General features: G+C 70.8%; 216 protein-coding genes, 2 tRNA genes and 1 other RNA gene. 79 read left to right on the top strand and 140 right to left on the bottom strand.

Features of this window, described 5'->3' with window-relative positions:
* Positions 1-2 precede the first annotated feature (2 nt).
* Together ACWDY5_RS03035 and ACWDY5_RS03030 are read left to right on the top strand one after the other, a co-directional pair.
* A complete protein-coding gene (locus ACWDY5_RS03035) occupies positions 3-494 on the top strand; it encodes an NUDIX domain-containing protein (protein WP_449720851.1) in 492 nt (163 codons plus the stop codon).
* 122 nt (positions 495-616) lie between these two features.
* Positions 617-1855, top strand: a complete 1239-nt coding sequence (locus ACWDY5_RS03030) for a hypothetical protein (protein ID WP_449720691.1) — start codon at positions 617-619, stop codon at positions 1853-1855.
* On the opposite strand, the gene ACWDY5_RS03025 is transcribed toward ACWDY5_RS03030, so the two are convergent.
* Together ACWDY5_RS03025 and ACWDY5_RS03020 are read right to left on the bottom strand one after the other, a co-directional pair.
* On the bottom strand, positions 1852-2625 hold the full coding sequence (locus ACWDY5_RS03025; RefSeq protein WP_449720690.1) for an enoyl-CoA hydratase-related protein: 774 nt from the start codon (positions 2623-2625) through the stop codon (positions 1852-1854). The genes ACWDY5_RS03030 and ACWDY5_RS03025 overlap by 4 nt on opposite strands.
* Before the next feature lie 17 nt (positions 2626-2642).
* A complete protein-coding gene (locus ACWDY5_RS03020; RefSeq protein ID WP_449720689.1) occupies positions 2643-4151 on the bottom strand; it encodes an FAD-dependent monooxygenase in 1509 nt (502 codons plus the stop codon).
* 60 nt (positions 4152-4211) lie between these two features.
* Here ACWDY5_RS03020 and ACWDY5_RS03015 point away from each other — a divergent pair, with 60 nt between their 5' ends.
* A complete protein-coding gene (locus ACWDY5_RS03015) occupies positions 4212-4817 on the top strand; it encodes a TetR/AcrR family transcriptional regulator (protein ID WP_449720688.1) in 606 nt (201 codons plus the stop codon).
* Here the strand turns inward: ACWDY5_RS03015 and ACWDY5_RS03010 are convergent.
* Positions 4805-5755 carry a GlxA family transcriptional regulator gene (locus ACWDY5_RS03010; RefSeq protein WP_449720687.1) on the bottom strand — a complete coding sequence of 317 codons (951 nt, stop codon included), beginning with the start codon at positions 5753-5755 and terminating at the stop codon, positions 4805-4807. The genes ACWDY5_RS03015 and ACWDY5_RS03010 overlap by 13 nt on opposite strands.
* A 71-nt stretch (positions 5756-5826) precedes the next feature.
* Here ACWDY5_RS03010 and ACWDY5_RS03005 point away from each other — a divergent pair, with 71 nt between their 5' ends.
* On the top strand, positions 5827-6408 hold the full coding sequence (locus ACWDY5_RS03005) for a cysteine hydrolase family protein (RefSeq protein WP_449720686.1): 582 nt from the start codon (positions 5827-5829) through the stop codon (positions 6406-6408).
* Here ACWDY5_RS03005 and ACWDY5_RS03000 read toward each other — a convergent pair.
* Both ACWDY5_RS03000 and murA read right to left on the bottom strand, forming a co-directional pair.
* Entirely contained in the window at positions 6368-8392 is a 2025-nt protein-coding gene (locus tag ACWDY5_RS03000; RefSeq protein ID WP_449720685.1) for a protein meaA, read from the bottom strand. The two genes, ACWDY5_RS03005 and ACWDY5_RS03000, sit on opposite strands and share 41 nt — an antisense overlap.
* A gap of 89 nt (positions 8393-8481) precedes the next feature.
* A complete protein-coding gene (gene murA, locus ACWDY5_RS02995; RefSeq protein ID WP_449720684.1) occupies positions 8482-9750 on the bottom strand; it encodes a UDP-N-acetylglucosamine 1-carboxyvinyltransferase in 1269 nt (422 codons plus the stop codon).
* Positions 9751-9806: 56 nt separating this feature from the next.
* Between murA and ACWDY5_RS02990 the strand changes: the two genes are divergently transcribed.
* Positions 9807-10379, top strand: a complete 573-nt coding sequence (locus ACWDY5_RS02990; RefSeq protein WP_449720683.1) for a cob(I)yrinic acid a,c-diamide adenosyltransferase — start codon at positions 9807-9809, stop codon at positions 10377-10379.
* A gap of 50 nt (positions 10380-10429) precedes the next feature.
* On the opposite strand, the gene ACWDY5_RS02985 is transcribed toward ACWDY5_RS02990, so the two are convergent.
* Entirely contained in the window at positions 10430-10861 is a 432-nt protein-coding gene (locus ACWDY5_RS02985) for a DUF2550 domain-containing protein (RefSeq protein WP_252484074.1), read from the bottom strand.
* A 24-nt stretch (positions 10862-10885) separates the two neighbouring features.
* Positions 10886-11251: a F0F1 ATP synthase subunit epsilon gene (locus ACWDY5_RS02980; RefSeq protein WP_252484075.1), complete on the bottom strand. Its 366-nt coding sequence runs from the start codon at positions 11249-11251 to the stop codon at positions 10886-10888.
* Positions 11252-11366: 115 nt separating this feature from the next.
* Here ACWDY5_RS02980 and ACWDY5_RS02975 point away from each other — a divergent pair, with 115 nt between their 5' ends.
* Positions 11367-11909: a SigE family RNA polymerase sigma factor gene (locus tag ACWDY5_RS02975; RefSeq protein WP_449720682.1), complete on the top strand. Its 543-nt coding sequence runs from the start codon at positions 11367-11369 to the stop codon at positions 11907-11909.
* The gene (locus ACWDY5_RS02970; protein ID WP_449720681.1) at positions 11891-13252 is read left to right on the top strand and encodes a hypothetical protein; all 1362 of its coding nucleotides are present in this window, start codon (positions 11891-11893) and stop codon (positions 13250-13252) included. Before ACWDY5_RS02975 ends, ACWDY5_RS02970 begins: the two co-directional genes overlap by 19 nt.
* 71 nt (positions 13253-13323) lie before the next feature.
* On the opposite strand, the gene atpD is transcribed toward ACWDY5_RS02970, so the two are convergent.
* The 10 genes from atpD to ACWDY5_RS02920 all read right to left on the bottom strand — a co-directional run bounded on the left by atpD (position 13324) and on the right by ACWDY5_RS02920 (position 22337).
* Positions 13324-14745, bottom strand: a complete 1422-nt coding sequence (gene atpD, locus ACWDY5_RS02965; RefSeq protein WP_449720680.1) for a F0F1 ATP synthase subunit beta — start codon at positions 14743-14745, stop codon at positions 13324-13326.
* Between the two features lies 1 nt (position 14746).
* The gene (locus tag ACWDY5_RS02960; RefSeq protein ID WP_449720679.1) at positions 14747-15676 is read right to left on the bottom strand and encodes a F0F1 ATP synthase subunit gamma; all 930 of its coding nucleotides are present in this window, start codon (positions 15674-15676) and stop codon (positions 14747-14749) included.
* Between the two features lie 8 nt (positions 15677-15684).
* Positions 15685-17331, bottom strand: a complete 1647-nt coding sequence (atpA, locus tag ACWDY5_RS02955; protein ID WP_449720678.1) for a F0F1 ATP synthase subunit alpha — start codon at positions 17329-17331, stop codon at positions 15685-15687.
* 85 nt (positions 17332-17416) lie between these two features.
* Positions 17417-18247 (bottom strand): F0F1 ATP synthase subunit delta, encoded by an 831-nt coding sequence (locus ACWDY5_RS02950; RefSeq protein ID WP_449720677.1) that lies wholly within the window; start codon positions 18245-18247, stop codon positions 17417-17419.
* An 8-nt stretch (positions 18248-18255) separates the two neighbouring features.
* Positions 18256-18813: a F0F1 ATP synthase subunit B gene (locus tag ACWDY5_RS02945; protein WP_449720676.1), complete on the bottom strand. Its 558-nt coding sequence runs from the start codon at positions 18811-18813 to the stop codon at positions 18256-18258.
* A gap of 29 nt (positions 18814-18842) precedes the next feature.
* On the bottom strand, positions 18843-19076 hold the full coding sequence (gene atpE, locus ACWDY5_RS02940) for an ATP synthase F0 subunit C (protein ID WP_441310406.1): 234 nt from the start codon (positions 19074-19076) through the stop codon (positions 18843-18845).
* Positions 19077-19140: 64 nt separating this feature from the next.
* The gene (gene atpB, locus ACWDY5_RS02935; RefSeq protein ID WP_449720850.1) at positions 19141-19932 is read right to left on the bottom strand and encodes a F0F1 ATP synthase subunit A; all 792 of its coding nucleotides are present in this window, start codon (positions 19930-19932) and stop codon (positions 19141-19143) included.
* 5 nt (positions 19933-19937) lie between these two features.
* Positions 19938-20162, bottom strand: coding sequence for a hypothetical protein (locus ACWDY5_RS02930; protein ID WP_441310407.1), 225 nt, complete (start codon positions 20160-20162; stop codon positions 19938-19940).
* Positions 20163-20278: 116 nt separating this feature from the next.
* Positions 20279-20701 (bottom strand): hypothetical protein, encoded by a 423-nt coding sequence (locus tag ACWDY5_RS02925; protein WP_449720675.1) that lies wholly within the window; start codon positions 20699-20701, stop codon positions 20279-20281.
* 490 nt (positions 20702-21191) lie between these two features.
* The gene (locus tag ACWDY5_RS02920; protein WP_283661262.1) at positions 21192-22337 is read right to left on the bottom strand and encodes a glycosyltransferase family 4 protein; all 1146 of its coding nucleotides are present in this window, start codon (positions 22335-22337) and stop codon (positions 21192-21194) included.
* Between the two features lie 332 nt (positions 22338-22669).
* Here ACWDY5_RS02920 and ACWDY5_RS02915 point away from each other — a divergent pair, with 332 nt between their 5' ends.
* Positions 22670-23476: a polysaccharide deacetylase family protein gene (locus ACWDY5_RS02915; RefSeq protein ID WP_449720674.1), complete on the top strand. Its 807-nt coding sequence runs from the start codon at positions 22670-22672 to the stop codon at positions 23474-23476.
* Here ACWDY5_RS02915 and ACWDY5_RS02910 read toward each other — a convergent pair.
* From ACWDY5_RS02910 to prmC, 4 genes are all read right to left on the bottom strand, one after another.
* Positions 23473-24120 (bottom strand): cyclase family protein, encoded by a 648-nt coding sequence (locus ACWDY5_RS02910; RefSeq protein WP_449720673.1) that lies wholly within the window; start codon positions 24118-24120, stop codon positions 23473-23475. The genes ACWDY5_RS02915 and ACWDY5_RS02910 overlap by 4 nt on opposite strands.
* Positions 24117-24767, bottom strand: a complete 651-nt coding sequence (locus ACWDY5_RS02905; RefSeq protein WP_449720672.1) for an L-threonylcarbamoyladenylate synthase — start codon at positions 24765-24767, stop codon at positions 24117-24119. Before ACWDY5_RS02905 ends, ACWDY5_RS02910 begins: the two co-directional genes overlap by 4 nt.
* Positions 24768-24777: 10 nt before the next feature.
* Positions 24778-25851, bottom strand: coding sequence for an acyltransferase family protein (locus ACWDY5_RS02900; protein WP_449720671.1), 1074 nt, complete (start codon positions 25849-25851; stop codon positions 24778-24780).
* A 172-nt stretch (positions 25852-26023) separates the two neighbouring features.
* Positions 26024-26890 carry a peptide chain release factor N(5)-glutamine methyltransferase gene (gene prmC / locus ACWDY5_RS02895; protein WP_449720670.1) on the bottom strand — a complete coding sequence of 289 codons (867 nt, stop codon included), beginning with the start codon at positions 26888-26890 and terminating at the stop codon, positions 26024-26026.
* Positions 26891-26938: 48 nt separating this feature from the next.
* Between prmC and ACWDY5_RS02890 the strand changes: the two genes are divergently transcribed.
* Positions 26939-27094 carry a hypothetical protein gene (locus ACWDY5_RS02890; RefSeq protein ID WP_449720669.1) on the top strand — a complete coding sequence of 52 codons (156 nt, stop codon included), beginning with the start codon at positions 26939-26941 and terminating at the stop codon, positions 27092-27094.
* Here ACWDY5_RS02890 and prfA read toward each other — a convergent pair.
* Together prfA and rpmE are read right to left on the bottom strand one after the other, a co-directional pair.
* Positions 27091-28170, bottom strand: a complete 1080-nt coding sequence (prfA, locus tag ACWDY5_RS02885) for a peptide chain release factor 1 (protein ID WP_449720668.1) — start codon at positions 28168-28170, stop codon at positions 27091-27093. The genes ACWDY5_RS02890 and prfA overlap by 4 nt on opposite strands.
* Before the next feature lie 73 nt (positions 28171-28243).
* Positions 28244-28456, bottom strand: a complete 213-nt coding sequence (gene rpmE / locus ACWDY5_RS02880; protein ID WP_252484092.1) for a 50S ribosomal protein L31 — start codon at positions 28454-28456, stop codon at positions 28244-28246.
* A 222-nt stretch (positions 28457-28678) separates the two neighbouring features.
* On the opposite strand from rpmE, the gene ACWDY5_RS02875 reads away from it, so the two are divergent.
* On the top strand, positions 28679-29083 hold the full coding sequence (locus tag ACWDY5_RS02875) for a hypothetical protein (protein ID WP_449720667.1): 405 nt from the start codon (positions 28679-28681) through the stop codon (positions 29081-29083).
* A 77-nt stretch (positions 29084-29160) separates the two neighbouring features.
* Here the strand turns inward: ACWDY5_RS02875 and fabF are convergent, their stop codons facing one another.
* The 22 genes from fabF to argS all read right to left on the bottom strand — a co-directional run bounded on the left by fabF (position 29161) and on the right by argS (position 54843).
* A complete protein-coding gene (gene fabF / locus ACWDY5_RS02870; RefSeq protein ID WP_449720666.1) occupies positions 29161-30423 on the bottom strand; it encodes a beta-ketoacyl-ACP synthase II in 1263 nt (420 codons plus the stop codon).
* 30 nt (positions 30424-30453) lie between these two features.
* Entirely contained in the window at positions 30454-33045 is a 2592-nt protein-coding gene (locus ACWDY5_RS02865) for an aldehyde dehydrogenase family protein (protein ID WP_449720665.1), read from the bottom strand.
* Between the two features lie 1155 nt (positions 33046-34200).
* The gene (locus ACWDY5_RS02860; RefSeq protein ID WP_252484096.1) at positions 34201-34305 is read right to left on the bottom strand and encodes a SapB/AmfS family lanthipeptide; all 105 of its coding nucleotides are present in this window, start codon (positions 34303-34305) and stop codon (positions 34201-34203) included.
* Positions 34306-34313: 8 nt separating this feature from the next.
* Positions 34314-36878: a class III lanthionine synthetase LanKC gene (gene lanKC, locus ACWDY5_RS02855; protein WP_449720664.1), complete on the bottom strand. Its 2565-nt coding sequence runs from the start codon at positions 36876-36878 to the stop codon at positions 34314-34316.
* A gap of 161 nt (positions 36879-37039) precedes the next feature.
* Positions 37040-37717, bottom strand: coding sequence for a response regulator transcription factor (locus ACWDY5_RS02850; RefSeq protein WP_449720663.1), 678 nt, complete (start codon positions 37715-37717; stop codon positions 37040-37042).
* Positions 37714-38841 (bottom strand): sensor histidine kinase, encoded by a 1128-nt coding sequence (locus ACWDY5_RS02845; RefSeq protein ID WP_449720662.1) that lies wholly within the window; start codon positions 38839-38841, stop codon positions 37714-37716. The genes ACWDY5_RS02850 and ACWDY5_RS02845 overlap by 4 nt, the downstream gene beginning before the upstream one ends.
* A gap of 433 nt (positions 38842-39274) precedes the next feature.
* Positions 39275-41323, bottom strand: coding sequence for a transcription termination factor Rho (rho, locus tag ACWDY5_RS02840; protein ID WP_449720661.1), 2049 nt, complete (start codon positions 41321-41323; stop codon positions 39275-39277).
* 319 nt (positions 41324-41642) lie between these two features.
* Positions 41643-42572: a homoserine kinase gene (gene thrB / locus ACWDY5_RS02835; RefSeq protein WP_449720660.1), complete on the bottom strand. Its 930-nt coding sequence runs from the start codon at positions 42570-42572 to the stop codon at positions 41643-41645.
* Between the two features lie 16 nt (positions 42573-42588).
* The gene (locus tag ACWDY5_RS02830; RefSeq protein WP_449720659.1) at positions 42589-43086 is read right to left on the bottom strand and encodes a hypothetical protein; all 498 of its coding nucleotides are present in this window, start codon (positions 43084-43086) and stop codon (positions 42589-42591) included.
* Positions 43087-43111: 25 nt separating this feature from the next.
* Positions 43112-43927 carry a hypothetical protein gene (locus ACWDY5_RS02825; protein ID WP_449720658.1) on the bottom strand — a complete coding sequence of 272 codons (816 nt, stop codon included), beginning with the start codon at positions 43925-43927 and terminating at the stop codon, positions 43112-43114.
* Entirely contained in the window at positions 43896-44207 is a 312-nt protein-coding gene (locus ACWDY5_RS02820) for a hypothetical protein (RefSeq protein ID WP_449720657.1), read from the bottom strand. The genes ACWDY5_RS02825 and ACWDY5_RS02820 overlap by 32 nt, the downstream gene beginning before the upstream one ends.
* 44 nt (positions 44208-44251) lie before the next feature.
* On the bottom strand, positions 44252-44998 hold the full coding sequence (locus tag ACWDY5_RS02815) for a hypothetical protein (protein WP_449720656.1): 747 nt from the start codon (positions 44996-44998) through the stop codon (positions 44252-44254).
* An 86-nt stretch (positions 44999-45084) separates the two neighbouring features.
* The gene (locus ACWDY5_RS02810; protein WP_449720655.1) at positions 45085-45606 is read right to left on the bottom strand and encodes a hypothetical protein; all 522 of its coding nucleotides are present in this window, start codon (positions 45604-45606) and stop codon (positions 45085-45087) included.
* Positions 45607-45668: 62 nt separating this feature from the next.
* Positions 45669-46454, bottom strand: a complete 786-nt coding sequence (locus ACWDY5_RS02805) for an ESX secretion-associated protein EspG (RefSeq protein WP_252484107.1) — start codon at positions 46452-46454, stop codon at positions 45669-45671.
* On the bottom strand, positions 46451-47689 hold the full coding sequence (locus ACWDY5_RS02800) for a hypothetical protein (protein ID WP_449720654.1): 1239 nt from the start codon (positions 47687-47689) through the stop codon (positions 46451-46453). Before ACWDY5_RS02800 ends, ACWDY5_RS02805 begins: the two co-directional genes overlap by 4 nt.
* Positions 47690-47717: 28 nt before the next feature.
* Positions 47718-48017, bottom strand: a complete 300-nt coding sequence (locus ACWDY5_RS02795) for a hypothetical protein (RefSeq protein ID WP_449720653.1) — start codon at positions 48015-48017, stop codon at positions 47718-47720.
* A gap of 132 nt (positions 48018-48149) precedes the next feature.
* Positions 48150-48734 carry a DUF3558 family protein gene (locus ACWDY5_RS02790; RefSeq protein WP_449720652.1) on the bottom strand — a complete coding sequence of 195 codons (585 nt, stop codon included), beginning with the start codon at positions 48732-48734 and terminating at the stop codon, positions 48150-48152.
* 20 nt (positions 48735-48754) lie between these two features.
* Positions 48755-49300 (bottom strand): DUF3558 domain-containing protein, encoded by a 546-nt coding sequence (locus ACWDY5_RS02785; protein WP_449720651.1) that lies wholly within the window; start codon positions 49298-49300, stop codon positions 48755-48757.
* Between the two features lie 16 nt (positions 49301-49316).
* Positions 49317-50402 (bottom strand): threonine synthase, encoded by a 1086-nt coding sequence (gene thrC / locus ACWDY5_RS02780; protein WP_449720650.1) that lies wholly within the window; start codon positions 50400-50402, stop codon positions 49317-49319.
* A complete protein-coding gene (locus ACWDY5_RS02775) occupies positions 50399-51703 on the bottom strand; it encodes a homoserine dehydrogenase (protein WP_449720649.1) in 1305 nt (434 codons plus the stop codon). The genes thrC and ACWDY5_RS02775 overlap by 4 nt, the downstream gene beginning before the upstream one ends.
* A complete protein-coding gene (gene lysA, locus ACWDY5_RS02770; RefSeq protein ID WP_449720648.1) occupies positions 51700-53118 on the bottom strand; it encodes a diaminopimelate decarboxylase in 1419 nt (472 codons plus the stop codon). Before lysA ends, ACWDY5_RS02775 begins: the two co-directional genes overlap by 4 nt.
* Positions 53119-53172: 54 nt before the next feature.
* Entirely contained in the window at positions 53173-54843 is a 1671-nt protein-coding gene (gene argS / locus ACWDY5_RS02765) for an arginine--tRNA ligase (RefSeq protein WP_449720647.1), read from the bottom strand.
* 188 nt (positions 54844-55031) lie between these two features.
* On the opposite strand from argS, the gene ACWDY5_RS02760 reads away from it, so the two are divergent.
* From ACWDY5_RS02760 to ACWDY5_RS02740, 5 genes are all read left to right on the top strand, one after another.
* Positions 55032-55874 carry a DUF3105 domain-containing protein gene (locus tag ACWDY5_RS02760; protein WP_449720646.1) on the top strand — a complete coding sequence of 281 codons (843 nt, stop codon included), beginning with the start codon at positions 55032-55034 and terminating at the stop codon, positions 55872-55874.
* The gene (locus tag ACWDY5_RS02755) at positions 55867-56610 is read left to right on the top strand and encodes a DUF305 domain-containing protein (protein ID WP_449720645.1); all 744 of its coding nucleotides are present in this window, start codon (positions 55867-55869) and stop codon (positions 56608-56610) included. Before ACWDY5_RS02760 ends, ACWDY5_RS02755 begins: the two co-directional genes overlap by 8 nt.
* 77 nt (positions 56611-56687) lie before the next feature.
* On the top strand, positions 56688-58601 hold the full coding sequence (locus ACWDY5_RS02750) for an acyl-CoA dehydrogenase family protein (RefSeq protein WP_449720644.1): 1914 nt from the start codon (positions 56688-56690) through the stop codon (positions 58599-58601).
* Positions 58602-58663: 62 nt separating this feature from the next.
* Entirely contained in the window at positions 58664-59131 is a 468-nt protein-coding gene (gene bcp, locus ACWDY5_RS02745; RefSeq protein ID WP_449720643.1) for a thioredoxin-dependent thiol peroxidase, read from the top strand.
* A 124-nt stretch (positions 59132-59255) separates the two neighbouring features.
* A complete protein-coding gene (locus ACWDY5_RS02740) occupies positions 59256-60176 on the top strand; it encodes a serine hydrolase (protein ID WP_449720642.1) in 921 nt (306 codons plus the stop codon).
* On the opposite strand, the gene rdgB is transcribed toward ACWDY5_RS02740, so the two are convergent.
* Genes rdgB through ACWDY5_RS02725 form a run of 3 tightly spaced genes read right to left on the bottom strand, consistent with a single transcriptional unit; the run spans position 60173 to position 61828 of the window.
* Positions 60173-60784 carry an RdgB/HAM1 family non-canonical purine NTP pyrophosphatase gene (gene rdgB / locus ACWDY5_RS02735; protein ID WP_449720641.1) on the bottom strand — a complete coding sequence of 204 codons (612 nt, stop codon included), beginning with the start codon at positions 60782-60784 and terminating at the stop codon, positions 60173-60175. The genes ACWDY5_RS02740 and rdgB overlap by 4 nt on opposite strands.
* Entirely contained in the window at positions 60781-61539 is a 759-nt protein-coding gene (rph, locus tag ACWDY5_RS02730) for a ribonuclease PH (RefSeq protein ID WP_283661294.1), read from the bottom strand. Before rph ends, rdgB begins: the two co-directional genes overlap by 4 nt.
* A 13-nt stretch (positions 61540-61552) precedes the next feature.
* Positions 61553-61828: a zinc ribbon domain-containing protein gene (locus ACWDY5_RS02725; RefSeq protein ID WP_449720640.1), complete on the bottom strand. Its 276-nt coding sequence runs from the start codon at positions 61826-61828 to the stop codon at positions 61553-61555.
* A gap of 113 nt (positions 61829-61941) precedes the next feature.
* On the opposite strand from ACWDY5_RS02725, the gene ACWDY5_RS02720 reads away from it, so the two are divergent.
* The gene (locus ACWDY5_RS02720; protein WP_449720639.1) at positions 61942-62427 is read left to right on the top strand and encodes a DUF2231 domain-containing protein; all 486 of its coding nucleotides are present in this window, start codon (positions 61942-61944) and stop codon (positions 62425-62427) included.
* A 7-nt stretch (positions 62428-62434) separates the two neighbouring features.
* Here ACWDY5_RS02720 and ACWDY5_RS02715 read toward each other — a convergent pair whose 3' ends face one another.
* Genes ACWDY5_RS02715 through ACWDY5_RS02700 form a run of 4 tightly spaced genes read right to left on the bottom strand, consistent with a single transcriptional unit; the run spans position 62435 to position 65206 of the window.
* Positions 62435-63214 (bottom strand): MBL fold metallo-hydrolase, encoded by a 780-nt coding sequence (locus ACWDY5_RS02715; RefSeq protein ID WP_449720638.1) that lies wholly within the window; start codon positions 63212-63214, stop codon positions 62435-62437.
* 4 nt (positions 63215-63218) lie between these two features.
* Positions 63219-64040, bottom strand: a complete 822-nt coding sequence (gene murI / locus ACWDY5_RS02710; RefSeq protein ID WP_449720637.1) for a glutamate racemase — start codon at positions 64038-64040, stop codon at positions 63219-63221.
* Between the two features lie 7 nt (positions 64041-64047).
* Complete coding sequence (locus ACWDY5_RS02705; RefSeq protein ID WP_449720636.1) at positions 64048-64680, bottom strand: rhomboid family intramembrane serine protease; 633 nt, start codon at positions 64678-64680, stop codon at positions 64048-64050.
* 10 nt (positions 64681-64690) lie between these two features.
* On the bottom strand, positions 64691-65206 hold the full coding sequence (locus ACWDY5_RS02700) for a winged helix-turn-helix transcriptional regulator (protein WP_449720635.1): 516 nt from the start codon (positions 65204-65206) through the stop codon (positions 64691-64693).
* A 102-nt stretch (positions 65207-65308) separates the two neighbouring features.
* Between ACWDY5_RS02700 and ACWDY5_RS02695 the strand changes: the two genes are divergently transcribed.
* Positions 65309-66049: a DUF899 domain-containing protein gene (locus tag ACWDY5_RS02695; protein ID WP_449720634.1), complete on the top strand. Its 741-nt coding sequence runs from the start codon at positions 65309-65311 to the stop codon at positions 66047-66049.
* Between the two features lie 22 nt (positions 66050-66071).
* The gene (locus ACWDY5_RS02690; protein ID WP_449720633.1) at positions 66072-66938 is read left to right on the top strand and encodes an SMP-30/gluconolactonase/LRE family protein; all 867 of its coding nucleotides are present in this window, start codon (positions 66072-66074) and stop codon (positions 66936-66938) included.
* Between the two features lie 23 nt (positions 66939-66961).
* Here ACWDY5_RS02690 and ACWDY5_RS02685 read toward each other — a convergent pair whose 3' ends face one another.
* From ACWDY5_RS02685 to clpS, 6 genes are all read right to left on the bottom strand, one after another.
* Positions 66962-67912: a PLP-dependent cysteine synthase family protein gene (locus ACWDY5_RS02685; protein WP_449720632.1), complete on the bottom strand. Its 951-nt coding sequence runs from the start codon at positions 67910-67912 to the stop codon at positions 66962-66964.
* Positions 67905-68177: a MoaD/ThiS family protein gene (locus ACWDY5_RS02680; RefSeq protein ID WP_449720631.1), complete on the bottom strand. Its 273-nt coding sequence runs from the start codon at positions 68175-68177 to the stop codon at positions 67905-67907. The genes ACWDY5_RS02685 and ACWDY5_RS02680 overlap by 8 nt, the downstream gene beginning before the upstream one ends.
* Positions 68178-68241: 64 nt before the next feature.
* Complete coding sequence (locus ACWDY5_RS02675; RefSeq protein WP_308202876.1) at positions 68242-68697, bottom strand: M67 family metallopeptidase; 456 nt, start codon at positions 68695-68697, stop codon at positions 68242-68244.
* A 34-nt stretch (positions 68698-68731) separates the two neighbouring features.
* Complete coding sequence (locus ACWDY5_RS02670; RefSeq protein WP_449720630.1) at positions 68732-69781, bottom strand: P1 family peptidase; 1050 nt, start codon at positions 69779-69781, stop codon at positions 68732-68734.
* Positions 69778-70356, bottom strand: coding sequence for a DUF2017 domain-containing protein (locus ACWDY5_RS02665; RefSeq protein ID WP_449720629.1), 579 nt, complete (start codon positions 70354-70356; stop codon positions 69778-69780). The genes ACWDY5_RS02670 and ACWDY5_RS02665 overlap by 4 nt, the downstream gene beginning before the upstream one ends.
* The gene (clpS, locus tag ACWDY5_RS02660; RefSeq protein ID WP_449720628.1) at positions 70353-70652 is read right to left on the bottom strand and encodes an ATP-dependent Clp protease adapter ClpS; all 300 of its coding nucleotides are present in this window, start codon (positions 70650-70652) and stop codon (positions 70353-70355) included. The genes ACWDY5_RS02665 and clpS overlap by 4 nt, the downstream gene beginning before the upstream one ends.
* A gap of 79 nt (positions 70653-70731) precedes the next feature.
* On the opposite strand from clpS, the gene ACWDY5_RS02655 reads away from it, so the two are divergent.
* Together ACWDY5_RS02655 and ACWDY5_RS02650 are read left to right on the top strand one after the other, a co-directional pair.
* Positions 70732-72033, top strand: a complete 1302-nt coding sequence (locus ACWDY5_RS02655) for a nicotinate phosphoribosyltransferase (protein WP_449720627.1) — start codon at positions 70732-70734, stop codon at positions 72031-72033.
* A gap of 12 nt (positions 72034-72045) precedes the next feature.
* A complete protein-coding gene (locus ACWDY5_RS02650) occupies positions 72046-72615 on the top strand; it encodes an isochorismatase family protein (protein WP_449720626.1) in 570 nt (189 codons plus the stop codon).
* Between the two features lie 64 nt (positions 72616-72679).
* Here ACWDY5_RS02650 and ACWDY5_RS02645 read toward each other — a convergent pair whose 3' ends face one another.
* Positions 72680-73360, bottom strand: a complete 681-nt coding sequence (locus ACWDY5_RS02645; protein ID WP_449720625.1) for a hypothetical protein — start codon at positions 73358-73360, stop codon at positions 72680-72682.
* A gap of 247 nt (positions 73361-73607) precedes the next feature.
* Here ACWDY5_RS02645 and ACWDY5_RS02640 point away from each other — a divergent pair, with 247 nt between their 5' ends.
* Together ACWDY5_RS02640 and ACWDY5_RS02635 are read left to right on the top strand one after the other, a co-directional pair.
* Positions 73608-74627, top strand: a complete 1020-nt coding sequence (locus tag ACWDY5_RS02640) for an MAB_1171c family putative transporter (RefSeq protein WP_449720624.1) — start codon at positions 73608-73610, stop codon at positions 74625-74627.
* Positions 74628-74714: 87 nt separating this feature from the next.
* Positions 74715-75287, top strand: coding sequence for a biotin transporter BioY (locus ACWDY5_RS02635; protein ID WP_252484139.1), 573 nt, complete (start codon positions 74715-74717; stop codon positions 75285-75287).
* A gap of 63 nt (positions 75288-75350) precedes the next feature.
* On the opposite strand, the gene ACWDY5_RS02630 is transcribed toward ACWDY5_RS02635, so the two are convergent.
* Positions 75351-77813 carry a beta-glucosidase gene (locus tag ACWDY5_RS02630; protein ID WP_449720623.1) on the bottom strand — a complete coding sequence of 821 codons (2463 nt, stop codon included), beginning with the start codon at positions 77811-77813 and terminating at the stop codon, positions 75351-75353.
* A gap of 91 nt (positions 77814-77904) precedes the next feature.
* Here ACWDY5_RS02630 and ACWDY5_RS02625 point away from each other — a divergent pair, with 91 nt between their 5' ends.
* Entirely contained in the window at positions 77905-79983 is a 2079-nt protein-coding gene (locus tag ACWDY5_RS02625; RefSeq protein ID WP_449720622.1) for an ATP-dependent DNA helicase, read from the top strand.
* A 22-nt stretch (positions 79984-80005) separates the two neighbouring features.
* On the opposite strand, the gene ACWDY5_RS02620 is transcribed toward ACWDY5_RS02625, so the two are convergent.
* A complete protein-coding gene (locus tag ACWDY5_RS02620) occupies positions 80006-80500 on the bottom strand; it encodes an AMIN-like domain-containing (lipo)protein (protein WP_449720621.1) in 495 nt (164 codons plus the stop codon).
* A gap of 292 nt (positions 80501-80792) precedes the next feature.
* Between ACWDY5_RS02620 and ACWDY5_RS02615 the strand changes: the two genes are divergently transcribed.
* The gene (locus tag ACWDY5_RS02615; protein WP_449720620.1) at positions 80793-81290 is read left to right on the top strand and encodes an NUDIX hydrolase; all 498 of its coding nucleotides are present in this window, start codon (positions 80793-80795) and stop codon (positions 81288-81290) included.
* Positions 81291-81293: 3 nt separating this feature from the next.
* Positions 81294-81875 carry a GNAT family N-acetyltransferase gene (locus ACWDY5_RS02610; protein ID WP_449720619.1) on the top strand — a complete coding sequence of 194 codons (582 nt, stop codon included), beginning with the start codon at positions 81294-81296 and terminating at the stop codon, positions 81873-81875.
* Here the strand turns inward: ACWDY5_RS02610 and ACWDY5_RS02605 are convergent.
* The 3 genes from ACWDY5_RS02605 to ctaD all read right to left on the bottom strand — a co-directional run bounded on the left by ACWDY5_RS02605 (position 81859) and on the right by ctaD (position 85816).
* Entirely contained in the window at positions 81859-82647 is a 789-nt protein-coding gene (locus ACWDY5_RS02605; RefSeq protein ID WP_449720618.1) for a peptidyl-tRNA hydrolase, read from the bottom strand. The genes ACWDY5_RS02610 and ACWDY5_RS02605 overlap by 17 nt on opposite strands.
* Before the next feature lies 1 nt (position 82648).
* The gene (serB, locus tag ACWDY5_RS02600; RefSeq protein ID WP_449720617.1) at positions 82649-83884 is read right to left on the bottom strand and encodes a phosphoserine phosphatase SerB; all 1236 of its coding nucleotides are present in this window, start codon (positions 83882-83884) and stop codon (positions 82649-82651) included.
* 150 nt (positions 83885-84034) lie between these two features.
* Positions 84035-85816 carry an aa3-type cytochrome oxidase subunit I gene (ctaD, locus tag ACWDY5_RS02595; protein ID WP_449720616.1) on the bottom strand — a complete coding sequence of 594 codons (1782 nt, stop codon included), beginning with the start codon at positions 85814-85816 and terminating at the stop codon, positions 84035-84037.
* Positions 85817-85969: 153 nt separating this feature from the next.
* Between ctaD and ACWDY5_RS02590 the strand changes: the two genes are divergently transcribed.
* Together ACWDY5_RS02590 and ACWDY5_RS02585 are read left to right on the top strand one after the other, a co-directional pair.
* Entirely contained in the window at positions 85970-86371 is a 402-nt protein-coding gene (locus ACWDY5_RS02590) for a hypothetical protein (RefSeq protein WP_449720615.1), read from the top strand.
* Positions 86372-86425: 54 nt separating this feature from the next.
* Positions 86426-86992, top strand: a complete 567-nt coding sequence (locus ACWDY5_RS02585; RefSeq protein WP_449720614.1) for a DUF305 domain-containing protein — start codon at positions 86426-86428, stop codon at positions 86990-86992.
* On the opposite strand, the gene lepB is transcribed toward ACWDY5_RS02585, so the two are convergent.
* From lepB to ACWDY5_RS02560, 5 genes are all read right to left on the bottom strand, one after another.
* Positions 86982-87773 (bottom strand): signal peptidase I, encoded by a 792-nt coding sequence (gene lepB, locus ACWDY5_RS02580; protein ID WP_449720613.1) that lies wholly within the window; start codon positions 87771-87773, stop codon positions 86982-86984. The genes ACWDY5_RS02585 and lepB overlap by 11 nt on opposite strands.
* A 19-nt stretch (positions 87774-87792) precedes the next feature.
* Positions 87793-88497, bottom strand: coding sequence for a hypothetical protein (locus tag ACWDY5_RS02575; RefSeq protein WP_449720612.1), 705 nt, complete (start codon positions 88495-88497; stop codon positions 87793-87795).
* Positions 88498-88621: 124 nt separating this feature from the next.
* A complete protein-coding gene (locus tag ACWDY5_RS02570; RefSeq protein ID WP_449720611.1) occupies positions 88622-89329 on the bottom strand; it encodes an LPXTG cell wall anchor domain-containing protein in 708 nt (235 codons plus the stop codon).
* Between the two features lie 118 nt (positions 89330-89447).
* Positions 89448-90479 (bottom strand): hypothetical protein, encoded by a 1032-nt coding sequence (locus ACWDY5_RS02565; protein ID WP_449720610.1) that lies wholly within the window; start codon positions 90477-90479, stop codon positions 89448-89450.
* On the bottom strand, positions 90476-91048 hold the full coding sequence (locus ACWDY5_RS02560) for an RNA polymerase sigma factor (RefSeq protein WP_449720609.1): 573 nt from the start codon (positions 91046-91048) through the stop codon (positions 90476-90478). The genes ACWDY5_RS02565 and ACWDY5_RS02560 overlap by 4 nt, the downstream gene beginning before the upstream one ends.
* 100 nt (positions 91049-91148) lie before the next feature.
* On the opposite strand from ACWDY5_RS02560, the gene ACWDY5_RS02555 reads away from it, so the two are divergent.
* From ACWDY5_RS02555 to ACWDY5_RS02545, 3 genes are all read left to right on the top strand, one after another.
* Entirely contained in the window at positions 91149-91868 is a 720-nt protein-coding gene (locus ACWDY5_RS02555; protein WP_449720608.1) for a L,D-transpeptidase family protein, read from the top strand.
* Positions 91869-91982: 114 nt separating this feature from the next.
* On the top strand, positions 91983-95882 hold the full coding sequence (locus ACWDY5_RS02550; protein ID WP_449720607.1) for a Pls/PosA family non-ribosomal peptide synthetase: 3900 nt from the start codon (positions 91983-91985) through the stop codon (positions 95880-95882).
* Positions 95879-97168, top strand: a complete 1290-nt coding sequence (locus ACWDY5_RS02545; RefSeq protein ID WP_449720606.1) for a M1 family metallopeptidase — start codon at positions 95879-95881, stop codon at positions 97166-97168. Before ACWDY5_RS02550 ends, ACWDY5_RS02545 begins: the two co-directional genes overlap by 4 nt.
* A 121-nt stretch (positions 97169-97289) precedes the next feature.
* On the opposite strand, the gene ACWDY5_RS02540 is transcribed toward ACWDY5_RS02545, so the two are convergent.
* On the bottom strand, positions 97290-97856 hold the full coding sequence (locus ACWDY5_RS02540) for a MarR family winged helix-turn-helix transcriptional regulator (protein ID WP_449720605.1): 567 nt from the start codon (positions 97854-97856) through the stop codon (positions 97290-97292).
* A 36-nt stretch (positions 97857-97892) separates the two neighbouring features.
* On the opposite strand from ACWDY5_RS02540, the gene ACWDY5_RS02535 reads away from it, so the two are divergent.
* The 5 genes from ACWDY5_RS02535 (at position 97893) to ACWDY5_RS02515 (ending at position 102723) form a co-directional block, all read left to right on the top strand.
* Entirely contained in the window at positions 97893-98693 is an 801-nt protein-coding gene (locus ACWDY5_RS02535; RefSeq protein ID WP_449720604.1) for a poly-gamma-glutamate hydrolase family protein, read from the top strand.
* 26 nt (positions 98694-98719) lie between these two features.
* Positions 98720-99103, top strand: a complete 384-nt coding sequence (locus ACWDY5_RS02530; RefSeq protein ID WP_449720603.1) for a VOC family protein — start codon at positions 98720-98722, stop codon at positions 99101-99103.
* Between the two features lie 84 nt (positions 99104-99187).
* The gene (locus ACWDY5_RS02525) at positions 99188-99862 is read left to right on the top strand and encodes a response regulator transcription factor (RefSeq protein WP_449720602.1); all 675 of its coding nucleotides are present in this window, start codon (positions 99188-99190) and stop codon (positions 99860-99862) included.
* A gap of 5 nt (positions 99863-99867) precedes the next feature.
* Complete coding sequence (locus tag ACWDY5_RS02520; RefSeq protein WP_449720849.1) at positions 99868-100899, top strand: HAMP domain-containing sensor histidine kinase; 1032 nt, start codon at positions 99868-99870, stop codon at positions 100897-100899.
* Between the two features lie 66 nt (positions 100900-100965).
* The gene (locus tag ACWDY5_RS02515; protein WP_449720601.1) at positions 100966-102723 is read left to right on the top strand and encodes a DUF4153 domain-containing protein; all 1758 of its coding nucleotides are present in this window, start codon (positions 100966-100968) and stop codon (positions 102721-102723) included.
* Here the strand turns inward: ACWDY5_RS02515 and ACWDY5_RS02510 are convergent.
* The 5 genes from ACWDY5_RS02510 to ACWDY5_RS02490 all read right to left on the bottom strand — a co-directional run bounded on the left by ACWDY5_RS02510 (position 102685) and on the right by ACWDY5_RS02490 (position 107823).
* Positions 102685-103407: a DUF2306 domain-containing protein gene (locus ACWDY5_RS02510; protein WP_449720600.1), complete on the bottom strand. Its 723-nt coding sequence runs from the start codon at positions 103405-103407 to the stop codon at positions 102685-102687. The genes ACWDY5_RS02515 and ACWDY5_RS02510 overlap by 39 nt on opposite strands.
* 109 nt (positions 103408-103516) lie before the next feature.
* Positions 103517-105067 carry a diguanylate cyclase domain-containing protein gene (locus ACWDY5_RS02505; RefSeq protein WP_449720599.1) on the bottom strand — a complete coding sequence of 517 codons (1551 nt, stop codon included), beginning with the start codon at positions 105065-105067 and terminating at the stop codon, positions 103517-103519.
* Positions 105067-106266, bottom strand: a complete 1200-nt coding sequence (locus tag ACWDY5_RS02500; RefSeq protein WP_449720598.1) for an FIST signal transduction protein — start codon at positions 106264-106266, stop codon at positions 105067-105069. Before ACWDY5_RS02500 ends, ACWDY5_RS02505 begins: the two co-directional genes overlap by 1 nt.
* Before the next feature lie 102 nt (positions 106267-106368).
* A complete protein-coding gene (locus ACWDY5_RS02495; protein WP_449720597.1) occupies positions 106369-106770 on the bottom strand; it encodes a hypothetical protein in 402 nt (133 codons plus the stop codon).
* 234 nt (positions 106771-107004) lie between these two features.
* On the bottom strand, positions 107005-107823 hold the full coding sequence (locus ACWDY5_RS02490; protein WP_449720596.1) for a hypothetical protein: 819 nt from the start codon (positions 107821-107823) through the stop codon (positions 107005-107007).
* Between the two features lie 224 nt (positions 107824-108047).
* Here ACWDY5_RS02490 and ACWDY5_RS02485 point away from each other — a divergent pair, with 224 nt between their 5' ends.
* Positions 108048-108677 (top strand): response regulator transcription factor, encoded by a 630-nt coding sequence (locus ACWDY5_RS02485; RefSeq protein ID WP_449720595.1) that lies wholly within the window; start codon positions 108048-108050, stop codon positions 108675-108677.
* On the opposite strand, the gene ACWDY5_RS02480 is transcribed toward ACWDY5_RS02485, so the two are convergent.
* The 3 genes from ACWDY5_RS02480 to ACWDY5_RS02470 all read right to left on the bottom strand — a co-directional run bounded on the left by ACWDY5_RS02480 (position 108674) and on the right by ACWDY5_RS02470 (position 112786).
* Positions 108674-109483 carry a hypothetical protein gene (locus ACWDY5_RS02480; protein ID WP_449720594.1) on the bottom strand — a complete coding sequence of 270 codons (810 nt, stop codon included), beginning with the start codon at positions 109481-109483 and terminating at the stop codon, positions 108674-108676. The genes ACWDY5_RS02485 and ACWDY5_RS02480 overlap by 4 nt on opposite strands.
* 110 nt (positions 109484-109593) lie before the next feature.
* Positions 109594-111747: a putative bifunctional diguanylate cyclase/phosphodiesterase gene (locus ACWDY5_RS02475; protein ID WP_449720593.1), complete on the bottom strand. Its 2154-nt coding sequence runs from the start codon at positions 111745-111747 to the stop codon at positions 109594-109596.
* Between the two features lie 10 nt (positions 111748-111757).
* Positions 111758-112786, bottom strand: a complete 1029-nt coding sequence (locus ACWDY5_RS02470; protein ID WP_449720592.1) for an alpha/beta hydrolase — start codon at positions 112784-112786, stop codon at positions 111758-111760.
* A 206-nt stretch (positions 112787-112992) separates the two neighbouring features.
* Between ACWDY5_RS02470 and ACWDY5_RS02465 the strand changes: the two genes are divergently transcribed.
* The 5 genes from ACWDY5_RS02465 (at position 112993) to htpG (ending at position 119390) form a co-directional block, all read left to right on the top strand.
* Positions 112993-113820, top strand: coding sequence for an SAM-dependent methyltransferase (locus ACWDY5_RS02465; RefSeq protein ID WP_449720591.1), 828 nt, complete (start codon positions 112993-112995; stop codon positions 113818-113820).
* A 24-nt stretch (positions 113821-113844) separates the two neighbouring features.
* On the top strand, positions 113845-115179 hold the full coding sequence (locus tag ACWDY5_RS02460; RefSeq protein ID WP_449720590.1) for a cytochrome P450: 1335 nt from the start codon (positions 113845-113847) through the stop codon (positions 115177-115179).
* A 65-nt stretch (positions 115180-115244) separates the two neighbouring features.
* Positions 115245-116186 carry a hypothetical protein gene (locus ACWDY5_RS02455; RefSeq protein ID WP_449720589.1) on the top strand — a complete coding sequence of 314 codons (942 nt, stop codon included), beginning with the start codon at positions 115245-115247 and terminating at the stop codon, positions 116184-116186.
* Complete coding sequence (locus ACWDY5_RS02450) at positions 116183-117427, top strand: glycosyltransferase (protein WP_449720588.1); 1245 nt, start codon at positions 116183-116185, stop codon at positions 117425-117427. The genes ACWDY5_RS02455 and ACWDY5_RS02450 overlap by 4 nt, the downstream gene beginning before the upstream one ends.
* A 52-nt stretch (positions 117428-117479) precedes the next feature.
* The gene (gene htpG / locus ACWDY5_RS02445; RefSeq protein ID WP_449720587.1) at positions 117480-119390 is read left to right on the top strand and encodes a molecular chaperone HtpG; all 1911 of its coding nucleotides are present in this window, start codon (positions 117480-117482) and stop codon (positions 119388-119390) included.
* Positions 119391-119453: 63 nt separating this feature from the next.
* Here htpG and ACWDY5_RS02440 read toward each other — a convergent pair whose 3' ends face one another.
* The 6 genes from ACWDY5_RS02440 to ACWDY5_RS02415 all read right to left on the bottom strand — a co-directional run bounded on the left by ACWDY5_RS02440 (position 119454) and on the right by ACWDY5_RS02415 (position 122555).
* Complete coding sequence (locus tag ACWDY5_RS02440; protein WP_449720586.1) at positions 119454-119693, bottom strand: hypothetical protein; 240 nt, start codon at positions 119691-119693, stop codon at positions 119454-119456.
* A gap of 239 nt (positions 119694-119932) precedes the next feature.
* Positions 119933-120412 carry a hypothetical protein gene (locus tag ACWDY5_RS02435; RefSeq protein ID WP_449720585.1) on the bottom strand — a complete coding sequence of 160 codons (480 nt, stop codon included), beginning with the start codon at positions 120410-120412 and terminating at the stop codon, positions 119933-119935.
* The gene (locus tag ACWDY5_RS02430; protein ID WP_449720584.1) at positions 120405-120569 is read right to left on the bottom strand and encodes a hypothetical protein; all 165 of its coding nucleotides are present in this window, start codon (positions 120567-120569) and stop codon (positions 120405-120407) included. Before ACWDY5_RS02430 ends, ACWDY5_RS02435 begins: the two co-directional genes overlap by 8 nt.
* A gap of 10 nt (positions 120570-120579) precedes the next feature.
* Entirely contained in the window at positions 120580-121050 is a 471-nt protein-coding gene (locus ACWDY5_RS02425) for an SUKH-3 domain-containing protein (protein ID WP_449720583.1), read from the bottom strand.
* A 137-nt stretch (positions 121051-121187) separates the two neighbouring features.
* Complete coding sequence (locus ACWDY5_RS02420; protein ID WP_449720582.1) at positions 121188-121586, bottom strand: hypothetical protein; 399 nt, start codon at positions 121584-121586, stop codon at positions 121188-121190.
* Positions 121587-121949: 363 nt separating this feature from the next.
* Complete coding sequence (locus tag ACWDY5_RS02415; RefSeq protein ID WP_449720581.1) at positions 121950-122555, bottom strand: TIGR03086 family metal-binding protein; 606 nt, start codon at positions 122553-122555, stop codon at positions 121950-121952.
* 55 nt (positions 122556-122610) lie between these two features.
* On the opposite strand from ACWDY5_RS02415, the gene ACWDY5_RS02410 reads away from it, so the two are divergent.
* From ACWDY5_RS02410 to ACWDY5_RS02390, 5 genes are all read left to right on the top strand, one after another.
* Positions 122611-123048, top strand: coding sequence for a MarR family winged helix-turn-helix transcriptional regulator (locus ACWDY5_RS02410; protein WP_449720580.1), 438 nt, complete (start codon positions 122611-122613; stop codon positions 123046-123048).
* Between the two features lie 170 nt (positions 123049-123218).
* A complete protein-coding gene (locus ACWDY5_RS02405; RefSeq protein WP_449720579.1) occupies positions 123219-124406 on the top strand; it encodes a cytochrome P450 in 1188 nt (395 codons plus the stop codon).
* Positions 124403-125521, top strand: a complete 1119-nt coding sequence (locus ACWDY5_RS02400) for a 50S ribosomal protein L11 methyltransferase (RefSeq protein WP_449720578.1) — start codon at positions 124403-124405, stop codon at positions 125519-125521. Before ACWDY5_RS02405 ends, ACWDY5_RS02400 begins: the two co-directional genes overlap by 4 nt.
* 39 nt (positions 125522-125560) lie before the next feature.
* Positions 125561-125956, top strand: a complete 396-nt coding sequence (locus ACWDY5_RS02395; protein ID WP_449720577.1) for a bacteriophage spanin2 family protein — start codon at positions 125561-125563, stop codon at positions 125954-125956.
* Positions 125957-126376: 420 nt separating this feature from the next.
* Complete coding sequence (locus tag ACWDY5_RS02390) at positions 126377-127339, top strand: glycoside hydrolase family 18 protein (protein WP_449720576.1); 963 nt, start codon at positions 126377-126379, stop codon at positions 127337-127339.
* Positions 127340-127367: 28 nt separating this feature from the next.
* On the opposite strand, the gene ACWDY5_RS02385 is transcribed toward ACWDY5_RS02390, so the two are convergent.
* Both ACWDY5_RS02385 and ACWDY5_RS02380 read right to left on the bottom strand, forming a co-directional pair.
* Complete coding sequence (locus tag ACWDY5_RS02385; protein WP_449720575.1) at positions 127368-128327, bottom strand: RNA polymerase subunit sigma-70; 960 nt, start codon at positions 128325-128327, stop codon at positions 127368-127370.
* Between the two features lie 11 nt (positions 128328-128338).
* A complete protein-coding gene (locus ACWDY5_RS02380) occupies positions 128339-128872 on the bottom strand; it encodes a dihydrofolate reductase family protein (protein ID WP_449720574.1) in 534 nt (177 codons plus the stop codon).
* Between the two features lie 115 nt (positions 128873-128987).
* On the opposite strand from ACWDY5_RS02380, the gene ACWDY5_RS02375 reads away from it, so the two are divergent.
* Both ACWDY5_RS02375 and ACWDY5_RS02370 read left to right on the top strand, forming a co-directional pair.
* A complete protein-coding gene (locus ACWDY5_RS02375; RefSeq protein WP_449720573.1) occupies positions 128988-130193 on the top strand; it encodes an MFS transporter in 1206 nt (401 codons plus the stop codon).
* A gap of 16 nt (positions 130194-130209) precedes the next feature.
* Positions 130210-130377 carry a hypothetical protein gene (locus ACWDY5_RS02370; RefSeq protein ID WP_449720572.1) on the top strand — a complete coding sequence of 56 codons (168 nt, stop codon included), beginning with the start codon at positions 130210-130212 and terminating at the stop codon, positions 130375-130377.
* A 73-nt stretch (positions 130378-130450) separates the two neighbouring features.
* On the opposite strand, the gene ACWDY5_RS02365 is transcribed toward ACWDY5_RS02370, so the two are convergent.
* Together ACWDY5_RS02365 and ACWDY5_RS02360 are read right to left on the bottom strand one after the other, a co-directional pair.
* The gene (locus ACWDY5_RS02365) at positions 130451-132199 is read right to left on the bottom strand and encodes a trypsin-like serine protease (protein WP_449720571.1); all 1749 of its coding nucleotides are present in this window, start codon (positions 132197-132199) and stop codon (positions 130451-130453) included.
* 168 nt (positions 132200-132367) lie between these two features.
* On the bottom strand, positions 132368-132832 hold the full coding sequence (locus tag ACWDY5_RS02360) for a hypothetical protein (RefSeq protein WP_449720570.1): 465 nt from the start codon (positions 132830-132832) through the stop codon (positions 132368-132370).
* A gap of 270 nt (positions 132833-133102) precedes the next feature.
* Here ACWDY5_RS02360 and ACWDY5_RS02355 point away from each other — a divergent pair, with 270 nt between their 5' ends.
* The 3 genes from ACWDY5_RS02355 (at position 133103) to ACWDY5_RS02345 (ending at position 138482) form a co-directional block, all read left to right on the top strand.
* On the top strand, positions 133103-136774 hold the full coding sequence (locus tag ACWDY5_RS02355) for an ALF repeat-containing protein (protein WP_449720569.1): 3672 nt from the start codon (positions 133103-133105) through the stop codon (positions 136772-136774).
* Positions 136775-136776: 2 nt separating this feature from the next.
* Positions 136777-137316, top strand: coding sequence for a hypothetical protein (locus tag ACWDY5_RS02350; protein WP_449720568.1), 540 nt, complete (start codon positions 136777-136779; stop codon positions 137314-137316).
* 317 nt (positions 137317-137633) lie between these two features.
* The gene (locus ACWDY5_RS02345) at positions 137634-138482 is read left to right on the top strand and encodes a hypothetical protein (protein ID WP_449720567.1); all 849 of its coding nucleotides are present in this window, start codon (positions 137634-137636) and stop codon (positions 138480-138482) included.
* 317 nt (positions 138483-138799) lie between these two features.
* On the opposite strand, the gene ACWDY5_RS02340 is transcribed toward ACWDY5_RS02345, so the two are convergent.
* The 3 genes from ACWDY5_RS02340 to ACWDY5_RS02330 all read right to left on the bottom strand — a co-directional run bounded on the left by ACWDY5_RS02340 (position 138800) and on the right by ACWDY5_RS02330 (position 140600).
* The gene (locus tag ACWDY5_RS02340; protein ID WP_449720566.1) at positions 138800-139537 is read right to left on the bottom strand and encodes an aspartate/glutamate racemase family protein; all 738 of its coding nucleotides are present in this window, start codon (positions 139535-139537) and stop codon (positions 138800-138802) included.
* A 138-nt stretch (positions 139538-139675) separates the two neighbouring features.
* Positions 139676-140116: a hypothetical protein gene (locus tag ACWDY5_RS02335; RefSeq protein ID WP_449720565.1), complete on the bottom strand. Its 441-nt coding sequence runs from the start codon at positions 140114-140116 to the stop codon at positions 139676-139678.
* 157 nt (positions 140117-140273) lie between these two features.
* Positions 140274-140600, bottom strand: a complete 327-nt coding sequence (locus tag ACWDY5_RS02330; protein WP_449720564.1) for a hypothetical protein — start codon at positions 140598-140600, stop codon at positions 140274-140276.
* 190 nt (positions 140601-140790) lie between these two features.
* On the opposite strand from ACWDY5_RS02330, the gene ACWDY5_RS02325 reads away from it, so the two are divergent.
* The 3 genes from ACWDY5_RS02325 (at position 140791) to ACWDY5_RS02315 (ending at position 145595) form a co-directional block, all read left to right on the top strand.
* Entirely contained in the window at positions 140791-141153 is a 363-nt protein-coding gene (locus tag ACWDY5_RS02325) for a hypothetical protein (RefSeq protein WP_449720563.1), read from the top strand.
* 593 nt (positions 141154-141746) lie between these two features.
* Positions 141747-141902 carry a hypothetical protein gene (locus tag ACWDY5_RS02320; protein ID WP_449720562.1) on the top strand — a complete coding sequence of 52 codons (156 nt, stop codon included), beginning with the start codon at positions 141747-141749 and terminating at the stop codon, positions 141900-141902.
* A gap of 552 nt (positions 141903-142454) precedes the next feature.
* Positions 142455-145595 (top strand): BTAD domain-containing putative transcriptional regulator, encoded by a 3141-nt coding sequence (locus ACWDY5_RS02315; protein ID WP_449720561.1) that lies wholly within the window; start codon positions 142455-142457, stop codon positions 145593-145595.
* Here the strand turns inward: ACWDY5_RS02315 and ACWDY5_RS02310 are convergent.
* The 4 genes from ACWDY5_RS02310 to ACWDY5_RS02295 all read right to left on the bottom strand — a co-directional run bounded on the left by ACWDY5_RS02310 (position 145579) and on the right by ACWDY5_RS02295 (position 148885).
* Positions 145579-146340, bottom strand: a complete 762-nt coding sequence (locus ACWDY5_RS02310) for an ABC transporter permease (protein WP_449720560.1) — start codon at positions 146338-146340, stop codon at positions 145579-145581. The genes ACWDY5_RS02315 and ACWDY5_RS02310 overlap by 17 nt on opposite strands.
* A complete protein-coding gene (locus tag ACWDY5_RS02305; protein ID WP_449720848.1) occupies positions 146337-147281 on the bottom strand; it encodes an ATP-binding cassette domain-containing protein in 945 nt (314 codons plus the stop codon). The genes ACWDY5_RS02310 and ACWDY5_RS02305 overlap by 4 nt, the downstream gene beginning before the upstream one ends.
* Positions 147282-147756: 475 nt before the next feature.
* Positions 147757-148446: a hypothetical protein gene (locus tag ACWDY5_RS02300; protein WP_449720559.1), complete on the bottom strand. Its 690-nt coding sequence runs from the start codon at positions 148444-148446 to the stop codon at positions 147757-147759.
* A gap of 366 nt (positions 148447-148812) precedes the next feature.
* Positions 148813-148885, bottom strand: a tRNA-Ala gene (locus tag ACWDY5_RS02295).
* 123 nt (positions 148886-149008) lie between these two features.
* Here ACWDY5_RS02295 and ACWDY5_RS02290 point away from each other — a divergent pair.
* A complete protein-coding gene (locus ACWDY5_RS02290) occupies positions 149009-150340 on the top strand; it encodes a phenylacetate--CoA ligase family protein (RefSeq protein ID WP_449720558.1) in 1332 nt (443 codons plus the stop codon).
* A 3-nt stretch (positions 150341-150343) separates the two neighbouring features.
* Here ACWDY5_RS02290 and ACWDY5_RS02285 read toward each other — a convergent pair whose 3' ends face one another.
* Positions 150344-151144: a DsbA family protein gene (locus tag ACWDY5_RS02285; protein ID WP_449720557.1), complete on the bottom strand. Its 801-nt coding sequence runs from the start codon at positions 151142-151144 to the stop codon at positions 150344-150346.
* Positions 151145-151271: 127 nt separating this feature from the next.
* Here ACWDY5_RS02285 and ACWDY5_RS02280 point away from each other — a divergent pair, with 127 nt between their 5' ends.
* The gene (locus ACWDY5_RS02280) at positions 151272-151994 is read left to right on the top strand and encodes a VIT1/CCC1 transporter family protein (protein ID WP_449720556.1); all 723 of its coding nucleotides are present in this window, start codon (positions 151272-151274) and stop codon (positions 151992-151994) included.
* Between the two features lie 256 nt (positions 151995-152250).
* Here ACWDY5_RS02280 and ACWDY5_RS02275 read toward each other — a convergent pair whose 3' ends face one another.
* Entirely contained in the window at positions 152251-153579 is a 1329-nt protein-coding gene (locus ACWDY5_RS02275; RefSeq protein ID WP_449720555.1) for an MFS transporter, read from the bottom strand.
* 102 nt (positions 153580-153681) lie between these two features.
* Positions 153682-154812: a glycosyltransferase gene (locus ACWDY5_RS02270; protein WP_449720554.1), complete on the bottom strand. Its 1131-nt coding sequence runs from the start codon at positions 154810-154812 to the stop codon at positions 153682-153684.
* Between the two features lie 33 nt (positions 154813-154845).
* Here ACWDY5_RS02270 and hrpB point away from each other — a divergent pair, with 33 nt between their 5' ends.
* Positions 154846-157239, top strand: coding sequence for an ATP-dependent helicase HrpB (hrpB, locus tag ACWDY5_RS02265; protein WP_449720553.1), 2394 nt, complete (start codon positions 154846-154848; stop codon positions 157237-157239).
* On the opposite strand, the gene ACWDY5_RS02260 is transcribed toward hrpB, so the two are convergent.
* On the bottom strand, positions 157229-159733 hold the full coding sequence (locus ACWDY5_RS02260; protein WP_449720552.1) for a LuxR C-terminal-related transcriptional regulator: 2505 nt from the start codon (positions 159731-159733) through the stop codon (positions 157229-157231). The two genes, hrpB and ACWDY5_RS02260, sit on opposite strands and share 11 nt — an antisense overlap.
* Before the next feature lie 150 nt (positions 159734-159883).
* Between ACWDY5_RS02260 and ACWDY5_RS02255 the strand changes: the two genes are divergently transcribed.
* Positions 159884-160816, top strand: a complete 933-nt coding sequence (locus ACWDY5_RS02255) for a hypothetical protein (RefSeq protein WP_449720551.1) — start codon at positions 159884-159886, stop codon at positions 160814-160816.
* A 7-nt stretch (positions 160817-160823) separates the two neighbouring features.
* Here the strand turns inward: ACWDY5_RS02255 and ACWDY5_RS02250 are convergent, their stop codons facing one another.
* Complete coding sequence (locus ACWDY5_RS02250) at positions 160824-163709, bottom strand: AAA family ATPase (RefSeq protein ID WP_449720550.1); 2886 nt, start codon at positions 163707-163709, stop codon at positions 160824-160826.
* A gap of 243 nt (positions 163710-163952) precedes the next feature.
* Between ACWDY5_RS02250 and ACWDY5_RS02245 the strand changes: the two genes are divergently transcribed.
* Complete coding sequence (locus tag ACWDY5_RS02245) at positions 163953-164468, top strand: hypothetical protein (protein ID WP_449720549.1); 516 nt, start codon at positions 163953-163955, stop codon at positions 164466-164468.
* A 1-nt stretch (position 164469) separates the two neighbouring features.
* Here the strand turns inward: ACWDY5_RS02245 and ACWDY5_RS02240 are convergent, their stop codons facing one another.
* Genes ACWDY5_RS02240 through ACWDY5_RS02220 form a run of 5 tightly spaced genes read right to left on the bottom strand, consistent with a single transcriptional unit; the run spans position 164470 to position 169289 of the window.
* Positions 164470-165651 (bottom strand): NAD(P)/FAD-dependent oxidoreductase, encoded by a 1182-nt coding sequence (locus ACWDY5_RS02240; protein ID WP_449720548.1) that lies wholly within the window; start codon positions 165649-165651, stop codon positions 164470-164472.
* A 5-nt stretch (positions 165652-165656) separates the two neighbouring features.
* Complete coding sequence (locus ACWDY5_RS02235; protein WP_449720547.1) at positions 165657-165851, bottom strand: ferredoxin; 195 nt, start codon at positions 165849-165851, stop codon at positions 165657-165659.
* 14 nt (positions 165852-165865) lie between these two features.
* Positions 165866-167068 (bottom strand): cytochrome P450, encoded by a 1203-nt coding sequence (locus ACWDY5_RS02230; RefSeq protein WP_449720546.1) that lies wholly within the window; start codon positions 167066-167068, stop codon positions 165866-165868.
* A gap of 54 nt (positions 167069-167122) precedes the next feature.
* On the bottom strand, positions 167123-168571 hold the full coding sequence (locus ACWDY5_RS02225) for an ATP-binding protein (protein ID WP_449720545.1): 1449 nt from the start codon (positions 168569-168571) through the stop codon (positions 167123-167125).
* A gap of 4 nt (positions 168572-168575) precedes the next feature.
* Positions 168576-169289 carry a response regulator transcription factor gene (locus ACWDY5_RS02220; protein WP_374213110.1) on the bottom strand — a complete coding sequence of 238 codons (714 nt, stop codon included), beginning with the start codon at positions 169287-169289 and terminating at the stop codon, positions 168576-168578.
* Positions 169290-169448: 159 nt separating this feature from the next.
* Here ACWDY5_RS02220 and ACWDY5_RS02215 point away from each other — a divergent pair, with 159 nt between their 5' ends.
* From ACWDY5_RS02215 to kstD, 3 genes are all read left to right on the top strand, one after another.
* On the top strand, positions 169449-170015 hold the full coding sequence (locus ACWDY5_RS02215) for a hypothetical protein (protein ID WP_449720544.1): 567 nt from the start codon (positions 169449-169451) through the stop codon (positions 170013-170015).
* On the top strand, positions 170016-170636 hold the full coding sequence (locus tag ACWDY5_RS02210) for an SMP-30/gluconolactonase/LRE family protein (RefSeq protein ID WP_449720847.1): 621 nt from the start codon (positions 170016-170018) through the stop codon (positions 170634-170636).
* A 107-nt stretch (positions 170637-170743) separates the two neighbouring features.
* Positions 170744-172402 carry a 3-oxosteroid 1-dehydrogenase gene (gene kstD, locus ACWDY5_RS02205; RefSeq protein WP_449720543.1) on the top strand — a complete coding sequence of 553 codons (1659 nt, stop codon included), beginning with the start codon at positions 170744-170746 and terminating at the stop codon, positions 172400-172402.
* Here the strand turns inward: kstD and ACWDY5_RS02200 are convergent.
* Complete coding sequence (locus ACWDY5_RS02200) at positions 172399-172989, bottom strand: TetR/AcrR family transcriptional regulator (protein WP_449720542.1); 591 nt, start codon at positions 172987-172989, stop codon at positions 172399-172401. The two genes, kstD and ACWDY5_RS02200, sit on opposite strands and share 4 nt — an antisense overlap.
* A gap of 92 nt (positions 172990-173081) precedes the next feature.
* Here ACWDY5_RS02200 and ACWDY5_RS02195 point away from each other — a divergent pair, with 92 nt between their 5' ends.
* Positions 173082-173711 carry an NAD(P)-dependent oxidoreductase gene (locus ACWDY5_RS02195; RefSeq protein WP_449720541.1) on the top strand — a complete coding sequence of 210 codons (630 nt, stop codon included), beginning with the start codon at positions 173082-173084 and terminating at the stop codon, positions 173709-173711.
* Complete coding sequence (locus ACWDY5_RS02190; protein ID WP_449720540.1) at positions 173708-174448, top strand: SGNH/GDSL hydrolase family protein; 741 nt, start codon at positions 173708-173710, stop codon at positions 174446-174448. The genes ACWDY5_RS02195 and ACWDY5_RS02190 overlap by 4 nt, the downstream gene beginning before the upstream one ends.
* Here ACWDY5_RS02190 and ACWDY5_RS02185 read toward each other — a convergent pair.
* Positions 174411-174995, bottom strand: coding sequence for a TIGR03086 family metal-binding protein (locus ACWDY5_RS02185; RefSeq protein ID WP_449720539.1), 585 nt, complete (start codon positions 174993-174995; stop codon positions 174411-174413). The genes ACWDY5_RS02190 and ACWDY5_RS02185 overlap by 38 nt on opposite strands.
* Positions 174996-175057: 62 nt before the next feature.
* Between ACWDY5_RS02185 and ACWDY5_RS02180 the strand changes: the two genes are divergently transcribed.
* The gene (locus ACWDY5_RS02180) at positions 175058-175795 is read left to right on the top strand and encodes an AraC family transcriptional regulator (RefSeq protein ID WP_449720538.1); all 738 of its coding nucleotides are present in this window, start codon (positions 175058-175060) and stop codon (positions 175793-175795) included.
* Between the two features lie 230 nt (positions 175796-176025).
* On the opposite strand, the gene ACWDY5_RS02175 is transcribed toward ACWDY5_RS02180, so the two are convergent.
* The 8 genes from ACWDY5_RS02175 to ACWDY5_RS02140 all read right to left on the bottom strand — a co-directional run bounded on the left by ACWDY5_RS02175 (position 176026) and on the right by ACWDY5_RS02140 (position 183857).
* A complete protein-coding gene (locus ACWDY5_RS02175) occupies positions 176026-176799 on the bottom strand; it encodes a zinc finger Ran-binding domain-containing protein (RefSeq protein ID WP_449720537.1) in 774 nt (257 codons plus the stop codon).
* Positions 176783-177238: a hypothetical protein gene (locus ACWDY5_RS02170; protein WP_449720536.1), complete on the bottom strand. Its 456-nt coding sequence runs from the start codon at positions 177236-177238 to the stop codon at positions 176783-176785. The genes ACWDY5_RS02175 and ACWDY5_RS02170 overlap by 17 nt, the downstream gene beginning before the upstream one ends.
* Before the next feature lie 110 nt (positions 177239-177348).
* A complete protein-coding gene (locus ACWDY5_RS02165) occupies positions 177349-178056 on the bottom strand; it encodes a vWA domain-containing protein (RefSeq protein WP_449720535.1) in 708 nt (235 codons plus the stop codon).
* The gene (locus ACWDY5_RS02160) at positions 178053-179006 is read right to left on the bottom strand and encodes a protein kinase domain-containing protein (protein WP_449720534.1); all 954 of its coding nucleotides are present in this window, start codon (positions 179004-179006) and stop codon (positions 178053-178055) included. Before ACWDY5_RS02160 ends, ACWDY5_RS02165 begins: the two co-directional genes overlap by 4 nt.
* Complete coding sequence (locus tag ACWDY5_RS02155; RefSeq protein WP_449720533.1) at positions 179003-180022, bottom strand: protein phosphatase 2C domain-containing protein; 1020 nt, start codon at positions 180020-180022, stop codon at positions 179003-179005. Before ACWDY5_RS02155 ends, ACWDY5_RS02160 begins: the two co-directional genes overlap by 4 nt.
* Positions 180023-180033: 11 nt before the next feature.
* Positions 180034-181032, bottom strand: a complete 999-nt coding sequence (locus ACWDY5_RS02150; RefSeq protein WP_449720532.1) for a hypothetical protein — start codon at positions 181030-181032, stop codon at positions 180034-180036.
* A complete protein-coding gene (locus ACWDY5_RS02145; RefSeq protein ID WP_449720531.1) occupies positions 181029-183164 on the bottom strand; it encodes a hypothetical protein in 2136 nt (711 codons plus the stop codon). The genes ACWDY5_RS02150 and ACWDY5_RS02145 overlap by 4 nt, the downstream gene beginning before the upstream one ends.
* Positions 183165-183215: 51 nt before the next feature.
* Positions 183216-183857 carry a toll/interleukin-1 receptor domain-containing protein gene (locus ACWDY5_RS02140; RefSeq protein WP_449720530.1) on the bottom strand — a complete coding sequence of 214 codons (642 nt, stop codon included), beginning with the start codon at positions 183855-183857 and terminating at the stop codon, positions 183216-183218.
* 315 nt (positions 183858-184172) lie between these two features.
* Between ACWDY5_RS02140 and ACWDY5_RS02135 the strand changes: the two genes are divergently transcribed.
* Positions 184173-185459 (top strand): helix-turn-helix domain-containing protein, encoded by a 1287-nt coding sequence (locus tag ACWDY5_RS02135; RefSeq protein WP_449720529.1) that lies wholly within the window; start codon positions 184173-184175, stop codon positions 185457-185459.
* A 91-nt stretch (positions 185460-185550) separates the two neighbouring features.
* Here the strand turns inward: ACWDY5_RS02135 and ssrA are convergent.
* Positions 185551-185922: a transfer-messenger RNA gene (gene ssrA, locus ACWDY5_RS02130) on the bottom strand.
* Between the two features lie 148 nt (positions 185923-186070).
* Here ssrA and ACWDY5_RS02125 point away from each other — a divergent pair.
* Together ACWDY5_RS02125 and ACWDY5_RS02120 are read left to right on the top strand one after the other, a co-directional pair.
* Positions 186071-187339 (top strand): sensor histidine kinase, encoded by a 1269-nt coding sequence (locus ACWDY5_RS02125; RefSeq protein WP_449720528.1) that lies wholly within the window; start codon positions 186071-186073, stop codon positions 187337-187339.
* The gene (locus ACWDY5_RS02120) at positions 187327-187968 is read left to right on the top strand and encodes a response regulator transcription factor (RefSeq protein ID WP_449720527.1); all 642 of its coding nucleotides are present in this window, start codon (positions 187327-187329) and stop codon (positions 187966-187968) included. The genes ACWDY5_RS02125 and ACWDY5_RS02120 overlap by 13 nt, the downstream gene beginning before the upstream one ends.
* Here the strand turns inward: ACWDY5_RS02120 and ACWDY5_RS02115 are convergent.
* Positions 187954-188565: a TetR/AcrR family transcriptional regulator gene (locus tag ACWDY5_RS02115; RefSeq protein ID WP_449720526.1), complete on the bottom strand. Its 612-nt coding sequence runs from the start codon at positions 188563-188565 to the stop codon at positions 187954-187956. The genes ACWDY5_RS02120 and ACWDY5_RS02115 overlap by 15 nt on opposite strands.
* Before the next feature lie 90 nt (positions 188566-188655).
* On the opposite strand from ACWDY5_RS02115, the gene ACWDY5_RS02110 reads away from it, so the two are divergent.
* Positions 188656-189402 carry an SDR family NAD(P)-dependent oxidoreductase gene (locus ACWDY5_RS02110; RefSeq protein ID WP_449720525.1) on the top strand — a complete coding sequence of 249 codons (747 nt, stop codon included), beginning with the start codon at positions 188656-188658 and terminating at the stop codon, positions 189400-189402.
* A gap of 1 nt (position 189403) precedes the next feature.
* Here ACWDY5_RS02110 and ACWDY5_RS02105 read toward each other — a convergent pair whose 3' ends face one another.
* The 7 genes from ACWDY5_RS02105 to ACWDY5_RS02075 all read right to left on the bottom strand — a co-directional run bounded on the left by ACWDY5_RS02105 (position 189404) and on the right by ACWDY5_RS02075 (position 195975).
* A complete protein-coding gene (locus ACWDY5_RS02105) occupies positions 189404-190291 on the bottom strand; it encodes an amidohydrolase family protein (RefSeq protein ID WP_449720524.1) in 888 nt (295 codons plus the stop codon).
* Complete coding sequence (smpB, locus tag ACWDY5_RS02100) at positions 190288-190764, bottom strand: SsrA-binding protein SmpB (protein ID WP_252482218.1); 477 nt, start codon at positions 190762-190764, stop codon at positions 190288-190290. Before smpB ends, ACWDY5_RS02105 begins: the two co-directional genes overlap by 4 nt.
* Positions 190765-190795: 31 nt before the next feature.
* Complete coding sequence (ftsX, locus tag ACWDY5_RS02095; RefSeq protein ID WP_252482219.1) at positions 190796-191698, bottom strand: permease-like cell division protein FtsX; 903 nt, start codon at positions 191696-191698, stop codon at positions 190796-190798.
* Positions 191699-191748: 50 nt separating this feature from the next.
* Positions 191749-192438, bottom strand: a complete 690-nt coding sequence (ftsE, locus tag ACWDY5_RS02090; RefSeq protein ID WP_252482220.1) for a cell division ATP-binding protein FtsE — start codon at positions 192436-192438, stop codon at positions 191749-191751.
* A 210-nt stretch (positions 192439-192648) separates the two neighbouring features.
* On the bottom strand, positions 192649-193752 hold the full coding sequence (gene prfB / locus ACWDY5_RS02085) for a peptide chain release factor 2 (protein ID WP_256509363.1): 1104 nt from the start codon (positions 193750-193752) through the stop codon (positions 192649-192651).
* Positions 193753-193775: 23 nt separating this feature from the next.
* Positions 193776-194276: a PadR family transcriptional regulator gene (locus ACWDY5_RS02080; RefSeq protein WP_283661394.1), complete on the bottom strand. Its 501-nt coding sequence runs from the start codon at positions 194274-194276 to the stop codon at positions 193776-193778.
* Between the two features lie 97 nt (positions 194277-194373).
* Complete coding sequence (locus tag ACWDY5_RS02075; protein WP_449720523.1) at positions 194374-195975, bottom strand: thiamine pyrophosphate-binding protein; 1602 nt, start codon at positions 195973-195975, stop codon at positions 194374-194376.
* A 141-nt stretch (positions 195976-196116) separates the two neighbouring features.
* Between ACWDY5_RS02075 and ACWDY5_RS02070 the strand changes: the two genes are divergently transcribed.
* Positions 196117-197085 (top strand): AraC-like ligand-binding domain-containing protein, encoded by a 969-nt coding sequence (locus ACWDY5_RS02070; protein WP_449720522.1) that lies wholly within the window; start codon positions 196117-196119, stop codon positions 197083-197085.
* A gap of 163 nt (positions 197086-197248) precedes the next feature.
* Positions 197249-197485, top strand: coding sequence for a hypothetical protein (locus ACWDY5_RS02065; RefSeq protein WP_449720521.1), 237 nt, complete (start codon positions 197249-197251; stop codon positions 197483-197485).
* A gap of 76 nt (positions 197486-197561) precedes the next feature.
* Here the strand turns inward: ACWDY5_RS02065 and ACWDY5_RS02060 are convergent, their stop codons facing one another.
* On the bottom strand, positions 197562-198776 hold the full coding sequence (locus ACWDY5_RS02060; RefSeq protein ID WP_449720520.1) for a cytochrome P450 family protein: 1215 nt from the start codon (positions 198774-198776) through the stop codon (positions 197562-197564).
* Between the two features lie 92 nt (positions 198777-198868).
* On the opposite strand from ACWDY5_RS02060, the gene ACWDY5_RS02055 reads away from it, so the two are divergent.
* Positions 198869-199444: a TetR/AcrR family transcriptional regulator gene (locus ACWDY5_RS02055; RefSeq protein WP_449720519.1), complete on the top strand. Its 576-nt coding sequence runs from the start codon at positions 198869-198871 to the stop codon at positions 199442-199444.
* A gap of 102 nt (positions 199445-199546) precedes the next feature.
* On the opposite strand, the gene ACWDY5_RS02050 is transcribed toward ACWDY5_RS02055, so the two are convergent.
* Together ACWDY5_RS02050 and ACWDY5_RS02045 are read right to left on the bottom strand one after the other, a co-directional pair.
* A tRNA-Met gene (locus ACWDY5_RS02050) sits at positions 199547-199620 on the bottom strand.
* Between the two features lie 281 nt (positions 199621-199901).
* Positions 199902-202841, bottom strand: coding sequence for a UPF0182 family protein (locus ACWDY5_RS02045; RefSeq protein WP_449720846.1), 2940 nt, complete (start codon positions 202839-202841; stop codon positions 199902-199904).
* A 172-nt stretch (positions 202842-203013) separates the two neighbouring features.
* Between ACWDY5_RS02045 and ACWDY5_RS02040 the strand changes: the two genes are divergently transcribed.
* On the top strand, positions 203014-203556 hold the full coding sequence (locus ACWDY5_RS02040) for a PPA1309 family protein (RefSeq protein WP_449720518.1): 543 nt from the start codon (positions 203014-203016) through the stop codon (positions 203554-203556).
* Between the two features lie 56 nt (positions 203557-203612).
* Here the strand turns inward: ACWDY5_RS02040 and ACWDY5_RS02035 are convergent, their stop codons facing one another.
* Positions 203613-204635 (bottom strand): YlbL family protein, encoded by a 1023-nt coding sequence (locus ACWDY5_RS02035; RefSeq protein WP_449720517.1) that lies wholly within the window; start codon positions 204633-204635, stop codon positions 203613-203615.
* Positions 204636-204703: 68 nt separating this feature from the next.
* Between ACWDY5_RS02035 and ACWDY5_RS02030 the strand changes: the two genes are divergently transcribed.
* Together ACWDY5_RS02030 and ACWDY5_RS02025 are read left to right on the top strand one after the other, a co-directional pair.
* A complete protein-coding gene (locus tag ACWDY5_RS02030; protein WP_449720516.1) occupies positions 204704-206128 on the top strand; it encodes a zinc-dependent metalloprotease in 1425 nt (474 codons plus the stop codon).
* Positions 206129-206853: 725 nt separating this feature from the next.
* Positions 206854-208236 carry a glycoside hydrolase 5 family protein gene (locus tag ACWDY5_RS02025; protein WP_449720515.1) on the top strand — a complete coding sequence of 461 codons (1383 nt, stop codon included), beginning with the start codon at positions 206854-206856 and terminating at the stop codon, positions 208234-208236.
* A 14-nt stretch (positions 208237-208250) separates the two neighbouring features.
* Here the strand turns inward: ACWDY5_RS02025 and ACWDY5_RS02020 are convergent, their stop codons facing one another.
* Positions 208251-208790 (bottom strand): M48 metallopeptidase family protein, encoded by a 540-nt coding sequence (locus ACWDY5_RS02020; protein WP_252482233.1) that lies wholly within the window; start codon positions 208788-208790, stop codon positions 208251-208253.
* A gap of 209 nt (positions 208791-208999) precedes the next feature.
* Here ACWDY5_RS02020 and ACWDY5_RS02015 point away from each other — a divergent pair, with 209 nt between their 5' ends.
* From ACWDY5_RS02015 to ACWDY5_RS02005, 3 genes are all read left to right on the top strand, one after another.
* Positions 209000-209155: a DUF5679 domain-containing protein gene (locus ACWDY5_RS02015; RefSeq protein ID WP_185009861.1), complete on the top strand. Its 156-nt coding sequence runs from the start codon at positions 209000-209002 to the stop codon at positions 209153-209155.
* Positions 209156-209348: 193 nt separating this feature from the next.
* Positions 209349-210434 (top strand): ThiF family adenylyltransferase, encoded by a 1086-nt coding sequence (locus ACWDY5_RS02010; RefSeq protein WP_449720514.1) that lies wholly within the window; start codon positions 209349-209351, stop codon positions 210432-210434.
* A 79-nt stretch (positions 210435-210513) separates the two neighbouring features.
* Positions 210514-211830 carry an ABC1 kinase family protein gene (locus tag ACWDY5_RS02005; protein WP_449720513.1) on the top strand — a complete coding sequence of 439 codons (1317 nt, stop codon included), beginning with the start codon at positions 210514-210516 and terminating at the stop codon, positions 211828-211830.
* 321 nt (positions 211831-212151) lie between these two features.
* On the opposite strand, the gene ACWDY5_RS02000 is transcribed toward ACWDY5_RS02005, so the two are convergent.
* From ACWDY5_RS02000 to ACWDY5_RS01950, 11 genes are all read right to left on the bottom strand, one after another.
* Positions 212152-212337 carry a hypothetical protein gene (locus ACWDY5_RS02000; RefSeq protein ID WP_252482236.1) on the bottom strand — a complete coding sequence of 62 codons (186 nt, stop codon included), beginning with the start codon at positions 212335-212337 and terminating at the stop codon, positions 212152-212154.
* 20 nt (positions 212338-212357) lie between these two features.
* Entirely contained in the window at positions 212358-213008 is a 651-nt protein-coding gene (locus tag ACWDY5_RS01995) for a response regulator (RefSeq protein ID WP_449720512.1), read from the bottom strand.
* Positions 213009-213373: 365 nt separating this feature from the next.
* Complete coding sequence (locus tag ACWDY5_RS01990) at positions 213374-214231, bottom strand: class I SAM-dependent methyltransferase (protein ID WP_449720511.1); 858 nt, start codon at positions 214229-214231, stop codon at positions 213374-213376.
* 90 nt (positions 214232-214321) lie between these two features.
* Positions 214322-214546: a hypothetical protein gene (locus tag ACWDY5_RS01985; protein WP_449720510.1), complete on the bottom strand. Its 225-nt coding sequence runs from the start codon at positions 214544-214546 to the stop codon at positions 214322-214324.
* Positions 214543-214893 (bottom strand): WhiB family transcriptional regulator, encoded by a 351-nt coding sequence (locus ACWDY5_RS01980; RefSeq protein ID WP_449720845.1) that lies wholly within the window; start codon positions 214891-214893, stop codon positions 214543-214545. The genes ACWDY5_RS01985 and ACWDY5_RS01980 overlap by 4 nt, the downstream gene beginning before the upstream one ends.
* Before the next feature lie 151 nt (positions 214894-215044).
* Positions 215045-215320: a hypothetical protein gene (locus tag ACWDY5_RS01975; protein WP_449720509.1), complete on the bottom strand. Its 276-nt coding sequence runs from the start codon at positions 215318-215320 to the stop codon at positions 215045-215047.
* A 123-nt stretch (positions 215321-215443) separates the two neighbouring features.
* Entirely contained in the window at positions 215444-217861 is a 2418-nt protein-coding gene (locus ACWDY5_RS01970) for an ATP-dependent DNA helicase UvrD2 (RefSeq protein WP_449720508.1), read from the bottom strand.
* A gap of 4 nt (positions 217862-217865) precedes the next feature.
* Positions 217866-218774, bottom strand: coding sequence for an NAD(+) diphosphatase (nudC, locus tag ACWDY5_RS01965; RefSeq protein WP_449720507.1), 909 nt, complete (start codon positions 218772-218774; stop codon positions 217866-217868).
* Complete coding sequence (locus ACWDY5_RS01960) at positions 218771-220153, bottom strand: M16 family metallopeptidase (RefSeq protein WP_449720506.1); 1383 nt, start codon at positions 220151-220153, stop codon at positions 218771-218773. Before ACWDY5_RS01960 ends, nudC begins: the two co-directional genes overlap by 4 nt.
* Complete coding sequence (locus ACWDY5_RS01955) at positions 220150-221433, bottom strand: M16 family metallopeptidase (protein WP_449720505.1); 1284 nt, start codon at positions 221431-221433, stop codon at positions 220150-220152. Before ACWDY5_RS01955 ends, ACWDY5_RS01960 begins: the two co-directional genes overlap by 4 nt.
* An 18-nt stretch (positions 221434-221451) precedes the next feature.
* Positions 221452-223152 (bottom strand): DUF2207 family protein, encoded by a 1701-nt coding sequence (locus tag ACWDY5_RS01950; RefSeq protein WP_449720504.1) that lies wholly within the window; start codon positions 223150-223152, stop codon positions 221452-221454.
* A gap of 69 nt (positions 223153-223221) precedes the next feature.
* Here ACWDY5_RS01950 and ACWDY5_RS01945 point away from each other — a divergent pair, with 69 nt between their 5' ends.
* Positions 223222-224268, top strand: coding sequence for a neutral zinc metallopeptidase (locus ACWDY5_RS01945; protein ID WP_449720503.1), 1047 nt, complete (start codon positions 223222-223224; stop codon positions 224266-224268).
* Positions 224269-224405 lie beyond the last annotated feature (137 nt).

Below are 224405 nucleotides of genomic sequence, written 5' to 3'. Positions count from 1 at the left end.
GGATGACGGTGCGCGAGGACGGCATCCGCCGCGCCGACGGCTCCCTGGGCATCTACGGCGTGGTGGACAAGCCCGACTACGCCCTGGTCATCCCGCTGGACGGGGAACGGCTGCACCTGGTCGAGCAGTACCGCTACCCGATCGGCCTGCGCCGCTGGGAGTTCCCGCAGGGCACCGCGCCGGACCGGGCCGAGCTGGACACCGCCGAGCTGGCCGCCCGCGAGCTCCGCGAGGAGACCGGCCTGCGCGCCGGGAAGATGACCGACCTCGGCCTGCTCGACGTGGCCCCCGGCATGTCCAGCCAGCGCGGCCGGGTGTTCCTGGCCACCGAGCTGACCACGGGCGCGCCGGAGCGCGAGCACGAGGAGCAGGACATGCGCACGGCCTGGTTCGCCAGGGCGCGGTTCGAGGAGATGATCGCCTCGGGTGAGGTGACGGACGCGCAGTCGATCGCGGCGTACACGTTGCTGCTGCTGCACGAGCACCGCAGCTAGTCCCCGTTGCGACCGAGCTGGAGCTGACCCGCGCCGAGCGCAGGCTGGTCGCCGTCGCGGTCAACGGGGACGAGCTCAACCTGCGGCACGGCGCGGCTATCCGGGCCGAACTGCTCGCTGAGGTGCTCACCGGGGCGCGGCATCCGGACCGGGCGCCACGGGCGGTGCGGCTGACCGGCGCCAAGGTGACCGGTCGTCTTGACCTGGCCGCGGCCACCCTGGTGTGCGGACTGGTCCTCACCGAATGCGAGCTGGCCGAGCCGCTGGAACTAACCGAGGCGGAGACCCGGTCGCTGGTGCTGACCGACTGCCAGATCCCGGGGATCTCGTTGCAGGGCGCGCGGATCCGCGGTTCGCTGGTGCTGACCGGGTCACGGGTGAGCGGGCGGGACGGCGTCGCGATCAACGCCGACCGGGCGGTGGTCGAGCACAACGTGCGCTGCGGGCCGGGCTTCGTCGCCGACGGCGAGTGGCGGCTGCGGGCCGCGCACGTCAAGGGCTGGCTCGACCTCACCGGCGCGCGGCTGACCGGTCCGGGCCGGCGCGCGCTGCACGCCCGTGGGCTGGAGGTGGACCAGGACGCTTTCTTCGGCGCCGGGTTCACCGCGGTGGGCGAGATCAGCCTGCCCGGCGCCCGGATCGGCGGCAGGCTGGCCTTCACCGGAGCCGAGCTGAGCAGCCCGGACGGCCGGATCGCCAAGTTCGAGCTGCTGCGGGCCGGCGCGCTGGTCCTGCTGCCCTCGGCCGCGCCCGCCGGACTCATCGACCTCACCGGCGCGCAGGTGGGCAGCTACCAAGACGATCCGGACACCTGGCCAACCTCGTTGCGGCTGCGCGGGTTCAGCTACGAGGTGCTGCGCGCCGACGCGTTGCCGATCCGGCAGCGGCTGGCCTGGCTGGCCCGGCACGAGGGCTACGCGCCCGGCGCCTATGACCAGCTAGCCGCGGCGTACCGGCGGGCGGGCCGGGTGGAGGACGCCCGCCGGGTCGGACTGGCCAAGCAGTGGCGGCGACGGCGCGAGCTCGGCGCCTTCGGCAAGGCGTGGAACTGGTTGCTGTACCTGACCGTCGGGTACGGCTACCGCACCTGGCTGGCGCTGCCCTGGCTGGCCGTGCTGACCCTGCTCGGCGCGCTGGTGTTCGGCCCGGACTCGGTGCGCGCGGCCGGGACCGCGGTGCCCGGGTTCGACCGCGTCGCCTACGCGCTGGACGTGCTGCTGCCCATCGTCGACCTCGGGCAGCAGCGGGCCTGGCTGGCCCAGGGTCCGGCGCAGGTGTGGACCTGGGTGCTGATCGGCGCGGGCTGGCTGCTCACTACCGCGGTGGTGGCCGGGCTGACCAACGCGCTCAAGCGGGACTAGTCGGGCCAGACCGGCTTGCGCTTCGCCAGGAACGCGGTCATGCCCTCCTTCGCGCCGCCGGTCTGCGAGGCCGCGGCCATCACCTCCAGCGCGATCGCGTAGGCGTCCGCCTCCGGCCGGTCCAGCTGGGCGTACAGAGTCTGCTTGCCGAGGGCCTTGCTGGCGCGGCTGCCCCTGGTGGCGCGGGCGAGCAGGTCCGCGACCGCCTGGTCCAGCTCGGCGTCCGGGACCACCCGGTTCACCAGGCCCCAGGACTCGGCGGTGCGGGCGTCGATAACGTCGCCGGTGAGGGCCAGTTCCAGCAGGCGTTTGCGGCCGACGGAGCGGGCCACCGGGACCGCGGGGGTGTGGCAGAACCAGCCGCCCTTGCCGCCGGGCAGGGCGAAACCGGCCGACTCGGCGGCGATCGCCAGGTCGCAGCCGGCCACCAGCTGGCAGCCTGCCGCGGTGGCCAGGCCGTGCACCCTGGCGATCACCACCTGCGGGATGGACTGCATGGTGTGCATGAGCTTGGTGCACAGCTTCAGCAGCTCCCGCACGCCGAGCAGCTCGCGGTCGACCAGGTCGGCGAAGTCGTGGCCCGCGGAGAACACCGGGCCGTTGCCCGCCAGCACGATGCCGGTGGCCGCGGTGTCGGCGACCGTGACGAACGCGTGCTGGAGCTCGGCCAGGTGCTCGCCGGAGAGCGCGTTGCGCCGGTCCGGCCGGTTCATGGTGATCCGCGCGATGTCGCCGTCCACGGAGACGATCACGTTGCGATAGGCGGCCATGACGCGACGGTAGCGCCTCAGCGGGCCGGGGTCAGCGTGGCGCCGAGCCAGGTTTCCAGCGCGGTGCGCAGGCCCGCCCGGTCCGGGTTGTCCCGGTCGGCGGCCCAGGCCACGTAGCCGTCCGGGCGGATCAGCGCCGCGGCCAGCTCGGGCCGGGACGGGTCCTCGGCCGGGAACACGCGCACGTGATCGCCTGCCAGCCCGGCCAGCTCCGGGTCGCCGGTGAGGTCGGCCAGCACCCAGCCGGCGTAGACGGGCAGGTTCAGCGGCGGGGCGAACCGGCCGGTCAGCTCGTGCCCGCCGCCCAGGTCGTAGCGGGTGTGCTGGCCGGCGATGAACTTGACCAGGTACTGGTTGGTGTCCCCGGTCCCGATCAGCTCGGTGAGCAGCTCGGGCAGCGCGGCCGCCTGCGGGGTGTTCTGCATGACCGCGACCTGGGCCCGGTTCATCCGCAGCACGAACTCCGCGGCCGGGCGCCGTTCCGCGGTGTAGGTCTCCAGCAGCGACTCCCCGGCCCGGCCGACGGCCACCGCGGCCAGCTTCCAGCCCAGGTTGGCCGCGTCCTGCAGGCCCAGGTTGAGGCCCTGGCCGCCGAAGGGCGGGTGCACGTGCGCGGCGTCGCCCGCCAGCAGGATCCGGCCCCTGCGGTACTCCGGGACCAGGCGGGCGTTGTCGGTGAACCGGGTGGCCACCTCGACCTTGGTCACGGTGACCTCGGTGCCGCTCACCCGGCGCAGCGCCCTGGTCAGCTCCTGCGCGGTGATCGGCGCGTCCCGGTCGGCCGGCGGGCCGTCCAGCTCCACGGTGAGGATCCGGCCTGGCGTCGGGCCGTAGACCAGCACGCCGCCGGGAAGGTGTTGCCAGCCAAGGGAAAGCGCCATCGGGTCGTCGAGCTCGACGATGGCCTGGTAGCCGGTGATGGTGGCCGGGGTGCCGGGGAAGGGGAAGCCGCCCTGCTTGCGCACCTGGCTGCGGCCGCCGTCGCAGCCGACCAAGTAGGAGCCGCGCACGGTCTCCCCGGAGGCCAGCGTGACGGTCACGCCCTCGGCGTCCTCGGCGAACCCGGTCAGCTCCACGCCGCGGCGCACCGGCACGCCGAGCCGGGCCGCCCAGCCGCCCAGGATCGCCTCGACCTCCTGCTGGGTCATCGGGTACACGCCCTCGGCCGCGCGCGGGCTGAGGTCGGGGTCGGTGAAGTCCAGCCGAGACAGGTCGAGGCCGGTCAGCCCGGCGAAGTGGCCACCGAAGCGCGTCGGCCGGTAGTCCTCCGGCAGGTCGGGGTTCTGTCGGCGCATCATCTCGATGAACCTGCTCAGGTTGCCGCCGATCGCCCGGTGCACCTCGGCCAGCAGGCCGTGCCTGGCCAGGGTGTCCGCGGTGCGGGTGTTGATGGCGCCTGCCTTGATCACCTGGCTGGGCTCGGCGAGTCGTTCCAGGACGAGCACGTCCGCGCCATGGGTGCGCAGCTCGCAGGCCAGCATCAGTCCGGTGGGGCCTGCGCCTGCCACGATCACGGGTTTGGTCATGTGCCCAGAGTCCAACCAAACTTTTACCGAGTCAATTTATATGTTTGGTACATTTCCGGCATGGACATGGGGCTCCGGGAGCGGAAGAAGCGCGAGACGCGGCAGCGGATCTCCAACGTGGCCACCGAGTTGTTCCTCGCCAGGGGCTTCGACGCGGTGACCGTGGCCGAGGTCGCCGAGGCGGCCGAGGTGTCCAAGATGACCGTGTTCAACTACTTCCCGCGCAAGGAGGACCTCTACCTCGACCGGCACGAGGAGATCATCGAGGTGCTCACCTCGGCGATCACCGGCCGCGGCGAGCTGTCGGTCACCGCGGCGGTGCGCCGGCTCTGCCACGAGCTGACCGCGGCCAACCATCCGCTCTCCGGCGCGGTGGACGGCTTCCCCCGGTTCTGGAGCGTGATCAAGGCCAGCCCCGCCCTCCAGCTGCGCCTGCTGGAACACCTGCGCGACACCGAGGCGGCGCTGGTGGAACTCCTTGGCGGACAACGGGATCCGCGGGCCTGGCAGGTCGCGGGCATGGTGCTGGCCACGGTCCGCTCGGTGTTCTTCGCCAACGCCAGGGCCGTCCTGGACGGCACCCCGGCCAAGACGGTGGCCCGGCGGCGCGCGCACATCGACCGGGCCTTCGACCTGCTGGAGTCCGGGCTGGGTCAGCAGACCTGATAGGTCCGGCGGTAGGCCGCCGGGCCGACCCCGAGCTCGGCGTGCAGACGGCGGCGCAGGTTCGCCGCGGTGCCCAGCCCGGCCCGCTGCGCCACCCGCGCCACCGGCAGCGCCGTGGTCTCCAGCAGCTGCCGGGCGAAGCGCAGCCGCTCGGCCTGCAGCCAGCGTCCTGGCGTGGTGCCGGTGGCGGCGGTGAACGCGCGATGGAAGGTGCGCTCGCTCATGCCCGACCGCTCGGCGAGCTCCGGCACGCCAAGGGGTTCGGCCAGCCGTTGCCGCGCCCAGTCCACAGTGGACCCGATGTCCGGGCCGTCGGGGCGGCCGGGCAACGGGGTGTCCACGAACTGCCGCTGGCCGCCGGAGCGGGCCGCCGGCATCACCATCCGCTTGGCCAGCCGGGCGGCCAGGTCCGCGCCGAAGTCCCGGCGCACCAGGTGCAGGCACAGGTCCACGCCGCCGACCACGCCCGCCGAGGTGAGCACGTCGCCGTCGTCGGTGAACAGCACCTCAGGGCTCAGCCTGGCCAGCGGCGCGCGCTCGGCCAGCGCGGCCAGCAGCCGCCAGTGCGTGGTGGCCGGGCGGCCGTCCAGCAGGCCGGCGGCGGCCAGGGTGAACGCGCCGGAGCACAGTGCGGCCAGGGTGATCCCGGCCGCGTGTGCCTGCCGCAGCACGCGGACCGCGGCCGCCGGGACCGGCGCGTGCGGGTCGGCCCGGCCCGGCGCGATCACCAGGTCGCAGTCCAGCAGGCCGGAAAACCCATGTGTGGCACGGAGATCGCCGACCGGGTGCAGCGCCAGCGGCTTGCGGCCCTGGGTGCAGATCCGCAGCGCGAACGGGCCGATGGCGGAGTCGGTCCGGTCCACGCCCCACACCTCGGCCGGCACCGCGATGTCGAAGGTCCGGGTGCCGGGCAGCACGAGCAGGCCCACGGTGTACATGGCAGAAAAGTAGCGCATCGTGCCAGTTCTGCCACTCCCCCGCAGGCCGCGGCACAGCGCAGACTTCCGGCATGACCACCGCACTCATCCTGATCGACGTACAACGCGGCTTCGACGACAGTGCCTTCTGGGGCCGCCGCAACAACCCGGACGCCGAGGCCAACATCCACGCGCTGGCCACCGCCTGGCAGCGGGCCGGACTGCCGATCGTGGTGGTGCGCCACGACTCCACGAAGCCCGGCTCGCCGCTGGCACCCGGCACGCCGGGCAACGAGCTCAAGCCCGAACTGGACGGCGTCACCCCCGCGCTGCTGGTGCGCAAGAGCGTGCACTCGTCCTTCCACGGCGACGTGGACCTGCACAAGTGGTTGCGGGACAACGGGATCGAGGAGGTGGTGACCGCGGGCATCCAGACCAACCGGTGCGTGGAGACCACCAGCCGGGTGGCCGGCGACCTGGGCTACCGGCTGCGGGTGGCCCTGGACGCGACCTTCACCTTCGACGAGACCGCGCCGGACGGCTCGGTGATCACCGCGGCGGAGTTCACCAGGGCCACCGCGGCCAACCTGCACGGCAACTTCGGCGAGGTGACCACGACCGCCGCGGTGCTCGCTACCGTCCCGGCAACCCGTGCGCTTCCCGGACCACGGTGACGATCTCGTCCATGATCTCGGTCAGCTCGTAGTCCTTGGGCGTGAACACCCTGGCCACGCCCCGGCTCAGCAGCAGCTCGCCGTCCTCCGGCGGGATGATGCCGCCCAGGATCACCGGCACGTCCTCCGCACCGGCCGCGCGCAGGCCCTCGACCACCGCGGGCACCACCTCCAGGTGCGAGCCGGAGAGCACGGACAGGCCGACCACGTGCACGCCCTCCTGCACCGCGGCGGCCACGATCTGCGCCGGGGTGAGCCGGATGCCTTGGTACACAACCTCAAACCCGACGTCCCGGGCACGCACCGCGACCTGCTCCGCACCGTTGGAGTGCCCGTCCAGGCCGGGCTTGCCAACCAGGATGCGCAGCCGGGAGCCGATCTCCTCGCCCGCGGCCCGCACCCGCTCGCGCACCACGGCCAGCGCCTCGCCCGCCGGGCCCGCGGCCGAGGCCGCGGCCACCCCGGTGGGCGCGCGGTACTCGCCGAAGACCTCGCGCAGCGCGCCTGCCCACTCGCCGGTGGTCACCCCGGCCTTGACGCAGGCCAGGGTGGCCTCGACCAGGTTCGCCTCGGTCTTGGCCGCGTCCCGCAGCTCGTCCAGCACTCTGTCCACAGTGGACTGGTCGCGATCCGCCCGCCAGGCGGCGACCGCCTCGGCCGCGTGCCGCTCGACCGCGGGGTCGATGGACTCGATCGCCTTGGCGCCCTCGGCCTGCAACGGGCTGGGTTCGGTGGTGGTGAACTTGTTCACCCCGACCACCACGTCCTCGCCGGACTCCACCCGGCGGCGGCGCTCCACCAGCGAGGAGACCAGCGCGGACTTCATGTAGCCGCTCTCCACCGCGGTCACCGCGCCACCCATGGCCTGCACCCGGTCGATCTCCGCGCGCGCCCCGCTGACGATCTCCTCGACCTTGGCCGCCACCACCGGCGAGCCGTCGAAGAGGTCCTCGTACTCCAGCAGGTCGGTCTCGTAGGCCAGCACCTGCTGCATGCGCAGCGCCCACTGCTGGTCCCAGGGCCGCGGCAGGCCGAGCGCCTCGTTCCAGGCTGGCAGCTGGATCGCGCGGGCGCGGGCGTTGCGGGACAGGCTCACCGCGAGCATCTCCAGCACGATCCGCTGCACGTTGTTCTCCGGCTGCGCCTCGGTCAGCCCGAGCGAGTTGACCTGCACGCCGTAGCGGAACCGCCGCTGCTTCGGGTCGGTGATGCCGTAGCGCTGCTCGGTGATCTCGTCCCACAGCTGGGCGAAGGCCCGCAGCTTGCACATCTCCTCGACAAAACGCACCCCGGCGTTGACGAAGAAGGAGATCCGCGCGACCACCGCGCCGAACCGCTCCGGCGGCACCTGACCGGAGTCGCGCACCGCGTCCAGCACCGAGATCGCCGTGCACATCGAGTAGGCGAGCTCCTGCACCGGCGTCGCGCCGACCTCCTGCAGGTGGTACGAGCAGATGTTGATCGGGTTCCACTTCGGCACGTGCTGCACCGTCCAGGCCACCATGTCGGTGATCAGGCGCAGGCTCGGCCCCGGCGGGAAGACGTAGGTGCCGCGGGAGAGATATTCCTTGATGATGTCGTTCTGGGTGGTGCCGGACAGCTTGCCCAGCACCTCATCCGGGTCCTGCCCGGCCTCGACGGCCTGCTCCTGCGCGACGGTGACGTACATGGCCAGCAGCCACATCGCGGTCGCGTTGATGGTCATCGAGGTGTTCGCGGTGTCCAGCGGGATCCCGTCGAACAGCTGCCGCATGTCCCCGAGATGACTGACCGGCACCCCGACCTTGCCGACCTCACCCTTGGTCAGCTCGTGGTCGGGGTCGTAGCCGGTCTGGGTCGGCAGGTCGAAGGCGACCGAGAGCCCGGTCTGCCCCTTCTCCAGGTTCCGCCGGTAGAGCGCGTTGGAGGCCGCCGCCGAGGAATGGCCCGCGTACGTGCGCATCACCCACGGACGGTCGCGCTCGTGGTCGGTCGGGTACGGCATTCGCCACCTCGCTCACGACTGTGTGTGCGAGTCAGCGTACTGGCCAGTAACCAGCCTGCGAGGTGCAATTCCTCACAGCGTGTCCGGGCTCAGCGCTCCGGGTCGGAGGTGACCCGCTGCACGTCGGCGCCCAGGCGCTGCAGGTTCTCCACGAAGCGGGGGTAGCCGCGGTCGATGTGGAAGACGTCCCAGACCTCGGTGACGCCCTCCGCGCACAGGCCCGCGATGACCAGGCCGGCGCCCGCGCGGATGTCGGAGGCCCAGACCGGGGCGCTGGAGAGCTTCTCCACGCCGCGGACCACCGCGTGGTGGCCGTCGGTGCGGGCGTCGGCGCCCAGCCGCATCATCTCCTCGATGAAGCGGAAGCGGGCCTCGAAGACGTTCTCGGTGATCATCGAGGTGCCCTCGGAGACCGCGGCCAGCACCACCGCGAACGGCTGGTTGTCGGTGGCGAAGCCCGGGTAGGGCAGCGTGACGAAGTCCACCGCCTGCGGGCGGCCCTCCTGCACGACCCGGAAGCCCTCCTCGGTCAGCGTGACCTCGGCGCCGGCAGCGCGCAGCTTCTCCAGCACCAGGTCCAGGTGGTGCGGGTTCACGCCCTTGATGTGCAGGTCGCCGCGGGTGGCCACGGCGGCAAGCGCCCAGGTGGCGCCCACGATCCGGTCGCCGATGACCCGGTGCTCGGTCGGCTCCAGCTTGGTCACCCCGTGCACGGTCAGCGTGGAGGTGCCCGCGCCCTCGATCTTGGCGCCCATCTGCTGCAGCATCACGCACAGGTCGACGATCTCCGGCTCGCGCGCGGCGTTGTCGATCAGCGTGGTGCCCTCGGCCAGCACCGCGGCCATCAGGATGTTCTCGGTGGCCCCGACGCTGGGGAAGTCCAGCCAGATCTGCGCGCCGTGCAGGTTCTCCGCCTCAGCGACCACGCAGCCGTGCTCGATGCCACTGGTGGCGCCCAGCTTGCGCAAGCCGTTCTGGTGCATGTCCAGCGGCCGGGAGCCGATCGCGTCGCCGCCGGGCAGCGCGACCACGGCCTTGCGGCAGCGGGCCACCAGCGGGCCCAGCACGCACACCGAGGCGCGCAGCTTGCTCATCGAGGCGAAGTCGGCCCGGTGGTTCAGCTCGGCGGGCGTGGTGATCCGCGCGACGTCGCCGTCGATGTCCACCTCGCAGCCAAGACCCCGCAGCACGTCACCCATCAACGGGACGTCCAGGATCTCCGGGCAGTTCGTGATCGTGGTCGTGCCCTCGGCCAGCAAGGCTGCCGCCATGAGCTTCAACACGCTGTTCTTCGCGCCTACGACGTCGACCTCGCCGACCAGTCGTGCGCCACCCTTGACCCGGAAATGCTCACCCACGATGACCCATCGTATGGGGACGCCGGAGCGTGACCGAAACCCGTACTGTGCAGGGCATGTCGGTGCACCTCACGCGTATCTACACCCGTGTCGGCGATGACGGCACCACCGCGCTCGGCGACGGCGCCCGGGTTGCCAAGACGGACCCCAGGCTGGCCGCCTACGCCGACGTCGACGAGACCAACGCCTCGCTCGGCGTCGCACTGGCCCTCGGCGACCTGGCCGAGGCCGTGCGGCCGGTGGTCCAGGCCATCCAGAACGACCTCTTCGACGTCGGAGCGGACCTGTGCGCCCCGATCGTGCCCGATCCGCCCTATCCCGCGCTGCGCATCACCCAGGCCTACGTGGACCGTCTGGAGGGCTGGTGCGATGAGTTCAACGCCGACCTGCCCAAGCTGAACTCGTTCATCCTCAACGGCGGCACCCCCGGCGCGGCCCTGCTGCACCAGGCCCGCACCATCGCCCGCCGGGCCGAGCGCAGCACCTGGGCGCTGCTGGAGGCCGACCCCGAGCGCACCAACAAGCTGGCCGCGAAGTACCTGAACCGGCTCTCCGACCTGCTGTTCATCCTGGCCAGGGCGGCCAACCCGGACGGCGACGTGCTCTGGGTGCCGGGCAAGAACGGCTGACACGACTGTGGCCCGCCAGCACGGAGCTGGCGGGCCACAGGTCGAAAGCTTCAGGACGCCCAGGGAATGGAGCGTCCGGGCGGTGCGGACTCCAGCCAGGACAGGAAACCGGTGAGCGCGTCGGTCGGCATCGCCAGCTCCAGCTCCAGGTCCTCGCCCCGGCAGCGCAGCACGGTGGACCCGGCGGGCACCACGTAGGTCTCCGAACCGGTCGGCTCGCGCCGGGTGTCGATCTCCAGCCCGGCGCGGCTGATCACCTTGTCCGGGCCCGAGCGCAGGCTCAGCACGCGGTACCAGGTGAACTCGTCGCCCCGGTACCGGCCGATGCCCAGGTGCCAGCCGCGTTCCTTCTCACCAAGCTGGTCGCGCAGGGCGACGTCGATGCCGCCCTGGCGCAGCAGGCGCAGACGGCGCCAGGCGAGCAGGGCGATGGCGACCGCCACCGCAGCCAGGACCAGTCCGATGATTTCGGCGATGTCCACGGCTGCGTCCACCCGTCCCGCGCGTCAGACCGGCTGACCGGCGGCCTTGAGGCGGCTTGCGGCCCTGGCCCTGGCCGCCTCGTCGGCGTGGCTGAGGTCCTGGCGGGCCGCCTCCACGTCGATCTCGTGGCCCAGCTCGGCGCTCTCGGCCAGCACACTCACCGTGTCGGCGGTGACGGACAGGAAACCGCCGTGTACGGCCGCGGTGACCACCTCGCCGTCGGTGGTGGTGATCCGCACCACACCACCTTCGACCAGCTGGCCCAGCACCGGCTCGTGGTTGGGCAGGATGCCGATCTCGCCCTCGGTCGTCTGGGCGACCACCATCTTCGCGGTACCAGACCACAGGCGGCGCTCGACAGCGACCAACTGGACGGACATCTCAGCCACGGGCATCTCCTTCGCGTGCTCGTTGAAGGCCAGTTTAGTCGGTGCCCTGGCAACTTGGTGGGGCGGGCCGGTGTCAGAAGTATTGAAGGGACGAAAGAACCGGGGAGGGGGGCTCATGGGGCGAGCCGATGAGGGCTTCGACGCGTTCGTCGAGACCCGTTCGACCGCCTTGCTGAGAACGGCGTACCTGCTGTGCGCCGGGGACCGGGGCGCGGCCGAGGACCTGCTGCAGGAGGTGCTGGAACGCACCTACGGCAAGTGGCGCCGGATCAACACCGCGCCGGAGGCCTACGTGCGCGCCGCACTGGCCAACGCCGCGGCCAACCGCTGGCGGCACCGCTCCCGCCGGGTCAGGGAGGCCCCGCTGGAGGACGGGGTCCCGCCCAGCCTGCCCGGCCACGAGCAGCAGGTCGCCGACCGCGACGCGCTGCTGCGGGCGCTGGCCGAACTGCCGCACAAGATGCGGACCGTGGTGGTGCTGCGCTACTTCGACGACCTGACCGAGGCGCAGGCCGCGCAGGCCCTCGGCTGCGGCGTCGGCACCATCAAGAGCCAGACCTCCCGCGGCCTGGCCCGCCTCCGAGACCTGCTCGACCCCGTGGGGGCCGATCTCACCGCCGACCAAGACCGGGACCGCCGATGCGCACCGACGAGCTGAAGGAAGCACTCACCGCCGCCGCGTCCACTGTGGACACTCTGCCCGGGTTCACCGGCCGGGTGGTGCACGGTGGCAGGCGGCGCAGACGACGCAGGCGGCTGCTGGTGCTGGCCACCGCGCTGAGCACGGTGCTCGCGCTGGCGCTGGGCACGGTGGTCTGGGACTTCCTCGGCCGGTTCCGGCCCGAGCAGTTCGCCGCGGACGCCAGGTTCGGCCAGCACGCCCTCGGCGGCCGGGCCGGGGACACCGCGCTGAGCCGGGAGGCGGTGGCCGTCTTCGACCGGGACTGGCCGAGGTCCCGGCTGAGGTCCTGGTGGAGCCAGCAGGTCCCCGGCACGCCCGAGGTCCGGCTGCTCGGCGGCGCGCACGTGTACTGGGCCGGTGAGACCGCCTCCGGACCCGCGGTGGTGCTGCTGCACCGGGTCGCGGTCGACGGCGACGCCTGGCAGGGCACCATGCTGTCGCTGGTCGCCAAGGACGCGGGCAATGGTCAGGTGCGGCTGCTCGGTGTGGACCTGCCGCGCGAGCGGGGAGCCCCGGCGGGCGCGTTCCTGTTCGGCCCCGGCGACCGCACGCTGCTCGCGGTGGACCAGGGCAGGCCGGTGGAGTTCTCCCCCGGCCTGACCATCACCGACGACGGCGTGGTGACCAGGGAGCGCTCGCGGCTGCTGTTCAGCGACGGCGTGGCGGTCCGCACGCTGCCCGCCTGGGCCGAGCCGGTGCAGAGCGTGCTCACCCTCACCGGCCACGGCCCCCTGCTGCGGCCGCAGTTGGCCTCTGAGCACGTCTGGCACCTGGACCTGCCGCCGCACGACCCGGGCCAGGAGCTGCCGATGCCCAGGCAGGCGGCAGGCATCGACTGGCACGGGCCGCAGGGCCTGCCGTTCCGGCGCTCCACCGGCCAGCCCTTCCTGCCGCCGAACGAGCTGCGCGGGGCCGGGCTGGCGGAGCTGGGCAAGCCCCAGTACCGCGATCCACTCGGCGAGTCCCAGCCGAAGCGCTGGGAGCTGATGGCGGGCCTGTCCGGCAACCGCTCGCTCTACGTCACCGAGATCGCCGATGGCGGGCCCACCCGGATCTACGGGGTCCTGGTGCGGCTGGACGGCTCGGTGGAGACCGTGCGCTACGGCGGGCCCGGCAAGCGCGCCGCGCTGCCGGTCCAGCTGCGCCTGCCCGGTGCGGAGGGCTGGCTGGTCGCCCAGCAGCACGCCGGCCTGCGCTGGCGCACCGGCCCGGACGCGCCGTGGCAGGCCGCGGGCCAGGAGGTCGCGGTGCTGCCGGGGAACGCGCGGGAGGTCGAGGTGACCGTGGGCGGCCGGCCCGAGCGGGTCGCGCTCGGCTAGCCCGGACAAGCACGAAGGCCGGGCCTCCCAGTGGGAAGCCCGGCCTTCGTGGTGTTCGGGGGTGCTACCGGTCAGCTCTTCTTGGTGAGCTTCTGGTAGTTCGCCTCCAGGTCCTCAAGGCCACCGCACATGTAGAAGGCCTGCTCCGGCATGTGGTCGAAGTCGCCCTTGGCGAGGCGGTCGAAGGCCTCGACGGTCTCCTTGACCGGCACGGTGGAACCGGCCTGGCCGGTGAACTGCTCGGCCGCGTACATGTTCTGCGACAGGAACCGCTCGATCCGGCGGGCCCGGTTCACCGTCACCTTGTCCTCTTCGGACAGCTCGTCCATGCCGAGGATGGCGATGATGTCCTGCAGGTCCTTGTACTTCTGCAGGATCCGGATGATCTCCTGCGCGACCCGGTAGTGCTCCTCGCCGACGACCGTGGGGTGCAGGATCGTCGAGCTGGAGGCCAGCGGGTCCACCGCCGGGAAGATGCCCTTGGAGAACACCGCACGAGAGAGCTCGGTGGTGGCGTCCAGGTGGGCGAAGGTGGTGGCAGGCGCCGGGTCGGTGTAGTCGTCCGCGGGCACGTAGATCGCCTGCATCGAGGTGATCGAGCGGCCGCGGGTCGAGGTGATCCGCTCCTGCAGCTGACCCATCTCATCGGCCAGGTTCGGCTGGTAACCCACCGCGGAGGGCATGCGGCCCAGCAGCGTGGAGACCTCGGAACCGGCCTGGGTGAACCGGAAGATGTTGTCGATGAACAGCAGCACGTCCTGGTTCTGGACGTCGCGGAAGTACTCCGCCATGGTCAGCGCGGACAGCGCGACCCGGAGACGGGTGCCCGGCGGCTCGTCCATCTGACCGAAGACGAGCGCGGTGTCCTTGAGCACCTTGGACTCGGTGAGCTCGGCGATGAGGTCGTTGCCCTCACGGGTGCGCTCGCCGACGCCGGCGAACACCGAGGTGCCACCGAAGTTCCTGGCGATACGGGTGATCATCTCCTGGATGAGCACCGTCTTGCCGACGCCCGCGCCGCCGAACAGGCCGATCTTGCCACCCTTGACGTACGGGGTGAGCAGGTCGACGACCTTCAGACCGGTCTCCAGCACCTCGGTGCGGGGCTCGAGCTGGTCGAAGGCCGGGGGCTGGCGGTGGATGCCCCAGTGCTCGGCGTCCTTGGCGTAACCCGGCTTGTCCAGGCACTCGCCGAGGGCGTTGAACACGTGGCCCTTGACCGCGTCACCGACGGGCACCGAGATCGGCTTGCCGGTGTCGCGCACCTCGGCACCGCGGACCAGGCCGTCCGGCGGCTGCATCGAGATGGTGCGGACCAGGTTGTCGCCGAGGTGCTGGGCGACCTCGAGGGTCAGCATCTTGGCCATCGCCTCGTGGGTGATGTCCACGTTCAGCGCGCTGTAGAGCTCGGGCACCGAGTCGCGGGGGAACTCCACGTCCACGACCGGGCCGGTCACCCGGACCACGCGGCCGGAGGTAGTTGCAGTAGTCATCTCACTCATCACTTCCCGCGGCAGCCAGCGCGTTGGCGCCACCGACGATCTCGCTGATCTCCTGGGTGATCTGGGCCTGGCGGGCCTGGTTGGCCTCACGGGTGAGCACACGGATCAGCTCCGTGGCGTTGTCCGTTGCCGCCTTCATGGCCCGCTGGCGGGCCGCCGACTCGGATGCCGCGGACTCCAGCAGGGCCGAGAACAGCCGGGTCTTGATGTACTTCGGCAGGAGTGCGTCGAGCAGGGTCTCGGCGTCCGGCTCGAAGTCGTACACCGCGCTCGGGGTCTCGCTCTTCTCCGAGAACTCGACCTCAAGGGGGGCCACCCGCTTGACCGTCGGCACCTGGGAGAGCATCGACTTGAACTCGGTGTAGACCACGTGCAGCTCGTCGAAACCGCGCACGCCGTCCGGCCCAGGGCCGTCGGCGGTGTCGTCCGCGCCTGCCATGAACAGCGGCACCAGCTCGTCGCCGACCTCGACCGCGTTGCGGTAGTTCGGCTTCTCGGTGAAGCCGACCCACGAGCCCGCCACCTCGCGCTGGCGGAACTTGTAGTAGCCCTGGCCCTTGCGGCCGATCACGTAGAGCACCGGCTCCTTGCCCTGCTTGCGCAGCAGGGCCTGGAGCTCCTCCGCGGCCTTGATGACCGAGGAGTTGAAGCCGCCGCACATACCCTTGTCGCTCGTCACCACGAGCACCGCGGCCCGCTTGGGCTGCTTGCGCTCCACCAGCAACGGGTGGTCAAGGGTGGTCGCGTCGGCCAGCGCGGAGAGCACGTTGGTGATCTCCTCGGCGTAGGGGCGGGACTCCGCCACCTTCGCCTTCGCCTTGCCGATGCGGGAGGTGGCGATCAGCTCCATCGCGCGCGTGATCTTCTTGGTCGACTGGGTCGCCCTGATCCTCTGCTTGAGGACGCGAAGTTCAGCTGCCATGGGTCAGCTCACTTCTTCGCCGGGTCGGGGCGGTTGACCTTGACGGACTCCGCGCCGACCTTGTCAGCGGCCAGCGCTTCCGCGGCGGCCTCGTTCACCACGCGGCCGCCGCCGGAGGTGGTGAAGTCCTGCTTGAACTTCTCGATCGCGGCCGACAGGCGCTCCTCGTTGTCCGAGGAGAAGTCCCGGCTCTCCCGGATCTCGTCCAGGATGCCCTTGTGGTTGCGGCGCAGCGAGTCGAGCAGCTCGGTCTCGAAGCGGCGGACGTCGCCGACCGGCACCGAGTCCAGGAAGCCCTTGGAGCCGGTGAAGATCGAGACGACCTGCTCCTCGACCGGGAACGGGCTGTACTGGGACTGCTTGAGCAGCTCGGTCAGGCGGGCGCCGCGCTCCAGCTGGGCCTTGGAGACCGGGTCCAGGTCGGAGGAGAAGGCCGCGAAGGCCTCCAGCTCGCGGTACTGGGACAGCTCGAGGCGGAGCGAACCGGCGACCTTGCGCATGGCCTTGATCTGCGCCGAACCACCGACTCGGGAGACCGAGATACCGGTGTTCACCGCGGGCCGGACACCCTGGTTGAACAGGTCCGACTCGAGGAAGCACTGGCCGTCGGTGATCGAGATGACGTTGGTCGGGATGTAGGCCGAGACGTCGTTGGCCTTGGTCTCGATGATCGGCAGACCGGTCATCGAGCCCGCGCCCAGCTCGTCGGAGAGCTTCGCGCAGCGCTCCAGCAGACGGGAGTGCAGGTAGAAGACGTCACCCGGGTAGGCCTCGCGGCCCGGCGGACGGCGCAGCAGCAGCGAGATCGAGCGGTAGGCCTCGGCCTGCTTGGTCAGGTCGTCGAAGACGATCAGGACGTGCTTGCCCTGGTACATCCAGTGCTGGCCGATGGCCGAGCCGGTGTACGGGGCCAGCCACTTGAAGCCTGCCGCGTCGGAGGCGGGGGCCGCGACGATGGTGGTGTACTCCATCGCACCGCGGTCCTCCAGCGCCTTCTTCACCGCGGCGATGGTGGAGCCCTTCTGGCCGATCGCGACGTAGATGCAGCGCACCTGCTGCTTCGGGTCGCCGGTCTCCCAGTTGGCCTTCTGGTTCAAGATGGTGTCGACGCAGACCGCGGTCTTGCCGGTCTTGCGGTCACCGATGATCAGCTGGCGCTGGCCGCGGCCGATCGGGGTCTGCGCGTCGATGGCCTTGATGCCGGTCTGCAGCGGCTCCTTCACCGACTGCCGCTGCACCACGGTGGCCGCCTGGAGCTCCAGCGCGCGGCGCTCCTCCGCGACGATCTCGCCGAGACCGTCGATGGGGTCGCCCAGCGGGTTCACCACGCGGCCGAGGAAGCCGTCGCCGACCGGCACGGAGAGCACCTGGCCGGTCCGCTTGACCTCCTGGCCCTCTTCCAGACCCTCGTAGTTGCCGAGGATCGCCACGCCGATCTCGCGGACCTCCATGTTCAGCGCGACACCAAGCACGCCACCGGAGAACTCCAGCAGCTCGTTGGTCATCGCCGAGGGCAGGCCCTCGACAGTGGCGATGCCGTCACCGGTGGTGGCGACGACCCCGACCTCTTCCCGGCTGACCTCCGGGGAGTAGCTGGAGACGTAGTTCTCGATCGCACTGCGGATCTCGTCCGACGAGATCGTCAGCTCCGCCATTGTCGTTCCTGCTCTCGCTTCGTTCTTCAAGAAGGGGGGTGCTTCGTCGTGGGGGACCCGGGTCCCGGATCCCCCTGCCCTGGCGTCAGCCGGCCAGGGTTCGGCGCAGCGCCTCCAGGCGGCCTGCCGCGCTTCCGTCGATGACCTCGTCACCGACCTTGATCACCAGGCCACCGGCCAGCGATGGGTCCAGCTCGACGTGCAGCGCGATCGGCCGCGAGTAGATGCGCGTCAGGGTGGCGGTGAGCCGCTCCTGCTGCGCCTCGGTCAGCTCGAACGCGGTGCGGACGTGCGCCACCGAACGCTCCCGGCGCTTGGCGGCCGCATCGGCCAGCTCTTCGAGACCGTCCACCGCGTTGCGCCCGCGGAGGCTGGTGACCAGCTGCTCCGCCAGTGCGAGGGTGGCCTTCTCGACCTTGCCGCCGAGCAGCCCGCGCAGCAGCGCGCGCTTGCCCTCGGCGTCGCCGGTGGCCTCGGAGAGCAGCCAGTCGAGCTGACCGTCCGCGGCCACGATGCGGCCGAGGCGGAACAGCTCGTCCTCGACCGCGTCCAGCCGCCCGGCCCGCTCCGCCTGCGTGAGCAGGGCGGTCCGGCCGAGCGTCTCGACCCCGTCCACCAGCTCACGCGGGCTGGACCAGCGCGCGGTGACCACCGCGGAGAGCACGCTCAGCGTCTCCTTGGTCACCTTGCCGCCGAGCAGCCCTCGGACGAGCTGGTCCCGTGCGGCCGGGTCGGTCGCCGGGTCGGCCACCGTCCGGCGCAGCCCGGGCTCCCTGCCGAGCAGGCTGACGACGGCGAACAGCTCGTCGGCGAGCGTGCCCAGCGTGTCGCCGCTGGCGTCGGAGGTGACCTGGGACAGCCGCGCGGCGGCGGCGGCGAAGGCCTCTCGGCTCGCGGCGTGCTGCGTCGCAGTCATCGTCCCGCTCACTTCCCGGCCGGCGCCGAGGTGGCGTCCAGCTCGTCGAGGAAGCGGTCGACGGTGCCGCGGCGGCGGGACTCGTCCTCAAGGGACTCGCCCACCACGCGACCGGCCAGGTCGACCGCGATCCGGCCCAGGTCACCGCGGAGCTCCGCGACGATCTGCGCCCGCTGCGCGGCGAGCGCTGCCTGGCCCTGAGCCACGATGCGCGCGGACTCGGCCTGCGCCTGCTCCCGCATCTCGGCGACGATCTGCTGCCCTTCGGCACGCGCGTCGTCCCGGATCCGGGCCGCCTCGGCCCGCGCGTCAGCGAGCTGCGCGCGGTACTGCTCGAGCGCTGACTGCGCTTCCGCCTGGGCCTTCTCAGCCCTGGCGATACCGCCCTCGATCGCCTCGGTGCGAGCTTCGTACGCCTTCTCGAACTGAGGGAAGGCGTACTTCTTCAGCACGAAGAAGACAACACCGAAGGCGATCAGGCCGAGGATGATCTCGCCGAGCGGCAGGCCCAGCGGGAAGACGGTGTCCCCCGCGGCCAGCACGACGGCTGCCGATACCTCACTCATCGCGACTCCTAGCCGTCAGTGGGACGAGGTCAGACCGCGAACGCGAGCACGAAGCCCAGCAGGGCCAGCGCCTCGACGAGGGCCATACCCAGGATCAGCCAGGTCCGGTTGAGGCCGGCTACCTCGGGCTGGCGGGCGTTGGCCTGCAGGTAGGCGGCGAACACGAGGCCCACGCCGATGCCCGGGCCGATCGCGCCAAGGCCGTAACCGATGGTGTTGAGGTTGCCCTCGATCGCGGCGAGGTTGGCAACGACGTCGATCATCTGGATCGGTGTCCTTTCGGTTCTTTACTTGCCGCACTGAGTGCGGAAGATCTTGCTGGGCGACTCAGTGCTCGTCGGCGAGAGCACTCTGGATGTAGAAGGCGGCCAGTACGGTGAACACGTACGCCTGCAGAGCGGCCACCAACAGCTCGAAGAAGGTCATGATGATCAACATGCCCGCGGACAGCGGGGCGACCACGGTGACCAGGCTGCCCGAGCTGATCATGTACAGAGTGGCGGTGCCGAAGATCGTCAGGATCAGGTGGCCGGCGAAGGCGTTCGCGAACAACCGGACGGCCAGGGTGAACGGCCGGATCAGGAAGTTCGAGGCGAACTCGATCAGCGCGACCAGCGGCAGCACCGCGACCGGCACACCGGGCGGGACGGTCATCAGCTTGAAGTAGCCGAGGAAGCCGTGCTTCCGGATGCCCACCACGTTGTAGATGATGTAGACGAGGATGGACAGCACCGCGGGAATGGCCAGGTGGCTGGTCACCGGGTACTGGGCCAGCGGCACGATGCCGAAGAGGTTCAGTACCAGGATGAAGATGAACAGCGAGGCCAGGAACGGCGCGTAACGCAGCCCGTCCCGCTTGCCCATCATGTCCACGGCGATCGAGTTCCGAACGAAGCCGTAGATACTCTCACCGAGGAACTGCACCTTGCTGGGGATGACCTTCGCGTTGCGCGAGGTCCAGAGCATGAGGGCGATGACGATGACCGCCCCGATGCCCAGCAGCGTCATCGCCTTGACCGAGGCGATGATGGTCCCGTCGCCCACCTTGTCGAAGAAGAAGGTGTGTTCGACGGTTGGCGGCTTGAAGCCGTCGCCCTCGCCGGTCGCGGCCAGCAGCATCTGGCTCACCCTTTGTCCTCCGTGTCGTCGGTCCTACTAGGCGGCACGTCAGCCTTGGGGGAACCAGTAAGGTCGCCCGGGCGGCCGTACTTCACGATGATCAGGTAGATCGATCCGCCGAAGCCGATGAGCGCTCCGATCGGGGTAAGGAACTTCGTCTCAAGCAGCTTGTCGAGCCCCATCCCGATGCCGCCCCAGATGATGAGACCGGCGAACAGGACGGAGAGCACTGACCAGGCTTGGCCGACCCCTCCTTGAGCCGAGGAGGGTGATCTTTCCTCTTCGGTCGAAGGCACCATATCAGGCGATTGCGGGCCGCCCGGACGGGGGTTTTCGGTGTTCTTCATTACTTACCGGAGCCAGGTCGCACGCCGCCGAGCCCCGGTCGCATCCGCACAACGGTGATCGTCATCGAGACGATCCAGCCGAGCACGGCGGCAACCACGCCCGCGGCGATCCACTTGGGCGGCAGCCCGGCCGCACGCAGCAGGAACAGCGTCCCGAGCACCGCGAGCAGCCGGAAGATGTAGGAGCCGAGGCCGACCGCGAGGACCATCTCGGGCATGTGCCGGGCCACCCTGGAGACCACCCAGGCCCCGGAGAAGAAGAACAGGACCACGATCGCCGCACCGGCCAGCGGCGCCAGCGCCTCGATCGGCCCGCCCATGAACCAGCCGGCCACGGCGACGGCCACAGCGAGGACCCCGACGACGACGATCGTCGGCGCCGTCTTCGGTTCCACCCAGTTGACCTGGACCTCTTCGCTCACGGGCACCAGTGTGTCAGCCACGTTAAGCCGCCCTAACAGGGGGGTTGACCTGACGCCGGAACAGGCGTATCTAGACGATCTTGCCCAGCCCCGCCCGGCACTGTCCCGGTCGAATTCACCGCCATTTCCGACGTACCGGACATTTGCCCGCACCGGACCGCGGCGCGCAATACCCACGCGCATTTCCCAGGGCCTCGGAACAAAATCACCCAAAGGAATTCATCGGTGAATTCCCGGTCGCGCCGCGCGCCGCCGCGAACCGGGACGGCTGACCCGAACACAGGTCCGGCCTCGTGTGCGCGCTCGCGCGGGGGTGCGGGCGAAGGCCACCGCCGGCCCGCCGCGGCAGCATCCCTGGCCTCATCCCGCACCGCGCAATGGCGGCCTCAGAAGCCGTCCACAGCGCGGATAAAGCGGAAATCACGGTGCCGGACAGTGATTTCCGCGGCCGGACTCACCACTCTTCCGAATGAGGGTGACCGGCCGATGATCACCGTGCGCGACGGGCGTCCCGCAGCCTCGGCACCGCGGAGGCGAGCAGGGCGAGCAGCAGTCCGATGCTCACGCCCCAGACCACCGTGGAGATGTCGAACAGGCTCAGCGAGACCGCGCCGAAAGCCAGCACGGCGGCCCACAAGTAGATCAACAGCACCGCCCGCCGGTGCGAGTGGCCGATCTCCAGCAGCCGGTGGTGCAGGTGCATCTTGTCCGCCGAGAACGGGCTGCGCCCGGCCCTGGTCCGGCGGACCACGGCCATCACCAGGTCCAGCAGCGGCACGAACAGCACCGCGGCCACCACGACCAGCGGGGACAGCATCGCGATCAGGTCGGAGGCCTTGTAGGCGCTGTAGTCCATCTTGCCGGAGGCGGTGGTGCTGGCCGCGGCCAGCATCAGGCCGATCAGCATCGACCCGGAGTCGCCCATGAAGATCCGGGACGGGTTGAAGTTGTGCGGCAGGAAGCCGAGGCAGGCGCCGGCCAGCACCGCGCCGATCAGCGCGGGCGAGTAGACCTGCACGTCCCCGTTGCGCTCGACCAGCAGCCCGATGGAGAAGGCGCAGGTGGCCGCGGCCGCGATCATGCCGATGCCGGCGGCGAGGCCGTCCAGCCCGTCCACGAAGTTCATCGCGTTGATCATCGTCACGGACAGGAACACGGTCAGCAGCGCGCCCTGGTCCGGCCCCAGCGAGAGCACCCCGCCGCCGTTGGCCTCCCACGGCACCCAGAAGTAGAACCAGGAGACGCCGAAGAGCACCAGCAACCCGGACGCGGTGATCTGCCCGGCCAGCTTGGTCAGCGAGTCCAGCTCGAACCGGTCGTCCAGCGCGCCGACCAGCACGATCACCCCACCGGCCACCACCACCGCGACGATGTCGGAGGAGTAGTCGAAGGCCCGGCGCAGCGCGGGCAGGTGCAGCGCGAGCAGCATCCCGGCCAGCACCCCGCCGTACATGGCCACCCCGCCCATCCTGGGCATGGGTTTGGCGTGCACGTCGCGTTGCCTCGGGTAGGCCACCGCGCCGACCTTGCGGGCCAGCAGCCGGACGAGCCCGGTGAGCAGGAAGGTCACCGCGGCGGTGACCAGGCAGACGAGCAGGTACTCCCGGACGGGGAGTCCGGCTGCGATGGCAGGCATCGGGCCCACTTCGGAGACAAACCTCGCGGATCGGGAGCGCGGTGGGGACGACCTTCGGGGAGATGATCTTCCCAGCCGAGCGACGGGGGCGTGCGGGGTGGCTGGCTGCGCTCCAACGTTACCCGCCCGAGATGCGACGGCCGGAGCTAGGGCAAGCGTAGGGGCAGGGCCGGTTGGCGCCTGAACAGGGGACGCGGGAGGGGCGCTTCCGGTTGCACGGGCGGCCGGGGCGAAGCCGCTGGCGGTGCCCGGCAGCGCGGCGGCGGCAGGCCGCGTGGCGGGGAACACGTTCTGCCTCACAACCGCGCACCCGCACGCGCGTCTCAACCCATGTGAGGGACGCACGATGGAGAACTCTGCTCGCCCTGGGTATCGCCGCGGCCGCCCTGGTCGCCTGCGGCAGCCCCGACGAGGTGGAGCAGCCGCCCCCGTCCGCGAGTTCCACGACCTCCGACGCCCCGGACCCGGCCGCCCGGCCGCTGCCGCCCATCCCGCCGCCCCGCCCCGGCGAGCCCCAGCTGGTCCGCAAGGGTCCCGCCGACGCCGGGAACCGGTTCGCGCTCACCATCGACGACGGGACCTGCAAGGAGTGCGTCGCCGGGTACGTGGCGCTGGCGGAGCGGGGGCTGCACCTGACCTTCTGTCCCAACGGGCAGTACCACGCCAACTGGGAACCGTTCGCCGACCGCATCCGCAAGCTGGAGCAGGCCGGCACCGTGCAGCTGTGCAACCACACCTACAGCCATCCCAACCTGCTCAAGCTCTCCGACGAGGAGATCGGCCGGGAGATCGAGCGTAATGAGGCCTGGATCGAGAAGACCTTCGGCGTGACCGCGCGGCCCTGGCTGCGGCCGCCCTTCGGCAACCGGGACGCCAGGGTGGACCGGGTCGCGGCCAAGCACGGGTACACCCGGATGGTGCTGTGGAACGGGTCCTTCGGCGACTCCGGCAAGCTCGCGCCCGACGTGCTCTACGGCGAGGTCGAGAAGTGGCTCAAGCCCGGCTCGGTCATCTTGGCGCACGCCAACTACCCGACCGCGGTGCACGAGTTCGGCCGCATCCAGGCGCTGATCGAGCAGCGCGGACTCCAGCCGGTGACCCTGGATGAGATGTTCGGAACCTCGCGGGCGACTGGCTAGTCCGGAATCACCGCGACCGCGCGCACCGGCAGCGTGGCCATACCGGCCACCGGGGCGGGCAGGGCGGTGAACCGGGCGCCGCGGGCCGGGAGGGCGTCCAGGCCGGTGAGGTGCTCGATGATCGGGATGCCCGCGCCGAGCAGGCCGTGGTGGGCCGGGCGGGCCGGGTCGGTGTTGTCGTCGATGTTGAGCGAGTCGATGCCGACCAGGGCCGGGTCGGCGGCGATCAGGCCGGCCACCAGGTCGGCGGTCAGGAACGGGTGGCCGAGGAAGTAGGCCTCGCTGCCCCAGTGCCGGGACCAGCCGGTGTGGATCAGCACCGCGCAGCCGGCCAGGTCGCCCGCGTCGCGGAGCAGGTCCGGGCCGATGCCGCCGGTGGCGTCCAGCACCACCGCGGGCACGTCGACCACCCTGGTCAGCGGCAGCCCGGCCAGGTCGTAGCCGTCCGGGTGGAAGTGCGCCGGGGTGTCCAGGTAGGTGCCGGTGTTGCCGACCAGCTCGATCCGGTCGATGCGGAAGCTGACGCCGGGGGCCATCCTGGCCGCGGTCTCGGCGTAGCTGACCTCGGTGCTGATCCGCGGCGCGGCCATGCCGGGGTAGGTGCGCAGGCCGTCGGTGATCCGGTGGCTCAGGTCGATGATCACTGGGCCGGCCGGACGTCGAAGCCCAGCACCTGGCTGATCTCGGCGATCTTGACCGCGCCCTCGCGCAGCACCACCGGGTCCGAGCCGGTGAGGTCGACGATGGTGGAGGCCACCGCCTGCTCGCACGGGCCGCCGTCGAGGTAGATCGGCACCAGCTCGCCCAGCTGGTCCCTGGCCTCGGTGACGGTGGTGGCCGGCGGCTGCCCTGACCGGTTGGCGCTGGAGACCGCCATCGGGCCGACCTCGCGCAGCAGCTCGATGGCCACCGGGTGCAGCGGCATCCGCAGCATCACCGTGCCCCTGGTGTCGCCGAGGTCCCAGGCCAGCGAGGAGGCGTGCGGCAGCACGATGGACAGCCCGCCCGGCCAGAACGCCTCGATCAGCGCCCGCGCCTGGTGCGGCACGGAGAGCACCAGGCCGTCGATGGTCGTCCAGCTGCCGACCAGCACCGGGACCGGCATGTCCCGGCCCCGGCCCTTGGCGTCCAGCAGCGACTGCACGGCGTTGGCGTCGAAGGCGTCGCAGCCGATGCCGTAGAGGGTGTCGGTCGGCAGGACCACGAGCTGACCGGCGCGCAACGCGCCGGCCGCGGCGGCCAGCCCGGCCTCGCGGGACTCCGCTTGGCCACAGTCGTAGACGGTGCTCACACCGTGCAGCCTACGAGACCGGGGTCAGCGCCGGACGCTGCTCCTCCGGTTCGGCCTTCGGCTTGCCCGCGATCACCCGCCGGCCCAGGTTGATCATCGGCACCTCGACCGTGCGGTAGAGCACCGCGGCCAGCCCCAGCGCGACCACGGTGACCGCGGTGGCCAGCCAGCTGCCCTCCAGGCCGAGGCCGGTGCCGACGACCAGGGAGGCCGCGAGGGACTGCACCAGGTACAGCGAGTAGGAGCGCTCGCCGATGTAGGCCATCGGGCGGCAGGACAGCAGCTTCTGCACCGGGCCCGGCGCGACCACCGCGGGCAGCAGCAGGGCGATGGCCAGCGGGTAGAACGAGAGCACCCAGACGAAGCCGGGGATGCCGGCCTGGCCGTTGAGCGCGTCGCCGAGCGGCTTGAGGAAGCTGTGCAGCACGACGACCGCGATGGCCATGCCGATGGCGGCCACCGGGTGGGTCAGCGGCTGCAGGAACCGGTAGCCGCTCTTGTGGTGCATCAGCAGCGCCACCACGCAGCCCAGCAGGATCGAGACGTAGTGCGCGGGCCAGCCGGAGGCCAGCGGGGCGATGGTGAACGGGGTGGCCACCACCGCGAGCGCGATCAGCAGGCCGGTGATGCCCAGTCGCTTGCGCAGGCTGAACGCGCCGAAGGCGAAGGCGAGCAGCGGCCACAGCAGGTAGAACTTCTGCTCGATGCCCAGCGACCAGGAGTGGCCGTACGGGGTGCCGCCGGCGAACTCGTTGAAGAAGGTCAGGTACAGCGGCATCTCGGGGCCGAGGTTGGAGCTGGTGTAGGTGCCCGCGACCAGGGTGCAGATCGCGGTGACCGCCAGGATCAGGAAGTACACCGGCAGGATGCGGAAGACCCGGCGCAGGTAGAACGCCTTGAGCGCGACCTTCCCGGTGCGGCTCTCCTCACGCAGCATCAGGGTGGTGATCAGGTAGCCGGAGAGCACGAAGAACACCTGCACCCCGATCCAGCCCTGCAACCGGTCCGGTCCGCCGTAGTGGAAGAAGACGACCATCATCGCGGCGATGGCGCGGAGCCCGTCCAGGCCGTCGAAACGGCGCATGGCCAGATACTCGGAGTGGGCTAGTGACCTCATGCTGCTTTGCTCCCGAAGTTGGCGCGTTCGTGAGCAAGTTGCCGGAACGGGCTATCGGGTTGCAAAAATTGGACACTTAGTGGCGTTGATCACGTCCACTTGCCCGCATGCAACACCCCCGAATGGTCTAGTTCTGGCCTTATTGGGTACGGCGGGCGGTGACGAACCGTGGGCGGCCGGTCAGATCCAGGTGCCCGGTGACCTCGGCCAGCACCCGGCGTGTGGACAACAGCGCCACCGCGGCCTCGCCGTGGGTGTCGTCGTGCTCCACCGCGAGCCCGCCGCCGGGCCGCAGCAGCCGGGCCGCGCAGCGCACCACGTGCCGGATCACCGCCAGCCCCTCGTCCTCGGCGAAGACCGCGGCATGCGGGTCGTGCTCGGCCACCTCCGGCGGCACCGGGGTGCCCTCCGGCACGTACGGCGGGTTGCACAGCACCAGGTCGACGGCGCCGTCCAGCTCGGCCAGCAGGCCGGGATCGGCCACGTCGCCCGCGTGCAGCCGCACCCTGGTGTCGCCCCGGTCGGCCTGGGCGTCGGCGTTGCGCCGGGCCCAGGTCAGCGCGGCCGGGTCGCGCTCGACCGCGTGCACCACCGCGTCCGGCCGCTCATGCGCCACCGCGAGGGCCAGCGCGCCGGATCCGGTGCACAGGTCCACCACCACCGGCTTGCTCACCCCGGCCAGCGCGCGCAGGCCCCACTCCAGCAGCAGCTCGGTCTCCGGCCGTGGCGTGAACACACCGGGGCCCACCGCCAGCTCCAGCGAGCCCAGCCAGGCCCGGCCGGTCAGGTGCTGCAGCGGCACCCGCTGCGCGCGCCTGCGGACCAGCCGGTGGAAGGCCTCGATCACCGGCGGGTCGACCAGCGGGATCAGGCCGAGCTTCATCCGGTCCACGCCGAGCACGTGCGCGGCGAGCAGTTCGGCGTCCACCCTCGGGCTGGCCACCCCGGCCTGGGTCAGGATCCGCTCGGCGTCCATGACCGCGAGGCGCAACGGCTGTCGGTTCACAACGCGCGAGGTTACTGGCTACCGGGTATCACTCGATTGATCGACGCGTTGCGCCGGTCAGCAGTCAGCTCTCCGGCGACCGAGCTGCCCAAGCTGTCCGACCAGCTGCCCGGTCACGCCAAGGCGATCAACGAGCGTGGCCAGGTCGCCGGGACCAACAGCCCGGTCTGGCGGCAGGACCACGCGGTGCGCTGGACGCCTTAGGCAGTAGCTCCGGCCGCGGCGAGGCGCTCGGCCTTGTCCGCGGTCGTGAGCGCGTCCAGCACCCCGTCCAGCTCGCCGTCGAGCACCTGGTCCAGGTTGTAGGCCTTGTAGTTGACCCGGTGGTCGGAGATCCGGTTCTCCGGGTAGTTGTAGGTGCGCACCCGCTCGGAGCGGTCCACCGTGCGGACCTGGCTGCGCCGGTCCGCGGAGGCCTTGCGGGCGGCCTCCTCCTCGGCGAGGGCGACCAGCCTGGCCTGCAGCACGGTCATCGCGCGGGCCTTGTTCTGCAGCTGGCTGCGCTCGTTCTGGCAGGAGACCACGATGCCGGTGGGCAGGTGGGTGATGCGCACCGCGGAGTCGGTGGTGTTCACGCTCTGGCCGCCGTGGCCGGAGGAGCGGAAGACGTCCACCCGCAGGTCCTTCTCGTCGATCTCGACCTCGACGTCCTCCTGCTCGGGGTAGACCAGCACCCCGGCCGCGGAGGTGTGCACGCGGCCCTGGGACTCGGTCACCGGCACCCGCTGCACCCGGTGCACCCCGGCCTCGTACTTCAGCCGAGCCCACACGCCGTCCAGCTCGGCCCCGCCCTTGCTCTTGACCACCATGGTGACGTCCTTGAACCCGCCCAGGTCGGACTCCACCGAGTCGAGCACCTCGGTCTTCCAGCCCTGCCGCTCGGCGTAGCGCAGGTACATCCGCAGCAGGTCGCCTGCGAACAGCGCGGACTCCTCGCCGCCCTCGCCGGACTTGATCTCCATGACCACGTCGGCGGAGTCGTGCGGGTCGCGCGGCAGCAGCAGCTCGGTGAGCTTGCGCTCCAGCGCCGGGATGGTCTCGGCCAGCGTGGCCGCCTCGGCGGCGAAGGCCTCGTCCTCGCCGGCCAGCTCCAGTGCGGCCTCCCGGTCGGAGCGGGCCTGGTCCAGCTCGCGCAGGGTGCGCACCACCGGGGTCAGCTCGGCGTAGCGACGGCCCAGCTTGCGCGCCACGGCCTGGTCGGCGTGCACCGCGGGATCGGCCAGCCGACCCTCCAGCTCGGTGTACTCGGTGAGCAGGGTGTCCAGCGAGGCGGTGTCCACGGCGGTCCTTCCGTTGGCGGTAGCCGACACGACAACGGCGCCCACCCCGATGGGATGGGCGCCGTGAAGTCGGCTACTTGTTGCGCTTGCCGTAGCGGGCCTCGAAGCGCGCCACCCGGCCGCCGGTGTCGAGGATCTTCTGCTTGCCCGTGTAGAACGGGTGGCAGTTCGAGCAGACCTCGACCGTGATCTGGCCGGTCTTCTTGGTGCTGTGGGTCTCGAAGGTGTTGCCACAGCCGCAGTTCACCTGGGTGACCACGTAGTCTGGGTGGATACCGCTCTTCACCTGTTGTGTCCTTTCTCAGGGGCCGCCGGGTCCCCACGAGCCGTACAACGGGGTGAACCGGAGCCTTATTCCGACCTGTGAGTATGCCAGGTCTTCGGGGGTGCTCTCGCCGTGGGACCGCTCACCTCCAGAAACCGACCTCCGGGCGCAATGGCCGGACCATCGGGCGCATTGCCAGCGCAGACTGCTGTTATCGGTGACTGCCAGCAGCACACTGACCACGTGCTGTGTGCAGCGAGCTGGCGGCTCCCCATGCGGACCTGGCTGGGCATCCCGCTGCTGGTCATCGGGTCGATGATCGGCATCGGCGGACTCGGCCTGCTCGCGGTCGGCTCCCCCACCGAGCTGTTCAGCGCCATGTTCGGCGTCGGCGCCGCGATGGGCCTGCTCACCAGCCGCAACATCGCCTGGCGGGCGTCCTGGCAGCGGCACGGCCTGCGCTGGCCCTACCTCATCGCGGTGGTGGCCGCCGGAGTCGCGCTGGACGGGGTCGAGCTGCCCTCCGGGCTGGCGGTGGCCATCGGCGCGCCCTGCCTGCTGCTGCTCGTGCGCACCCTGCGCCAGCTGCAGACCGTGGACCCCGACGGCGGCTGCGCCGAGACCAGGGACCTGATCAGCTCCACCTAGCCCGCTCCCCTGCTGAAACGGAAACGGCGCGTCCCCCGCAGGCCCGGGAACGCGCCGTTTCCGGCTTCCTGAGGCGATCAGCCGTCCCAGCGCTTGGCGACCAGCACCGCGTTGTGCCCGCCGAAGCCGAAGGAGTTGCTCATCGCGTACCGCACCTCGTGCTCCTGCGGCGCGTTGGCCACGAAGTTCATCTCCGTGTCCAACGGCTGGTGCAGGTTCATGGTGGGCGGCACGATCCCGGTGCGCATGGCGAACCCGCAGGCGATCAGCTCGACCGCGCCGGCCGCGCCGATCATGTGCCCGGTCATCGACTTGGTGGAGCTGACCGGGATCTTGGTGGCGTGCTCGCCGAGGACCTGCCGGATGGCGAAGGTCTCGGTCTTGTCGTTGAGCTCGGTGCTGGTGCCGTGCGCGTTGATGTAGTCGATCTGCTCCGGCGTGATGCCCGCGTCGGCCAGCGCCCTGCTCATCGCGCGCACCGCGCCCGCCGCCTCCGGGTGCGGGGCGGTCCAGTGGTGCGCGTCGGAGGTCGCCGCGTAGCCGACCACCTCGGCCAGGATCGGCGCGCCCCGGCGCAGCGCGTGGTCCAGCGACTCCAGCACGACCACCCCGGCGCCGGCGGCCATGATGAAGCCGTCCCGCTCGGCGTCGAAGGGCCTGCTGGCCCGCTCCGGGTCGTCGTTGCGCCGGGACAGCGCCCTGGCGTTGGAGCTGGAGGCGATGTCCAGCGGGGTGACGCTCATCTCGGTGCCACCGGCGATGACCACGTCGGCCTCGCCGTACTGGATCCACCTGGTCGCGGTGCCGATGGCGTCGGTGCCGGTGGCGCAGGCCGCGCTGATCGCCAGGGTCGGTCCGGCCGCGCCGAACATCAGGCTGACCTCACCGGTGGGCGAGTCGTGCGCGCCGGTGATCGCCTGGTAGGCGCCGACCGCGCGGCCGCCCTTCTCCTGCAACAGCTTCACCGAGTCCTGCATGTACTTCATCGCGCCGTAGCCGGTGCCCAGCAGCACGCCGGTGCGCGGCGCGAGCTCGCTGTCGATGGTCAGCTTGGCCGACTCCACCGCCTGGATCGAGGCGGCCACCCCGTACTGGGCGAACAGGTCCATCCGCCTGCTGAGCTTGCGTGGCATGTGGTCCTCGGCGACGAAACCCTTGACCTCACCGGCGATCTGGGTCGGGAAGGGTTCGGCGTCGAAGGTGGTGATCCGGGCGATCCCGCTGCGCCCGGCCATGAACGCGGCCCAGGTGTCCTCCGCGGTCAGGCCGACCGGGCTGATGGCTCCCCAGCCGGTGACGACGACCCTGGGCCGCCGCTTCCTGAACTCCTCTACCGACATCAGCTCTTCTCCACCTCGTGTGTCCGCCGGTCAGGCGTTGGCCATCCGGTTCTTGCGGGCTGCCGGCAGGTGCTCGGCGACGGCCTTGGAGATCAGCAGCGGCTCGGCCACCCGCTGCCCCTGGTACGCCACGTAGTTCGCGGCCACGCCGTACCCGCCGAACGGCTTGTTGCCGTCGTCGGTGTCCAGCACGGTCAGGTTCACCGACACGATGTGCCGCTTGCCCAGTGCCGCGACCACGTCGGGCGCGTCGCCGTAGACCATCGCCCCCATCGCCCGCTCGTTGACCGTGGGGTGGTTGGCGAAGGCGCGCAGCTGCTGGGTGTTCTGGTAGATGACCACGTTGAAGATCGGGGCGAAGGTCTCCTCGATCGGCATCTTCTTGTTGTAGGGCCGCACCAGCACCGCGGGCTCCAGGTGCCGGGACCGGAAGTCCAGCCGCCCGCCGGCCACGATGTGCTCGCGGTTGAGCCGCAGGTAGTCCGCGGCCGCTTCGATCGCGGTCTCGTAGTACAGCGGGCCGTAGTCCGCGCCGGGGTCGGTGTAGCTGCCGTAGCGCAGCTCGGAGACCCGCTTGGTGAGCTGGTCCACGAAGGCATCCGCCTCGTTGGCGTGCACCAAGAACACGTCGGGGGCGAAGCAGTCCTGGCCGGAGTTGAGCATCCGGATGCGCACCGCGTCGGTGACCGCGAGGTCGATGTCCGCGCCCTCGGTCACGATGAACGGGTTCACGCCCTGGCCGAAGAACAGCAGCATCTGGTCATCGCGCAGCTCGGAGCGGACCAGCTCGGCGTTCTGGTACGCGCCGGTGAAGACCAGCACATCGGCCTCGGCCACCGGGACCTCGACGAACTGCCGCTGGCTCAACGTGGTCAGCTCGATGTTGTCCAGCTTGTGCACCGGCGCGAGCAGCTCGTGCAGCCGCTTGGTGGTGCCGGTGACCTGGCTGGAGGGCCGGAAGATGATCTCGTCGGTGTACAGCGACGGGATCAGCGTGTAGAGCACGTAGGAGTAGAACAACACGTTGGAGGACATGAAGACCGCCATCTTCGGCACCCGGCCGGGACGGTAGGCCGAGACCTCCGACAGCGCGCCCTCCAGCGCGCTCAGCCCGGCCTCGACCTCGTCGAGCACGGCCTTGTGGTTGGAGATCTCGGTCAGCACGTCGATCAGCGGCTGCGGGTCGCTGCGGATGAACTCGGCCACCGCGCGCAGGGCGGCCAGCCGCTGCGGGTGCGGCACCGCGGCCAGGTCGGTGAGCCGGGTCAGGTCGGGCTTTCCGTTGTTGTTCAACGGGAACTCGGTCACCACCAGCACCTGGTTGGGCTGCTCGTAGGAGGGCAGCAGCGCGCAGATCTTCTCCCGCCAGTAGCGGGCCTCGCGCAGTTCCGGGTCGGCCACCACGAACACCAGCTGGCTGCCCCGGCGCTCGTCGTCCAGCGCGACCACCTTGACCGGCGCCCCGGCCTCCTCGGCCTTGCGCGCCAAGGCTTCCGGGTAGAGCGTGTGGCCCATCCGGTGCACCGCGTACTTGCGCCCCACCACGTAGAGGTTGCCCTCGGCGTCGGTGTAGCCGATGTCGTTGGTGCGGTAGACGTCCTCGGTGTGCTCGGTGACCGAGCCGTCCGCGGCCAGGTAACCGGTGAGCTGACCAGGCGAGCTGACCAGGATCTCGCCGATCTCGCCCGGCGGGACCGCGTTGCCGTCCTCGTCCAGGATCCGCACCACCACCCCGTCCAGCGGCTGGCCGCAGCCGACCGCGTTGCCGGGGGCGGCCAGTGCGATGTTGCCGACCTCGGTGCTGCCGTAGCCGTCCAGCAGGGGCTGGCCGGTGGCCGCGATGAACTTCTCCGCCAGCGCGCGGTCCAGCGGCGCGCCGCCGACGCACCACATCCGCACGTCCCGCAGGCTCGCCGCGGACTCCGGCCTGCGTTCCACCAGCTTCAACATGGTGTGGTAGGTCGCGGGGGTCGCGTCCACCACGGTCGCCCGATAGCGCCCCGCCATGTCGACGGCGTGGTCCAGGCGGGCGTACGGCGCCACGATCAGCGAGCAGCGAGCCACCCACCACAGCAGCACGAGCGAGAGCCCGTACTGGTGGGAGAAGGGCAGCAGCGGCATGAGGACGTCGGCCTCGGTGTAGTTCATCCGCTGCTGGGTGCGCTCGATGTTGCCCAGGAACGAACGACCGGAGCGGACGATGCCCTTGGGCTCGCCGGTGGTGCCCGAGGACCAGGCGATCAGCGCGTCCGGCCGGGTGAACCAGTCCACAAAGGACAGTGAGCCGCCGAGGGCGGGGATCGACTGCGCCTCTTCCAGCAACCCGTCCAGGCTGATCACGTGGTCGGGGTCCAGCACCGTCAGGTCCTTGCTGACCTCGGGGCGCACCAGCGCCCAGCCCGCCCTGGCGAAGGCGGTGATCCGCGCGGTCTCCTCCGGCGTCTGCCGGTGGTCCACCAGCACGATCGAGGTGTCCAGGTGCACCAGGGCCAGGAGCACGGTGACGTACCCGGCCGAGTTGTCCGCCTTGAGGATCACCCGGCTGCCTGGACACAGCCCACGTGCGCGCAGCGCCGCGGCCACCCGCAGCGCGTCCTGCTCGACCTCTGCCGCCGATCGCACGGAGTTCGCTGTCACCAACCTGGCTGCCACAGGTTCCACCGCTGGTCTCCCACCCCTCGCCCGGTTTACCCCGGCATGGCCCCGTCCGTACCCGGAGTACGGACACGCGCGCTTGCCTACCGGAGTTTCAATGCGTTACTTTTGATCACGTTGTGTGTCGGCCCGCTGACGGTGGGTTCCCACCCGGGTCAGCAGTCCCAGTGCCTCGTGACCCGCCACCGGTCACGGTTCCGAGCCATCAATTCCAGCATTGGTCGGAACACCCACTCAAATTACCGGGGCACCGTCGCGTTTCGACAATGAGAACTTTCTGACGTTCTTCCGGCTAGATAAAACTTCCTGAAGCAAGTGCCGGCGTGAGGGCCCCGCGACCGTCCGCACTCGATCGGCGCCTGAGGTACCGCTCGATGGAGGCAGTCCGCCACCCGCATCTGCGGAGAACCGCCATAACCGCCCTGATCTGCCCCGATCACCGGACGTCCGGTCCGCTGGGCCGCCCGGGCGGGCGGACCGGCACCACGGGGGTAGGCTCGCTCGACCTAGTCCGGTTCACGCCAGGACTAAGCCGTACAGCCCAGTAAGCACCCGGCTGAACGGATCAGTCAACCCGGTTCGCGTGTCCCGGAGAGCGTGCAATGCGGCCCGATGACACACACCGCGCCAACTCCCGGCAAACCTTTCCCTCGCCCTTGCGACCGACACGAACTCTATTATTGAACAGACGACCGAATTCCCCGCTTTTCCGGGAAAAGACGTCAAGACTGTGCAAAGTGTGTCGGCGAATAGCCCACCACCGGGCGGAAGAACCGTGAACCCGCCACCGGGCCCGCGCGGCCTCCTCGCACCAGGCCCCCGACGGCGGGCACCGGGCTGACCAGGCGCCTCCCACCTGCGCGGAAGCGCGGCCACCCGGGGCAGGGCGACCGGTGCCCCGGGGACTGCACGGACGGCGCTGGAAGTCCAGCGGCGGCACCGCTGTGGATCAGCGAAGTGAGAGTCGGGCGAGTTGCGCCCGCGGGCCCGCAAGGCGGTCGAAGCGGGCGCCCCGGGGTACGAGATGTCGATGCGGGCGCGGAATCGGCCCTGGCATAGGTCGGGGGATGCTCCCGGTCGCGGCGAGAGCATCCCCCGATGGCACACACTGTGTGCGGTGGATCACCAGCAGATCAGCAGACTCAGGGTGCTGATCAGGCCCATGCCGAGCTCGGCAGAGCCGTCGACCTCGGCAGGTTCGATGGCCTGCAGGTCCAGTACGTCCATCCGGGTTGTCACCTCCCCTCGCGCACTCGGCCGAACAGGGGCAACGCCCCGGTGGCCACGGTGTGCAGCGCGAGCAGCACACCCGCCGATCCGGTGGCGAGATCGTGGGACAGCCGCAGCAGCGCGTCGCCGGGGAAGGCCAGGCCACCGCCGTGCGGCACCGCGTGCCAGGCCAGCCTGCTGACGTGCCGGTGCAGCGCGGCGTCCAGCCGACCGGAGTCGACCTCGGGCAGGCCGCGGAGCGCGGCGAGCGCGCAGACCAGCCCGGCCCGGCCGGTGAACAGCCCGCTGTGCACGGTGAACTCGGCTTCCAGCGCCCTGCGCACCGAGGGCAGCGCGCCGAGGAACACCGGGTCCGGCCGCCGCCGCAGCAGCTCGGCCATGGCGATGGCGATCCCCGCGGTGCCCGCGGCCAGGTAGGGCAGCAGCTTGCGGCCCGCGCGCACGTGCAGCGCGCCGGAGGCGGTCAGCTCGGCGTGCTGGAGGTCCCGGTGCAGCGCGGTGCCCGCCGCGTCCAGCAGCCGGTCCGGTCCGCCCTCGGCGTGCGCGTGGCTGAGGAACAGCGCCGCGCCCGCGCCGCCGCGGCTGAGCCCCGGCACCCCGAACGGGACCGCCTCGACGCCGGCGAGCACCCGGCCGGCCACCCGGTCGGCGAGGTCCAGACCCCATTCGGTGAGCCAGCCCCGGCCGACCGTGCGGCCCAGGTGCAGCAGGGTCAGCCCGATGCCGGAGAGGCCCTCGTACAGGTCGGCTCCCGCGCAGGCCTCGGTGCTCGCGGCGGACCGCTCGATGAGCTCCAGCGCGGTCCCGGTGTGCCCGAACTCGGCCAGCACCAGCGCGATGCCGTGCCGTCCGGCGAACAGGCCGGGCCGGCCCGCGCCGCGCCGGATCAGCGCGCGCAGCAGCCAGTCCTCGAACTCGGGGAAGCGCCCGCAGCCGCTGGTGTGCAAGGCGTGCAGCACCCCGGCCGCGCCGTGCGCCAGGCCGAGCCCGTCCTCGGCGAACTGGGCGATGTCGCCGGGGAAGAGCCGGTCGCTGCGCTGCGGGGTGGCCGAGGCCAGGATCGCCGCGGTAATCCGCTCGCGCAGCCGGTCCAGGTCGGCGGGACCGGTCGGGAACATCGGCGGCACCGCCTCCGCCTCCGCCTCCGCTGCCTGCGGTGGCACCGAGCCCGCGCAGAGCCGGTCGAGGATGGGCCGCACGTACTCCGGCGGCACCGGGAACCGGGCCAGCACGGCCGCGCACAGCGAGCGGACCTTGCCGGGTGCCAAGGCGCACAAGGAGTTCAGCGGCAGGAACAGCGCGAGGCGGAGCGCGGCCAGCGCGTAGTGGTCCACGTCGAAGCCGCCGACGCCGGGCGGCGCGGTGTAGCCGGGCGCGCCCAGCGGCGGCCGGGTCGCCGCGCCAACCGGTGCGGCCAGCTCGAAGTCCAGCAGGGTCACCCGGCCGTCCGGGCCGACCATCACGTTGTTCGGGTGCAGGTCGCCGAAGACCACGCCGCGCTCGTGCAGGGCGGCCACCGCGGCGGTGACCTTGTCCACGATCTCCAGCGCCCACCGGGTGTACCCGGCCACCTCGGCCTCGTCCGCGGCCGCCCCGGCCAGCGGGTAGCGGCGGACCAGCTCGGTGGCCAGCGGCACGCCCTCGACGTGGCTGAGCGCGAGGAACTCGTGCTCCCAGCAGCGGAACCGGCCCAGCACCTCGGGCACGCCGGGCAGTCCGGTCAGCAGGGTGAGCATGTCGTGCTCGTTGGCCAGCCGGTGCACCGCGTCGTGGCCGTCGGTGTCCAGCCCGGCGTGCGGGCGGGCCTCCTTGAGCACCACGGTGCGCCCGGTCGCCGGCTCCTCGGCCAGGTAGACCCCACCCGCGTTGGAGAAGTGCAGCGGGCGCAGCACCCGGTAGGGCAGCGCGGCCCTGGCCCGGCGGCGGTCCAGGTGCGGTCGCAGCACCTCCGGGATGGCCACCCAGGACGGCGGGCTGAACCGGGGGCCGCGCTCATCCGGCACCAGGTTGCCCTCCGGGTCGGCCAGCGCGGGCACCAGCTCGCCGCGCGCCGACTGGCAGTACCGCTCGGTGAAGGCGCCGTAGCGCACGTAGAGCGGGCCCTCGCCGAAGCGCAGGTCGTTGAGGATGTACGGGCCGGGCCGCCCGGCCAGCCGGGGGCCGAGCCTGCGCAGCTGGCGGGTCAGCTGGGTCTCGTCGGCCGGGTAGAGCGTGATGAACTTGCCGCTGGAGCCGCGGGCGGCGTACTTGGCGTTGTGCGCGAGCACCGCGGCCCTGCTGTCCAGGAACTTGAACGGCACCCGGTGCAGCAGGCAGTCGGCGGCCACGTCGGCCAGCACCTCGGCCGCGCCGTCGGGGGTGGCGGAGACGTGGATCTTCCAGCCCTGCTCGGGCGTGGCCGCGCCCCTGGGGTGCAGCATCACCCAGGACTCGCGCCTGCTGCGCCGCCACTGCGGCGGCAGCGGCGCGCTGACCAGCGAGTACCGCTCGACCGCGGCAGTGCGGTGGGCCGGCGAGTCGTAGAAGTAGCGGTCGACGAAACAATACTTCTCATATTCGACTTCAATCATGCCGGCACACCTCCCCAGTTATTTCTGGTTTTTCCCCTCGATCCAGAAATAAACCCTACCCCGCCGCAAATGTTTCTCAATAGGCCACGCGGTCTACCTTTTTCGCCACGAAAGTCGCGCACTCGTTCTGGGGTGCAACTTTAGTCGCAGGCAATCCGTTGCTACTCAGGGGAAATCGAGACCAGCCCGGTCCGGTATGCGAAGATGGCCAGCTGAACACGATTGTCCAGGTCCAGCTTCGCCAGCACCCTGGTCACCCTGCTCTTGACCGAGGACTCGGTGGTGTCCAGCTTTTCCGCAATCGCGGCATTCGACCAGCCGGTGGCCACCAACTTCACCACATCGATCTCCCGCTCACCAAGCAGGCCAATTCCCTTGGCGACCGCCGGATCCGGTTGCACCATCCGGTGCACGGTGTGCTCGATCAGGCGCAGGGTCACCGCGGGCGAGAGCATCGCATCGCCGCGGGAGACCACCCGGACCGCGTGCGCCAGCTCATCCGGCGAGGTGTCCTTGCGCAGGAACCCACTCGCCCCGGCGGCCAGCGCGGAGTAGACGTGGAAGTCGGAGTCGAAGGTGGTCAGCATCAGCACCCTGGGCCGGGGCGCCGGGCCGGTCCACTCGCCGAGCAGCCGCCGGGTGGCCGCGATGCCGTCCAGCTCGGGCATCCGCACGTCCATCAGCACCACGTCGGGGCACAGCTCGGCCGCCCTGGCCAGCGCCGCGCCGCCGGTGGCCGCCTCGCCCACCACTTCCAGGTCCTCGCGCAGCGAGAGCAGGGTGGACAGCCCCGCCCTGACCACCGCGTCGTCGTCGACGAGCAGCAGGCGAATGGTCACGAGGCGCTCCGCAGCGGGATCCGCGCGTCCACCACGTAACCGCCGTCCGGCGCGGCCGCCGAGCTCAGCTCGCCGCCCAGCCTGGCCACCCTGGCCTGCATGCTGAGCAGGCCGAGCCCGCTGCCCGGCACCGAGGGCAGCCGGGCCGCCCTCGGCGGCTCGTTGACCACCCGCAGCCGCAGCGCGTCCGCCTCGGCGTCCACGCCCACCTCGATGCTCACCCTGGTCGGCGAGGCGTGCTTGACCACGTTGGTCAGCGCCTCCTGTAGCACCAGGAAGCCCTCCGCGCCGACCTCGCGACTCATCGAGCGCGGCAGCTCGGCCACCGAGAACTCCACGTCGTTGCCCGCGTTGCGCACCGCGGAGGCCAGCCGGGTCACGCCCTCCGGCCCGCAGTCGGCCCCTTCCGGCGCGTCGGCGATCCCGCGCAGCAGGTTCTGCAGCCGGACCATCTCGGTCATCGCCTGCCTGCTGGACTCGCGGATCTGGTTGGCCGCGAGCACCGCCTGCGGGTCCCGCCTGGCCAGCAGCTCCTCGAAGACGTGCGTCTGCACCGACAGCGCGCTGAGGTGGTTGCCCACCACGTCGTGCAGGTCCAGCGCGATCCGCTCGCGTTCGGCGCCCACCGCCGAGCGCACCTCGCGGGTGCGCCGCTCGCGCTGCCGGTGCACGCTGCGGCGCAGCGAGCCCACGTGCGCGGCGAAGCGGTGCTGGTGGCTGCCGATCAGGTAGGCCAGGCCCACCGCCAGCGCCGCGACCAGCCAGTCGGCCAGCTGGATCTGCGCGGTGTACATCAGGCTGACCACCACCGCGTGCGCGCCGCCCCAGCCGGCCACCACCCAGGCCACCCAGGGCCGGTGCCGCCGGGCGCCGTAGCGGCCCAGCGCGTGCGCGGCGACGAACAGCGGGATCACCCCGGTCGCCTCCGGCGCGCCGATGGCCGCCCTGGCCAGCACCATCGCGCCCACGATCAGGAAGACCACCACCGGTCTGCGCCTGCGCAGCAGCAGCGGCAGGGTCACCCCGTAGGCCGCCAGCGCGCCGGCGGCCAGCCGCCAGGGCTCGGCGGGCACCAGGAACAGCGCGAGCAGGTCCAGCGCCCCGAGCACTCCGACCAGGAGCACGTCAGGGGCGCTGCGTTTCGCGCCGCCCGCCCACACCGACAGCCGCCTCCCACTAGACGCCCGTGTCACCGTTCCGCCCACCACTCCCAGTAGGTAAATACCTGGCATGCGTGCCGCGCAACCAGCCGAAACAGAAGCCGTCACCTAAACGGCCCAATGCGTTTCCGGTCTCCGCAACTACCCATGCCGCCTTTCGGTCAGGGCTGATCAGCCCATTGGACTACTGCACACGCTGCCAACCGATCCATCGTCAGCTGCTGACTCCCGGGCAGCACTGTTGGCGATCGGCTAACTTGGCGGATTTGTCGACTCCCAAAAAGCATCGTTCTGGGGCAACAGCGCGAACGGGTCACAATCGGGTCGTCCGTTCGGCGACAAAAAAGCGGGCGCTCCCGGCCATGGCCGAAAGCGCCCGCTTACTTACTGACGAGTATCAGTCGTCGTTCGTTCCCGGGGCGTTCTTGGAGACCGTCATCAGGAACTCGATGTTCGTGCGGGTCTTGCGCAGACGGTCCAGCAGCAGGTCGATGGCCTGCTGATCGTCCAGCGCCGCCAGCACCCGGCGGAGCTTGATGGTGACCGCCAGCTCGTCAGGGGAGAGCAGCAGCTCTTCCTTGCGCGTGCCGGAGGCGTCCACGTCGACCGCCGGGAAGGTCCGCTTGTCAGCGATCTTGCGGTCCAGCTTGAGCTCGGCGTTGCCGGTGCCCTTGAACTCCTCGAAGATGACCGTGTCCATGGTGGACCCGGTCTCCACCAGCGCGGTGGCGAAGATGGTCAGCGAACCGCCACCCTCGATGTTGCGCGCGGCGCCGAGGAAGCGCTTGGGCGGGTACAGCGCGGTGGAGTCGACACCACCGGACAGGATGCGGCCCGATGCGGGGGCGGCCAGGTTGTAGGCGCGGCCCAGCCGGGTGATCGAGTCCAGCAGCACGACCACGTCGTGACCCATCTCCACCAGGCGCTTGGCGCGCTCGATGGAGAGTTCGGCCACGGTGGTGTGGTCGCCCGGCGGCCGGTCGAAGGTCGAGGCGATGACCTCGCCCTTCACCGAACGCTGCATGTCGGTGACCTCCTCAGGCCGCTCGTCCACGAGCACGACCATGAGGTGGCATTCCGGGTTGTTCGTGGTGATCGCGTTGGCGATCGCCTGCAGCACCGAGGTCTTGCCCGCCTTGGGCGGGGAGACGATCAGCGCGCGCTGCCCCTTGCCGATCGGCATCACCAGGTCGATGACGCGCGTGGTGAGGATGTGCGGCTCAGTTTCCAGCCGCAGTCGCTCGTTCGGGTACAGCGGGGTCAGCTTGGTGAACTCCGGACGGCCGCGGACGGCATCCGGCTCCAGGCCGTTGATGGAGTCCACCCGCACCAGCGGGTTGAACTTCTGCCGCTGCTGCTCCCCGTCCCGGGGCTGGCGCACCGCGCCGGTGATCGCGTCGCCACGGCGCAGGCCGTAGCGGCGGACCAGCGACAGCGAGACGTAGACGTCGTTGGGCCCGGCCAGGTAACCGGAGGTGCGGACGAACGCGTAGTTGTCCAGCACGTCCAGGATGCCCGCGACCGGCAGCAGCACGTCGTCCTCGCGGACCTCCGTGTCACCGCCGCCACCGCCCCTGCCGCCGCGCTCCCCGCGGTCGCCCCGGTCGGTGCCGCCGCCGTCGCCATCCCGGCCACGGTTGCGCCTGCGGTCCCGGAAACGGCGTCCCCGCCGCCCCCTGCCGTCCTCGTCCTCGTCGTCCTCCACACCCTGCGGCTGACCCTGGGACGCGGCGCGCTCGCCCCGGTCCCCACGGTCACCACGATCGTTACGGTCGTTGCGGTTGCGGTTGCGGTCGTTCCGGTTGCCCCGGTCGCCCCGCTCCCCGCGCTCGCCCCGCTCGCCGCGTTCCTGCCGCTCACCGCGCTCTTGACGCGGTTGCTGCTCGGCCGGCCGCTCCCGCTGCTCGGTGGCAGCGGCGGCGGGCTGCTCCGCCTGCTCGACGGGCTTGTCGGCCTGGACCTGCTCGGGGGCGCGCTCGCGGGTGTTCCGCTGCTCGCCCTCCGGGCTCCCGGCCGGACGGGTGGCCGCCCGACGGCGGCGGTTACGCCGGGCGTTGTCGCCCCCGGCGTCGCCCTCACCAGCCGCGTTGTCCGCGGCGGCAGGGGTGGCGGCGGGCGCCGGTGGGGCGCTCTCCACCGCGGCGGCCTTCGGCGCCGGGGTGCTCTCGGCACCCAGCGCCAGCTGGCCGGTCTCGGCCTTGGCCGGCTTGGCAGCCTCGGCGCGTGGCGCCGAACCGCCGCCTTGCCGCTCCTTGATGGCAGCGATCAGATCGCCCTTGCGCATCCCACTGGTGTTGCCGATGCCCAGCTCACCAGCGAGCTGACGCAGCTCGGCGAGCACCATCCCGGAAAGGCCGCCACGACGTCGAGTCGCCGTGCCATTGGCCGAAGGGCTGGCAGCGGTCGTCTCGACCGCGTCGCCGCCCAGTAGTTCGGTTTCGCTCACGAATGTCCTTCCTGACCGGTCCCCGCCTCCTACGTGGACCAGCGGACTTGCCGCCCGACGGAACGCGGGACAGCAGGTCGTCCAGTACCGGTGAGAAGACTCGGCACAGGACTGTCAATCACCGCCTCGGTGTACCCGTCAGCGTGGATTCCGCCCTGGACGGATCGGAACCTACTTCAACGGGGATGCGACCCGGGAACGAGGCCCGGGAACGGCACCGGCGACCGTGCGCGCGGTGACTGATTGCCTCTGAGGGTAGACCCCGGGTCAGCACGGTGCAACAACCGGGTCGGTCCTGGCGTGGCGCGAAGGGCCTTGGCTACCTCGGCTTTGCTCCCTCAGACGGGTTGGCCGGACCCCCGATCGGTTCCACCACCACCCCGCCCTGGTCGATCGGCAGGGCCATCGGGGTGAACCCGGACAGGTCCGCCTCTTCGGGCAGGTGACCACCGCGGGGGAAGGCGATCACGGTGGGTCCCGCCCCGGAGACCATCGCCGGCACCCCGCTGGCCCGCAACGAGTCCACCAGCGCCATGGTCGCCGGGAAGGCCGGGCGGCGGTACTCCTGGTGCAGCCGGTCCGCGGTGCCGGGCAGCAGCAGCCACGGATCGGTGGTCAGCGCGTAGACGGCCAGCGCCGAGCGCCCCGCGGCGAAGGCCGCGTCGCGCAGCGGCACCAGCTCCGGCAACAACCCGCGTGTGGTCTTCGTCTCGGACCGCGTTTCCGGCACCAGCACCACCGGCGAGAGCTCCTCGTGCGGCTCCAGCCGGATGGCCTGGTACTGCTCGCCGTCCTGCCAGGCGATCACGATCCCGCCGTAGACACTGGCCGCGGCGTTGTCAGCATGCCCCTCGAACTCCGCGGCCAGCTGCAACACCCCGTCATCCAGCTCCCGGTCCGCCAACGCGAACCCAGCCGCCACCCCCGCCACCGCGGCCGCTGCGGAAGACCCCAGCCCCCGAGCGTGCGGAATCCGGTTCCGGCACACCAGCTCCAGCCCCACCCCGGTCACCCCGCACCGCTCCAGCGCGGCCAGCGCCGCCCGCACCACCAGATGCCGCCCATCAGCGGGAACTGAGTCAGCACCCTGGCCCTCGACCCGCACCCGGACCTCACCGGCCGGCGCGACCCGCACCTCCACCTCGTCGTAGAGCGCGAGCGCGAGACCAAGGGAGTCGAACCCCGACCCGAGGTTCGCCGTCGACGCGGGCACCGTGACCCGCACACCAGTTCCGATCCGCACCCGCACACCCTAGATAAGGTGCTCAGTGCCCTGGCCACCCGCCACGACTCCGCGCCTGGTCCGAGTCCCGTTCGAGCTTCCGGACCACAGAACGCGGTAGATCCCCGAAAAGACATCCCAAGATGAGTCCGGGAACCTGGAACAGGGGCGAAGCCGCCGGCGCGGCAACGCCGTTGATCAGGGGATAGACCAGGAAGATTATTGCGATCACGATCGCCACGACGAGAATGACGAGGCTGCCGATGTTCGCGGTCCGCCGCCAGCCAGGCAGCGCCCATCCGTCGATGTATTCGCCGCTGACCACAGCCCTGGCCCGGAACAGGAACGCCGCCGTCCAGCCAGTGCCGAGCGCGCTCAGCGGAAGCTGGACGATCACCACCTGGTAGAAACCGAAGTTGCTCCGGTTCACCGACAGCAAGAGCAGCAGCGCTAGACCGGCGAAGACCACTGCCGCGACCAGGAAGACAACGGCGGTCCTGGTCAGTCCCTTTCGCGTCCGCGCCGCGCCAGGGACGGCCACCCAGCGCCACGCCCCGGCCGGGACGCTACCGGGGTTCCCAGTCACTCTTGTCACCGTCCTTGGTGCTCGCGTCGGCGAGGTGTTCCGCCGTCGCCGAGGGCCACCGGCCGCCGGGGAGAGCACGTTCCGTGGTGACCTGTTGCAGCAGTTTCACCTGCTGGGCACGCGCTGCGTTCGCCGCCGTCGTCAACGAGTTGAGCGCCACTCCCGCCAATGTCGTGTACGCCGTCAACGCGCCGAGCGCGAACTTGATCCCGGCGGGTGCCGTGACCACCCCACCGACCGCCGCTGCGGCTATGGCCAAGGCAGCTGCCACGGACGCGACGCCGATCGCGAGAGCATTCCAGTACGCCTCGATCGCGCCAGCAAGATCACTCAGTGTGGTGTGGATCGTGGTGGCAATGGTCTTGAGCGCCACCAACGCCTCACCTTGCACAGTGACCACATCTCCGTATGCCTCAGCTGCCTTGCCGGTCCACCTGTTGTCGGTGGCCAGCGATTCTTTGCGCAGGCGACCGGACAGTTCGCTGGCCATCGCGCCGACCTGAGTGGTCCACGCCTCACCCACTGCCCGCAGCGCCGACGGACTACCGGGCACCTTGTAATAGCGCTCCAGGTCCGCCATCGACTTCTCGACCTCCTGGCCAAGCCAACCCTGACTCGCCGCGAAGCGCTGCAGCTGGTACGTGGGGTTCGCGGCTTGAGCGAACTCGAACGCGGCCCTGATCATCTCGGCGGAGCCCAGGACCTCCTGCTTGGCTTCCCTGATCGTGTTCAGGGTCGCCTCATTGTCTCTGTGAATCATGTCCTCAACCGCCCGCCCGTCGGAGACCGTGTGCACCCTCAGCGTCCTCACGCTCATAGGTCTCCGCGCTCATGCGCAGCGCCATGCCGACCTTGTCGAACTCGACCGCCGCCGACTCCAGCAACAACTCCAGGGCTTGCCGCACCTGCTCGTAGGTCGGCCCGATGATGTGGTCGAGCAGCATCGAGAACTGCTCTTCGTTCAGCGTCAGGTTCTTGACCAGGGAGTGAGCTTGGCCGATTTCTCGCGCCGCGCTGCTCCACTCACCCGCATCCGCCCTCATCGCCTCGACTGACGCACGAACCTTGTCGTCCATATCCAGAAACTCCCTCCCCGTCTTCGTGGCCGTCCGACGGGCCGCTAGCCAGGCATCCCGGCGAGCCGAAGCAGTGCCTGCGGATCCCTGGCCAGTCGCAGCACCTGGGCGACGCTCCCCGGTGGGCTCAGGTTGGCGACTCCACCTGCGGCAGCGGCCTGCTGCGCGGCTCGCAAGGCTCGACCCAGCTCCACGCCGATCTCGGTGTGGCGAGCGAACTCCACCCATCTCAGATCGACTGTGACTTCGGCGAACTGACCGTTCCGCATGGTCGCGACAACCCCGTCGTCGGGGGCGGCACCGACGAAGACCTCGGCCGCCGCTTCCGCCAACTGACGCTTGAACGCGGCGAAGTCCGCCGACCAGGCGGCGAGCACCGCACCGAGCTCATCCCAGTTCCCTGGTGAGGAGGTCGCCGCCGCACTTTCGGCGGCAAGCCGGTCGATCGAGAGCTCTGTCACGGCATCGTCGGTCGATTCGGCAAACCGCGTTGCCAGCAGGTCATTCGCCACGTTCAGCACTGCCGCGCCCAGAAGCCGGCTGGTCAATTGAGCACGCCAGGTAGGTTCCAGTTCGACCGCTTGAACCAACCCGTGCTCGTCCAGCGCCAGCCGGACCGCAGACGGATCCTCAGGTGCTGAAGTACCAGGATGCCCCGCCGCGGCGGTCTGCGGCTTCGGCCGCTCTTCCTCGTCCCAGTCCTCGGTGAACTTGCTCAGCCAGTTATCGCCGGACGGCGACATGCATCCCCCTGCGGTCCGGACCGACACCTCCCCCAGGTCGGTCCTCATCGGAGCCTAGGTGATCAGCACTCGCCCCAGCGCCCGAACCGGCGAACTCCGCTCGATCAGCGGATGAAGCGGCGGGCGGCCGGGGTTCACGACAGCCACCCGTGCTCGGTGCGCGCCCGCTCGGCCTGTTCCAGCCGCCCGCGCAGGGAGACCGCGAACAGGTACGGAGCGGGCAGGTACAGCAGGGCCACGATGCCGATGCTCGACTGCACGGACCGGATCGAGGCAGCCGCCTCCGCGCGAGCCTGGTCCACCGCCACCAGCCCGGTGACGAGCCCGGCCAGGCACACCGCCACGGCGACACCGGCGAACCAGGCGAACAGCACGTGGCACCGGGTGAGCAGTGGCAGGTGGACGTGGTTGGCCCGGACCGTTTCGCGGAGCACCAGCAGGAGCAGACCCGCCGCGATGAACAGGCTGGGTACGACCATTCCCTGCGCGGTGGAGAACCGCTCAGGCCAGGACCCGGCTGGATAGGTGAGGGAGCCCATCTCATCAAGCCCGAACCAGGCCACCAGGGCCAGCGGACCGGCGGCGATCGCCATGCCCAGCAGCGAACCCCTGGCCCGGTTGGCACCCAGCAAGAACCGCCACTCCGTCGGTGTCACGCATCCCCCCGCGCTCCGGACCGACGCCTCCCCCAGCTCGGTCCGGACCCCAGGCTAGGGGATCAGCGGTCCACGACCTCGGCCAGCAGGCTGTCGAGTTGTTCGGCGACCTTGCGGTTGTCCACGCCGAAGAAGTTGATCCAGCCGTTGCGTTCCCGGCTGCCGATGCGGCCTGCCTGGATGTCGAAGACGTTGAGCACGCTGCTCGCGCGCAGGCTGCGGCCGTACTGGTCGCGGGCGGTGGCGCCGAACTGGGCGTACAGGGTGCGGTCGGCGTCGCCTATCTCCCACAGGAGCTGGGCGTCTTCCGGGCGGACGCCGCGGCTGGTGAGGATCTGGACGAAGGCCTTGCCCTGGTCGGCGGCCTGGCTGACCGCGGACTCCAGCACGTCGGCGGCGACGGTGACCGAGCCGACGCGGCCCGGTGGGGGCTGGGGCAGCAGGCCGGCGGCCGCGGGGGCCAGGCCGGTGCTGCGGACCCAGCCGAAGCGGTACCGGTCGCCGTCGTGCACGGCCAGCACGCCGGTGTCGCCGACGGCCGAGCAGAGCGCCTTGACCTCGGGCAGGATCTGCTCGCCCACCCGCCAGGAGAACCGGATGTCGATGGACCGGTTGGGGCGGGCCAGCAGGACCAGCAGGTCCTCCAGCTCCACGTCCAACCGGCCGTCCTCGGCGCGGCCGCGCTGTTCCAGGGACGACCAGGCGAGGCGGCGGAAGTGCGCGCGTTCCTCGTCGGTGACGCCGTGGGACAGCGTGTTCAGCTCGGTGGGCTTGTCGCCCAGTCGCAGGTGCTCCCAGAGGACCTCGAACTCCAGTGCGTTCAGTTCGAGGTCGAGTGAAACGGTCACAGGCCCGGACGCTCACCGATCACCGGCGGCGCGACCAGCGTGCCCTCGCCGAAGATGTCGTCGGTCTCGATGAGGTAGTCAGGACGCTTGTGCTCCTTGTCCTCCTCGCCGTTGGCCCGCGCGCCACCGCCCATGGGACCGCCGCCCATGCCGGGCGCGCCACCACGGCCGCCGGGACCGAAGCCGCTGCCGGGACCGCCGGGGCCACCCGAGCCGATGCCGCCCATGCCGCCGGGGCCGAAGCCGGGGCGCATGCCGGCCGAGCCGCTGGCGGAGCCACTGCCGGGGCCGAAGCCGCCGGGCATGCCGCCGACCGGGACCGGGCCGAAGCTCGAACCGCCACCGGGGCCGGGAGTCGGCACCGGGTTGTTCATCGGCAGCGGCTGGTTGACCACCGGGGACGGGATGACCCGGTTCGGGTCGACCTGGTCGTTGGGCAGGTTCCGGTTCCAGTCGTCGTTGCGGCTGTTGTCGATCGGGTCCCGGTCGTCGGGGATGCCGTCGCCGTCCTTGTCGCCGGGGCGGTTGTTGTCCCGGTCGTCGTTGCGGCGGTCGTCAACCGGGTCCCGGTCGTCGGGGATGCCGTCGCCGTCCCGGTCGCCGACCACACCGCGCCGGGTCGGATCGGAGTTGTCCTGGTTGCCGCCGCGCCGGGTCGGGGTGGCGACCGGGTTGCCGACCTCGGTCTTGCCGCCGCCGGAGGCGCCAACACCGACGTCGATCGGGTCGGGCGCGACGAAGACAGGCAGGTTCGAGGTGGAGGAGAGCACCGTGGTCTCGTAGCCGCGCATGGTCTCGCGGGCCTTGCGCTCGGCGTTGTCCTTGTCCTGCTGTTCCTGCTGCTTGTCGGTCATCCCGCCGGTGAGCGAGGCCCAGCCGCGGGAGATGAAGTTGTCACTGGAGGTGACCTGCTTGGCAGGCTCGATCTTCTTCTGCGTGTCGACGAAGGTGTTCGTGCTGGTCGACGAGGTGGTCCGCATCAGGTCGGCCATGCTGGAAGCCTCGGTGGCCCACTGGTGCGCGGGCGAGACCCGCTCCTGCATCTGGTCGAAGGACTTGCCCTGCATGACGCCGGTGGCGCCCTCGAAGGCCTTCTTCACGTTCTCGCCGATCCGGCCCAGCCGCTCGGCCTGCTTCTCCCAGAGCAGATCACGACTGCTCAGGGCATAGTGCCCGCGGCCCTCGTTGATCATCTTGTGGATCTGCTCGTGGCTGTACGCGTCCCAGTTGGTCATGTCCTCACCCCAGTTGTGCCCGTGCGGCTCAGGCCCGCTTCATGGAGGAGCGGTTCGCCTGCTCCTGACGCTCGTAGTCCGCGAGGCCGCTCTTCAAGTTGGTGATCATCGCCTGAATGGAGGCGATCAACTTGTCGGCGGCGGCCACGAGCCCGGTGGGGCCGGTGGCAGGCAGGTCGAGACGCTTGGCCAGCTCGATGCTCGCGGGGTCGTTGGCGGGCGCCTCCTGGATACCGATCGCGGCGGTGTACTCCCGCAGATCCTTGGCCTCTTCCAGCTCGGCTTCCAGCTTCGCGATCAGCCCCGGCACCTCGGCCGGCTTGATCATCACTCGATCCGCCATGGGTTCCCTCCAGCAACGTCCTCCCAGACGGGACCTAGGATGTCACAACCCATGACGGCGGTTCCCCGCTTTGTCCACAGGTGAGCCAGCTCACATGACATTCGCAAATATGGCGGATCAAGTCTTGGCCGGGAGCTTCTCGATCACCGCGCTGAGCACCTTCTCGGCGAACCCGCAGGCGTCCTGGGTGACCGCGGGCATGGTCTTGTACGAGGTGAAGTAGGACCGCAGCGTCTCGGTGTCCGAGATCGCCGTGAAGACCATGCAACCACGCTGGTCGGCGCCGTCCAGGGAGCGCACGGACGGGTAGCCGGCGACCTTGCCGACCTCCAGGCCGGACCCCGCCTTGGGGGCCTCCGCGCCGAACTTCTTCAGCAGGGTGTCCCGGTAGAGCTCGACCCGCACCTCGGCGCGGCTGTTGGAATAGTTGCTCCAGGCGCAGCTGGCCGCCGCCGGCTTGGGCTTGTCCGGCAGGCCGAGGCCGCTGAGCTGGGCCGCGGGCAGGATCTCGCAGGGCGCGGTGCGGAAGGCGCCCTCCACCGTCTTGGGCTGGGTGGTGACCTTCGTCCAGTCCCCGGCGGCCGGGGCCGAGGAGGTGGGGGCCGGGGGCTGCGTCGGCGCGGGCGCCTCGCCCCCACAGGCGGTGACCAGCACCGCGGCCGACACCAGCACGGACCCGAGCAACCAACGTCGTACCGTCACGGCAGCGAGCATACGGAGGTTCAGCTGCCCGCGGGCAGCTTCCCGATGACTGCCTCGGCCACCCGCTGGGCACTCCCGCAGGCGTCCGGGACGGCCTTCGGCGCGCTGAAGGCCACGTGCAGCGCCTCGGTGGCCGACACCCCGATCCGGAACTCGCAGCCGCGCCCGTCGCCGCCTTCCTGGGCGCGCACCGCCGGGTAACCGGCGACCTTGACCACGGACACGCCTGCCGAGCCGGGCTCCCGGTCGTAGCGCTGGGCCAGGGACAGCGGGTCCAGCTCGACCAGGACCGCGGTGCCGCTGTCCTGGTCCCGCCAGGTGCAGCCGGCCGGGTCCGCCTGCGCGCTCGCGGTCGGCGGCGAGGGCAGGCCGAGGTCACGGCGCTCAGCCTCGGTCAGCGTCTCGCACGGGGTGACCCGGAAGTCCTTGTCCACCGACTTGGGGCTGCCGACCCTGGTCCACTCCTTGACCACCGTGCTGGTCTCCGGCCCCGGCTGCGCGGCGGTGCAGGCCGCGGTCAGGCCGGTCCCCAGCACCGCCAGCAGCGCCCAGCGGCGGAGAGCCATCGCGGGGACCTCCGGCTCAGCCGAGCTCGAGCGCGGCGGCCACCGCGCCGGGGTCCACCGCCAGCGGCTCGACCTCGGTCATGCCGAGCAGGGCGGTGTCCGGGTCCTTGAGGCCGTGGCCGGTGACCGTGCACACCACCAGCGAGCCCTTGGGCAGCCTGCCGTCCTCGGCGGTGGCCAGCAGGCCGGCCACGCTGGCGGCGGAGGCCGGTTCCACGAACACGCCCTCGCGGGCGGCCAGCAGCTTGTAGGCGGCCAGGATGTGCTCGTCGGAGAGCGCGTGGAACAGGCCGTCGGACTCGTCCCTGGCCTCGACCGCGCCGGTCCAGGAGGCCGGGCTGCCGATCCGGATGGCGGTGGCGATGGTCTCCGGGTTGGCCACCGGGTGACCCAGCACCAGCGGGGCCGCGCCCTCGGCCTGGAAGCCGAACATGCGCGGGGTCGCGGCCACCACGCCGTCCGCGGCGTACTCGCGGTAGCCCTGCCAGTAGCCGGTGATGTTGCCCGCGTTGCCCACCGGCAGGCAGTGGATGTCCGGGGCCCGGCCGAGCACGTCACAGACCTCGAACGCGGCCGACTTCTGGCCCTCGATGCGCACCAGGTTCACCGAGTTGACCAGGTAGACCGGGTGCGCGGAAGCGGTCTTGCGGGCCAGCTCCAGGCAGTCGTCGAAGTTGCCGTCGACCTGCAGGATGCGCGCGCCGTAGGCCACCGCCTGGGCCAGCTTGCCCAGCGCGATCTTGCCGCGCGGCACCAGCACCGCGCTGGTCAGCCCGGCGCGGGCGGCGTAGGCGGCGGCCGAGGCCGAGGTGTTGCCGGTGGAGGCGCAGATGACCGCCTTGCTGCCCTCAGCCTTGGCGTAGGTCATGGCCACGGTCATGCCGCGGTCCTTGAACGAGCCGGTCGGGTTGACGCCCTCGATCTTGAGGAAAACCTGGCAGCCGGTCAGCTCGGACAGGTGCGCCGCGGGCAGCAGCGGGGTGCCGCCCTCGTGCAGGGTGATGATCTCCGCGCCCTTCGGCACCGCGATCCGGTCCCGGTAGGCGTTGATGATCCCGGGCCAGCCCGGACGCGTCGACGCGTCAGCAGCAAGCGTGGTCACAGTTGCTCACCCTCCACCCGCATCACGGCGGCCACCTCACGGACGATGGGCAGCCCGGCGATCTTCTCCACGGTGGAGCGCAGCGCCTCGTCCGGCGCCATGTGCGTGACCACGACCAGGTTGGCCGAGCCCTCGCGGCCCTCCTGGCGGACCGCGGCGATGCTCACGCCGTGCTCGGCGAACATCGCGGCCACCTGGGTCAGCACGCCCGGCTGGTCCTCGACCTCCAGGCTGATGTGGTACGCGGTGAGCGTCTCGCCCATCGGCCGCACCGGCAGCTGGGCGTAGGCCGACTCACGCGGGCCCCGGCCGCCGAGCACCTTGTTGCGGGCCACCGCGACCAGGTCGCCGAGCACCGCGCTGGCGGTGGGCGCGCCACCGGCGCCAGGGCCGTAGAACATCAGCTGACCGGCCGCCGCGGCCTCCACGTACACCGCGTTGAACGCGCCGTTCACGCTGGCCAGCTGGTGGGTGCGCGGGATCATCGCCGGGTGCACGCGCACCGAGACGCTCTCCGCGCCGTCCTCGCCGACCACCCGCTCGCAGATGGCCAGCAGCTTGACCGTGCGGCCGAGCAGCCTGGCCGCGGCGATGTCGGAGGCGGTGACCGAGGCGATGCCCTCGCGGTAGACGTCGGAGGCGGTGACCCTGGTGTGGAAGGACAGCGAGGCCAGGATCGCGGCCTTGGCCGCGGCGTCGAAGCCGTCCACGTCCGCGGTCGGGTCGGCCTCGGCGTAGCCCAGCCGGGAGGCCTCCTCCAGCGTCTCGCCGTAGCCCGCGCCGGTGGCGTCCATCGCGGAGAGGATGTAGTTGGTGGTGCCGTTGACGATGCCCATCACCCTGGTGATCTGGTCACCGGCCAGCGACTCGCGCAGCGGGCGCAGCAGCGGGATGGCCCCGGCCACCGCGGCCTCGAAGTACAGGTCGGCGCCGGAGGCGTCCGCGGCGGCGTAGAGCTCCGCGCCGTGCTCGGCCAGCAGCGCCTTGTTCGCGGTGACCACCGACTTGCCGTTGGTCAGCGCCGTGCCGAGCAGCCCGCGCACCGGGTCGATGCCGCCGATGACCTCGACGATCACGTCGGCGTCCCCGTTGACCAGGGCGGCGGCGTCGGTGGTCAGCAGCTCGGCAGGCACGTCGGTGTGCTTGTGCGGGCGGCGGACCGCGATGCCGGTCAGCTCGACCGGGGCGCCGATGCGCGCGGCGAGGTCCTCGGCCTGCTCGCGGAGCAGCCGCACCACCTCGGTGCCGACGGTCCCGCATCCGAGCAGCGCGACTTTGATCGGCTCTCCGCCGTTGGTCACAGCACCTCCAGGCGCAGCAGGTCGTCCTCGGTCTCGCGGCGCAGCACCAGCCGGTGCTCGCCGTCGCGCACGGCGACCACGGCCGGCCGGGGCAGCCGGTTGTAGCTGCTGGCCATCACGTAGCAGTAGGCCCCGGTCGCGGCCACCGCGACCAGGTCGCCCGGGGCGATGTCCTCGGGCAGCCAGCAGTCTCGCACCACCACGTCACCGGACTCGCAGTGCTTTCCCACCAGCCGGGACAGCACCGCCTCCGACTCGACCTCGCGGGAGACCAGGCGGCAGTCGTAGACCGCGTCGTAGAGCGCGGTGCGGATGTTGTCGCTCATGCCGCCGTCCACGCTGACGTAGCGGCGGACGGACCCGCCGGTCACCGTGACGTCCTTGATGGTGCCCACCTCGTAGAGGGTCACCGTGCCCGGCCCGACGATGGCCCGGCCCGGCTCCACCGCGACCTTGGGCGTGGGCAGCCCGGCCAGCTCGCACTCCCGCGCCACGATCGCGCGCAGCTGGTCGGCCAGCTTCGACGGCGGCGGCGGGTCGTCCTCGGCGGTGTAGGCGATGCCGAGGCCGCCACCCAGGTCCACAGTGGACAGTGCGGCCAGCGCGTCCGCGCCGTGCTCCTTGTGCAGCTCGGCCAGCAGCCCGATCACCCGGTGCGCGGCGATCTCGAAGCCGTCCGCCTCGAAGATCTGCGAGCCGATGTGGCTGTGCAGGCCGACCAGGCGCAGGCCATCGGCGGCCAGCACCCGGCGGACCGCCTCGGCGGCGTCCCCGGAGGCCAGCGAGAAGCCGAACTTCTGGTCCTCGTGCGCGGTGGCGATGAACTCGTGCGTGTGCGCCTCGACACCGACGGTGACCCGGATCAGCACGGACTGGACGATCCCGGCCTCCCGGGCGACCTGGTCCAGCCGGGCGATCTCGTGGAAGGAGTCCACCACCACGGTGCCCACCCGGCCCTGCACCGCGGCGCGCAGTTCAGCGACGGACTTGTTGTTGCCGTGGAAGGTGATCCGCTCGCTGGGGAAGTCCGCGCGCTGGGCCACGGCCAGCTCGCCGCCGCTGCAGATGTCCAGGCTCAGCCCCTCCTGGGCCACCCAGCGGGCGATCTCCACGGAGAGGAAGGCCTTGGACGCGTAGTGCACCAGCGTCGGGTCGCCGAAGGCCTCGGCGTGCTCGGCGCAGCGCGCGCGGAAGTCCGCCTCGTCCATCACGAACAGCGGCGTGCCGTAGGTCTCGGCCAGCTCGCGCAGGTCGGCCCCGGCCACCCGCACGGCGCCGTCCGGCCCGCGTCTGGCGTTCCTCGGCCACACGGACTCGGGCAGCTCGCCGAGCGCGGCGGCGGTGGACGGCCGGGGTCCGGCCGTCGCGGGAACAATGACGTCAGCGTGCCGAGGACCGGCGGGGTGTGCCCTCACGGTCGTTAATCCTCACACACCGCCCGCGCGGCCGTCCGGCGGCATAGACCCTGGTCACATCCGCTCGGGCGCGCTCACGCCCAGCAGGCCCAGCCCGTTGGCCAGTACCTGGCGGGTGGCCGCGCAGAGCAACAGGCGCGCGGTGGTCAGCGCGGTCGGCTCCTCGTCACCCTGCGGCAGCACCCGGCAGTTGTCGTAGAACTTGTGGTAGGAGCTGGCCAGCTCCTCCAGGTAGCGGGCCACCCGGTGCGGTTCGCGCAGCTCGGCGGCGGAGGCGAGCACCTTCGGGAAGTCGCCGATGGTGCGGATCAGCTTGCCTTCCTTCTCGTGCGCGAGCAGCCCGAGCAGCTCGGAGGTGATCTCGGCCGCGGCGGGCACGGTGATGCCCAGGTCAGCGGCGTTGCGGGCGAGCGAGGAGAGCCGGGCGTGCGCGTACTGGACGTAGAACACCGGGTTCTCGTTGGTGGTCTTGGTCCACAGGTCCAGGTCGATCTCCAGGGTGGAGTCCACCGAGGAGCGGATCAGCGCGTACCGGGCCGAGTCCACGCCGATGGCCTCGACCAGGTCGTTGAGCGTGATCACGTTGCCCGCGCGCTTGCTCATCCGGACCGGCACGCCGTCCTTGACCAGGTGCACGATCTGGCCGATGAGCACCTCGACGCAGTTCGGGTCGTCGCCGAAGGCGGCCGCGGCGGCGCGCAGCCTGCCGATGTAACCGTGGTGGTCCGCGCCGAGCATGTAGATCAGCCGGTCGAAGCCGCGGGTGCGCTTGTTCCGGAAGTAGGCGATGTCCGCGGCGATGTAGGCGGCCTCGCCGTTGCCCTTCATGACGACGCGGTCCTTGTCGTCGCCGTAGTCGGTGGAGCGCAGCCACCAGGCCCCTGCCTCCTTGTACAGGTGGCCCGACTTCTTGAGCACCTCCAGCGCGGTCTGCACCTCGCCGGAGCTGTGCAGCGACTTCTCGCTGAAGTAGACGTCGAACTCGGTGCGGAACTCGTGCAGGGTCTGCTTGATCAACCCGAGCATCAGCTCGATGCCGAGGTCGCGGAACCTGGCGTCCCGCTCGTCCTCGGCCAGCGAGAGCACGTCCGGCTCCTGCTTGACGATCTTCGTGGCCACATCGGTGATCCAGTCGCCCGCATAGCCGTCCTCGGGCACCGGCTCGCCCTTGGCCACCGCGACCAGGGACTTGGTCAGCCTGCCGATCTGGGCGCCGGCGTCGTTGATGTAGAACTCGCGGGTGATCTCGCCGCCACCGGCCGCGAGCACCCGGCCGAGCGCGTCGCCGACCGCGGCCCAGCGAGCGTGGCCCAGGTGCATCGGGCCGGTCGGGTTGGCCGAGACGAACTCCAGGTTAATCTTCTGCCCGGTCAGCGCGGAGCCGCGGCCGAATGCCTCGCCCGCGGTCAGCACGTCCTTGACCAGCTGGCCCTGCGCGTCCGCGGCCAGTCGCAGGTTCACGAAGCCGGGGCCGGCGATCTCGGCGGCGGTGATGCCGTCCTGGGTGGCCAGCGCCTTGGCCAGCTCCTCGGCCAGCTCGCGCGGGACCACGCCGAGCTTCTTGCCGATCTGCAGCGCGAGGTTGGTGGCGTAGTCGCCGTGCTCGGGGTTTCTGGGTCGCTCCACCGTGACCGCCGCGGGCAGCACCGCGGTGTCCAGCCCGCGCGCGGTGAGCACGTCGTGGGCGACGGAACGGACCAGGTCAGCCAAGGCAGCAGGAGTCACGGCTCGTAGTCTATGGCGGCCTCGATACCCGTTCGACCTTGTATCCAACTGTATGAGGTTTCGGAAGTAATGCTGGGTAGCCAGCCTTGCGCCGGAAGCTTCCCCCAAAGAGCTGACTCGCACCTGACAGCCGATCCTTACACTGACGCGCGGTAACCCGTACGGCGTGAGACAGGGGCCGGGCAGACATGGTCAGCGGTAAGAGCAGCAAGAACGCGCGGGCGAGCGCCCCGCGCGTGCCGATCGCGATGAAGAAGCCCAAGCCTTGGGGCACGATCGCCGCCGTGCTCGCGGTGCTGGTCTTCGCGGGCGGTGTGTTCGGCTACGCCTACGTGCAGAACGCCGACCAGGCGGCGAAGCAGGCCGCGCTGGCCGAGTACACGCCCTCGGAGTCCAACCAGGACCCCACGGAGAAGATCCAGGGCGTGCTCAAGCAGAAGTACGAGGCGGGCAAGCACGTGCCTGCCACGCAGCGGGTGGCCTACGACCACTACCCGCCCATCGGCGGGCCGCACGACGAGGTGTGGGCGACCTGCACCGGCGTGGTGTACCCGAACCCGGTGCGCAACGAGAACATGGTGCACTCCATGGAGCACGGCGCGGTCTGGATCGCCTACAACCCCGACCAGGTCAAGGGCGGCGACCTGGACAAGCTGAAGCAGCGCGCGCAGGGCCAGCAGTTCACCATGATGTCCCCGTACCCCGGCCTGGACAAGCCGATCTCGCTGCAGGGCTGGGGCCGTCAGCTGAAGCTGGACAGCGCCGACGACCAGCGGATCGACCAGTTCATCTCCGCGGTGCGCCGCAACCAGTACATCTACCCGGAGATCGGCGCGACCTGCGCCACCAACGCCTTCGACCCGGACAACGCGCCGCCGTTCGTGGCGGAGAAGCCGGGCCCGGACGCGGTGCCGATGGACGGTGGCACCAAGGCCCCTGACGAGCAGACCGGCGGCCAGCCCGGTGGGCAGCCCGGTCAGCCCGGCGGCCAGAACCCGCCGAGCAGCCAGAACCCGCCGCCCGGTGGCTGAGTCGGACCCCCGGATCGTGGACGAGACGGACCCGGCGGAGACCGAGCAGGTCTCCGGCCGGGCTCCGTCCCGCGCGATGCGGATCCTGGTGGCCACCGCCGCGGTGCTGGCGATCCTGATGCTCGGCGCGGCGGGCGGTCTGCTGATCAACCTGCCCAAGCCGTCCGCGGACAGCTCCACGCCGCCGCTGGACGGGCCGGACACCGGCTTCGCCCAGGACATGTCCGTGCACCACCTGCAGGCGGTGGAGATGGCCGCGATGGTGCCCGACCGCAGCGAGGACCGGCTGATCCGGGAGCTGGCCTTCGACATCCAGAGCACCCAGCTGGAGCAGGTCGGCCGGATGAAGGGCTGGCTGGCGCTGTGGGGGCATCCTGAGCAGTCGCCGACCGGCAAGTACATGGAGTGGATGAAGGACGCCCCTCCCGGGCACGGGCACGCGCCGGTGCAACCCGGCCAGTCCGTCGGCACCTACACGATGCCGGGCATGGCCAACCAGGAGGAGATGTCCAAGCTGCGCAAGCTCAGGGGCGTGGAGTTCGAGGTGTACTTCCTCCAGCTCATGCGGCGGCACCACATCGGCGGCGCGGAGATGGCCAACTACGGCCGCAAGAACGCCAGGCTCGCGGTGGTGCGCAACCTGGCGGAGAACATCCTCAAGGCCCAGCACTCCGAGCTGGACGTGCTTGACCGCCGGCTGGTCGAACGCAACGCCGAACCCCTGCCGCCGAACTGACGGGTCACCCGAGCGGCGACCTGCGCGCATTACCCGTCGGTAGTACCGTCGGGTAATCCGACGGCAGGGGGTCAGCGATGACCGCAGTGGATCCAGCCCGCACGACCGAGCGCGAGGCCCGTCAGGTAGCGGAGCAGGCGCGCGAGACGCAGTGGCGCAAGCCCAGCTTCGGCAAGGAGCTGTTCCTCGGGCGGCTACGCCTGGAACTGATCCATCCGCATCCGCGGGGTGACGAGGTGACCCGGCGCCGCGGCGAGGAGTTCCTCGCCCGGCTGCGGGAGTTCTGCGAGAACAAGATCGACGGCGCGCGGATCGAGCGCGAGGCCAAGATCCCGGACGAGGTCTTCGACGGCCTGCGCCGCATCGGCGCGCTGGGCATGAAGATCGACCCGGAGTACGGCGGCCTCGGGCTGTCCCAGGTGTACTACAACAAGGCGCTGATGCTGGTCGGGTCGGTCAGCCCGGCCATCGGCGCGCTGCTCTCCGCGCACCAGTCCATCGGGGTGCCGCAGCCGCTCAAGCAGTTCGGCACGCCGGAGCAGAAGCAGAAGTACCTGCCGCGCTGCGCCAGCACCGACATCAGCGCCTTCCTGCTCACCGAGCCGGACGTGGGCAGCGACCCGGCCCGGCTGGGCACCACCGCGGTGCCCACCGAGGACGGGCACTACCTGCTCGACGGCGTGAAGCTGTGGACCACCAACGGCGTGGTGGCCGACCTGCTGGTGGTGATGGCCAGGGTGCCCCGCTCCGAGGGCCACCGCGGCGGGATCACCGCGTTCGTGGTGGAGGGCAACGCCGAGGGCGTCACGGTGGAGAACCGCAACGCGTTCATGGGCCTGCGCGGGCTGGAGAACGGCGTGACCCGGTTCCACCAGGTCAAGGTGCCCGCGGAGAACCGGATCGGCGAGGAGGGGCAGGGCCTCAAGATCGCGTTGACCACGCTGAACACCGGCAGGCTCTCGCTGCCCGCGATGTGCGCCGGCGCGGCCAAGTGGTGCCTGAAGATCGCCCGCGAGTGGTCGGCGGAGCGGGTGCAGTGGGGCCGTCCGGTCGGCGAGCACGAGGCGGTCTCCAGCAAGATCGCCTTCATCGCGGCCACCGCGTTCGCGCTGGAGGCGGTGCTGGACCTGTCCAGCGAGATGGCCGACGAGGAGCGCAACGACATCCGGATCGAGGCCGCGCTGGCCAAGCTCTACGGCTCGGAGATGGCCTGGCTGGTCGCCGACGAGCTGGTGCAGATCCGCGGCGGCCGGGGTTATGAGACCGCCGAGTCGCTGGCCGCCCGCGGCGAGCGCGGCATCCCGGCCGAGCAGATCCTGCGCGACCTGCGGATCAACCGGATCTTCGAGGGCTCCACCGAGATCATGCACCTGCTGATCGCGCGCGAGGCGGTGGACGCGCACCTGTCGGTGGCAGGCGACATCATCGACCCGGAGGCCGACACCGGCCGCAAGGTCAAAGCGGCCGCGCGGGCCGGGGCGTTCTACGCGAAGTGGCTGCCCACGCTGGCCGTCGGCAAGGGCCAGCTGCCCAGCAGCTTCACCGAGTTCGGGCCGTTGGCCGGGCACCTGCGGTTCGTGGAGCGGGCCAGCCGCAAGCTGGCCAGGCAGACCTTCTACGCGATGTCCCGCTGGCAGGGCAAGATGGAGCGCAAGCAGGCGTTCCTCGGCCGGATCGTGGACATCGGCGCGGAGCTGTTCGCCATCAGCGCCACCTGCGTGCGCGCCCAGTGGCTGGACACGCCGGCCGCCCGCGACCTGGCGGAGGCCTTCTGCCGCCAGGCCAGGGTGCGGGTGGAGGAGCTGTTCACCCGGCTGTGGACCAACACCGACGACACCGACTCCCGCCTGGCCCGCCAGGTGATGGCAGGCGAGCACACCTGGGTGGAGGAGGGCATCCTCGACCCGTCCCTGCCTGGCGCCTGGATCGCCGAAGCCACCCCCGGCCCGTCCCGCGCCGACAACGTCCACCGCCACCCAGGCCAGACCTGACCCCAGCCCCGTGCCGGCCGCCCGCGCGCGGGGTGTCGGGGTGATCCTCTAGCGTCGCGGTCATGACCGAACGCCTTTCCCCCGGCGACCCCGCGCCCGGGTTCACCCTGCCCGACGCCGACGGCAAGCCCGTCTCGCTGGCGGACTTCCGAGGGCAGCACGTGATCGTCTACTTCTACCCGGCCGCGGGCACCCCCGGCTGCAGCAAGCAGGCCTGCGACTTCCGGGACAGCCTGGCCGAGCTCAACGGCGCGGGTTACACCGTGCTGGGCATCTCCCCTGACAAGCCGGCCAAGCTGGCCAAGGTCCGGGACGAGCAGGAGCTGACCTTCCCGCTGCTGTCGGACCCGGAGCGCGCGGTGCTCACCGCCTGGGGCGCCTTCGGCGAGAAGATGATGTACGGCAAGACCGTCACCGGGGTGATCCGCTCCACCTTCGTGGTGGACCCGGACGGCAAGATCGCCACCGCGCAGTACAACGTGCGCGCCACCGGGCACGTGGCCAAGCTGCGCAGGGACCTCGGCGTCTGAACGGGAACTGAAGATTTCCCCTGCGGTGCAACCGGATCCGACCGGCCGCGCCTACGCCGAACCCACCGGGAAAGTTGCCTGATCACTAGGCCAACTTCGTTGCGGGGCTTCGCGTAAACGGGTCGTGAAGAACTCCGTGGGGGCGATGGCCAGCGTGTTCGTGGTGTGCGCTGCCGGTCTGCTGTCGATCCATCTGCTCGGTGAGGCCGGTCCGTCCGGGCCGCCGGAGGCAACCAACCAGGCGAACATGACCACGGTGGTGCTGCCGCCCAGCGACGCGCCCGGCCCGGAACCGACCGAGGTGGTGAAGCCGGGTCCGCCGACCAAACCCAAGCAGGACAAGGTGTCCGCCACCGAGCTGGGCAACGCGGTGAACCGGGCGGTGCGCGCGGGCGGCAGCGCCACCGGGGTCGGCCTGCTGGTGCTGGAGGCCGACGGCTGGCGGGAGCTGGCCAGCGTGGACCCGGATCGGCAGTTCCGCTCGGCCTCGCTGGTGAAGCTGCTGATCGCGGTGGACGCGCTGCAGTCCGGCACGTCCACCGGCGCCGACCTGCGCACCATGCTCTCGTCCAGCCACGACGGCATCGCCAGCGAGCTGTGGGTGCGGCTGGGCGGCAACACCATGGTGCAGCGCCAGGCCAGGCGGATGGGCCTGAGCCGGACCCTGCCGCCACTGGACCCGATGCACTGGGGCGACACCAAGGTCAGCGCGCGCGATGTGGCCAAGATGTACCGGCACATCCTGACCGAGCTGCCCAAGGCGCACCGCGAGCTGATCATGGGCGCGCTGGCCGCCGCGCCGAAGATCGCCGCGGACCGGTTCGACCAGCACTTCGGCATCCCGTACGGGCTGCCCGAGGTGCAGTGGGCGATCAAACAGGGCTGGGCGACCGGCCGCGCAGGCACCGACCTGCACACCAGCGGGGTGCTGGCCGAGGGCACCAGGGTGGTGGTGCTGCTGAGCACGCACTCCCCCGGCACCAGCTACGCCCGCGCCGCCAAGTCACTCACCACGGGTGCGGGCGAGCTGGCTGGTCTGTTCTAGGAACGCTGCTCAGCCAGCGCGCGCAGGTGCGGCAGCAGCAGGCGAAGGGCGCGGCCGCGGTGCGAGTCCGCGTCCTTCTCCGCAGGCGTCATCTCCGCCGAGGTCCTGGTCTCGCCCTCGGGCACGAAGATCGGGTCGTAGCCGAAGCCGTTGGCGCCGCGCATCGCGCGCAGCAGCGTGCCGCGCCATTCCCCGCGCACCACCACCGGCTCCGCGCCGGGCACGGCGAGCGCGACCACGGCCACGAACGCGGCGCCGCGGCGCTCGTCCGGCACGTCGCCGAGCTGGCCGAGCAGCAGCTCCAGGTTGCCGAGGTCGTCGCCGTGCTTGCCGGACCAGCGGGCGGAGAGCACGCCGGGCATGCCGTTGAGCGCGTCCACCGCGATGCCCGAGTCGTCGGCGATCGAGGGCAGGCCGGTCGCGGCGGCCGCGTCCACGGCCTTGGCGATGGCGTTCTCCTCGAAGGTGGCCCCGGTCTCGGGGGCCTCCGGGAACTCGGGGACCTCGTCAAGGCCGAGGACCTCGATGCCGTCGAGCCGCTCGGCGGCCACGATCCGCCGCAGCTCGCCCAGCTTCTTGGCGTTGCGGCTGGCCAGCAGGACCCTCATGCCTTCTTGCCCTCGGGCAGCGTGCCGGGGTAGGGCAGCGCGAGCGCCTCGGCCTGCAGGCGGCACAGGTCGGCCACCCCGGCCAGGGCCAGGTCGAGCATCTTGTCCAGGGTGGAGCGGGCGAAGGTGGCGCCCTCGCCGGTGCCCTGCACCTCGACCAGGGTGCCCGCGTCGGTGGCCACCACGTTCATGTCCACCTCGGCCCGCGAGTCCTCCTCATACGGCAGGTCCAGCCGCACCCGGCCGTCCACCACGCCCACGCTGACCGCGGCGATCTGGCAGGACAGCGGCTTGGGGTCGGCGAGCTTGCCCGCCGCGCCGAGCCAGGTGACCGCGTCGGCCAGCGCCACGTAGGCGCCGGTGATCGCCGCGGTGCGGGTGCCGCCGTCGGCCTGGATGACATCGCAGTCGATCACGATGGTGTTCTCGCCGAGCGCGGAGAGGTCGATGCAGGTGCGCAGCGACCGGCCGATCAGACGGCTGATCTCGTGCGTGCGCCCGCCGACCCGGCCCTTGATGGACTCCCGGTCGCTGCGGCTGTGCGTGGCCGAGGGCAGCATGGCGTACTCGGCGGTCACCCAGCCCAGCCCGGAGCCGGAGCGCCACCGGGGCACCCCCTCGGACACACTGGCCGCGCACAGCACGCGGGTCTTGCCGAACTCCACCAGCACCGAGCCGGCGGGCCAGTCCTGGTAGCCCCTGGTGATCTTGATATCCCGCAGGGCCTCGTCGCTTCTGCCATCGATGCGCACCACGCGGCTAGCCTAGTCACCCAGTTGAACCGCCCTGGCACGGCCGTCGTATGGAGTGGACGTGACTCCTCCGCCGGCCGATGTTGAGCGCGCCGACAACGTTCGCGCTGGCCGCGTATCCGCACCGAACGCACATGAACGCGGACCGGGATCGCCGACTGTCGCCGGAGACGTGGCGACAGTTCGGACAGCGGCGGGATGGGTCAGCCTTGCGCGCCGTTGGCGTCGGATTTGCCCGTGCAGAGCGGCCAGCCGGGCGAGGCTCTTGCGGCTGCCAGGCCAGGCTTGCCACCCAAGCGGGTGATCAACGAACGCGTGATCAGCTGGATTCCTACGCTGATGTGGTCCGCTGCCCAACGCAGGTTCTCCTGTCGCGTGCGGAAACAGTTCCCCTGAGAGGTGCCCATGAACCTGCCGACCGTCGACGGCCTGCCGCTGCACCCGCTGATCGTGCACGCCGTGGTCGTCCTGCTGCCGCTGGCCGCCCTGTGCGCCCTGCTGATCGCGCTCCGCCCGGTCTGGCGGCGGCGCTTCGGCTGGCCGGTGCTCGCGCTGACCGTGGCCGGGGTGGCCGCGGTGCCGGTCGCGCAGGTGAGCGGTGAGCAGTTGCAGGGTGCGCTGGGGGTGGCCAACCCGTTGATCCAGCGGCACGCGGACCTCGGCGGGGAACTGCTGCCGTACGCGCTGGCCTTCGGCGTGCTCATGGTCGCCTTCCTGCTGGCAGGCCGGAAGGCGGACCAGGAGACCTCCGGCGGCCCGGCGACCTGGCGGCGGGTGGCGGTGGTGGCCGCCGTGCTGGTCGCCGTGGCCGGGGTGGCGAGCACGGTGCAGGTGGTGCGGATCGGGCACAGCGGCTCCACCGCGGTGTGGAACGGGGTTGGTGGCCAGTAGCGCCGGGTCAGCAGCCCACGGTGTAGGAGGCGCCGGGGAAGGCCAGGTCGACCGGTCCGGCGAAGGCGGTGGCGGCCTCCTCGGCCATCTGCTCCCGGTTCGCCCACGGCGGCACGTGCGTGACCACCAGCCTGCGCACCCCGGCCACCGCCGCCAACTGCCCGGCCTCCAGTCCGGACAGGTGCAGGTCGGGTGGGTGTGCCTCGGGCTCGTGCGGCCAGCAGGCCTCGGCCAGCAGCAGGTCCGCCGAGTCGGCCAGCTTGCGCAGCGCCTCGCAGGGACCGGAGTCGCCGGTGTAGGCCAGCGTCCTGCCACCGGCGGCGAGCCGGAAACCGAAGGCCTCACAGGGATGCGCGACCTGTTCGGTGGTCAGCTCGAACGGTCCGATGTGGACGGTGCCGGGGGTCAGCCGGTGGAACTCGTAGACATCGCTGAGGTCCGTCTCGGCCCGTTCGGCGGCGCTGGGCGCGTACGCCGCGGCCAGCCGGGTGGCCGCCTCGCTGGGCGCGTACACCGGCAGCCGCCTGGCCCTGGTGTCGTAGGGCGGGGCCGGGTGGTACCTGCGGAGCACGGTCAGCGCGGCGAAATCCGCGCAGTGGTCCGGATGCAGGTGGGAGAGCACCAGCGCGTCCACGCCGAACGGGTCGCCATGCCGCTGGAGCGCCCCCAGCACCCCATTGCCAAGATCGAGGAGCACACGGAACCCGTCGGACTCCACCAGGTAACCGGAAGCCGGCGAGTCAGCGCTGGGCAGGCTGCCGGAACAGCCGAGAACGGTCAGTAGCACCGGATCAGCCTGGCATGGCAGACGATCTCGGAACAGCGCCCGTCATGACGGTACCCAGCTGCGGGCCGAGGAAGCGGCGGGCCAGTTTCGCGAACGGTTCGGCCGGGCCGGTGGCGGTGAAGGAATGGGCCAGCTCCGGGCTGTCCGGGTCGCGCAGCAGGTCCGCCTCGGTGAGCACCTTGACCACGTCCTTGGCGGTCTCCTCCGCGCTGGAGACCAGGGTCACCGCATCGCCCATGGCCAGCTGGATCACGCCGGTGAGCAGCGGGTAGTGCGTGCAGCCCAGCACCACGGTGTCGACTTCGGCCCGCTGCAACGGTTCCAGGTAGGACTGGGCCAGGCCGAGCACCTGGCGGCCGGAGGTGATGCCGCGTTCCACGAAGTCCACGAACCGGGGGCAGGCCACACTGGTCACGGTGAGGTCGGGGGCGGCGGCGAAGGCGTCCTCGTAGGCCCTGGAGGTGATGGTCGCCTTGGTGCCGATCACGCCGATCCGGCCGGTGTGCGTGGTGGCCACCGCGCGGCGCACCGCGGGCCGCAGCACCTCCACCACCGGGATGTCGTAGCGTTCCCGCGCGTCGTGCAGGCAGGCCGCCGTCGCCGTGTTGCACGCGATGACCAGCAGCTTCACCCCGCTGTCCACCAGCGAGTCGGTGATGGCCAGCGAGTGGCGGCGCACCTCGGCAATGGACAGCGGGCCGTAGGGCCCGTTGCCGGTGTCGCCGACGTAGCGCAGCCGCTCGGCCGGTAGCTGGTCCAGCATCGCGCGGGCCACGGTCAGCCCGCCGACGCCCGAGTCGAAGATGCCGATCGGCGCGGTGCTCACGCCTCGATCATGCCCCGGGGCCGCTCCCGGCGGGACGGCGGCTCGCCTTGCCGGTCAGCCAGCCCGCGACCACGCCGGCCACCGCGCCGAAGAGGTGGCCCTGCCAGGACACGCCCGGCGTGCCGGGCAGCACGCCCCAGAGCAGGTAGCCGTAGATGAAGAACAGCACCACGGCCAGCAGGATCGGTCCCGCGCGGCGCGCGAAGATGCCGCGCACCAGCAGGAAGGTCAGCCAGCCGAAGATCAGGCCGGAGGCGCCGAGGTGGATCGAGCCGGACTCCCCGGTCAGCCAGGTGCCCAGGCCGCCCACGATCCAGATGGTGGCGGTGACCGCGACGAACTGGCGCAGGCCGCCGGCGAAGCTGAGGAAGCCGAGCACCAGCAGCGGCACCGTGTTCGCGGCCAGGTGGTCCCAGCCCAGGTGCAGCAGCGGGGCCCACAGCACGCCGTCCAGGCCGGACCACTCGCGCGGCACGATGCCGCCGAAGTCCAGCGCGTGCCCGGAGAACGCGTCCACGAGCTCCAGCAGGTACAGCAGTGCGGCGAAGCCGAGGATGACGAGGGCGGCCTGTTTGGGCCGCGCCGGGAAGATCCGGCCCGAGTCGTCGCGCGGTGACGTTGGCACTGGTAGCGGCTGCACAAGATCGAGGCTACTGGCCTTTCGCGCCGCTCACCTCGGGGTTGTCCCTGAGTTCGAGCATGGCGGCGTGCAGCGGGCTTGGATCGCGCGGCGGGCGGCGGTGCGGATGCGCGCCCGGACCGGCCACCGCGAGCACCTCGTCCGGCGCGGGTTCCGCCCCGCAGTGCGCGCAGCGGGCGTGCACGTGCACCGGGCCGCCGCAGTCCTGGTGCTCGTAGAGGACCGGCGGGCCCTGCGGCGCGGCCCAGCGGTCGCCCCACTCGGTCAGCGCGATGAGCACCGTGGCGAGCTCGCGACCCTTCTCGGTGAGCAGGTACTCCCGGCCCTCGCGCCGCTGCATCAGCCCGTCGGCGACGAACCCGTCCAGCCGCTTGGCCAGGATGTTCGGCGCCACACCGAGCCTGCGCTCGAAGTCGGAGAACCGGGTCATGCCGGCGAAGACCGCGTTGCGGATGATCAGCAGGCTCCACCGCTCGCCGATCAGCTCCAGCGCGCGGGCCGCTGAGCAGTTCTCGCGTTCATACATCCGACCGAGCACAAGCTGGATGATCCGGTTTCCACTTGTGTGATGCAAGTTGCCGCCCTACGGTTACTTGCATCACGCAAGTCAACGACTCGGGAGGACGTCGTGAACCGACCGCAGGTAGTGAGCAAGGATGAGTGGCTGGCCGCCCGCAAGGAGCTGCTGGTCAAGGAGAAGGAGCTGTTCAGGGCACTGGACGGGCTCAACGCCGACCGGCGGCGACTGCCGATGACCCGGGTGGACAAGGACTACCGCTTCACCGGCCCGGACGGCGAGGTCCGGCTGCTGGACCTGTTCGACGGCCGCGGCCAGCTGGTGTTGCAGCACTTCATGTTCGACCCGTCCTGGGACGCGGGCTGCCCGAGCTGCACCGCGATGGCCGACGACCTCAGCGATGGCGCCCGCGCGCACCTGGCCTCGCGGGACACCGCCTTCGCCGCGGTCTCCCGCGCGCCGTACCCGAAGCTGGCCGCCTACAAGCAGGCCAGGGGCTGGACCTTCCCCTGGTACTCCTCGCACGGCAGCGACTTCAACTACGACTTCGACGCCACGATGGACCCCGCGACCGGCCCCAACCGCTACAACTTCCGCTCCGGCGAGGAGCTGACCGCGGCCGGGCAGGGCTGGCTGATCGACTACGTCGGCGAGCAGCCGGGGGTCAGCGCCTTCCTGCGCGAGGGCGAGGAGGTCTTCCACACCTACGCCACCTACGGCCGCGGCGTGGAGGTGATGATGCACGCCTACCGGCTGCTGGACATCACCGCGCGCGGCCGGCACGAGGACTGGGAGGAGCCGAAGGGCCGCGTCGCCGCCCCGCGCGAGTCCGACCCCGGCTTCACCAGCTAGGCAGGCCGATAGGCTGCCGCCCATGGCTGATCGACACCCCGAGATCGCGGTGGCCGCCCCCGCCGAACTGGGCGAGGGCCCCACCTGGGACGCCGCCAGCGAAACCCTGCTGTGGGTGGACATCCTGGGCAAGCGGGTGCACCGCTACAACCCGCGCACCGGGACCGACGAGTCGCTGGCGGTGCCGCAGCACGTCGGGGCGGCCAAGCCGAGGGCCAACGGCGGGCTGGTGCTGAACCTGGCCGAGGGCATCGCGCTGCTGGACGCCGACGGGGCAGGCCGGAACTGGCTGGTCTACTGGGCCCGCGAGGGCGTGCGCGGCAACGACGCGGCGGTGGACCCGATGGGGCGGCTGTGGGCCGGCACCATGCGTTACGACAACGCCACCGGCGGCGGCTGGCTGGCCAAGGTGGACGGCGACGGCGCGGCCAAGGTCGTGCTGGACGCGGTGACCATCAGCAACGGCCTGGGCTGGAGCCCGGATGAGCGGCTGATGTACTACGTGGACACCCCGACCGGCCGCCTGGACGTCTTCGACTACCACCGGGACGCCGGGGAGATCAGCAACCGGCGCACGGTGGCCGAGGTGGACCGGGGCTCGCCGGACGGCCTGTGCGTGGACGCCGAGGGCTGTGTCTGGGTCGCGCTGTGGGACGGCTGGGCGGTGCGCCGCTACACCCCGGACGGGCGGCTGGACGCGGAGTACGAGATGCCGGTGGCCAACCCGACCGCGCCCTGCTTCGGCGGGCCGAGGTTCGAGGACCTGTACGTGACCTCGGCGAGCACCGGGTTGTCGCCGGAGCAGCTGGCCGAGCAGCCGCACGCGGGCGCGCTGTTCGTGTTCCCAGGAGTGGGGTCAGGGCTGCCCAGCACAGCTTTCGCCGGCTGAGCAGCCCCCCGGCGGAGGAGCCCTCAGGCCCAGAGGTGGCCGTCGATGCGTTCGGCGGCTTCCTCGAGGGTGCCGCTGTAGGCGCCGGTGGACAGGTACTTCCAGCCGGCGTCGGCGATCACGAACACGATGTCGGCCGGTTTGCCCGCCGCCACCGCCTTGTCCGCGGCGGCCAGCGCGGCGTGCAGGATCGCGCCGGTGGAGATGCCGGCGAAGATGCCCTCGGTCTCCAGCAGCTGCCTGGTGCGGCGCAGCGCGTCGTAGGAGCCGACCGAGAACCGGCCGCTGAGCACCGACGGGTCGTAGAGCTCCGGCACGAAGCCCTCGTCCAGGTTGCGCAGGCCGTAGACCAGCTCGCCGTAGCGCGGCTCGGCGGCGATGATCTGCACGTCCGGCTTGTGCTCGCGGAAGTAGCGGCCCGCGCCGACCAGGGTGCCGGTGGTGCCCAGCCCGGCCACGAAGTGGGTGATCGTGGGCAGGTCACGCAGGATCTCCGGCGCGGTGGAGTTGTAGTGCGCGTCCGCGTTCGCCGGGTTCCCGTACTGGTAGAGCATCACCCAGGCAGGGTTCTTCTGCGCCAGCTCCTTGGCCACCGCGACCGCCTGGTTGGACCCGCCCGCGGCCGGGGAGAACACGATCTGCGCCCCGTAGGCGTGCAGCAGCTGCCGCCGCTCGGTGGAGGTGTTCTCCGGCATCACGCAGATCAGCCGGTAGCCCTTGAGCTTGGCCGCCATGGCCAGCGAGATGCCGGTGTTGCCGGAGGTCGGCTCCAGGATCGTCGCGCCGGGGGTGAGCAGGCCGTCCCGCTCGGCCGCCTCGATCATGGCCAGCGCGGGCCGGTCCTTGATCGAGCCGGTCGGGTTGCGGTCCTCCAGCTTCGCCCACAGGCGCACCTCCGCTGCTGGGGACAGCCTCGGCAACCCCACCAGCGGGGTGTCGCCGAGGGCGTCCAGCAGCGAGTCGTACCTAGCCACCGGCGACGGCGGGCAGGATGGTGACGTTGTCGCCATCCTTGACCGCGGCCTCCAGGCCACCGGCGAAGCGCACGTCCTCGTCGTTGACGTAGACGTTGACGAACCGGTGCAGGACGCCTTCCTTCACCAGCCTGGTCTTGAGCCCGCCGAACTTGCCCTCCAGGTCGTCGATGATCTCCGCGAGGGTCGCACCCTGGGCCTCGACGGACTTCTCGCCACCCGTGTGCGTGCGCAGGATGGTGGGAATCGAGACGGTGACGGCCATTGCTGACACTCCTTCAGTCCACTGTGGACACAAAAATCCGGGAACGGGGACGCGAGCGAGCGGCTCAGCGCGAGTCCGGCACGTCGTCCTTGCCGGTGTTGGCGAACATGTAGGACTCGACGACCTCGACGGGCTCCTCGGTCACCACCCCGTCCACGATCCGGTACGAGCGCAGCTCGTGCACCTCGGGATCGCGGGTGGAGACCAGCACGTAGTGCGCGTTCGGCTCGGCGGCGAAGGAGACGTCGGTGCGCGAGGGGTAGGCCTCGGTCGCGGTGTGCGAGTGGTAGATGACCACCGGCTCCTCGTCCGCGGCGTCCATCGCCCGCCAGACCCGCAGCTGCTCACCGGAGTCGAACCGGTAGAACGTGGGCGAGCGCTCGGCGTTGACCATCTCGATGAAGCGTTCCGGCCGGTCGGACCCGGCTGGGCCGGCGATCACCCCGCACGCCTCGTCCGGGTGGTCCCGGCGGGCGTGGTCGACCATCGCGTCCACGAGGTCACGTCGAATCACCAGCACGCCGACCATCCTAAATGACCCTGGGAACCCCTTCTCAGGATTTGGGAGCGGGTCCAGAAACCGGGAGCGCCGAGGGGAACAGCTCCCGGTAAGCGGGCAACCCGGGGATCCCGGTGGCCGCCAGCACCGCGTGCGTGATGGCCCTGGACACCACGTCCGCCGCGACCGTGCACAGCTCGTCCAGCCGCCCGGCCCGGCCGATCTCGCCGAAGACCCCGTCCGCGGGCGGCAGCTCCCGCTTGGCCGTGGACAGCGCGAAGAAGGTGTCGCCGTCGAACATCGAGTGCGCCGGGCGGACCGCGCGGGCCAGGCCGTCGTGCGCGACCACGGCCAGGCGGTGGCACTCGGCCTTGCTCAGGGTGGCGTCGGTGGCGATCACGCCGATGGTGGTGTTGAGCCTGCTGGCCGGGAAGTCGCGGCTGACCTGGTCTAGTTCGCGCTGGCCGGGGGCGCGGAGGGGGAACTCACCGGGCAGGCCGAGGTGGGCGGCCCAGGGCAGGCCGGTGGGGGCCAGGGGGTCGCCGTGCGGGTTGGCCGCGACCAGTGCGCCCAGGGTGGTGCCGTCGGGCAGGACCGCGCTGGCGGTGCCCAGGCCGCCCTTGAGCCAGCCCGCCTGCGCGCCGGCGCCCGCGCCGACGGTGCCCTGGGCGACCGGGCCGTCGGTGGCGGCGGCGCAGGCCAGCGCGCCGAACCCGGCGTCCGGGCGGTTGCCCCAGGCGTTGTGCCACAGGTCGAACAGCACCGCGGCCGGCACGATCGGCACCACCTGGTGCGGGTCCGGGCCGACCGGGACGCCCTGGTGCCGCTCGTCCAGCCAGCGCATCACGCCGTCCGCGGCGGCCAGGCCGTAGGCGCTGCCACCGGTGAGCACCACCGCGTTGACCCGTTGCACCAGGTGCGTGGGGTCCAGCAGGTCGGTCTCGCGGGTGCCGGGGCCGCCGCCGCGCACGTCCACCGCGCCCACCGCGCCGTCCGGGGCCAGCACCACCGTGGTCCCGGTGGCCCAGCCCTCCTCGAGGCGGTGGTGCTGCCCGACCAGCAGGCCGGGCACGTCGGTGAGCGCGTTGAGCGGTCCCGGGATCATTCCTCGTCGTCGCCGGAGAGGGTGGCGATCAGCGTGTCCTGCACCCAGGTCAGCCACTGGTAGACGCCCATGTGCGCGGACCGGGTGTCATCGGCGTCCAGCGGTTCTTCCTGGGTCTCGTCGTCGCTGATGTCCAGCGCGGTGCCCAGGGCCAGCCGGACGTCGTTGATCGCGGACAGCCAGGCCTCGGCCTGCTCCTCGCTCAGCGCGGCCACCCCGCCCTCGCGCGGGCAGGTGGTCAGCACCACCTCGGCCACCCCGACCTTGGCCTCCACCAGCTGCGGCTCGTAGATCGAGCGCAGCGCGGCGGCCGAGTCGGCGTCGGCGGGCAGCAGGTCGCCGTCCTCGTCGCCGCGGTGGAAGTCGGGCAGCAGGCGGGCCATGATCCGGTTGTCCGGCGGGGTGGACGGGCCGGTGCGGATGCCGGTGATCAGGGCCAGCTCGTCCTGCGGCGCCTCGTCAGCGCGCTCGTCGAGCATCTCCTTGATCTGGCCGACCATGCCGCGCAGCACCGCGGCCTCCTGCTGGGTCAGCTCGGCGACGAGTTGGCCGCCGTCGCGGCGCCAGCCGATCACGTGTCACGCTGCATGGTCGCCCACAGCCCGGCGGCATGCAGTTTCGCCACGTCGGCCTCGCACTTCTCCTTGTCCCCTGAGGACACGATCGCCTTCCCCTTGTGATGCACGTCGAGCATCAGCTTGGTCGCCTTGTCGCGACTGAAACCGAACAGCTTCTGGAAGACATAGGTCACATAGGACATCAGGTTCACCGGGTCGTTCCAGACCACGGTCATCCAGGGCCGGTCAGCGGCGACTGTCTCGTCGCTGGTGGGCTCGACCTCTGTCCTTTCCAGCTCCAGGGGCGTGGACATGACTCCATGGTGTCATGAGCCACTGGAACGGCGCAGCGAAGGAGCCCCGTTCGGGGAGGACGCGGACTACGGTGATCACATGACGGCCGCAGACCGTGCGGAGAGCACCGCGTTGCTCACCGACCACTACGAACTCACCATGCTCGCGGGCGCGCTGCGTGACGGCACCGCCGACCGCGACTGTGTGTTCGAGCTCTTCGCCAGGCGACTGCCCAACGGGCGGCGATATGGCGTGGTCGCGGGGACCGGGCGGCTGCTCGACGCGATCGAGAAGTTCCGCTTCCAGGACGCCGAGATCGAGCGCCTGCGGGCCTCCGGCGTGGTGGACGAGGACACCCTGGGCTGGCTGGCCGACTACCGGTTCAGCGGCGACATCACCGGCTACGCCGAGGGCGAGCTGTACTTCCCCGGCTCCCCTGTGCTCACTGTCACATCCAGCTTCGGCGAGGGCGTGCTGCTGGAGACGCTCGCGCTGTCCATCCTCAACCACGACTGCGCGGTGGCCTCGGCCGCGGCCCGGATGGTGTCGGCGGCCAACGGGCGCGGGCTGATCGAGATGGGCACCCGGCGCACGCACGAGGAGGCCGCGGTGGCCGCGGCCCGGTGCGCCTTCCTGGCCGGGTTCACCGCAACCTCCAACCTGGAGGCCGGCCGCCGCTACGGCATCCCGACCGCCGGCACCTGCGCGCACGCCTTCACCCTGCTGCACGACTCGGAGGAAGACGCCTTCCGCGCCCAGGTGGCCGCACTCGGGGTGAACACCACGCTGCTGGTGGACACCTACGACATCACCAAGGGCATCAAGACCGCGGTCGAGGTGGCCGGCAGCGAACTGGGCGCGGTGCGCATCGACTCCGGCGACCTCGGCGTGCTGGCCAGGCAGGCCAGGACCCAGCTGGACGAGCTGGGCGCGCCGGCCACCCGGATCGTGGTCTCCGGCGACCTGGACGAGTACGCGATCGCGGCGCTGCGGGCCGAGCCGGTGGACGCCTACGGGGTGGGCACCTCGCTGGTCACCGGCTCCGGCGCGCCGACCGCGGGCATGGTCTACAAGCTGGTCGAGGTCGAGGGCAGGCCGGTGGCCAAGCGCAGCTCGCACAAAGAGTCCAGGGGCGGGCGGAAGGCGGCGCTGCGGCGGCACAAGCCGACCGGCACCGCGACCGAGGAGGTCATCTACCGCCTGGCCGGTGAGCAGCCGGAGCGCCAGGACGGCGATGTCGAGCTGCAGATCCCCCTGGTGCGCGCTGGACAGCGGGTCGAGGGCCTGCCCACCCTGGAACAGGGCCGGGAACGGCTGCGCCAGGCGCTGGTCAGCGTGCCGTGGGAGGGCTTGGCGCTGTCCCAGGGCGAGCCCGCGATCCCCACCGTGTTCCTGCCGTAGGAGGTCCCGACCATGGCCAACGCGCTGATCATCGTGGACGTGCAGAACGACTTCTGCGAAGGCGGTTCGCTCGCGGTGGCCGGTGGCGCCGCGGTGGCCGCGGCGATCTCCCGGCACGTGCGCGAGCACGACTACGACTTCGTGGTGGCCACCAGGGACTACCACGTGGATCCCGGCCCGCACTTCAGCGAGACGCCGGACTACGTGGACTCCTGGCCGGTGCACTGCGTGGCAGGCACCGCGGGCGCGTCCTTCCACCCGGAGCTGGACATCACGCCGGTGCGGGCGGTGTTCTCCAAGGGCGCCTACGCCGCGGCCTACTCCGGCTTCGAGGGCGCGGGGGCCGAGGGTGAGTCGCTGGCCGACTGGCTGCGCGAGCGCGGGGTGGACCGGGTGGACGTGGCTGGCATCGCCACCGACCACTGCGTGCGGGCCACCGCGCTGGATGCCAGGGCGGCCGGACTGGAGACCACCGTGCTGCTGGGGCTGACCGCCGGGGTGGCCCGGCCGACGGTGGACATCGCGCTCAGCCAGCTGCGCGCGGCCGGGGTCGAGCTGACCGGTGAACCTGCTGTGGCATAACGGTTTGTGCGTGGAGTGCCGCCCCGCTCCCACCCGGGGCGGCACTCCAGGTCCGAGACCCTGCTTAGCGGGGCGGCCAGGTCGGCGCGCAGGCGGTGGCGCCCACGGTGATCGTGCCGCCGACCGCGCCGTAGCCGTCGTCCGGGTCAAGCGTGATGTGCATCGCGGTCAGCGCGATGGCGCCCTGGTCCGACTCCACCTTGTTCACCACGATCTTGGCCACCGGCGGCATGCCGGTCTTGCCGGGCACCATGGTCACGTAGTTCTGCGGGACCGGGCTGGGCAGCGTGAACCCGCTGTAGCCGTTGAGCTTCCACCCGGCGCTGGTGCCCTGTTCGGTGGACTTGCAGGTGGCCTCGAAGCTCTGGACCCTGATCAGCCGCCTGCCGTACTCGGCCTTGTTGAACAGGTTCAGCTCGAAGGCGCTGCCCGCGACCTTGATGTCGGCGTTGCCCGCCGCGTCCTGGTTGCAGGTGGTGGTGCCCGGGCCGAATCGCACGCCCGGGTAGCTCACGCCCGGCGTGCTGGCCGAGGCCTGCTCACCGAGCCGGCACGGGATGATCGGGCCGGAGCTGGACGTGCTGGCGCCCGTCACGGTGACCGAGCCGAGCTCGGCGACGCCCGGGTCGCCAAGATCCGCGTACGCGGGCGTGAGGCCCGCACTCATGACCGCGGCGACCGCCGCGCCGACGACACCGATCCGGACACCAGCCCGCCGCAGTCCGGACGCACGATTCGCGTGCATGCCGTCACCCCTTCCTTCTGACCCTGTGAGCCCGGGTGGCCGTTTGTCGGCCACCTGGGTCGCGCCCACGGTTCATTCATCGACAGCGAGTGGCTGATTGGTAGCCACATCGGACGCCGCCACCCGATTGGGAAGGTCAAATAACCCAACCAGGGAGTAACGTCCGATGTGGACACTCAGCGTTGCCGATACCGCAGGTCAGCAGGTCACGCGCTGGCCCTCACCGGGACCGGCGCGGCCGTCTCGCGTGATCCTGGCGGTCGAGCCGTTCCCGCTGACCGGGCGGCTGGTCACCAACATGCTGCAGCTGCTGGCGGCGCACTTCCTGGTGCGGCTGGCCCGCTCCACCCAGACCCCGCAGCCGCGCACCCGGTGGTGGCCGCTGCTGCTGTGCTGGGCGGTGATGACCGGGCTGATGATCCACCTGACCAGGAAGCTGCCGGAGTACCAGGCCCGCGGCGGCACCGAGCTCGCCTGGTACCCGAGCATCGCCGGGTACCAGGCGGTGCTGGTCGGCTACGGGGTCGGCTGCCTGGTCCCGTTCACCAGGGTGATCCTGCGGCATGCCAGGCAGTGCCCGAGGGGCTCCTTCCGCACCGGGCTGTTCGTGATCGCGCTGGCCGGGGCGACCATGGTGGCCTGGGGCCTGCTGGCCGGGCTGCCCTCGGTGTGGCTGGTGCTGACCAGCTCCGGCCTGGAGTTGTTCATGCCGGTGGCCAGGGGTCTCGGCCTGGCGGTGGCGCTGCTGTGGGTCACCGGCGCGGTGCTGACCACCTGGCACGGGCTGATCGAGCGGCCGCGCCGGTGGCTGGCGGCCTATCGCGGCTACCGGGCGGTGGCGCTGCTGTGGTCGGCGCTGGTGACGGCGCTCCCGCGGATCTCGCTGACCAGGCTGACCGCGTGGCCGCACCGGGTGGAGTTCGCGCGGTACCGGCGGCTGATCGAGATCAGGGACGGGTTCCTGGCGCTGCGCGGGCAGGTGCCGCCGGAGGTGGTGGGCTGGGTGGCGGAGTCGGCTCGGCGGCACGGGGTGGCCGAGGCGCCCGCGGTGCTCGCGGCGGCCGGGCTGGCCGCGGCGCTGGCGGTGCGGGAGACCGGGCACAGCTGGCCGCAGCCGCCGGTGGCCGCGGCCGGGCCGGTGGCCAGCATCGAGGCGGAGACGGCCTGGCTGACCGAGGTCTCGGCGGCGTTCACCGGCTCGCCGGTTGTAGCCGATGTCAGAGCGCAAGCCGGAGCGACCTACGTCACAGCGCCAAAAGCCGCCTGAAGTTTGTAGGTACTCGACAATTTCGCGCCGGGGCACGCCGGGTTAGGGTCGGCGGGCAAGAGATCCCACGTCTCCTGGAGGTCACGGGTGTCCGTGCTCACCGTCTCCCCGCCGCGCCGGGTCCTGGCCGACCTGGTGCCCGGCGCCCTGGTCCGCGACATCGCGCTGGTCCTCGGCGGCGCCGCGCTGACCGGCCTGGCCGCCCAGATCGCGGTGCCCATCCCGGGCAGCCCGGTTCCGGTGACCGCCCAGACCTTCGCCGCCCTGCTGGTCGGCGCCACCCTGGGCTGGCAGCGCGGCGGCCTGTCCATGCTGGTCTACCTGCTCGCCGGACTGGCAGGTGTGCCGTGGCACACCAGCGCGGGTTCGGCCACCATCGGCTACATCGTCGGCTTCGTGCTGGCCGGCGCCCTGGTCGGCGCGCTCGCCCAGCGCGGCGGCGACCGCACCCCGCTGCGCACCGCGGGCACCATGCTGCTGGGCAACGCGGTGATCTACGCCGTCGGCGTGCCCTGGCTGATGATCGCCGCCGACTTCACCGTCACCGAAGCCCTGGTCAAGGGCCTGCTGCCGTTCCTGGTCGGCGACTTGATCAAGACCGCGCTGGCCGCGGGCGTGCTGCCCGCCGCCTGGGCGCTGGTGGGCAAGCGCGACTCCTGACCTCCGCCTGGAGTAGAAGGCCCCCGGTCGCCACCCGGGGGCCTTTGTCATGCCCGCGGCGGCTCAGTGCACGGTGACCACCGCGGTCAGCGGCAGGTCGCGGCTGCTGCGGCCGATCTCGGCGAGGTAGCTGCCGTGTTCGGGCAGCCAGTCCCGGCGCTGCTCGTCGTATACGCAGAACGCCCTGGGCGCCAACGGGATCTCCACCTCTACCGTCTCCCCCGGTTCCGCGTCCACCACCGCGAACCCGGCCAGCACCCGGGGTGGGCGCTGGTAGCGGCTGGCGTGGCGGCCCAGGTAGACCTGCACCACCTCGCGGCCGGGGCGGGTGCCGGTGTTGGTCAGGGTGACGCGGGCCGGGATGGGCTCGCCGGCGTGCAGGGTGGCGGCGGAGACGCCGGTCGGGCACTCCGCGCTCCGGTAGTCCCAGGTGGTGTAGCCCAGGCCGTGGCCGAAGCAGAAGGCCGGGTCGAGGCGGTGCTGGTCGTAGGCGCGGTAGCCGATCAGGATGCCCTCGTCGTAGCGGAGCACGCCATCGGCGGGGGTGGTCTCCAGCACCGGGGCCTGGTCGGCGGTGCGCGGGAAGGTGGTGGGCAGGCGGCCGCCGGGTTCGGCGCGGCCGTAGAGCACGTCGGCGAGCGCGTGGCCCGCTTCCTGGCCGGGGAACCAGGCGTAGAGCACCGCGGCGACCTCGTCGGCCCACGGCATCAGCACGGGTGAACCGGCGTTGACCACGACCACGGTGCGCGGGTTGGCCGCGGCCACCCGGTGGATGAGCTCGTCCTGGCCGGGTGGCAGGGCCAGGGTGGTGCGGTCGTGGGACTCGCTCTCCAGGTCGGCGTTGGTGCCGACCACGACCACCGCGACCTCGGCCGCCTCGGCCTGCCGGACCGCCTCGGCCAGCTCCTGCTCGGCGTCCCGGCCGGGCGCGCGATGTGTGATGCCGCAACGCAGGTAGCCGTGCTTCGCGGCGATCGGACGGTGCTCGACCTCCAGCTCCACCGGAGTGTCCACATCGGACAGAACGACGGTGCCGAGCTGTTCGGTGATGTTGTCGAAGCTGTCCACCAGGCTGTGCCAGCCCGCGGTGACCGGTTCGATGATCCGCTGCCCGTTTACGGTCAGGCTGGTGGGCCCGAGCCCGGTGACGCCGAAGGTGTGCGTGCCGGCGACCCTGGGCCGGTAGCTGGTGCGCATGACCACCCGCAGGTCGTCCCGGCGCCACTGCTGTTCGGGCAGGCCGAGCCAGGCCAGCCGGGCGGTCGCCCGGTGCTCGCTGCTCAGCAGGTCGCCGTCGGCGTCGCGGTACTCGACCTGGAAGCCCGGTTCGCCGGTCACCGGGTCCACGCAGTCGGCCAGGTCGATCAGCGGCTGCCGCCCGCCCGGCCGGACGCCCTCGGTCGCGGACAGGCCGAGACCGGCCGCGAAGCTGACCTCGCGGCGGGGGGACAGGTCGGCGCTGCCGCCGCCCCTGGTGGCGGTGTGCGCGGCGTTCGGGCCGATCAGCGCGATCCGGGTGCCCGGGGCCAGCGGGAGCAGGTTCTCGTTGCGCAGCAACACCATGCCGCGGGCGGCGGCCTCGCGCAGCAGCTCGGTCTGGGCGGCCGAGCCGACCGGGTACGCGGCGGCCGGTTCGGGCGCGGGGAAGCCGTCCAGCACGCCGGTCGCCGCGGCCAGCCGGAGCAGGCGCAGCACCTTGTCATCGATCTCGGCCTCGGGCACCTCGCCCGCGCACACCGCCGCCTCGAGCTTCTCGCCCCACGGGCCGTCCGGGCCCGGCATGACCAGGTCGAGCCCGCCGTTGGCGGTGGGCGCGGTGCTGCGCGCGGCGGTCCAGTCGGACACGATCGGCCCGGTGAAGCCCCATTCCTCCTTGAGCACGCCGACCTGGAGCTCCCGGTGCTCGGTCATGGTGCTGCCGCGCACCGCGTTGTAAGCGGCCATCACCACCTTGACCCCGCCCGCGCGCACCAGCGTCTCGAACGGGGCCAGGTACAGCTCGCGCAGCGCGCGTTCGGCGACCTCCACGTTGAGGGTGAAGCGCTGGTCCTCCGAGTCGTTGGCCACGAAGTGCTTGGCGCAGGCCGCCACCCCGCCCTCCTGCACCCCGCGCACGTAGGCCAGGCCGATCTCGGCGGTGAGCAGCGGGTCCTCTGAGAAGCACTCGAAGTGGCGGCCGCCGAGCGGGCTGCGGTGCAGGTTGATGGTGGGCGCGAGCAGCACCTGCGCGCCCTTGGCCCTGGTCTCCCCGGCCAGCAGCAGGCCGATCCGGCGCACCAGGTCGCGGTCCCAGCTGGCGGCCAGCGCGGTCGGGTTCGGCGTGTGCGCGGAGGGGTCGCGCTCGTCGAAGTGGCTGCCGCGGGCCCCGGCCGGTCCGTCGGTCATCACCAGGCGGCGCAGGCCGATCGCGGGTTCGGCGGGCAGTGCCCAGGCGTCGGCCCCGGTGAGCAGGCGGATCTTGGAGGGTAGGTCGAGTGCGCCGAGCAGGTCCCGCAACCGTGCCTCGAACTCCTCGGCGCTGCTCATCCAGGCTCCTCCAGACATCGTTGTACTGGCTGCGACACCACCGTATCGCCGGAGGACAAGCTTGTCGGCGGCGCGCGGTAGCGTTGCCCGCGTGCCCGAAGCCCTCACCCTCCAGCAGAACCTGACGCAGGTCCCGGACGTCCGCACGCTGCTGGCCGCGGCGGTGGGCGGGGTGGGCGGCACCGAGCGCCCAGGTCAGGTGGACATGGCCGAGGCGGTGGCCAAGGCGATCCGCACCGGCGAGCACCTGGCCGTGCAGGCCGGCACCGGCACCGGCAAGTCGCTGGCCTACCTGGTGCCCTCGGTGCACCACGCGGTCACCGAGTCGGCCACCGTGGTGATCTCCACCGCGACCATCGCGTTGCAGCGGCAGCTGGTGGACCGGGACCTGCCGCGGCTGGCCAAGACGCTGAAACCGTTGCTGGGCCGCACACCCACCTTCGCCATCCTCAAGGGCCGCCGGAACTACCTGTGCATGCAGCGGGTGCACACCGGCGCGCCGGAGGAGCCGGAGGAGCAGGCGCTGTTCGACCCGTTCCAGGTCTCGGCCATGGGCAGGCACGTCAAACGGCTGCACGAGTGGTCCTCGGAGACCGAGACCGGCGACCGGGACGAGCTGGTGCCCGGGGTGCCGGACCAGGCCTGGCGGCAGGTCTCGGTGACCGCGAAGGAGTGCGTCGGCGCGGCCAAGTGCCCGATCGGCCAGGACTGCTTCGCCGAGCGGGCGCGGGCCGAGGCCGGGCGGGCGGACGTGGTGGTGACCAACCACGCGCTGCTGGCCATCGACGCGCTGGAGGGCTACAAGGTCCTGCCCGAGCACGACGTGGTGGTGGTGGACGAGGCGCACGACCTGGTGGACCGGGTCACCTCGGTGGCCACCCAGGAGCTGACCAGCACCGCGATCGCGGTGGCCGCGCGGCGCTGCGGCAGGCTGGTGGAGCAGGACATCGCGGACCGGCTGCTGGAGGCCGCGGACAACCTGGCGCTGACCTTGCAGGAGCTGGAGCCGGGCCGGCTGGACCAGCTGCCGCAGGTGCTGGCCGGGGCGCTGGCCGCGGTGCGCAACGCCGCGCACGCCTGCATCAGCGCGCTCGGTCCCGAGCGCAAGGAGGACATCGAGGGCACCGCGGCGCGCAAGCTGGCGCTGTCGATGCTGGACGAGGTGCACGACACCGCGGTCCGGCTGCTGGCCGCCTTCGAGGCCGAGCCGGAGAAGCGGCACGACGTGGTCTGGCTGGCCGGGGACTTCGGCGACTTCAACCGCACCCCCTCGCTGCGGGTGGCCCCGCTGGGCGTGGGCGGGCTGCTGCGCGAACGCCTGTTCGCCCAGAAGACGGTGATCCTGACCTCGGCCACCCTGGCCCTCGGTGGCAGCTTCGACACCCTAGCCCGCCAGTGGGGTCTGGCGGGCGCGGGCAAGGCGGCGGGCGACCCGGACGCCGCGGCCGACCGCAAGTCCGGCGGCACCGCCACCGACAAGGCTCCACCGTCCACTTCGGACAGTCCAGAGTGGACCGGCATGGACGTCGGCTCGCCCTTCGAGCACCGTTCCAGCGGCATCCTCTACGTCGCCGGCCACCTGCCCTCCCCCGGCCGCGACGGCCTGGCCGAGGCCTACCTGGACGAGCTGACCGGCCTGGTGCAGGCCGCCGGTGGCCGCACGCTGGGCCTGTTCTCCTCGATGCGCGCGGCCAAACAGGCCACCGAGGCCCTGCGCGAGCGGGTGGAGTTCCCGATCCTGTGCCAGGGCGAGGACGCCACCAGCCAGCTGGTCACCAAGTTCGCCGAGGACGTGCGCACCTGCCTGTTCGGCACCCTGTCGCTGTGGCAGGGCGTGGACGTGCCGGGCCCCTCGCTGCAACTGGTGGTGATGGACCGGATCCCGTTCCCGCGCCCGGACGACCCACTGGCCTCGGCCCGCCAGCGCGCGGTGCAGGCCCGCGGCGGCAACGGTTTCCTCACCGTGGCGGGCACCCACGCGGCACTGCTGCTGGCGCAGGGCGCGGGCAGGCTGTTGCGCGCCAACGACGACAGGGGCGTGATCGCGGTGCTGGACTCCCGGCTGGTGACCGCACGCTACGGCGGGTTCCTGCGCGCCTCGCTGCCGCCGTTCTGGATGACCACCGACCCGGACGTGGTGAAGGCCGCCCTCAAGCGCATCGACACCTGAGAGCGGCCCCCGGAGACGAAGGTCAGACCTTGACCTTGAGCGAGACGCTGGCACCACGGCTCAGGTCGTCGAAGGCGCGCTTGCGGTCCACGCCGATGTACCAGGTCTGCTGGCCCTCGAAGGTGCCGCCGTGCACGATCTCCTTGACCGCGCCCTCGCCGGGGATGCGCTTGGGGCCGCGGTAGGTGTCCTGGGTCCAGTTGTAGCAGGAGACGACCAGGCGGATGAAGGCGTTGCCCTTGACCGCGATCGGGTCGCCGCTGCCGTCCTGGGCGGGCTTCTCACCGGCGGGCAGGTACTTGGCGCTCTTCTCCGAGACGGTGCCGGAGTAGGTGAATACGACGCCGATGCCGCCGCTGTCGGCCGAGGTGAGGACCTTCTTGAGCACCACCGGCGTGCAGGCAGCCGCGGAGGTCGCCGCGGACACCATCGGCGCGGTCACGCCACCCAGGGCGACCAGGACCGCACCAGCCACGGCGATCCGGCGGAAACCGTTGCGGGAGAACACCTTCGACATCGAGTTCCTCTCATACCAGCGGGCGGCCATCCGGACCTCCCGTCACCTGGCAACTAAATCAGAAGATCGACCGAAAATTCTCCACCTCACAGAGATAGTGAGCGAGAACTCTTCGGGTAGGCCGTGTCCGGTGTATGTCGTGCGTGAGCGCCGGAGTCCAGGTCGTTCCTGGTGGTGCCGCCGGGGCGGCCTCGTACTGGGTTGTACGTGGCCGTTCCGGCGGTGCCGCCAGGGGCGGGCTGGGCCCGGCGATGGCGTGCGACATACACCGGACACGGCCTAAGGTCATCACATGGGGGATACACCGCATCGAACTCGGGTCAGCGCGCGCATCCTGCTGCTGGACGAAGACGACCGGATCCTGTTGTTCCACAACCGGTACGGCCCCGCCAACGAACGGAACTGCTGGTCGACGCCGGGCGGCGGGGTCAACGAGGGCGAGCCGCTGGCGGTGGCCGCGGCCAGGGAGCTGCGCGAGGAGACCGGGCTGGTGGTCAGCCCGGAGCAGGTCGGGCCGGTGGTGGCGACCACCTCCGGGATGTGGACCTTCAGCCGGACGCCCACCTTCGCCACCGAGTACTACTTCCAGCTGCGGGTGCCCGCCTTCACCGTGGACATCACCGCCCAGGAGGAAGGCGAACTCTCGCACCTGCTCGGGCACCGCTGGTGGCCGGTCGGCGAACTGGAGTCGATCACGGAACAGGTGGCCCCGATCGGGCTGGCCGACCTGTTGCGCACGCTCAAGGCAGGGCCGCCCGCGGAGCCGATCACGTTGACCTGGTTCGGTTAGCCCGTGCCGATCCTGGTCGAACCCGCCCTGCCCGCCGGTCACCTGCGCGCCCGCACCCAGCCCAGCCTCACCGTCGACGCGGAGCTGACCCTGCGCCCCTGGCGGCCGGCGGACGCCGAGGTGGTGCGGGAGGCCTTCAGCTGCCCGGACATCCAGCGCTGGCACGTGCGCAGGCTGGACAGCGCCGAGGAGGCCCTGGACTGGATCGCCGGCTGGGCGACGCGCTGGCGGGATGAGCGGGATGCCAGCTGGGCCGTGGCCGGGCCGGATGACCGGCCGGTGGGGCAGACCGGGTTGCGGACCGTGGACCTGGTGGAGGGCACGGCCGAGGTGTCCTACTGGGTGCTGCCCTCGGCCCGGGGGCGCGGGGTCGCGGCGCGGGTGGCTCGGCGGGTGGTGCGGTGGAGCTTCGAGGAGCTGGGGCTGCATCGGCTGTACCTGCGGCACTCAACGCGGAACGTGGCCTCCTGCCGGGTGGCGGAGCGGGCCGGGTTCGCCGAGGAAGGGGTGCTGCGCAGCTCGATCCGGCATGCCGACGGGTGGCACGACATGCACCTGCACGCGTTGGTCAGCGCGGCCAGCTGAACAGCACCGTGACCGTGCCGGGGGCGACCTCGGTGAAACCCGCGTCGCGGACCGCGGCCACCCGGCGTTCCCGCCAGGCCAGCGCCGGGTCGGGGCCGGGTAGCAGCTTGGCCCAGTCGGCCGGGGTGGCGGTGCGCACGGCGCAGGCGTAGTCCTGCTCGGCCCAGCGGGCCAGGTCCTCAGCGGGCAGCAGGGCGGCGCCGATCATGGTGGCGTGGCCGACCTGGGCCGCTGCCTTGCCGACGGTCATCTCGATCTTGGGGTTGAGCCACAGCACGGGGCGGTCGCCGGGTGGCGGGCCGGGGTTGTCCTCGGGGAGCTCGCTGCCGGAGATCTGCAGGCGGGACAGGACCCGGGGTGACTCGGCGACCAGGCCGGGGACCAGGGCTCGGACCTCGGCGCCGTCGTGGGCGACCGTGATGCCGGGGAGGTCCTGGATGGCGTCCCAGTGCGCGCCGCGGGCCCGGCGGGAGACCTTGCGGATGCGGCCGGTGACCCAGGTGCTGACCTGCTCGTGCCACTCGCCCTCGGGCTGGGCCTCGGGGGCGAGGCAGACGGCCAGGGCGGCGGTGGCGGCGGCTTCCAGCAGGGCCGTGCGCGGGGCGGGGTCCTGGCGTTCGATGCGCAGGACTATCGGCATGGCGCGGACCGTGGCCGGGTCCTCGTCGGTTGTGTCTCCCGAAGACCTGCTTGCGGGGTCGAGCATGGACGCGATGGACTGAGCGGGGAGGCCGAGCCAGGTGGCGTAGCGGGCGGCCAGGGGTTCGAGCATGTCAGCCGACCTCGATGCGTTCTTCGACCAGGCCGTCGGCGGCGTCGGCGGCCTCCACCTCGGCCCTGGTCACGCCCAGCACGAACAGCACCGCGTCCAGGAAGGGCTGGGACAGCGCGGTGTCGGCCACCTCGCGCAGCGCGGGCTTGGCGTTGAAGGCCACGCCGAGGCCGGCGGTGCTGAGCATGTCGATGTCGTTGGCGCCGTCGCCGACCGCCACGCACTGGGCCAGCGGGATGCCGTACTCGGTGGCGAAGCGGCGCAGCGCGACCGCCTTGCCCGCCCGGTCCACCACCTCGCCGGTGACCCGGCCGGTCAGCTTGCCGTCTTCGATCTCCAGCTCGTTCGCGGCCACGAAGTCCAGCCGCAGCTCCTCGGCCAGGCCCTGGATGACCTGGGTGAAGCCGCCGCTGACCACGCCGCAGCGGAAACCGAGCCTGCGCAGGGTGCGGATGGTGGTGCGGGCGCCGGGGGTCAGCTCCAGGGTGCGGCCGACCTCGGCCAGGATGCTCGCCGGCAGTCCGGCCAGCGGGGCGACCCGGCGTTCCAGGGACTGGGTGAAGTCTAGCTCGCCGCGCATGGCGGCCTCGGTGATCTCCCTGACCTGCTCCTCGCACCCGGCGTGCGCGGCCAGCATCTCGATCACCTCACCCTGGATCAGGGTGGAGTCCACGTCGAAGACCACCAGCCGCTTGGCCCGCCGGGTCAGCCCGGCCTGCTCCACCGCGACGTCCACCTGGGCGCGCACCGAGACCTCGGCCATGGCCGCGCGCAGCTCGGCGTCGGCCTCCGGGGTGTGCTCGCTGGCCGAGACCGCCAGCTCGAGGCCGGTGACCGGGTAGTCGGCCACCCGGCGGATCGAGTCGATGTTCGCGCCCAGCGCGGCCAGCCTGCGGGCGACCTCGGTGAAGCCGCGGGCGGTGACCGGGCGGCCCAGCACCACCAGCACGTGGCTGGAGCCGTGCCGGGCCGAGGAGCGCTCGCTGGCGCCGATCTCCACGTCCACGTGCATGCCCACGCTGGCCATGGCCTGCTCGGTCAGCTCCTGCAGGCCCTCCGGGTCGTGCGTGGTGGAGACCAGCACGCCCAGCACCAGGCGGCTGCGGATCACCACCTGCTCGACGTCGAGCACCTCGACCCCGTGCCTGGTCAGCGCGGCGAAGAGCACCGAGGTGACGCCGGGCTTGTCCGGGCCGGTGACGGTGATCAGCACAGTGGTGGCTTTGCGGGTACTCACGGTTGCCGAGTCTCCTGGAGTCGAGGGCCGCGGGCTCGATGCCGGGCCCGGAAAAGAGACAAGCCCCACAGCCACCCTCACGGGCGGTTGTGGGGCTCATCGTCGAGCCGGTGCGCCGCATCCGGGGGGTTACCCCGTTCGGCGCTCAGCTCACTTGGACTTGGGATCCTCGTCGTGCTGCTCCGGCGACTGCGTGGAGTTGGCGGCCACCTCGGACGGCGCGGCCGGGGCGTCCAGCACCGCGGTCTTGTGCTTGCCACCCACGTGCGCCTCGGCCCGGATCCGCTCCACCATGTGCGGGTAGTGCAGCTCGAAGGCCGGGCGCTCGGACCGGATCCGCGGCAGCTCGGTGAAGTTGTGCCGCGGCGGCGGGCAGGAGGTCGCCCACTCCAGCGAGTTGCCGTAGCCCCACGGGTCGTCGACCTTGACGACCTCGCCGTAGCGGTAGCTCTTGAACACGTTCCAGATGAACGGCAGCGTGGACGCGCCGAGCAGGTACGCGCCGATCGTGGAGATCGAGTTGAGCGTGGTGAAGCCGTCGCTGGGCAGGTAGTCGGCGTAGCGGCGCGGCATGCCCTCGTTGCCCAGCCAGTGCTGGACCAGGAAGGTCAGGTGGAAGCCGATGAAGGTCGTCCAGAAGTGCAGCTTGCCGAGCTTCTCGTCCAGCAGGCGCCCGGTCATCTTCGGGAACCAGAAGTAGATCCCGGCGAAGGTGGCGAAGGCGATGGTGCCGTAGAGCACGTAGTGGAAGTGCGCCACCACGAAGTAGGTGTCCGACACGTGGAAGTCGATCGCCGGGGCGGCGAGCAGCACACCGGTGAGGCCACCGAAGAGGAAGGTGATGATGAACCCGACCGAGAACAGCATCGGCGACTCGAAGGTCAGCTGACCCCGCCACATGGTGCCGATCCAGTTGAAGAACTTGATGCCGGTCGGGACCGCGATCAGGAACGTGGTGAAGGCGAAGAACGGCAGCAGCACCGCGCCGGTGGCGTACATGTGGTGCGCCCACACCGTCACCGACAGCGCGGCGATGGTGATCGTCGCCCAGATCAGCGCCTTGTAGCCGAAGATCGGCTTGCGGCTGAACACCGGGAAGATCTCCGAGACGATGCCGAAGAACGGCAGCGCGACGATGTAGACCTCGGGGTGCCCGAAGAACCAGAACAGGTGCTGCCAGAGGATCACGCCGCCGTTGGCCGGGTCGAACACGTGCGCGCCGAGGTGCCGGTCGGCCATCAGGCCGAGCAGCGCGGCGGTCAGGATCGGGAAGGCCATCAGCACGAGCAGGCTCGTGATCAGGATGTTCCAGGTGAACACCGGCATCCGCCACATGGTCATGCCGGGCGCGCGCAGGCACAGCACCGTAGTGATCATGTTCACGCCGCCGAGGATGGTGCCCAGACCGGAGACCACCAGGCCGGAGATCCACAGGTCGGCGCCGACGCCGGGCGAGTGGATGGCGTTGGACAGCGGGGTGTAGGCGAACCAGCCGAAGTCGGCCGCGCCGCCGGGGGTGATGAAGCCCGCCACCACGGTGAGGCCGCCGAAGAGGTACAGCCAGTACGAGAAGGCGTTCAGCCTCGGGAACGCCACGTCCGGCGAGCCGATCTGCAGCGGCAGGATGTAGTTCGCGAAGCCGAAGACGATCGGCGTCGCGTACAGCAGCAGCATGATCGTGCCGTGCATGGTGAACATCTGGTTGTACTGCTCTTGGGAGAGCAACTGCATGCCCGGCAGGGCGAGTTCGGTGCGGATCAGCAGTGCCATCACGCCGCCGACCATGAAGAAGGCCATCGAGGTGACGAGGTACAGAATGCCGATCTGCTTGTGGTCCGTGGTGCGGAGCATCCGCAGCAGGAACGAACCCTTGACCGTCTGACGCGTCGGGAACGGACGCGTGGCGATCGGCTGAGGGGCTACGGCCGTCACGGTGCCTCCTGCACTGGCCTGTTGACCTGGTAATCACCTGCACTTGCTGGTTGCGGGCATGCGTAGGCAGACCGCGCATGGGAATCGTAGACCGCGTGCCGAGAGCGGGCACGGTTGGGCTGGCAGGTCGGGGTGTGACGTTAGGCTGGGCGGGTGACCACAGCGCTCCGACCACGCCCGATGCGGGTGCTGGGGCTCGCGCTGCTCGTGTTCACGATCAGTTTCAGCGTGCTGGCCATGCACCAGGTCACCCATCCGGGCGAGGCTCGGCACGCCGCGCACGGCCCGGCCGCGGTGGCCGCCGCCGGACACCACGGCGAGTCCCACGGCGACCACGGCTCCGCACCCGGCGGGCACGACTCGACGCTGCTGCACCTCTGCCTCGGCCTGGTCGTCACCGCGATCGGCCTGCTCGCCCTGCACCTGCTGGGCTGGCTGCGCCGGGACCCGGCGGCCGCACTGACCGGGCTGCGTGCCCACCTGGTGCGGACCATCCCGCGCGGGCCGCCGGTCAAGCTCTTCGACCTCGACACCCTCTGTGTGCTGCGGCGCTGACCAGACCGGGTCTCCCCATCTGGTCATATTCGTCAGTACTTGAGGAGCTCTGTCATGCGCAAGAACAAGCTGGTCCTGGCCGGTCTCGGCGTGCTCGCCGCGGTCACCCTGACCGCCTGCGGGGGCGGCGAGCAGGCCGGGCACGGCCACACCTCGGCCGCCACCTCCGCCACGCACAACGCGGCCGACGTCACCTTCGCCCAGGGCATGATCCCGCACCACCAGCAGGCGCTGGAGATGAGCAAGCTGGCCCCCGGCCGCACCGAGCACGCCAAGGTGCTGGAGCTGGCCAAGCGGATCCAGGACGGGCAGCAGCCGGAGATCGACAAGATGACCGGCTGGCTGAAGTCGTGGAACGCCCCGGCCAAGAGTGAGCACGAGGGCCACGGCGCGCACGGGATGATGTCCGCCGAGCAGATGAACGAGCTGCTCGGCGCGCGCAAGGACGAGTTCGACCGGCGCTGGCTGACCATGATGGTCGAGCACCACCGGGGCGCGGTGGAGATGGCGAAGACCGAGCTGGCGCAGGGTCAGTCGGCCGAGGCCAAGCAGCTGGCCCAGGAGGTCATCGCCGCGCAGGAGAAGGAGATCGCGGAGATGACCGGCCTGCTCAAGGGCTGAGCGAACGCTGCCGTCGTCGGCGCCGCCAGGCCAGCGCGCCGACGACGGTCAGCCACAGCAGCGCGGCCATCGCCAGGGCCACCCCGGAGACGATGGCCCAGAACGCGTACCGGTAGCCGTGGTCGGTCTCGGCCGCCCCGGCCAGGCCGGCGTCGGTGAACGCGCTGCTCGGCGAGACCTGCCGGACGCCGTTGCGGAAGACCGCGACCACCACCGCCTTGATCGCATCGCGCGGCACGGTGCCCTTGAACTCGGTGTCCAGGAAGGCCCTGGAGTCGCGGGAGTTGCCGCGGTAGTCGCCGAGCACCAGCATCCGGTCCTGCGGCACCCGCACGGAGAACCGCGGCGACTGGTACGGGTTGCCGGTGGCCGGGTCGTCGGTGCGCAGGTAGGGCTCGGTGATGGCGCGGCCGTTGACCTCCAGCCTGCCCTGGGCGTCGCAGCAGGTCACCGTGTCACCGCCGATGCCGACCACCCGCTTGACCAGCTGCTCGCCGCGCTCGGCCCCCGGCCAGCCCGCGCGGCCGGCGTCGAAGAGCACCACGTCGCCGCGCTGCACGGAGGCGCCGCCGTCGGTGACCGGCCTGGTGATCGACTTGGTGCCCTGGGTCAGGGTGTTCTCCATCGCGGAGGTCTCCACCCGGAACGGCTCGTACCGGTTGGCCAGCACGCCGACGCCGACGAAGGCCACCAGCAGTCCCAGCACCACGGTCACCACCGGCACCAGCCAGGCGATCCGGCGGGTGCGGGCCGGCGCCGCCTCATCCTCGGTGAGCGTCATCCTGGTCCCCTTCCCGGCCTCAGCCGCGGCGACGGAGCAGGCGCGGCACGATCAGCGCCGCCGCGCCGAGCAGGATCAGCCCGGCCGCCAGCGGGATCAGCCAGCCGCCGTCGAAGCCGGTGGTGGCCAGGCCGGGGCCGGTGCTGCTGGTGACCGCGGGCGGCGGGGTCGTGCTGGTGACCGGGGTCTGGCTCGTGGTCGACGAGGTGGTGGTTCCGGTCGGACGCGTGGTCGGCGTGGTGGTGCTGGTGGTCGTCGTGGTGGTCGTCGTCTTCGTGGTCGTGGTCGTCTTCGTGGTCGTGGTGGTCGTTGCCTTGCTCCCGCAGGCGAACCAGTTGGTGGTCAGCGCGGGCTTCTGCGGCTGCGACGGCGACTCCAGCGGCGCGTGCAGCCGTTCCCACGGCAGTCCGGTGAACGCGGACGCCGGATAGATGTTGTATCCGGGCCTGCCCTGGACCACGACCCCCGTGAGGGTGACACCTGGGTCCGCCGCGGTGACGGTGAGGTACCGGGGGTCCTTCGTCACGGTGACCTCGACCAGCTCGCCCGCCAACCCGACTGCCGCGCAGCCTGCGGCCACCCCGGCGGCCGGGGTGGCCCGCTCGTCGCCGGACCAGGGAATCTGCGGGTCGGCCCCCGCGCTGCCGGCTGCCCCGAGCCAGGTGGTGAGGACCACCGCGGCCAGGGCGAGGGCACGGCGGAAGGCTGGTACGAGGGCGTGCATCAGCGGGGGCTCCTGCTCAAGGTGGGTGAGGCTTGCATCCAACAGTCACATCGCCGCTGGCACAGCCCCCGCTACTTGCTCGTTAGCCGTTCGTTGTGTGCACGCCGTCGCGCCCCTGCCCGATTCAGCGACCGGTCCGCGGCCGCCGCCTGGCCAGCGCCAGCGCCACGCCACCGGCCAGCAGCAGCACCGCGCCGAACCCGAGCAGCCAACCGTTGCTGAAACCGGTGCTGGCCAGCTCGTCGTCCTGAGCCACCGGCACCGGGACCACGGTGCTGGTGGGCGCGGTGGTGCGCGGGGTGGCGGCGGCGGAGGTGGTGGTCGTGCCGCGGCTGGTCGTGGCGGAGGTGAGGCCGCCGGTGGTCGTGGTGGCGGTGGTGCTCTTGGTCGTCGACTTGGTGGTGTTCTTGGTGTTGCTCTTGGTGGTGGTCTGACCGGTGCCGCAGGCGAACCAGTGGCTGATGTCGGGGATGTTGCCCTTCTGGCCGACCAGCGGGGAGTGCAGGCCGGGCCAGGGCAGCAGGCCGAGCGCGCCCGGCAGGTACACGTTGTGGTTGTCGCCGCCCTTGAGCACGACGCCGGTCACCGTCACGCCGAGCGGGACCGCGGTGACGGTGAGGTGGCTGCCGCCGCTGATGTTCACCGTCAGCCGACCGGTGATCAGCTGACCGGGCAGGCCGGCCTGGGCACAGGTCGTCGCGTTGCCGGGGTGTGCGGTGGCCCTCGGGTCGCCTGCGGAGGTGGCGGTCGGCTGGGCGGCGGCGGTGCCGGCCAGGCCGAGGCAGAGCAGCAGCGTCAGGGTGAGCAGACGCGAGGGGGAGGGAAGACGCATGGCCACTGCTCCAGGTGCGGTTGGATCGGGGGCCTGATCCTGCGCCCCGCACCAGGCGTTCTGACCCGGTTGACCACCAGCTCTTGGCCAGGTCGTGGCCGTTTCGTGGCAAATCCGGTCAGCGGACCTCTGCCATCGACCGGACCGCGCCCGCACCCAGGTACAGCGTGTAGTCGGCGACGGCGACCGGGAACTTCTGCCGCTCGGTGTCCTTGGGCGGCGGGTAGTCCTCGCTCTGGCTGAGCAGGGTGAGCGAGGCCGGGTCCAGGATGAGCTGCCGCCGCATGCCCGGCGACCTCTCGAAGGCGAGCGCGCGGCCGGGCCTGCCCAGCCGGTCGGCGGCCTCGGTCTCGGCTACCTCGGCGGAGCGCTGGGCCACGGTCCAGGCGGCGGCCCGCTGCTCCCTGCTGGCGCCGGTGGCCAGCAGCAGGTCAACGGCCAGGCGCAACCGGTCCCAGCGGCTCGGCGTGAACTGGACGCCCTTGTGCTGGTCGCGGCGGGGCAGCTCGTCGAACTGCCCGCTCAGCTGCTCCGGGTCCGCGGCCAGCTCGGTGACCGGGCGGCCGCCGACGGTGTTGGTCGGCAGCAGGTTCAGTGTCTGGTGGCTCAGGCCGGTGACGTCGGACTCGGGATGGCGGCCGAGGCCGGGCAGGGTCCGGTCCTCCGGGGTCAGGCGCAGGCCGAGGCCCTTGCCGGTGTTGTCGGCCAGCCAGTTCGCGCACAGGCCGCGCTGGTCGGCCGGGGTGCACTCCAGGACCTGGTGCGGTTCGAGCTTGGCCCGGACCGTGCGCGGGTCGCTCAGCTCGGCCCACAGCTCGCCGGTGCCGCGGATCTCCGCGGTGATGTCCACGTACCGGTTGTCCAGCAGCCTGGTGCTGACGTACTTGGTGCCGGTGATGACCTTGCGGTAGCCGATGTGGCCGGGGGCGGGCGCGTGCTGCACCGGGGTGTCCGGAATGGACGGTTCGAGCAGGCTGGGCACGGTGGCCGCGGCGCCCAGGCCGAGCACGGTGATCGCGGCCACCGCCAGCCAGGCGAACCTGGACCGCTTGGCGGGTCCACTGTGGACGGACTCCTGTTCGGCGACCGCCAGCAGGCCGTCCAGCATCCGCTGCTCCAGCGGGCTGAGCGGCTCCTGCTCCCGGCTCATGGCGCGCACACCAGCGCGGCCACCGGCTCGGGCAGGGCGGCGCGCAGCTTGCGGCGGGCCCTGCTCAGCCGCATGCGGGCCGCGGCCGGGGCGATGCCGAGCACCGCGCCCGCCTCGGTGGGGGTGAGCCCGTCCAGCGCGACCAGCAGGAACAGCTCGCGTTCGGCCGGGGCGAGGGTGTCGATCGCGGCGTGCAGCAACTCGGCGCTGCGCGCGGCGTCGATCCGCCCGGCCAGCTCGGCGTGGTCCTCGGGGATCAGCTCACGGCGGCCGTAGACCCGCCGCAGCGCGCGGGCCTCCCGGCTCCTGGACCGGCCGTGCGCGGCGAGCAGGGTGGCCGCGATGCCGAACAGCCAGGCCCTCGGCGTGCCCCTGGCCGGGTCGTAGCGGCCGGCGGTGCGGATGACCTCCAGGAACACCGCGGCCACCAGATCCGCGGCGTCGTTCGGGTCGCCGAGCCTGCGCCCGGCGTAGCCGAGCAGGGCACGCACGTGCCGACGGTACAGCTCGGCCAGCGCGTCCCGGTCCTCGCCGATGCGCGGCACCAGGTCCTCGTCGTCGGCCGTCATGACCGGAATACGCCGGACCGGCCCGGGTGGTTGCGCTCTCCCGGGCATCGGCCAAGCACTGGGTGAGCGAACCTCTCGGAAAGGCGTGGGGACTGTGGGCGTGCGTGGGCGGTACCTGGTCGGGGCGTTGCTGGCGGCGGCGGTCGGCGGGACGGGCGTGGCCGCCTGCACCGTGCTGACCCCGCCGGAGGTGCGGACGCAGGCGGTCACCCTGCGACCGCAGGCCGCGCCGGTGCCGGTGGCCGAGGTCAAGCCGGAGCCGCCCTCGGTGCGGCAGGCGCAGCAGATCCTGCACGAGCAGGGCTACCAGGTGCGCGAGGTGACCGGCGAGCTGGACAGCGAGACCAGGCACGCGCTGATCGCCTTCCAGAAGGTGCACGGCCTGGAGCGGACCGGACAGGTGGACGAGGCCACCGCGGCCGCGCTGCGCAACCCGGTGCGGCCGGTGGCCCAGGCCCGCAGGGGGTTCCGGGTGGAGGTGGACCTGGCCAGGCAGGTCACCTACTTCCTGGACGAGGCGGGCCAGGTGGAGCGGATCTACGACTCCTCCACCGGCCGCGACCAGCCCGGCAAGCACACCCCGACCGGCGAGTTCACCGTCACCCGGCAGATCGACGGCTGGCGCTACGCCAGGCTCGGCCCGATGTGGCGGCCCTCCTACATCGGGCAGGGCGGCAGCGACCAGGGCATCGCCTTCCACGGCGGCGAACCGGTGGAGACCTGGCCGGCCAGCAACGGGTGCATCCGGATGACCGACCCCAGTGTGAACGAGACGTTCGCCTTGCTGCGACCGGGAACCAAGGTGCTCGTGCATCCGTGAGTTCAGCCACGACCGGGTGGCCAACCGTGCGGTTGTTCACTTTTCCTGGGTATGGTGTCCGTTTGGCGTTGGCCTGTCCGGCGTTGAGACACCTACTCCCCGGAAGGGCCGGAGTTGACCGCAGTCGACGAGTCCTTGCTCACCACTCCCACGATTCCCTTGGCGCCAGCGGTTTTCCGCGCGGGCGCCACCCCGGCTGAGCGAACTCTGCTCGACATCCTGGCAGCCACCGCACGACGCTTCCCCACCGCCCCCGCGGTGGACGACGGCAGCACCGTGCTGACCTACCGCGCCCTGCTCGGCGAGGTCGACTCGGTGCGCGAACGCCTTGCCGCGCACGGCATCGGCCGCGGCGACCGGGTCGGCATCCGGATTCCTTCGGGCACGAACGAGCTCTACGTCGGCATCCTGGGCGTGCTGGCCGCGGGCGCGGCCTACGTGCCGGTGGACGCGGAGGATCCGGACGAACGGGCCGAACTGGTCTTCGGCGAAGCCGCGGTGTGCGCGGTGCTGGGCGCGGACGGCGAGCTGACCCCGCACGCCACCCCCGGTGGTTCGGTGGGGTCGCCGGCGCTGGACGACGACGCGTGGATCATCTTCACCTCCGGTTCCACCGGCAAGCCCAAGGGCGTCGCGGTCAGCCACCGCAGCGCGGCCGCGTTCGTGGACGCCGAGGCCGGGCTGTTCCTGGCGGACGAGCCGATCGGGCCCGGCGACCGGGTGCTGGCCGGGCTGTCGGTGGCCTTCGACGCCTCCTGCGAGGAGATGTGGCTGGCCTGGCGGCACGGGGCCTGCCTGGTCGCCGCGCCGCGCTCGCTGGTGCGCACCGGCATGGACCTCGGGCCGTGGCTGGTGCGGCAGGAGATCACCGTGGTCTCCACCGTGCCCACGCTGGCCGCGCTCTGGCCTGCCGAGTGCCTCGACGACGTGCGACTGCTCATCTTCGGCGGCGAGGCCTGCCCGCCGGAGCTGGCCGAGCGGGTCGCGGTGGAGGGCCGGGAGGTCTGGAACACCTACGGGCCGACCGAAGCCACCGTGGTCGCCTGCGCAGCGCCGCTGACCGGCACCCCGCCGGTGCGGATCGGCCTGCCGCTGGACGGCTGGGAGCTGGCCGTGGTGGACGCCGCGGGCCAGGTGGTCGCGATGGGCGAGACCGGCGAGCTGGTGATCGGCGGCGTCGGGCTGGCCAGGTACCTGGATCCGGTCAAGGACGCGGAGAAGTACGCGCCGCTGCCCGCGCTGGGCTGGGACCGCGCCTACCGCAGCGGCGACCTGGTGCAGGCCGAGCCGGCGGGGCTGCTGTTCCTGGGGCGGGCCGACGAGCAGGTGAAGCTGGGCGGCCGGCGGATCGAGCTGGGCGAGGTGGACGCGGCCCTGCAAGCGCTGCCCGGGGTTGCCGGCGCGGCCGCGGCGGTGCGATCCACCAAGGGCGGCAACCAGATCCTGGTGGGCTATCTAGCACTTTCGTCCACTGTGGACACCTTCGACAAGGCCGCCGCGCTGGACCGGTTGCGGGCCGCGCTGCCCTCGGCGCTGGTACCGCTGCTGGCCGTGGTGGACACCCTGCCCACCCGCACCTCCGGCAAGGTCGACCGCAACGCGCTGCCCTGGCCGCTGAGCACCGACGAGCTGCCCGGTGCCGCGCCGCAGCTGTCCGGCACGCAGGCCTGGCTGGCCGAGCAGTGGACCGAGATCCTCGGCCTGCCGCCGGAGTCCGCGGACGCCGACTTCTTCGCCAGCGGCGGTGGCAGCCTGGCCGCCGCGCAGCTGATCTCGCTGGTCCGCCGGACCTACCCGGGCTCCTCGGTGAGCGACCTGTACGCGCACTCCACCCTGGCCGCGCTGGCCGCGCGGCTGGACGAGCTGGGCGCGGCCGAGGCCATCGTGCGCGAGGTCGCGCCCACCCCGCGCCGGGCCGCGCTGGTGCAGCTGCTGGTGCTGCTGCCGATGCTGACCCTGGTCGGGCTGCGCTGGATCGTCGCGCTGGCCACGCTGAACAACGTGCTCGCCCTCTTCGGCTCCTACACCTGGGCCCCTGCCATCTCCTGGTGGTGGGTCGGCGCGGGCGCGGCGCTGCTGTTCAGCCCGCCCGGCCGGATCGCCATCGCCGCCGGTGGCGCGCGGATCCTGTTGCGCGGCCTGCGTCCGGGCAGCTACCCACGCGGCGGCAGCGTGCACCTGCGGCTGTGGGCCGCCGAGCGGCTGGCCGTGCTCAGCGGCGCGGCCAAGCTCTCCGGCGGCTGGATCTCCAGCTACGCCAAGGCCCTCGGCGCGCGGATCGGCCCGGACGTGGACCTGCACGCCGCTCCCCCGGTGACCGGGATGCTCAAGCTGGGCAAGGGTTGCGCGATCGAACCCGAGGTGGACCTGGCCGGGCACTGGCTGGACGGCGACGTGGTGCACGTGGGCCGGATCCGGATCGGCGCGGGCGCGGTGGTCGGCTCGCGCAGCACGGTCTTCCCCGGCGCGCGGATCGGCAAGCGGGCCGAGATCGCAGCCGGTTCGGTGGTGCGGGGTTCGGTGCCGGCCGGCCAGGTGTGGTCCGGGGTGCCCGCCGCGCGGATCAGCAAGACCAGCAGCAAGCGGCTGAACAAGACCGCGCCGCGCAGCCGGTTCTGGTCCTTCCTCTACGGCATCAGCTCGCTCGGCCTGGACCTGCTGCCGGTGCTGGCCGCGCTGCCCGCGATCGCGCTGCTGGGCTGGTTCGTCGCCGATGACACCACGCTGGCCGGGGCGGTGGGCAGCGCGCTGCTGGCCGCGCCACTGGCCGCGATCGCCTACCTGGCCACGACCGCGCTGTTCGTGCTCGTCGGCGTGCGGCTGTTCAGCATCGGCCTGCGCGCCGGGTACCACCCGCTGCACGGGCGGATCGCCTGGCAGGCCTGGACCGTGGAGCGGCTGATGAACCACTCCAGGGCGGCGCTGTTCCCGTTGTACGCCAGCCTGTTCACCCCGGTCTGGCTGCGTTTGCTCGGCATGAAGGTGGGCCGCCGGGTGGAGGCGTCCACCGTGCTCGCGCTGCCCTCGCTGACCACGGTGGCCGACGGCGCGTTCCTGGCCGACGACACCATGGTCGGCAGCTACGAGCTGGGCGGCGGCTGGCTGCGCATCGACGAGGTGCGCATCGGCAAGCGCGCCTTCCTGGGCAACTCCGGCATGACCGCGCCCGGCCGCTCGGTGCCCAACCGCGGCCTGGTCGGCGTGCTCTCCGCCGCGCCCAAGCGGGCCAAGGCGGGCAGCTCCTACCTGGGCATGCCGCCGATCAAGCTGCCGCGCAACACCGAGAAGAGCGACGAGGGCCGCACCTTCGCCCCGCCGCGCCGCCTGGTGCTGGCCCGAGGGCTGGTCGAGCTGTGCCGGGTGATCCCGGTGATGTGCACGGTCGCGCTGGCCGTGCTGACCCTGGCCGCCTTCGAGATCATCGCCGCGCAGGCGGGTTTTGGGATCGCGCTGCTGGTCAGCGGCGGGGTGCTGTTCGGGGCCGGGGTGCTGGCCTGTGTGGTCTCCAGCGCCGCGAAGTGGTTGCTGGTCGGGCGGTTCCGCGCGGTGGAGCACCCGCTGTGGAGCTCCTTCGTCTGGCGCAACGAGCTGGCCGACACCTTCGTCGAGGTGCTCGCGGTGCCCTGGCTCGCGGGCGCGGTCGGTGGCACGCCGCTGATGAACCTGTGGCTGCGCTCGCTGGGCGCCAGTGTGGGCAAGGGCGTGTGGTGCGAGACCTACTGGCTGCCCGAGGCCGACCTGGTCCGGCTGGGCACCGGCGCCAGCGTGAACCGGGGCTGCGTGGTGCAGACGCACCTGTTCCACGACCGGATCATGCGGATGGACGTGGTCACCCTGGCCGCCGGGTCCACCATGGGCCCGCACGGCATCGTGCTGCCCGGGGCCACCGTCGGCGCGGGCGCCACGGTCGGACCGGGTTCGCTGGTGATGCGCGGCGAGACCGTGCCTGCCGACACCCGCTGGCTGGGCAACCCGATCGCCGCCTGGCAGCCGGAAGGATCCCGCCGAGGGTGAGCGAGCGGTCCTACTTCCCCAGTCACGGCAACGAGGGTTACCGGGTCCGGCACTACGACCTGGACCTGGACTACCGGCCGGGCTCGCACCGGCTGACCGGCCGGGCCAACGTGGTCGCGGTGGCCGAGATCGAGCTGGCCTCGGTGGTGCTGGACTTCGGCCGGTTCCGGGTGGACCGGGTGCTCATCGACGGCAAGCGACCGGCGAAGTGGTCGCACGCCAACGGAAAGCTCCGCCTCCGGCCGGCCAGGCCGCTGGCCCCCGGCGCGGAGTTCACCGTGGAGGTGCGCTACGCCGGGCCGCCGCACCCGGTGCGCAGCCCGTTCGGCGAGATCGGCTGGGACCAGCTCACCGACGGCGCGATCGTGGCCAGCCAGCCCACCGGCGCGCCCAGCTGGTTCCCCTGCGACGACCGGCCCGGCTCGAAGGCGACCTACCGGATCGCGGTGACCGCGCCCAGCGACTACACCGTCTTCGCCAACGGCAGGCTGCGCTCGGTGAAGGAGCACGGCGGCAGCGCCACCTGGGTGCACCACCAGTCCGCGCCGATGCCGAGCTACCTCGCCACCGTCCAAGTTGGACGGTACGAGACGCTGGAGCTGCCCGGCCCGGTGCACCAGCCCGCCGGGGTGCCCGCCTCGCTGGAATCGGTGTTCCGGCACGACTTCGCCCGGCAGCCGGAGATGCTGCGGGTGTTCCAGGAGCTGTTCGGCCCGTACCCGTTCGAGGAGTACGCGGTGGTGGTCGCCGACGACGTGCTGGACGTGCCGATCGAGGCCCAGGGCCTGTCCGTGTTCGGCCGCAACCACCTCGACGGCAGGCGCGGGCACGAACGGCTGGTCGCGCACGAGCTGGCGCACCAGTGGTTCGGCAACAGCCTCACCCTGGCCGACTGGCGGGACATCTGGCTGCACGAGGGCTTCGCCTGCTACGCGGAGTGGCTGTGGTTCGAGTTCGCCGACGGCGTGCCCGCTTCCGTTCCTGCGCAACGCTTCCTGCGCAAGCTGGCCGCACTGCCGCAGGACCTGGTGATCGGCGACCCCGGCCCGGCCCGGATGTTCGACGACCAGGTCTACGACCGCGGCGCGCTGACCCTGCACACCCTGCGGCGGCACATCGGCGACACCGCGTTCTTCGCCCTGCTCAAGGAATGGACCACCACCCACCGGCACGGCTCGGTGCGCACCGCGGACTTCCTCGCGCTGGCGCAACGACATTGCGCGCACCCGCTGGACGAGCTGTTCCGGCGGTGGCTGTTCGAGCCGGCGCTGCCCTCGGCGCTGTGAGCCGGGGGCAGCGCCGGGTGGCTCAGAACGCGATCCGGCGGACCCGGTGCGGGTTGGTCAGGCCGGCGGCAGCCGAGGGGGCGAGGCCGTATCTGCCACATGGCGCAACTCTGGAGAGTGACTACTTGCCACGCCGCGCAGTGGCGTCCTGGGCCAGGCGCGTGCGGCGGGGCGCCGGGCCGAGGCTCTGCTCCAGCACGAACATCAGCCTCCGCAACAGGTTCTCCAGCTCGGCCAGGTCCTGCTCGCCCAGCGGCGCGATCGCCTCGCGCTCGCGGCGGGCCTGTTCGGTGACCACGGACAGGAAGATCCGCTGCCCTTCCTCGTTCAGCTCGGCCGGGGTGGACCGGCGGTCGCTGCCGCTGACCGAGCGGATGATCAGTCCGGCCTTCTGCAGGCGTTCCAGGCGGCTGGTGATGGTGGTGGCCGGGCTGAGCGTGCCCGCGGCGAGCTGGGTCGGGGTGAGCTGGTGCGGCGGGCCGACCCAGTACAGCCGGGCCAGGATCTCGTAGTCGGCCGAGCTGAGGCCCTGCGGCGCGGCGCAGTCCGCGGCCAGCCGGTCCAGGTAGCGGCTGGCCAGGTGCAGCCGGTCGACCACCCCTTCGACGGCGGGGTCGAGGCCGGGGATCACCTTGACCCATTCGGGCACCCCGGAGTCGGTCTCGTCAGGCGGCGGCGTGTTCGTCACCCGGCCGACCATAGCCCGCTGCCGCACAATGCCAGTATGAGCACCAGCAGGCGCGCCTTCCTCGGCCTGGTGGCCGCGACCGCGATCCCGGTCGCGGCGGCCCGGCCCGCATCGGCCGCGGACAAGTACCCGTCCAACACCGCGCTCTACGCCGACCCGGGACTGGTGGAGGGCATCGACTACGCCCGCCGGTACCGCAGGCACGAGCAGTTCGACGACAGCCTCACACAGAAGTTCCCCTTTCCCGGCACCACGATCCTGGCCCCGCACGGCGGCGCGATCGAGGGCGGCACCTCCGAGCTGTGCCACGCGGTGGCCGGATACCACCCCGGCACCCTGCAACCCGCGCCGGAGACCGGCCCGCGCCACGACCTGTGGATGTTCGAGGGCATCCGGCCGACCAACAACACCGAGCTGCACGTGACCTCCGCGCACTGCGACGATCCGGTGGCGCTGTCGCTGTGCGCGGGCGCGCGCCGGGCGCTGGGCCTGCACGGCTGCTCCCCCGCGCAGCTGGGCCTGCCGGAGGGCGCGTGGGCGGTGCTGGTCGGCGGGCGGGACGAGCCGTTCCGCCGGGCGCTGCTGACCAGGCTGGGCGCGGCCGGGTTCCAGGCCGTGGACGGGGCGGGACACCCCACGCTGTCCGGAAAGGATCCGGCCAACATCGCCAACCGCACGCTGCGCGGCGCCGGCGGGCAGCTGGAGCTGACCACCGGGCTGCGGGACGCGATGTTCACCATCAACACCCGGCCGGAACGCCGCAACACCACGACTCTGGTGTTCTGGAACTTCGTTGCGGCCGTACGGGTGGCAATCGCGGACGTGGTTGACCTCTAGTTAACTCGAACTTCTAGCTTGGGGTCATGGCAATCGAACTGAACCACACCATCGTCCACTCCACCGACAAGAAGGCCGCCGCGGAGTTCCTCACCGGCCTGCTCGGACTGCCGGATCCGGTGCCGTTCGGGCCGTTCATGGCGGTGGAACTGTCCAATCAGGTCACTCTCGACTACATCGACGTCGACACCACCCCGGTGCCGAACCACTACGCGTTCCTGATCACCGAGGCCGAGTTCGACGAGATCTACGGCCGGATCTCCGAGCGCGGGATCGAGCACTGGGCCGACCCGACGCAGACCAAGCCGGGTGAGATCAACACCAACGACGGCGGCCGGGGGGTTTACTTCCTGGGGCCGGACGGGCACTTCCTGGAGGTGCTGACCAGGCCGTACGGCAGCGGCGAGTGACCGGTCGCTGACCCGGCGTAGCCTGCACAGTATCTTCACAATCCCTCCGCCCCCTCTCCATCGCCCCGGCCTAGGGTCGGTGCCATGCATCGAGTGCTGGTGGTGGAGGACGAGCTGACCATCGCCAGCTCCATCGCCGACCGGCTGCGTGCCGAAGGGTTCGCGGTGGAGCTGGCCCACGATGGTCCCGGCGCGGTGGCCAAGGCGGCCGAGCTCGACCCGGACCTGGTGGTGCTGGACATCATGCTGCCCGGCTACGACGGGCTGGAGGTGTGCCGCCGGATCCAGGCCCGGCGGGCGGTGCCGGTGCTGATGCTGACCGCGCGGGACGACGAGACCGACCTGCTGGTCGGGCTGGCCGTCGGGGCGGATGACTACCTCACCAAACCGTTCTCCATCCGGGAGCTGGCGGCCCGGGTGCACGCGTTGCTCCGGCGGGTGGAACGGGCCGCCCAGGCCCGCACCGCCGGAGTGACGCTGCGGGTGGGCGAGCTGGAGATCGACCCGGTGGAGCGGCGGGTGCACCGGGCGGGCGCGGAGGTGCACCTCACCCCGACCGAGTTCGAGCTGCTGACCCGGCTCGCCGAACGGCCACGCGCGGTGCTGCCCCGTGAGCAGCTGCTCGCCGAGGTGTGGGGCTTCGCCGGGCCGGCGGCCACCCGGACCGTGGACAGCCACGTGAAAGCGTTGCGGCGCAAGCTCGGCAGCGATGTGATCCGCACCGTGCACGGCATCGGCTACGCGCTGGAGACGCCGTGAGGAAGCTGCGCGCGTGGGCCGCCGCGGTGTGGGACGCGCTGCCCAGGCCGCTGGACCCGGTGCGCTCCATCAAGCTCAAGCTGGCCCTGCTGGTGCTGGGCGCGGTCACGGTGGCGATGGCCTTCTTCTGGTGGCAGATCGAGTGGATCCCGCCGCGCACCACCATCACCGCGCTGCTGGGCGTGCTGATCGCCACCCAGCTGATCGCGCACGGCATGACCAAACCGTTGCGGGACATGACCTCGGCCGCGATCGCGATGGCCGACGGGGACTACCAGCGGCGGGTGCGGGCCACCTCCAAGGACGAGGTCGGCCAGCTCGCCGCCGCGTTCAACCGGATGTCGGCCGAACTGGGCGCGGCCGACCAGCAGCGCCGCGAGCTGATCGCCAACGTCTCGCACGAGCTGCGCACCCCGATCACCGCGCTGCGGGCGGTGCTGGAGAACGTGGTCGACGGCGTCACCCAGCCCGACTCGGCCACCATGCGCACCGCGCTGGCCCAGACCGAACGCCTGGGCCTGCTGGTCACCGAGCTGCTGGACCTCTCCCGCATCGACGCCGGCGCGCTCACCCTGAACCGCGAGCAGTGGCCGCTGGCGCCGATCCTGGCCCAGGCGGTGGCCGAGACCGAGGTGATGACCGCGGTCGCGGGCCGGGGCGTGCGCTTCACCATGTCGGTGGAGCCGGACGCGGTGGTGCTGGCCGACCAGGTCCGCCTGCACCAGGTGCTGGTGAACCTGCTGGACAACGCGGCCCGGCACGGCCCGCCGGGCGGCCGGGTGTGGATCAGCGCCACCAGCGAGCCGGAGTCGACGGTGATCGAGGTCCGCGACGAGGGACCGGGAATCCCGGTGGCGGAACGGGACCGGGTGTTCGAGCGGTTCACCAGGGGCGAGCGCGCGGGGGGTGGCGGGACCGGGCTGGGCCTGGCCATCGCGCGCTGGGTGGTGGACCTGCACGGCGGCACGATCTCCGCGGTGGGACCGGACTCCGGGGGTTGCCGGATCCGGGTGATGTTGCCGAACTTGGCTGACTGACTGGGTTTTCGCACGGGCCGGGCCATGGTTGTGGCCGGGCTGATGACTGCTGCCTTGGGGATGATGATGAGCGGGAAAGCACGGGACGGCTGGGACCAGTCCGCGGAGCAGGCGAAGGACGAGGTGACCAGCGCCGAAGACGCGGCGGCCGAGACCGGGGAGCAGCCGGCGGCGGCCGGGGCCGAGGAGCCGCCGGAGTCGGCGGCCGGGGCCGAGGGGTCCCCGGGCGCGGGCGACGAGGGCGAAGCCCCGGCCGAGGAGCCGAGCGCCGAGCCGGAATCGGCCGACTCCGGCGACCACAACGGCCAAGACCCCGTAGAAATCCGGCCAACACACGTGCCCGGGGGTGTGGTGACCGCTGCGGCGCCGGTGTTCGCGACGGTGGTGCCGCGGCCGTACGCGCCGGGGTCGGTGGTGGTCGCGGCGGCGGTGGTGGGGGTGGCCGGGGCGTTCGCGTTGCCGTTGGACCGGCCCGCCATCGGCTGGGTGTTGGTCGGGATCGTGGCGGCGCTGGCGGTGTGGCTGGTGGCGCGGCGGGACTCCGAGCTGGTGCTCTCCGGCGGGGAGCGGGCGATGCGCGGCGGGTGGCTGGCGCTGGCGATCGGGTTGCTGGCGGTGGGGGCGGTGCGGGACGCGGAGTGGCTGTTCGTGCTGTGCGTGCTGGGCGCTGGGGTGGCCGGGTCGCTGGCGGCCGCGGGCGGGAAGTCGTTCTTCGGGTTGTTCGCCGGCGCGTTCTCGGTGCCGGTGACCGCGCTGGTGCGGCTGGACTGGGTGATCCGCGGCGCGGCGGCGGTGCGGGTGCGCGGGGCGCGCGGGCGGCTGCTGGTGTCGATCGCGGTGTCGGTGGTGCTGCTGGTGGTCTTCGGCGCCTTGTTCGCGGGGGCGGACGCCGCGTTCGCCTCGCTGGTCTCCGCTGTTCTGCCCACTGTGGACGGTCCGGCGATCGTGCGCGGCGGTTTTGTGTTCTGGCTGCTGGTCTTCGGCACCGCGGGGGCCTGCCTGGTCGCGGTCAAGGGCGCGCCGGGGCGGGCGGAGCGGTCGGCGCGCACGGTGGGGCTGGTGGAGTGGGCGCTGCCGGTGGGCATGCTGGTGCTGCTGTTCGGCGGGTTCGTCGCGGTGCAGCTGGCCAGCCTGTTCGGCGGCGAGGCCTACGTGCAGCGGACCGCCGGGATGACCTACGCGGTGTACGCGCGCAGCGGGTTCTGGCAGCTCAGCGCGGTGAGCGTGCTCGCGCTGGCGGTGATCGGCCTGGCCACCCGCTGGGCCCCTCGGGAACGGGCAGGCGAGCGGCTGTGGCTGCGGGTCCTGCTGGGCGCGCTGGCCGTGCTGACCCTGGTGATCGTGGCCTCCTCGGTCAGCCGGATGCTGGCCTACCAGGAGGCCTACGGGGCCACCGTGCTGCGGCTGCTGGTGCTCACCTGCGAGCTGTGGATCGGCCTGGTGTACCTGGTGGTGCTGGCCGCGGGCATCCGGCTGCGCGGGTCCTGGGTGCCGCGGATCGTGGTCACCTCCGGCCTGACAGTCCTTTTTGGACTCTCGATGGCCAACCCGGAACGCCTGGTGGCGGAGATCAACGTGGCGCAGCAACGGCACCTGGACCTGAGCTACCTGCGGCAGATGTCCGCCGACGTGGTCCCGGTGCTGGACCGGCTGCCCGAACCGCAGCGCTCCTGCGCGCTGCGGACGATCAACTACACGCTGGCCGGGGCGGAGCCGGGCTGGCGGGAGTGGAACGCCTCCAGGGCCGGGGCCAGGGAGCTGCTCGCCGCCCGCCCGCACGACTCCTCAGCCAGCTGCGGCTACGGGGACCGGTACCCGTACTGACCGCTTCTTCTTGCGCTGCAACCACCATTCGGCGAACAGCAGGGTCAGCGTCCAGCCCAGCCAGGCGGTCAGTCCGGAGATCGCCTGGCCCATGGCGATCTCGCTGCCGCCGAAGGTGGTCTCCAGCTGCGGCGCCAGCCACATGCCGATCGGGATGCCCCACAGGCGGTTGGTGATGATCGACATGGTCAGCGCGAAGCTGCGGATCATCCACTTGCGGTGGTCGCCGAAGCGGCGCTGCCAGGCCGCGCGTACCGCCAGCGCGGTGAAGGCCAGCCACAGCACCGCGAGGATCACGTTGCTCACCTGGTTGATCGGCCCGAACGGGCTGGCCGCGCCGATCACGAACCCGCTCACCCCGGCGGGCAGCACCCCGGCGAAGACGTACACCCGGCCCAGGTACCGGTGTGCCAAGGGATACCGCTGCCGGAACCACGGCCACACCTGCAGGCAGCCGGTGATCATCGCGACCGAAGCCAGCAGCACGTGCGCCACCAGCAGCGGGTAGTGCCAGCTCGCGCCCTCGGGCGCGGGCACCCTGGTCTGGGCCGGGTCGAAGGTCAGGTACCTCGGCAGGGAGAACGCCAGGAACACGGTCACCAGCACGAACAGCGGGGCCACCCAGGGCCGCCGCCACCACCGCACCGCCACCGGTTCCCGTTGCGCCGTCGCCACGTTCGTCATCTCCGCCCCCAGGCTCGCTCAGCTTCTCGGAGATCACGTTAGGCAGCGGGCGAGGAAGATCCGATGGCGTCAGGCCCTGCTTCCGAGGTGGGCAAAGCCCTACCTCCGTTCAGCCGGTCCGGTCCGGCAGGTCCTCCGAGCCGGTGATCAGCATGCCGTCGGAGAACACCTCGTACCGGCCGCGCCCGGCCCGCTTCGCCTGGTACATGGCCACATCCGCGCGCCGCATCAGGTCGGCGGCGTCGGCCGCGCCGCGCGGGCTGTGCGCGATGCCGATGCTGGCGTTGACCCGCAGCTGCCGCCCGGCGATGAGCATCGGCTCGGCCAGCGCGTGCAGGATCCGCTGCGCCACCAGCACCGCGTCCTGCACCGTCTCCACCCCGGTGAGCAGCACCGCGAACTCGTCCCCGCCCAGCCGGGCGGCCACGTCGGAGCTGCGCAGCTGGGCCTTGAGCCGTTCCGCGGTGCAGATCAGCAGGTTGTCCCCGGCGGCGTGGCCGAGGGTGTCGTTGACCGCCTTGAACCGGTCCAGGTCCACGAACAGCACCGCCACCCGGTCCGGACCCGCGGTCAGCGGGCCGGGCTGGGTGAGCAGCTGGGAGAGCTGGTCCAGGAACAGGCCGCGACTGGCCAGCCCGGTCAGCGAGTCGTGGAAGGCCCTGCGCATCTGCTCGACCGTGTTGGCGTCGGTCAGCGCCAGGCTGACGTGCTCGGCGAAGGAGCGCAGCATCTGCACGTCGGCGCCGGCATAGCGGCGGGTGGCCTGGCCGGAGCCGATCAGCAGGCTGCCCGCGACCTCCCCGCTGTCGTAGACCGGCGCGGCCATCGCCGCGCGCAGGCGTCCCGCGGTCAGCCGGTACAGCAGCGCGGACTCCGGCAGCCGCCCGTAGCGCACCACCACGTCCTCCACCAGCACCGCCTCGCCGGCGGCCCCGGTCTCCACCAGCCGCACGCTGGCCCGCTGCTCCAACAGATCCGGGCGCAGGCCGACGCCGGCGGCCAGCCGCAGCTCCTCCGGCTCGGCCGAGTCGCGCAGCCACAGCCCGACGATGCCCGCGCCCAGCAGGTCGGCCGCGGCGCTGGTGATCATGTCCAGGATCTGTGGCAGCGGGCGGCGCCGGGAGATGGCCCGCTGCACCTCGAACAGGTGCTCCATCAGCCGCTGCCGCTGGCGCAGGGTGGCCACCAGCTCGGCGTTCTCCGCGGCCTGCCGTTCGCTGCGCTCGCGCATCGCGTGCTCGGCCTGCAGGGTGCGCAGCATGGTCAGGGTCAGCTCCAGCAGCCGGGCCATGCCACGCATCAGGTGGCGTTCCTCGACTGAGAACTCCTCGGCCCAGCGGGCCAGCACCAGGTGGCCGGGATGGCTGCCGCCCCAGCTGGTGGACACCGCGTGCGTGCGGCCGAGGCCGGGCACCTCCAGGTGCGCGCGTTCCTGCCTGGTCACCGCGAGCAGCTCGGCCACCGGCTCGGTCCCGGCCGGGAACCCGATGCAGGCGGCCACCTCGGCGCCGAAGACCACCGCGGCCACCTCGGCCTCCAGCGCCTGCGCGGCCCGTTCCACCGCGCCGTGCACCGCGGAGTCCTCATCCGGGTAGGCCGAGACCACCGCCAGCAGCTCCAGCAGCTGCTGGCCGTGCAGGGCCGCGAGGGAGTCCGCCATCAGCCGAGCGCCAGCACCGCGAGCGTCTGGTTGTGGAAGCCGTCGATGCCGCGCACCCGCGCGATCTCGCCGGAGGTGTGGAAGCCGCCGAAGGGCTTGCCGGCGCAGCGCGCGGCGAAGGTCTCGTTCTCCCTGCGGGTGCCGTCCACGCCGAGCACCGGCAGCAGCGCGCTACAGCTGAAAGTGACCAGTCCCAAGGGTTCCGCGCCGCCGAGCCCGTCGATGGCCTCCGCGCAGGCCTCGTCCGCCGCGGCCAGCACCGACTGCTCGTCCCCGCACATCGCCCAGGTCAGGCAGCCGTGGTCGATCGCGCTGCCGCCGCTGATGGATCGGCCGTCCAGGTCGAAGCCGGTGGCCAGGTTGCGCGGCTGCACCCCGCTGCGCCGCTGCACGCCCAGCGGACGCGGCAACGCGAACCGGGTGAACGCCGCGGCGTCGGTGTAGGCCTCCGGCGGCGCGCCCAGCCGGTCCAGGTAGACGTCCATGGCCGGGCGGTCGTCCAAGGTGTACACCCGGCCCTCGCCGGTGCTGGTGACGATCATCGGCTCGCCGAACTTGCGCCAACCGTGCCGCACCGACACCGACAGCGGCCCGGTCGAGGCGAGGGTGGCCGCCACCACCGCGTCGGTGTGCACCTTGCCGTCGTGCAGCAGGAAGGTGCTCGCGGATAGGTGGTTGCCCGCCTCCCGCCGCTCGGCCGCGGCCCCGCCGACCATCGGCACGCCGGCGCCGAGCACGCCGTAGCAACCGCGCAGGATCGACTCCTGTTCCCGGACCAGGCTGTCGGTGAGCAGCAGCACCACCCGGTGCGGCAGCCCGGAGTCGTCCTCCACCGCCGCGGCCACCTCCGCCCCGGCCAGCCGCTGCCTGCCGGAGACCGCCTCGGCCACCGCCGTGGTCACCGCGAACCCCGGCCCGCCGAAGGCGATCGCCACGATCGAGCTCCCGCGCGACCCGGCCGGACTGATCTCCCCGCGCGAGGAACATCCGATCACCGGCACACCCGGCGCGGCCATCGCCAGCCCCTCGGCCACCGAGGCCGGGTCGTAGTTGACGGAGGCGAACACCAGCAGCAGCCGGGGATCCTCGCCGGTGAGCGCGCCGGCGGCGGCCCGGAAGGCGGCCACCGCGGCGTCCGGTCCCGTGGCCGAGCCGACCCCCAGCCAGCGGCCATCGGCCCCGACGCCGTTCGCGCTCATTCACCCCTCCAGCCGGTGAGTCCGGTACCAAAGTAGTGGCAGCCCGGCGTCACCACCATGAGGCGCGGGCATCCGGCACCCACTCGCCATCCGTATTGGTGATCAGAGCAGCTCCGCCGTCCACTCCCAGCCGTCGGACCGCGCGCGCAGCTTGGCCAGCACCACCTCGAACGCCTCGCGCATCGTCCGGGCGTCCACGCGCGCGGAGAACCCCGGCTCCTCCTCGATCAGCAAGGTCCACGGCTTGCCGCGCTCCGCCCACCGCTCGTGGTCCAGCTTCAGCAGCACGCTCAGCCCGCGCCCGGCCAGCTCGGTCATCAGCAGCTCGACGTCGATCGACCCGCCCTGCCGCACCGGCACACCGGCGAAGCACTCCGCCAGCGTCGCGCCTTCCCTGCGTTCCCCGGACAGCGAGAGCCGCCAGGGCCTGCCCGGCCCGAGCTGGAGCAGGCTGAGCACGCCCTGCTCGCCCCACTGCTCCATCACCTGTTCCACATCGATCACACCGTCCATTGTGTCCACCGGCGGAAAACCGCGTGCCCGGCACGCATGCGTGCCCCCGCCCCCCCGCAGGCTGGACCCAGCCCAGGAGGACGGAGATGGCCCCACGCCCTTGCGGGACCTCGGTTTCAGCGCGGTGGCCGAAGCCGTGTACCGCGCCCTGCTCGACCTCGGCGTGGTCCGGCCCGACCCGGAGCGGCCCAGCGGCGTCAGCCCGCTCAACCCGGCGGTGCTGATCTACACCGAGGTGGGCAGGCGGGCCCTCGCCCAGGGCGCGGCGGGCTCCGCGGTCGCGCTGCTGGACCAGGCGTGGGAGCTGCTGCGGCACGAGGACGCGGCCAGCCGGGCCACCGCGCTGGAACTGCTGGTCAACGCGCTGGCCGAGGCCGGTGAGGTGGAGCGCGCGCTGGACTCGGTGGCCATCCTGGACCAGGTCGGCGGCCTGGACCCGCGCCGCCGCGCGCAGCTGCACACCCGGCTGGGCTGGGCCGCCGCGGTGGCCGGGCGCTCCGCGGACGGGATCACCCAGGTCGAGGCGGCCCGCGCGCTGCTCGGCCCGGACCCGGCGGCTGAGGACACCGCGCCGATCGACGTGGTCGCCGCGCACCTGGCCCTGGACATCCCCGGCCCCGGCCAGCTGGCCACCGCGGAACGGCTGGGGCGGCAGGCCGCCGAGGTGGCCGAGTCGGTGCCGCTGCCGGTGGTGGCCTGCCAGGCCTGGCAGCTGCTCGGCGCGATCACCCGGCACCGCGACCCCGAGGAGGGCACCGCCTGCCTGGAACGGGCCCGCGCGGTCGCGGTCCGGCACCAGCTGCCGATCTGGGAGATCCACACCCTGATCCGGCTGGGCAACGACGACGCGCTGCGCACCGGCGCGCTGGACCGGCTGGAGCACGCCAGGGAGCTGGCCTCCGCCGCGGGCGCGATCACCGCCCGGTACCAGGCCGAGGCGAGCATCGCGCTGCACTCCATCCTGCGCGGTGACTTCGACACCGCGCGCACCCTGATCGACGGCGTGCTGCCGGCCACCACCCGGCTCAAGCTGCTGGAGACCACCCAGTACACGCTGCTGCTGCGCGCGGTGCTGGCCGGGCACCAGGGCCGCCGCAAGGAGCTGGCCGAGGCGCTGGCCGAGTTCCGCGACTGGCACGGCGATCCCGCCCTGCACGCCCCGCGCATCCACGGCCTGGCAGGCAGTTTCTGCGCGCTGTTGGAGGAGGACCGGCCGCGCGCTGGCCGAGCTGGCCCGCGCGCTGGACGGCGAGGACACCGAGCGCTCGGTGTTCCACCTCTCCGGCAGGCACGGCCTGCACCTGCTGCTCACCGTGCTGTGCGGCCAGACCGACCGCACCGCCTACGACGAGCTGGCCGCCAACCCGGCCGGCGGCCTGCGCTGGGACCGCCAGTTCGCCTGCTTCGCCAGGGCGGTCCTGCTCGGCCGCGAAGGCAAGGCGAAAGAGGCGGCCGAAGCGGTCGCCGAGGCGCTACGGGCCGGCGAGCCGTACGCGATGAGCAGGCACCTCGGCCTGCGCCTGGTCGGCGAGGAGGCACTGGCCGAGGGCTGGGGCGAGCCGGTGGAATGGCTGCGCACCGCCGAGGCCTACTTCCACCGCCTGGACTGCGCCTCGGTGGCCGGCGCCTGCCGCGCCCTGCTCCGCCGCGCAGGCGTCCGGGTCGCCCAGCACCGCGAGGGCGCCGGCGGCATCCCGCCCGGCCTGCGCTCGGTCGGCGTCACCGTCCGCGAGTTCGAGGTGCTCCGCCTGCTCATCGGCCGCCTGGGCAACCGCGAGATCGCCGAACGCCTGCACCTGTCCCCGCGCACCGTGGAACGCCACGTCTCCAACCTGATCACCAAGACCGGCCTGCCCAACCGCATCGCCCTGAGCGAGTACGCCGCCGACCTTAGTTAGTCCACTGTGGACAGTGTCACCGGGAGCACCGCCCTGACGAAGACGGGACGGTCGCCCGGGACCGCGCCGCGGTAGGCGGGGGCGTGCGCGAGGCGGGTCTCGAACCAGGGGCCGTCCTCCGGCGGGCAGGCGCCGAGCACCACCGCCGGGTCCGCGGTCAGCTCGGGCTCGTCCGGGTGGTGCGCGATGCGCAGGCCGAACAGGTTCGGCACGCTCGGGTCGATGGTGTTGGCGCTGCTGGGGAACCGGTCGCCCCACGGGAACAGGGTGCGCGCCCCGCTGGCCGCCGCGTGCTCCCACTCATCCGGCTCGGGTAACCGCTGCCCCACCGCGGCCAGCGCGGCCGCCACCTCGGCCGGGCCGCGCTCGCCCACCGGCTCGGCCTGCACCGCGACCAGCAGCGAGGGCAGCTCCACCACCCTCGGCCTGGTGGTCCGCCTGGCCAGCCCAGCCCTGATCTCGGTAAGGTCCTCGGCGGCGAACTCCGGCTCGTACGGGGTGCTGCGCACCGGCTCCGCGGCCGGGGACAGCGCGTCCTCATCACCCAGAAAAGAGGCCATCTCCTCCTCACTCGGCGTCCAGCCCCGCTCGTCGAAGCCCAGCGGCACCGCGCCGCCGGGCACCAGCGCGAAGTCCCGGCCCGCCACGTCGAAGACCGCCACCGGCGCGCCGCGCCCGGCGTAGGTGTAGCGGAAGACCTCCCGCAGGCCGATGCCGTGCCGCCTGGCCAGGCCCTCGGCCACCCGGCGCGCGGCGGGGACATCGAGGGCGGGCCAGTCGGCCGCGGTCAGTTCATGCGGAGCCACGCCGGACAGTGTGCCGTTCCGCGCGCCCGCAGGTGAAGATCCGGGAACCGGAGCGTGATCTCCGCCCGCGCTCGCTGCGGAAAGTGGTCGAGGATTCATCCGGACGGGGGCTACAGCAGCTCCTCGAACCGCTCCGGCGGCTCGGCGGGCGCGAAGTGCCCGCCCCGCGCGGCGTCCGCGCCGATCGACCGCCACCACTCGGCCTGCTCCGGCGTGTCCACCCCGGCCACGACCACCCGCACCCCGGTCGCCCGCACCAGCCGGGACAGCTCCCGCAGCGCACCGGCGACCAGTGTGTCCCGGCCACCGCGGTGTGCCTGCCGCTCCACCAGCCAGCCCGCCACCCGGACCGCGCGCACCGGCAGGTCCGCCAGGCAGGCCAGGTCCGCGGCCGTGGTGCTGAACTCCAGCAGCTCCATCCGCACCCCGGCCGCGGCCAGCAGCCGCAGGTTCTCCGCCGCCTCACCGCCGGGGTTGACCAGCGCGGGCGCGGGCATGCCCAGCCACAGCCGGTCCGCAGGCAGCCCTGTGCTGTCCACAATGGACCGGATGTGGCCGACCAGGTCCGGGTCGGCGGACTGGTTCGCGGTCAGCGGGACGTGCAGCGGCAGGTCGCACTCCAGGCGCTCCCGCCAGTCCCGCAGCTGGGCGCAGGCCTTGCGCAGCAACGCCACCCCCAGCGTCATGATCAGGCCGGTCTGCTCGGCCAGCTCGGCGCACAGCTCGTGCCGCACCGGCCCGCGCCGCGGATGGTCCCAGTGCAGCAGCGCGTCCACACCCAGCAGCCGCTCACCATCCATTGTGGACAGTGGTTGGTAGGTGACGGTGAGCTGCCCGGTCTCCCAGGCGCCGGGCAGCGCGGCGGCCAGCGAGGCCCACTCCCGGTCCCTGGCGTCCTGGAACGGGTCGTAGAGTGCCCACTGCGCGCAGCCGTTGCGCTTGGCCCGCGCCAGCGCCAGCTCGGCGGCCTCCAGCAACTCCTCGCCGGTGAGGTCCCGCGCCGGGCGGTCCACCACGCCGATGCAGGCGGTGGCGGCCAGCCCGGAGTCGCCGACGTAGAGCGGTTCGGCCAGCGCGGCGGTGATCCGCTGGATCATCCGCACCACGTCCGGCGTGCCCGGCCCGTTCTGCACCAGCAGCGCGAACTCGTCCGCGCCGAAGCGGGCCACCATCGCCTCCTCTCCGGCCACCACCGCCTTGAGCCGCCTGGCCACCGTGTCCAGCACCAGGTCGCCGACCCCCCGGCCGAGACCGTGCGTGATCAGCGAGAAGCCGTCCAGGTCCAGGTGGTACAGGGTGATCCCGGTGGACGGGTCGGCCTGCCTGCGCACCCGTTCCAGGTTGCTGCCGAAGTACTGCCGGTTCGGCAGCTGGGTCAGCCGGTCGTGCAGCGCCTGCCGGTTCATCTGGCCCTGCAACAGCTTCAGCTCCGAGCTGTCCTCCACCACCGCGACCACCTGCGCGCCCGGCTCGCCCGGCCGGACCGCGGCCAGGCTGAGCATGGCCCAGACCCGCTCGCCGTCGGCGCGCACCAGCCGGTGCTCGTTGCGCACCCGCGCCACCCGGCCCGACAGCAGCGAGCGGTAGGCGTTGCGCAGCGCGGCCACGTCCTCCGGATGGCTCACCTCGAACAGCGAACCCCGCGACAGTTCCTCCTTGGGCTGCCCCAGTATCGCCGCCAGCCCGTCGTTGACCAGGGTGAACCGGCCCTCGGCATCGGTGACCGCGACCCCGCTGGAGGTGCCGGCCAGCAGGTGCTCGAACCGGCCATGGGCCAGCACCAGCTCCCGCCGGGTGTCCTGCAGCGCCACCCGCAGCGCCTTGAGCATGGTGTCCTGCTGGGACAGCGTGTGCAGCCGGACCGCCTCGCTGTACCCGGCGGCCAGCGCGCCCAGCAGCAGCACCACCCGCTCGGCGGTGCGCGGCAGCCCGGCCAGCTCCGGCAGCGCCAGCAGTCCCTTGCCCAGCACGTCCATGGTGTGCTGCAACGCCGCGGGCCCGGTGCAGCCCGCGGCGACCAGCTCGGCCCCGTGCGCGGTGGCCGGGTGCGCCTGGAACGGCTCGGCGCGCGCCGCGTCGACCAGCGCGTCCACCATGTCATCCAGGGTGCGCTGGAACTCCTCGGGTTCCAGCGGCACGTACTCGGTGGTGCTGATCTGCCCGGCCCACTTGCGGGCCAGCTTGGCCCGCGCCTTGGCGCGTTCGGCCGGGGAGAGTGGCACGGCCGATGGGGGCCGCCCGCTCTCCGGGAAGGGCACGGTCACGGTGGACCGCTCAACCTGGGAAGTTCGACTTCAGCCAGTCGCGGATCGCGGTGCGGTGCACCGCCGCGTCCCGGCCGAGCGCGACCGCGTGCCCTGCCCCGCGCACCAGGTGCACGGCCAGCTTCGCCTCCGGGCTGAAGTACGGCTGCTCCCTCGCCAGCAAGGTCTTCTCATCCGCGCAGGAGTACGCGCAGAACAGGTTGTCCTTGTCCCCGTTGGCGATCAGCACCGGGACCTTGATCGCCTTGGACACCGGCAGGATGAAGCCGAACGGCAGCAGGTCGGCCACCACGGTCGCGGCCACCTGGTCCTTGGTCGCGTCGTCGGCCTTGACCACCTCGGGCTCCACCGAGCCGCCCTCGTGGAAGACGCCCCTGGTGCCGGGCCAGGTGGTGAGGTAGCCGGGGTCCAGGCTCCGGCCGCCGAGCACCGGGTCCAGCAGCGAGGGCGTGATGCCCTTGACGAAGATCCCGGTCAGCGCGAGCAGGTCCATCGAGTGCGTCATGCCGGTGAGCACCACGCCGTCCACGCCGTGGTGCAGCGCCGCGGCCAGCAGCGCGATGCCCGAGCCCATGGAGTGCCCGACCAGCACCACCTTGCGGTACTTCACCCCGTCGGCCGCGCCCGCGCGCAGCTTGGCCGCGACCTGGTCCACCACCCCGGCCTGGGCGGTGCCGGTGATGAGCGCGCTCAACGGTTTTGAGCTGTCGCCGCTGCCGAGGGCGTCCATGGCGAAGGTGGCCTGCCCGGCGCGGGCCATGTCGCGCTGGTAGGAGTAGCGGCCCTGGGCGTAGGGCAGGTTCCAGTAGTGCCGGTTGTAGGTGCCGCCGTGCACCAGCAGCTGCACCGTGCCGGACGCGCCGCCGACGGGCGCGCAGTGGGTGCCGTGCACGGTCTGGCGCAGCAGGCCGAGGCCGAAGGAGACCGGGAGCTTGGTCTCGGTGCAGCGGACCTGTGGTTCGGCTGCCGCGGTGAGCGGGCCGGCCAGCAGGGTGAGACAAGTGAACAGTGCGGTGCCAAGAACCCGGAGGGGTCGCACGTTGTTCCTCTTCCCGAGGGGGGATGGTCAACAGAGCGTGCATACTACAACGCTGCGAGTAACAAACCACTACCGCTTGCCCCAATCCGGTTAACCCGCGGCGGCATTCCGGGCGATACCCCTACCGTCGCCCGGCCGGCCAAGCGCACAGTGGCTCCTCGGCCTGGCACCCGGCCGGGTCGCACTGTCACCACACGATGGGATGTGTGTCTTTCGTGAGCACCCAGACCAGCTGGGTACCGCCCGACATCGACGTGGACCGCGCCAGTCCGGCCAGGGTCTATGACTACCTGCTCGGCGGCGCGTGGAACTTCCCCGCCGACCGGCAGATGGCCGAGGCGGCCATCGCGCGGATGCCGTGGGTACGGGACCTGGCCCGGTACAACCGGTCCTTCCTCAGCCGCGCGGTCCGCTACTGCGCCGAGCGCGGGGTCAGCCAGTTCCTGGACCTCGGCTCGGGCATGCCGACCTCCAAGAGCGTGCACGAGATGGCCATCGAGATCGACCCGGAGTCCAGGGTGGTCTACGTGGAGCAGGAGCAGGTCGCGGTCGCGCACAGCGAGCTGATCCTGTCCTCGGTGCCCGGCGCGGGCGTCCTGGGCGCGGACATGCGCGCCGCGCGGGAGGTGCTGGCCAGCCCGGTCACCCAGGGCCTGCTGGACTTCACCGAGCCGGTCGCGGTGATCATGGCCTCCTCGCTGCACTACGTGCTCGAGGCCGAGGAGGCCGCCGAGCTGGTCCGCACCTACCTGGCCGCGGTGCCTTCCGGCAGCTACCTGGTGCTCTCGCACATCACCGACGACGGCGCCGACGGCTCGGCCGAGGTGCGCGAGCTGGTCGAGCTCTCCCGCGCCACCACCAGCGCCGGGGTGGCCCGCTCCCGCGCCTGGATCGCGAGCCTGTTCGACGGTCTGGACCTGGTCGACCCCGGCCTGGTCTACACCTCGCAGTGGCGGCCGAACACCCCGCTGCGACTGGTCACCGACATGCCGGCGCACGCTTCCCTGCTCGCGGCGGTGGCCCGCAAACCCTGAGCCGCACAACAGGTGGAGGCCACCATGAGCGCCGTCCTGCCGTCCGTCCCGGTCGCACCGGGCCGGCTCCCCGTGCTGGGCCACCTGCCCGCCCTGACCAGGGATCCGTTGCAGTTCCTGCAGGGCCTGCGCGGCCACGGCGAGCTGGTGGCCTTCCACCTGGGTCCCCGCGTCATCTACCTGGTGAACTCCCCTGAGCTGATCCGCCGGGTGCTGGTCACCGACGCGGCGAAGTTCCAGCGCGGCAAGGTCTTCCGCAAGGCACGGGAGCTGCTCGGCGACGGCCTGGCCACCGCCGACGGCCCTGAGCACCGCGAGCAGCGCCGGATCGTGCAGCCGGCCTTCCACCGCAACCAGATCGCGGGCTACGCCCGGATCATGCGCGCGGAGATCGACCGGATCACCACCGCCTGGCCGGAGGGGCGGCGGTTCCGGCTGGACCAGCAGCTGGCCGACCTGACCCTCGGCGTCACCGCGAAAACCTTGTTCCACACCGAGTTCAGCCAGGCCGCGGTGGCCGAGATCCAGCGCTCGCTGGCCCCGGTGCTCAACGGCGTGACCAGCCGCGCGCTGCTGCCGGACTTCCTGGAGCACCTGCCCATCCCGGCCAACCGCCGCTTCGACGAGGCGCTGCACCGGCTCACGTCCATTGTGGACGAAGCCATCGCGGCCTACCGGCAGGCCGGCGTCGACCACGGCGACCTGCTGTCCACCCTGGTCACCGGGGAACCCCTCAGTGATGCGGAGATCCGTGCCCAGGTGCTGAACCTGCTGATGGCCGGCACTGAGACCACCGCGACCGCGCTGTCCTGGCTGGCCTACGAGCTGACCGTGCACCCCGAGGTCGCCGACGCGGTGCGGCACGAGCTCGCCACCGTCCTTGGCAACCGGCCGCCCACCGTCGCCGAGTTACCCGAACTGTCCTATGTGGACAGAGTGATCACCGAGACGCTGCGCCTGCACTCCCCGGTCTGGCTGCTGATGCGCACCACCGTGGAGCCGCTCCGCCTCGGCGCCACCGAACTCCCGGCCGCCGCCGAGGTACTGGTGGTGCCGCCCACCCTGCACCGCGATCCCGCGCTGTATCCCGGCCCTTTGCGCTTCCACCCGGACCGCTGGCTGCACCCGGCGGCCAGGACCTGGCGGCGCGAACGGTTCTTCCCCTTCGGCGGCGGCACGCACCACTGCGTCGGCGACAACTTCGCTTGGACCGAGATGACGCTGGCGGTGGCCGCGATCTACCGGCGCTGGCACCTGGTGCTGGCCCCCGGCGCCCGGGTCCGCGAGGTCACCCGCGCCTTCCTCAAACCCAGTGCGCTACCGGTGCTCGCGACAAGGGTGGTAACCCCCCAATCCTGACCGGTTTTCGCAGGTCCCTGAGCTGCCTGGGGGACATGTAGGGGTCACCCCGGGGACATTCCCCGATGATCAGGGCGGCCCGGCCGACCACAGTGGGCACTGTGATCGACCTGACCGGACTCGCCGTGCTGCTCGCGGTGGTCGGCGCGTGCTGCTACGCCGCCGCCGCCCGCGTGCAGCACTCGGCCGTGCAAGCCACCGGTGACGGCGCGAACCTCCGGCTGGCCACCCTGTGGCGGCTGGTCCGGGACCCGCGCTGGCTGCTCGGCCTGGCGCTGCTCGGCGGCGGGACCGTGCTGCACGCGATCGCGGTGGCCATCGGACCGCTGATCGTGGTCCAGCCGGTCGGCGTGCTCGCCCTGGTGCTGGCCGCCGTGCTGGACGCGCGGCAGACCGGGCGGCGGATCAACGCCGCGGTGCTCACCCCGGTGCTGACCGCCACCCTCGGCATGGGCGGCTTCGTCGCCTTCGCCGCGGGCAGCGCCACCGGGACGCCACCGGCCGGGGCGCTCACCGACGTGCTGCTGTTCGGCGCGCTCGGCATCGCGGCACTGATGATCATCGGCTCGCTCACCCGCGGCAACGTCCGCTGTCTCGCCCTCGGCGCGGGCGGCGGGGTGGCCTACGGCGTGGTCTCGGTGCTGGTCCGGCTGACCGCGCACCAGTTCCAGGCCGGAGCCGGGATCTCCTGGCTCGCGGTGGCCGGAGTCGCCGCCGCGCTGCTCGGCGGCGGCTGGTGCGTGCAGCAGGCCTACGCCAGCGGACGGCCGCACCACGTGGTGGCCTGCCTGACCGTGCTCGACCCGCTGGTCGCGGTCGCCATGGGCGTCGGCCTGCTCGGCGAGGCCGCGGGCACCACACCGTGGGTGGCCGTGGCCGAGCTGACCTGCGCCGCCGTCGCGCTGGCCGGGGTCACCCTGCTGGCCTTCGCGCCCGGCACCCCTTCCCTCGAAGTCGACGACCAGCGCGTACCTGCCTGGTCAGCCCAGAACAGGACCGCATCATGACCAGTCAGCGTGCTCTCCGCATCGTCATCGGCGCCGACACCTTCCCGCCGGATGTCAACGGGGCGGCCAACTTCGCCCACCGCCTGGCCTCGGGCCTGGCCGCCCAGGGCCACGACGTGCACGTGCTCTGCCCGGCCCCGGACGTCTCGGCGGAGCTGCTGGCCGGCTCGCACGCGATGGACGGGATCACCGTGCACCACGTGCGCTCGCACCGCTGGCCCTTCTACCAGAAGTTCCGGTTCGCCACGCCGTGGCAGGCGAACCGGACCGCCACCGAGCTGCTGCGCGAGCTGCAGCCGGACGTGGTGCACGTGCAGGCGCACTTCGTGGTCGGCCGCGCGCTGGCCAAGGCCGCGCCCGCGCTGGGCATCCCGTTGGTGGCCACCAACCACTTCATGCCGGAGAACCTGTTCGCGCTGGTCAAGATGCCCGGCTGGCTGCGCGCCGGCAGCGCCCGGCTGGCCTGGCGGGACCTGGTGTCGGTGTTCGGCCGCGCCCAGGTGGTCACCGCGCCCACCCCGCGCGCGGTGAAGCTGTTGCAGGACAACAAGCTCGGCCGGGAGGCGCTGGCCATCTCCTGCGGCATCGACATCGAGAAGTACCGCCGCGCCCAGCCGCAGCAGGCTGGTCCGGGCCGGACCGTGCTGTTCGTCGGCAGGCTGGATGAGGAGAAGCGGGTCAACGAGCTGCTGGAGGCGCTGGCCAAGCTGCCGGAGGAGCTGGACGTGCGGGCCGAGATCGTCGGCGACGGCAGCTGCCGCGGCAGCCTGGAGGCGCTGGCCGACCGCCTCGGCGTGCGTGCGCGGGTCACCTTCCACGGCCACCTCAGCGACGCCGAGCTGCTCGCCGCCTACGCCCGCTGCGACCTGTTCTGCATGCCCGGCATCGCCGAGCTGCAGAGCCTGGTCACCATGGAGGCGATGGCCGCGGGCAAGCCGGTGGTGGCCGCGGACGCGATGGCCCTGCCGCACCTGGTGCGCCCCGGCCGCAACGGCTGGCTGTTCCCGCCCGGCAACGTGCTCGCGCTGGCCGCCCGGCTCACCCAGACCCTGAGCAACCCGGAGATGCTGGCCACCATGGGCAAGGCCAGCGAGGCCATGATCGCCGAGCACGCCATCGCGAACACCATCGGCCGGTTCGAGCGGATCTACCGCGACCTGGTCACCGCCGCGCCCGCCCAGCTCCGCCCGGCCCCCAAGCGGGCCCCGCGCCGGGAGCGCGAACTCTCCCGCACCGCCTGACACGTAGAATGCCTGGTCGCAGCACCCGGAAGTGATTCGCGGAAGGAAGCACGTGACCAGCCCGACCGAAACGCTCGAGTTCCAGTCCGAGGCCCGTCAGCTCCTGCAGCTGATGATCCATTCGATCTACTCGAACAAGGACACCTTCCTGCGCGAGCTGGTGTCCAACGCCTCGGACGCGCTGGACAAGCTGCGCCTGGCCACCTACCGGGACAAGGACCTGGTGGCCGACGCGGACGACCTGCACATCGAGATCGCCACCGACCCGGAGGCCCGCACGCTGACCGTGCGGGACAACGGGATCGGCATGAGCCGGGAGGAGGTGGTCAGCCTCATCGGCACCATCGCCAAGTCCGGCACCGCGGAGTTCCTGCGCAAGCTGAAGGAGACCCAGGACGCGGCTGCCTCCCAGGACCTGATCGGCCAGTTCGGCGTCGGCTTCTACGCCAGCTTCATGGTCGCCGACCGGGTCACCCTGGTCACCAGGAAGGCCGGCGAGTCCGAGGGCGTGCGCTGGGAGTCCGAGGGCGAGGGCACCTACACCATCGGCCCCGCCGAGGACGCGCCCCAGGGCACCTCGGTGACCCTGCACCTCAAGCCGGAGGACGCCGAGGACAACCTCTTCGACTACACCGACCCGGCCAAGATCCGCCAGATCGTCAAGCGCTACTCCGACTTCCTGACCTGGCCGATCCGGATGGCCAAGCCGTCCACCGGCGAGGAGGACGGCGGCCAGGAGCTGGAGACGGTCAACTCGATGAAGGCGCTCTGGGCCCGCAGCCAGAGCGAGGTCACCGAGGAGGAGTACGCCGAGTTCTACAAGCACATCAGCCACGACTGGACCGGCCCGCTGGAGACGGTGCGGCTCAACGCCGAGGGCACCTTCGAGTACCAGGCGCTGCTGTTCATCCCGTCCAGGGCGCCGATGGACCTGTTCATGCGGGACGCCAAGCGCGGCGTGCAGCTCTACGTCAAGCGCGTGTTCATCATGGACGACTGCGAGGAGCTGGTCCCGGAGTACCTGCGCTTCGTCAAGGGCGTGGTGGACGCGGCTGACCTGTCCCTCAACGTCAGCCGCGAGATCCTGCAGCAGGACCGCCAGATCCAGCTGATCCGCAAGCGCCTGGTGAAGAAGATCCTGGCCACGGTGAAGACGCTCCAGTCGGACAAGCCGGAGTCCTACCAGACCTTCTGGACCGAGTTCAGCCGCGCGGTCAAGGAAGGCCTGCTCTCCGACCCGGACAACCGCGAGACCATCCTGGAGATCTGCTCCTTCGCCTCCACCCACGACGCGGAGAAGCTGACCACGCTGCGCGAGTACGTCGAGCGGATGAAGGACGGCCAGCAGCACATCTACTTCCTCACCGGCGAGTCCCGGCAGAGCATCGAGAACTCCCCGCACATGGAGGCACTGGCCGCCAAGGGCTACGAGGTGCTGATCCTGACCGACCCCATCGACGAGATGTGGGTGGACGCGGTCAGCGGCTTCGACGGCAAGCAGTTCCAGTCCATCGCCAAGGGCCAGGTGGACCTGGACTCCGAGGAGGAGAAGAAGGCCACCGAGGTCGCCCGCGAGGCCAAGCAGAAGGAGTACGAGCCCCTGCTGACCTGGCTGGGCACCACCCTGGCCGACACGGTCAAGGAAGTCCGCCTCAGCACCCGCCTCACCACCAGCCCCGCCTGCATCGTCGGCGACACCTACGACCTCACCCCAACCCTGGAGAAGATGTACCGCGCCATGGGCCAGGACCTCCCACCCATCAAGCGCATCCTGGAACTGAACCCGGACCACGGCCTGGTCACCGCCCTGCGCGCCGCCCACGCGGACCGCCCGGAGGACGAGGCCCTGCCCGAAACCGCCGAACTCCTCTACAACATGGCCCTGCTGGCCGAAGGCGGCGACCTGCCCGACCCAGCCCGCTTCACCAAACTCCTGGCCGGCCGCCTGGAGAAGACGCTCTGAGGGCAGTGGGGCCGGGCGGACTCTGATAGTCGCCCGGCCCCACTCGTAACCCGAGTCTGAAAATTATCGGTCGAAATTCTCGCAATCCAACCGAAAGTCCTGTGCCACCAGATCATTCAGCAGTTGACAGCTTTTCAAAGTTGCAAGCAACTCGGCAACTAACTCTTCAATCAATGGACCCAACAGGATCTCCAGCCTATCACCAGGAATCTGGAGAATAAGTCGTCGAACCTCGGAGAGCGGAGAGTGTGAAACAGTTGCCAATCTGAACAGGTCGGGCAACAACGCTTCGCTCAGCTCCACGTTACTAGAGGCGAGCACGGCGAGAGCAGGTCTACGCCAGGACAACTCAGCCACCCCTGACGAAGCACACTGGTCAGCTCCAGATCCCGAAGCGCAGCCATAGCCTCCCCGGTAGACCCGCTCAGACTCAACGAAATCAAGCCAAATTCAATTGGGATATTGTCTCCACAACCACTTCCTCTTTCCCGCACGACTCCACGGAGGGCGAGGAGTCGTGGACGTTCTCGCGGGTTCTGCACTCAGCCTGACGGAATCGTCGCGACCGTCACCTGTCCATCCATTAGGCATTCTATGAGCACCGAACCGCCAAGCGGGTGGATCCAGAAGTGCTGGCCAGCGTCCAGGATGTCCCGCGCGCGTCGCACCGCGACATCTGCGGGCATGGCCACGGTCGGCATCAGGTAGTTGCCCCAAATGACGGCGATCCGCTCACCCCGCTGCACATATGAGGAGAGCAGCCCAGCCGCTATCCTCACCCAGTGCTCCTCATCGTCCCACCAGAGGCGATCTTCGACCGGAGTGGACCCGAAGTCGATCACGTCGCCAGCGGCAGCCGGAAATCTACTCAGTGTCACTGCCGTCAGTGCGCGGCTCTCGGCGAGATCCAGCTTCACTACCTGCCGACCGTCATCATCACGGGGGTCGTTCATGAAGTCCGGAAGGTATTCCGGATGACTCCCATAAGAACTACTGTCGGTCATACGTTCCGCCTCAACCATGTTGAAATTCTCTCGCCAGGGTATCGTACCGCCCTTTCGAAACCGAAGCGCCCTTATCTGTCAGCACATTGATGCGTGAACCGATTCCTTTATCGATATCCTTGCCGAAGTGTCGACCGCGGATTTCATCACCCCTGCCGACGCTGCCACGACCCATCTCTCCATCTTTAGAGCGACCATTCCCCAAGAGGCCGCGGGGGAAACCCTCGGCAGATGTACACCAGAGCGGACTCAAGGACACCCGGATAGACGAGCAAATAGTTGTCAACGCCAGCGAACATTTTGCCACATGCACCGATCATCAAGGTCATATGAGATCGATTTTCGCCCACTGGGTAGAGATCGGTTTCAGCAAGGATCGAATATTCTCGATGCGCTCGCGATGCGACGCCGCGAACGGACTGAACGACATCGAACCGCGTGTGATCACAGTGCTGCGCACCGCCGACATCGATAATGGGGGGATGCCGGAGAAGCAGGTTGTCAAACTCGGCTACGAATTCTGTCGGGGCCGACTCGGCGGCAAGCGACAGAGAACGCCAGGCCATCAGACACGGCTCAACATCAACCATTCGACCTGGGCGCCATCCTGCGGCGAGCAGGACGCCTTCAACTTCATCAGGAATTCTCTCGCTCATCCTAGCCTCCCTGCATTCGACCCTGGGCTGCACGCGTGCACCTCAGCGCAGTTCTCAGCAATGTCAGAACGACGGAGTGGCTGACTTCCCATGGCCCCGCTGGCCGACGGCGGTGATCTGCCCGGTTCTGCCCCCCGTCACCTCGTCTTGTGGAAGAAATCCGTTATATCGTCCAGCCGGCAACTCCACTCAGAAACCCGATCTCCATTCTCGTCGACAGCTTCGCGAGGCCCCACGGAGCGCCAAGGCTCCAGCGAGGAAAATGGTTCCCTCAGCTCTTCCAGGAACAGAATCGAGTTCCGAATGAAAACCAGGTCCCCCTGGCGATAAAGTGGCCATATCATGATGAAGTTCGAGTTTTCAGGATCCGTTATCGACGAAACGAAGCAAGACCGCGCGGCCTCGCCTGACAACAACACCGCGAATGATGTCCTCCAGCTCTGGGCGTACCGCTCTGCGTTCCAATAGTCGGCGGACATGTGAAATGACTCCCTGAAGTCACCCACAACGATTTCCCCCAACATCTCGTCGGCCACCCCACCGACAGCAACTTGTTGACCAACCACAGCTATCGAAAACATCCCACCCTACTTCGGAAGATATTCAATCAACGACCTCAACGCGCCTGGAGCCGTCGACAAATATGGCGTCACAGACCTCCTCGTCAGCCTTGCAGCCACCACGATCTCGACAAGATTTTCCTCACTCTCGCAAATCTGAGCGAGTATGCAAAATGGGGAACCAGGCGCCACAGACCGGAGCCCAGCGGCGTCCACACTGCGAGCGCGCTCTCGCGCTCCGCCCCATTCCAGCAGCCAAGGGGGCAACAGGGTGGCTGTCACCATCCAAGCCTCAGCCTGGCCACAACCGAATCTGGCGATCGCAGCCCGAGGCCCGGGTCAGTCCGGCCAGTGCGGCGATCGCCCCAGCCACAACAAGATCCGCTCCATCGGCTCCCCCTCGGCGGGCAACGCGGCCCGGAACGGCGCCCCCGCTCGCCGCCGGTCCCCATCGTCCGGCACCGCGAACGCGATCCGCGACGAAACCTCCACCAGTTCCGGCGCCAACCGGTACGGATTCCCCAGCGCCCGCGCCACATCCCACCCGTGCACCACGTAGTCGATCAGATGGAACCCGATCGCCCGCGCCGCCGGGAACGAAGCGCCAAATTCAGCCAGTGCGAACTCCCGCGTCGGCGCACCCTCAGCCGCGAACGCCGCGAACGCCGCGAACGCCGCGAGCACCCGGTCCGCCGCCGCCCGGTACTCCCGCACCGGATCCGGCCCGAGCGGCCGCACCCGCCACACCGCGGGATCCGCCCCGTTCCCCTCGGCCGCGGCGGCGAACCCGTGGTGCTGCACGGTCATGTGCGCCAGCAGCTCCGCCAGGGTCCAGCCCGCGCACGGGGTCGGCCGCGTCAGGTCCTCAGCCTCAACCTGGTCAACGGCGGCGACGCTGTCCAGCACCGCGCGGCGGTGCAGGACCAGCAACTCATTCGTAAGCATGTGCATATGATGTGCATAAGCTTACGATCTGGTCAACCCCAGTACGCTGCACGGCATGACCGGGCGCCGTCGTGATCTCGCGGCCATGATCGTGCCGTTGGAGCGGGCGTTGATCGCCGCTGAGCTGCCGATCCTGCGGGCGCACGGGCTGTCGATGTGGGCCTACGCGGTGCTGACCGCGGTGGACGAGGGGCCGATCCGCACCCAGGTCGCGCTGGCCCAGGCCATCGGCGCGGACAAGACCCGGATCATCGGTGTGCTGGACGAGCTGCAGCAGGCCGGGCTGATCGAGCGCCGTCCGGACCCGGCCGACCGGCGGGCCCGGCTGGTCTCGATCACCGAGAAGGGGCGGAAGCTGCGCAGGACGGCGCAGGCCGCGATCCAGGCGAACGAGGAGCGGGTGCTGGCGCGGTTGCCCGACGCCGAGCGGGCCGCGTTCCTGCGGGCGCTGGCCGTGCTCTCCGCGCTGCCGCCGGCGGAGATCATCGGCTGAGCCGATTGCCGGGACGTTTTCCGAAAAGCACCCAGAGGAATTCCGCAATTGTCACTGGAGGATAGCCTCCAGTGCATCATCTTTGTTTATCCAGCCTGGGTTTTGGCGGCCTGCCGGGTAATTCTTCTCTGGCACGGGGGAAGCACTCGACGCGCGACGGAGGAAAAGCCATGCCCGGCGAGGCGGGGGTTCCCGAGAAGCACTTCCGGTACCTGCAAGGCACTCGGCCGATCGGTCACTACCGGGCCGAGCACGACGCCCGCAGGGAGGAGCACCCGGCCTTCCGCAGCACCGCCGACGGCGGCTACTGGGTGGTCACCCGGATGGCTCCTCTTCGGGAGCTGTTCAACGACCCGGGAACTTTCTCCAACAGCGGCCTGACCCTGCTGGACCCCGAACCGGCCGAGCCCGCGATCCCGATGCAGCTGGACCCGCCGCTGCACACCGCCTGGCGGAAACCGCTGATGAGCGAGTTCTCCCCGGCCAGGGCCCGCGCGCTGGACCCGGTCATCCGGGCCCGCTGCACCGAGCTGATCGACGCGGTGATCGACAGCGGCTCCTGCGACTTCGTCGCCGACATCGCGCAGCGGCTGCCGGTCTCGGTGTTCCTGACCATGCTCGACCTGCCGCAGACCGAGCTGGACCGCTTCCTGGCCTGGGAGGAGGCGGTGCTGCGCCCGGACGGGGATCCGGAGAGCCTGGACTCGGTGCGCGCCGAGGTGCGCGGCTACTTTGCCGACCTGCTGGCCAGCCGCCAGGCCGAGCCCGGCGACGACCTGGTCAGCCGGATGACCACCTGGCGGGTGGACGGCCGGGTGCCGACCAGCGCGGAGCTGACCAACCTGCTGTTCGTGCTGTTCATCGCGGGCCTGGACACCATCTCCGCGCAGCTGTCCTACGCGTTCTGGCACCTGGCCACGCACCAGGAGCACCGCGCGCGGCTGGTCCGCGAGCCCGAGGTCATCCCCAGCGCGGTGGAGGAGCTGCTGCGCTACTACGACATCATCCTGGACGGCCGCCGGGTGACCGAGGACGTCGAGCTGGCCGGTTGCCCGATGCGCAAGGGCGACCTGGTGCTGCTGCTCTCCGGCGCGGCCAACCGGGATCCGCGCGAGTTCGAGCGGGCCGACGAGGTGCTGCTGGACCGCAGTCCGAACCGGCACCTCACCTTCGGCTGGGGAATTCACCGCTGCGTCGGCGCGCACCTGGCCCGGCAGGAGCTGAAGGTGGTGTTCGAGGAATGGCACCGGCGAATTCCGGACTACCGGATTCCGGCCGGATTCGAGGTGCGCGAACGGGCTTTTGTCCAGCTCAGCGTGGAAAGCCTGCCGCTGCGCTGGGACGGTGCGAGCCGATGACCGGTTCCGCGATCGCCCGCCTGACCGCACCGGACCGCGAAGTGCTGGTGCGCACCCGTGAGATCGGCGACCCAGCGCCCGCGCTGCTGCTGCCCTCGCTCGGCGAGTACCCGGTCTACGACGACCGGCTGTACCACTTCATGCTCGACGACCAGCTGCGCAACGACCGCTACGCCGCGGCCATCGCCCGGCACGCGCCCGGCCGCACCGTGCTGGACATCGGCACCGGGCAGGAGGCGGTGTGGGCGCTGGCCGCGGCCAGGGCGGGCGCGCGGCACGTGTGGGCGGTCGAGGTGCTGCCCGAGGCGGCCCGGCAGGCCCGCGAGACGGTGGCGCGGGCCGGGTTCGACGACCGGGTCACCGTGCTGGAGGGCCTGTCCACCGAGGTCCACCTGCCCGAACGCGCCGACGTGTGCGTCTCGGAGATCATCGGCAACCTGGGCGGCGCGGAGGGCGCCGGCGCGGTGCTGCGCGATGCCAGGGACCGCCTGGTGCGCCGGGACGGGGTGTTCATCCCGCACCGCAGCGCCACCACGGTGGTCGCGCTGGACCTGGACCACGCCGCGCCCGGCGGCCGGCCGGGGTTCGCCGAGCTGGCCCTGCCCTACCTGGAACACGTGTTCAGCTCGGTGGGCAGGCCCTTCGACGTGCGCGCCTGCATCCCCGGCCTGCGCCGGCGCGCGCACCTCTCCGGCGCGGCCGAGGTGGAGCCGCTGGACTTCGGCGGCGAGCTGGTCCCGGAGAGCAGCCAGGACCGGGAGCTGGTCATCACCCGCCGCGGCACCCTGCACGGCTTCGCCCTCGGCGTGCGGCTGTGGGTGAGCGCGGCGGAGAGCCCGATCGACTCGCTGACCCAGCGCTGCAACTGGTTCCCGGTCTACGCCCCGCTCTCCGCCGGTGGCCTGCCGGTGACCAGGGGCGACCGCCTGACCTTCAGCTTCAGCACCACACTGAGCAACGACGGCGTGCACCCGGACTACCGGCTGGACGGCCACCTGCACACCGCCTCCGGCGCGGTGCCGCTGTCCTGGACCTCCACCCATCACGACGACGGGTTCCGGGCGAACTCCTTCTACCGCGCTCTTTTCCCCATGGCCGGTTCGCCAGGCCGGTAGAGTCGGACATAACACTCAGTCGATGATCGGAGATACGGCATGCGCGCAGCTCGTCCAGTGGCCACCGCTCTGCTGACCCTGGGCCTGTTCGGCGCCCTTGCCGGCTGCGGCGCCGTCCAGGAGGCGGCCAACACCGCGAACAAGGTGGGCGACGCGGCCAACAAGGCCACGCTGTGCATCGACGCGCTCAAGCTGGCCAGCTTCACCCCGAACGTCGCGGACCCGCAGAAGGCGCTCGAGGAGACCCAGAAGAAGGCCAAGGAGATGGAGGCGCTGGCCGCCAAGGCCGGTGACACCACGCTCAAGGGCGCCCTCGACGGCATGGCCAAGACGATGAACGAGGTCACCCTGAAGGACTTCGGCCCGGAGTCCGTGGCCAACTGGATGAAGGAGAAGGCCGACCAGGTGGCCAAGCTGACCACCGCCTGCGGCTGATCGAGCACGTGGGTCCGGTCGCCGTGCGCGCCCGGACCCGCCCAGCTTTACCCTCCACTGTGGACAGTGCTGGCCGATCACGGCCCCATCCTCAGTGGTCTGGACCCTTTTTGCGCTTTGATCGTGACTTGATTAAAGCCATGCAGTAGGGTGGGCGTTGCCCGCTGCCAGGAGGGACGTGTCCTTTGCCGACACAGACACTGGTGTGCGCTATGGCCAAAACCGCTCAACTATAACACCCTGGTTTCCCCACTCTGTGGAAACCGGTTTCCAGCATGCCGTCCAGACCGCCCCTGCCGCCGCGGTCTGACGTCCTGCCGCACCCGATCAGCCCCTGCTCTGAAAGGGAAACTCGTCATGCAATCGATTTCCATTCGTCGGCGTACGTTCCGTTCTCGTTGGGCCACAACGGGAATCGCCTTGGTCACGGCGGCGACCGCGGTCACCATGGGACTCGCCGCGCCGAGTAGCGCCGAACCGGCCGCCGCGCCGTCGGCCGAGCCGGTGGCCGCGGCCGCACTACCGCCCGGTTTCCGCAGCGTCGGCTACATGCCGTCCTGGTCCGGCAACGTCAACAACATCCAGTACCGCAAGCTCACGCACATCAACTACGCCTTCGTCCTGCCCAACGCCAACGGGACCCTGCAAGCGGTGCCGGACCCGAACAAGCTGCGGTCGCTGGTGACCCAGGGCCACAACAACGGCGTCAAGGTGTCGCTGGCCATCGGTGGCTGGAACGACGGCAACGACTCGGCCTTCGAGGCGCTGGCCCGCAGCGCGAACACGCGGACCGCCTTCGTCAACGCGGTGGTCAACGTGATCAACCAGTACAACCTGGACGGGGTCGACATCGACTGGGAGTACCCGGACCCCGGCGCCTCCGGCAACAACTTCACCGCGCTGATGCAGCAGCTCAGCGGCGCGCTCAAGCCCAAGGGCAAGCTGCTCACCGCGGCCGTGGTCTCCGGTGGCAACACCGCCAACGGCGTGCAGCCCGCGGTGTTCGGCGTGGTCGACTTCCTCAACATCATGGCCTACGACGGCGGCAGCCCGCACGCCAACTACCAGTGGTCAATCGACTCGGTCAACGGCTGGAAGGCCCGTGGCCTGCCCGCGAACAAGGCGGTGCTCGGCGTGCCGTTCTACAGCAGGCCGAACTACCTGACCTACGCCCAGATCGTGGCGATGGACCCGGCCAACGCCAACAAGGACTGCATCCAGGCCAGCGGCGCCCAGCAGTGCTACAACGGCATCCCCACCATCAAGCGCAAGACCCAGTGGGCGAAGACGAACGCAGGCGGCATCATGAACTGGGAGCTCTCCCAGGACACCACCAACAACACCTCCCTGCTCAGCGCGATCTTCGACGCGGCAGGCAGCTAGCCGCCTGACGGTGCGGCCCGCCGCCTGGTCAGGTGGCGGGCAGCACCGTCGGCAAACCGAAGCGCGGCAACAACTCCAGGTCCCCGAACACGCTGATCCGGCTGATCCCGCCCGCCGTCACGGTGAGCACGCCGACCCCGAAACCGTGGTAGCTCCCGTCCTCGCCGCGCAGGTACGCGGCCAGCGCGGGCTGCCCGTTCGCCGCCGTGGCCACGGTCCGCCAGCTGCCGGGTTCGCCGAGCACGTGCCGGGCCAGGAACGGCACGCAGGCGGACAGGCCCGCGAACCAGGTCCGCACCGGCGTCATCTCCAAACTGGCGTCCCGCAACAACAACCGCTCCACCGCCGCCGCGTCCGCGCGCTCGAACGCCGCCATATAAGCGGAAAGCAGCGCCCGTGCCCGCGGATGCTCCGGCGCCAGCACCTCCTCCGCCTTCGGCGCCACCACGGCCAGCCGGGCCCGCGCCCGCTGCAACAGGCTCTTCACCGCCCCCACGTTCAGCTCCAGCACCGCCGCCACCTCCGCCGCCGGCCACCCGAGCACGTCCCGCAGCACCAGCACCGCGCGCTGCTTGCCGGACAGGTGCTGCAGACTGGCCACCAGCGCCAGCCGGAGACTCTCCCTGGCCACCGCCACCCCCGCCGGATCCGCGGCCTCGGCCCGCACCAGCATGTCCGGCAGCGGCTGCACCCAGCTGACCCCGTCACCCGGTTCCAGCACCGCGTCCGGATCGTCCGAGGCCGCGCCCAGCCCCGAGGGCAGCACCCGACGGTCCCGCTTCCGCAACGCGCTCAGGCAGGCGTTGGTGGCGATCCGGTACAGCCAGGTGCGCACCGAGGACCGCCCCTCGAACCCCGCACTGGCCCGCCAGGCGCGCAGGTAGGTCTCCTGCACCACGTCCTCGGCGTCGTCCACCGACCCCAGCATGCGATAGCAGTGCGCCAGCAGCTCCCGCCGGTACGCCTCGGCCTGGTCAAGGAACTCCACACCGACTCCCCTCAAGCGGGCACGTACACCAGCGTGACCACCCCGGGCCCCCGCCGCTCCACCGAGGCCAGCGCCAGCGGCCGCCGCGCCCCAGGCTGGAACAACGGCGTGCCCGCGCCCACCATCACCGGGTTCACGTCCACCCGCAACTCATCCACCAGCCCGTGTTCCAGCAACGTCCGCGCCAGCCGCCCGTACCCGTAGATCACCAGGTCCCCGTCACCCCCGGTCTTCAGCTCCCGCACCGCGGCCACCGGATCCCCGGCCACCAGCGTCGAGTTCCGCCACTCGACCGAGGCCAGCTTGGCGGAGAACACGTACTTCCGGATCGAGTTCACCCGCTCCGCGTACGGCCCGCTCGCCTGCGGCCAGGCCGGCGCGAAGTACTCGTAGGTGTTGCGCCCCATCAGCATCGCGTCGGCGCGTGCCAGCGCCGCCAACGACTTCGCCGCCGCCTCGTCGTCGAAGTACTCCGACACCCAGGACCGCGGCTCCCCGTGCACCCCGTCCACCGAGACCAGACAACCCACCACGAGCTTCCGCATGACGTTTCCCTTCCCAGCTGCGACTGACACAGGTACCGACGCAGGTTGGCGGCGAAAGGAATCGGGCCGGAATATCCGGTTGCCGGTCCGCCCGGGTGCGGCGAGGGTTCAGCCCGTGCGCGAACTCCCGCGGTCGTTCCGGCGTGTCTGGGCGGGCGAGTCGATCTCCATGCTCGGCGACTACAGCTACGACGTGGCCTTCGTCTGGCTGGTGCAGTCGGTCACCGGCTCCACCGCCGCAACCCTGGCCGCCGTCATGGTCTCGATCGCGGTCCCCCGCGGCGCGTTGCTGCTGGTCGGCGGCGGGGTCACGGACCGGCTCTCGCCACGCACGGTCATGCTGCTCACCCACCTGGTGCGAGCAGGCGGCGTGCTCGCCCTGGCCGCGCTCAACGCCACCGAAACCATCCAGATCTGGCACCTGTTCGTCTTCGGCGTGCTCTCCGGCGTCGCCGAGGCGTTCTTCTGGCCGGCCAGCACGAGCATCCTGCCCTCGCTGGTCCCCGACGAGCAGCTGCCCAAGGCGAACGCCCTGCTCGGCATGAGCGAGCAGTTCGGCCGCCTGGCCGGCCCGCTCGGCGGCGGCGTGCTGATCGCGCTGAGCGGCACCACCACGGCCATGCTGGTGAACGCGGCGACCTTCCTGGTCGCGGCCGCGACCCTGCGCGGCGCGCCCAAGGGGACCCGGCCGGAACGACCGGAGACCCCGCTGTGGCGGGAGATCGGCGCCGGCCTGCGCTACGCCCGCGACAGCGTGCCGATGCGGATCGTGCTGCTGCTGGTCACCGCCGCGACCCTGTCCTACGCCGGCCTGTTCGCCGTCGGCCTGCCCGCCCTGGCCAAGGAGCTGTCCAACAGCCCCATCGCCCTCGGCGCGCTGGTCGCCTCCTGGGGCCTGGGCCAGCTGATCGGCGCCTTCAGCGCTTCACTCACCGGACTCCCCCAGCGCTGGGGCCTGCTGATCATCGGCATGACCCTGTTCGAGGGCCTGGCCTTCGCCCTGGTCGGTTTCCTGCCCAGCGTGTGGGTCGCGGCCGTGGTGCTCGCGGTGCTCGGCGTCGGGGTCGCGTACTCCAGCGACGTGGCACTGCCCGCCTTCGTGCAAAGCACCGCCCCCCGCGAACTGCTCGGCCGGGTGAACAGCATCGTCGACCTGCCGCGCATGACCCTGGACTCGGTCTCGATCGCCGTGATGGGGCTGCTGATCACGATCGATGTGCGGTGGGCCTTCGCGATGGCGGCGGTGCCGATGCTCGCGGTCGGGGCCGGACTGGCGTTCAGCCGGACCGCGCGGGAGATGCGAGCGGGCGAACGCGCCTAGCGGTTGCCCAGACATCGTGGACGCCGGCTTCTCGATCCACAGCTACTGCGCGGGAGAGTACCGGTCCCTGATCCGCTACAAGATCCCCGGCGACCCGTACCTGTACTTCTCGACCGCCAACGCCTCCACCTGCCAGCCGTTCATCTACGACTACCAGATCGTCAAGGTCAGCCGTTTTCGATAGGTCCCCGGCGCACAGACCGGTGGTGGCGAGCTCACCTCACCACCACCGGCCAGCCGCTAGTCGATCCTGAGGCTCACTTGCCCCAGGTGTCGTGCTGCACTGGCTTGCCGTTCTCCCACCACCAATGCCCCAACTCGCCATCCGGGCTCATCGTGAAGGCAAACACCTGCTGCTCGTCAAACCACACATGCGCAGTCGGATCCCCAGCCATCTGTGCACCCTGCCAGGTCTCCCGAACGACCTCACCCTGAGTCCGCGCATCCCAGTACCAATGACGCAGCTCCCCACCCGGGCCACGACCAAAGGCGTGCTGCTGCTCGCCATAAGGGAACCCAGCGGGCCGGCCTTCGATCTGCCCGCCCCAGTTGTCCTGCCAGAACCTGTCCGACCACTGCCAGTGCTCCAGGCTGCCGTTCAACCCACGGGCGAAGACGTGCTGCTGCCCCTGCCACAGGTAACCGGTGGGATCACTGCTGAGCTTCGGCCCCTGCCACACCTCAGAGATCAACCGCTCGGCACGGGCATCCCAATACCAGTGCACCAGCTGCGAATCCTTGCCCCTGGCGAAAACGTGCTGCTGCTCCCCATGAGCGAACCCGGCCGGGTTGCCGACCAGCTGACCACCCCAGGAGTCATTGCGCAGCGAACCAGACCAGATCCAATGCGCCAACGTGCCGTCCTCAGCACGGGCGAAGACGTGCTGCTCACCCTTCCAGACATAGGCCACCGGATCACCGGTGATCTTCGGACCCTGCCACGTCTCCTGCCCAACCCGCTCCGGCACCCGGGCATCCCAGATCCAATGACGCAGACTGCCATCCGGGCCACGGCCGAAAACATGCTGCTGCTCACCGTCGACGAACCCAGCCGGATTACCAGCCAACTCCCCACCCCAGGAACCACGCTCCACCCCGCCCCCACGGTTCATCCACCAATGGGAGAGCTCACCGTTCTGCGCGCGGGAGAACACGTGCAACTGGTGCCGCCAGGCAAACGCCAGCGGATTCGGGCGCTCCAGGGTGGTGGCGCGCACCCAGTCGGCGAGGGTGTCCACCCGCGCCAGGGTGGCGGTGCGCCGGGTCTCGGTCTCACCCAGGCAACCACCGGACCAGGCAGCGCTGACCAACCCGAGCAACTCCACCGCCTGGCCACGCTGCCGCAACGCGGGCCCACCCGCGTCCCCCTTGCAGATGCTGGCCGTGCTGGAGGAGGGCGAGACCGCGACCGTGGCACCGGCCACGGAGGTCACTCCGTAGGTTCCGCTGTGCGGAGCGCCCGGCACCCACTCGGTGGCGGTGCGCCCGTAACCGGCTAGCCGCAGCACCTCGCTGTCGCCTGGCGCGGAGGCGCTCAGCGACACCGGGGCGATGTCGGTGACCGGGAAAGCCAGCTTGACCAGGGCAACATCCCGATCATCCCTGGGCACGACCTCCAGCACCGGAACCTCGTGCCCGATCTTGCCCGAGAGGGGGTTGCGGCCCACCGTGACGGTGGTGATCAGTTCCGGCGGACCGGGCCGGACCTGTGAACCCTTGCCGGGGCCGGCGAAGCAGTTGCGGGCGGTGAGCACCCACTGCGGGGCTACCAGCGCACCGGAGCAGCCGCGCACGTGCTCGCCAACGACGACCCTCGCCAGGAACGGGTGAACCCCCGAGGCGATGGGCTCCCCCACCGCCGCCCGTGCGACGGGTGCCGTACCGGCGCCTACAAGGCCTGCGGTCACCACCGTCATCGCGGTGATCACAGCGCCCAGAGCGCGTCGTCTGTTCTGTGCTGCGTTCACACCCGCGACCAGGTCGCGAGATGACAGCCGCTTTGGCATGACTGGATCCTCTACTGATCATCAAAGATTGGTGAAGACGGGGCTACCGCGCCAACCAGCGGCGCTCGCTCGCGCAGTGAATTTCGGACGCGCCTTGAGCACAGCGCAAGCTGTACCCATACGAAACAGTGCGACCAAGAAGCTTGCTCTATGGAAGCGAGACTCAACTCATCTGGCGGCGCTGATTTCCAGCAAGACACCGAACTTGCCTTCGCCAGTTCCCTCGCCGATACCAATCCACTTGTTCTGCGGCACCAGCACCGACTCGTTCTTACCGTTGACAGAGACCAGTGCAGTGACCTTGTGTCCGGAGTTGCCGCGGATCGCGAAGGTCTGATCGAGTTCCATGGCCAGCTTGCCGGTGGACCCCAGCACCTTGAAGCAGATCTCGTCGCGGTCGCGGCTGCGGACCTTGACCGGATCGCCTCCTGCGGCGCAGTCGACCAGGATGATGTTGCCGTCACCTCGGTGCAGGCGAATGCCCTTGTCTTTGAAGATCTTGTCCGCATCCGGATAGGCGAAATCCTCCACCGCAGGTGGCGGTGTGTCCTGGGTCAGCGCCGGCGATCCGGTGGCTGCCAGAACTGATCCGGCGATCATGGCCAGTACGGCCAGACGAATAAAGGACCGCACGGGTCCATCCCCCCTCATGATTGTGCCCTCAGCACAGAAACGTTGCCTGTCCCCAACAGGCACCGGGCAGCAATCTAGACATAGCCCAGCCCAAGTGCCACAAGCCTATGACGAGCATCACTATTGGTAACGCTCGAATGGTACGCCAAACGAGGGATCTTGTTGCATCCCCTCCAAGCCACGCTGTACAACCTCTGCGGCGAGCATCGAGAATGCTTGCTGATAGGCATATGCCAAGGGGGGCAATTTTTTATGCATGTCAGGAGACTCGTGCTGCCCGCAGCACGGGCGATCACGACTTTGGTGACTGTGGTGGCGCTCGGCGCTGGCATGGCCGGGACGGCCGGTGCCGACACCGCGGATCCGACCATCGCGGACGCGCGGCGCCAGGCGCTGGAGTTGATGAAGACCGGTGGGCCGGGCGTGTCCAGGGCAGCCGAAGCGGCACTGACTGGATCAGATGACGACGTCCGGACCTTCATCCGGACTGGGCAGCAGAAGGCCGAAGAGGACGATCTGCGAGTCCGGGCCACGCAGATGATGTCCGCTGGCGGGCCGGGGGTGAAGGCCGCAGCGCAGAAGGCCCTCGACGGCACGATCGAGGACATTCGCGCCTTCGTGACCTCGGGGTGGCGCAAGCCCGCTCAGGACGATCTCGAGGTCCGCATCCTGCAGATCATGACCGACGGCGGGCCGGGGGTGAAGGCCGCAGCGCAGAAGGCTCTCGACGGCTCGCTCGAGGACAAACGCCGCTTCTTCATCACCGGTCAGCACGATGCGCGAGGGGACGACGATCGGGTCCGGGTGGTGCAGATCCTGAGCACCGGCGGCCCTGAGGTCAGCAAGGCAGCACAGCGCGCACTGGATGGCAGCTACGAGGACATCCGCGAGTTCCTGTTCTCCGGTTACCAGATCGCCGCGGCGCGCGATCAGGAGACCCTTTCCGTTGCCCGGCTGGCTGACCTGGCTGAGGTCGCGGGCCGCCATGCGGCTGAACAGACCAAAGCCGCCAAGGAAGCCTCCGAGCAGGCAGTGAACGCAGCTCGTTTGGCGAAGGACGCCGCGCTGAAGGCAGCCGAGGAGACCGAGGCCGCTCATGGGTCCTCGACCAAGGCCGCACAGGCAGCGGACCGCGCGGCGGATGCGGCCGACCGTGCCGCCCGTGCCGCGCAAACTGCCATCAATGCCGCCGCTGTGGCCAACCAGGCTGCCCGTGCCGCGGCCAGCGCGGCAAGCCAGGCCGCCCAGGCAGCGGCAGCGGCAGGGCAGGCGGCGGCGAAGGCACGTAACGCGGCGGCGGCAGCAGCGACCGACCGCGGCCACGCCGAGTCGGCGACCAAGGCGGCGAAGGAGGCGCGCGACGTCGCCAAGAGCGCGCGGCTGGCCGGGGAGGCCGCCGCGGCCGCGGCCAAGGCCGCCTCCGACGCCGGAAACGCGGCGGCAGCCGCGGGCCAGGCTGGCTCTCACGCCGATCAGGCAGCAGGAGCCGCAGATCAGGCTGGCGAGCAGGCCAAGCGCGCGGGTGCCAACGCGGGAGCAGCGAAACGGGCCAGCGAGAAGGCCAAGCGCGCAGCAGCCGAAGCCACTCGCGCTGCGCGGGCCGCCCAGTCCATCGCGGGCGAAGCAGCGCGTGCGGCCCGGGAAGCCAAGGACGCGGCTTACCAGGCCGCTCAGCATGCAGACAACGCCGCCACCGCGGCTGAGGAAGCCGCCCGGCATGCCGGCGAGGCCGAAGGCGCAGCCGACCGGGCCCAAGCCGCGGCCGATGGCGCCACACAGGCTGCTGATCAGTCCCAAGCCGCGGTGGACAAGGCGCGGGCGATCTCGGAGATCTCCCGGCGGGCTGACGCCGAACGGCTGGCCCAGCAGGAGGCCGAAGCCGTAGCGGCTGCGGAGAAGGCGAAGCAGGCTGAGGCGGACCGACAGGATGACGCCCGGTGGAAGGCCGGTGAGGCCGCGAAGCTGGACGCGGAAACCCAGCGCTTGCTGGCTGCGGCCAAAGACCCTGCCGCCGACGTCGCCGTCGTGGTGGCCAACGGGCGGAAGGCGGCCGGCCGGCTCGCACGCACCGCGGGCAGTTGGGTCAGGTCCGCGGCAGAGGCCGCTCTGGTGGGAACGGACGCCGATGTCGTGTCCTTCGTTCGCGCCGGGCTGGAGCTGGCAACAGAACAGGACGACCGTGCCAGCGTCGGTCACATCGCCGACACCGCTGTGTATGGCGGCGAGCGTCTCGCCGCCGAGGGCGTGCTCAGCGGCAACCACAACCAGGTGAAGAGCTTCCTGCAAAACCGTTGGTATCCCGGCAGGGGCGACGACAGCCGAGTCCGGACGAGTCAGATCATGACCGCCGGTGGCCCGGGAGTGAAGGCTGCGGCCAGCAAGGCACTGGACGGGACCGATGAGGATGTTCAGCGGTTCCTTGACAGCGGGCAGCACAAAGCCCGCGAGGACGACGAGCTGGTGTTGATCACTCAGGCGATCAGCTCCGGCGGCCCGGAAGTCAAGGCAGCCGGCCAGGCCGCCATGAGCGGGCCCGCGTCCCACCGGCGCGAGTTCTTGCAGACCGGCCTCGTCAAGGCGCAGCAACGCGATGCCGACACCATCAGCCACGTCGCCCAGATCAACTCCTATCTTGCCCGTGCTGCTCAGGCGGCTGCTCTGGCTCGACAGGACGCGGCTGAGGCACATGCGGCAGCGGCCACCGCCCGCCATGCGGCTGAGGAGGCACGGAGCTGGGCAGATCGGGCCAAAGCGTCGGCGGCTCAGGCGCGCGAGTTCGCCAATGAAGCGAAGGCCGCGGCTGAACGTGCTCAGCAGTCGGCCGATCAGGCTGCCGAGTCCGCGCGCCGAGCCAAGGCCGCCGCGGATGCCGCCCAGCGAGACGCCGCGGCCGCGGCCAAGTCCGCCACCAGGGCCGCGGCATCCGCCTCAACCGCAAGGACTCACGCTGCGCAGGCCCGGGCCGACGCCGACCGCGCTCGCGCCGATGCCATCGCCGCGGGCAAGTCGAGCGAGGAGGCAGCCGCGGCGGCCAAGGAAGCATCGCAAATCGCCATGCAGAAGAAGCGACTGGAAGAGGCTGCCGCCCGAGAGGAAGACGGCGCGCGCAGGCAAGCGGGTGAGACGACCACCGCTGACGAGTCCGCACTCCTGGCTGAGGGAGGCCAAGAGATGGTGGATCAGTACCGCCAAGCGTTGATCGACGCCAACAAGGATGTCACGGACTGGATCATCGAGAACGGCGGACAGCTCCTCATCAAGTTCCTCGGCCTGGAAAACATCCTGCGCTGCGCGACTGAGGGTGCCGATTGCGGGTGGGCACTGCTCGATGTGCTCACTTCGGCGGTCGGGGTCTTGAGGATCCCCGCCATGGCCAAGACGGTGTGGCACATCATCAACGGTGTGGGCGCGTTCCTGGAGCGCAGCAAGGCTGCTAAAGCGTTGCTCGATCGAGCTCGCGGGCTCATCGATAAGAATCGCGAAAAGAATCGGCCCCAGATAGCCGAATGCTTGCTCGAGGTAGGCGGATCACTTCGCGCCACTAGCTCCCACGCGAAGCCGAATGCAGCACCCAGCGGCAAGAAAAAGCCCTGTCTCACCGTCGAACATGTCGCCGTCCTGCATCCTGACTGGATTCGTAAGGGTTTCCATGTCCACATGGAAGATGGCGCAGAGGTCAAGATCACCGTCAACAAGGAAGGTAACCTTGTCGGGCAGCCAATCAGGGCAAATGGTCGAGTCCCTGACGAGAAAGCGATGGCGGCAGCAGTTGAGCATGTCAAAACCAATGCACGGGATCGTGCTAAGCTGATCACCGTCGCGCAGGAAGCGCTCAGGGAAATGCGGGAAGGTTACCGCACCAAGAAGGGTGCCTGGAAGATGAACGATGCGGCCCGCATCACAGAAGTAGCGGCAACCCTCGCCGCTTTGCAGAAGATTTGACGATGTCGGATATTGATTTTTACTCGGATTTCACCGCAAGCTCCGGCAAGGTTCTAGGGCTTGGCGTAGGTTCCACGCCCGACGAGTGGAGCCAGAAACTCGGCAACGAATTTGATGAGAACCAGTTCTCCGAAGGGAGCATTTCCAGAGACTTCGGTTTCATTGGCCTCGACTTCCTTCGTGTGGACAATGTGTTTTCATGCCACCTGCTGATCCTTGCAATTCACAAGCTTGACATGAATCTCGAACACTGGGATGCGGTTCCCGAAGCCCTCCACAGTGCTTACGGGAAATTTTCCAGCAGGGTTCCCCTCGACGCATTGATTGATCCACTGGAGAACAGGGGCCTCACCCTGCTTCGAATTCGGCGCGGCATCACCATCGACCTGGATCGAATCTGGATTCCGGAGACCCGGGTAGAGATTTCAGTGGTTCATGATCCAGAATTTGCGCGCGAACGAAGCAAGCAGGTGGGCGACATCTACAGTATTGCTCACCTCGCAACTTCGGAAGTTGAGCCGGATCGACTAGAAGCGTTCTGACTCATCGAGCAGTTGAACCTGCACTTGCAGTCTCGCACACAATCTCGGGGTTCCCGTCAACACAATCGGCGGGAACCCCGAGGTGATCTACGCGAGAACAGCAAGGTGGGTATCTTGCCACGCGCCTGAACCTCGCGGCTTGGCAAGGTTGAGCGTGCCGTCTGAGATTGAGCGCATGGTACGACGGGAGAAGTTGCCGCCACGCAGCCACTCTCGGCCGAGGTCGGCGTGGACGTGCGGGTAGTTGTACGTCACCTGCTGAGCACGAAGCATCCGGACATTGAACCGGCTCATACATAGGCATCTCTCCGTGGACGATGGACCGCGACTATCGAACCGTTGCGCAGGAACTGAGAAATGAATACCTTATAGCTTCTCGTACGGCATGGGACTCCGAGGATCCGATGAGCATAGGCAAGATCAAGGCCGGACGCTTCACGGTAACCGATAAGGACATCAAGGACACCGGTTCGTTCGATGTTCTCCGGAACGTCCGGCTGGAGAAGTGGCTCTGCAACGAGGCGGGGTTCATCGACTGCGTCTTCACCGGCACGCTCCGCAGCATCAACTTCAACCGAGAGCTCGACAAGGAAGCCCGGGCTCAGCTGGGACGGAAGGAGAATACCTACACCGGCAACGACTTCTCCGGTGCGACCCTGGAGTGGGTGGCGTTCAAGGGCGGTGTCGACCTGACCGCCAGCGGCTGCCCATTGGCGAGCAGTACCTGTAATTGCCCGAGGCGGATCGAATCCTCGCCGCGGCCTTCGTCGAGGTCGATCACATTCGGGCGATTGCGCGAGGTCCTCATCGCAGCCAAGGTGAATCTCGAACAACCGGCCGGAAGTTCGTCCGGGACCAAACGCCCGAATCTGGCAATCGACCGGCGTGATCGCGCACGCGGTCGAGCCGTTTCTGGTCCTGGCTGCGCTGGTGGCAGCGGCCCAAGACGTCCGGTGGCATCCCCGGCTGTCCCCGATCGCCAGTGTGTGGCCGCCAGAGGAGACCGAACCTCGTTCGATCGAGGAAGCCATGGCTCTGCCCGATGGCTCTCCCTGGAAGGATCCGGGTGCCGTCTTGCAGGAACTGGGCACTGCGACCAGGGACAGCCTCGCCGCGGTGCCGGAGGATCGACTGGCACAGGTCGCGGCGCAGTGGGCGAGAGCTGAGGCGTTCGCCCGCTTCCAGGACGTGAACCCGGACAGCATGTTGGCGGTCGTTCGCGATCTGGTGGGTCTGGCCCAGCGGGCACGAGCCGCCGACGAGCAGCTCTTCTGCTGGATTGGTTCCCGCCGGCGGCCGGGGCCGGCCGCTGAGAACGGGTACGGGCGGCCAAGCGAGGGTGTCCCTACCCGGGCGCGCGGCACGAGGCGCGAGTTCCTCGACTTCCTCAGCCAGCACACCGCAGACGAACTGCCCGATGTGCTGCGGCAGCCCAGGCACCATCTCGCGGCCGTCTTGCGCTCCAGCCTCGCGGCGACGGTGCTCAGCGGCGCTGGTCGACCACGTGCCCCTGGTCGGCTTCGGGGGCGAGGGCCAGGTCCACCGCGGCTTCGGCATGCGCGACGGCCGTGTCGATGATGGGCACCGGACTGTCCTCGGGTTCGACGAGCATGCCGAACTCGGTGCACCCGAGGACGATGACCTCCGCGCCGCGCTCCACCAGGTCCGCGATGGCGGCCTTGAACTTGTTCCGGGTCGCGGTGAGGAAGACGCCTTTGGCGAGTTCCTGGTAGAGCGCGTTGTGCACGTTCTCCTGGTGTTCGCCCTCGGCGACCAGCACCTTGAGGTCATAGCGTTTCCGCAGGCGGTTCACGAAGTAGTCGCCGGTCATCGTGTAGCGGCTGCCGAGCAGTCCCACGGTGGTGAACCCGCGTTCCCTGACCTGCCGGGCGGCCGGGTCGACGATGTGGAGGAACGGGAGGTCGACCGCGCTTTCGATGCGGTCAGCGGCGGCGTGCACGGTGTTGCAGGCGATCAGGAAGAAGTCCGCGCCCGCGGCCTTCAGCTTGTTGCCCTGCTCGGCCAGGAGGTCGCCAACCACGTCCCAGCGACCCTCGCGCTGGTTCCGGTCGACTTCCTCGAAGTCGGTCTGCGCCAGTACAAGTCGCGCGCTGTGCAGCCCGTCGTCACCCAGGCGCTGGGAGATCTTTTCGTTGATGAGCCGGTAATAGGCGATCGAACTGGGCCAGGCGACACCGCCGACGATTCCGATGGTCTTCATTTCCCCACGCTAGAACCGCGCTTCCCATACGTCCAATACACCCGGGAGCCTCTTTTCATGCGTCAGCGCATGAATGTCGCATACGCTGACGCGGGCACATCGAACTGTGCCTCGCGGGTGCGTGCTTGGCGATCCCGGTCAGCGGCGGCCGGTGGCCAGGATGACGAGGAACTGGCCGCCGCCCGGTTCGATGCTGGCGGTCACCGGCAGTCCTGGCACCAGCCGGGAGAACCGGTCCACCAGCCAGTCCGCCGCTTCCTGGGCGTCCTGCTTGGTCGGGCAGCGGGCCACCATCTCGCGGCCTCCCTTGCGCTCCAGCCTCGTGGCGACAGTGATCAGCGGCGCGGGTTCGACCACGTGTAGGCGGTCCGGCCACGCGATGACCACCTTGACCGCGCCCTTGCGGGTGTTGCAGCCGCGGTGCGCGAGCCGCTCGGCGACCTTGGCCTTCCGGTCGGCGGTCCGGCTGTCGACGCTGGGCCCCCTCGGGTCGTTCACCGACATGTCGGGGTCGACCGGTTCATCGCACACCCAGCAGCGCCAGCCGTCGCGCTCGGCCACATCATCGAGGAGACTCACCCGGGCAAACTAGCCTGCCACCCCGTCTCGTGGCGATCGCAACCCGGAATCCGGATCATCATCCACAAAGGACAGAAGAGCGAGAACCACGTCGAGCTGGTTCTGGTCGACGAGCCGCACAACCTGGACCTGGCCGTGCCGCGCGCGGCGCCTTCGCTCAGCTGCCTTGGCCCGCTCGATCCTTACCGGCTGCCCCTTCGCCGGATGAGCCGGACAAGAAGGTGGTGCCGTCACGCATGTTCGAGGGCAGCCGGGGGAACGGTCCGCGCCGGATGTAGCGCCAGTGCGAGACGAACACGACGGTGGTCAGCACGAGGCTCAGCGAGCCCGCGAACAGGAACGCCGTCCAGTCGTCGTGCAGGAGCACCCCGGCGACGATCGCGAAGACCAGGACCGCGCCACCGGTCAGCCCGCCCCGCCAGGTCATCCGCTTGAGGTCGTGCATCCGCTCGCGCTGCTCGTCGTCCATCTCGCGCTTTCCCACGCGCCAACCCTCCCACAACGGGCGGGACGCGGGACGATTCTTGGCGGTGCGCGTCCGGGAGGGCGGCCACCGCCATACAGACGGCGCGCCCTCCCAGGTCCGGACCACCAGTCCCTTGTCCCGCTGGTGGCGTGACGTTCACGCCAAAATCCGCATTCCTTGGTTCGATGGCGTTGCTACCGTTGTGGACATGTGCCGGTACGCCTTGTCGCCCTACAAGGTGCACTACGTGTGTGTGCCCTGCCGCAAGAGCCACAAGTACGGGTGGGACGGCGCGGAGCACCGGTGCCCGATCTGCCGGCGGCCGATGGCCTTCGCCGGTCACGACTTCGCCGCGCCGCGCAGGCGCGACGACTCGGGATGGGCCGCGGTTGCCGCCGTGCTCGCCGCCGGGTTGCGCTACGACGGATTTGAGGCCTGTGGCTGCGGGCAGGTGCCGAAGTTCCGACCACGAACCAGCTCCGCCGTGCGGGCCAGGTTGAGAATCGCCAGGCGGGTGGGCGTGCCGGAACCCGAAGCCCTCGCCGCACGCGACCCACACGACCTGACCTGACCCCTCGCCAGCGCCGGCCGCACAGCGCTGAAATGCCAGAAGCCCCGGGACACGTTGTGGACCGTGTCACCAGGGCTTCTGAGGCTATCTCAACCGAGTGGAGCTGAGGGGATTCGAACCCCTGACCCCCACACTGCCAGCGTAGGTAGATCGAGCCTCTGACCAGCCAGAACAGAGAAACTGCTGGTGCTTCAGTGTTGGCGAGTGCCGTTGCGTACCGTTCGCCTGCGTCCAACGCGGTTCCCGCAGCGCCCCTGCTCCAGATTTGCTCCAGCTTGCCCGGTGTGAAGCAGGCCCAGCAGATGCGCGGCACGAACCACCGCACTCCAACACGAGCCGCGTCGTCCCGTTAGTGCTGGATGAGCGCTCTTCCGACTAGGGCGCTCAACCTGCCACCAGCCTCGTGGCAGCGTTTTCCGAGTTCGCCCACTGCCGGGCGGACCACTCCTACCGCTCGAAATCACCCCATTCAGCGGCATGGCGCTGTTCCCCGGTCAGGCGGCGCTCCGGGCGGCGGCGCATTACCTGCTCGCCAGGGTCGGGGAGGGCGTCGTGCTCGACGTGCCGAGGTCAGCGACAACGGCAAGAGCATCGTGCTCAACCAGATCCTGGCGAACTCGGTGGCCGAGGGCCTGGCCGGCCATCTGCTGTCCACAGTGGACAGCGGGTTGAACCTACCGCGCCTGCGGTGGGTCACCGTGATCGACCAGAACCTAATCGGCCGCACGCCGCACCCGAAGCAGGACTGACCGCGTCCGCGTTCTCGTTCAACTCCGTGGGCAGGCGCTGCGCTGCGGGCAAGGGATCCGGTCGGATCCGGATGAACATGGAGTTCCTAGGCAACACACGTTCTTTCCGCACGAGATGGCCGCACAGGTGGGATTTGATTCCACCCAATTGCCTTGAACCTAAGCTGGAAGTCGTTGCAGTGGCCGGATTTCATCTGGCGGAGCACGGGATGAACAACTCGGCCGCGCCGCCGACATGCAGCAACGACGTCCGATCGCCGGCATGTCCGTGCGTGCGGCACGCCAGGCCCCGATTTGCAGTGGCAGCCCGCAGGCAGAAACGTACACTCTCCGACCGGCGTCGGTCAGGTTGTATAAGGTGGCACTTCACGCTGCTTCTGGGCTGCGACCAGGATCATCGTCCCGCCGAGCGCCGCGCTCCCGATTCTCGCAGGGCACCACGCTCAAGCGCCTGGACTCGACCCGTTACCACCGCTGCGGTGATTCCGCACTACAGGCATGAACCATGCCTCAGCTGGCAGTCCGTGAACCGCACGCGGCAGAATTACCCGGGTGCGGATCGCGATGCTCGGTCCACTCGAGGTTCGAACAGACGACGGCGTTCTGGTGGACATACCAGGAGCCCGGCTGCGCGCGCTGCTGACCGCGCTCGCGCTCGAACCAGATCGAGTGGTCACGAAGGCGAAGCTGGTCGACTGGATCTGGGGCAACCGACCGCCCGCTGACGCGGCCAATGCCCTGCAAGCACTGGTCTCACGACTGCGCAAAGCCCTGCCGGACGGGACGGTCGAGGGGCAGGCAGGCGGTTACCGGCTCGTTGTGGAACCGCCAGCAGTCGACGCCGTCCGGTTCGATCACCTCGTTGCGGAGGCGCGCGGCAGCGGGAACCCGCAGCGGGCGCAACTCCTGCGCAGAGCCCTCGGGTTGTGGCGCGGTGCCGCCATGGAAGACGTGGGCTTGCTGGACAGCGAAACGTTCAACGCGACTGCCTCGCGGCTCGAAGGACTGCGGCGAGCCGCGACGGAAGACCGGATAGAGGCCGACATCGACCTTGGCGGGGGTTCGGATCTGGTCGGCGAGCTGACCGAACTGGTAGCCGCTCATCCGCTGAGAGAACGACTTGTCGCCGCGCTGATGCGCGCCCTGAGCGCGGCAGGGCGCAGCACCGAAGCCTTGACCGTGTACCAGCGTGCGCGGGAAGACCTCGCCGATGCCCTGGGCGTCGAGCCTTCACCCGCGCTGTCCGAGCTGCACGTCGCGCTGCTGCGCGGCGAACTGGAACCACGCGAAGGCACCAGGAAGACGAATCTGCGCGCCGAGTTGACCAGCTTCGTCGGTAAGAATGACGATGTCATCACGGTCGGCAGACTCGTCAAAGTGCATCGTCTCACCACCTTGACCGGACCTGGCGGCTCCGGGAAGACCCGGCTGGCCACGGAAACCGCACGCACGCTCCTCGACGACTTGCCGGATGGAGCATGGCTGGTAGAGCTTGCTTCGGTTCGCGCGAGCGGCGAAGTCGCGCAGGCGGCGCTCGCCGCGCTCGGTCTCCGGGTCCACGCCCTGCTCGGCGGGGCGGCGAGCGCCGAGCCCGCGGACCGGCTGATCGCGGCGCTTCGCGAACGTGAGGCGTTGCTGATTCTGGACAACTGCGAGCACGTGATCGAGTCGGCCGCGGATTTCGCCCACCGTCTGCTGGGCGAGTGCAGGCGGCTACGGATCCTCGCGACGAGCAGGGAGCCGCTCGGCATCACGGGCGAGGCGTTGTGGCAGGTGGAACCGCTGCCTCTGCCCGCGAGGAACGCCGGTCCCGGCGAGATCGAGTCCTCCCCCGCGGTGCAGTTGCTCCGAGACCGCGCCAGCGCGGTGCGCAAAGACCTCGCGGGCGACCCACGCACGCTGGCGAACATGATGCGCGTTTGCCGGGCGCTCGACGGTATGCCGTTGGCGATCGAACTCGCCGCGGCCAGGCTGCGCACCATGTCTCTCGACCAGCTCGCCAACCGGCTCGACGACCGATTCCGCCTGCTGACCAGCGGCAGTCGCACGGCACTGCCAAGGCACAAGACACTGCGCGCGGTAGTCGACTGGAGCTGGGAACTGCTCACTGACGCTGAACGGATGGTTCTGCGCAGGCTCTCGGTGTTCTCCGGCGGCGCGAGTCTGGAGGCCGCCGAGCACGTCTGCGCGGGTGACGCGGTGGCCCAGTCGGAGGTCCTCGAGCTACTCACAGCACTGACCGAGAAATCGATGCTGCTCGCCGAGGGGAACGACGCACCTCGCTACCGGATGATCGACACGATCAAGGAGTACACCGCGCAGCGGCTGGCCGAGGCCGCGGAATCGGACTCGGCACGTCGTGCTCACCTGGCGTACTTCACCGAGCTCACCGAGACCGCCGAACCACACCTGCGCCGCGCCGAACAGCTCGAGTGGCTCGCCGCGCTCGAGGTCGAGCACGACAACATCAGCGCCGCGGTGCGCGGTGCGATCGCGTCAGGTGAAGCACAGGAGGCGATGCGGCTCGCCGCAGCCGCCGGGTGGTACTGGTGGCTCGGAGGGCACAAAGCTGAGGGCACTGAGTTGATCATGGCGGCTGCCAGCACCCCTGGCGAGGTGACGGATGAGATCCGGGCAACGGCTTACGCGATCGTGGTCCTCTTCGTCACCTCAGGACAGGGCGACCAGCACCAAGCGCAGGAGTGGATCCACGAGGCATACCGATTCACCCAGCGTAGCCGCCGCCACCACCCACTGCTCGGATTCGTTGCGCCGATGGAACGCATGCTGCAGGCGCCCGACGAGGTACTGCCCGCGTTCGAACCGCTGCTCACCGACGACGACCCGTGGGTTCGGGCACAGGCCCGCCTGAACCGTGGCCAGCTGCGGATCACCCTCGGGCGGGTAGAGCCCGAAGCGGACTCGGACATCGAGACGGCGCTCAGTGAGTTCCGAGCGCTTGGCGAACGCTGGGGTATCTCGATCGCTTTGATCTCCCTGGCCGACCGGCTCGCCATGCGAGGTGAGTTCGCCCGCGCCTGCGCGAACTACGAACAGGCAATCGCGGTCCTGAACGAGGTCGGCGCGATCGAGGACATCGTCAATATGCGCGCACGGCAGGCACAGTTGTTCTGGCTTCTGGGGGACGAGCAGTCCAGCCGGGCCGCCATGGCCGACGCACGACGGTGTGCGGAGGAGGTCTCCTGGCCCGACGCCTTGGCCGAACTGGCCGTGTCACAGGCGCAACTCGCGCGTTGGAGCGGCGATCTCGAGGAAGCGCACCGACAACTCGCCCAGGTGAAGGCGATGCTGGGCAACGGCCAGGAGAAGCCCTACTTCCGGGCTGTCACCCACGACCTGCTCGGCTACCTCACCGAGGATCTTGACCAAGCCCGCGAGCACCGCGCCGCCGCATTCCAGGCTGCGTGCGAGGCGGCGCACCTTCCCTTGATCGCGCAAGCACTCCTCGGCATCGCGGACCTTGCCCTGCGCCAGGCTCAATACGAGCAGGCCGTGCGGCTGGTCGCTGCGAGCACCGCCGTACGCGGGTTGCCGGATCGCGCCCAGCCCGACGCGGCGAGGATTGAGGCAGTCGCGCGGCGTCGCCTCGGCGAGGGGGCATTCGCCGAGGCGACGCGTGAGGGCGAGCGGGCGGAATGGCGTGAACTAGCGGCACTTACGCTCGTTTGCTGAACGTCGCGCGCGCCCAGAAGTAACCAAGGAGCATGAGGCCGACGCACCACGCGACCGCGGTGACCGCCGTGCTGGTGGCGACCGTCCCCGTCAGCAGTCCGCGCAGGGTTTCGATGATGGAGGTGAACGGCTGGTACTCCGCGAACTCGCGAACACCTGGCCCCATCTTCTCGGACGGAACGAAGGCGCTGCTCAGGAAGGGCAGCATCACCAGCGGAAAGATGGAGAAGTTCGCGCTTTCCGGAGTCTTCGCAGCCAGTCCGAGTGCGGTCGTCACCCAGCCGATCGCGACGACCGTCAGCACGATCAGGCCAATCGCAGCCAACCAGTCCGCGAAGCCGGCCGAAGGCCGGAAGCCCATCAACAGGGCCACGCCGATGATCACCGCGATGGCCACCATGCTGCGCAACGTGCTCGCCACGACGTGCCCCGTGAGCACGGCACCGCGGGATACGTCCATGACGCGGAACCGGTTGATGACCCCTGTCGCCATGTCGGCATGAACGGCCACCGCGGTCGCGCCTACCCCGTAACCCACCGTCATCATGATCAATCCAGGCGTCGCGTAGTCGACGTACTTGGCGCCGACACTGAACGCACCGCCGAACACGTAGACGAACAAGAACATCATGATGATCGGGAAGAGAATCGCGCTGAACAGCGCCATGGGGTTGCGCACCGTGTGCTTGACGTTGCGGCGCAACATAGTCCCGGAGTCCTTGAGAGACAGTGCGATGGTGCTCATCGTGCGGTGACCTCCGCGCTCGCGTGACCGGTCAGGGCAAGGAAGACGTCGTCGAGGTCAGGGGTGTGGACGGACAACTCCTCGACCTCGATCGAGTTCTCATCAAGTCGATCCAGGAGTGCCCGCAAGGACCTCACACCGCCGTCCCCGGGGACCCGCAACGTCAACGCATCGTCATCCCGGCTCTCTCCTCCCAGGGCTCGCGCCGCCGCGTCAAGGTCCAGCACATCCCTGAACCGGAGGCGGATGTGACTGCCGGGGACCTGGCGCTTCAACTCGTCGGCAGTGCCTTCAGCGACCAGTTTTCCCTGGTCGAGCACGGCGATGCGGTCTGCGAGTTGATCGGCCTCCTCGAGATACTGCGTCGTCAGGAAGATGGTCATGCCGTCGGCGACCAACTCCTGGATGATCTGCCACATGGTGCGGCGGCTACGCGGATCAAGTCCGGTCGTGGGCTCATCCAGAAAGATGATTCGCGGTTTGCCCACGAGCGTCATGGCGAGGTCGAGCTTCCGGCGCATACCACCGGAGTAGGTCGCGACCGGCTTCGGAGCCGCCTCGAGCAGGTCGAACCTCGTGAGCAGGTCTTTGCTGACGCGCCTTCCCTCGTCTTTGGGCAGGTGCTGCAGATCTGCGATCAGCAGGAGGTTCTCCTCGCCGGTCAGCAGGTTGTCCACCGATGCGAACTGGCCGGTCACACCGATCGCCGCTCGCACCGCTTTGGTCTCCGTCGCGACGTCGTGTCCGGCAACGCGCACCGTGCCGCCGTCCGCCTGCAGCAGAGTGGTCAGCACATTCACTGTCGTCGTCTTGCCCGCGCCATTCGGGCCGAGCAACGAGAAGACGGTGCCCGCGCGAACTTCCAGGTCGATGCCGTCTAGCACGACCGCATCCCCGTACGCCTTGCGCAGCCCTGAGACTGCAATCGCTGACTGCGTCATGCCAACGACGATCGCGAACTGTCCTGATACCGAGCCGTCAGGAGCCTGATACGGCCGCTGGCGCGCCGTCAGGTACACCGACTATGCCACACCAAACAGCCGATATCACTCTAAGTAGTCATCCGATCGCGCCTCTGAACAGCGCGAACAGAGAATCCGCTGGTGCAGTGGTCCCACAGTTCTGTTGCGGCCCCTTCGCCGCCGTCTACTCCAGTCAAACCGCGCCGCTGCTCCAAGTTTGCTCCAGACAAGCCCCGGTTGCCTGGAGACTCGCGTCGACCTGCCTGCCGATGGGGCCCTGCTGAAGACCTCGGCCCACCACCTCGGTTGGTGCCGCCGCTCCGCGAATGGCCACCTGACCCGACTGTCCGTCAGCGCCGGGCGCACCGGGTCCTCCAACAGTGGATGGTGTTGCGGTTGTCATGCCAGCAGGGAACATAGCCACCGTCGCGCGGTTCCGGAAAAGCATGATCACCTAGAGGGACGCCCTGGTTGCCGCCGCCGGCCATGACCGGTTCGGAGCCGATGCCAGCTGACACCGCAACGGGCCTACTCCAGCGCCCGCAGCCGGTCGCCCAGGCCTGGTAGCACTTCCTCGTGCAGAGTCTCCTGCTCGCGGTCCTCGCCGGTGACGGCGATGCGCTGGGCAAGGGAACGCAGCGAACCAAGGCCTGTCCACCGCGAGCTTCTCGGCAAGTGTCCGGCCACGGGCCAACTGGGCCTGTGCCTGCTTCCGGTAAGGGCCGGCAGCCCAGTGTTCGCCGAGCACGTCCTTGCGGTTGACCTCGCCCAGGCTGTTGCCCAGCTCGTCGAGCACCAGCACACGGCCGTGGGTCTCGACGTCGGACAGCAGTGCAGCCAACACCAGTTGCACGGCGTATACCTTGACCTGCGCGCCGTTGGCGACCTCGCGGTAGGGCACGAACGCGCCGCTGCGCGACCGCTTCCAACGGGGCACAACCTCCCACGCCCATTCCCCCGGGCCCTGTGGACGCTGGGGGACGAACGCGATCTGGGCACCGCAACCGCCGCGTTCCTCGTCCAGACGGTGGAACGCGGCGCTGACCCGCTTGAGGATGCTCTCAATCCGCTGCTCGATCATGTCCTGCAGGACGGTGACCCGGTTCTTCCAGTCGGTCAACTGGGTTTCCAACTCCTGGTGCATCACCGCCCGACACGCCAGTCCGCTGACTCTTAATCAGCGGGTAGCCGCCGCGGACCCCCAGCCGACAGCCCGCGATCACCATGTCGGTCACTCCGAGGCAGCTTCTGATGAGCGCCGCGTTCCAGTAGTCGACCAGTAGGACAACCCGTTTGGGGCTGCCATCGGGCCGAACCTGGAGCGGCAGGGCGACCCCGTTTCGCGGCGGAGGCAGGTGCGCTCCAGATCCGCTCCAGGAAACGGCCGAAATTCAGACCACTGTCCATATGGGACAAACCAGCAAGATCATCGAGACCTCGGGAAATGCCAGAAGCCCCGGGACACGTTGTGGACCGTGTCACCAGGGCTTCCGGGGCTATCTCAACCGAGTGGAGCTGAGGGGATTCGAACCCCTGACCCCCACACTGCCAGTGTGGTGCGCTACCAACTGCGCTACAGCCCCGTCTCCGGTGCGCTGACCTGGAGTTTTTGTCTCCCGTTCAGTGCCTGCATACCGTACCTCATCTCCCCTCATGAACAAAAATCGGGGGTTGGCCAACGGTGTTTGGGCTGGTAGATCCCTCGTATGCGCACTCTGAACCCGGTACTGACCGAACCCGACGCCGAGGGGGTCTCGCCGGAGCGGCGGGCCGTGCTCCAGGAGCAGCGGTTGCGGGGGTTGGTGGGGCGGATCCTGCGGGGCGGAGGTGTGCTGGCCGGGCGGTTGCGGGAGTGCGGGGTGCGGAGCGGGCGGGATGTGTCGCTGGCGGAGCTGCACCTGTTGCCCACGTTGAGCAAGCGGGATTTGTGGGATCACTACCCGTTCGGGTTGCGGGTGGTGGATGAGCGTGAAGTTGTCTGCGTGCACGGGTCTTCCGGGACCGGTGGGCGGCCGACGCTGATTCCCTACACCGCGCACGACGTGGACGTGTGGGCGCGGGTGATGGCGCGGGCGCTGGGCGGGGCGGGGGTCACCGGGCGGAGTCTTATCCACAACGCCTACGGGTACGGGTTGTTCACCGGGGGGCTTGGGGTGCACCACGGCGGGATGCGGTTGGGAGCGACCGTGTTGCCGCTCTCCGGTGGGATGACCGAGCGACAGGTGCGGTTGCTGGTGGACCTGCGCGCGGATGTGTTGTGCTGCACGCCTTCCTACGCCATCCACCTCGGCGAGGCGTTGCGGGCGGCCGGGATTTCGCCGCGGCAGCTGGGTTTGCGGGTCGGGGTGTTCGGGGCGGAGCCGTGGACGGCGGAGATGCGCGGGCAGATCGAGGGGCTGCTGGGGTTGCGGGCGTTGGACATCTACGGACTGTCGGAGATCATCGGGCCGGGGGTGGCCTGTGAGTCGCTGGACTCCGAGGGCATGCTCAACGTGGCCGAGGACCACTTCTACGTCGAGGCCGTGGACGCCGACGGCAGGCCGGTGCCCGATGGCACGCCGGGCGAACTGGTGTTCACCACGCTGACCAAGACCGGGATGCCGCTGATCCGCTACCGCAGCGGGGACGTGGCCACGCTGGCCGGACCGGTGCCGGGGTCGGCGCGCACGTTGCGGCGGATGAGCAAGCTGCTGGGGCGGGTGGACGACATGCTGGTGGTGCGCGGGGTCAACGTGTTCCCCACCGAGATCGAGGCGGTGCTGCTGGCGGACAACCGGGTCAGCCCGCACTACCTCGTCGTGGAGGACCGGCGGGTGGCGGCGCGGCCGGAGCTGCGGATCGCGGTGGAGCCGTTCGCGGACTCGGTGGACGCCGAGGCGCTCGGGCGGGAGCTGACCGCGGCGTTGCGGGAGCGGCTGGGCATCGGGTGCGCGGTGCTGGTGGTCGAGCCGGGGGTGGTGCCGCGCACGGAGACGGGAAAGGCGCGTCGCCTGGTGCGGTGGAGCACCGGGGACGCGCCTCTGCCGGGGATCGGGTGAGGCTCAGCCGGCCTGCTGCTTGATCAGGTCGTCGAGCCAGGTGGCGGACTGGCGGTAGTCGACGACCTTGTTGCCGGAGACCACGGCCGGGGTGCCGTTGAAGCCGCCAGCCTCCTTGAAGCCGGGGTCGTTGTCGACGTTGGCGAAGGCGTCCTGCAGCGGCTTGTTGAAGGTGCCGTTGCGGATGTCGTTGGCGAAGTTCTCGCCGGTGACGCCGACGTCCTTGCCCAGCTGGATCAGCTGGTCCTTGGTGTAGCCCGCGCCGTTCTCCTTGGGCTGCTTGGCGTACAGGCTGGCGAAGAAGTCCGGGAACTTGCTCGGGTCCGCCTCGGCGACGGCCATCGCGGCGTTGGCCGAGTCCAGCGAGTAGCCCTCCGGCTTGGACAGCTTCACCAGCATCGGCAGCATGTGGTAGCGGACCTTGAGCTCGCCCGCGTTCAGCTTGTCCTGGATCTGCTTGCCGAAGTTCTCCTCGAACCCGCCGCAGCCGGGGCAGAGGAAGTCCGCGTACAGGTCCACAGTGGCCTTCGCGGAGTCCTTGCCCGCCACGATCACCGCGTTGTCCCGCTTCACCGGGTAGGTCGGGTTGACCTTGACCGCGGGGATCGCGGTGGAGGTGGTGGCGCTGTCGGTCTTCGCGGTGAAGTAGATGCCACCGAAGACCGCGGCGGCGATGACCACGACGGCGGCCACGCCGACCCACATCTTGGTGCGGTCTGCCTTGCCGCGGGCGGCCGCCATCGCCTTGGCCGCCGCGGCGGCATCCTGCTTGCGCTTGCGCCCGTTGCGCTCGGCACCGCCCACGATTCTGATCCTTTCCAGCGACGAACCGGCCACCGTCCGGCGGCCTCGGCGGCAGCCTAATCGGCGGTGGATGAGAACGCCGTGAGTCGAATGTCGGTTTTAGCACGGCCGGGCTACCGTAATTTTCATGACCGCACCGGAAAGCAGTGGCGCCGAGGAAGTCGGGCACGTGCACTCCGATGTCTCCGGTGGCTGGCTGCGGCCCGCCGTCTTCGGCGCGATGGACGGCCTGGTGACCAACATCGCGCTGGTCGCGGGCGTGGGCGGCGGCGGAGCGGGCGCCGGGGTGATCCTGCTCTCCGGGATGGCCGGGCTGGTCTCCGGGGCCTTCTCCATGGCGCTGGGCGAGTACGCCTCGGTGGAGACGCAGAACAACCAGGTGCGGGCCGAGGTGGCCGTGGAGCGGGCCGAGCTGCGCGCGCACCCCAAGGCCGAGGAGCAGGAGCTGGTCGAGTCCTACCTGGCGATGGGGCTGACCGAGGACACCGCGCGCCGGGTGGCCGCCGAGGTGCACCGGGACCCGGAGCTGGCGGTGCGGGTGCACATCACCCAGGAGCTGGGCGTGGACCCGACCGAGCAGCCCTCGCCGTGGCTGGCCGGGACCTCCTCGTTCTTCTGCTTCGCCGTCGGCGCGCTGTTCCCGCTGCTGCCCTACCTGCTGGGCTTCGACTCGCTGCTGGCCGGCCTGCTGGTCGGCGGGGTCGGCCTGGTCATCGCGGGCGCGCTCGTGGCAAGGTTCACCACCCGGCCGTGGTGGCTGAACGGTCTGCGGCAGCTGATGTTCGGCGCGATCGCGGCCGGTGCCACCTACCTGGTCGGTTCACTCATCGGGGTGAGCATGGCGGGCTGAACGAAGTTCCCTTGAATTACCGTCGGAACTTTCCCGGATGAACGCCGCGGGTATGCGGGCATACCGCCAGGTGACCCTGAACTGGCCGTTTTCCGTCTCGACCCGGATTCCGCACAAACTGTTTATCAACAGCGTGTAGCTCCGGACCCACTGATCGGCGGGATCACCCATTCCCTAGACCGGGTGACGGCCTGCACACTCCTGGCACACGTGGGGGGCCGGTTGCGAGGGCGCCGGTCCCCCACGTTCCCAACGTTCAGGCCTCGGGCTGACGCGGTTTCCCGGCCACCCGCTCGCCCAGCGGCAGCTCCGGCCCCTCGTCCAGGCAGCCGCACTCCGCGGCCAGCGCCGTGCCCCGATGGGTCTCCTCAGTCGGTCCCGCCTTGCTGGGCAGGGTCTCCGGCGCGGCCAGCCAGACCAGCGCGGCGAGCAGGCTGAGCAACCCGGTGACCGCGAACGCGGCCTGGAAGGAGATCGTCTCGGCGATCGCCCCCGCGGCCAGCGGGCCGATGATCGCGCCGATGTCGGCGGTCATCTGGAACCCGGCCAGCACCGGCCCGCCGCGGCCCCGGTTGCCGATCACGTCGGCCACCGCGGCGCTCTGCGGCGGGTTGAGCAGTCCCGCGCCCAGCCCGGCCACGAAGGAGGAGGCCAGGAACATCGGCACCGAGGTGGTGAAGCCCAGCCACACCGTGCCGACCGCGGTGATGACCAGCCCGATCAGCACCAGCGGCTTGCGGCCCTGCCGGTCGGCCAGCCAGCCGGAGAGCAGCAGCATGGCCGCGTTGCCCACCGCGAACACGGTCATCGCCCAGCCGGCCATGCTCGGCTCGCTGAGCAGCACCGCGGAGACGAACAGCGGGATCAGCGAGACCCGGACGCCGAAGACCGCCCAGCCGTTGGCGAAGCTGGAGGCCAGCGCGGCCACGTAGGCGCGGTGCCGCAGTGCCTCGCGCACGGTCAGCACCGGGCCGTCGTCGTCCTTGACCGGCGCGGCCAGGGTGGAGCGGCGCAGGAACAGCCAGGCCACGAAGGCGGCCAGCACCAGCGCGGCGGCGTAGCCGAGGAACGGGGCCTTCAGCGAGACCGAGACCAGCAGGCCGCCGAAGATCGGGCCGATCACGTTGCCCAGCAGGAAGCCGGTGCCCCACAGCCCGGAGGCGCGGCCGCGCAGGTTCGGCGGGCTGAGCCGGATCAGCAGGGCCACCGCGGAGACGGTGAACATGGTCGAGCCGGTGCCGCCGAGCGCGCGGAAGAGCAGCAGCTGCCAGTAGGAGTCGGCGAAGGCGCAGGCGCCGGTGGACAGCGCCACGATCAGGATGCCGATCAGGTAGATCGGGCGTTCGCCGAACCTGGTCACCAGCCGGCCGCTGACCGGCGCGAAGGCCAGTCGCATGAAGGCGAAGGCGCTGATCACGATGGAGGCGGCGGTGACGCCGACGTCGAAGCTGGCCGCGTAGCTGGGCAGCGCGGGGGCCAGGATGCCGAAGCCGACCGCGATCACGAAGCTGGCCACCACCAGCACCCAGACCTCGGCCGGCAACCGCTGTGCGTTCTGGTCGGGGGACTGCTCGGCCGAACGCACGCTGCCTCCATGATCTTCGTTAGCGACACTAAGTAGGCGCAACGAGAATAAGCGATCTAGGCAAGGCGATATTCCGTTGTCACGCAACGGGTTCGGTTGATCTCAACGGGTGACGGAGCGACCGCGCCAGCTCGCGGTGCCGCGCAGCACCTGGCCGAGTCCGCTGCCCAGCGTGCTGCCCAGCGCGGCCCAGGACAGCGGCGCGAGCAGCGCGGTGGCCGGCGGCTGGTGGGCGAACCGGGCGAAGAGCAGCTGCCCGTAGCTCTGCGCCGCCCAGCCGAGCAGGCCCGCGGCGGCCAGTGCGCGATCGCGGCGCAGCAGGCCGGTGAGCGCGGCGATCGGCGGGGTCAGGCCGAACACGGTGCTCACCACGGCGCCCGCGGCCAGCAGCGGCACGCTGCTCCCGGTGCCGACCACGAAGCTCTTGCGCAGCGAGCGCCACAGCTGGCCGAACCCGTCGTGGCCCTGGGCGCTCAGCTCGGCGGTGGCGTCCACGATCAGCACCCGGCCGCCGGTGTCCCGCACCCTGGTGGCCAGGTCCACGTCGTCGGCGGTGGAGGCGGCCAGCGCGGCCCAGCCGCCGATGCGCTGGTAGGCGGTGCGGCGCAGCAGCAGGCACTGCCCGATGGCCAGCACCCGCTTGTTGTTCCCGTTCGGCGGCACCACCTCGAACAGCGCCACGGTGGCCGCGGGCAGCAGCAGGCAGGCGGCCGCGCCGGGCCGCGCGGCACCCGGGCTGGACACCAGGTCCGCGCCGTGTTCCTCGGCAGCGGCGAGCAGGCGGCCGAGCAGGCCGGGCCGGGCCACCCCGTCGGCGTCCATGAACAGCAGCCAGTCCGCCGAGTCCCCGGCCGCGCGCACCCCGGCGGCCATCGCGGCCACCTTGCCGGACCAGCCGGTCGGCGGGCCATCCCCGCGCACCAGGGTGACCCGCTCGTCCTGGGCGGCCTGGGCGGCGACCACCTCGGCGGTGCGGTCGGCGGAGGCGTCGTCCACCACCACGATCCGCAGGTTCTGGTGCTCCTGGGCGCGCAGTCCGGCCACACCGCGGCCGATGGTGGCCTGCTCGTCCCTGGCCGGGATGATCGCGGCGACCTCGACCGGCCGGTCCAGCGGTTCGGGCGGCAGCGGGACGACCTTGCGGAGCACCCGCGCGTAGTTGGCCGTGCGTCCGATGGCCAGGGCGGCGACCGTGATCGCCAGTCCGGCGCCGATCCGCCCCAGTGCGCTCATGGACCCGAGTCTGCCAGGGCAGACTGTGTCCCCGTGGAGCTGCCCGACCTGCCGGTTCGCCCGGCGCTGCCCGAGATCGTCCGCACGCTGACCGCGCACGGCGCGGCGGTGCTGGTCGCGCCGCCCGGCACCGGGAAGACCACGCTGGTGCCGCTGGCGCTGGCCGAGGGCGGGGCGCGGGTGGTGGTGGCCGAGCCGAGGCGGCTGGCCGCGCGGGCCGCCGCGGCACGGATGGCGCAGCTGCTGGGTGAGCCGGTCGGCGAGACCGTGGGGTACGCGGTGCGCGGGGACCGCAAGCGGTCGGCGCGCACCCGGATCGAGGTGGTGACCTCGGGGTTGCTGGTGCGGCGACTACAGAACGACCCTGAACTGTCCACTGTGGACATAGTGGTGCTGGACGAGTGCCACGAGCGGCACCTGGACGCGGACCTGCTGCTGGCCCTGCTGCTGGATGCGCGGGCGGGGCTGCGCGAGGACCTGCGGCTGCTGGCCACCTCGGCCACGGTGGCCGCCGAGCAGGTGTCCACGCTGCTCGGTGACGCGCCGGTGCTGCGGGTGGAAGCGCGCACGTTCCCGACCGAGGTGCGTTACCTGCCGCCGGTGCGCGGACAGCGGACCGAACAGGCCGTGGCGCAGGCGGTGCGGGTGGCGCTGGCCGAGGGTGACGGGGACGTGCTGGCCTTCCTGCCGGGGGTGGGCGAGATCAACCGGGTGGCCTCGGCGCTGGCCGGGCTGGACGCGGATGTGCTGCCGCTGCACGGCAGGCTGCCCTCGGCGGCGCAGGACGCGGCGCTGCGGCCAGGGGCGCGGCGGCGGGTGGTGCTGGCCACCGCGGTGGCCGAGTCCAGCCTGACCGTGCCGGGGGTGCGGGCGGTGGTGGACGCCGGACTGGCCCGGGTGTCCACTGTGGACCACCGCAGGGGCATGTCGGGGCTGGTGACCACCAGGGTGTCCGCGGCGGTGGCCGAGCAGCGGGCCGGACGGGCCGGGCGGGAGGCGCCGGGGCGGGTGTACCGCTGCTGGCCGGAGCACGAGCAGGCCACCCTGCCGCGCTATCCCGAGCCGGAGATCCGGCTGGCCGACCTGACCAGGCTGGCCCTGGAGCTGGCCTGCTGGGGCACGCCGGACGGGTCGGCGCTGTCCTGGTGGGATCCGCCGCCTGCCGGGGCGCTGGCCGCCGGGCGCACCGTGCTGCACGCCCTTGGCGCGCTGGACGCCGAGGGCGCGGTCACCCCGCGCGGGCGGGAGCTGGCCGAGCTGGGCACCCATCCGCGCTTCGCCAGGGCGCTGGTGGACGGCGCGCGGCGGGTCGGGTCGCGGCGGGCGGCCGAGGTGGTCGCGGTGCTGGACGACGACACGCTGGCCGCCTCGGCCGATCTGGGCATCTCGTTGCGGCGCCTGCGGGATGAGCGCGGACCGGCGCAGAGCCGGTGGCGGCGGGAGGCGGACCGGCTGGCCCGCTCGCTGCCGGACTCGCCAGGCGGCCGGGACGATCCGGCGCTGATCGCCGCGCTGGCCTATCCGGAACGGTTGGCGCGCAAGCGGTCCGGGCAGACCGGGGTGTACCTGATGGCCGGTGGCACCGCGGTCGAGCTGCGCGGCGCGGCCGACGGGCTGGGTGAGGCGGAGTGGCTGGCGGTGGCGGTGGCCGACCGGGAGCCGGGCCGCACGCACGGGCGGATCCGGCTGGCCGCGGTGGCGGACGAGGCGCTGGCCCGCAGGGCCGGGGCGAACCTGCTGTCCACTGCGGACGAGATCGGCTGGGCGGACGGCGACGTGGTGGCCAGACGGGTCGAGCGACTGGGCGCGATCACCTTGTCGGACAAGCCGTTGCGCGAGCCCGACCGGGAGTCGGTGCGGGCCGCGTTGATCGACGGGTTGCGCAAGGAAGGGCTTGAGCTGCTGCGCTGGACGCCCGACTCGCGCGGGCTGCGGCAGCGGCTGGCCTTCCTGCACCGGGTCTTCGGCGAGCCGTGGCCGCCGATGGATGAGGAGAACCTGCTGGCGGGCCTGGAAACCTGGCTCGGCCCGGAGCTGGCCACCGCGCGGCGGCGGGCCGACCTGGCCAAGGTGGACGCGGGCCAGGCGCTGCGCAGGCTGCTGCCCTGGCCGGTGGCCGGCCGGCTGGACGAGCTGGCCCCGGAGCGGATCGCGCTGCCCTCCGGCAACCGGGCCCGGCTGGACTACACCGAGGAGACACCGGTGCTGCCGGTGAAGGTGCAGCAGGCCTTCGGCTGGACCAGCACGCCGCGGATCGCCGACGGCCGGGTGCCGGTGCTGCTGCACCTGCTTTCCCCCGCCGGCCGCCCGGCCGCGGTCACCAGCGACCTGGAGTCCTTCTGGCGCAACGGTTATCCCCAGGTCCGGGCCGAGCTGCGCGGGCGGTACCCCAAGCACAAGTGGCCGGAGGACCCGGTCAGCCCCTGAGCAGGTGGGCGGCCAGCGCGGTGCGCGAGGACAGGCCGGTCTTGGCCAGGATGTTGGACACGTGCGTGGTCACCGTGCGCTCGCTCAGCGCCAGCCGCGCCGCGATCACCCGGTTCGGGCAGCCCTCGCTGACCAGCAGGGCCACCTCCCGTTCCCGCGCGGTCAGCTCACCGGGCGCCACCCGGCCCGCCGCCCTGGACACCCGCCTGCCCAGCCCGCGCTGCACCCGCACCGCCTGTTCCAGCGCCCGGCTCGCCCCGCACTCGGCGAACAGCGCACAGGCGGTGTCCAGTTCGGCCAGCGCCTCCGCGCGCTGCCCGGCCCCGGCCAGCGCCGTGCCCGCCACCAGGTGCGCCCGGCCCAGGCTCGGCCGCAGCGGCGTCTGGGCGAAGCACTCGGCCGCCGCCCCGGCCAGCCGGGCCGCCGCCGGCCACTGGCCACCGGCCGCCAGCAGCCGCGCCTCGGCCAGGTCCGCATAGGCCACCGCGACCGGTTCGCGGGCCAGCGCCCGGCAGCGGCGGGCCCAGTCCGCGGCCTCCACCATCGCGCCTCGGCGCGCCGCGCTCTCGGCGAGCTGCTCCAGGTGGAACGGTGGCAGCCGGTCGCGCACCTCGTCCAGGAAGTCCGCAGGCACCGGCAGCTCCAGCGCGCGGCGCGCCTCGGCCAGCTGCCAGCGCACCTGTGCCCACCACGGGTGGTCGCCGGCCGGGGCCAGCTCGACGGCCTGCTCGGCGAACTCCAGCGCCGCCGCTGGATCGCCGCGTTCCCCGGCCAGGTGGCCGCGCAGCACCATGGCGTAGGCCAGCACCGGCGGCCTGCCCAGGTGCGGGGCGAGCTCGTCCACCTCGTCCAGGTTGGCCACCGCCTCGGTCCAGGCGCCGGTGAGCACCTGGGCGAAGGCCTCGCGCAGGTGACTGCGCAGCAGCACCAGACGCTGCCCGGTGGCCCTGGCCACCTCCCGTATCCGCACGCTCTGCCGCCGGGCCTCGGCGTAGCGGGTCAGGTGCAGGATGATCCCCGCGCACTGCTCCACCACCGGCAGCCACTCGGCCAGCTCCGCGGTGGTCGCCTCGTCCACCAGCGCGACCACCCGGCCGCCTGCCCGCTGCGCCGCCTCGGGCGCGCCCTCGGTCCAGTGGTCATAGGCCAGCAGCGCGTGGCAGGCCGCGTGGATCAGCGAGGCATCGCGGGGCAGCGGGGTGCCGATCACCTGCCCGGCCAGCCGGACCGCCTCCCGCCGGTCGCCGGTGTTGTGCATGGCGTAGGCCAGTTCGCAGCGCACCGCGGCCAGGTTCACCGGGTCGCCGTCCGGCCAGCTGGCCAGCGCCCTGCGCAGCAGCGCCCGCGCGGTCAGGTTGCGGCCGAACATCCGCTCCACCGTCGAGTACCGCACCAAGGTCCGGGCCGCGGTGTGGTCGGCCGCGCCCATCACCTCCTGGAACAGCGCCATGCCCGCCTCGGCCTGACCGGCCGCGATGAGCACGTCGGCCAGTTCCAGCCGCTCGTCCAGCTCCGGGCACAGCCGCTGCGCGGCGGTCAGCCAGCGGGCCGCGGTGGCCGGTGCCCGCAGCCGCATCTCGCGCGCGGCCCGCACCAGCACCTCGGCCGCGGGCCGGTCCCCTGGCCGGGCCGAAAACTCCAGGTGCCGGGCCCGGTCCGGGGCGGCGGCGCCCTGGGCGAGCAGCGCCCCGGCGATCCGGCAGTGCGCCGCCAGCCGCCAGCTGTGCGGGGTGGCGCGGTAGACGATCCCCCGCACCACCGGGTGCCGGAACTCCAGCAGCGGCCCGTCGTCGTTGGCCCGCAACAGGTCCGCGGCCAGCGCGTCGTCCAGTCCCTGCCGCACCAGCGCCTCCGCGAGGCCACTGGCCGGGGCCACCAGGTCGGCGGTGATCCGCTCGCCGACCACCGCGGCCGCGCGCAGCACCAGTGCGCCGGCCTCGCCGAGCTCGTCTACTTCGGACAGTAGTGCGGCCACCGTGCTCGCCGCCGGTTCGGCGGCCAATGCCAATAGGTGACAAGGGTTCCCGCCGCTTGCCGCGTGCAGCTCGGCCAACCGGCGCGGGCCGATCGACGGGCCGAGCAGCTCCGTGGTGTCCCGCTGGGACAACGGCCCCAGCTCGATCCGCGGCCCGTTCGCCTGGTCCAGTACCGCGCGCACGGCCGGGCTCAGCTGCCGGGGCCGGTAGCAGGCCACGATGCTCAGCCAGGCCCGGTCCGGACAGCGCACCAGCCTGCCGAGCAGCGCGAGCGTCTCCGCATCGGCCCGGTGCAGATCATCCAGCAGCACCAGCGGTCGCCGGTCCGCGGCCAGCGCCGCCCGCAGCGAGGTGCCGCACAGGACATCCGGCCGCGCCGCCAGCGCCCGGTCGACCAGCGCGGTCTTGCCGATCCCCGGATCTCCGGTGACCTGCGCGATGCGCAGCGCCCGATCCCGTGGTGCGTCAAGGAATGCCGCCAGCTCGGCCAGCTCGCCGGAGCGTCCTACCCAAGACATGACTCCCCCTCACCTCCACCGTAGCGAGTGGACACACCGGGGCCGCGAGTCCTTTAGGGCAGACCTATGGCCATACGCAGTTCCTACGAGGTGGTGACCGGGTGAACCGGATTGTCTTGCCCGGCACCGATCCCGAGGAAGGGCGTTCCCTTGCGAAAGTCGAACAGAGTCCTGCTGACCGCGCTGGCCGCGGTCAGCCTGCTGGCCGCTGGTGGCCAGATCACCGCCACCGCCGGTGGCACCACCGATCCCAACGCGGGCTATCCGATCAACTCCTACACCGACGCCACCGGCCGGATCACCGTGACCGTGTACAGCCGGACGAGCGAAGTTGGCCACGTCATCCGCGACCACGTGGTGACCCCGCGAGACGGGGACATGGTCGCCGTCGGCGGCGGTGCGACGGCCTCGAACCAGGGTTACGGCTCCTTGCTCACCGCCTCACAGCTGTTCGGCCACTTCGCCGGTTGGCAGGCGAGCTCCAAGGACCACCTCCAGGGCAGCCCGCACCGGCTGACCACCTACGTGATCGGGATGAAGATCGCGGGCATGTCCGCCAACGAGCTGCGGAGCAACCTCAAGCTGCAAGAGGACCAAAGTGGCGTGATGTCGCACCCGGAGGCGGAGGCCGGTAGCCCGGGGTCGGAGAGCTGGGTGCTGCTCGGCGGCGGCTTCCGGGCGGACTACCACGGTGCGGGCAACATGGCGACCGCCTCCTTCCCCGCCACCGGCCATTCGTGGAAGTCCCGCTCGAAGGACCACATCGCCGGTGACCCGGCCAACCTCTACTCCTGGGGCGTCTACCTCAGGCGGCACCTGCGGGTCGGGCAGGTGCTGCAGCACATCCCACCGCCCGTCGGGTCCGCCTTCACCGGGCACCCGAGTGCGACCGCCAACGTGCCGGACGGCTACGTGATGACCGGCGGCGGCGCCGAGGTCAAGTGGCAGGGCGAGGGCAACCTGCTGTGGCAGCTGGAGCCCACCGCCAACGGCTCCCGCGGCTTCCGGGCCAGCGCCAAAGACCACCTGCACAACTCCTCGGCCACCCTGCATGCCTACGTGGTGGGCATCCGGATGGCCTGACCCCCGCTCACTCCTCGTTGGCGGCGCGCAGCACCTGCGCCGCCAACGCGGTGCGCGAGGGCAGCCCGGTCTTGGCCAGGATGTTGGACACGTGCGTGGTCACCGTGCGCTCGCTGAGCACCAGGCGTTCCGCGATGGCCTTGTTGGACAAGCCCTGGCTGACCAGCTCGGCGATCTCGGTCTCCCGCACGGTCAGCTCGCCCGGCGAGACCCTCGGCGCGGACTTGGCCACCCGGCGGCCCTGTTTGCGTTGCAGCTTCACGGCTTGCTCGACCCAGCGGTGCGCGCCGCACTCGGTGAACAGCACAATCGCCCGGTCCAGCTCGGCCAGCGCCTGGGCCCGCTCCCCCAGCTCGGCCAGCGCGGAGCCCAGGGTGAGCTGGGCCTTGCCCACGTTGAGCGGCATGCCGTCCGCGGCGAAGGCGGCCATGGCCGCGCGGGCGAGCTCGGCGGCCGCGGCGACATCCTTGCGGCCCAGCGACAACAGGGCCTCGGACAGCTTGGCGTGGCCGATGGAGCCGCGGACCAGCTCGTGCGCCAGCATCCGGCAGTGCGCCAGCGCCTGCTCGGCGTAGTCGAACTCGCCCAGGGCCACCGCGTGCGCGATCAGCTGCTCCAGCTGGAAGCTCGGCAGCTCCCACACCCGCCGCGACGGGTGGTCGTAGCCCAGCTCGGGGAAGTCGGCGACCAGGTCCACCGGCCTGCCCGCGACCCGGCGGGCCTCGGCCAGCTGGAACACCGCCGGGCCGATGGAGCGCAGCTCGTGCTTGCGGGCGATCTCCACCACGTCCTCGGCCAGCCGCACCGCCCGGTCCAGGTCACCGCGGTCCACCGCCACCTCGCTGGTCAGCAGCAGGCTCAGCGCCAGCTCCAGCGGCTGGTCGACCAGGGTGGCCACCTCGATGGCCTCCTCGGCGAACTGCTCGGCCTCGGCCAGCTCGCCCAGCATGTACAGCGCGGTGGCCGCGCGCAGCTGGCTGCGCAGCACCGCCAGGTGGTGCCCGGTGCCGGCCACCGCGAGCACCCGCTTGGCCAGGCGCAGCGCGTCCTGGTAGCGGCCGAGGAACAGCCCGGCCCAGTGGCTGTGCTCCACCGCGAGCAGGTGCTGGGACAGCTCGTCGTCGGTCAGCTGCTCGAACCCCGCGGTGGCCTCGTCCAGCAGCCCGGCCGCCGCCGGGATGTCCCTGGCCCGGAACCGGTTGTAGGCCAGCAGTCCGCTGGCGCTGGCCCGCAGGCCGCGCACCTGCGGCACCGGGGGCGTGCGGGTGACCGCGAGGGCGTGCTGCTCGGCCACCTCCTGGTTGCCCAGCGCGTGCTCGACGTAGGCCAGCTCGTGGTGCAGGGTGGCCGCGGTGACCGGGTCGGACTCGTCGATGGTGGCCAGTTCGGCGCGCAACACCGGCGCGAGCGCCTGGAAGCGGCCCAGCCAGCGCTCCACCGTTGACCACAGCACCACCGCCCTGGTGTGCGCGGACGAGCCGCCCGGCGGACGGCCGCGGATGAGGCGGCGCAACACTTCCACGCCCTCCTCGGTGCGCCCGGCCGCGGTGAGCGTGCAGGCCAGCTCCAGTTGCAGGGCGAGCCGGTCCTCCACCGCCGAGGCGGGCACCATGCCGAGCGCGGCGGCCAGCCAGCGGGCCGCGGTGGCCGGGGCCCGGAAGCGGACCCGGTTGGCCGCCTCCACCAGCACCCGCACCGCGGCGGTGTCGCCGGGCCGGGCGGTCAGCTCCAGGTGGCGGGCCAGGTCCTCGGGCACCGCGCCGCGCCGGGCCAGCACCTCGGCCAGCCTGCGGTGCGCGCCGTCCCGCCAGCTCAGCGGGGCCGCGTCGTAGACCAGGTGGCGCAGCAGCGGATGCCGGAACTCCACCGCGCGGGTGCCGGTGCCGCCGCGGAAGATGTCCGCGGCCAGCGCCTCGTCCAGCGCGGCCCGCACCTGGACCACCGGCAGCACCGCGGTGACCGCGACCAGCTCGGCGTCCACCGGCTCGCCGGCGACCGCGGCGGCCCGCACCACCAGGCGGGTCACCGGGGTCAGTCTGTCCACTTCGGACAGCAGCGCGGCGCGCACGTGCGCGGGCAGCTCCTCGGTCAGCTCGGCGGGATTGTGCTGCCAGACCGCGGGGTCGGCCGAGGCGGCCAGCGCCTGCAGGTAGAACGGGTTGCCCCGGCTGGCCCGGTGCAGCCCGGCCGCCCTGGCCCGGCCGGTGTCCGGCCCGAGCAGCTCGGCGGTGGCCTCCTCGCTCAGCGGACCGAGCTCCAGCCGGTGTCCGCGGCCGTCGCTCATCGCACGGGCCAGCACGGTGTGCCCGGCCACCGACAGCTGCCGGGGCCGGTGCGCGACCACGAAGGTCAGCCTGCCCCGGCCCGGCCTGCGCACCAGGTGGTCCAGCAGCTCCAGCGAGGCCACATCGGCCCAGTGCAGGTCGTCCAGCACGACCACCAGCCCGGCCCGGCCGACCACCGCCTCCAGCGCGGCCCGCACCGCGCGGTGCAGCACGTGCCGCTCCGCGCCGAGGTGGTCGCCGACGTCCTCGGCCGCGACGCCGAAGGCGGGGAACACCGCGGCGCAGCGGGCCACCGCGACCGCGCCCAGCCGCTCGTACCAGGCGGGGCCGAGCGCGGCGAAGTGGTCGTCCAGCGCGTCGGCGAAGACCCCGAACGGCCGGTCGCTCTCGAACTCGCTGGCCCGGCCTGCCAGCACTTCCTGGCCCTTGTCCCGGGCGGCCGCGGCCAGCTCGGCGAGCAGCCTGCTCTTGCCGATGCCCGGCTCGCCCGCGATCTGCACGAACCGGAACCCCGGCGCGGGCGGACCATCCACAATGGACACCAACTCGGCCAGCTCCGCGGCACGACCGACGAACTGCGTCCTGCCCGGCTGCGAACGGACCTGCACAGCTTCCCCCCGGCGCTCACGACCCGGTGACCCCAACGCAGCACCGTACTGGTGCGGACGTACCAGTCACCACTGGCTCAGATTTCTCTATCCCAGAGTGCCCGTTCGGGCGTACCCGGGGGAAACCGATGGGGCCGAACCGGGGCCCGCGGCGACGAGTACGTACTTCTGCCGAAGCCCCCGGAACGGGACCAGGGATTCGCTGTGCGGGCAAGTCCCACACCGAGCAAGGGGGAAACACCAATGCGAGTCCTGCCCAAGCTGACCGCGCTGACCGCCGTCGCCGCCGCACTGGTCGTGGCGCCGGCCGCGATGGCCAGTCCCACGCCGATCCCGGCCAAGTCGATCACCCTGGACGCGGCTTCCTTCAGCGGTCAGCTGCCCGCGCCGGGCGCCACCCTGACCAGGGCCACCGTCTTCTTCCACACCAACGACGAGGACAAGGACCACGACACCCACATCACGGTGACCGCCTTCGACCGCAACGGCACCACCGCGGCCAGGGTGGCCAACGCCTTCGGCGACTTCGACGACCACAGCGACAACGGCCCGTTCGGCATGTACATCCACAACCCGAGCCGCTGGGAGCTGTTGCAGGGCGGCAACCTGCACCTGCGCATCGACCCCAACGGCAACGACACCTGGCGGTTCAACTTCCGGGTGGACCTGCAGTTCTCCGACGGCAGCCAGCTCTCCTCCTGGGGCGACCGGCTCCAGCTGAGCCAGAGCGACCGCGCCCGCAACTTCCCGATCTTCTGAGTCAGGCGGGCCGCATGCCGTCCAGCACCTGCTGGCGGTAGGGCCGCATCGCCCGCGCGCTGTTCCAGCCGACCGCGCCGGTCACCCGACCGGCGCGGCGGTACAGCGCGACGAACTTGCGCGACTCGAGATCGCCCTCGACCACCTCGACCTCGTCCTGCGCGCCCGGCAAACCGAAGCCCTGGATCTTCAGGTCGTACTGGTCGGTCCAGAAGTACGGCAGCGGCTGGTAGGGCTCGGCGCCGTCGTTGCCCGCGAGCAGGTTCTTCGCCACCGCGAGGGCCTGCTCGGTGGCGTTGGTGCGGTGCTCCAGCCGGACCTGCTCGCCAAGGCCCAGGTGCAGCCAGCTGGCCACATCGCCCGCGGCGTACACCCCTGGCGCGGCCTGGCAGGTGGCGTCGCACTCCACACCCGCGGCGCCCGCGGCCAGTCCGCTGCCCTGCAACCAGCCCACCGCGGGGGTGGCGCCGATGCCCAGCACCACCACGTCGGCAGGCAGCTTGGTGCCGTCGTCGAGCAGCACCGCGGTGACCCGGCCCAGCGAACCGGCCAGGCTGGCCACCCCGACCCCGGTGCGCACCGGCACCCCGTGGTCGGCGTGCACCTGGGTGATCATGCCGCCGATCCTGGTGCCCAGCACCCGTTCCATCGGCGCGGCCAGCGGTTCCACGATGGTCACCTCGGCGCCGAGCTTGCGCGCGGTGGCGGCCACCTCGCAGCCGATCAGCCCGGCGCCGACCACGACCACCCTCGGCCCGGCCAGCAGTTCGGCCCGCAGCGCCAGGGCGTCGTCCAGGGTGCGCAGCACGTGCACCCCGGCCAGCTCCTGCGCGCCGGGCAGCGAGCGGGCGGTGACGCCGGTGGCGATCACCAGCCCGTCGTAGCCCAGCCTGCCGCCGTCGGCCAGCTCGACCCGCCGCTGCGCGAGGTCCAGGCCGGTGGCGGCGTTGCCCAGCACCAGTTCCACGTCCAGGCCGTCGAGGTGGTCCGCACCCCGCAGCCGGGCGCGCTCCGGCGCCCAGTCCCCGGCGAGGACCTGCTTGGACAGCGGCGGGCGGTCGTACGGCAGGTGCGGCTCCGCGCCGACCAGCGTGACCTTGCCCTCGAACCCGCCCCTGCGCAGGGCCTCCACCGTGGTCAACCCAGCGGCCGAGGCACCGACCACGACGACCTGACGCAACACCGTGTCTACTCCACTACTGAGATCGCGGCCGCGGGACAGCGGCTGACCGCATCATCCACCAGCGGGCGCTGGGAATCATCGGGAGCCGGGTCCAGCAGCGTCACGATGCCGTCCTCCTCCCGCTGGTCGAACACCTCCGGCGCGGCCAACGCGCAGTTCCCCGCGCCGCAGCAGCGGTCCACATCGATCAGCACCTTCATCGCGGCAACCCTCCTCACCAGCGCACGGGCAGCTTGTGCACGCCGTAGATGGCCATGTCGGTGCGGAAGGGCACCTCCGAGATCGGCGTGGCCAGCTCCAGGGTCGGGAACCGGGTGAACAGCGTGCTGAACACCACCCGCAGCTCCATCCTGGCCAGCTGCTGGCCGAGGCACTGGTGCGGGCCGAAGCCGAAGGACAGGTGCGCCACCGGCTGCCGGGTGATGTCCAGCCGGTCGGCCTCCTCCAGCAGCGCGGGGTCGAAGTTGGCCGCGGACACGCTGAGCGCGACCAGCTCGCCCTTCTTGATCAGCTGCCCGCCGATCTCCACGTCCTCCAGCGCGGTCCGCTGCAGGGCCAGGTGGATGATGGTCAGGTAGCGGAGCAGCTCCTCCACCGCCTTGTCCGCCAGCTCGGGCTGCTCGCGCAGCAGGGCCAGCTGGTCCGGGTGCTCCAGCAGCACCGCGGTGCTCAGCCCGATCATGTTCGCGGTGGTCTCGTGCCCGGCGACCAGCAGCAGGAAGGCGAAGCTGACCAGCACCTCGTCGTCGAGCAGCTCGTCACCGGCGTCGGCGCGGGCGATCAGGTCGGAGAGCAGGTCCTCGCCGGGGTCCAGCCGCTTGGTCTTGACCAGCGCGCCCAGGTAGCGGTTGAACTCGTCCACCGCGGCCTGCCGCCGCTCGAAGGTGATTTCCAGCCGGAGCAGGTCCGCGGTGACCGCCTGGAAGTGCTCGCGGTCGTTGTAGGGCACGCCGATCAGCTCGCAGATCACCAGCGAGGGCACCGGCAGCGCCAGCGCCTCCACCAGGTCGACCACGCCGCCCTTGGCCTGCATCGCGTCCAGGTGCTCGTCCACGATCTGCTGGATCCTCGGCCGCAGGTGCTGCATCCGGCGGACGGTGAACTCCCTGGTCAACAGCTTGCGGTAGGCCGGGTGCTCCGGCGCGTCCATGCTCAGCAGCATGCCCCGGCGCGGCGGTGGGGTCTCCTGCTTCTGGGACGAGAAGACGAACCTGCGGTTCCGGACGGTGAAGCGCGGATCGGTGAGCACCGCCCGGATGTCGGCGTGCCTGGTCACCATCCAGCCGACGTCACCGCTGGGGAAGGTCACTCGGCTGATCGGCTGATCGCCGTCGCGCACCTCGCCGATCTCCTGGGGCGGGTGGAACGGACACTGCCGCTGGGTGGGGTAGGCCGGGGCGGACATGGTCTCGGTCATCGCGGGAGCCCTCCTCGTGGGAACGACTCCAGGTCACCAGTGCCACCTGCCGGTTCACCGAATGTCACCTGACAGTTTGCTGACGTCGTGCTCTCCGCGCGGGATGACCACGGTGAACGCCGCGCCCTGCCCCGGCTGCGAGTCCACCCAGACCGACCCGCCGTGCGCCTCGCTGATCGCCCGCACGATGCTCAGCCCCAGCCCGGCGCCGCCCCTGCCGCGTGAGGAGTCGCCCCGGTAGAACCGCTCGAACACCCGCCCCAGCTGGTCGGGGGACAGCCCAGGTCCTTCGTCCGCGACCACCACGCCGACCCCCTTGTCGCCGACCGCGCGCACCGAGACGTGCACCGGCGACCCGGCCGGGGTGTGCTGCAGGGCGTTGCCGAGCAGGTTGCGCAGCACCTGGCGCAGCCGGTTGGCGTCCCCGCGCACCACCGCGTCGATGGTGCTGATCAGCAGGTTGATCTCGCGTTCCGGGTCCACCACCCGCGCGTCGGCCACCGCGTCCGCGGCCAGCGCGGCCAGGTCCACCGGCTCGGCCAGCAGCGGGCGGCCCTGGTCGAGGCGGGCCAGCAGCAGCAGCTCCTCCACCAGCGAGTGCATCCGGGTGGCCTCGTCCTCGATCCGGGTCATGGCCAGCTCCACCACCTGCGGATCATCCACGCCCTGGAGGTAGAGGTCGGCCCAGCCGCGGATGGTGGTCAGCGGGGTGCGCAGCTCGTGCGAGGCGTCCGCGACGAAGCTGCGCAGCCGTTCCTCGGAGCGCTGCCTGGCGTCGAAGGCCAGGTTGACCGCGTGCGCGAGCTGGTCCACCTCGGTGTTGCCGCCGGTCACCCCGATCCGCCTGGTGTGATCGCCGGCCGCGATGGCGGTGGCGTTGGCGGCCATGTCCCGCAACGGTTTCAGCCCGACCCACAGCACGCACAGGGACAGCAGCGCGATACCGCCGACGGTGGCCAGGGTGGCGATGATGCCGTACCCGGCCAGCCCGGCCAGCGTCTCGTGGTCCGGGCGCAGCGAGGTGGCGGCCACGATGGTGTGCGCCGAACGGCCGTCCGGCGTGCTCAGCGGCTGGCTCAACCCGATGACCAGCGCGCGGTACTCCAGCTCGGGATCACCCTTGCTGCGCACGGTGTGCGGCTCGCCGCCGGGGCTGCGGCGCTGCTCGTCGGTGAGGTCCGGCGGCGCCTCCTCCCGGCCACCCGGCCGCGCCACCGGCACCTGCTCGATCACCCGGCCGTCGCCGTCGACCAGGGCGAAGTAGCTGCCGCTGGGGCTGAGCGCGCGCATCGCCTCGATGGCCTCGGCGGTCAGCTCCCGGTGGTCGGAGTTGACCTGTTTGACCCGCACCTCCACCACCCGCAGCGACTGGTCCACGCGGACCTGGAGGTAGTGCTGGAGCCCGAGGTAGGCGGCCGCGTCCACCACCACCACACCGGCGCTGGCCAGCAGGATGGTGCCGGCCAGCAACCGCCCGCGCAGCGAGGCGAACCGCCAGGCCACCGCGTCAGCCCTTGGCCGGGCGCAGCGTGTAGCCGAAGCCGCGGACGGTGTTGATCAGCGGCGGCCCCTCGGCGTCCACCTTCTGCCGCAACCGGGAGATGAACTTCTCCACCACGGCCGCGTCCCCGCCGAAGTCGTACTGCCACACGTGGTCCAGGATCTGCGCCTTGGACACCACCCGCCCCGCGTTGACCAGCAGGTAGCGCAGCAGCTTGTACTCCGTCGGCGAGAGCTCCAGCTGCCGCCCCGCCCGGTGCACCTCGTGCGCCTCCTCGTCCAGCACCAGGTCCCCGCACCGCAACGCCGAGGACTCCTCCTGCCCGCCCCTGGTCCGCCGCAGCACGGCCTGCACCCTGGCCAGCACCTCGGCCACGCTGAAGGGCTTGGTCACGTAGTCGTCGCCACCGAGGGTGAGCCCCCGGACCTTGTCCTCGGTGGAGTCCCGCGCGGTCAGGAACACCACCGGCAGCCGGGGCCGGTCCAGCCGCAGCCTGCGGCACAGCTCGAACCCGTCGGTGTCGGGCAGCATGATGTCCAGGATCAGCAGTTCGGGATTGCCGCTCTCCGCCGCCCGCACCGCCTCGGCCCCACTGCCCGCGGTGAGCACCTCGTACCCGGCCAGCCGCAGCGTGGTGGCGAGCAACTCGGTGATGTAGGGCTCGTCGTCGACCACGAGCACCTTGGTGCCCGCGGTCGCGGCCATCGCGTCCAAGCGCATCTCCCCGCCACCGCTTCCCGTCGTCGGCACCTGCCAAGGCTGCCACGACAACCCATCACCCTGACGCCCGACAGACCGTAGCCTGACCGTTTCCTGACGACCGGGAACTGCACTTCCGGCCCTGGCATGGTCTGGACCAGTCAGGACAGGATGCGGCCCATGAGACGCACAGCCACCCTGACCCTGGCCGCTGCGGCCCTGCTCGCGGCCAGCGCCACCCCGGCAACCGCCGCCCCAGCCGCCGCTGCCACCTCGACCCCCGCCCCCGTCCCGGTCGCCGCCTCCATCCCGGCCGCCCCGTCATCCACCCCTGCCGCCGCCATCCCGGCCGCCCCCTCATCCACTCCTGCCGCCTCCATCCCGGCCGCCCCCTCACCCACCCCTGCCGCCGCCATCCCGACCGCCCCCTCACCCACCCCCGCCGCCGCCATTCCGTCCGCCCTTGCTTTCGCGCCCGCGCCCGCCTCGCCGGGGACGCCCGCCGCCCCCTCCTCCCCCATCACCTGGCCCATCGGCCCCCGCCCGGAAAGCGCTGTCCAAGCCTGGCGCGGCACCACCTACGTCTCCGTCCAGGGCACCCCTGCCCCCGGCGCCAACGACGGCGAGATCCGCACCCTCGACCCCGCCACCGGCAAGGTCGACACCTTCGTCACCGGCCTGGACAACCCCCGCGGCCTGGCCTTCACCGGAAAGTTCCTGGCCGCCACCGACTTCACCCGGGTGTAGCTGATCGACCACACCGGCGCCAAGCGGGTGCTGGCCGAGGCCGCCGCCTTCCCGCACCCGGTCGCCGCGCTCAACGACGCGGTCGCCGAGCCCGGCGGCCAGGCCGTCTACGTCACCGAGATGGGCGCCAGGGAGAAGATGCGCGACCCCGGCGGCGCGCTCTGGCCGACCGACAGCCCACAGGCCCTGGACATCCCGGCCCGCGCCCGGATCTACCGGATCACCTTGTCCGGCAAGGTGACCGAGGTCTCCGCGCCCTCCCGCCGCGCCCTGATCCACAACGGCATCACCGTGGGCAACCGGCCGGGCACCCTGCTCGCCGCCGAGTTCTTCTACGGCAACCTGGTCGAGATCAACCAGCGCACCGGGCGCCAGCGGGTCCTGGCCACCGGCTTCCGCGCCGCCGACGGCATCGAGCAGGCGAAGGACGGCACCATCTACGTCTCCAGCTACGACCAGGGCGCGATCTGGCGGATGGATCGCGACGGCGAGAACCCCAAGCTCCTGCTCTCCGGCCTGGGCAGCGGCGGCACCGCGGACTTCCTGCTGGACGAGCGCGCGGGCCGCCTGCTGGTCCCGGACACCACCCGCGGCACCGTGACTGTCCTACCACTCAGCTGAACACGTTCTACCCCGGTCCGGAGAACTTCCTTCTTTTGGCAGAACACGACCCACCGCAGAAACTATAACCTGTTTCACATTGGCTCCCGACCCACTGGAGGGCGGCGATGGCGGCAGCGGAGTTCGACGTGGTGGTGGTCGGGGCCGGGGCCGCGGGGATGACCGCGGCCCTGACCGCGGCCAAGCGCGGCCTGCGGGCGGTGGTGCTGGAGAAGGCGGCGGTCTTCGGCGGGTCGATGGCCCGCTCCGGCGCGGCGATCTGGATCCCCAACAACGAGGTGCTGCTCGCCGCGGGCGTGCCGGACACCCCGGAGAAGGCGGCCACCTACCTGGCCCGCGTGGTCGGCGACATCCCGGTGGCCCGCCAGCGCGCCTACCTGGCCAACGGCCCGGCGATGCTGTCCTTCCTGCAGCGCAACGGCCCGCTGAAGTTCACCTGGATGGAGGGCTATTCCGACTACTACCCGGAGTTCCCCGGCGGCATCGCGGCCGGTCGCTCGATCGAGCCGCAGATGATCGACGGCCGGATCCTCGGCGCGGAGCTGGCCAACCTCAACCCGCCATACATGCCAACGCCACCGGCCACCGTGGTCTACGGCGTGGACTACAAGTGGCTCACCCTCATCGCCCGCCACCCGCGCGGGGTGGCCACCGCCAGCGCGATGGTCGCCCGCGGCCTCGCGGCCGGGCTGGCCGGGCAGAAGCCGCTCACCATGGGCGGCGCGCTGGCCGGTGGACTGCGCGCGGGACTGATGAGCGCGGGCGTCCCGGTCTGGCTGAACACGCCGCTGCTCGACCTGCACGTGGAGAACGGACGCGTCACTGGCGTTGTGGCGCAACGCGACGGCGCGCAGGTCCTGGTGAAGGCGCGGCGCGGGGTGATCGTCGGCTCCGGCGGGTTCGAGCACAACGAGCGGATGCGCAAGGAGTTCCAGGAGGAGCCGATCGGCACCTCCTGGTCGGTGGGCGCCAAGGCCAACACCGGGGCGGGAATCGAGGCGGGCCAACGGATCGGCGCCGCGATGGACCTGCTCGACGACGCCTGGTGGGGCCCGGCGATCCCGCTGCCGGAGGGCCCGTACTTCTGCCTGTCCGAGCGCACCCTGCCCGGCTGCATCCTGGTCAACGGCGCGGGCAAGCGGTTCGTCAACGAGGCCGCGCCCTACAGCGACGTGGTGCACGTGATGTACGAGAAGGACGAGCCAGGCGCCTCGCACATCCCGGCCTGGCTGATCAGCGACCAGCAGTACCGCAACCGCTACCTGTTCAAGGACATCCCGCCGCTGCTGCCACTGCCACAGGCCTGGTTTGACAGCGGCGCGATGGCCAAGGCGGACAGCATCGAGTCGCTGGCCGCCCGGATCGGCGTGCAGCCGGTGCTGCTGCGCGAGACGGTCAACCGCTTCAACGGTTTCGCCCGTGCCGGCCGCGACCTGGACTTCAAGCGCGGGGACAGCGCCTACGACCACTACTACGCCGACCCGACCAACACCCCCAACGCCTGCCTGGCCCCGATCGAGCAAGGCCCGTTCTACGCGATGAAGATCGTGCCGGGCGACCTGGGCACCAAGGGCGGCATGCGCACCGACGCCCGCGCCAGGGTGCTGCGCCCGGACGGCTCGGTGATCCCCGGCCTGTGGGCCTCCGGCAACTGCACCGGCGCGGTCATGGGCCGCAGCTACGCCGGCGCCGGCTCCACCCTCGGCCCGGCGATGACCTTCGGCTACGTGGCCGCCAACGACATCGCCGACACGCCGGCCCGCTAGCGGCCCGGCGCCAGACCGGCCAGCAGGGCGGCCACCAGCCGCTCGGCCACCTCCTCCAGCGACTCCGCCCCCGCGCGGAAGTGGCTCAGGAACGCGTGCTGCAGGCAGGCGCCGGTGAGCAGCTCGGCCGCCGACACCGGATCGGCGGCCGGACTCACCCGCCCGGCCCGCTGCTCCGCGGCCAGGTACCCGGCCACCGCCGCGCTGACGTACTGCGGCCCGCTGCCCTGCTCACGCAGCACGGCCCGGTGCGCGGCGAAGAGCTCCGGCTCGGCGAACAGCGAGGCCGCCATCGGGAAGGACTCGCCGAAGAACACCAGCATCGCCCTGGCCAGCTCGACCAGCGTGCCGCGCAGCTCCCCCACCCCAACCCACTCGTCCAGCCCCCGCAACCGGAGGATCAACTCGCCGGGCACCCGCTCCCCGAGCACCGCCAGGAACAGCTCGGTCTTGCCGGAGAAGTGCTTGTACAGCGCGGCCTCGGACAGCTCGGCCGCCTTGGCGATCTCCTTGGTGGTGGCCCGCGCCAGCCCCTTGGTGCGCAACACCTCCGCCGCCGCGTCCAGGATCCGGTCCCGAGTACTCACACGCCCTCCGATCGCCGCCGACGGTTGACAGGTTAGTGAACACTCACCCACCATTGTGGTTAGTGAGCACTCACTAACCACTGGAGGGCACCATGAAGATCACCGTTTTCGGCGCGTCCGGCCGCACTGGCGCGCACGTCGTGCAGCAGGCCTGCACCGCCGACCACCAGGTCACCGCCGTGGTCAGGGACCCGGCGAAGCTCCAGTTCCGCCACCGCAACCTGACCACCGTGCGCGCCGACGTCATGGACCCGGCCGCCATCGCGCCCTACCTCGCGGGCCAGGACGCGGTCGTCTCCGCCCTCGGCGCGAACGACCTCAAACCCACCACGATCTGCACCGACAGCGCCCGCGCCATCCTGCGCGCGATGGCCGCCGAGGGCACCCGCCGCCTGCTCGTGGTCAGCACCGCGGGCGCCACCGACGAGGGCGACGGCCCCCTGCTGCGCTACCTGATGAAGCCCGTGCTCAGCCGCGTCTTCCGGCACCCGTGGGGCGACATGATCCGGATGGAGGAGCTGGTCATGGCCAGCGACACCGACTGGACCATCATCCGCCCACCCCGGCTGACCAACGCCCCGCACACCGGCGTCTACCGCACCGCCACCGGCGCCAACCTCCCCGGCGGCGGCAGCATCCCCCGCGCCGACCTGGCCGACGCCATCCTGCGCGCACTCGGCAACCCGGCCACCATCAACACCGCGCTGAGCGTCGCGACATGAGAAAACTCCTGTGGCGCACCACGATCGCCCTCACCGCACTCCTCCTGCTCGGCGCGGGCGCACTCGCCTACGCCGCCTTCCTCCGCGCCCCCGTCAACTCCCCCGCCGCCTACCTGGAAAACCCGCGCCACCCGGCCCAAGTCCTGGTCGCCGCGGGTTCCAGCTCTACCAAGGCCACCCTCAGCGCCGACTGGCCTGCCGCGCTCCGCACCCGCCTGGGCCCGGCCACCGAGGTGATCAACGCAGGCGCCAACGGCGACACCACCGCCGTCACCCTGCTGATCGGCGGCAACGACGCCAGAAACCAAGTCCCCCTGGAAACCTTCCGCGCCAACCTGACCCAGATCCTCACCCGCCTGAAACCCGCCAAAACCGCGATCTTCTCCCTGCCCCCACAGGGCGAAGACCTCACCTCCCAGGCAAACCAGTCCCTGACCGCCTACAACCAAACGATCAAGGACCTGGCCGCCGCCCACCACGCGACCTACCTACCCCTCAACGAGGAACTGACCACGATCCTGCGCACCCACCCGCCCAGCTCCGCCCAGGACTTCACCTTCCTGGACACCCTCGGCATCGCCATCCAGCGCTACCTGCTCGGCCGCACCTGGAACGAGATCTCCACCGCCAACGGCCTGCACCTGCTGACCGACAACCTGCACCTCAACGACCGCGCGGGCGAGGTGGTCACCGCCTTGGTCACGACCTGGCTGTCCACCCCGGATCCCGCCCGGTGAGCCCGAGCACCCGCTCCCACACCGCAGCCGGCTCCGGCACCGCCACCTCCGGCCCGTAAACCCCCATGTCCCGCCCCTGCTGCGCACTGACCACCACCTGCCCGTGCACAAACTCGACCAGCCCCGCGTCGAGCTGCACGTCCTGCCCACTCGCCCGCGCCAGATCCCACGCGTGCACCGCCAGCTCGGTCACCACCATCCCGCCGACCACCTCAGCCGGCAGCTGGTTCTCCCCACCCATCCACGTCATACCCACCCAAGCCTCATCACGCCCCCAAGCCGCGACAGTCCGGAAAACCTGCCCCTCCACTGCGCCGGCCCAGTCCTCCCCCACCAGATCAACCGCACCCTCATCCACCCCAGGCGGCGGCACCGACTCCTTGCGCCCGGCCCCCGCCAACGAAGGCCCCCAGAAGAGCAGGTGGTTCAGCAACCTCCGCACATCAAACTCCGCACAAGGCGTAGCCGCCCCCAGCGACGCGGCGGTCAGCTTCCGCACAACCCCAACCAACGGCGCCTCAACCAGCGCCACGTACTCAGCAGACATGCGCCCAACCTAGGCAGGCCACCACCGGCGCGTATTGAACAAACGCGACATAGGATCCCCGCGTGCCCCGGGACCCCCGCGAACTGGCAGGCGCCTGGCAGCAGCACCAGCGCCACACCTACGCCGCCCCGTCCCCCGACCTGGCGCTCTACGTAGAGCGCTACTGGTCAGCCACCTGGTCCTACCCAACCCCGTACGACCAGAAGATCGTCCCGTACCCCCACGTGCACCTGACCTTCCAGGCCGGCGCGGTCACCCTCAACGGGGTCCGCACCGGCTACCACCTCAGACGCCTGGCAGGCACCGACGAGGTCTTCGGCGTCCAGTTCCGCCCCGGCTGCTTCCGCCCCTTCCTCAACGCCCCGGTCAGCACCATCACCAACAAGTCCCTGGACGCCACAACCCTGTTCGGCCCACCCCCACCCCTGACCACCGAAGCGGTCGAAAGCTACCTACGCCCCCACCTGCCATCCCCGGACCCCCGAACCGAGGAAGCCGCGGCCGTAGTCCACACCATCGCCACCACCCCCACCCTCACCACAGTGGAAGCCCTTGCCCAGCACGGAAAAACCACGCCCCGCCAACTCCAGCGCCTGTTCCACGACTACGTGGGCGCCACCCCGAAGTGGGTGATCCGCCGCTACCGCCTACACGAGGTAACCCAGCGCCTGGCCAACCACGACCTCATCAACTGGTCAGCCCTGGCAGCCGACCTCGGCTACGCCGACCAACCCCACCTGACCCGAGACTTCAAGTCCATCTTCGGCGAAACCCCCACCGCCTACGCCGCCCGCTACTAGATCTCAATCCCGTTGCACCGCAACAAAGCCGCCGCAACCCCCACCCCGTCAACCAACGTCCCACTGAACGTATCCGCCATGCATCACCGGGCCCGGACAACATGCGGCGCGGTTACATCACTCTCGGCGTGCTCAACCAGCCGGGGTGATGACGGCGGCCTGGATAGCGCCGCTGTGCAGGCGGACCCGCGACTCAGCCATCACGGCGTTGTTTTCCTGGCCGGCGCAGATCAGGAAGGCGTCGGTGCGAGGGGAAGGTGGCTGAGGACCTTGCCTTTACGGCTGATGGTCAGGGCTTGCCCGGAGATCTCGTAACGGTATTCGCCGTTGACCGCGGTGAAGCCAGTGGGAGTCCGTTCTGCGGGCAGCGAGATGTGGTTGTCCGACGTGACCGGCCTACCCTTGAGCTGACCGTCGTAACGGTAAGAACCCGCCGAGTCCAGGCAAATCGTCACCACGTGCTTGCCGGTATCGTGCCTGGCCACCAACTCGGCGCCGTCGCCATTGCCTGGCAGCCAGCGAGCGACTTCGGTTGGACAGGACGTAGCGGTGCGGCCAACACCGCTCGTTTCCGCAGAACCGAGCAGCGACCCGATGCGGTCCAGGTTCGTGATCACGATTATGACCAGGATCGCTACCAGGAGATAGCGCACTCCCCGCCAGAACGCACGTCCGGAAACCGGCGGCCGGGGAGCACGCGGAGTACGGGTAGCCACCCCGTAGTCCGACCGCGCGGGCGCCTTCGGCGGACACAGCGGTCCGGGCGGACCGGGCCGTGACGGGGGTACCGGAGCCAGCGCGATAGTCGCCCGGGGAAGCTCCTTGTGCCGGGACTCGACGAAGGCCACGGTCTCGTCGCGGGCAATCGAGAGCGGCTGGTGGTCGGGGAGCGCCAGCACACCCGTGGCACTCCCGGCCTGACGTCCGCACACCCGGCAGATCGATTGCTGCGCGTAGTTGTTCGTGTGGCACGAGTCGCACGACCAGTCAGCCTTGTCCTTCATCGCTCACCACCTCACCGTCGTTGTGGGCTCGCAGCACTTCCCCGTCGTCGGCGGCGCGGAAACTGATCCAGTCGTGGGTGTCCGGCGCCCGGCGTACCGGCAGCGGTTCGACCACCGGGACCACTACGGCTGCTGTCCTCGGAGGTTCAGGCGGCGCCCCGCGATCTCGAGATCCGGCCTGGGCTGTCACTTCGTCGACCAGTCCCTGGAGGAAGCTCCGGCACTGGGCCGGGAACCAGAGCGGCAGATCGACCAGCGCGATCCGGCCCAATCGCACGGTCAAGGTGAGCTGCAGCAGCTCTGTGCCAGGTAGTCCGGGTTCGATGGCCAGGCTTGCTGCTCTGCAGCTCTCAACGGGAATCCGCAGGACCGCGGGCGGTACACCTGGCCTCAGCCGTTCGCTGATGACGAGCAGCGCACGATCCCGTACAAGCACCACGTCCGGTCCGAAGATCGCTGACGGTCTCGGTGTTTGCGGTGCTGGCCCAGGCTGTGCTGTTGCAGAGGGGCCGTGCGTTCGCTGGGGGGACCACCAGCGGGAGCGTCGGGTCAAAGACTGCTCGCGATGGTTGCGATGATCTCGTTCATCTCCCACTCTTCGAGCCCCTCTCCGGCAGTGGAGGGGAAGAAGAGAGTGTTGTTCCAGTCGTCGGCTATGTCCGCCCATGGGTACTCCTCGGGTGCAAAGATCAGCAGTCGCTTGGCCGAGTTCTCCATCAGCGACTCACGACTCTGTGCGTGCCCCCAAAGCGCGAAGAGCTCGTCGAGCGAACCCGGCACGGATCGCGGATAGGTCCATGCGCGAGTCTGCCGAGGATCGCCCAGGCGATGGGCAGGCGCGTCAGTGAAGATCACGATCACGTGCCGGCGACGGTCGAGGCCGCTCTCCCAGTCGGAGTGCATCGCCACGGCGAGCGCTTCGAGACCGGACTCGGGCGCGTCACCGCCGCCGTCAGGGCCGAGCGCGCGGACCGTGCGCTCGAACTCATCGACCTGTGCCGGGATCCGGAGGAACTCGCTCTCGACCATGGCGTCGTCGGCCCGGTCGCCGAAATCGCGGAATGCGATCACCTTGAGGCGCAGGCTGCGGATCCCCCTGCCCTTGGCGGCCATCTCCTGCACAAGCCTGCCGGGGAAGGCGAGCGCACTGTGTTTCACGTTGTCGAGCGTCGGTTTCATGCTCGCGGTGGCGTCGATGCACAACACGATGTCGACCGCGTAGTCGAGATCGGTCCCGCACTGCTGATCGGAGGTCATTGGGCTCCTTCCACCCGGACACGTCCAGTGAGGTTGATGCGGACGCGGCTGTGTGCGGCCCGCGTAACGGTCGGTCGCAGCGAGGCAAGCAGCGACAGGACGTCGCCGATCGTGGGCCGGTCCGCCGGATCGGATCGGGCCATAGCAGCCAGCAGGGTCGCCCAACCAGGCTCGAGGTCCGGGTGGAGTTCCAGACCCTCGCCCGCGAGTACCGCGGCAGCCGGCGAGTCGAACCGGTCGGGGAACCTCGGCGCGGCGCCGGTGAGGTAACTGTGGATCAGCAACCCCAGTGCGAAGAGGTCGACGGCTGTCGTGAGCTGATCAGCCCGGGTGCCACTGTCGCCACGCACATAGCTCAGCCACTCGGGCGCGCCGTAGAAGGGATTCCCGCCTACGACGTCGGCGGCAGGTGGCGTCCCAGACTCGTAGGCGTCATCAAAGTCGATCAACTTCGCGATGTGCAAGTCGCTACCTGCCGGGCGGTGAAGCAGCACATTCTCCGGTTTGATGTCCCCGTGGACGATCTTGCACTCGTGCAGCAGCGCGACGCTCTCGCAGAGGGTGTGCAGAAGAACGATCCGGTCCTCCGGTGACAACTTCGCCGGGGCCACATCTGCGGCATCGATCCGGTCCGTCACCTTGTAGTAGCGAGTCCCTTTGGCGAAGAAGTCCCTCGACAGAACGAGGTTTCCGGCATGCGGATGGTCCCGGCGCAGCAGCCGGGACAACTTCTCGTGGTGCAACTCGAAGCGACGGCACTCGGCCAGCCGTCGCTTCTTGTCGGCCACCGTGCCCATCGAGTCCGGGCGAGGGCGTTTGGGGTCCAGGTACTCCTTCACGAAGAAGTCCGCGTCGTGCTTGCGTGCGAACGCCCACAGGCACTTGCCGGCGTTGGCGTTCGAGGGGCGCGTGATGATCTCGTAGCCGTTGACGGTCTCACCCAGCTTCACGAATCGACTCCTCCAGGCTTGGGCAGTCGTCGTTCGTATCCGTCGCGGTAGGCGAGCCAGGAATGCTCCCTCGTCTCGACGAGAGCGGCACGTCCCTTGGACGTGGCACGGCGCATCGGTTCGGCGTGCTCTGTCCGCAATCTGTCGAACCGACACGGGAAACTCGCACGCAACGCGGCGAAATCCGCGAAACCGAGCGCGACGATCGCGATGGACGCGTCGTCCTTCGTGTAGGAGTTGACCCGTTCGGCAAGCAATGCCGACCAGTCCATCGCGTCACGGGCGGCCAGCAAGGTCTCCCACAGCAGGTGCTCGAACTCAGCAGGTGTTCCGACGTAGCCGAAGAAGCCGTCGGTGGCGGTGATGAGGACACACGGGGCCTGCGCGACGCCTCGCCACCGGTTGATCGCGAAACTGCCGCCCGCGTGAACCATGTTGGTCATCGGTGGGTCCTGGAGCAGCAGGGCCAGCGCGTCGGCGGCCTCGGTGTCGTCGGCGCTCAACTGCTGCAGTCCGGCTCGCGGCTCTGCCACGTAGCAGCGGGAGTCTCCTGCCCACAAGACGTGCCAGGAGATCTGGCCGCGAGCAGAGTGGAACACCAGGCCAGCGAACGTGCTGGGAAGTTCGCGCCGCAGCCGGCCACGCATTCTCCTGCGCTGGAGGACTCCAGTCGCCAATCGGCCGCTGATATGCCTCGTGAGCGCCTCCGGAGAGATGTCCGCTGAGTTGCTGGCAAACCACTCCTCGACGAGTCCGCGCACGCGACGGGAGGCCAGCCACGCATGGGTCCGCGCGCGTCCCGACGGTGTGCGTCCGGCGAGAGCGCGGCCCGCGCCTCCCACTCCGTCGAAGACGGCCAGGAGGCCGGACGCACTCGGCCGGTGGAAGAGCACGAGCGGGTCGGCATCCTCACCCTCACCCGCGATCCGTTCCGTCCAGACCGCGACTGCGATGAAAGTGCCTTCGACGTGATGCCAAAGGCGTGCGCTGCCCCGAGAGCCCGGGTGAACGTCCATCGGGCGGTACCTCAGCTTCCGCTCTCCGGCTTCGACGGGCGCAGGGTGCCACGTACGCGGCTAGAACCACTCTGGTCCGGCGGGACCACGGGTGACGCTGAACGGTCATCACCGGTCTGGCCGGGCTGCGGAGCGTTTCCCTCGACCACTTTGCTCTCCTCGATCGCCGCCTTGGCGCGGGATTCGAGACCGTCGCGGAGCTTGCGTCGTTTGCCAGGCACGGCCTTGCTCCGGTCGAAGAACTCGCCAAGGACCTGATCGCGCACCTCGGAGGCACTGAAATCCTCCATGTCGGTCCCGGTGAGGGCGCGTAGCACGTCGATCTTCGCTTGGGTTTCAGCAGCTCGATCGGCCCGTTCCCGGTCCAGCAGTGCCATCGGATCGCCGTCGTCGATCGACATGATGTGGGCGAGCATGTCCTCGCGGCTGCCGCCGGCTATGGGCCGCACCGAGTCGAAGTTCTGCTTGCGTACCCGGATCTTGCGCCGCTCGGTCACGAAGTCCTCCGCGTCGACCATCGCGACGGACACGGAGTAACCGCCGAGTTGCATGGTCGGCGAGTCGTGGGCGGAGTTGAGCCGCGCCGAGATGGCCTTCTCGGCGGCGGCGGGGTGAAGCACGTCGAAGTTGGCCGCAGTCTCCCGGATGACGGCCGTGAGGGACGGCATGAGCGCTGCGGTCATGTCCGTGATGCTGTCCCGGGCTATCGCGACCGGGTCCATGATCCGGCACGCGAACCGCACGGTGACAGTGAACGGAAAGGCCGGATCGGCGCTCTCCGCGGTCACGGTGAAGGCCAGTCCACGATTGGCGACGTCGATCAGGTACATCCTGCGGTAGTTGCCGAACCGGGCGTCTGGCACGCGCTCACCGTGGTTGATCACCAGCGGCTTGCCTTCCGGACGCTCAAGCACCATCGCGGTACCCAGCTCGGGTGTGCGCAGCGGCGAGCCGATGCGCACTCGTCGAAGCTCGAGGCGTTGGAGGATCGGGTTGTAAGTCTGGTTCATGAGAGTTCTTCCTCAACCTCAACGAGGGTGTCGTGGAACTTGGCGGCCTTTTCGGACGGATCGTGGGGGTCCTCGGCCCAGCAGCGGAGCAGGTGGAGGATCCGTTCGAAGTCCGTCCTCCCGCGGTCCGCGATACCGGCGAGAACGTGGAGTACGGGGCCCGACATCGCTTCGTCGCGGTCGGCGAAGCGGACCCAGGAGCGTAGGGCGGCGTGGGCGAGCTCCCGGGCCGACGAGTTGCCCAGCGCCCGGCCCCACAACTCGGCGAGCGCGAACCGGTGTTCTGACTCTTCGCGCATGAGGAGGGGACGTTCCTTCGTGCCGTCCTCAGTCAGGACCGCGAACGCGAACATCATCAGGGCTTTGACAACGGCCTCTTCGTCGTCCAGCCGCTCGGTCCACTCGAGCAGTGCATGCAGGACCTCGGTGGCACGTCCCGACTCGAGCAGGGCCTGCGTGCTGATCGCGACCGGTTCCAGCAGGTCCCAGTCGTCATCGTGAACGAGGGCGCGCAGCACCCGTAGGGCGCGGCGGGGATCATCGAGGCCGAGCTGGCCTCCGACAGCCAGGCCCGCGGTGATCGGCAGGTGCGGGCTCCTGGCGGTCTGGGCCAGCCCTGCCCACTGTTCGATGTAAAACCAAGCGGAGTCTGTGTTCCTGCCGAGCGTGCCCGCGACGTTCAGACCGTGCGCGGCGCTCTGCCGGAGCGCGGCCGATGTGGACTCAGCCCAGGGCAGCAGGTACTCGTGCACGCCGTGCTCGAAGTCGTTGGTCGCGAGGATGCCCGCTGCGTGAGCCGCCCGGGCCCGGACCTCGACGTCGCTGTGCTCGGCGAGGTTCATGAGCCACTCGAGGATCTTCGCCCTGGCTCCGTCGAGCTCGAACCATGTCACGCCGAGCACGGCGACCCTCAGCCGAGCCGACTTGAACCTGAGCCGGGGCGCGTCACCGCTTCCCGCAGGAGCCGCCACGACCTCAAGCCAACCGCGCTCCGCGACGATCCGACTGAGGTACCGCAGGGTGAGCGTCGCCGAGCTCGCGCTGAGCTGCCGGTAGAGCGCGATAGCCGCGTCAGTGACGTGAAGGTAGCCGGCGTCCTCTAGCACCGCGGTGGCGAGGACCAGCGCGACCTCAATGGCGTCCGGAGACCGGTCGAGCCATTCCTGGACTTGGGCTTTGGGATTGCTGAGCTTGCCGACGACCTTTCCGACGTCCTCGCCGGTGCGCAAGGCTTCGACCACCGTGTCCGCGACCCGGCTTGCGAAACCGGGGTTGTCGCGATCTTCCAACAGCTCGGCGAGTCCCGTAGCGGCCAGCTGATCGTCGAGTTCGACAGAGTCCAACCACGGCAGCTGACCGGTCACCCGCCGGCGCACGATCATCGCCGGGTCAGGGAGTTCCAACTCCTCGACAACGAACTCGGTACGTCTTGAGGCGGTGGCAAGGGATCCGGTGACCGGGCCGGTCACCACCACGAGGTAACTCTCCTCGGCCAGGAGCCGACCCGAGATCTTCCCGAACCAGTCGTCGGTGACTTTCCCCGCCGCGAACTTGCCGTCTCCGCCATCCGGATCGAGGACGACGTACCCGCTACGCGGGTGCGGTATACGCCAGTTCGGGTTTCCCAGCATCGCGCTGTGGATGCTGTAGACCTCCGCCCCGTCACCTGCCGCACCGCGCAGCGTCGCCAAGGCCCGGGTGAAACGACCGGTGCCCGCGGCATCAGCGATGACAAGAAGGTTGGTGCTCTTCAGTCGATCAACTCCGTCGGTGAAGTCCGGCGGTCGCACGAAATATTCTGTTGCCTTGGCAACCTCCAGCGGCTCAATCCTCGGCCTGGTTGAGCGGCGCGAGGTACTCCGTCCGCCCGGACCAGCCACGAAGTCGCCGTCCACAACGATGTCGCCGTGGAAGATGTTGAGGGTCGTGACGCCCGCCAGGCGGTTCCCAGCCTCCGAGATGATCTTTGCGAACCGGGAGTTCGACAACTCCAGGGCCTCGGCACGCAGGCCCCTTACCGCCTCGTCGCGGCTGGATGGTGGCGTACCGTCCTTTGTAGATGGAGTCGCTTCCTCTTTCGACGGTATTGCCTGATCTTTCGAGGATGACTCGGGCGGCTTCTCCTCGTTCACGGTCTACTCCACGTGAGTTCTCGGATGTCAGGGGCTGAACGGCGGAGCAGGTCAGCCGAACCTGGGGCCAGCATGGAAGTCGCCTCGCACGTCGATCCGGTCGTACTGATTGACCACTCCCCCCTCGTCGGCGTAAGCCGTGAACTTCCCCGGAGGTGCCGCTCGCACCGGGGCACGCAACCCTGGGACCAGTTCCCGCAGCTTGGCGGCGAGCCTGTCGATGTCTGGACCGGCACTGCGAAAGTGGATTGAGATGTCCTGAAGCGAGGGCAACCTGCGAAGCGGTTCCGGCAACTCCTCGGCGCGGAGCCGTTTCGGCACATCCATCCGCACTGGGATTACCCGTTTCCCGAGCTCGAAAGCGGTCACGATCTCACGGCGGACAAAATCCCGTGGGTCGTCAATGAGACGCGTACCCGAGTCGTTCCTCGCGTCGAGCCAATTACGTCCCATCACCACAAGGAGGGTGGACGACGCAGCGACCGCGTCGAACATGTCCTTCTCCCACTCAGCGCCGAGCCCTATTGACTTCGAAGCAAAGAAGACGGTCTCCGGCCCGAACGCTCGCGACAGTTCCCGGTCGAGCAGCGCCACACCGAACCGTTCGTCGGCCGTGCGGTAGTTGAGGAAGATCTGGTGCAACGGTGGGCCTTTCGTGGTTGCCGAGGTACGCAGTTGGTCGGCAGGCGACACGCCATGGACTGTCGAGTGAGTGACAGAGAGTAATCCTTGGCATCCGGTCGGCCGCTTGACAAGCCCTACTTGGCAGTAGGATGAGCGTTTCCTGTTTCCTCTTCGTCGATACCCAGAGTTGTCGTTGTTTTGACAAGCATCTTTCGTGCCTGCTGCTGTTGTTCGACACAAACCCTCTCGCCAGCCCTAACCTCCGACTAATATCGGGAAAGTTTGAGCCCTGTTTCCCGTTTCCGGTCTCGGATGGAACACGAACCCTGGTGCCGGGCGACAAGAGAGGGCGGAAGATGGCCAGCAGAGAAGGGCGGTGCGCGGATGTCTTCCCTGCCGGAGACCTTCGGGGCGAGGTTGCGTGCGTTGCGGGTAGCCGAAGGGCTTTCACTCAGCGAGTTCGCGCGTCGCCTCTACTACAGCAAGGGCCACGTGAGCCGGATCGAGACCGGCCTGCAGACACCGTCGCCCGAGTTCGTGCGCAAGTGTGACGCCGAGCTACGTGCTGGCGGGGAACTGATCGCGCTGGCCGGCGGGACGGTGCGGGCGTCACTCACAGCTGTATCCGAATCGGCTGAGGAAGAGGTTTGGGTGATGACGATGACGCCCAGCGGTGGTGCCGCGTTCAGTCCGGTGGCGCGACGGGACGTCCTGCTCGGCGGGGTGGCCGTGATCGCCGGACTCAAGGTGTCCGGTACGGGCATCGTGTCCGCGAACGCGGAGGCGCAGTTGCTGCACCACCGGCGCCTGTTCGACGCGGCGCGGGCGCTGGGGCAGTTCTCATCGCCAGATGTCGTGCTACCGATGCTGGTCGGACAGGCACAGGCATTGCGAACTCTCGCGACACAGGTGGGCGGGCGTACCTTGCCCGCAGTGGCTTCGCTGGCCGCACGCACGGCGGAGTACGCGGGCTGGATGGCGCAGGAGTCCGGCGACGATGCGGCAGCGTCGTGGTGGACGGGGCGGGCCGTGCAGGTCGCGGAGGTAGCGGGCGATGACTTCCTGTCCAGCTACGCCCTGGTGCGACAGGCTCTGATCACGATGTACCAAGGAGATGCGTCCACGACCGTTTCGCTGGCACAACAGGCACAACGGCAGAACAACGTGCCGGCGAGGATTCTTGGGCTCGCCGCACAGCGCGAGGCTCAGGGGCACGCGCTGGCCGGTGACCGCGACGAGTGCCTACGTGCCCTGGACCGTGCGCGGGTGTTGCTGCAGGTTCCCGACGGGGCGCCGGAGGGGCCGGTGATCGGTACCTCGCACGTCTCTGATCCCGTCGCGGTCGCGACCGGCTGGTGCCTCTACGACCTGGGGCGGCCGGCCGAAGCCGCCGAGGTCCTCGACCGCGAGCTCACCCGGATTCCCAGCAGCGCCGTCCGGTCCCGCGCGCGGTTCGGCGTGCGGCTGTGCCTGGCATACGCGGCCTCCGGAGAGCTCGAGCAGGCCTGCCGCCTCGCCCGCCCCCTCCTCAGTCAGATCGCCCAGATCGGGTCTGCGACGGTACTCACCGACCTCCGCCGTCTCGCAACTCTGGTGCGGCGGTGGCACGCCCATCCAGAGGTCCGGGCATTGGAACCAGATCTGACCATCGCCTTGGGTCGCCCGATGTGACCACATCGGACAGTGGACGAGACGCTCAGACCCAGTGAGCCGAACAACAACGAGCCCTGCCCACACTTTCCGTGGGCAGGGCTCGTTGACTCGGTGGAGGTGCCGGGAATCGAACCCGGGTCCTCTGTCGCTTTGCCAGGACTTCTCCGTGCGCAGTCTGCTGTGTCTCTACTCGGCCCTGTTGATCACACAGACATGTTCAACATGACGGGCCCAGTCACTGTGGGTTTCCCCGTTGCTCCCCGTGACCGGGAACGCGGGTAAGTCTCCTAGCTGATGCCGGGCACCGGGTCGGAGACGCACCCGGGCCGACAGCGTTGCTCTTACCGTCAGGCGGCGAGAGCGAACGCGCGCTGATTGTTGTCGGCGCTTGTTTTTTTTGCAGCGACGCTTGCGGTGGTCATCTGCCTGCACCGGCACGCTTCCCCTGACTCAACGTCCAGAGTCGAAACCGTTCACCCCCGTGGGTTGTGTACCTGCTTCCACCAAGGATAACGCTTCGGGGACCGCTGGTCATTCCGGTTCCCTCCTCGGGGGTGGGGACAGCCCTACCTCCAGGTGACAGGGCTCCTCCATGGTTGGCGGGAGCGGCATGCCGCAGGCTTTGCGGTATGACGGAGACCACCGCCCCGCGCCGAGTCGGCGACAGCGTGAAGAGCGCCGCCCGCTCCGCGCTCTACCTGCTGTCTGGGTTCCCGCTGAGCCTGTTCTGGTTCGTGCTGTTCGTGACCCTGCTGGCGGTCAGCGCGGGCACCGCGATCATCTGGGTGGGCGTCTTCCTGTTCATCGCCACCCTGTTCCTGGCCCGCGGCGCGGCCAGCCTGGAGCGGATCTGGCTGGGCATCGTCATGGGCCACGCGGTGCCCCAGCCCTACCGCAGGCTGCCCGAGGGCGGTCCGCTGACCAAGCTCAAGCGACTGGTGACCGACCCCGCCACCTGGCGTGACCTGGCCTTCCTCGTGGTGTTGTTCCCGGTGCGGCTGTTCGGCTTCATCTTCGGGCTGCTGCTGACCGTGCTGCCGCTGCCCTTCCTCAGCGCGCCGTTCTGGTACTGGACGGTGCCCGGCGGCATCCAGATGAACCTGGCCTTCACCTGGAGCATCGACACCCTGTGGGAGTCACTGCTGGCGGTGCCGATCGGCGTGGTGCTGGCCGTGCCCTGCCTGGCCGGCCTGCGCGGACTCGGCTGGGTCTACGGCCAGCTGGCCGCCGCTCTGCTGCGCCCCAGCTCGGTGCAGGCGCTGACCACCGAAGCCACCGAGCTGCGGGCCAGCCGGGCCCGCGGGGTGGACGCGGCCGAGGCCGAGCGCAGGCGGATCGAGCGGGACCTGCATGACGGCGCCCAGCAGCGCCTGGTCTCGGTGGCCATGGAGCTCGGCCGCGCCAAGGCCAAGCTGGACTCCGACCCGGAGGCCGCGCGGGTGCTGATCGACGGCGCGCACTCCGAGGCCAAGCAGGCCATCGCCGAGCTGCGCGACCTGGCCCGCGGCATCTATCCCGCCGTGCTCGGCGACCGCGGCCTGGACGCCGCGCTCTCCGCGCTGGCCGGTCGCTGCCCGGTGCCGGTGCACGTCTCGGTGGAGCTGCCGCAGCGGCCGCCGACCGTGGTGGAGAGCACCGCGTACTACATCGTGGCGGAGTCGCTGACCAACGTGGCCAAGCACGCGAAGGCGGTCACGGTCGCGGTGACCGTGCAGCGGCACGGGGACCGGGTGCTGGTGGAGGTCTACGACGACGGCAAGGGCGGCGCCACGCCGCAACCGGGGGGTGGGCTGGCCGGACTGGCGGACCGGGCTGCCACCATCGACGGTGTGCTGACCGTGGACAGTCCAGTGGGCGGGCCGACCAAGATCCGGGCGGAGCTGCCGTGCGCGTGGTGATCGCCGAGGACTCGGTGCTGCTGCGGGCCGGCATCGAGCGGCTGCTGGCCGACGACGGCATCCACACCGTGGCCAGCACCGGGGACGGGGCGGACCTGCTGGACCTGGTCACCGAGCACAAGCCGGACCTGGCCGTGGTGGACGTGCGGATGCCGCCGACCTTCACCGACGAGGGCCTGCGCGCGGCGCTGGCGGTCCGGGACCACTACCCCGGCTTCCCGGTGCTGGTGCTCTCCCAGTACGTGGAGGAGCGCTACGCGGTGGAGCTGATCGGCGGCGGCGCGGCCGGGGTGGGCTACCTGCTCAAGGAGCGGGTGGCCGATGTGGCCGAGTTCGTGGACGCGGTCCGCCGGGTCGCCTCGGGCGGCACCAGCATCGACCCGGACGTGATCGCCCAGCTGCTCGGCCGCCGCCGAGATCCGCTCGAGCAGCTCACGCCGCGCGAGCGCGAGGTGCTGACGCTGATGGCCGAGGGCCACTCCAATTTGGCCATCGCCAAGACGCTGCGGGTCTCCGACGGTGCGGTGGAGAAGCACATCGGCAACATCTTCGCCAAGCTCACCCTCGAACCCACGCCCGACGAGCACCGCAGGGTCCGCGCGGTGCTGACCTACCTAGGCCACCACTGACCAGCTGCGCAAAGCCGCCAGCGCCCCGTCCAGCGCGGCCGCCAGCGGCTCGTGCGAGCGCATGCTCTGGCTGAGCAGCTTCCCGCCCTGCAACGCCGCGAGCAGCACCAGCGACAGCCGCTCGGGATCGGCCTCGGCCCGCAGCAGCCCGTTGTCCCGCATCCGCACCAGCCCGGCCAGCAGGTAGCCGCGCCAGCGCTCCAGGTGCCCGGTCAGCTCGGCGGCCAGCGCCTCGTCATTGCCCGCGACCTCGGCGGCCAGCGCGCCCACCGGGCAGCCGTAGTGCGGCTGCTCGGCGTAGTGCGCGAGCACCGCCTCGCGCCAGCCCGCCCAGGCCGCCCAGCTGTCCAGGGTGTCCAGCCAAGGCCGCTGGGCCTCGATGAACCGGCCGCTCTGGAAGGCCGCGATCGCGCCGACCAGGTCGCTCTTGCCGCCGGGGAAGTAGTGGAAGAGCTGGCTCTTGCTGGTGCCGGTGCGCTCCCGGATGTCGTCCAGGCTGGTGCCGCCGACGCCGCGCGCGAGCAGCAGGTCGGCCGCGGCCTCGACGATCCGGGCCCGCGTGGCCGCCCCGCGCGCGGTGAGGTTTGCCGAGGTCATGAACCTGATCCTACGCCTTTGGACTAGTCGGTCCACTTCTGTGCTAGCTTCTGGACTGTACGGTCCACTCAGCTCGGAAGGGTCACTCCCATGCGCTTGGCGAACAAGACCGCGCTGGTCACCGGCTCCACCAGCAACCTCGGCCGGGCCATCGCGCTGGCCTTCGCGACCGAGGGCGCGCACGTCCTGGTCACCGGCCGCAACGCCGAACGCGGCGCGGCCGTGGTGGCCGAGATCGAGGCCGTCGGCGGGCGCGCGGACTTCCTGGCCGCCGACCTCAGCGGCTCGCCAGAAGCCGCCAGGGAGTTCGCCGCCGCGGCCACCTCGGTGCTCGGCCGGATCGACGTGCTGGTCAACAACGCGGGCGCGATCGGCGGCACCAGCACCGCCGGGACCACCGAGCCCCGCTTCGACGAGGTCTTCGGCGTGAACGTGAAGGCCCCGTTCTTCCTCACCGCCGCCATCGCCCCGGCCATGGCGGCCCAGGGCGGCGGCGTGATCGTCAACATCGGCTCCTGGGTCGCTCGCCTCGGCATCCCGATCGGCGCGGCCTACGCCGCCTCCAAGGCCGCGCTGGAGTCGATGACCCGCTCCTGGTCCGCGGAGTTCGGCCCGGCCGGGGTGCGGGTCAACGCGATCTCGCCCGGCGTGGTGCACACCGCGGCCGACCACCCGGCCGTGGGCATGATGAAGGGCACCCCGTACGGGGCCATCGGCGCGCCGGAGTCCATCGCCAAGGCCGCGGTCTACCTGGCCAGCGCGGACGCGGAGTTCATCCACGGCGCGGTGCTGGACGTGGACGGCGGCCGGACCGGCGTGGCGGTGATCGCGGCCTGAGTCAGCGGCCGAGCAGCCGGGCCGGGGTGTCGTGCAGCACCGCGCGCAGGAACTCCGGCCCCAGGTCCTCGGCCCAGCCCGCGATCGCCCGCAGCTGCTCGCTGTACTCGTACGGAATATTCGGGTAGTCGGTGCCCAGTGCCAGCCGGTCGCCGAACTCGGCCAGCCGTGCGGTCCAGTCCGCGGGCAGCGGCGCGTTCCGCTCGGTGAAGGCCACCCCGACCATGGTGGTGTCCAGGTGCACCCTCGGGTAGCGGCGCACCAGCTCCAGCGCGGCCAGGTAGTCCGGGGTGCCGGCGTGCGCGAGCACCGCGGTCAGCCGGGGATGGCGGCGCAGCACCGTCTCGAAGACGTCCAGCCCGGTGTGCCTGCCGGGCAGCGGCCCGTGTCCACAGTGGATGACCACCGGCACACCGGACTCGGCGATCAGGCCCCAGACCTTGTCCAGCAACGGATCCGCCGGGTCGTAGTCGCCGACCTGCACGTGCGCCTTCAGGCAGCGCGCGCCGCGCTCCAACGCCCGGGCCAGGTAGGCGTCCGCGCCGGGCTCGGGGTAGAAGGTGGCGGTGGGCACCGCGTCGGGCTCCCGCTCGGCGAACTCGGCGGCCCAGTCGTTGAGCCACTCGGCCATGGCCGGCTTGTGCGGGTAGAGCAGCGGCGCGAAGCCGATCACGCCGAAGCCGCGCAGCACCGCCAGCCTGGTCGGCTCGTCGAAGCGGTAGCGCACCGGCCAGGCCACGCCGTAGTGCTCGCCGGCGGCGTCGAAGTAGGCCCAGACCTTCGCCAGCACCCGCTCCGGCATGAAGTGCACGTGGATGTCGATGAGTCCGGGCAGACCGAGCCCGCGCACCCAGTCGCGGATCTCCTCGTCGCAGCCCGGCCCGGTCACCACTTGCCCTTGCGGATGCGTCCGGCGACCTTGGCCACCTCGCGTTCGGCGTCCCGCTTGGCCAGGTCGTGCCGCTTGTCGTAGGACTTCTTGCCGCGGGCCAGGGCCAGCTCGATCTTGACCTTGCCGTCGTTGAAGTACATCGACAGCGGCACCAGGCTCAGCCCGCTCTCCTTGAGCTTGCCGATCAGGCGCTCGATCTCCCTGCGGTGCAGCAGCAGCTTCCGGTTGCGCCGAGGGGTGTGGTTGGTCCAGGTGCCCTGGAAGTACTCCGGGATGTGCACGTTCCGCAGCCACACCTCGCCGTCGTCCACGGTCGCGAACGCGTCGACCAGCGAGGCGCGGCCGAGACGGAGGCTCTTGACCTCCGTGCCGACCAGCACCACGCCGGCCTCGTAGGTGTCGACGATCGCGTAGTCGTGCCGAGCCTTGCGGTTCGACGCGATCACCTTGCGACCGGTTTCTTTGGGCATGAGAAGACCTTACGTGCGGGGACCAACCAGTTTACTGCCGCACGTAGAGCCGCAGCGTGACGTAGCCGGTGACCGCGGAGATGACCACGCCGACCAGGAACAGCCACGGCGAGACGAACAGCACATCGCCCATGCTGATCGCCGGGATCACGCCGTTGCGCACCGGCTCGGCCAGCACGCTGTCCACGATGGTCGACTTGATGATGGCCAGGCCGCTGACCGCGAGGATGGCGCCGATCACGCCGGCCACCACGGCCTCGATGAGGAAGGGCAGCTGGGTGTACCACCGGGTCGCGCCGACCAGGCGCATGATGCCGACCTCCGTGCGTCTGGTGAACGCGGACACCTGGATGGTGTTGGAGATCAGCAGCAACGCGGCCAATGCCTGCACCAGCGCGATGAAGAAGGTCGCGTTGCGCAGGCCGTTGAACACGTTGAACAGCTGGTCGATCAGCGCCCGCTGATCGTTGATCTTCGAGACGCCGGGTTTGTTGGCGTACTCCTTGGCCAGCGCCTCGAACCGGGTCGGGTCCTTGAGCTTGACCCGGAAGGAGGCGGGCAGCGACTCGGGACGGACGATCTCCACCAGGTCGCGGTTGGTCGCGTAGATCTCCTTGAACCGCTGGTAGGCCTTGTCGCGGCTCTCGTAGGTCACGGTGTCCACGAGCGGGCTCTCGGACAGGCTCTTGCGCAGGGCAGAGCAGATGTCCTGGGCGCAGTCCTTGTCATTGGCGCTGAGATCGCCAGAAAGGGTCACGCCGACCTGGAGCTTGTCGTAGTACTGGTTCTGCACCTTGTCGATGAGCCGCACGATCAGCAGGCCACCACCGAGCAGGCCGAGGGAGATCGCCGTCGTCAGGATCATCGCGATCGTCATCGTGATGTTCCGGCGCAGGCCGGTGATGACTTCGCTGAACACAAAACTGGCGCGCATCGGGCTTCGGCGTTCCTTGGGTAGTCGGGGAGGAGGAGACGGGACCGGAACTACCGGCCGACGCCGTAGACCCCTCGGGCGTCGTCGCGGATGACCTTGCCGAGGTGCAGCTCCACCACCCGGCGGCGCATGGCGTCGACGATCGAGTGGTCGTGCGTCGCCATCAGCACGGTGGTGCCGGTGCGGTTGATCCGCTCCAGGAGCAGCATGATGTCCTGGCTGGTGTCGGGGTCCAGGTTGCCCGTGGGCTCGTCGGCCAGCAGCAGCAGGGGCCGGTTCACGAACGCTCGCGCGATCGCGACCCGCTGCTGCTCACCACCGGAGAGCTCGTTGGGCAGCCGGTCCGCCTTGCCGTCCAGACCGACCAGTTCCAGCACCTCGGGCACCACCTTGCGGATGGTGTGCCGCGGCTTGCCGATGACCTCCAGCGCGAACGCCACGTTCTCCGCGACGGTCTTGTTCACCAGCAGCCGGAAGTCCTGGAACACACAGCCGATGCGCTGGCGGAGCCTGGGCACGCGGCGCCGCGACAGCTTGCCGACGTTGTAGTCGGCCACGTGCACGGTGCCCTTGCTCGGGGTCTCCTCCCGCAGCAGCAAGCGCAGGAACGTCGACTTGCCGGAGCCGGACGGTCCGATGAGGAAGACGAACTCGCCCTTGTCCACGTGCACCGACACATCGTCGAGCGCGGGACGGGTCGAGGTCTTGTATGCCTTGGACACGTGTTCGAGCCGAATCACGACGCCGGAGTCTACTCATGCGACGTGTGGGTGCTGTGCGACGCAAGCCCGCAAGCGGGTATTCGGTCGGTTACATGGGGTGAACGGCACTCCGACCACCCCTTTTCCGCCCGCGCGTTGGCCCGATTCGTACCCGGCGTTGGCCGGAATGCACGGAGTGTCAACAAAAATGACCGTCCGTATCGGACACGCGCGGGCGGAGATCCGGGGTCAGCCGGTGCGGCGCCAGCGGATGCCGGCCTCCAGGAAGCCGTCGATGTCGCCGTCGAGCACCGCCGAGGGGTTGCCCACCTCGTGGTCCGTGCGCAGGTCCTTGACCATCTGGTACGGGTGCAGCACGTAGGAGCGCATCTGGTTGCCCCAGGAGCCGCCGCCCTCGCCCTTGAGCGCGTCGATCTTGGCCTTCTCCTCCTGGCGGCGGCGCTCCAGCAGCTTGGCCTGCAACACGCCCATCGCGGTGGCCTTGTTCTGCAGCTGGCTGCGCTCGTTCTGGCAGGAGACCACGATGCCGGTCGGGATGTGCGTGATGCGCACCGCGGAGTCGGTGGTGTTCACGCCCTGGCCGCCGGGACCGGAGGAGCGGTAGACGTCGATCCGCAGGTCCTTCTCGTCGATCTCCACGTGGTCGGACTGCTCGACCACCGGCACCACCTCGACCGCGGCGAAGGAGGTCTGGCGGCGGCCCTGGTTGTCGAACGGCGAGATGCGCACCAGGCGGTGCGTGCCCTGCTCGACCGAGAGCGTGCCGTAGGCAAAAGGCGCCCTGACCCGGAAGGTGGCCGACTTGATGCCGGCCTCTTCGGCGTGTGACACGTCGTACACGTCGGTGTTGTAGCCGTGCCGCTCGGCCCAGCGCAGGTACATCCGCATCAGCATCTCGGCGAAGTCGGCGGCATCCACGCCACCGGCCTCCGCGCGCACCGAGACCAGCGCCTCGCGCGAGTCGTACTCGCCGGAGAGCAGGGTGCGGACCTCCAGCGAGGCGATCGCCTCGCGCAGTTCGGCCAGCTCCTTGTCGGCGTCGGCGGCCGAGGACGCGTCCTCCTCCTCCTCAGCCAGCTCGTAGAGCACGCTGAGGTCGTCGAGGCGGGAGCGCAGGTCGGTCACCCGGCGCAGCTCACCCTTCTTGTGGGAGAGCTGGCTGGTGACCTGCTGGGCGCGTTCCTGGTCGTTCCACAGGTCCGGCTGGGCGACCTGCTCGTCGAGATCGGCCACCTCGGCACGCAACTTCTCGAGGCCCATCACCGCCTCCACGCTGGCCAGGGTGGCGGAGAGGTCCTTGATGTCGGCTGCGACGTCGGGGTTCACAGCCATAGAGCGTACTGGGAAGCGGCCGCTCAGGTGACGGGGATGGCGTCCAGCAGCTTGATCACGGCCCGGGTGTGCGCCACGGCGAAGTCCGCGGCGGCCTTGGCGTAGGGGTCGGCGGCGGCCTTGGCCGCGTTGCGGGCCTCGTCCAGCTGGCTGTTGTACGCCTGCTTCGCCGTGTCCACCAGCGCCTGGCGCTGCTTGGCCGGCAACGAGCCCGCATGCATCAGCCGCAGGATCAGCGGGCTGCGCAGGTGGTCGGGACCGGGCTCGGTGGCCAGCCAGGCCTTGAAGGCCTTCTTGCCGGCCGCGGTGATGAGGTACTGCTGGCTGGAGCGCGGCCCCTGCTTGCCGAGCTTGAGCAAGCCGTTGTCGGCCAGCGCCGGCAGTTCCCGGTAGACCTGGCTGCGCGTGACGCTGAAGAACGCACCGAAGCGTTCCGTTGCGGCAGCAACGAGCTGGCCGCCGGTCTTGGGACCGTCGTGCAGCAGGCCGAGGAGAGCCGCGGCAGTCGCGTTCAGTTCTGACACATGTCCAACGGTGCCACGGCTTTCCCCCGCTGTCCACATTGGTCAGCCGTTCTGTCCATTGTGTATGGTCGCGCTCTGGGCCGAACGGGCCTGGTGATCACCCGAATGGCCCTCTGCGGACTGAGACCGCCGGGCGCGGGGATCTGCGGGCGTGCACCAGATGCCGGGGGCTGGGCATGGGCCCGGTCGGCACCTCTACCAGCGCCGGCTCGGCCAGGTGGATGGCCCGGGCCACCGCCGCCGTCAGCGCGCCCGGGTCGGCGGCCCTGGTGGCCTGCACGCCAAAAGCCTTGGCCAGGCTGAGGAAGTCCACGCCCGCCGGGTTCTCGTTGAACACCACGGTGACCACACCGATCCGATAACGCTTGGCGGTGGCCAGCTCCTGTGGGTTCCACGCCGCCACCCCGTCGCCGAGCAGGGCCACCACCGGCCGGTCCGGCTGGGCCAGCTTGGCGCCGAGCGCGGTGGCGAACGCGCCGCCGAGCCCGCCGTCCTGCCCGGCGGAGAGGAAGGTTCGCGGTTCCAGCACCGGGTATGCCGAGGGGACCACGCAGCCGACCGGGCCGACCTCGTCCACCAGCACGCCCTCGGCCGGGATCGCTTTGCGCAGCGCGGAAACCCAGCCCAGCTGCGGCCCGCAGGAGGTCAGCTCGCGGGCCGTCCACGCCCAGATGCGGTCCACTGTGGACACCGGCCAGTGACTGCGCGGCCGGTCCGTCAGGGCCTCGGCCAGCGCGGCCAGGCCCAGCCGGGCGTCGGCGCACACCGCCACGTCCGGCTCCCTCGGCCCGCCCAGGTCGTGCTCGTCGGCGTTGAGCAGCACCAGCTTGGTGTGCGCGCCGATCCGGTTCGGCTCGCCGGCGGCGTCCAGGAAGCGGGCGCCGACCGCGAGCACCACGTCCGCCGCCCGCAGCAGCTGCCTGCCCGCCAGGTGGGGGAAGGCCAGCGGGTGGTCGCCGGGAATCGCGCCCGGCCCGCCGAGGCTGGTCACCACCGGCGCGCAGAGCGCCTCGGCCAGCGCGAGCAGCTCGGCGTCGGCGTCCGCGGCCTGCACACCCCAGCCCGCGTACAGCACGGGTTTGTGTGCCGCGCGCAGCAACTTCGCCGCGGCCTCGATCTCGCCCTCATCCGGGCGCACCGGGAGCACGCCGTCGATGCCGGGGTCCAGCAGCCGGATGTCGGCCTCGGCGGCGAGCACGTCCGGCGGCAGCTCCAGCGCCACCGGCCGGGGCCGCCCCGAACGCAGCGCGCGGACCGCGGTGCGCACCATGGCCGGCACCTGTTCCGGCCGCCTGGCCAGCGCGCACCGGGTGGTCAGCGCGGCCAGCACACCGGACTGGTCCGGCAGCTCGTGCGGCAGGCCGAGCCCGGCGCCGACCAGGTGCGAGGGCACCTGCCCGGCCAGCAGCAGCACCGGCGTGGACCGGCTGTGCGCGGTGGCCAGGCCGGAGAGCGCGTCCAGCACCCCGGCGCCCGGTCCGACCAGGCACACCCCGATCCGGCCGGAGGCGCGGGCGTAGCCGTCGGCCATCCTGGCCGCGGCCTGCTCGTGCCGCGCGGCATAGAAACGCAGTGCGCCGCCGGTGCGCTCGATCGCCTCGGTGGCCGGCGCCAGCAGGTCGTGCGGCACCCCGGACAGATCGCGGACCCCTTCGGCGAGCAGCTGCGCGACCAGGGCCTGGCCGCCCGTCATGCGCATACGCGGCGCCCCCTCGTGCTCGGTTCGCACCGGCAGTCTTGATCGCCGGATGGAGCAACGATTGTTCGTCAGCGCACGCACAGTGGTTGGCAACGCACACGCTGACCCGGTTCACTGGACGGATACCGGGAGGAGGCCGCCATGCCCGTGCTCGTGCACACCAGCACTGTCACCGAGCGCGACCGCCTTGACTACTGGCGGGATGCCGGTGAACGGGCCGCGATGCCGATCGAGATCACCGACGCGCGGGCCGAGCACTTCCGGGCGAGCCTGCGCGGCCAGCGCTTCGGCGCGGTGCAGGTCAACGAGATCACCGCCAGCCCGCACGTGATCCGGCGGGCGCGCAGGGGCGGCGAGACCGGTTACGAGCTGTGCAAGACCACCCTGGTGGCGCAGGGCAACTGCGTGCTGAACCAGGACGGCAGGCGCACCGAGCTGGGCCCTGGCGACATGGTGCTCTACGACGGTTCCCGGCCCTACGAGATGGTGATGCCGGAGGACGTGCGGCTGCTGGTCTTGCAGTACCCGCGCAGGCTGCTGGCCACCGCCGACGAGGAGGACCGGCTGCTGGCCACCCGGCTGCCCACCTCGGCCGGGCTCGGCGAGGTGGTCGCCCAGCTGCTCCGGCACGTGGTGTCCACAATGGACAACACCGACGGCGCGGCCGGGGTGCGGCTGACCGACAACCTGATCGACCTGCTCGGCGTGCTGCTCGGCGAGCACAGCGCGCCGAAGTCGATCGAGCCGGACTCGGCGCGGCGCGCGCTGCTGCTGCGGGTGCTCTCCTTCGTGGAGGCCCGGTTGCACGACCCCGACCTGGACCCGGAGTCCATCGCCGCGGCGCACCACGTCTCCACCAGGTACCTGCACAAGCTGTTCGAGGACCGGCCCGAGTCGCTGGCCGCCTACGTGCGGGCCCGGCGGCTGGAGCGCTGCCGCAGCGACCTGCGGGACGTGGCCCAGGCCGGGCGTCCGGTGGCGGTGCTGGCGGCCTCCTGGGGCTTCCGGGACGCCGCGCACTTCAGCAAGGTGTTCAAGAACGCCTATGGTCTACCGCCGGGTGAGTACCGGCGCTCCTTCACGCAGCGCAGCCAGCAGCGCGTTCCTTAGCCCCACGCGGGTGGTTCGGCCGACGCGGACCGGTGTTTCCGGCGCACAGGTCTACCCCGGACGGCGCAACAGCCCGGAAGATCACTCGGCGCGGGGCTCGTCCAACGCCGTACGGGTCCCGTCGTCCGCCGACGAGCAGATCCTGTGACGGGGAGGTCCTGCCGTGCACCGCAGTTGGTTCCGAACGAAGCTGGCCGAGAAGAAGACCGAGGTCGCCACCAAGGTCAAGAGCAATGTGACCGCGCGGGCGAAGGCGTTGATCCCGCAGAAGCTCACCGAGTCCGCACCACGCGACAACTGCATGGTCTGCGGCAAGAAGCTCAAGCCGCATTCCGTGGCCAACGGCGACGGCCGGGTGTGCTCGCCCGCCTGCGCGCACGCGTGGGTCAAGGGTCTCTAGCCACGACGTGGGCGGGCCGGTCCAGCCCCTCCGCCGGACCGGCCCGTTCTTCCCCCTCGACCGGCTCTCCTCCGCCTCAGCCGCCGACCCGCAGCGGCACCGAGTCGAAGCCCCGCAGCAGCGCGCCGGGCCGCCGGAGCAACTCGGCGACGGGCACCGCCAGCTCCAGCTTCGGGTAGCGCGCCAGCAGCGCGTTGAAGGCGATCTCGCTCTCCAGCCTGGCCAGCCGCGCGCCGACGCAGAAGTGGATCCCGTAGCCGAAGGCCAGGTGCTGGTTGTCCGCGCGGTCCAGGTCGATCTCATCCGGGTTGGCGAACTGCCGGGGGTCCCGGTTCGCCGCGCTCATCCCGAGCAGCAGCAGCGTGCCCGCGGCCACCGGCACCCCGCCGATCTCGGCGTCCACGGTCGCCCGCCGGACCAGCCCCGGGTGCACCGGCCCGTCCAGCCGCAGGAACTCCTCCACCGCGGCGGCCACCAGCGCCGGCTCCTCGCGCAACCGGGCCAGCACGTCCGGCCGCTGGAGCAGCAGCACCATGCCGTTGCCGATCAGGTTGACCGTGGTCTCGTGCCCGGCGTTGAGCAGCAGCACGCCCATGGCCACCAGCTCGTCAGGGGCCAGCCGGTCCCCGTCCTCGCTGATCGCGATCAGGTCGCTGATCAGGTCGTCCGCCGGGGCTGCCCGCTTGGCCTCGATCAGCCCGCTCATGTAGGCGACCAGGCCGTCGATGCCGGCCTGGGCCTCCCGGATGGCCCGCTCGGAGTCCAGGTAGGCCAGCATCTGGTGGGAGAGCGCGCTGAAGTGCGCCCGGTCCTCCGGCGGCACGCCGAGCAGCTCGCAGATCACCAGCACCGGCAGCGGGAAGGAGAAGTCGGCCACCAGGTCGATCTCGGACTGCCCGGCCACCCGGTCCAGCAGCTGCCCGGCCAGCTCGGTGATCCGCGGCCGCAGCGCGTCCACCCGCTTGGCGCTGAAGGCGCGCACCACGAGCTTGCGCAGCCGGGTGTGGTCCGGCGGGTCCACGTTGAGCATGGACCGGCCGAGCAGTTCCTGGAACTTGCGCGTCACCGGCGCGGTGGGTCCCTGCAGCTGGTTGACGGACTCGGTCAGGTCGCTGCTGAACCGGGGATCGGCGAGCACCTGCCGGACGTCCTCGTGCCGGGTGACCAGATGCCGGTCCAGCCCGTCCGGGAACGCGATCGGGACCACCGGCGCAGTCTCGCGCACCCGCGTGAGCAGGTCGAACGGCTCCGGCCCCATCAGGGTGAGAAATTCAGTGGTGGGCGTCGACATGACACACTCCCCCAGATCCTGGCCCAGACTCTACGAATGTAGAGGCTCTACAGCCGTAGAGTACACGGAACGACGCCGAGGTGCGACCGAGCATGAGCAACGAGCAGCCCACCCGCCGCGAAGCGATCGCCGACGCGGCCATCGAGGTGCTCGCCGAGGCGGGATCCCGCGGCCTGACGCACCGCGCGGTGGACGCCAAGGCTGGCCTGGCCGCCGGCTCCACCTCGTACTACTTCCGCACCCGCCTCGCCCTGCTGGAGGCCGCACAGGCCAGACTGAACGAGCGCCACCTGGCCGTGATGACCGCGCTGGCCGAGGCGCGGCCCCGCAGCGCGTTCGAGCTGGCCCAGATGATCACGATGCACATGCGCGCGGTCCAGGCCGATCCGACTCTGGTCATCGCCACCATGGAACTGACCATGGAGGCGGTCCGCCGCCCGGAGCTGCGCAAGGGGGTCGCCGAGGCCAGGGCGGTGTTCGTGGACTGGCAGCACCGGATGCTGCTCTCCATCGGCGGCGAGCCGTCGGCGGACCTGACCCAGCTGCTGGCCACCCTGGGCACCGGCATGATGGTCGAACTGCTCAGCCTGGGCGAGGCGGTGCCCCCGGAGTTCTTCGACCCGGTGGTCCAGGCCCGCAACTTCCAGCGCCTGCTCGGCAACTACTGACCCAGCCCCACCGGGCCGCCGTCGCGAGCGGCGGCATTGGCGCACAAACGCAAAAAAGAATCCGGCCCCCCAGGGCTTAAAACCCTGGGGGGCCGGATCTAGTAGCGGGGACAGGATTTGAACCTGTGACCTCTGGGTTATGAGCCCAGCGAGCTACCGAGCTGCTCCACCCCGCGCCGTCTTGCTTTTTTGTTTCCGTCGTTCTTGCTGACAGGAACTACTTTACACCCACGTCCGTGCATTTCCAAATCGGGGGGTAAAACCGCTCCTGACCTGCGGGAACTTCCCTCAGCCTACCCGCCCCAGGACGACCGCCAGAGATCGCCGCCCGGCCCGTCCGACCCCAGAAAAAGCGGAAAGGCCCGGCGAACCGGGCCTGACCACGACTTTCAGCTAGCGGGAGGTGCGGGGCGAATCACCTGGAGACCCAGAAATGTGACCCACCCCGCACTCCGAATCATCCGCCCGGCGTCGAAGTGGGCGGTGTAGAGGTGCCCGTGCTGGGCGGCGGCGCCTGGCGAGCCTGGTCGAAACGCTTGGACGCCTCGTCCAGTTCCTTGAGCGCCTGACCCTGGATCGCGTAGTCCCCGTCGGCCTGCGCCTTCTTGTACTTCGCCCAGGCCGTGCCCATCTCGTTGGCGGCCTTCTGCGCCGCCTCGCTCAGGCTGCCCGTGTTCGGGTTGGGCGGCTGCCCCGGCGTGGTGGTGCCACCGCCTGGCTGACCGGGGTTCGTCGTGTTCGACCCCGCACCCGCGCCGAACACCTGGTCCAGCGCCTCCGCCAGGGTCGCCTTGAAGCCGACCCGGTTCCCGAAGTTCACCAGCACGCGGGCCAGCTGCGGGAAGGCGTTCTGGTCCTTGCGCTGGATGTAGATCGGCTCCACGTACAGCAGCCCGCCGGCGACCGGCAGCGTGATCAGGTTGCCGTTGACCGCGCTGGCGTTCGGGTTGTTGAACAGCGTCCGGTTCTCCGTCACCTCAGGTGTGGAGAAGAACCTGTTCTGCACCTGGCCCGGACCCTCGGTCTGGGTGTTGGTCGGCAGTCTGAGCACGTCGATCTGGCCGTAGGTCTCCGGATCGGAGGACGCGCTCACCCAGGCGGCCAGGAACTCCCGTTTCAGACCGGTCAACGCGCTGGTCAGCTGGAAGGTCGGCTTGGTCTGGCCGTTGAGCTGGGCCACCACGTAGTACGGGGGCAGCTTGCCCTCGCGGTTGCCGGTGGCGGTGGAGGTGCCCACCGACTCGTCGGTCGGGTCGTCCGGCACGTCCCAGAACTCGTTCTGGTTGAAGAAGACGCCGGGCTGGTCGACGTGGTAGCGGGCGAGCAGGCTGCGCTGGACCTTGAACAGGTCCTCCGGGTACCTGAAGTGCTCCCGCAGCGAGGGCTTGACCTCGTTGTTGCCCTTGACCAGGCCGGGGAACACGCCCCGCCAGGCCTTGAGCACCGGGTCCTGCTCGTCCACCGCGTACAGGGTCACCGTGCCGTCGTAGGCGTCCACGGTGGCCTTGACCGAGTTGCGGATGTAGTTGATCTGCGTGTTGGGCAGCCGGGGCTGGCCGGGCAGCGAGTCCTGCACCGTCTCGCCGAGCGACATGCGCTGGGCGTACGGGTAGTTCTGCAGCGTGGTGTAGCCGTCGATGATCCACTGGATCCGGCCGTCCACCACCGCGGGGTACGGGTCGGCGTCCACGGTCAGCCACGGCGCGGCCTTCATCACCCGGTCCCGCGGGTTGCGGTTGTAGATGATCTTGGAGTCGTCGCCGATGGCGCTGGAGAACAGGATGTTGCGTTCACCCTCGTTGGCCGCGAAGGCCAGGCGGTTGAACCAGTTCCCGATCGGCACCCCACCCTTGCCGGTGTAGGTGTACTTGCTGGAGTCGGTGTCGTACTCCTGCGGCTGCCCACCAGCGGCGCCGACGATCGCGTAGTTGGTGATCTTCTCGCCGAAGTAGATCCGCGGCTGGTCCACGTGGAAGATGCTCTTCGAGGACAGGTCGCTGACCTGGTAGTTCGGGTAGCCGCCCTGGCCGCTGCCGTCTTCGAGCGCGGAGTTCACCGTGTTCGCCTGGGCCGCGACGAAGCCGTCGCCGTGGGTGTAGGTGAGGTGGGCGTTGAGCCAGTCCCGCTGGTTCTCGGCCAGCCCCTGCGAGTTCAGCTCGCGGACCGCGACGATGTAGTCCTGGGTCTTGCCGTTGATCGTGTAGCGGTCGATGTCCAGCTTGTCACCGAAGGCGTAGAAGTTCTTCCGCTGCTGCTGCTGGGTGAACGTCGGCGCGAGCACGTTCGGATCCAGCAGGCGGATGTTCGGGATGGTGCCCTTGTCCGCCTTGACCTCGGCCTGGGAGGACTCGGACTTGCCCGGATAGTCGGTGTACTTGACCTTCTCCGGAGTCAGCCCGTACGCCTGTCTTGTCGCGGCGATGTTCCGCTCGATCGACTGGGACTCCCTGGCGATCGGGTTCGGCCGCACCGAGAACTGCTCGAGCAGCAGCGGCCAGGCCGCACCCAGCAGCACGCTGGAGAGCACCATCAGCACCGCGGCGATCACCGGGATCTGCAGGTTGCGCACGAACGCGCCGACGAAGAAGGCCACCGCGCAGATCACCGCGATGATGGTCAGGATCAGCTTCGCCGGCATCACCGCGTGCAGATCGGTGTAGGTGGCGCCGTTGAACTGGTCCTTGCGGGTGCTCAGCAGCAGCCCGAACCGGTCCAGGTAGTAGGAGATGCCGTAGAGCAGCACGAACACCCCGGCCAGCACGGCCAGCTGGACGCGCGCGGGGACGGAGAGCTGCCCGCCGCGGCCGGCCAGCCGGATGCCGCCGAAGATGTAGTGCGCGATCAGCCCGACGAAGAACGCGCCGGCCACCGCCACGAACGCCCAGGAGACCAGCCACTCGTAGAAGGGCAGGCGGAAGGCGTAGAAGCTGATGTCGTGGCCGAACTCCGGGTCGGTGACGCCGAAGGGCGAGGAGTTCAGGAACAGCTGGACGCGTTCCCACTCGCTCTGCGCGGCGGTGCCCGAGATCAGGCCGACCGCGATGGGAATGCCCCACCCGACGATCCGCACCCGGGAGAGCACCGCGGTGCGGTAGCGGGAGACAGGGTCGTCCGGACCGGCCACCGGCACGAACACCGGCCGGCTGCGGTAGGCGATGAACAGGCTCAGCCCGACCGCGCCACCGATCAGCACGGCGACCGAGACGAACAGCACGATCCGGGTGAACAGCACGGTGGTGAACACCGAACGGAAGCCGACCTCGCCGAACCACAGCCAGTCGACATAGGTGCCGAGCAGCTGGGAGGCCAACAGGAAGGCGCCGAGGACTACCGCGCCGACGATGAGCAGAATCCGACTACGTCGGGATAGCTTCGGCATCCCGACCGGGGGCCGCATGGCCACGTGAGCACGCTCCTGGGTTGCGGTCGATCAGTTTTCAGCGGTCTGGGCCGGATGTCGTCCAGGCCCGAGAACACGGCTGAGCAACGGACAGGCATCGTCCCGTATGTCCAACTCTACGGACGGCCGTTTGGGTTCCTGACTCGCCTCGTGTTATCGAAGTGCGACGATGTGCGCCGTGTCTTCCGCACCCGACTTCACCGCCGCCCTGCCCGCAGCCGCACGAGAGGTGGACGACTTCGTCGCGACCGGTGGCTGGGACCAGCCGCCGCAGCTGTTCGCGCTGGTCCCGACGGCCGCGCTGCTGGAACAGGAACCCGAGCTGGCGGACAGCCTGGACCCCGACGCCATGCTCACCCCGATCGCGCAGGAGAGTCTGCCCGACGGTGACCTGGGCACCGCGCTGGCCCGGATCGTGTGGCCGGCCGCGGTGCAGGGCTGTGTGGTGACCCAGGAGATCGTGGTGCTGCCGCCGGAAGCGGAGGACCAGCTCAACGGCGCGGGGACCGACCCGGAGGAGACCGCGCGGATCGCCGCCGAGCACCCGGACCGCAGGGAGGCCCGGCTGGTGGCCGCGGTGCTGCGGGACGGCACCGGGGCCTGCGTGCTGCGGGTGCGCAAGGCTCCGGACGGGCCCGGCGACGAGCTGGTCGAGCAGCCCGACCTGGCGCCGAACCTGCTGGCCGCGCTGCGGCAGACCTTCCAGGACTGAGCCGGGTTCGCCGGCCGGGTTCGCCGAGGACCCGGCCGGTGCGCTGGCGGGTCCGCTCAGCAGGCGGGCGTGGGCTGGTTGTTCCGCAGCGCCTCCAGCGCGTTCACCGCCTGCTCCAGCGTGCCGACCTTGATCAGCTTGAGCCCCTCAGGGGCGCGCTGCCTGGCCTCGGCGCAGTTGCCCTCCGGCACCAGGAACACCGAAGCGCCCTGGTCACGGGCGGCGATCATCTTGAACGGGATGCCGCCGATCGCGCCTACCTTGCCGTCGGCGTCGATCTCGCCGGTGCCCGCGACGGACTGGCCGCCGTTGATCTCGCCGGGGGTCAGCTTGTCCACGATGGACAGCGCGAACATCAGCCCGGCCGAGGGGCCGCCCACGTCCTTGAGCGCGATCTTGATCTGGAAGGGCACGTCCGGCCGCTCCGCCGAGGTCACGCCGAGCACGCCCTGCGGCCGGTCCTCGGCCTTGCCCAGGGTCACCCGCGCGGTCTTCTCCGGATCGGTGTTGTGCTGGTAGCGAACATCGACCTGCTCGCCGGGCTTGCTGCCCTCCAGCGCGGCGCGCACCTCGGCCGCGGTGGCCACCGGCTTGCCGTTGACCGCGATGATCCGGTCGCCCGGTTCCACGATGCCCTTGAGCGCGCTGTTGTCCTCGATCTTCATCGCGAGCACCTTGACCGGGTACTTCAGGTATCGCAGCGCGGCGATCTCGGCGCTGGTCTGGGAGTCCTGGAAGGCCTTGGTGTTCTCCTGGTCGATCTGCTGCTTGGTCTTCTCCGGCGGGAACAGCTCCTCGCGCGGCGCCAGCGCGTAGTCGCCGGACAGCCACAGGCCGAAGGCGCTGAGCAGGGTCATGCCGTCGTTGAGCGAGACCGTGGTCATGGACAGCTTGCCGCCGGTCGGGAAGGTGTTCTCACCGCCGATCTCGACCACCTGGGTGTCGTTGACCTTGCCGAGGGTGTCGTAGACCGGGCCGGGGCCGAGTGCGACATAGGGCACCGGCAGCAGGGCGCCGAGCAGGCCGAGCACCAGCACGAGCACGGAACTGAAAAGCAGCGTCCAGGTACGGCGGGTCACGACCACACAGCGTACGGGGCGGGCGACGCCACCGGGTGCACCCACCACGGTCCGCGTACCGTGGAGGCATGACGGACCAGCCGTTCGGCTTCAGCGCACCGGACCCGGACGAGGGCGACGGCCGCAAGCGCTCCGAGGGAGCGGGCGGCCAGCAGAACCCCTTCGCTTTCGGCCTTCCCGGGATGCCACCCGGGGGCATTCCCGGTCTGCCGGGCATGCCGCCAGGCGGCAGCCTCGACATGGGCGCGCTCGGCCAGATGCTCAGCCAGCTCGGTCAGATGCTCAGCCAGTCGGCTGGGCAGTCCGGGCCGGTCAACTACGACGTGGCCAAACAGATCGCCGTGCAGCAGCTCATCGACAGCGGCGGCAACCTCAACCCCAGCGGCCAGCAGGACACCGCGGTCGCCGACGCCGTGCGCCTGGCCGAGCTGTGGCTCGACCCGGCGACCGCGCTGCCGGTGGGCGCGCGCAGCACGCAGAGCTGGTCGGCGATGACCTGGGTCGAGCAGACCCTGCCCGCCTGGCAGCGGCTGTGCGACCCGGTGGCGCAGCGTGTCTCCGGCGCCTGGGTGGACGCCCTGCCGGAGGAGGCGCGGCAGGCCGCTGGCCCGCTGCTGTCCATGGTCGGGCAGATGGGCGGGCTCGCCTTCGGCTCCCAGCTCGGCAACGCGCTGGCCCAGCTCGGCGCGGAGGTGCTGACCTCCACCGAGGTGGGTCTGCCGCTCGGCCCGGAGGGCGTGGCCGCCCTGGTGCCGGCGAACGTGGAGAAGTTCACCGAGGGCCTCGGCCGCCCGGCCAGCGAGGTGCTGGTGTTCCTGGCCGCCCGCGAGGCCGCGCACCAGCGGCTGTTCGCGCACGTGCCGTGGCTGCGCCAGCGGCTGATGGCCACGGTCGAGGAGTTCGCCAGCGGCATCAAGGTCGACGTGGCCGCCCTGGAGAACCTCGCCGGCCAGATCGACCCCAGCAACCCGGCTGCCCTGGAAGAGGCGATGGGCTCCGGCGTCCTCAACCCGGAACACTCCCCAGAGCAGAAGGCGGCGCTGGCTCGCCTGGAGACCATGCTGGCCCTGGTCGAGGGCTGGGTGGACGTGGTGGTCGGCGACGCGGTCGGCGACCGCCTCCCCGGCGCCGACGCCCTCCGCGAGACCCTGCGCCGCAGGCGCGCCAGCGGCGGCCCGGCGGAACAGACCTTCGCCACCCTGGTCGGCCTGGAGCTCCGCCCGCGCCGACTGCGCGCCGCGGCGGCACTGTGGCGGGTGATGACCGACCAGCACGGCGTCACCGGCCGCGACTCGGTCTGGGAACACCCGGACCTGATCCCCACCGCCGAGGACCTGGACGACCCGTTGGGCTTCGCCGAACGCTGGGGCCAGGACAACGCGGACCTGGACGACCCGATCGCGGCGATCCAGCGCGCCGAGGAGGCGGAACGCCGCGAGCAGGGCAAGGACGAGAAGGACAGGGGCGGCGACGAAGGTCCGGCCCGCGACTGACGAAGGTCGCGGGCACGGACCGGACCATCCGGCACGCGGCGGACGGCTCGGTTCCGAGCCGTCCAGCCCGCGGTCGACGACGCTGGCCCCGACCGCTCGGCCGGCACAGCGAGCGGGCTTGATTCCAGCCGTCCGGCCCTCGACCGGCAGTTGGCCTCGTCCATCCGGCCCCGACCAGCGGGCTCGGTCCGGGTGGTCCAGGCCGCGACCAACGGCATTGGCCCTGGCCCCTCCGCCCGCCAGCGGCGGTCTTGGTTCCAGTCGTCCAGCCCGCGACCAGCGGCGTTGATCCCGGCCGCCCCGCCCACGACCAGCAGGCTCGGCCCCAGCCGCTCCGCCGCGACCAGCGGGCTCACCCCAGCCGTCCAACCCGCGACCAGCGGCGTTGTCCCCGACCGCTCCGCCCGCCAGCGGCGGTCTTGGTTCCAGTCGTCCAGCTCGCGACCAGCGGCATTGGTCCCGGCCGCCGCGCCTGTCAGCGGCGGCCTCGGCCCCAGCCACTCCGCCTGCGACCATCGGCCTCGGCCCGGCCGTCCAACCCGCGACCAGCCGCGTCGGTCCCGGCCGCCCCGCCCACGACCAGCGGGCTCACCTCGGCCGTCCAGCCCGCGACCGGCGGCTTTGATCCCTCCATCCGGCTCGCGCCCGGCGGCCCCGGCCCCATCCATCCAGCCCCGCGACTAACGGGGCTGGTCCCGGCGGGCTGCGCGCGGTGCCATGAAACGGTGTCCGCCGACCTGCCCCGCCGCGCCTTCCTCCGCGGCGCGGCCGCCCTCCCGCTCGCCGGGACCACCGCGGCCGCCGCCACCCAGCCCGCCGCCGCCAACACCCCCGCCGACTCCGGTGCCGCGAACGCCGCCGAGCCCCCGGGCGGCGACGATGCCGCCCGCACCCGCCGCCGGGTGCGCTTCGGCGTCAACTACGTCCCCTCCCGCAACTGGTGGTTCAGCTGGGCCGACTGGGATCGCGGCTCGATCGCCCGCGACCTGGCCCAGATCGCCACGCTGGGCATGGACCACATCCGGATCATGTGCGTCTGGCCGGAGCTCCAGCCCAACCCGCACTACGTCCGCGGCGAGCAGCTCGACCGCGTCGCCGAGCTGCTCGACCTGGCCGACCGGTTCCGGCTGGACGTCGAGGTCACCGTGTTCAACGGCGCGGTCAGCGGACTGCTGTTCGTGCCGCCCTGGCTGATCGACAACGGCAACGGCAAGGTCCGCGACTTCTTCACCGACCCGGACGCGCTGGCCGCCCAGCACCGCCTGCTCGAAGCCCTGGCCGCCCGCATCGGCCGCCACCGCCGGTTCCTGGGCTTCGACCTGTCCAACGAGGTGCACTGGGCCGGCATCCCGCTGGGCCTGAAACCCACCCCGGCCCAGGGCGACGCCTGGCACAACGCCCTGTTCGCCACCTGCGAGCGGGTGGCCCCCGGCAAGCTGCACGTGTCCGGTATTGACCACTACCCCTGGCTCACCGACGCCTACTTCAGCCGCGACGGCCTGGCCACCAGCGGCACCGCCTCGGCCGTGCACACCTGGGCGGGCTGGACCAGGGTGATCCAGGACTTCGGTCCGCTGTCCACCCCGTCAGTGCACTATTCGGAGTACTTCATCGAGGTCATCAAGGCCTTCCACCAGGATCTGCGCCGTCAGGTGTGGGTCGAGGAGACCGGTGTGTCGACCAAGTGGATGGCCGCCGAGCTGATCCCGGAGTGGACCGAGCGGTCGATCCGGGCCATGGCCTCCTGCGGCGAACTGTTCGGCGTGAGCTGGTGGTGCTCACACGACCTCAACCCGAAGCTGTCCGGTTTCAACCCGCTCGAATACGACCTCGGCCTGCTCACCAACACCGGTGACCGCAAACCCATCGGCGACACCCTGGCCCGGCTGGTCCGCGAGTACGACCGCCACCCGCCGGCGCCGCTGCCCCGGCCGGTCGCCCTGGTGCTGCCGGACAACCAGATCCCCGGCTTGGAGCTCCTCAAGGCCTTCGCCCGGCTCATCGACCGGGGCATCCGCCCGGCCGTGGTCAAGCAGTCCAAGGCGGCCGATCCGGCCTACCTGGCGGCCCGCCGCATCGAGCGGCTGCTCCGGCCGGAGGAGGCATGACGACCTAGACCGGCTCAGCCCCCGTCCCCGTCGACCTCGATCCCCAGGCCGGCCGCCGCGGCGAGTCCTTCCAGGAAACCCATCGCGCGGTCGGTCTTCGGGTAGGCCCGCACCAGCTGCCAGAACTCGGCGCTGTGTCCATGCACCAGCAGGTGCGCCAGCTCATGCACCAGCACGTAGTCCAGCACCCAGGACGGCACATCGCGCAGCCGCTCGCTGACCCGGATGGACCCGTCGCCCGGCGAGCACGAGGCCCACCGGGTGCGCATCGGCGGCACCCAGCGCACGCTGCCCGGCACCGCCTTGCCGTCCAGGTACTTCGCGGACAGCTCGGCACACCTGGCCAGCAAGACCTCGTCGGAGGAGCGGGCGGGCGAACGCCGCCGCGTCTCGTTGCGCTGGAGCTTGCGCAGCATCTCCTCGACCCAGTGCTCCTCTTCAGCCCGGCTCATCCGCGCCGGGAGCAGGACAACGATCTTGTCCCCCTCGCGGTACGCGGTGACCGTGCGTCGACGCCGCCAGCTGCGGCGTACCTCGACCTGCGCCTTCGCCACGGGGTTCACCGTACGGCCAGCACCGACATTTTGGCGGCAGCCATCCACAGGCAAGGTCGGGTGAAGCGGGCACACCGTGGCTGTGTCGTTCCGGCGGTTCCCAGAAACCACAGGTAGCGTGGCCGCGAGTCGCGAGCGAGGCGGGCGGGCCGAGCTCAGTCAACCCCGGTCGTGGGAGATCGGGGCCACAACAGCCAAGGGAGGTCGCCGTGGCCGAGAGCTACAACGGCTACTGCGTGAAGTGCCGGGAGAAGCGGGACTTCGAGGGCCAGGTCGAGGAAAGCAACAACCGCCGGATGGCCAAGGGCACCTGTCCGGTGTGCGGGACCAAGATGACCCGAATCCTCGGCAAGGCGACTGTCTGACCGAACAGACCGTCGCCACAACACGCGACACCACACGAACCGAGGGGCGGCTCACCACGAGCCGCCCCTCGCTCGTGCCCGCGTCTACCAGCCCAAACCCCACTCCAGCACCCCCGCCGCCAATCTGTGGACAACCCACCCCCCTGTGGATAGCTTTTTTCCACTTTCGCCCCCGCCCTGCGACGGTGGCCGCATGACCAGCACCCTCCTGCCCACCGCACCCCCACCCCCGGTCACCAGCGCCGATCCCCCGCAGACCCGCACCAGGCCGCGGATCCTGCCCTGCCTGCCCGTGCTGCGCCGCGAGGACGACGCGGTCCAGCTCGGCCTGGACCGCAGACACGGCGTGCTGCTCGACCGCCTGTCGCCCGACCAGGTGAAAACCGTGCTGCGCCTGGACGGCGGGCACACCGTGGCCGACCTGCACGACCTGGCCCCACCTGCCCAGGTCGACCAGGTGCTCGACCTGCTGGAGGAGGCCGGGCTGCTGGACGAGCCGGTCGGCCCCGGCGCGGGCGGGCGGCTGCGCAGCGACCGGGCCACCTGGGCCTTACGCACCGGCTCGCCGCCGGAGACGCTGATCGCGCTGCGCGAGCACGCCGCGGTGCTGGTGGTCGGCGGCGGCAGGCTGGCCACCGGCATCGCCGGGCTGCTGGCCACCGCGGGCGTCGGGCACGTCCGGGTGGAGACCCGTGGCGCGGTGGACGCCGACGACCTGGGCTGCGGGTTCACCGAGGCCGACGTCGGGCAGCCGAGGGAGGCGGCCGCGCGGGCGCATCTGCGGCGCTGCTCACCCTCGGTGCGCACCGAGGCGCTGCCCGCCCGCCGCCGTCCCGACCTGGTGGTGCTCACCGACTGGCACGCGCCGGACGCGGTCCGGCTGAACCGGCTGATGGCCGAGCGGGTGCCGCACCTGGCCGTGCGGGTCAGCGAGGGCGTCGGGTACGTCGGGCCGTTCGTGCGCGCGGCGCGGGGCGCCTGCCTGCAGTGCGTGGAACTGCACCGGGGCACGGTCGATCCGCACTGGCCGCGGATGTCGGCGCAGCTGCTGCGGCAGGTGCCGCCGCCGGAGCTGAGCTGCGCGCAGGCCACCGCGGCGCTGGCGGCCACCCAGGTGCTGCTCGCGCTGTCCTGGCCGGAGACCGGGCGGGTGCCGCCGCCGAGCTGGTCCGCGGTGCTGGAGATCGACCCGATCAACGCGTCCATGGGAAAGGAGGTGCTCAAGCCGCATCCGGATTGCCCCTGTGGCGCTGGCTCACCCCATGCTGATTACATGTAGCCAGACAACTAGGTGGGCAGGGCCGCCGCGACGGCCGGGTCCGTCCTGACCGCTGTCGACCTCGGGGGAGAATCGCTCGGTGACCGAAATCCCGCGCCGTGCCGTCGCTCGCACGGCCAAGCTCGCCAGCCTGCCGCTCGGCGTGGCGGGACGTGTCGCCGCCGGCTGGGGCAAGCGCCTCGTCGGCCACAGCGCCGAGGAGATCAGCGCGGAGATGTCCGCCAAGACCGCCGAACAGCTGTTCGCGGTGCTGGGGCAGCTCAAGGGCGGGGCGATGAAGTTCGGCCAGGCGCTGAGCGTGTTCGAGGCGGCCATTCCCGAGGAGATGGCCGCGCCGTACCGCGAGGCACTGACCAAGCTCCAGTCCGCCGCGCCCGCGCTGCCGGCCAAGACGGTGCACCGGGTGCTCGCCGAGCAGCTGGGCAGCGGCTGGGCCAAGCGGTTCAGCGAGTTCTCCGACGAGCCGGCGGCCGCGGCCAGCATCGGCCAGGTGCACCGCGCGGTGTGGCACGACGGGCGCGAGGTCGCGGTCAAGGTGCAGTACCCGGGCGCGGACGAGGCGTTGCTCGCCGACCTGCGCCAGCTGGAGCGCTTCAGCAGGCTGTTCCAGGCGGTGGTGCCCGGTATGGAGGTCAAGCCGCTGCTCACCGAGCTGCGGGAGCGGATGGTCGAGGAGCTGGACTACCGCAACGAGGCGGACAACCAGCGCGCCTTCGCCACCGCCTACGCCGGGGACGAGCGGGTGCTCGTGCCCAGGGTGGTGGCCAGCGCGCCCAGGGTGATGGTCACCGAATGGGTCACCGGCACCCCGCTGTCGGCGATCATCCGGGACGGCGACCGTGAGCAGCGCAACGCGGTCGGCGGCAGGCTGGCGGAGTTCCACTTCTCCGCACCGGCCCGCTCCGGCCTGCTGCACGCCGACCCGCACCCCGGCAACTTCCTGGTGCTGCCCGACGGCAGGCTGTGCGTGCTGGACTTCGGCGCCTGCGCCCAGCTGCCGGACGGCCTGCCGGAAACCTTGGGCGTGGTGACCCGGCTGGCCCTGGAGGGCCGCTCCGACGACATGCTGACCAGGCTGCGCGACGAGGGCTTCGTCCGCCCGGACGCGGAACTCGACGCCGAGGACGTGCTCGCCTACCTGGGCCCGTTCGTCGAGCCGTTGCGCACCGAGCGGTTCCACTTCACCCGGTCCTGGCTGCAGGGCCAGGCCGAACGGATCAGCGACCTGCGCGGCCCGGACTTCCGCACCGGCCGGTCACTGAACCTGCCCCCGCAGTACCTGCTGATCCACCGGGTGACCTTCGGCTCCATCGGCATCCTGTGCCAGCTGGACGCGGAAACCTCCCTGCTGAACATCGTCACCCAGTGGCAACCCGGCTTCGCCGACGGGAGCTGACCAGCCCCGCCCCCAACGGGACAGGCGGACGGCTGGCGACGAAGGCACCTCGCGACCGCGAGGGCCGGGTGAGGAGAGGGCCGGGCGGCGGCTTCGTGCGCCGGGAGCGGCGAAGGACCGGGCGGTTCCGCGCAGCGGGAGCGGCTAAGCGCCGGGCGGTTCCGCGCAGCGGGAGCGGCTAAGCGCCGGGCGGTTCCGCGCAGCGGGAGCGGCTAAGCGCCGGGCGACTCCGTGCGGTGCGGTCCGGGGCTGGTGGTGCTGGGTGGGGCAGGTGGTGCTGGGTGGGCTGACTGGCCGAGGAGGGCTGGGTCCGGGGCAGGATCACCAGTACTCGTCGGGCAGTTTGCCCTCGATGTCGCGCACGTGGGCGCGTGCGCAGTCGGGGCACAGCCAGCGGGTGCCGCGGGTGGTGTGTTCGGCGGACCAGGCGAGGCGGACGGCTGGGTTGGCGTCTTGGTCTTGCCGGTGGCCGCAGCGGATGCACATCGGTGTGTCGGGCTCACCCATGTGCCTGACGGTAGCGCGCCTTAGCCGACCAGCGCGGCGTCGTGGGCGATGAGGGCGGCCTGGACCCGGTTGTCGCAGCGGAGCTTGGCCAGCATGCGGCTGACGTGGGCCTTGATCGAGCTCTCGCTCAGGCACATCACCCTGGCGATCTTGGCGTTGGCCATGCCCTTGGCCACGTGCACCAGCACCTCGCGTTCCCGCTTGGTCAGGGCGCGGACCCGGTGCGAGGCGCGGTCCCTGCGGTCGGCCTCGGCGCCCGCGACGTGGTCCACCAGGCTGCGGGTGGCCGCCGGGGACAGGATCGCGTCGCCGGCCGCGACCACCCGGACCGCGTTGACCAGCTCCTCCGCGCGGCCGGTCTTGGGCAGGAAGCCGACCGCGCCCGCGCGCAGGGCTGGGAGCAGCAGGTCGCCTGCGGCCGGGGCGGCGAGCATGACCACCCTGGTCACCGGTGAGTGGCGGCGGATCATCCGGAGCGCGGCCAGCGCGTCCGTGCCGGGCATCACCGCGTCGAGCAGCAGCACCCTGGGCCGGTGCGTGCGCACCAGGTCGACCGCGCCGGGGCCGTCCTTGGCCTCGCCGACCACGACGATCTCGGTCGCGCGGTCCAGCACGCCGCGGACGCCGGTGCGGATCAGGATCTCGTCATCGGCGATGCCTACGGTGATCAAACCCGTGCGTTCTGGCGTCGAAACACTGGACCGCTCCGATGTGTTGTCTCCTCGATGGACCGGCGCTGTTCTTGTCATCAGCGTCATCTCTGCACCCCTACAGATTTTCCTGCCTGTTGACAGGTCTCCGAACCCCATAGATCGGATGGCTAAGTCTGACTCGAATCCTGACTGACTGGCTAGTCATCCAGTTGGCCGAGTCCGCTCAACGTGCCGGAGTGGCGACGAACAGTGACGTCCGGGCCGCTTGCCGAACCGTTACCGAGCACCGGCGGGGTTACCGGCGGGTCTTCTCGGTATGCACCCGGTCGGTCTCATGCGGTACGGCCGGATGGCCGTCCACAAGTGTCTGGGGGTGGAGTGGGTCAGCTGGGGGCGGAACCCAGGTGCACCGTGTCGCCTGCCAGCCAGTAGGTGTCCTCGCGGTTGGCGACATAGGCCTCGTCGGCCGGGTCGAGCAGGCGGAGCAGGGTGGTGCGGTCGGTTTCGGACAGGGCGTCGATGGTGACGTCCTTGAGCCAGTTCAGGCGGTGCACCACGGCGGCGCGCAGGGGCTCGGGCAGCGGGGCCGGGTGGTCGGTGATGAAGCTGCGGGCGGTGACGCCGGTCAGGCCCGCCTTGGTCAGCACCAGGTTCCAGCCGTAGGGCAGCGGGACCGCGCCGTCGAGGTCCTGGCGGAGGCGGTGGAACCAGGCGTCGCGGGTGGCGGCCAGGCGTTCTTCCAGGCCAGGGGTGCCAAAACCGAGGTCCCACGGCAGCACGCGGATCGGCAGGCCGCCCTCGACCAGGGCCAGGGTGCCGCCGGGGCGGAGCAGGGCGGCCAGGTCGTCGACGGCTCGCTGCTGGTCGGGCAGGTGGTGCACGACCCGGCTGGCCCAGACCAGGTCGGCGCGGGGCAGGGTGGCCAGCACCGCCGCGTCGGCCAGGTCGCCGGGGACCTTCTCGATCTTCACCACCGCCGGGTCGATATCGGACTGGGCGTGGGTGGCGGCCACGCGCAGCAGTTCTTCCTTGGTGTCGAAGAGCACCAGAGTGCCGCCGCCGCGGGCGGCCAGCGCGCGGGCCAGGTGCGCGGACATGCCGCCCGCGCCGCAGCCGATGTCGAGCACGACTTCGGTGGACCCGGTGACCAGGGAGCCGGCCAGGGTGCGATGGGTGCGCGCGGTCAGCTCGTCGTGCTGGCGGAGGCGGGCCAGCCACTCGCCACTGTCGTAGTCGGCCATATGAAAACCATACCCATTAACGCCGACAGGCGTTGCTCCACGGGGAAGCAACGCCTGTCAGGGTTGTCGGAGTAGGGATCGGGGTGGGCTTCAGGGCGCGGAGAACTTCTCCGCGCGGCGGGCCGCCCACCGGGACAGCGCCCGCCACCGGCGTGCCGAGGCCAGCTCGCAGGCAAGCCTGCGTTCGGCCGACACCCGTTGAGCCTCCTGTATTCGTACCTTCGACAGTTCTTCGTACAGATGCATCGTCTTGAATCCTCGGCTCGGTCGTTCGATGTTCATGATCAGGAAGGTGGCATCGCCGCTGGAGTTCACGCCGCCGCCTCCTCAGTGCCGGTCGCGACCTGGGTCGCGGAGGTCTCGACGCGGTCGGTCTTGCGCGGACGGCCGCGAGGCCGCTTCTTCGCGATGACCACACCGCGCTCGAAGATCTCGCCGCCCCAGACGCCCCAGGGCTCGCGGCGGGTCAGCGCACCGGCCAGGCACTCGGCGAGCACCGGACAGCCGGCACAGAGACCCTTCGCGGCCTCGAGGTCGGCGGGGGTGTCGGCGAACCACAGGTCGGGGTCGTTGACGCGGCAGGGCAGGTTCAGACCTGCGCCTGACGCGTCGTCCAACAGGTCAGTCACACCGGCGGAGGTGTCCCAGCCGGTAGGAGCCACGTCGCGAGTCGACGGAGCAGTGACGGTAAACAAGGTTTTCTCCTTCAGTACCAACGGTTTTGTGCTGGATTTTTGGGTGGAACGACAAAAAGGCCGCGGTCCCTGGTGGGGGGTCCGCGGCCTCGAGAGGTCGGTCATTCCTGACCTGGGGTCAGGGACTTCTCTCCAACGCGGACGTACGACGCTCATCGGTGTTCGGCACATCGACAGCGGCCGGGATCAGGGTGGTAACGGTGGTGGGGGCCCAGGCAGCGAACACACTGGTCCCCTGGATCTGGGCATAACGCCGGGCGGCAAGGCCGACCCTCGCGTTCACGCAGAAGCCAGCGCCCTTGAAGACGCCGTTACCATTGATGCCGTGGCCAGACGGGCCGAATTCTCCGGTCGAGGGGTGGGCCGGAGTACCGATGATCATCAGTTTCTTCACGACGTCCACCCCCTTCCCCAGTAGGCGAGACCGAGTCTCGCGGGCTCGGGGCTCTTCGCACCCGGCTGTTGCAGGTTATTGCTGAGTCCTACGGGCATGCAACCGCTTTTTACAGATTGCTTCTCAACTGCCCGATCGTGTGTCTTCCCCGTGGTCAGACGACTGCGCGCCGTGCACGAGCGCGAGCACGTCGGCGCCGAAGCGGGTCAGCTTGGTGGCGCCGATCCCGGAGATCGACACCAGCGCCGCGTCGTCGGCAGGCCGCTGTTCGGCGATCGCGGTGAGGGTGGCGTCGGTGAAGACCACATAGGGCGGGACCTTGAGTTGTTTGGCCCGCGCACCCCGCCAGGCCAGCAGTCTGGCAAGCAGCTCTTCGTCCACAGTGGACGGACATCCGGCGCACCGGCCGAGCTTGATCGCGGTGGTGCCGACCAGCGCGCCGCCGCAGCCCCGGCAACCCGGTTTGACCGGTTGTCGAGACACTGTGTTGCCGGACACAGCCCTGGCCGGAAGGGCGGCCGGATGGTCCTCCGGCATCAGCCCGTTGAGGAAGCGGCTGCGCCGCCGGTACCGCTTGCCGCCCTCGGCCCGCGACAGCGCCCAGGACAGCCACAGGTGCTCACGGGCCCGGGTGATGCCGACGTAGAACAGCCGCCGCTCCTCCTCGATGGCGGCGAGGTCGGCGGCCGAGTCGCCGATGGCGTGCTGGATCGGCAGCGTGCCCTCGACCAGGCCGACCAGGAACACCGCGTCCCACTCCAGGCCCTTGGCCGCGTGCATGGAGGCCAGGGTGACCCCGGCGACGGTGGGCGGGTGCTGGGCCTCGGCACGGGCTTCGAGCTCGGCGGAGTAGCGGCGCAGGTCGGCCTCGGGCAGGGCGGTGAGCAGCTCGTCGGCGACACCGACCAGGCCGGCGAGGGACTCCCAGCGTTCGCGGGCGGCGCCGCCGGCGGGGGGCTGGGGGGTGAGGCCGAGTGGGGCGAGGACCTGGCGGACGACGCTGACCAGGTCGAAGGATGCGGCGGGGCGGGGCGGGGGTGCGGCTTCAGCGGAGTGCGGGGCGGACGAGGTTGGGATGGTGTCGGCGGAACGCGGGCCGGGCGAGGTCTGCTCGGCGACGGCGGAGTGTACGGCCGGCGGGGTCCGGGCGGCGGCGGAACGCAGAGCGGACGAGGCGTGCGCGGCGACGGCGGAACGCGGGTCGGACGGGGCGTTGGTGGCGTCGCCGGAGCGCGGGGCGGGCGGGGTCTGCGCGGAGTGGTGCGGGAACGCGGCGTCCACCGGGTGCGGCGGGAAGTCGTCGTCGGTGCGGCGGGCGCGAGTCAGCGTGGCGGCGCGGATGGCCTGCATGGCCTGGCGGACCTCGGGGCGGTTGAAGAAGCGCTCGCCGCCGCGGACCAGGTACGGGATGTCCGCTTCGGTGAGGGCCTGTTCGTAGACCTCGGACTGGCCGTTGACCCGGAACAGCACCGCGATCTCGCTGGCCGGGACGCCTGCCTTGAGCAGTTTGCCGATGCGGCGGGCCACTGCGCGGGCCTCGGCCGGTTCGTCGTCGAACTCGGCGAAGTGTGGCCTGGGGCCCTTGGGGCGCTGGCCGATGAGCTTGAGGCGGGAGCCGCTGGGGCGGTCGCGGGCGGCGCTGATCACCTGGTTGGCCAGGGAGACGACCTCGGGGGTGGAGCGGTAGTCGCGTTCCAGGCGGACGATCACCGCCTCGGGATAGCGGCGGGGGAAGTTGAGCAACCAGTGCGGGGCGGCGCCGGCGAAGGAGTAGATGGTCTGGTTGGCGTCGCCGACCACGGTGAGGTCGTCGCGGCCGCCGAGCCAGGCCTCCAGCACGCGCTGCTGGAGCGGGGTGACGTCCTGGTACTCGTCCACCACAAAACACCGGTACCGGTCGCGGAACTCGGTGGCGACCTCGGGGTGTTCCTCGAAGACCGCGGCGGTGTGCAGCAGGTAGTCGTTGAAGTCCAGCATCCGGGCTTCGGACTTGAGCTTCTCATAGGTCTGGTAGACCGTGACGATCTGCTCGGCCGCGGCGGGCAGGTCGCGGGTGGCCTTTGCCGCGGCCGCCGGGTAGTCGACCGGGGCGACCAGCGAGGACTTCGCCCAGTCGATCTCGCCTGCCAGGTCGCGCAGCATCTCGGTCTCGGTGGACATGCCCGCGCGGCGGGCGGCCTGGGCGATGGCGCGCATCTTGCCGTCGATCAGCTGCCACGGGTCGCCGCCGATGACCCTCGGCCAGAAGTAGCGCAGCTGCTTCATGGTGGCGGCGTGGAAGGTGCGGGCCTGCGCCTGGTGCACGCCCAGCTCGCGCAACCTGGTGCGCATCTCGCCCGCGGCGCGGCTGGTGAAGCTGACCGCGAGGACCTGGCCGGGCGCGACCAGGCCCCGGTGCACCAGGTAGGCGATGCGGTGGGTGATGGTGCGGGTCTTGCCGGTGCCCGCCCCGGCCAGCACGCAGACCGGACCCCGTGGGGCCTCTACCGCGGCGCGCTGTTCCGGATCCAGTCCCGCAAGAAGCGTCTCGGCGTCACCCACCGGCTCATCCTCGCATTGCCGCCCAGCTGTCCAGCATGCGGCGCGCGATGGAGGTCTCCGGCGGCAGCCGCAGTCCGGGGATCTCGCCGCCGGCGGCGATGGCTTCGCGCACCTTGTCCCGGTGCACCCACATCGCTTCCTCGATCTCGCCGTCGGCCGGGGTGAGCGTGGCCCCGGCGTCGGCCAGCGCGGCGAAGCCGACCATCAGCGAACGCGGGAACGGCCAGGGCTGGCTGGCCAGGTAGCGCACCTCGCGCACCTTGACGCCGACCTCCTCGGCGACCTCGCGCACCACGCAGGCCTCCAGCGACTCGCCGGTCTCCACGAACCCGGCCAGCACCGAGTAGCGCTCCGGCGGCCAGATCGGCTGGCGGGCCAGGATCACCTGGTCCGCGCCGTCGTGCACCAGGCAGATCACCGCCGGGTCGGTGCGCGGGTACTCCTCCCGGCCGCAGCCGGTGCAGCGGCGCGCCCACCCGGCCCGCTCGGGCTTGGTGGGCGAGCCGCAGCGCGCGCAGAAACCGGAGTGCCGGTGCCAGGTCAGCAGGCCGACCGCGGTGGTGAACAGGCCGGCGTCGGTGTCATCGAGCAGGGCGCCGGACATCCGGAGGTCCTGCCAGTCCTGGTGTTCCAGCCCGTCCTCGGCCGGCACGGCCCAGTAGGAGCGGCCGTCCCGGGTGCCGAGCAGCACCGCGGTGTCACCGGGTCCGGGCGAGTGCTCGACGGCGGCGCGGTACCGCAGCGCCGCACCGCCTTCGAGCAGCTCGACCCGGCCCCGGCCGTCCACCACGAGCAGCTGCGCCTCGCGCCAGAGTGCGGCGAGGCGGGCCGGGTCGTCCCGCAGCAGATCGTCGCGATCGACGGTGGAGCGGGACAACGCGGGCAGCCGATCGAGCTGGAACTCCTGGGTCACGGCAGGACAACACCGCCGAGGGCGCCCATTGTTCCGGCCAGCGCGTCCGCATCGCCCACCACAACACCGGTCCAGGCGTCCGGGGCGAAGAACTCGCGGGCCGCCTCGGCCACCTCCTCGACCGTGACCTTGGCCAGCCTGCGCTGGTGCGCGCGCAGCCAGTCGAAGTCCAGCCCGAAGGCGGTCAGCGACAGCAGCGTGTTCGCCAGCCCGGCCTGGGATGCCTCGGCGATGAGCTGCATGCCGATCAGGTAGTTGCGGGCGGAGTCCACCTCGGCCTGGGTGGGCGGCGAGACCACCATCCGGCCCAGCTCGTAGCGGATCTCCAGCAGCGCGGCGGCGCTGACGTCGCTGGCGGTGTCGGCGTCCAGCACCAGGGTGGCGTTGCCGGGGGTGTACTCGAAGGCGGAGCGGGCCGAGTAGGTGAAGCCCTTGTCCTCGCGGATGTTCTCCACCAGCCGGGAGGAGAAGTAGCCGCAGTACACCAGGTTCGCCAGCTGCAGCGCGGCGTATTTCTCGTGCCCGCGCGGCACGGCCTGGGTGGACAGCCGGAACTGGGACTGCACGGCCCCGGCCCGGTGCACCAGCCGCAGGTCGCCGCCCTTGAGCTCGGGCAGTGCGGGCAGCGGGGTCGCGCTGCCCTCGCCGCGCCAGCCGCCGAGCTTGTCCGCGACCAGCTCGATCATCTTGTCCGGGTCGACATCGCCGACCAGCACCAGGATCGAGCCGCGCGGCAACAGGTTGCCCTGGTGCAGCGCGCGCACCTGCTCGGCGGAGACCTCGGCGACATCGGAGTGCAGCGGCACCTCCTTGGTGAAGGGGTGGTCGCCGTAGCGGTGCTTCTGCAGCGCCTCGCGGGCGATGGTGCCCGGCTCGCTGCGGGCCAGCGCGATCGCGTTGACCAGCCGCTCGCGCTCGCGCAGCAGCTCGTCCTCGGGGTAGCTGGCGCCGGTGAGCAGGTCGCCGAGCACGTCCAGCTGCACGTCCAGCCCGCTGGCCAGGCCCTCGCCGCTGAAGGAGAGCCGCTCCGGGTCGACGGTGGCGCTGATCGAGGAGCCGACCAGGGCCAGCTCGTCGGCGATCTCCAGGCGGCTGCGCCTGCCGGTGCCGGTGGTCACGGTGGCGGCCAGCAGCTCGCCGACGGCCGGGTGCTTGGCGTCGGTGCCGGCGAAGGGCACGAACAGCCGCATGCCCACCAGCGGCACGGTGGCCCGCCTGGCGGCCACCACCCGCAGGCCGTTGTCCAGGGTGGTGTCCACAATGGACACTTCGGTGGCCACGTTCTGCTCGCCCAGCGGCGGCAGCGGGCGCGGGCCGAGCTCGGTGCGGCCGATCTCCTCGGCGGTGCGGAAGCGACGTTCCACAGTGGACTCGGTCACTGGTCTCCTCCGGCGTTGAGCACGAGCACGGCGCGGGAGTCGGGGCGCAGCGCCTTGGCCGCGGTCACCACGTCCTCCTCGCTGACCCCGGCGATCCGCCGCGGCAGTTCGCTGATCAGCTCGGCCCGCCCGAACAGCAGCTCGGCCGCGCCGAGGGCGAGGGTGCGCGACATCAGCCGGTCGTGCTCGGAGTACAGCGCGGCCGCCCAGCGGGCCTCCACCCTGGCCAGCTCGTCGGTGTCCGGGCCGTCGGAGGCCAGCCGGTGCAGCTCCTCGTCCAGCGCGCCCAGCACCCGGGACACGTCCACAGTGGACGGATGGATGGCGGTGACGGTCAGCGTGTCCGGGTCCCGCGCGTCCAGCGCGCTGCCCAGCAGGCCGCACCGGGCGCCGACCTCGACCACCAGCTCCTCGTCCTGGGTCATCCGGCGCTGCAACCGGGAGGAGTCCCCGTCGGTGAGCAGCGCGGTGAGCACCACGTAGTTGAGGTAGGAGTCCAGGTCGGTGGACGGGTCGGGCAGCCGGTAGCCGACCGCGACCCCGGGCAGGGTGGCGTGGGAGTCGGTGTACTCCCCGCGCAGCTCGCCCTGCGGGAACGGCTCGGCGAAGGACGGCCGCACCGGCACCGGGCGGGCCGGCACGTCGCCGAAGTGCTTGCCCACCAGGTCGATCGCCTCGGCCAGCACGAAGTCACCGGCGACGGTGAGCACCGCGTTGCCGGGGGCGTAGAAGGTGTCGAAGAAGGTCGCGCAGTCCTGCAGGCTCGCCTGCTCCAGGTCGGAGAAGTCCCCGTAGCCGTTGTGCGCGTTGGCGAAGGTGGAGTACAGCACCGGCGGCAGGGTGATCCACGGGAACCCGCCGTAGGGCCGGTTCAGCACGTTGAGCCGGATCTCCTCCTTGACCACGTCGACCTGGTTGCGCAGGTTCTCCTCGGTCAGCTTGGGCGCGCGCATCCGGTCGGCCTCCAGGAAGAGCATGCGCTCCAGCGCCGCGGAGGGCGCCACCTGGAAGTAGTCGGTGTAGTCCGGATGCGTCGAACCGTTGAACACCCCGCCGGAGCCCTGGACGTGCCGGAAGTGGGCGAGTTTCTCCAGGCTTTCGCTGCCCTGGAACATCAGGTGCTCGAACAGGTGCGCGAAGCCGGTCCGGCCCTCGGGCTCCGATCGGAAGCCCACGTCGTAGTGCACGCTGACACACACCACGGGAGCCGTGCGATCAGGCGCGAGCAGAACGCGCAGCCCGTTGGCGAGAGTCACCCGGTGCAGCTGGGGATCTGACATGACGTAAGACTACGGGCCTCAGCGCAGCGCGCGCAGGTGCCCGGCCTCGGCCAGGACCCCGTCCACCGCGGCCAGGAACAGCGGGAAGTGCGCCGCGAACCGCCGGAGGTCGGGCGTGGACTCCTCCCCTTCGGCCGACTCCCCGTACCAGTAGAGGCCGGGGGTGCCGTCGGCGTCGGACTCCAGGGTGGCGAAGGCGCGCAGCCAGCGGTCGGTCTCGCCGAGCACCACCGCGTAGGGCAGCGAGCGGGAGAACACCATCTCGCGGTCGGCCGGCGGGATGTCGTCCACCTGGACGGTGTGCAGGTAGCCGCGCAGGCCGCGGACCTGGGCCAGCAGCGCGCTGCCCCGCCGGGTGCGGGCCGGCATGGAGCGGGCGCCGACGGCCAGCGCGATGCCCGCCACGATGACCGCGAGGCCGAGCACGGCGTAGGTGGTGGTGAAGGCCAGCACCAGGGTGGCCGCGATGCCCAGGCCGGTCAGGCCGAGGCCGACCCACCACCAGCGGGTGCGCTCGGTGTCCGGGCGGCTGGTGAACCACTGCCGCTCGACCACGTCGGTGTAGAGCGCGTCGCGCACCCCGGTCAGGTCGAGGCCGCCCTGGCCGCGCAGCTGGCTGAGCAGCACCTGCTCGCGGTCACCGGTGAACAGGGTGTCGTAGATGGCGCGCTCGTAGTCGGTGAGGTAGTCATCCGGCGGGTTGCGGCGCACGATCCGCCAGTTGGCCACGCCGCTGCCGCCGTGGATCTCCTCGATCCACAGGTAGTTGCGCACCGCGAGGTCGACCACGGTGGCGGTGACGTCCACGACGTCGACGTGCTCGTCCACCACGGTGCCGACCTGGCCGGGCAGCACGCCGTCGGGGGAGGCGAAGCTGACCCGCTGCTCCTCGTCCGCGAGCAGCACCTGCACCGGGCCGACATCGCCGGCCAGCGCCTTGGCGTCGCGGCCGCGGGCGTACCAGAGCAGGCCGACGCCGCCGAGCAGCAGCAGCGCGAGGCCGCCGAGCCCGGCCAGGGTGACCGGGGTGAGCGCGAAGGCCTTGGCCAGCGTGGAGCCCTGGTCGAAGCGGGCGTTGGCCGGCACGGTGCCCGCCTCCAGGCCGACCGCGAGGTCGATCCGCTCGCCCTGCTTGAGACCGATGTTGCGGGCCGAGGCGGCCTCGCCCGCGACCACCTGGGCGTTGGTGCACAGGGTCGCCGAGCCGGGCGCGCCGGCCAGGCAGGTGACCGAGGTGGGCGGCTTGGGCGAGACGAAGCTGATCTCGACCGAGTCCACGTCGGCGCTCCAGCCGCCGGAGACCTGCCAGCGCACGTCCTGGGTGTCGCCGGAGTCGCTGACCGCGCCCTCGACGGTGTAGGTGACCTTGGACTGGCCGCCCTCCAGCCGCAGGGTCAGCTCCTCGGCGTTCTGCTCGACCCTGCCCTTGCCCTCGACCTTGGCCCCGCTCACGGTGAACACCCGCTCAACCGCGTCACCAGCGCTGATGCGCAGCGGGACGGTCCGGCTGACGCTCTGGCCTGCCGGCACGGCGACCTGCTCGGTCACACTGAGCTTGCCGTCCCGCTCCAGCCGGAGGGACACCTCGGCGGCCACCGTGCCAGGCAGGCCCTGCGGCCCGGTCGGCTCACCTCCACCCGAGGGTGGCGGGGGCACAGCGAGGAACGCGACAGGTGCCAGCACGGCCGCGGAGAGCAGAGCGCCCCAGTTCGTCAACACGGCAGCGGAGGATAGCGGCATCGACCTATGCTTCGGGGCATCGAGTGGGAAAAGAGGGGTGAGCACGCGATGACGGCGCCTTCAGGGCCGGGTCAGCCGCCGGAGCACGGCGGGAGCGCGGGCTCGGGCTACCCCGCGTACCACGACCCGTACCCGGCCTACGCCGACTACTCCGGCTACCTCGATCCGGAGCCGCCGAAGCCGCCGCGCCGCCGCAAGAACTCGCCGCTGACCATCCTGCTGGTGCTGGTCGTGCTGGTCGGGTCGGTGGTGGTCTACGCGAAGGTCACCGCGAACAACGCGGCCGAGCCGGACCCCTCGGCCCAGTCCTCGCCGAACAGCCCCGGCACCACCGCGGCCCCCGGCTCCACGCAGCCCTCGCCCGCCCCGCTGCGGCCGCGGCCGACCCGCAAGCTGGAGGACCACCCGCTGATGGTCGACGGCGGCAAGCTCGCCTTCGCCCAGTGCGACCTGCCCAAGATCGGCCGGGCCACCGATCAGCTGCGCACCTACTACCTGGCCGGGATCGACTGCCTGGAGCGTGCCTGGACGCCGCTGCTGGAGGCGGCGAACCTGCCCACGCACAAGGTCGAGCTGGACACCTCGGCCGACATCACCGAGACCGCCTGCGGCAAGGCGGACAAGGACGAGCAGTTCGTGGCGATGTACTGCTCGCGGAACTCGATGATCTACATGCCGACCAAGCGGCTGCTGCGGGTCTACGGCACCAGCTCGCCCGGCGGGCACCTGGCCACGCTGGCGCACGAGTACGGCCACCACGTGCAGTCGCTGAGCGGGATGCTGGCCGCGGCCGGGCAGAAGCAGGAAGAGGCCGGGGAGGGGACCCCGGGGTCAGCGGAGTTGTCCCGCCGCCTGGAAATGCAGGCAAACTGCTTCGCGGGCATGTTCCTTGCCGCTACGGTCGGCCGCGGCACCGTGACCAAGGCGCTGGCCGACAAGGCGGTCAACGACTTCCGGCAGGCTGACGACTCCCCCGACAGCCAGTCCAGTCACGGCACCGGCAAGAACCAGGGAGCCTGGGCCAAGCGGGGTTACGCGTCCGGCAACGCGAAGGACTGCAACACCTGGGCGGCCAAGCCCGCAGACGTGAAATGAGCTGAGCACCGAGCATGACCACGCCGCCTCCCCCCGGCTCGTGGCCGCCACCGGGACCCGGACCGCAGCCCGGTCCGCGCGCCGGCTGGCCACCGCCCGCGCCGGTCGCACCGCCGCCGCGCCCCGCCCCGGTCGCC

It is taken from the genome of Crossiella sp. NPDC003009 (assembly GCF_053591555.1).
This window is presented reverse-complemented; position numbering and strand designations above follow the sequence as displayed.

Excerpts from the sequence above, each read along its gene's own strand:
- ACWDY5_RS03035 (WP_449720851.1), top strand. The coding sequence starts at position 3 with ATGACGGTGCGCGAGGACGGCATCCGCCGCGCCGACGGCTCCCTGGGC.
- ACWDY5_RS03025 (WP_449720690.1), bottom strand. The coding sequence starts at position 2,625 with ATGGCCGCCTATCGCAACGTGATCGTCTCCGTGGACGGCGACATCGCG.
- ACWDY5_RS03020 (WP_449720689.1), bottom strand. The coding sequence starts at position 4,151 with ATGACCAAACCCGTGATCGTGGCAGGCGCAGGCCCCACCGGACTGATG.
- ACWDY5_RS03015 (WP_449720688.1), top strand. The coding sequence starts at position 4,212 with ATGGACATGGGGCTCCGGGAGCGGAAGAAGCGCGAGACGCGGCAGCGG.
- ACWDY5_RS03010 (WP_449720687.1), bottom strand. The coding sequence starts at position 5,755 with ATGTACACCGTGGGCCTGCTCGTGCTGCCCGGCACCCGGACCTTCGAC.
- ACWDY5_RS03005 (WP_449720686.1), top strand. The coding sequence starts at position 5,827 with ATGACCACCGCACTCATCCTGATCGACGTACAACGCGGCTTCGACGAC.
- ACWDY5_RS03000 (WP_449720685.1), bottom strand. The coding sequence starts at position 8,392 with ATGCCGTACCCGACCGACCACGAGCGCGACCGTCCGTGGGTGATGCGC.
- ACWDY5_RS02990 (WP_449720683.1), top strand. The coding sequence starts at position 9,807 with ATGTCGGTGCACCTCACGCGTATCTACACCCGTGTCGGCGATGACGGC.
- ACWDY5_RS02975 (WP_449720682.1), top strand. The coding sequence starts at position 11,367 with ATGGGGCGAGCCGATGAGGGCTTCGACGCGTTCGTCGAGACCCGTTCG.
- ACWDY5_RS02970 (WP_449720681.1), top strand. The coding sequence starts at position 11,891 with ATGCGCACCGACGAGCTGAAGGAAGCACTCACCGCCGCCGCGTCCACT.
- atpD (WP_449720680.1), bottom strand. The coding sequence starts at position 14,745 with ATGACTACTGCAACTACCTCCGGCCGCGTGGTCCGGGTGACCGGCCCG.
- ACWDY5_RS02960 (WP_449720679.1), bottom strand. The coding sequence starts at position 15,676 with ATGGCAGCTGAACTTCGCGTCCTCAAGCAGAGGATCAGGGCGACCCAG.
- atpA (WP_449720678.1), bottom strand. The coding sequence starts at position 17,331 with ATGGCGGAGCTGACGATCTCGTCGGACGAGATCCGCAGTGCGATCGAG.
- ACWDY5_RS02950 (WP_449720677.1), bottom strand. The coding sequence starts at position 18,247 with ATGACTGCGACGCAGCACGCCGCGAGCCGAGAGGCCTTCGCCGCCGCC.
- ACWDY5_RS02945 (WP_449720676.1), bottom strand. The coding sequence starts at position 18,813 with ATGAGTGAGGTATCGGCAGCCGTCGTGCTGGCCGCGGGGGACACCGTC.
- atpE (WP_441310406.1), bottom strand. The coding sequence starts at position 19,076 with ATGATCGACGTCGTTGCCAACCTCGCCGCGATCGAGGGCAACCTCAAC.
- atpB (WP_449720850.1), bottom strand. The coding sequence starts at position 19,932 with ATGCTGCTGGCCGCGACCGGCGAGGGCGACGGCTTCAAGCCGCCAACC.
- ACWDY5_RS02920 (WP_283661262.1), bottom strand. The coding sequence starts at position 22,337 with ATGCCTGCCATCGCAGCCGGACTCCCCGTCCGGGAGTACCTGCTCGTC.
- ACWDY5_RS02900 (WP_449720671.1), bottom strand. The coding sequence starts at position 25,851 with ATGCGCCGTTTCGACGGCCTGGACGGGCTCCGCGCCATCGCCGCGATG.
- fabF (WP_449720666.1), bottom strand. The coding sequence starts at position 30,423 with ATGTCGGTAGAGGAGTTCAGGAAGCGGCGGCCCAGGGTCGTCGTCACC.
- ACWDY5_RS02860 (WP_252484096.1), bottom strand. The coding sequence starts at position 34,305 with ATGGACGTACTGGACCTGCAGGCCATCGAACCTGCCGAGGTCGACGGC.
- lanKC (WP_449720664.1), bottom strand. The coding sequence starts at position 36,878 with ATGATTGAAGTCGAATATGAGAAGTATTGTTTCGTCGACCGCTACTTC.
- ACWDY5_RS02820 (WP_449720657.1), bottom strand. The coding sequence starts at position 44,207 with ATGGACGACAAGGTTCGTGCGTCAGTCGAGGCGATGAGGGCGGATGCG.
- ACWDY5_RS02815 (WP_449720656.1), bottom strand. The coding sequence starts at position 44,998 with ATGAGGACCGACCTGGGGGAGGTGTCGGTCCGGACCGCAGGGGGATGC.
- ACWDY5_RS02800 (WP_449720654.1), bottom strand. The coding sequence starts at position 47,689 with ATGACCAACTGGGACGCGTACAGCCACGAGCAGATCCACAAGATGATC.
- ACWDY5_RS02795 (WP_449720653.1), bottom strand. The coding sequence starts at position 48,017 with ATGATCAAGCCGGCCGAGGTGCCGGGGCTGATCGCGAAGCTGGAAGCC.
- ACWDY5_RS02785 (WP_449720651.1), bottom strand. The coding sequence starts at position 49,300 with ATGGCTCTCCGCCGCTGGGCGCTGCTGGCGGTGCTGGGGACCGGCCTG.
- ACWDY5_RS02760 (WP_449720646.1), top strand. The coding sequence starts at position 55,032 with ATGGTCAGCGGTAAGAGCAGCAAGAACGCGCGGGCGAGCGCCCCGCGC.
- ACWDY5_RS02750 (WP_449720644.1), top strand. The coding sequence starts at position 56,688 with ATGACCGCAGTGGATCCAGCCCGCACGACCGAGCGCGAGGCCCGTCAG.
- bcp (WP_449720643.1), top strand. The coding sequence starts at position 58,664 with ATGACCGAACGCCTTTCCCCCGGCGACCCCGCGCCCGGGTTCACCCTG.
- rdgB (WP_449720641.1), bottom strand. The coding sequence starts at position 60,784 with ATGAGGGTCCTGCTGGCCAGCCGCAACGCCAAGAAGCTGGGCGAGCTG.
- ACWDY5_RS02720 (WP_449720639.1), top strand. The coding sequence starts at position 61,942 with ATGAACCTGCCGACCGTCGACGGCCTGCCGCTGCACCCGCTGATCGTG.
- ACWDY5_RS02700 (WP_449720635.1), bottom strand. The coding sequence starts at position 65,206 with ATGTATGAACGCGAGAACTGCTCAGCGGCCCGCGCGCTGGAGCTGATC.
- ACWDY5_RS02690 (WP_449720633.1), top strand. The coding sequence starts at position 66,072 with ATGGCTGATCGACACCCCGAGATCGCGGTGGCCGCCCCCGCCGAACTG.
- ACWDY5_RS02680 (WP_449720631.1), bottom strand. The coding sequence starts at position 68,177 with ATGGCCGTCACCGTCTCGATTCCCACCATCCTGCGCACGCACACGGGT.
- ACWDY5_RS02670 (WP_449720630.1), bottom strand. The coding sequence starts at position 69,781 with ATGATCCCGGGACCGCTCAACGCGCTCACCGACGTGCCCGGCCTGCTG.
- clpS (WP_449720628.1), bottom strand. The coding sequence starts at position 70,652 with ATGTCCACGCCCCTGGAGCTGGAAAGGACAGAGGTCGAGCCCACCAGC.
- ACWDY5_RS02655 (WP_449720627.1), top strand. The coding sequence starts at position 70,732 with ATGACGGCCGCAGACCGTGCGGAGAGCACCGCGTTGCTCACCGACCAC.
- ACWDY5_RS02650 (WP_449720626.1), top strand. The coding sequence starts at position 72,046 with ATGGCCAACGCGCTGATCATCGTGGACGTGCAGAACGACTTCTGCGAA.
- ACWDY5_RS02645 (WP_449720625.1), bottom strand. The coding sequence starts at position 73,360 with ATGCACGCGAATCGTGCGTCCGGACTGCGGCGGGCTGGTGTCCGGATC.
- ACWDY5_RS02630 (WP_449720623.1), bottom strand. The coding sequence starts at position 77,813 with ATGAGCAGCGCCGAGGAGTTCGAGGCACGGTTGCGGGACCTGCTCGGC.
- ACWDY5_RS02620 (WP_449720621.1), bottom strand. The coding sequence starts at position 80,500 with ATGTCGAAGGTGTTCTCCCGCAACGGTTTCCGCCGGATCGCCGTGGCT.
- ACWDY5_RS02615 (WP_449720620.1), top strand. The coding sequence starts at position 80,793 with ATGGGGGATACACCGCATCGAACTCGGGTCAGCGCGCGCATCCTGCTG.
- ACWDY5_RS02605 (WP_449720618.1), bottom strand. The coding sequence starts at position 82,647 with ATGCTCGAACCCCTGGCCGCCCGCTACGCCACCTGGCTCGGCCTCCCC.
- ACWDY5_RS02585 (WP_449720614.1), top strand. The coding sequence starts at position 86,426 with ATGCGCAAGAACAAGCTGGTCCTGGCCGGTCTCGGCGTGCTCGCCGCG.
- lepB (WP_449720613.1), bottom strand. The coding sequence starts at position 87,773 with ATGACGCTCACCGAGGATGAGGCGGCGCCGGCCCGCACCCGCCGGATC.
- ACWDY5_RS02575 (WP_449720612.1), bottom strand. The coding sequence starts at position 88,497 with ATGCACGCCCTCGTACCAGCCTTCCGCCGTGCCCTCGCCCTGGCCGCG.
- ACWDY5_RS02570 (WP_449720611.1), bottom strand. The coding sequence starts at position 89,329 with ATGCGTCTTCCCTCCCCCTCGCGTCTGCTCACCCTGACGCTGCTGCTC.
- ACWDY5_RS02565 (WP_449720610.1), bottom strand. The coding sequence starts at position 90,479 with ATGAGCCGGGAGCAGGAGCCGCTCAGCCCGCTGGAGCAGCGGATGCTG.
- ACWDY5_RS02560 (WP_449720609.1), bottom strand. The coding sequence starts at position 91,048 with ATGACGGCCGACGACGAGGACCTGGTGCCGCGCATCGGCGAGGACCGG.
- ACWDY5_RS02535 (WP_449720604.1), top strand. The coding sequence starts at position 97,893 with ATGAGCACCAGCAGGCGCGCCTTCCTCGGCCTGGTGGCCGCGACCGCG.
- ACWDY5_RS02530 (WP_449720603.1), top strand. The coding sequence starts at position 98,720 with ATGGCAATCGAACTGAACCACACCATCGTCCACTCCACCGACAAGAAG.
- ACWDY5_RS02525 (WP_449720602.1), top strand. The coding sequence starts at position 99,188 with ATGCATCGAGTGCTGGTGGTGGAGGACGAGCTGACCATCGCCAGCTCC.
- ACWDY5_RS02515 (WP_449720601.1), top strand. The coding sequence starts at position 100,966 with ATGAGCGGGAAAGCACGGGACGGCTGGGACCAGTCCGCGGAGCAGGCG.
- ACWDY5_RS02510 (WP_449720600.1), bottom strand. The coding sequence starts at position 103,407 with ATGACGAACGTGGCGACGGCGCAACGGGAACCGGTGGCGGTGCGGTGG.
- ACWDY5_RS02505 (WP_449720599.1), bottom strand. The coding sequence starts at position 105,067 with ATGGCGGACTCCCTCGCGGCCCTGCACGGCCAGCAGCTGCTGGAGCTG.
- ACWDY5_RS02500 (WP_449720598.1), bottom strand. The coding sequence starts at position 106,266 with ATGAGCGCGAACGGCGTCGGGGCCGATGGCCGCTGGCTGGGGGTCGGC.
- ACWDY5_RS02460 (WP_449720590.1), top strand. The coding sequence starts at position 113,845 with ATGAGCGCCGTCCTGCCGTCCGTCCCGGTCGCACCGGGCCGGCTCCCC.
- ACWDY5_RS02455 (WP_449720589.1), top strand. The coding sequence starts at position 115,245 with ATGATCAGGGCGGCCCGGCCGACCACAGTGGGCACTGTGATCGACCTG.
- ACWDY5_RS02450 (WP_449720588.1), top strand. The coding sequence starts at position 116,183 with ATGACCAGTCAGCGTGCTCTCCGCATCGTCATCGGCGCCGACACCTTC.
- ACWDY5_RS02435 (WP_449720585.1), bottom strand. The coding sequence starts at position 120,412 with ATGGTTGAGGCGGAACGTATGACCGACAGTAGTTCTTATGGGAGTCAT.
- ACWDY5_RS02430 (WP_449720584.1), bottom strand. The coding sequence starts at position 120,569 with ATGGGTCGTGGCAGCGTCGGCAGGGGTGATGAAATCCGCGGTCGACAC.
- ACWDY5_RS02425 (WP_449720583.1), bottom strand. The coding sequence starts at position 121,050 with ATGAGCGAGAGAATTCCTGATGAAGTTGAAGGCGTCCTGCTCGCCGCA.
- ACWDY5_RS02415 (WP_449720581.1), bottom strand. The coding sequence starts at position 122,555 with ATGCTTACGAATGAGTTGCTGGTCCTGCACCGCCGCGCGGTGCTGGAC.
- ACWDY5_RS02410 (WP_449720580.1), top strand. The coding sequence starts at position 122,611 with ATGACCGGGCGCCGTCGTGATCTCGCGGCCATGATCGTGCCGTTGGAG.
- ACWDY5_RS02405 (WP_449720579.1), top strand. The coding sequence starts at position 123,219 with ATGCCCGGCGAGGCGGGGGTTCCCGAGAAGCACTTCCGGTACCTGCAA.
- ACWDY5_RS02400 (WP_449720578.1), top strand. The coding sequence starts at position 124,403 with ATGACCGGTTCCGCGATCGCCCGCCTGACCGCACCGGACCGCGAAGTG.
- ACWDY5_RS02395 (WP_449720577.1), top strand. The coding sequence starts at position 125,561 with ATGCGCGCAGCTCGTCCAGTGGCCACCGCTCTGCTGACCCTGGGCCTG.
- ACWDY5_RS02380 (WP_449720574.1), bottom strand. The coding sequence starts at position 128,872 with ATGCGGAAGCTCGTGGTGGGTTGTCTGGTCTCGGTGGACGGGGTGCAC.
- ACWDY5_RS02365 (WP_449720571.1), bottom strand. The coding sequence starts at position 132,199 with ATGCCAAAGCGGCTGTCATCTCGCGACCTGGTCGCGGGTGTGAACGCA.
- ACWDY5_RS02350 (WP_449720568.1), top strand. The coding sequence starts at position 136,777 with ATGTCGGATATTGATTTTTACTCGGATTTCACCGCAAGCTCCGGCAAG.
- ACWDY5_RS02345 (WP_449720567.1), top strand. The coding sequence starts at position 137,634 with ATGGACCGCGACTATCGAACCGTTGCGCAGGAACTGAGAAATGAATAC.
- ACWDY5_RS02340 (WP_449720566.1), bottom strand. The coding sequence starts at position 139,537 with ATGAAGACCATCGGAATCGTCGGCGGTGTCGCCTGGCCCAGTTCGATC.
- ACWDY5_RS02325 (WP_449720563.1), top strand. The coding sequence starts at position 140,791 with ATGTGCCGGTACGCCTTGTCGCCCTACAAGGTGCACTACGTGTGTGTG.
- ACWDY5_RS02310 (WP_449720560.1), bottom strand. The coding sequence starts at position 146,340 with ATGAGCACCATCGCACTGTCTCTCAAGGACTCCGGGACTATGTTGCGC.
- ACWDY5_RS02305 (WP_449720848.1), bottom strand. The coding sequence starts at position 147,281 with ATGACGCAGTCAGCGATTGCAGTCTCAGGGCTGCGCAAGGCGTACGGG.
- ACWDY5_RS02300 (WP_449720559.1), bottom strand. The coding sequence starts at position 148,446 with ATGCACCAGGAGTTGGAAACCCAGTTGACCGACTGGAAGAACCGGGTC.
- ACWDY5_RS02290 (WP_449720558.1), top strand. The coding sequence starts at position 149,009 with ATGCGCACTCTGAACCCGGTACTGACCGAACCCGACGCCGAGGGGGTC.
- ACWDY5_RS02280 (WP_449720556.1), top strand. The coding sequence starts at position 151,272 with ATGACCGCACCGGAAAGCAGTGGCGCCGAGGAAGTCGGGCACGTGCAC.
- ACWDY5_RS02270 (WP_449720554.1), bottom strand. The coding sequence starts at position 154,812 with ATGAGCGCACTGGGGCGGATCGGCGCCGGACTGGCGATCACGGTCGCC.
- ACWDY5_RS02260 (WP_449720552.1), bottom strand. The coding sequence starts at position 159,733 with ATGTCTTGGGTAGGACGCTCCGGCGAGCTGGCCGAGCTGGCGGCATTC.
- ACWDY5_RS02245 (WP_449720549.1), top strand. The coding sequence starts at position 163,953 with ATGCGAGTCCTGCCCAAGCTGACCGCGCTGACCGCCGTCGCCGCCGCA.
- ACWDY5_RS02235 (WP_449720547.1), bottom strand. The coding sequence starts at position 165,851 with ATGAAGGTGCTGATCGATGTGGACCGCTGCTGCGGCGCGGGGAACTGC.
- ACWDY5_RS02230 (WP_449720546.1), bottom strand. The coding sequence starts at position 167,068 with ATGACCGAGACCATGTCCGCCCCGGCCTACCCCACCCAGCGGCAGTGT.
- ACWDY5_RS02220 (WP_374213110.1), bottom strand. The coding sequence starts at position 169,289 with ATGCGCTTGGACGCGATGGCCGCGACCGCGGGCACCAAGGTGCTCGTG.
- ACWDY5_RS02215 (WP_449720544.1), top strand. The coding sequence starts at position 169,449 with ATGAGACGCACAGCCACCCTGACCCTGGCCGCTGCGGCCCTGCTCGCG.
- kstD (WP_449720543.1), top strand. The coding sequence starts at position 170,744 with ATGGCGGCAGCGGAGTTCGACGTGGTGGTGGTCGGGGCCGGGGCCGCG.
- ACWDY5_RS02195 (WP_449720541.1), top strand. The coding sequence starts at position 173,082 with ATGAAGATCACCGTTTTCGGCGCGTCCGGCCGCACTGGCGCGCACGTC.
- ACWDY5_RS02190 (WP_449720540.1), top strand. The coding sequence starts at position 173,708 with ATGAGAAAACTCCTGTGGCGCACCACGATCGCCCTCACCGCACTCCTC.
- ACWDY5_RS02185 (WP_449720539.1), bottom strand. The coding sequence starts at position 174,995 with ATGTCTGCTGAGTACGTGGCGCTGGTTGAGGCGCCGTTGGTTGGGGTT.
- ACWDY5_RS02175 (WP_449720537.1), bottom strand. The coding sequence starts at position 176,799 with ATGAAGGACAAGGCTGACTGGTCGTGCGACTCGTGCCACACGAACAAC.
- ACWDY5_RS02165 (WP_449720535.1), bottom strand. The coding sequence starts at position 178,056 with ATGACCTCCGATCAGCAGTGCGGGACCGATCTCGACTACGCGGTCGAC.
- ACWDY5_RS02155 (WP_449720533.1), bottom strand. The coding sequence starts at position 180,022 with ATGGACGTTCACCCGGGCTCTCGGGGCAGCGCACGCCTTTGGCATCAC.
- ACWDY5_RS02150 (WP_449720532.1), bottom strand. The coding sequence starts at position 181,032 with ATGAACCAGACTTACAACCCGATCCTCCAACGCCTCGAGCTTCGACGA.
- ACWDY5_RS02135 (WP_449720529.1), top strand. The coding sequence starts at position 184,173 with ATGTCTTCCCTGCCGGAGACCTTCGGGGCGAGGTTGCGTGCGTTGCGG.
- ACWDY5_RS02125 (WP_449720528.1), top strand. The coding sequence starts at position 186,071 with ATGACGGAGACCACCGCCCCGCGCCGAGTCGGCGACAGCGTGAAGAGC.
- ACWDY5_RS02115 (WP_449720526.1), bottom strand. The coding sequence starts at position 188,565 with ATGACCTCGGCAAACCTCACCGCGCGCGGGGCGGCCACGCGGGCCCGG.
- ACWDY5_RS02110 (WP_449720525.1), top strand. The coding sequence starts at position 188,656 with ATGCGCTTGGCGAACAAGACCGCGCTGGTCACCGGCTCCACCAGCAAC.
- smpB (WP_252482218.1), bottom strand. The coding sequence starts at position 190,764 with ATGCCCAAAGAAACCGGTCGCAAGGTGATCGCGTCGAACCGCAAGGCT.
- ftsX (WP_252482219.1), bottom strand. The coding sequence starts at position 191,698 with ATGCGCGCCAGTTTTGTGTTCAGCGAAGTCATCACCGGCCTGCGCCGG.
- prfB (WP_256509363.1), bottom strand. The coding sequence starts at position 193,752 with ATGGCTGTGAACCCCGACGTCGCAGCCGACATCAAGGACCTCTCCGCC.
- ACWDY5_RS02075 (WP_449720523.1), bottom strand. The coding sequence starts at position 195,975 with ATGCGCATGACGGGCGGCCAGGCCCTGGTCGCGCAGCTGCTCGCCGAA.
- ACWDY5_RS02070 (WP_449720522.1), top strand. The coding sequence starts at position 196,117 with ATGCCCGTGCTCGTGCACACCAGCACTGTCACCGAGCGCGACCGCCTT.
- ACWDY5_RS02060 (WP_449720520.1), bottom strand. The coding sequence starts at position 198,776 with ATGTCGACGCCCACCACTGAATTTCTCACCCTGATGGGGCCGGAGCCG.
- ACWDY5_RS02055 (WP_449720519.1), top strand. The coding sequence starts at position 198,869 with ATGAGCAACGAGCAGCCCACCCGCCGCGAAGCGATCGCCGACGCGGCC.
- ACWDY5_RS02045 (WP_449720846.1), bottom strand. The coding sequence starts at position 202,841 with ATGCGGCCCCCGGTCGGGATGCCGAAGCTATCCCGACGTAGTCGGATT.
- ACWDY5_RS02040 (WP_449720518.1), top strand. The coding sequence starts at position 203,014 with ATGTGCGCCGTGTCTTCCGCACCCGACTTCACCGCCGCCCTGCCCGCA.
- ACWDY5_RS02030 (WP_449720516.1), top strand. The coding sequence starts at position 204,704 with ATGACGGACCAGCCGTTCGGCTTCAGCGCACCGGACCCGGACGAGGGC.
- ACWDY5_RS02010 (WP_449720514.1), top strand. The coding sequence starts at position 209,349 with ATGACCAGCACCCTCCTGCCCACCGCACCCCCACCCCCGGTCACCAGC.
- ACWDY5_RS02000 (WP_252482236.1), bottom strand. The coding sequence starts at position 212,337 with ATGGGTGAGCCCGACACACCGATGTGCATCCGCTGCGGCCACCGGCAA.
- ACWDY5_RS01990 (WP_449720511.1), bottom strand. The coding sequence starts at position 214,231 with ATGGCCGACTACGACAGTGGCGAGTGGCTGGCCCGCCTCCGCCAGCAC.
- ACWDY5_RS01955 (WP_449720505.1), bottom strand. The coding sequence starts at position 221,433 with ATGTCAGATCCCCAGCTGCACCGGGTGACTCTCGCCAACGGGCTGCGC.
- ACWDY5_RS01945 (WP_449720503.1), top strand. The coding sequence starts at position 223,222 with ATGACGGCGCCTTCAGGGCCGGGTCAGCCGCCGGAGCACGGCGGGAGC.